We start from the raw sequence: 230,686 nt of genomic DNA, 5'->3' as shown, positions 1-230,686 counted from the left end.
TCGTTGAGACCTGAATGCCAAAGTTTTTGGGTTCGTAACGGTTGCAGATAAAGTAGAAGTGAACGGGTTGACAAAAAATCTGACCTTTCCATTCTCTGAAGCCAATTTAACACTGTTCAACACCAAGATACCACTAGGCAACGAATTGGGAAAACCGGGGATGTCAGCTTTCAACATAAACAAACCTTTCCGATCAAACTGCAAGCATGTTTTGAACGACAAGCCATCGTAAGAACCCAGATTACCTGGATCGTTGTACCAACTGCCACTCGATAACAGATACCAAGAGTAAATTTGGGTAATCAATAATAAGACAACAACTAAAAAGGTGATTTTCTTCCGTCTTGTATTAAGTATGTTGGTTAATTCCATGTTCAGGCATTTATTTAAATGATGCAATGATGATTTGATTTGGCAGCCTTATCTTTAGCTACTTTCAACATCACAGCATTGGCTGGGTTCTACACCCTCCTAATGATAAAATAAAATCAGTATTAATTAAACATACAGAACTTTCCATAGTCGATATCAGGTTTTGATGTTCCATATAATGCAAATCCAAGGACATGGACTTCACAGAAATATTCTTACACGCCAATCAAAGCTTTGTCACAGATAATTTGGCTGCCAATGTGAACGATCGTCTAATTGGATGGATGAACTCACCAGATTTAAATCAATCGGTTTCTCAGCCATTGGACGGTAGAACGAACCCATGTTTACCAGGTTGCGGTGTTGTGCAGTTTTGAGACTGCCAAAGTGGTCAACCACAAACTGTTCTCTGGCTGGCCTTTTTGGTGGGATCCTGTCCCTCAATTTCAATTTTTTTTATTTGACTCTTGAATTTTACATAATTGCTTATATAATTATTAATACTTCAGCCATGAACACTTTGATTACATGCCAAAGAAAATAGATTATTTTGATGAATTGGGGGAAGTGGCACTCGGCAGTCGCTTAAAACGATTGAGCGACAGAATGATGAGCGACGCTTTACGAGTCTACAAATACATGGATCAGGACATTCAACCCAAGTGGTTCACCTTCATGTCACTGATGCATGAACGAGAATCTGTTTCTGTCGTTGAAGCTTCTGAATTGCTGGGGCTGAGCCAGCCCTGTATCAGCCAATTCAGTAAAGAACTGATAAAAAATGACCTGGCCAGAAGTCGTCCAGATGAAAAGGATCTGAGAAAAAAAATGCTGTCCTTAACAGCAAAAGGCAGAAGTGAATTCAAAAGCATGGAGCCTATCCGCAGTGCTGTGAAAGAAGCCGCCATGTCTTTGTGTGAAGACAGTGGATTTGATTTTTACCAGGCCATCATCCAGTTTGAAAAGGCCTTATCAGAGAAATCTCTCTATCAAAGAACCATGGAGAAATATCATGCAAACAAATAACCTCGATATTCAAATCATACCGTTCCACCCCGAACTTGCTGAGTATTTTTACAACATCAATGCCGAGTGGGTCAATGACATGTTTGTGATGGAAGAAATTGATGAAATGATTCTTTCTCAGCCACAAAAACACATCATCGACCAAGGAGGTCAAATCTGGTTTGCCAGCCATCAGGACTTGGGTGTGATAGGAACCTGCGCGGTGAAGAACGCAGGAAATGGCTGGTATGAACTCACCAAGATGGGTGTGCTCGAAAAATCCCGTGGACTGAAAGCAGGACAAGCCCTGATCAAGCACGTGATCAATGAATGCAACAGGATGGATTGTGACACGCTGTTTTTACTCACCAATAAAAAATGCGAAGCCGCCATTCACCTCTATGAAAAGAACGGCTTTGTGCATGATCAAGGCATTAAGGACAAGTTCAGCCAACTTTATGAACGAAGTGATGTATTTATGAAATATGTGGGCGGACCACTGATCGATCCTTGATAACCTGCCTCCCATTCTGGACCGGTTAACCCAAGATCCGGACGCCATAAAGTTCTTTTGCTGTACTAAAAGAGCAACGAGTTAATTGGCAATATACCTTCTACTTTTGGAGCCACTACAAAAGTTACAATATCTCTTCGTGCACTTGGGAGATGACTGCGGCTTGAAACCCCACCATTTCGCCGACTGAAGTGGGCGCTCCATCAGAACGCGGGGTTGAATCACTCCAGGGACTTCAGAATGAGTTTATTAAACCTCCTCTCTTGGCCGCTACTGTATCCTGCACACGCGGCATACCTTCATTTTTAAGGTTCATTCATTAAGGCGAGTGGGGATTGAGGGGGGTGTGAAACACCGAAGCCACTGTCATGCCGACCGAACGCAGTGAGTGGAGGGATCTCGAGAGAGTTTTGAAATCCCTCGGCTTCGCTCGGGATGGCGTTAGTTTGAGCTAAAGCCCACTGTGACATCGACTGAAGCACCGACTTCAGTCGGTGGCATGGCCAGGCGGAGAGCCGCAGCCATCATCAATTCACCCAATGAGTGTTTACACATTCAGCCTGATCCTCTTGCATTATTGACCATCCAACGCCGACTGAAGTCGGCGCTCCAATAAAAAGCGGGGTTGAATCTTTCCCGTCATCTCACAATGTTTCTATTAATCCACCCCTCTCGCCTACAGGGAGGTAGGTGTGCCGAGCGAGCTTGGAGCGGTTTCGGCCGAGAGGGAATTGAGGGGTGTGTTTGAGATGGTTCAAACTGTCATCAACAAAAAGTCCAATTAATTTAATTCAACAATCACCTTCACCTCGACAAGCTCGGCGAGCTTAAATGCAAGGTGGCTGAGCTTGTCGAAGCCTTTTCGAGACAGCCTGAGAATCTTGATATTTGAACCAGGCCAAGTCCCAGGCTTGGCGGTTCTGACGATACTGCTGGACTCACCACACACAAAAAGCCGCAGGCGCGGCTGTTTTGTGTGGCGCGCCCAGCAGGAGTTGAACCTGCGACCTACCGCTTAGGAGGCGGTTGCTCTATCCACTGAGCTACGGGCGCGTGTTGAGTTTCAGCATGGAGCCCATTCTATTCTGCGGCGGTTTTTTCTGCAAACACAATGGCGATGCGGTCGGCTGCAGGGTTGGTGGTGAGACGGGTAATCTGGTGTAAATTCGGGTCATTGAATTCATGCACGATATACCAACGTCGTTGGTCGGTGCTGACGAACAAGGTGTTGTCACGACCGGCCCAGAAGCGGCCTTGGCTGTCCAGGGTGAAATCCTCCACGCCCATGGGCAAGGGCATCACATCGGTGGCGGTGGTGTCTTTGGCAGTGCGCCGATGAATGCGGTGTGGCGTGGTGTTCATATCCACATAATGAATCGTCTGGGCAGTGGCATCGGTGATGAAGGCACGGCCGACGTTGTCAGCCAGTTTGTTCGCCACCATATCGGGGCCCTGCCGATACAAATCGCCGCCATTGTGCTCGTTCAGCACAAAACTCCACAAGTGCCCACCTTGGGTCCAATTGAAATAACCCACTTGTTTCAAATCACTGTGGCGTTTGGACTGTTTACCGGGTTCGGCCTGGTTGTTGAGCAGCACCACGTATTGGTCTCCGGCTGCATCCACTTGCACCACGCTCAAGCCGGGGCCATGCAACAGGGGTGTGGGCGAATACTCACTTTCGGCCGTGACCAAATAAGGCTGGTTTTTTCCGCTGTTCAAGTCGTGTTGCCAGATGTCCATTTGGAAACCCGTGTCGGTCATCACCGCGTGGGTGTAAAAAATGAACTGTCCATCGGCTGAGAATTTGGGCTGGGAATCGTAGCCCGGTTGTTGGGTGATGTTTTGGCCGCCCTCTAGTTTGAGCAAGCCATCCGGCAAGGATTTGATGTCATACAACAAAATCTCATTACCTGGCAAGGCCGGCACCGCTGGGGTGGCCGGTTTATCCTCCGCCCCCAAGACATGGGTCCAAAGCCCCAACAAGACCAGCCAGAGTATTTTCATGATTTCACTCCCAGCCAAAAGGCCGCAAAACAAAACAAAGTGGTGGCCAATGTGTAGACCGCGGCTTTCAGCACCTGGCCATTTTGCATCATCACCACCGTTTCCATGGAAAACGTTGACCAGGTGGTCAAGGCCCCCAAAAAGCCCACGGTCACAAACAAACGAAAAGTCTCATTGACCGCGACTTGGGCCTGAATGTGCTGGTACGCCAGGCCCATGGCAAAACAGCCCACCACATTGACCGCCAAAGTGGCCCAAAACAAAGGTGCCTGGAACCAGTGTGTAACCAGTTGGTTCACCCCAAAGCGGATGCTGGCGCCCAAGGCACCACCCAATGCCACAGCCAACCAAGCGCCCATCAGGAACCGCCCCCTTGGGCTTGGGCCCGTTGTTGTCGAATGTGGTTGATTTTTTCTGCAATTTTGCGTTCCAAGCCCCGATCAACCGGCTGGTAATACGCGGGTTCACCCATCGTTTCTGGGAATCCAGTTTGGCTGTAGGCAATGCCACCTGCGGCATCGTGATCGTACTGATAGCCGGCGCCATAGCCCGATTCTTTCATCAAGCGGGTGGGCGCGTTGCGCAGGTGCATGGGCACCGGTAAGGTGCCGTATTGGCGCACATCGCTTTGGGCCTGCTTGAAGGCCATGTACACGGCATTGGATTTGGCACAACTGGCCAGGTAAGCCACCGCCTGGGCCAGGGCCAAGTCGCCTTCTGGCGTGCCCAATCGCTCGTAGGTTTGCCACGCATCCAAACACAATGAGATGGCCCGGGGATCGGCATTGCCAATGTCTTCACTGGCCATGCGCAAAATCCTGCGGGCCAAATAAAAGGGATCACAACCGCCATCGAGCATGCGGGCCAACCAATACAAGGCCGCATCCGGATGCGATGACCGCACGCATTTGTGCAGCGCCGAAATCTGGTCGTAAAATTCATCACCGGCCTTGTCAAAGCGCCGGGTTTGACCACTGGTGACCAACTCAATGTGGGCGTCGGTGACGGCCCCTTCGGTCACATAGTCTTGCAAGATTTCCAACAAACTGAGCAACTTGCGCCCATCGCCATCGGCCGCCCGCACCAAAGTCAGTTGTTGGGACTCGCTCATGCTCAATGGAATTGCGGCCGCGGCCAGGCTTTGTTGCAACAACTGCAGCAAGTCATCGTCAGACAAACTGTTCAGAATGTAGACCTTCAACCGCGACAACAAGGCGTTGTTCAAAGCAAATGAAGGATTTTCGGTGGTGGCCCCAATCAAAGTCACCAAGCCACTTTCCAGGTGGGGCAGGAAAGCATCTTGCTGGGATTTGTTGAAGCGGTGAATCTCATCCACGAACAACAACGTGCGTTGCGGCAAGGCCGCTTCTGCCTCAACGATGGCCGCCCGGATGTCTTTGACCCCGGACAACACCGCCGATAAATTGATCAAGCGGGCCTCCATGGCTTGACTGATGACGTGGGCCAAAGTGGTTTTACCGGTACCCGGTGGCCCCCAAAACACCATGGAATGGATGTGCTGCCGTTCCAACAAGCGCGCCAATGGCTTGCCTGGTCCCACCAGGTGTTGTTGTCCCACCACTTCAGACAAGGACTGGGGACGCAAACGGTCAGCCAAGGGCTGGTGTTGGATGCGGGGTTCAGTGTCGATCATTCATCCACGGCTTTGATCACATCCACCCCCTCAGGCGGCACAAACTGGAACAGGCCACCGGTCAAATCGGGGTTGCGTTTGATCTCGGTGAATTCAAACACCATGGTTTGATCAAAGTGGTTGTGAACTTTGATTTGCTTGACCACATCGTCGGCCAAAGCCAGCCACACGGTTTTCACATCTTCGCTGCGGTTTTTCGGGGTCAGGCTGATCCAATCATGTCCCGCCTCTTGGGTTTCATAGCGGATGTCGTAATGTTGCTGCGACTTTTCGTCGTTGATGATGACATAGATGGGGTTCAATTCATTGTCTTGTTGTTTGACCGTGACTTGTTCCAAATCTTCATCATAAACCCAGACGTTGTCACCGTCGGCCACAATCAATTGTTCGATGGGCTGCAGGTAGTGCCACCGAAATTGCGCCGGCGACTGCATCCAAACCATGCCGCTGTTGGGGTCAATTTGCTCCCCTTGGCTACCCAATTCGTATTGCACAAATTGGGCTGACAACCCCGTCAAATCAGCCCGCAGATCGGCCAACAACTGCTGTGGATCTGGCTGCTTCTGAGCCTCGGTGTTGGCCTCATTGGTTTGGGCCCAGGCCCAGGGGGCCGACAAAGACAACAACAGCAAAAACGTGGATATCTTCTTCATATTGTCATGATGGGTGGTTAAAAAGAACATTGTATACCTTGTGGCTGAATGGTGGCTAAATTAATTCATTCGACTGCAACTGGCGGCATCGGTTCGATCCAGTCATAAACAATTGACATTTTTTTACAAATATTTTATGGTGGTTTGAAAGGGTGAAGAATCAATTAAATGCAGTTTCAATTCGCATTCCTCACAACACAACAACAAAAACATAGGGCTCAATCATGATGTATCGTTTGGTCGTTTCGGCGTTCCTGGTGTGCACGGCACTGTTTTCTGTGGCCAATGCACAAAATCGTTTTTATCACGTTTATCTGGATACCGATGCCGACGCAGCCACCGGTTGTGTGGTGAATTTACCCGCTTTTGGTACCACCGTTGATGGCGTTGAAAACCGCTTGACCATCACCACCGATTCCAGTTTACCACCCGTCATCATCAGCACCCAGTTACACACCTGTAACGCTGGGGTATTGGATGGTGGTATGCCCATTCCAGGGGCCGCTTTGGGTTTGAACACCGGACTGGGCGGCGCCGATGTGTTTGAAGCTGGGGTCAACCAGAACAATTTGGACCTGACCGGCAGTCGCCGGGTGTTGTTTTATTTTCACACCGATTCTGACACCGCCGAAGACGTGGTGCTGACCAATGGCAGCGGCGGCCCGATCGCCCTGGGTTTTGCTTTGCCCATTCCCTCCTTGGGTTGGCTGGCACTGTTCGGCTTGGTGTTGTTGATGTGGTGGTTCACCCGACGCCATTGGTCCCGATCCATGGCCGTGGGGCTGGTGCTGGTCGGCGTGACCGGGGTGGCCTGGGCCGTGACCATCATGGTTGATGGCCTGACGGGGGATTGGAGCACAGTCAATCCAGCCAACACCGACCCGCAAAATGACACCACCGTGAACGGCAGTTTTGCTGACCTGACAGCGGTGTTTGTGACCAAAGACACCAATCAAATTTATGTGCGCATGGATGTGGTGGATTTGGAAAACAACGCCCCCACCATCACCACCCCTGCAGCAGTCAGTGTGCAAGAGAACCAAACCGCGGTGATTGATGTCAATGCCACCGACCCTGAAGGCGATGTGGAAGGGGCTGGTTTGACCTACAGCATCACCGGTGCGATTGATGATGCCTTGTTCACCATCGATGTGAACACCGGCGTGTTGAGCTTCATTTCTGCACCCGATTTTGAGAATCCCAGCGACGTGGACACTGACAACGTTTACAACGTCCAAGTCACCGTCACCGACTCTGGGGCCGCCACCGACGTGCAAGATTTGGCCGTCACCGTCACCAACGACGTGGTCGATGACACCGCGGTCGAGTTCCAGGCAGCCACCAGCAGCACCACGGACGAAGGCACCGCCTTGAATGTGGTGGTGGAACTGACCGCGACCGCACCCTTGACCGCTGCGGTGTCGGTGGATGTGGTGGATGCCGGCGGTGGGAGTGCCACCAGTGGCGCGGATTACACCGCCTTTGGCACACAGACTGTGACCTTCCCCTTGGGTGCGACCAATGGCGCCACCATGAATGTGGTGCTGAACCCTTTGAATGACACCAACGTCGAAAACAACGAAACGGTCAACCTGCAAATGCAGAACATCAGTGGGCCGGCTTTACTGGGTAACCAAGACACCCACACGGTGACCATCAACGAAGACGATGTGGCCACCGTGGAATTTGACTTGGCCGGCAGTGCCACCAGCAATGAGAGCACACCTTTGGATGTGGCGGTGCGCTTGAACATCCCCAGTGGCGGCCAATTGGATGTGGCCGTGAGTGCCGATGCCATTGATGCCGGCACTGGCACAGCAACCAGTGGGGTGGACTACACCGCCTTTGGCACCCAAACCGTGACCTTTGCGGTGGGCACCGGCAATGGCGCCATCCAAAACACCACCTTAACCCCATTGGATGACCCCAATTCAAAAGGCAATGAAACGGTGGATCTGTCCTTACAAAACCTGGTCGGCCCACCGGCGGCTGCATTGGGTGGGCAAACGGCTCACACCGTGTCCATCACCGACGATGAAGCGGCGGTTTCGTTCCAAACCACCAGCAGCGCCACCACCGATGAAGGCACCGCGCTGAATGTGGTGGTGGTGTTGAGCACCCCCATCGCCCTGACCGCTCCGGTGTCGGTTGATGTGGTGGATGCCGGTGGTGGTACCGCCACCAGTGGCAGCGATTACACCGCAGTGGGCACCCAAACCATCACGTTTCCACTGGGATCCACCAATGGCACCACACAAAATGCGGTGTTGACCCCGCTGAATGATCCCGATGTGGAAAACAATGAAACGGTCAACTTGGCCCTGCAAAACTTGGTGGGCACCGGTTCCATTGGCACCCAAAATGCCCACACCGTGACCATCACCGAAGATGACACCGCCACGGTGGCCTTCCAAGCCCCCAGCAGTGCCACGGCCAATGAAGCCACACCATTGACAGTCAATGTGTTGTTGTCCATCCCCAGCGGCGGCCAGTTGAATGTCGCTGTGTCCGTGGATGCGATCGATGCCGGTGGCGGAACGGCCACCAGCGGCGTGGATTACAACGCCTTTGGCACACAGGTGGCCAACTTCCCCATCGGTGCCACCAATGGCAGCACCCAAGCCACCACTTTGACACCGATTGATGACCCCACCTCTGAAGGCAATGAAACGGTTAACCTGGCCTTACAGAATTTGGTCGGCCCCACCTCGGCTGCTTTGGTCGCGCCCACCACCCATGTGGCGACCATCACCGATGACGAGGCATCGGTGGCTTTCCAAACCACCAGCAGTGCCACGGCCAATGAAGGCTCGGTCTTGAACCCGGCAGTGGTGTTGTCTACACCCATCCCCTTGACCGCGCCCTTGTCAGTGGATGTGGTCGATGCCGGCGGCGGTTCCGCCACCAGTGGCAGCGATTACACCGCCATAGGCACCCAAACCTTGACCTTCCCCATGGGCGCCACCAATGGCACCGTCCAAAATGCCTCTTTCATCCCCGTGGATGACGCCAATGTGGAAAACAACGAAACGGTGAACTTGCAATTGCAAAATTTGGTGGGCACGGGCTCCATCGGCACCCAAAGCACCCACACCATCACCATCACAGAAAATGATTCGGCCACGGCTGAATTCCAGCTGGCGGCCAGCGCCTCCGCCGATGAAAGCACGGCGCTGAACATCGCAGTCTTGTTGAACATCCCCAGCGGCGGCCAATTGGATGTACCGATCACCCTGGACGCCATCGATGCCGGCGGCGGTACGGCCACCTCAGGTGTGGATTACACCGCTTTTGGTACACAAGGGGTGACCTTCCCCATTGGTTCAGTCAACGGCAACACCCAAAACGTCACCTTGACCCCGCTTGATGACCCGGACACCGAAGGCGATGAAACGGTGAATTTACAAGTGCAGAATTTGGCCGGTCCGGTGTTGGCCAGCTTGGGCGGACAAACCACCCACACCGCCACCATCAGCGATGACGACAACACCGCACCCACCGCCAATGCCGACAATTATGAAACCATCGGCAACACCGGCTTACACGCCACCGCGGGTGCCGCCAGCACACCGATCCGTCACCCCAACAACGTGATCTTCAATGACACCGATCCAGAACTGGATCCATTGACAGTGATCGCGGCGGTGGGCGATGTGACCGCCCCATTCACCGGCACTTCCACCCTGGGTGGCGATGTGGTGATGCAAGCCAATGGTGATTTCACCTATTACCCACCAGCCGGTATGACCAGCATGGTGGACACCTTTGACTACACCATCAGTGATGGCAGCCTGACTTCGATGTCTACGGTGTCGATCACCATCACCAGCGACTTGGTTTATTATGTGGACAACACCGCTGCCCCAGGCGGCAGTGGACGGGATAACTCACGCTTCGACCAATTATCGGATGTGCCCACCGCCGCCAACACCACGGTTTATGTGTTGACTGGCGTGGGGAACACCACCGGTGATCTGACATTGGGCGCCAGCCAAATCTTGTTGGGTAATGGGGTGAATCTGGAATTCAATGTCAACAACACCTTACCGAATCCCGATGTGTTGTTCGCTGCGGGGCCACGCCCCACCCTCACCGGCACCACCACGTTAGGCACCAACAACACCGTGCGCGGACTGAACTACGGTGACACCGGGGCCAACACCGGCTTGTTGGGCAATGCTTTTGGCACCTTAACAGCCAACAATGTGTCCTTTACCGGCACCGGCAAAGCCATTGACTTGACCAACGGCACGGCTGCGGTGACGTTTGATGCGGTGGCCTCCACCAACAGTGCTTCTGAAGGCATTGATCTGGATGGCGTCACAGGTAACTTCACCGTCACGGGTTTGACCAACATCAACAACGCCACCGGCATTGGGGTCAACATCCAAAATTCCAACCTGACTTACACCTTTGGTGATGTCACGGTCAACAACCGCAATTCTTCGGGTGTGTTCATCAATGCCTTCACCGGCGGGGTGCAGACCGGCACCTTTGGTAACGTGACCATCAATAACCAAAACACGTCCGGCACCACCGCTTTTGGTATCGACAATGCGGTCACCGGGGGCAGCACCATCAACGTCACCAGTGTGGCCATCGACAACAATGGCGCCAACAGTTCAGCCATTGCCTTGTCCAACAACGACGGTGCCACCATCAACATCGCCGGTGGCAGTGTGCAAGGTGCGGCCGGTGCCGCGGTGAGCATTTCCAACAGCACCGGGTCTGCCACATATGCTGGCAGCATCAACAACACCGCCGGCCGCTCGGTCCAGGTGTTGTCCAATGGCGGAGGTGGCACCACCACCTTGTCTGGCAACATCACCGATTCGGGCACCGGTATTTTTGTCAACAACAACACCGGCGCCACCGTGACCTTCTCAGGCACTTTGGATTTGGACACCACCGTCAACACCGCATTCACTGCGACGGGCGGCGGTACGGTCAACGCCACCGGCAGTGGCAGCACCATTGACACCACCACAGCGGTTGCGATTGATGTACAAAACACCAACATTGGGGCTGGCAATTTGACATTCCAGCGCGTCAATGCCGGGACCGCTGCCGGCACCGCTGGGGTGGGCATTAACCTGATCAACACCGGCGCAGCCGGTGGCCTGGTGGTCACGGGTGTGGGATCGACCGCAGGCTCGGGGGGGTTGATTCGAACCAAAACCGGCGCCGATGTTTCGACCACTGCCGGCATCGGCATCCACTTGAACAACACCCAAAACGTGACTTTGCGCAACATGCAATTGAACGACTTTAGCAACTTCGCCATCCGGGGTTTTGATGTCACCAATTTCAGTTTGATTGATTCGGTGATCAATGGCATTAACGGCACTTCCATCGCACAAGATGAAGGCGCCATTCGCTTCACCAACCTGTTGGGTACTTCATTGTTCTCTGGCATCAATGTATCCGGTGGCATTGAAGATCAAATCAGAATCAATAACAACACCGGTTCTGCCACCATCACCTTCAATGACAGCCCCAGCGATCCTGCTGAGATCGGGTTTGATGCCGGCGGTGGTACAGGCAATGACGGCATCCTGGTCGAGTCTCAAAATGCCGCAGTGATCAATTTAACCATTGATGGGGTTACCTTCCTGGGTGCCCGGGGTGACATGATTCAGACCAACGTACTGGGCACCTCTGATTTCACCGCCTTGTTGCAAAACAACACCTTCAACAACACCCACCCCAACATCGCACCCGGCGGTGGTGGCATCACCTTATCTGGCGGCGGTGGCGGGGCCAACATCACCCAAGGTTATGATGTGTTGGCATCAAACTTCACTGGCGCCGATGGCAACGCCACGACGGTCAATTACGTGAATGGCGCTGGCACCGTCAGTGGTGCGGTCAGCAACAACACCATCGGTACCTCCGGTGTGGTTGGGTCTGGTTCAGTCAATGGCAACGGCATCTCAATCGGCGCCTCAGCCAATGTGCAACACAACACCACGTTGAACCTGAATGTGGTTCGGCGGGTGGGCGGATTTGCCGGCATCGAAACCATCGCCAACACCAATGTGAATTTCAATGCCACCATCACCAACAACACGGTCAATGAACTGGAGAATTTCACCTTCTCTGCTCTATACAACTTACTTGGAGGGGCCGGCACCGAAACCGGCACCGCTTGTCTGGATATCAGGAACAACACCCTGGATGCCAGCACCGCACCGTTTGGCGGCAATGCGGTATACAAAGACCAACCCAGTGCCGCAGCCAATTTCAACCTCCCTGGCTATGCCGGCTCACCCAATGGTGAATTCGCCATTGCCTGCCCGGTCGGTACGGCCAGTGCCAACACCAACACCCACCATGCAGGCAATGGCAACACCATGACCAACGGCCCTTTCACGACCATTGGTGGCGGGGTGGACGCAACATTGGTCTGTGGCAAAACCGGGGTGGGCACCAGTTGTCCGCAATGAACACAAAAATGATGTAATCGAGAGATTAACTTTGTTGTATAATAATGTAAACAACTACAAACTGAGGGGGATATCACATGTCTGAACCGTTCTTGGCCGAAATCAGGATGATGGGCTTTAATTTTGCACCCAGGGGATGGGCGTTCTGTGATGGGCAGATTTTACCCATCAACCAAAACCAATCTTTGTACTCCTTATTGGGCACCACCTACGGTGGCGATGGGCGCACTTCGTTTGCCCTGCCTGACTTGCGTGGCCGGGCGCCGATTCATGTCGGCAGCGATGGCGGCAGCACCTTTACTGAAGGGCAAAAAAGTGGTGAAGAAAATCACACCCTGGCAGCCAATGAAATGCCACAACACGGCCACACCGTCAACACCTCGGCCAATGATGGCAACGCCCCCATTCCGGTGGACAACACCTTGGGCGGCTTCAACAACGGCTACAACGGCGGCAGCAATCCAGTCAGCCTGTCTAATGAAGTGACCAATGCCGGCGGTGGACAAGCCCACAACAACATGCAGCCGACCCTGGCCGTGAATTTTTGCATCGCCTTACAAGGCCTGTTCCCACCCAGAAACTAGGAGATCATCATGTCAGAACCATTCGTAGGCGAAATCAGAATGTTCGCCGGCAATTTTGCCCCACAAGGTTGGGCCTTCTGTGATGGTCAGCTGTTGGCTGTGTCACAAAATGACGCCCTGTTTTCTTTGTTGGGAACCATTTACGGCGGCGACGGCCGCACCACCTTCGGCTTACCGGACATGCGTGGACGCATCCCCAACCATGCCGGCTCAGGTCCCGGCTTATCACCCCGTCCTTTGGGCGCCAAGCTGGGCTCTGAACGAGAGACCTTAACAGTGAATCAATTGCCGTCCCACAGCCATGCCATGTCGGCTTCCACCGATGCCGGCACGCAAAGCAGCAGCAACGGACAGTATTTGGCTTCATCGCCCAACGTCCGGGTGTTCCGACCCAGTGGCGCCAACAGCAACTTGCTCAGCACTTCGGTGACCAATACCGGTGGCAGCCAATCACACAACAACATGATGCCTTATCTGTGTGTGAATTTCATCATTGCCCTGGTGGGCATTTACCCAAGTCGAAACTGAGGAGGACACCATGTCAGAACCATTCATTGCAGAAATCAGAATCTTCGCGGGTAATTTTGCCCCCAGAAGTTGGGCCTTTTGTAACGGGCAACTGTTGCCCATTGCCCAGAACACCGCCTTGTTTTCACTGATCGGCACCACCTACGGGGGCGACGGGCGCACCACCACCGCCCTGCCCAACATGCAAGGGCGGGCACCGATGCACCCAGGGCGAGGACCTGGGCTCACCGATCGGCGCTTGGGACAAAAAGGCGGTGCTGAAACGGTGACTTTGTCTGAAGCCCAAATGCCCAATCACAACCACAATTTGGCTGCATCCACTTCGCCAGGCACCACATTCAGCCCAACAGACACTTCCGTGGTGTCACGCAGTGTCGGCGGCAACGCCTTTGACAGCAACGACAATTTGAACAGCGCGTTGAACGCCAACACCTTGCAAAACAACGGTGGCGGTCAAGCTCACAACAACATGCAACCCTATCTGGCGATCAATTACATCATCGCTTTACAGGGTCTTTATCCATCCAGGGGGTGATCATGAACAGAAGACATTTTGCCAAATCGGTGATGGGCGGACTGGGCTTGTCAGTACTGGCCGGTACAGCGGCTCAAGCCACCGCTGCAAACCATACCAAGCAAGCTTTTGAAGCCGGCCATGAAATGCGCTCGGCCGAAGGTTTGAACATGACCTTACACAGCCATGAGTTGCCCACCCGCGGGCGGGATCGACAACAGTTCATCTTGACCTTTGAGGTGCACAACAACACCCAGCCGTTGGCCGAGAAAATCTATCAGTTGACCGACCACCGGGGACAAAAACACCTGTTGTATATGACACCGGTGGACCAACAACGCTTGCAGGCGGTGTTCAACTGGCGCACCCATGCCTGAACCCATGCCAGAACAGGCACGGCCAGCTTGGGTGGCCTTTCAAGACCCACCCAAGCACTTGCCTGCGAACCTTTCATTCCAAGCCATGACTGCTGCAGACATGGCTTTTTTGTGTGAGTTGTACCGCACCACACGGTGGCAAGAAGTGCAACAAGCGCCCTGGACCGACGAGCAAAGAACGGCTTTTTTGGCCCAACAATTCAACGCCCAACACGAACATTATCTGACGCATTATCCCCATGCCCAAAAACTGTTGATCAAGCAAGCAGAAACGCCCATAGGACGGATCTATGTGGACCGGGATGAACAGTCAATTTGCCTGATTGATGTGGCCTTACTGCCACCCCACCAACAACAAGGCATCGGCACCGCGTTGCTGCGAGAATTGCTCACTGAAGCACAGCAGCAACACAAGAAGGTGGTGATTCATGTGGAAAATTTTAACCCCGCCTACCAATGGTATCTGCGGCATGGCTTTGAGCAGGTGGAAGACAAAGGCGTCTATCAATACATGGAGTGGCACCCCACGGTGGTTGTTCAGGAGAACACCGCCTCGTAATGCACCTGGTTGTCATCACCAAAGATGGGCACCAAAAACAAGTCAAAGTCACCCAGCTGTTTGTGGCGCACCGGATACACCCCTTGTTCATAGACCACCGGTTCGGGATGACTGAACACCACGGAGAATTGTTTCTCACCTAGGGCATTGGGGGTGCCATTGGACACGGTGATTTCCTGGATGCGACATGAGCCGTTGGCCATGGCATTGAACTGAATAACGAATTCGTCCTGTTGGTGTTGTTCAAACTGCTGTCTGCTGGGAATGTTCATGGCTCAATCTGTCATCTAGGGACATGTGATTATACAAGAAACCACAAGCCAATAGCAGACAGCTGCGGCGGTTTTTCAGAAAGGATTCAGGGTGTAGCCTTGTTGCTGCAACAAGGCATGGGCCGTCATGGCCGACAAAGACAGCTCAACCCCAGGCAATAAATCCTCGGCACCCACCCCATAATAAGCGGCGCTTTGGCCGCACACATAAAACTTCACCCCATGCTGCTGCAAAATTTCAATCAACGGGGCATTGGGGTTGGTGTTGGGTGTGGTCGCTTGGGCGACGTCTTTGACCGCTCCGCCGTGAATCACCACAGCCAATTGAATGCGTTCCACGGGTACGCCTGCAGCGGTGTGCATGTTGATGAAACGGGCCGTGCTGTCGATTTGGCGATTCACCGCCGCTTCGGCGCCTGGTTTGGCGACGTCAAAACTGATTTTGAAGTGGGCATCGGCTGGCAATGTCTGCGCCCCAGGCACGTCAGCAATCAGGCCATAACCGGGGATGGTCGGTCCGGGCTTGAACCGTTCCATTTGCGCGGTAACATTACCGCCGGTGAACAGGCCCAGGATGACAAATACTGTGTGGTGAAAGCGCATCATGATGCCGTGATTCATTCAACCGATGGCGGTGGCGGCGCCAACACCTCTCGGGCACCGTTGTGCGCCGGGGCTGAAACCACGCCATTTTCTTCCAGCTGCTCAACGATGGTGGCGGCGCGGTTGTAACCGACCCGCAAGCGACGTTGGACGTATGAAATCGAGGCTTTGCGGCTTTCGGTCACCACAAACACGGCTTTGTCATAGAGCTCATCCACGTCCGACTCGGCTTTTTCGGGCAAGCCGGTCTCATTCAACATCTGGCCATCATCGGTCAACTGCACATTGTCCAAAATGCCTTCCTGATAATCGGCATCATAATGGGTGGTCAGGTAATTGACCACCGAATGCACTTCATGGTCATCGACGAAGGCACCGTGCACCCGGTCTGGCTGGGCTTTGCCCGGCGGTAAATACAACATGTCACCGTGGCCCAACAACATTTCTGCCCCACCCTGATCCAAGATGGTGCGTGAATCGATGCGGGAAGACACTTGGAACGCCATGCGGGTCGGAATGTTGGCTTTGATCAAGCCAGTGATCACATCCACCGAAGGCCGTTGGGTGGCCAACACCAAATGCACCCCGGCAGCCCGGGCTTTTTGGGCCAAACGGGCAATCAACTCCTCCACTTTTTTGCCCACGATCATCATCATGTCGGCAAATTCATCAATGATCACCACGATGAACGGCAGTGGCTTCAAAGCTTCATGCACTGCGCCAATTGGGGCACTGGCTTCATCGAAAAATGGATCCATGATCGGTTCACCGGCATCCATGGCCTTTTGAATTTTCTTGTTGAAACCGGCCAAGTTGCGCACCCCCATGGCCGCCATCAATTTATAGCGGCGTTCCATTTCGGCCACACACCAACGCAAAGCATTGGCCGCCTCTTTCATGTCGGTGACCACCGGTGCCAACAAATGCGGTATGCCCTCGTAAATCGACAACTCCAACATCTTCGGATCAACCATGATCATGCGCACTTGTTCGGGGCTGGCTTTGTATAACAATGAAATGATCATCGAATTGACCGCCACCGATTTACCCGACCCAGTGGTACCGGCCACCAACAAGTGGGGCATTTTGGCGATGTCGGCAATCACCGGATTGCCGCCGATGCTTTTACCCATGGCCAAAGTCAATGGCGAGCGGGACTTGTCAAAACTGACCGAGCGTAAAATTTCGCTCAAATACACGATTTCACGGCTGGCATTGGGAATTTCGATGCCAATATAGGGCTTGCCTGGAATCACGTCCACAATCCGCACACTGGTGATCGACAGGCCACGCGCCAGGTCTTTGGCCAAACCCATGATTTTGCTGGCCTTGATACCGGCCGAAGGATTCACTTCAAAGCGGGTGATCACCGGTCCCGGATAGACCCCCACCACCTCGGCTTTGACTTTGTAGTCAGCCAACTTCAATTCGAGTTGGCGAGACAGCACCTCCAACTCTTCATTGGAATAACCGAATTCCTGACTGGATGGGGTGTCCAACAAAGACAAAGGCGGCAATTTACCGGCCGGCAAGGCATGGAACAGGTTCATCTGTTTTTCCTTGCTGGAACGCTTGCTCTCCACCACTTCGTGGTCGAACTGTTCGATCACAATGGGCTCACGTTTTTGCTGGTGTTCGGCGTCAATCTTGCGCACCACCTCGCGCTCGGTGCGGGCTTTTTTACCGGCGTGCCAATCCTTGAAGTGATCCCACTTCATGACCAGCCAATGCACAAACTTCACCGTCAACTGTCCCACTTTATCGGCCAGTCCAATCCACGACAAACCTGTGAACAAAGTGATGCCCGCCAAAAAGGTGGCCACCAATATCAAGGTGGCTCCCACTTCGCCAAAACCAGCATACACCGAACTGCCGACCACATCACCGACGATGCCACCGCCGGAAAATGGCATGGCCCCAGTGTCGGCGTGTAAATGCGACAAGCCACAACCGGTGAGCAAGGTGGCCACAAAACCAAGGAATTTGATGGCGGTGTCCAACCAGTTGTCTTCCTGGTCAGACGGGTCTTGGTACAAGCGCCAGGCAATGTACAACAAGCCCATGGGGATGAAATAGGCAAAATAGCCCATGAAATGCAGCAAAAAGTCAGCAATGTAAGCGCCGGTCAGGCCGCCCAAGTTGTTGATTTTATTGACGTCAGAGGTGGCAAATGAACCCGGGTCTTGTGGGTGGTACGTGGCCAGAGAGAGCAGGAAATAAATGGCCACTGGCACGATGATGAACACCATGGACTCCCTGACCCGGTTTTTGACTTGTTTTGAAACGCGATTCAAAATGATTTCAGATGACTGGGGTTGAAGCATTAAGGATAAGCCCAAATGCCTCAACAATCAATCCATCATTCACGGCATCCATTCAGCCAAGCAAAGCTGGGTGTACGATTTGACCGGCTTGCACATTGATCCCTTTGTGCAAAGAGTCTACCGAGGCCCAGTCGGGTTGTGCCAAGCGTTGCACATACGGCAAGATGGCCGCTGAAATGGCATGGGTGGACGTGCGAGGCACCGCACCGGGCATGTTGGTCACAGAAAAGTGCACCACCCCATGTTCGGTGAAAGTGGGCTCGGCCCAAGTGGTGGGACGGGTGGTGGCCACACAACCGCCCTGATCCACCGAAATGTCGGCAATCACCGAGCCCGGCTCCATGCCTTTGACCATCTCTTCGGTGATCACATGGGGGGCTTTGGCACCGGTGACCAACACCGCACCAATCACCAGATCGGCATTGGCAATCTCACTGGCCACCAACTCCTGATAAGGATACAAAGCCGTGACATTGGAGCCCATGGCCATCATTTGTGCCAAACGATCCTGGCGTTTGTCAAAGACCACCACATTGGCCCCGCTGGCTGCGGCCAAGGCGGCTGAATTACCGCCGGCGGCACCGCCGCCCAAAACCACCACTTTGCCACGTTCGGTCGACGGCAAGCCGCCCAGCAACAAACCTTTACCACCCATGGGGTGATGCAAGGTGTGGGTGCCCACCTGCGTGGCAATCTTGCCGGCGATGATGCTCATGGGCGCCAACAAGGGCAAAGACCCATCGGCATCTTCCACCGTCTCAAAGGCCACACCAGTCAAGCCAATGTCCAGCAGTGACTGGGTCAAAGCCGGCTCGGCCGCCAGGTGCAAATAACAAAACAACAAGTGATCTTCTCTCAAATACTGCAAATCACCGGCAATCGGTTCTTTGACTTTCACCACCATTTCTGCCGAACGGTACAGGCTTTCGGCATCCGGTTCAATGGTGGCACCGGCATTGACATAGTCGTCATCAGTAAAGCCACTCATCAAGCCAGCGCTGGATTGGATGTAAACTTCATTGCCAGACTGGACCAAATCGGCCACGGCTGCTGGAACCAGGGCCACACGACCTTCCAGCGTTTTGGTTTCTTTGGGTATACCAATTTTCATCTTTATGCGTCCCCACAATAGTGTAGAAATGGATCCATTTTGACGCCACAAAACAGACCGCGATGTGCTGTGTATGATCGGGCCCTCAGGCGCTGCAGCACAGGCCGCCATTTTATCGTAATCAAGACCCGCACAACAAACGATTTATCCCCCAATGCGGTGCTGAGAGACCCGCATGTTTGATTAAACCAATCATCATGACTTATTTATTCTAATTTACAATCCACACCGCTGCGTATAAGATGCCTACCTTTGAATTTCTGAGAAGTCATCAATGAAACAAGAACACCACAAATTGATCATTGTCGGCTCGGGACCGGCTGGTTATTCTGCTGCTGTCTATGCCGCCAGAGCCAACTTGAACCCCGTCATCATCACCGGCCTGGAACAAGGCGGACAGCTGATGACCACCACCGAAGTGGAAAACTGGCCGGGCGATCCGGGCGACTTACAAGGGCCTGAATTGATGGCCCGCATGCTGCAACATGCCGAGAAATTTGACACCCAAGTGGTGTTTGATTACATCAACTCGGTGGAACTGCAGCAACGACCCTTCACTTTGCATGGGGATCAGGCGACTTACACCTGTGATGCCTTGATCATCGCCACCGGTGCCAGCGCCATGTATTTGGGACTGGAGTCGGAAGAGGCCTACAAAGGCAAAGGCGTCTCTGCTTGTGCCACCTGTGATGGATTCTTCTACCGCGATCAGCCAGTGGCTGTGGTGGGTGGCGGCAACACCGCCGTTGAAGAAGCCTTGTACTTGTCAAACATCGCTTCAAAAGTCTACTTGGTGCACCGCCGCGATGCCTTGCGCTCGGAAAAAATCCTGCAAGACCGCCTGTTCGAAAAAGCCAAAAATGGCAACATCGAATTGGTTTGGGATCACGTGGTGGAAGAAGTGGTGGGGGATGCCGCCGGGGTCAACGGCCTGCGCGTGAAAAACGTCAAAACCGATGCCATCCAACAACTGGATGTCCAAGGGGTGTTCATCGCCATTGGACACAAACCCAACACCCAAATCTTTGAAGGACAATTGGACATGCAACATGGTTACATCACAGTTGAATCTGGGCAACAAGGCAATGCCACCCAAACTTCAATCGAAGGGGTGTTCGCTTCGGGTGATGTGATGGACCACATTTATCGCCAAGCCATCACTTCAGCGGGCTCTGGCTGTATGGCGGCCTTGGATGCCGAACGATTCCTGGACGCGCAAGACCCAGCTTAAAGTCACCACCTCGGTGAGGTGTCATGCCCACCTCACCCATGGTATATTGAAACCATGATTCTGCCTTGCATCGATGGTGATGTGCCTTTTCCGGATGTCAGTCGGGCCTTGATTGAGCCCGATGGCTTGTTGTGTTTTGGTGGCGACTTGAGCATTGACCGGTTGCAACAAGCCTACCGTCTGGGCATCTTCCCCTGGTACTCAGCGGGTGAACCGCTGTTGTGGTGGTCGCCCAGAGAGCGCATGGTGCTGAAGCCTGAGCTGTTACACATCAGCCGCAGTCTGCGCAAAGCCATCCAGCAGCAACAACCCCAATACCACCTGAATCGGGACTTCAATCGGGTCATTACCCAGTGTGCCCAGGTGCCCCGCAAAGACCAAGGAACCTGGATTCACCCGGAAATGATTGAGGCCTATTGTGCCTTGTTTGCAGCGGACCAGGCTTTTTGTTTGGAGGTGGAACTTGACGGCCAATTGGCAGGTGGCATTTATGGGGTCAAAACCGAGACCATTTGGTGCGGAGAATCGATGTTTTCCAGCCTCACCAATGGCTCAAAGATGGCCATGGTGGGCCTGTGTCAACTCCTGCTGGACAACGGACTGCCTTTACTCGACTGTCAACTGCACAACCCCCACCTCCAATCCATGGGGGCACATTTGATCAGCCGCGAAGCCTTTGCTCAATTTTTGCCTTGATCCTCACTGCTCAACAGCTTCACCGGAATGGGGACCGCACAGGTGTCGATGTGATCGTGTTGGAAGACAAACCACTCTCCTGTTCGATTCTGCCGCGAGGCCAGCAATTGTTTGAACGAGGCTGAGGCGGAGTCCAGCACCACCAGCGGCCACCGTTCAGCGCTTGGCATGTCAGCAGCCAGGCTGATGCGGATGATTTCATTCACCCCACTGAGGTCGTTGGGTCCCTGCAGGGAAGCGGAGCGTTGCAGCCCCTGGATATGCTCCATACCGGCAATGACCCGACCGAACACCGTGGTGTTGCGATCCAGATAGCGCTGCGCCGGACCATTGACCACATACAGGGCTGTGGCCCCTGAATGCAAATCATTGGAGCGACCCATGGCCAAGGCACCGTGACAATGCAACAACCAACTTTCCCCAGTGTTCAAATCCCGTCCCACGGCTTGGCTGTGTAGAAAGCCGGTTTCATCGGCATAACCATCAGCGCCATTGAAAGGCAAATAGGCACCCGGTAAGGCTTGTTTGCTGGTGAATTCTGCCGGCACGCCCCAAGCCCCAGCAGCCAATTCGGGCTGTTCTGCCTCATCGGCATACAGCGGCCCACCTTGGGCCACAAAGGCATCAATCACCCGATAGAACTGGCTGCCATCAAACACGCCCTGACGCACCAGATGGCGGGTGTTGGCCACATGCAACGGGGCCAACTCGGGTCGCATTTCCGCCACCACGGTGCCGCTCGCCAATTCAATGTACAGGGTGTTCTCGGGGTCCAACGCCCGCCATTCATCGGCCTGGGCGGCGGCCACCACGGCCCCAGGAGTCAAATTGTTGGTGGCGACAGATGGGGTCGATGCCGGCATTGGGGCGGCCGCTTCGGGTTTGTGTTGGTGACAAGCCACCAAGCACAGAAACAGCAACAAGGTGGTGGTTGTTTGGATGGACATGGTGTCGGATTCCGGTTTTGAAGACCCCCAATATAACCGAATTGTGGCGGCTTGGCATCCCTGAAAATCAATCAACAGGTCCGTTCAAGCGGGATCGGCCGCCAGCTGATAACGAAAGCGCTGAACTTTTTGGCCATCAATGGTCAGGTAACGGAACCAACCGGGTCGATAATGGGTGTACTTGCGGTGCCGCCGGTGCACCCGCTTCAACAACACATCGGTACCATCGGCCAACTCCGCAAACAACAGGTATCGATGACCAATGGCTTGTTGTAATTGTTGGGCTTCGGCGTGTAGGTGCGGTCCAAAATTGGCCTCAAAGCGCCGTTCCATGGCCTTGAACCGGTGGTCATGACCACACTGTAAGCCGACACACAAATGGGCCAGCTCATGGCGAATGGTGGCCTCCAGCAAGCCGCCACAATTCGAACCAATGAAGGCCTGATTGATGTGCACCCAACCAGCCAGATCAGCCATGCCGTATTTGGTCTTGTGACCGCTGGGTTTGATGCCCTGTGGCGGGTGCTGCCAGTCGGACAATGGCACCAACTGCTGCAATTCATCCAACAAAGTGGCGTGGGTTTGTTCGATGGTCTGCCAAGTGATCATGGATGCAGGTTTGGGGCCGGATTTGAGGTGATGGAAGAGCGACCATAAACCAAACATTGGACAAAATGGGCCGCTCGCTCGTGGCTTATTTTTAACATGTTTCTGTTTTGAGGCAAAGGCCTGGGCAAAAAAACGGCCTGAAAACCATCGGTTTCCAAGCCGTCACAACGGTCTGACCGTCCAGTCAAGCAGTCGGCAATGTGCCAATCAAGTCTTACAGTTTGCCTGACTCAGTCGACAAGTAAGAAGCGACACCTTCTGGTGTGGCTGACATGCCTTTGTCACCTTCTTGCCAACCGGCAGGGCACACTTCACCGTGCTTCTTGTGGAATAACAAGGCATCGATCATGCGCAACATTTCATCCACGTTGCGACCCAAAGGCAAATCATTCACCACTTGGTGACGCACCACATTGTCTTGGTCAATCAAGAAAGAGGCGCGAAATGCCACGGCGCCATCGGGGGTTTCCACGTCGTATTTCTTGCAGGCTTTGTGGGTCACATCAGCAAACATGGTGTACTTGACCGGTCCAATGCCGCCTTTTTCGATTGGGGTGTCACGCCAGGCATTGTGGGTGAATTGTGAGTCAATTGAAACCGCCACCACTTCCACACCGCGCTTGGTGAATTCGTCCATGCGGCGATCAAATGCAATCAGCTCAGAAGGACACACAAAAGTGAAATCCAAAGGATAAAAGAACACCACTTTGAGTTTGCCGGCAGTGGCTTCTTTTAAATTATAATCATCGACAATTTGTCCATTGCCCAAAACAGCGGCACCTTTCAAATTGGGTGCTTTTCTGCCTACCAATACGCCCATAATTTTCTCCATTTAGGTTCAAAAAAAAACGCATTGTAAAGCAAAAGACAGACCACTTCATTACTAAATTCAGAATGATGCGATTGATTAATTCAATCGCATCATTCTGGCCTGAGTTGACGGGTTTGATTTAAGCGGATTCATTGGCTTGAGCACTGACCGGCTCAGCATTTTGGGCTGGTTTTGTGGACCCGGTGAATCGATCCATCCAGGTTCTGAAGCGGCCTTTGGCCCAGTGACCCAGGTCATCCAACCAACAATACAAACACGGCAACAACACCAATGAGATGATGGTGGAAAAGGTCAAGCCGCCAATGATGGCGCGGGCCATGGGGAAGTAACTGGGGCCATTGCCGCCACCCACCGCTGACACGCTGATACTCAAAGGCAACAAACCCACCACCGTGGTCGACACCGTCATCAACACCGGTCTGATGCGATCCAAACCACCTTGTACAACCGCATCAAAACGGTTCATGCCTTCTCGCCGGAGGTTGTTGATGTGGTCAATCAACACAATGCCGTTGTTGACCACCACGCCAATCAATATCATGGCGCCGATGCCGGCCATGATGTTGAAGGTGGTGCCAGTGATGCCAAAAAAGAAAAAGATGCCCAAGATCGAAAACAAGATGGTGTTGTATACACACATGGGAAACAGCAATGACTCAAACATCGCCGCCATGACCATGAAGATCACCACCAAAGCAATCAAGAACGGTGCCAACAAATCCATCAGCTGGATATTGGCCCCCTGGCCTTCCAGGTTAAAGGTCCACGAATAGCCGGTGGGGAATTGATAATTGGCCAAGGCCAGGGTGATCGCTTCCCGCACGTCTTTGACGTTGGTTTCATCTTCCACATCCAGGTCAATTTGGATTGAGTTCTGCCGCCCCAAGCGGAACAATCGGCGTGGCGAACTGGTGGATTTGATCTCTGCCACATTTTCCAACGGCACCGTGACCCCGTCGGAATTTTTGATGGGCAATTCCCGCAATTGATCAATTTCGAATTCACCCTTTTGATAAAAACGCATCTTGACCGGTATTTCGCCGGTTTCAGAGACATACTCCTTCAGGTTCATCCCGCGCATGGCAATCGACACCGACTGGGCCACGGTGGTGGGGTTCAAGCCCAAATTCAAGGCCCGTTCACGGTTGACATTGACTTGCAGCTCTTCGCGGTTGTTGCGTTGTTCCACTTGCACATTGGTCACCTTCTCCACATTGCGCAAGATGAACATCACGTCTTCCAGCATTTCTTGTCGCATGTATTCTGACGACTCACCCTGCAAATACAGCTTGATGCCTTGTGAACCCATGTTACTGCGCCATTGGAACGATGGTGCACCGACGGTGATGTCAGGCATGTCGGCCATGATTTCTTGTTTCACTTGGGCCACGGTTTTGGTGGCCAGATCTTCATCAATCAAGGTGATCATCGATGAGGCAAAGCCATTTTCGTTGTAATAGGTATAAACCGAATCAATTTCGAATTTTTCCTGGTTGGCATACAGGTAATCTTCGATGCGGTCCACATCCTTTTTCAAACGATCCAGGGTGTAGGTGCCGTTGATGTGATACGGCATCCAAAAATTGCGGCTGACCGATTGCCCGGTGCCGTCATCTTGTTTCATCACCAAAAAGAACGACAGACTGAAAACAATCAAAAACATGGCCGAGAAAAATGTCTTCCAGCGATGTCCCAGGAAATAGGTCAGAATGGCCCGGTAGTTGCGGATCAAGAATATACTGAACAAAAAGAACAGCGACACATAAGCAAAGATCACGAAATTTTCTGCCGGCATACCCAGCCGTTGTGACAACACATACACCGCGCCGTACACCAGCACCAGCATCAAGAACTTGTAACGCTTCTTGATCCGCCCCCAGCGTTCCAATATCCGGTTTTCCAAGCCACCTGACTTGATCCGCTGTTTTTTCACAAACAGCCCAATGGCCATGGGCACCACGGAAATGGACAACATCAGGGAAATGACCAATGAAGCGATAATGGCCACCGCCACGTGGGTCAAAAAGATGGCCAATAAGTTGCCATCGCCCACAATCACCGGCAAAAACACACAAATGGTGGTCAAGGTTCCGGCAATCACTGGTTTGATCACCAATTTCACACCTTTGATCAAGGCCGCTCTGGGGTTGCCCGGCGCCAGCATCCGCTGGGTGTAGATGGACTCCGTGATCACCACCGAATTGTCCACCAGCATGCCCACCGCCAGCATCAACCCCATCAACGACAAATTGTTCAGTGAAATGCCGGTGAAGTACAACACCCCCAAAGTGATGATGATTGAAATCGGGATGGACATGGAAATGATTAGCGTCATCGGTAAATTGCGCAAGAACACAAACAACACCACCAGCGACAACAAGGAGCCGGTGATGCCAGCGGTCACCACGTCGCGCAGGGAGTTGGTCACCCCTTCGGCTTGGTTGTTCAAGAACACAAATTTGATGCCACTCATTTGATCGGTTTGGCTGATTTCATTGATGGTGGCCAACACCTGCTCTCCCACATCCACCAAGTTGGCGGTGGATTCTTTGAAAATTTCCAGCCCAACCGAATACTTGCGATTGAGGTGTCTGGCATACTCACGTTCACCATTGATCAATTCTATGGTGGCGATGTCCTGCAAACGGATGTTGTTGTCATTCAACACCAGGTTTTTGTAGGCATTGATGTCTTGAGTTTGGGACTGGGGGTTGATCCGAATGACCTGGTTATTGGTGAAGAAATTACCGGACCTGATGTTGAAATTCAATTCATTCAACTTGCTTTGCAGTTCGTTGAAGCCAATGCCATAACGCTTCATCCGCTCATTGTCCAGCTTGATGCTGAGCTCCAGTGGCTCAATGCCTTGCAGCTCGACCCGGGCCACTCCAGGCACCCTTTGCACCGGTTTCACCAGGTATTGGTTGAGCACGTCATAGGCCCCCTCCAAATCCCGATCGCCAATCAGCCTGATTTGCATCATGGCTTCGTTGCCCGGTTCTTCTTTGCGGATGAAAATTTGCCGGACATCAGACGGCAGGTCACTGCGCACCAAATCAATTTGTTCGTTGGCCAGCATGATTTTTTCATCGATGTCGACGTCCAGCTCAAACAACATGAAGATGTTGCTCGAATTGGTGTCTGAATTGGAGTTCATTTGCACCACGTTTCCGATGGTGGCCAAAGATTCTTCCAAGGGCCGGGTGATGCTGCGCTCAACCTCTTGCGGGGTACCGGCTTCATACGGCACCGACACCATCAAAAAGGGCAAATCAATTTCCGGCCAACTCTCCAGCGGCAGCAACCGGGCCGAAATCAAGCCAAAGGTCACCAACGACAAGAACATCATGCTGATGGTGACTGGTCTGGCCATGGAAAAAGTGGCCAGCCGGGCAATCCCGGTGGCTTCTTCAGAATGATTAACGGCATCATTGGCTGGGTTGCTTGGTTTCATGAGAATCTCTGGTGAACAGTGAAAACATCACTGGAATGACGATCAAAGTCAAGAATGTGGACACCAACAGACCACCGATCACGGTGATGGCCATGGGGGCCCTGATTTCCGCGCCGGCACTGGAGTCACCCAAAGTGATGACCATGGGCAACAAGCCCAGTACGGTGGTCATGGTGGTCATGATGATGGGCCGCAATCGAGAGCGCCCGGCTTCGATGATGGCCTGGGTTTTGTGCATACCTTTGTCGATCGATTGTTTGATGATGTCAATCAACACAATGGCGTTGTTGACCACAATCCCGGCCAACATGATTAAGCCGATGAACACCACCACCGAAATGGCCGTGCCGGTTAAATACAAAGCAAAGATGGCGCCGACAAACGCCAATGGCACAGAAAACAGGATGACAAATGGGTGCACAAATGATTCGAATTGTGAGGCCAAAATCATGTACACCAAAAACACCGCCAGGGCCAAGGCAAAAACCATGGACTGGTTGGAGGCTTGCAAGTCTTCATTTTGTCCGGTGACCCGGGTGGCCACCAAGGGGTGGATGTTGGCTTGCTGAATCATGTCATTCACCGCTTCCACTGCATCATTCAAGGCCAAATCACGGATGTCAGCAGAAACCACCACAGTGCGGTCTTGGTTGCGCCGCAATATGTGTCCAGGACCTTCGGCTATTTTCACGGTGGCCACATCAGACAACATGATGGGCGCGGTGTTGTTGGGGTTGATGATGAGGTTGCGGATGTCTTCAATCGAATCCCTTTGGTTGGCCACAGTGCGAACCCGCAAATCCATCTTCTGATCTTGCCAGTGCACAGTGGTTTCGACTTTTCCGAGTACTTTGTTGACCACATTGTTGGCCACATCGACCACATTCATGCCCAAGGCCGAAATCTTCTCTTGATCAAAGAACAGCTGCACTTCTGGATTGCCCACTTCAACCCCATCATCCACATTGATGAAATGGTCATCAGCCAACAACAGTTTAGACAATCGCACGGCATTGTCTTTGAGCAAGCCGAGGTCATTGCCAATCAATTCAATTTCAATCGGTTTGGCCAAATCAAAAAATTGTCCGGTTTTCAGTTCGCTTTGTAAACCAGGCACTTGATTGATCAAATCCAGTACTTGCTTTTGCACCTGTACTTTGTCGGCTCCGGCTTTCAGGTTGATCGATATTTGTCCGGAATTTTCCCCACCCGACAAGGTGGATGTGTCCAACAAGTTACCCTCACCACTGTAACCGAACACCATCTCCACCGAGTCAATGGCTTCGACTTGTTGGCTGATGCGGCGGAAGAAACGATCTGTTGATTCCAGCGTTTCACCTTCCGGCAATTTATAATTGATGCGTACTTGGTTGGCATCCATGTCAGGAATCAATTCAATCCCAATGCGAGGCACCAACATCGCACTCAATGACAAAAACAGCAATGCCAGGAACATCACCACCAAACGATTGTTCAAGGCCCAAGGTAACATGCGGGCATACAAAGCCGCCAAGGCATTGAACATGGCGTTGACCATGGCCGCGGGTATCACCAGCAACCACTTCAAACCATTGAGCAGCAACACAAATGGAATGGAAATCAAAAACACCAAGCCATCCAATATGCCATTGGCGGTTTTGATGCGGCCCGACCGCAATTTGGCACCAATCCGGGTCCTGGGTTGATATTCGACTTCACCGGTGTCATGGACCAGCCCGGTGCGGCGGTGTTTTAAACTGGACAGCATCGGAATTAAGATCAAGGCAAACACCAGTGACACCAACAAAGTGAAGGTCACGGTCAACGCCTGATCCTTGAACAGTTGCCCGGCAATGCCTTGCACAAAAACCAACGGTAAAAACACCGCAATGGTGGTGAAGGTACTGGCCACAATGGCACCACCCACTTCATTGGTGCCGGCCCTGACCGCGGTCACGGGATCTTGCTTTGACTTCATTTTTGAAGCAATGTTTTCCAACACCACAATGCCATTGTCCACCAGCAAGCCCACGGCCAATGCCACACCCCCCAATGACATGATGTTGAAGCTCACGCCCGCGCGATACATGAAAAAGAAGCCGGCAATCACCGAGACGGGAATCAGCAAGCCAATGATGATGGTGGCAACAAAATCACGCAAAAACAAGTAGATGATCAAAATGGCCAACAAACCACCAATCCAGGCGGCGTTGATGACGTTGTCGATGGCATCTTCAATGAACGCCGATTGGTCATCGATGACTTCAATGGTGGTGCCAGGGGGCAAACGGTCTTTGAGATCGGCGATTTTTTCTTTGACGGCTTTGGCCACCGCCACGGTGTTGCTGTCACCTTCTTTGTAAATGGCTATCTCAATGGCTTCCTGTCCATTCAGTCGATTGATGGATTTGCGGTCTTTGTGGCCCAAAAATACCGTGGCCACATCCTGCACTTTGATCGTGCGGTTGTTGACATTGGCAATGATCAGGTTTTGAATCGATTGAATGTCTTGAAACTGATTGACGGTGCGTACCAAAAACAATTTGCTGCCTTGTTTGATGGCGCCACCAGATAAATTGATGTTTTCCTGTCGCAACCGATTGGAAATGTCGTTGATGGTCAATCCCAACTGCGCCAGTTTGAACTGATCGGGTAAGATCTCTATTTCTTTTTCGTAACCGCCGCTGACTTTGATCGCGGCCACCCCAGCGATGGGGTCTAATTTCTTCTTCAGATCATGGTCGGCGTAGGTGCGTAATTTTTTCAGGTCTTCGGGATTGTCAGATTGCCCTGCCCGGCTGAACGACAATTGCATGATGGGATCGGTGGATGGGTTGAAACGCAGTAAAATCGGTGATTCCACATCCAGTGGCAGCTGTACGGCATCCATCCGATCTCGCACATCATAAGCTGCCTGCTTCATGTCCGCATCCCAATGAAACTGTAATTTCACATCTGATCGACCGGTGGTCGAAGTGGAATAGATTTTATTCAGACCTTTGACCACCCCCACACTTTCTTCCAACGGTTTGGTGATCAGTAACTCCATCTCCTCAGGACCGGTGTTTTCATATTCCGTGCGGATGGTTAAGGTCGGGTATTCCAGTGAAGGCAGCAGTGTGACCGGCATCTTAAACAATGCGATCAAGCCAAAAATGAACACCCCAAAAGCCAACATCGCCACGGTGACCCGGCGATTGGTGGCAAACCGTGATATGCCTTCAATCATAAGCTGGCGTCGTAATTAACCACATTGACTTTGACATCGGGGGTCAGGTTATTTTTACCTGTGGTAACCACCGTTTGTCCGGCCTCCAAACCACTGACAATTTCGAATGAGTCAGGCATTTCATAACCCAGTGTCACGGCTTGTTTTTTCAGTTCATTGTCTTCCAGCAAGGTATAGACAAAGGACAGTTCATCTTCGCGGATGATGGCATCTTTATCCACCAACACCACTTCATCCCGTTGATCAAAAATGATGTTGGCTTTGGCAAACAATCCCGGTCTGAGATTTTGGGCGCTGTTGTCAACCGCCACAGTGACTTGAAAGGTACCGGAAGAAGAGTCAATCACCGGACTGACCCGTATGATCTTCCCGGTCACCATTTGATTGGCCAAGGCATCGAAATCAAAAGTCACATCCAGTCCAGCACGCATGATACTCCAATGGTGTTCAGGCACATCAATTTTAGCTTGCAGTGAATTGAAATCAACCACTTCGAACACCGACGTGGCGTTTTGAATCAAGTTGCCAATTTTAACGTGTCGTTTCACCACTGTGCCGGCAAAAGGGGCTTTGACTTGGGTGTGGGATAAATTCATTTTGGCTTGATCCAATGCAGCTTTCAATGAACGGGTCTCAAATTTTAAGTTATCGATTTGCTCCCGGTTGGTCAGGCCTTTTTCAATCAGCTGTTCAGCCCGGTTGAAATTGTTCAGGCTTTTGTCATAGTTGGCTTTGGCTGACTTCACTGCCAGTTCCTGATCATCAGACTCCAACACCAACAACACTTGGTCTTGCTCAACCAATTCACCTTCTTCGACCAAGATGTCTAAGATGATGCCCGATGTTTTGGTGGTGACTTCGGCTGCTTTATCGGCTTCGAGGATGGCCGTTGACCTGAATGTGGCCACTGAATTTCCCAAATAACTTTGGGCGGTTTCCACATTGATGACCACTTTATCTTTGTCGTCATCTTGCGGGTCCTTGTTGGCTTGATCATTGGCATCAGATGCTGGTCTGCCTCCACAAGCAGACAACAGCAGCATCGCACTGATTACAAAGTAAAATCTCATAACGCTCATTGGTGAAAGTTCAGAAATTTTAATTGTACGGATAAATTTGTGAACTTCATGTGCATTTAGTCATTGCAAAAAAAAGGCCTGTCATTCGACAGGCCTTTTGATGGGTTGTTGTTCCTTTATGGACCACAGCCTGGTGGTACATTCGGTGATACACCGATGACACACAAGTCTTGTCCATTGAACTGTACCGTGGCAGTGGGTTCACCAGATCCTGTGGTGAATTCACAAGTTCCTGAGAAGGATTCATTGATGCCATCCAAACCAGCCAATACATTGGCGGTGGCCATGCCGTTCTCATCGGTGGAACCCGGTTGTACTTGAACCACCAATTGTCCACCGTTTGACATACATGAACCAAACAATGGGACATTGGCAATGCCTTGTCCGTTGCCATTGAACAGGAACAAGCTGATGATCTTCACCCCACTTGAATTGTGGAAAGCAGGTGCTGCAGACAGGTAAATGGCACCAGGACTGGCCACCTGAATACAAACTGTCGCGTCATCAACCAAACAAGAGATGGAACCCACATTGAAGATGAAGCCCGTGTTTTCATCGGCATCAATGACGCCGGTAACTGTGGCTTGACCTGTGGCACAGCCATCAGGTCCTGTGCGATTTTCCATCACACCTGAGCCTGTGACGCCATCAATTTCACCGGTACCATTTCCGCCCACAAAGGCCCAAGACACATCGGCACCTTGGATCGGATGTCTTGCTGCATCCAGCACGCAAACAGTGACTGGTGTGGTTTCATTGGCCGGAATGATGGTTGGAGACACCGTGATGATTGGGGTCAATTCGGTTCCTGGAATGGATCCTGCACCTGGGTACAACATCAACTCCACATCAGTCACTGAACGGGTCACACCGTTGACCGTAGCACCTTGGCCTTTGGCATATATACTGGTGATTTTGCCCAGCTTGGACACTGGGTAGTTCAACTCAGTTGAAGCCACACCATTTTCGTCGATGATGGCCACGGCATTGATGTTGCCATCGACCGCACGACCAATGATGTAAGGGAAGATGTCCAAATCATTGATGATGGTTCCGGACAAATCATTGCGATTGAATGTTTCAGAGATTCGCAAAGAGGTGTCAGACAAGATGTTCTCAACCGTCACGGCACTTTCCAAATCTTCATTGCGCAAGATTTCTTCACCAAAGACCATCAAGGTATCGCCAGGCTGGACTTCAGCCGTGCCATTGATGAAATCACCACTCAATGAAGTGAACAAGTCACCGCCTTCTTCAGGATCGCCATCATTGCTTGAATTCACAAAGGTACCAGGACCGTCTTGTGGGAATCCAATGACTGGGCTGTCAATCAGACCGAATTGTACGGTTTGTGGCAAGGCAGGATTACCGCCTTTGTCGGTACCAATGGCACTCACTGTGATGCTGTAACTGCCGTCCAGATTTCCGATTCCACCGGTACCTGCCACACCGCCATCAACGCGATTGATGAACAAATTATTGATGTTTGGTGTGGTGATGTCTAAACCGAATAGCACGCCATCACTGATCACAAAATTATCTTGTGCGGTTAATGGATCTTGCAGTCCATTGTCAACATTGTTATCAGCGCGGTCAGTGGTCACAGTCATGATCACGGTGTTGGGTTCATTGCCACTGAGTAACTGAAATGAGCCCACGCCGTTGGCGGTATCGATGCTGATGCTGGTGCCTTCTACTGACAAGCCTTGGGCATTCACACCGGACAATTTCTCACCGCTGTTGGCCTGATCTGTGGTGATGTCAATCATCACATTGTTAAAGCCATTGGGATTGGGTACCGGCACATTCGGAGCCGCATCAACAAAAACTTGGATGACTTGGCTTTGTGGACCGCCAGAACCATTGATGTAGTTGGCGCCTGAGCCGGCCACTTGAATGATGGTCGGTAAATCCACCGGGCCATTGTCGACCACAATATCGAATTGTGCACTGATATTTTGTTGCGTGAATTGGTCGAATGCACTGGCCGTAATGGTCGCCACACCTGGGCTGTCAGCCCATATGAAGATGGTTGCACGACCGGCCACCACATCCACCGGTCCTTGACCCAGTAGGATGAATATTTCATTTTCCTCGGTCAATGGATCCCCATCGTCAACCGTTTCTGGATCATCCAATGTTGAGAATGCCGCCACACTCACTGGATTGATGGCAACCCCAAAAGTGGGCGTGTCATCATCAGTGGCTGGATTGACAAAATTACCCAAAGGATCTCTGAATGAGATGGTGGCTTCAGTCATATATACCGTACCAAAAGCTTCCCTTGGCGTCAGCCCAAACACATTGGCTGGCAAAGTGGAGGCCACTGGCTCAATTGCCAAACGGTCAAATGGTTCGGGACCAGGCAAAATCGTGTAAGTGAAATTGGCAGACGAGGTTCGATTGGTTTGTGGATCGACAGCCGAAGCGGTCAGTGTCACGGTTCCTGCTGCTGCACCATGGATGAAAAACGTACCATTGCCACCACTGGACTCGTTTCCAATGGAACCAAAGAAAGTCGTGAATTCATTGATGTCAGTGGTATCTGGATCATCCAATGTAGAAATTGGTGCCACTTGTACATTTGAAGTGGACAACTGAATGTTGGTGGCGTCTGGAATGGCCGTGCCATTATCAAAAGTGACGTTTACATTCAATTGAGTCAAAAAGGGAGAGTCAATCAGAATGGGATAGTCATTGGTGTTGGCTGGAATATTGGCTTTCACCGCATTGAAAGTGATCCTCAAATTGGAAGGTGCTGGCCCTGGAGAACCACCACCACTGTCACTGCTACCGCCACAGGCCGACAACAAAACAGCCGCGAATGTACATACAATCAAATTTTTTGCGTATTTAAACATAGTTAACCTTCAGTTATATTTTATAAACTTTCTTTAATTATGGTTGGAGTCACAAAGATCAGTAACTCCGCCTTGTCATCTTGGATTGCTTTGTTGCGGAATAAACCGCCAATTCCCGGAATATCACCCAGTACAGGCACTTTTGATTTGGTGGTTCTTCTGATTTGCTCATAAATACCACCCAGCACCACAGTTTGACCATTGTTCACCAACACCCTGGTTTCAACAGAGCGTGTGTCAATCGAAGGCACGCTGCCGCCCAAAGATGTGGAAATTTCTTCACCAATGGAATCCTGTGCCACCAATAAGGTCAGATCAATTCGTTCATCAGGTGTGATCAGCGGAACCACATTCAATGACAACACCGCATCTTTAAATGAAATCGAAGTGGCGCCACTGGAAGTGGATTGTTCATAAGGAATTTGGACACCTTGCTTAATCACTGCTTGGGTTTGATTCGCGGTGATCACCCGTGGTGATGAAATGACTTCACCGCGGTCTTCAGATTCCAGGGCAGACAATTCCAGATCCAATAAGAAGTCTGCGGCCAAAATACTCGCAGCCCATCGGCCTGCTGTTGATGAAGCCGCCGGCAAATTCACATTCAATCGCTCGCCCAGTGGTGCTCCAGGAATGTTTTCTGCAGGCTCTGAATCCGGCGTCAATGTGGGCAAACCGGAACCGCTGAATGAGCCATAGCGATTCAACAGAGCCGCATTATTCAATCGATCAACCGCTGCAGAACTGCCGCCTGTGCTGATGATGTTGCCATACTTGTCTTCATGTGAGCCGGTCACCCCGAAACGCACACCCAACTCATCACCAAAACGTTCGGTAGCCACCACGATGCGTGATTCAATTTGTACCTGTTGCACGGAACGATCCAATGTGGTTACCAACTCCTGAATCACAATTAATCGATCTGGCACATCGGTCACCAATAAGGTATTGGTTCGTTCATCAAAGGTCACCGATCCACGAGAAGACAGCAAGGTGTTGCCACCGGCATCACCGCCATCACCACCAGTGCCTCTGATCAAACTCGCCAATTCTTCGGCTTTGGCATAGTTGACTTGGATGAAAATGTTGTCCAACGGCTCCAACTCTTCTTTTTTACTGAGTGATTCCAGTTTTTCTTGTTCGCGGGCCGCGATGTCAGCCGCCGGTGCCACCCAAATCACATCGCCTCTGCGGCGTTGATCCAGTTGTTTACTTTGTAAGACGATATCCAAGGCTTGATCCCAAGGCACATTATTTAAACGCAGGGTCACATTGCCTTCAACGTTATCAGCCACCACGATGTTCAATTGAGAGGCATCAGCTATCAATTGAATCACAGAGCGCACAGGAATGTCTTGGAAGTTGAAAGAAACCAGGTTACCTGAATAGACCGGTTCGTCATCAATCAATTTTGAACTGGCGATGGCATCCAAGTCCAATTCTTTGATTTCCAGGTTGTATTCATTACCGGCTTGATATATCACTTTGTCATAAGAGCCAGATATTTCTACTTCAATTTTGACATCAGTTCCTCTTTGCCTGGCATCGACAAAAGTCACAGGGGTGGCAAAATCGATCACATCCAATTTTCTGTCCATGTCAGCTGACAATTGACTGTTGGCCACTTCAATGGTGATTTTACCCAATGTCTCGGTGTAATTAATCACCGCATTCGGGTTAGACAGACTCAGTTGGACAATGCCTTGACCTTCTGTACCGCGTCGAAAATCCACCATTTCAATAGCCGTGTTTTCTGCGCTGCGGCTGGTGCTTTGATTGCGATTTGAACTCAAAGCCACACTGACCACATTGTCATTGGTCATGATTTCATGCTGCATGGCGTTCATCAAATCCATAACCACACGGGTTTTGTCGTTGCTGGAAACGACCCGCAATCCTTTCAACCCACCGGTACCAATGGCCATGTTGCGCTTGTTACTGGCATTATTGGTACCACTGAAATCGAGCGCCAATCGCGGCGGTAAGTTGGTCGAAAACACCTCTGGTTGAACGGCAGAGTCACTGAATGTGAAGTCCACCACGACCACTCCGTTTTCGCCGGTTCGAACATCAATGTTTTCAATGGCTGATTGCGCCATGGCTTGGTTGATCACAAACAAACAAAACACACTGAATGTCACCAGTTTCTTACTGACTGTATTTAAAGTTAAATCATTAATATTCATAAATTCACTCACATTCACTCTTCTTTCAAAGCCATTGCAGCACCGCGTTCACGCCACGCTCCTAAGCCATCGTTTATCCATTCTTGCAACTGGATTTCGTTTTCGTAAATGGCCGTCACCAGACCATGGTTGTGTCCTAAATAATGACCCTGAGCCACCCGGTGAATGGTGCCTTCCGGATCCACCACCAAAGCCCAATAATCTTCATCTTGTTGGTAAGTCCCAACCATCAACAAACTGTCCAATGGGTAAGACTCCAAAAACTCTTTGCGTCGGGTCAAATCCGGTCCACGGCCATCTTCGTTCACTGCCAAAGCAGCTTGTTCAACCTCATCCACCACTTCAAGATCATTAGAAAAAGGATCTCTGGCAGCAGAAGCGTTGTATTCAAACACTTCATGCGGTTTCAATTGAGGCAATGGATCAATGGGTTTAACTGGTTTGGTTTTTTGATGGGCAATGAAATCATTGAGGTCATTGAAGTTGTTGTTACAACCCAACAAAAACAGAAACATCAACAGTACATACTTTCTCATCGTTGGGCTCCTGTACCAGCAGTTTCAGTGGTCATTTCTTCGTCGTCCAAATAGCGGTAGGTTTTGGCCGTGCCTTCAAGCAACAACCGGCCTCCCAACACCGAATCACCCAATGGTTTCAAAGAGATGTCATGCATGGTCAAAATCACCACCCGAGGCAATGAAGCGACGCCACTGACAAAATTTCCAAATTCATGGTAATTGCCTTTCATTCTGAGCGTGATCGGTTTTTCAGCGTAGAAATCTTTGATCGATTCAGCACCGGGTTCAAACAACTCGTTTTCAATGCCACTGGCCAATGCGGTCTGCGACACATCCACAATCAAATCCGACATTTCATTCTTACTGGGCAATTGTCTGAGCATGGACTGCAAAATGATTTCCATTTCTTTCAATTGCTCTTTATAGGCATCCAATTGTGCGGCTTTTTGGTATTTGAAAGAATAGGTGTTTTTCAACTCAGTTTCTTTTTTCTGTAAGCCTTCCAGGTTCACCTTCATGTCTTTGATGAACATGAAATAACCACCCACCAATATCAATATCGCCAAAAACACCACAGAGGCCAATTTGATTGAATTGGGCCAACCCCCTGGATTGCTGGTATCAAGACTGTTTAATTCATCAATAAAACTCATGAGACTTCCTCGACGCTATCATCTTGTTTTCGGTTTGGATTCACCAACTTCACACTGAGTTTGAATTTTTGTTCGTGCGTGGTTAACGTATCGTCGGCTTTGATGTAATCCAGTTCCACCTTGGTAAACCAGGCCGATTCATCCAATCGGCGCATGTAATCAGACACACGGGAGTGAGATTGTGAGTACCCTTCCATCGAAATCACCGTTCCCTGCTGGGTGATTTTTTCTAAAAACACCCCATTGGGAATGGTTTTGACCAACTCATCAAACAAATGCACCATCATGGTGCGGTTGGCCTGCAATTCTTCAATCACCTGCTGCCGTGCGATCAAGCCGGCTTTCTTCGCTTCCAGCTTATCAATCTCTTTGATCTGTTCATCCAATTTGGCAATTTCTGTGTTCATGAACGTGTTTCGCTGGTTTTGAAATTTAATGCTTTGATCAAAATAGTAGTAAGCCAAACCAAATAGTGCCAAAGCCACCACAGCCGATAAGCCCAGCATCAGGTAGTACTCTTTGGTCAGTTGTTGGCGTCTCTCTTCACGCCAGGGCAATAAATTAATTTTAGCCATAATTAATCAAAATTCCTCAGTGCTAGTCCCACCACCGACATCATAGAAGGGGCATCTGCCTCAAGCGCTTCATGACTGACTTTAGATGAAAGTTTAAAATTGCTGACTGGATTGATGACTTCAGTCGGAACACCCACTTGATCTTCGACCAACACGTCAATTTCCGGGATAGAGGCACAACCCCCACCCAGTAAAATGCGGTCCACATTGCCAAACTCAGTGGCAGAGAAGAAAAACTGCAAAGCCCGGCTGACCTGTTGCACCAAGGTGTCTTTGAAAGACTGCAGCACCTCTGACTCGTAACTTTCAGGCAAACCACCTTGGCGCTTGGCCAAGCCAGCTTCTTCGTATGACAGACCATAACGTTGCATGATTTCTTCGGTCAATTGCTTGCCACCAAATGATTGCTCACGGCTGTAGATCCCAGTGCGCTTGTGCATGGCATGCATGGTCATGGTGTTGGCACCAATGTCAAACAAGGCCACCACTTCTTCGTCATTGATTTCGTATTGCTCTCGGACCAGGTTGAAACACCGCTCAATGGCAAACGCTTCAACATCCACCACTTTCAGGTCCAAACCGGCGCCTTCGAAGGCTTCAATGAACACATCCACGTTTTCTGAGCGGGAACTGGCAATCAATACATTGCTGACTTCCTCATTGCCTTCAACCGGCCCCAACACACAAAAATCCAAACTCACTTCGTCGATTGGATAAGGAATGTATTGGGTGGCATCCAGTTCCAACTGAGCTTCCAATTCTTCATCGGTCAACTCAGATGGCATTTGTATGATTTTGGTGATAACAGCAGATCCTGAAACTGCGGTGGCGGCGCCTTTCACTTTGATGCCAGCCTTATTCACTGCCTTGCTGATGGCTGCAGACACCAAGTCAACCTCGGCAATGTTGTTATCAACCACTGCATTCACTGAAAGAGGCTCGACTGCATACCTTTCGACCTTTAAGTTATCCAAACTACCAGACAGCTGTAATATCTTGACCGCTGATGAACTGACATCAACCCCGATTAACTGAACTTTACTTCTACCTAACAATTGCAAAACGATCTCTCTCTTTAATAATTGCTGTATATGGAACTTCTTATCTTGTGATCATTACACACATTCAATGGTGCCAAATCTGTGCCACTAATCACAATTTACATCAATACTTTACTTTTTTTAAGAAGACAATGCAAGAATAACCTTTAAAGTACTGAATAATCAAGATATATTTAAAAAAAATACAAGAAGAGCAAACCAAAGAACATGGGCACACAGCGGAACCATGAAACTCGGGAATCGGCCACATAGGTGAAATGCACGAACCGAGCCACATGCAGAATCCATTGCAAATCTTTCTCGCCGACTGCCATGGCGTCAGCATGATTCAGCCGATGGCATTGACCCGTTGAACTGAACTGAGGTGTTGGTGGGCCTGGTAGGACTCGAACCTACGACCAATGGATTATGAGTCCACTGCTCTAACCAACTGAGCTACAGGCCCGAATGGAGGAAGCGAATTATAACTGATGGCCTGCAGTACTGCACGTGTTAATTGTGGTGGCAAAACCCACCATTTAACCAGCTGCCACCGCCATGTGCTGATACATGTGGTACAAATCATGGGCTTTTTCATCGAGTTGCTCCAACGTGCCGTTGTTCACCAACACATCTGAGGCCAACTGCAAGCGATCTTCCCGCGACAGTTGCGTACCCATGATGGCTTGAGCCATGGAACGATCAATGCCATCACGTTGCATGATCCGCTGAATTTGAATCTTTGGATCCACATCCACCACCAACACCCGATCGAATTCAATTTGATCAATACCTGGATGAAACAAGGGGATCACCCACATTTCCAACTGCTTATTACTTTGACTTGACTGCGCCAGACCTGCGGCCCAGATCAAAGGGTGCAAGATCTGATTGACCGCTAAACGCGCCGCTTCATCTTGAAAAATAAGCTGTTTGAGTGCTGCCCGATCCAAGGCACCATTGTCGGTTAATATCCCCGGACCAAAATGTTCGATCAACCGCAACAAACCCGGTGTTCCTGGCTGCACCACTTGCCGGGCCAGCACATCGGTATCAATGACGGCGCCCCCCCATTGCAAGAACCGGTCTGACACGCGGGTTTTACCAGAGGCAATGCCGCCGGTCAAGCAAATCAAAAGCTTGTTCATCAAAACCCGGGAAACAACAGTTGCATGACCTCGGTTCCGTATAAATAACTGACCATGATGCCAACCGACAAATAAGGTCCAAAAGGAATTTTTTGCCCGCCTTTTTTCAAGGCCATCTGAATCAATGCCACCACCAAACCGCTGACCGATGCAATCAACAACACCGCGATCAGCATCTCAGCTCCCAACCAGGCACCACCGGCAGCCAACAATTTGAAATCACCGTAGCCCATGCCTTCTTTTCCCGTGAATAACAGGAACAATTGAAACACCGTCCACAATGACAAGTAGCCCACCAAAGCACCGATGATGGCATCAGCAGGGGTGATGGAAAAACTGAACAAACTGAACAACAGGCCCAACCACAACAGGGTTAAGCTCAATTGGTCTGGGATCAAATAAGTGTCCAGATCGATGAAGGTGATGGCCAGCAGCCACCACAACAACAGCAAGGCCGCCATTACCGGCCAACCAAAACCCATTTGATGTGCCAGCCAAGCCGCCCCAACACCGCTGATCAGTTCAATCAGGGGATAGCGCACTGATATCTTTTGGGCGCAAAAATGACAACGACCACGCAACAACAAATAACTGATGACTGGAATGTTGTGCCAAGCAGACAATTGATTTTTGCATTGGGGGCAATGTGAGCGGGACCATGCCACGCTGGGTGGTGCGGCTTCATCGAATTCGATCTCGGTGAATTCGGCATATTCCTTTTTCCACAGGTGCTCCAACACCGGTGGTAAGCGCAAAATAACGACATTGAGGAAACTGCCAACCAACAAACCGATGACCAATGCCAAAGAGACAAAAAGCGCCGGGCTTTCCGCCAACAGACTGACCATGTTGTGCACGTTAAAAAACGGAAGCCATTTTAAAGATGGGCAAGTACATGGCCACGACCATCACACCCACCAAACCACCAACCAGAACCATGATGATGGGTTCCAACAAACTGCTCAAAGCATCTACTGCATTGGACACTTCCTGCTCATAATAGTCGGCCACTTTGGCCAACATGGCATCCAAGTTACCGGATTCTTCACCAATGGCAGCCATCTGAATCACCATGTGGGGGAATAACTGCGTCTGACTCATGGCCAGTTGCAACTGATGTCCGGTGGATACATCGTCTTTGATTTGCAGCACTGCATCACGGAACACCACATTACCCACAGCGCCTGAAACGGTGTCCAGGCCTTCAACCAACGGCACACCCGCGGCAAATGTGGTTGACAGAGTTCTGGCAAATCGGGCCACCGCGGCATCAAACAGAATGCCACCCACGATCGGTATCTTTAAGGAAAACCGATCCAGCGCATGGGCAAACTTCAGCGATCGCTTCTTCAATTGCGTGAATCCCACCACGATGCCCACCAGCACCGCGACGACCATGAACCAATATTCTTGCATCGCATTCGATGCATTGACCACCATCAAAGTCAAACCTGGCAAATCTGCACCAAAACTGGTGAACATGTTTTGAAATTCTGGCACCACCTTGACCAGCAGCAAGATGGTCACACCGATGGCCACAAACAACACCGCTGCGGGGTAAAACATGGCTTTCTTGATTTTGCCTTTGATCTCTTCCGTGCGCTCTTTGTAGGTGGCAATGGTGTCCAACAATTCATCCAACACACCGGCCTTTTCACCGGCTGCCACCAAGTTACAATACAGCTCATCGAAATAGAGCGGATGTCGCCCCAACGATTCAGCCAAGGATGAACCCGACTGAATTTCGGTTTTGACGTCATTCAACAATTTGGCCATGCGGGGATTGGTTTGCCCCCCCTCAATGATCTCAAAAGCTTGCACCATGGGCACACCCGATTCCATCATGGTGGCCAATTGACGACTGAACAAGGCAATGTCTTGGGCTTTGATGGCTTTACCGCCGGCAAACAAAGACTTGCGCTTTTTATAAATTTTCTTAACCTGAATGCCTTGGCGCCTAAGTTCGTTTTTTGCCAAGGTGGTAGATTTGGCCTGCTGAACACCTTTCAGCTTTTTGCCAATCTTGTCGACACCCACCCATTCAAAGGACTGCAATTCGTCTATTTTTTGTGCTTTTGCCATAATGTTTAATCCACCGTCACGCGATTGGCCTCAACCAAACCGGTGATGCCGTTTTTAACTTTAAGTAATGCTGACTTTCTGAGGTTTGCAATCCCATCTTTGTCAGCAGCCTCGGCAATATCCAAGGAATTGCCACCTGATAATATGATCTTCTTGATGTTGTCGGTGATGGGCATCACCTCATAAATACCCACCCGACCTTTGTAGCCTTCATTGCATTTGGTACAACCCACCGGATCGAAAATCGTGGCATCAGCCAAATCTTCTTCGGTGAACCCCGCCTGTAACAAGGCTTCTTGGGTCAGCTCTGTCGGCTTCTTGCAATCACACAAGCGCCGCGCCAACCGCTGGGCAATGATGATCGACACCGCGGACACGATGTTGAACGGCGCCACCCCCATGTTGACCAAGCGACTGACCGTTTCTGGGGCATTGTTGGTGTGCAAGGTAGACAGCACCATGTGACCGGTTTGGGCTGCTTTGATGGCAATTTCCGCGGTTTCCAAATCCCGGATCTCACCGACCATGATGACGTCAGGGTCTTGTCGCAAGAAGGAGCGCAATGCCGCCGAAAAAGTCATGCCCTGCTTGGCATTTTGCTGCACTTGATTGATGCCATCCACCCGAATCTCAACCGGATCCTCGGCGGTGGAAATGTTGCGACCTTCGGTATTCAAAATATTCAATGCGGTATATAAGGACACAGTTTTACCACTACCGGTTGGTCCCGTCACCAGCACCATACCATAAGGTTTAACAATGGCATCCATGAACAATTGCTTCTGCTCGTCCTCATAACCCAGTTTGTCAATCCCCATTTTGGCGGCTGAGGCATCCAAAATACGCATCACGATTTTTTCCCCAAACAAGGTGGGACAGGTACTCAAACGAAAATCGATGGCATTGTTTCTGGACAAATTCAATTTCACCCGGCCATCTTGCGGCACCCGTTTTTCGGCGATGTCCAACTTCGCCATCACCTTCAGGCGCGAGGCAATTTTTTGGGTCATGTTTTTGGGTGGTTTGATCATGGTTTTCAACATGCCATCGATGCGGTAGCGCACCCGGTAGGTTTTTTCATAAGGTTCAAAGTGGATGTCTGAAGCCCCCCGTTTGATGGCGTCCAGCAGCACCTTATTGACCAACTTAACGGCCGGCGAATCAGCCAGATCATCGACTTGGTCAGACTGGGTGTCGTTGTAATCCTCATCATCGTATTCGAGGTTTTCAAGCCCTTCATCCCCCAGGTCATCCATCACCGATGAGGACTCTTTCAAGGCCTCTTCGATGGCGCCGGTTAAGGTGTCTTGTCTGACCAGGATGGGTTCAACCGATAAGTTGGTGTGAAACCTGACTTCTTCCAAAGCCCTGACATTGGTGGGGTCTGAAATGCCGATGAAGACTTTTTTCCCGCGGACAAACAACGGCAGCACCTGATGCTTTTCGACCAAACTGTCGGACACCAAACCCATCGGAATGGCGGCCAGATCAATGGCGCCAACATCCATCATGGGCACACCATATTCATTGGATGCCGCCGCACACAATTCACTGGCATCCACCAGGTTGTTGTCTGTCAGGTAGGTGAACAGCGGGATTTTTTGCTTGCGCGCGGTGTCATTGGCTTCAGCCGCTGCTTCCATTTCAATTTGGCCATTTTGCACCAGTCGACGCAATGCCCCACTGACCATGGTTTTAGTACTAGCTACACTCATAAAACGAATTCAAACTTAAAATACAGACCCAATACAACTATACTTTACCTGAAAATATCAATGGATGACAACTATTTAGCGACATCATTTTAAGGATTTTGCCAAACCCACAGCGACCAAAGACCTCTGGCCTGGCATTCCGGTCTTCACCAGCCGCTCGGTCGCGCTTGATTTCAGTCGAATAAAACCGCTGAAAATACCGGCGTCCGCTGCCATCAATGGCCACTTCCTTCCATTATAGCCAGCCTGTAACTGTTAATTGAGACCACTTTCACATTTCATTCAACAGCCCACTTGACCATTGTTGTGCTGCTGATTCAATGGCCGCTGACCAGCCCAATGATTGACTGCACATCGTGCTGGATGGTTCGGACTGTGATGACCAATAAACCCCACAAGAATCTGATAAAATCACACAAAAGACCCACTCGATCAGCTAAAATACGGCGCGAATTTTTCTTAATCTCAAACATCAGGAACAGATCTTATGAATTTCCATGAATATCAGGCCAAAGAGTTGTTTGCCAAATACAACATTCCCATTCCCAATGGTGAGGTGGCCAGAACACCAGAAGAGGCTGTGGCAGCAGCCAAGTCGTTGGGCGGCGACATGTGGGTGGTCAAAGCCCAAGTTCATGCCGGCGGCCGCGGCAAAGCCGGGGGCGTTAAATTGGCCAACTCCATTGACGAAGTCAAGCAGTATGCCAAAGACATGCTGGGCATGAAAATTCAAACCTACCAAACCGGCGGTCTGGCCTTACCGGTTAACGAAGTGCTGATCACCGAAGCGGCCAACATCGAGCAAGAAATCTACCTGAGTTTATTGGTCGATCGCGCCAACAAGTGTTTGTCTTTTGTGGCCTCAGCTGAAGGCGGTGTGGAAATTGAAGAAGTGGCCAAAACCAACCCCGAAAAAATCCACACCATTCAAGTGGACAACACCGAAGGCTTGTTCCCATACGCTTGCCGCAAAGCCGGCTTTGCCATGGGCCTGAACAGCAAACAAGTGCGACAACTGACCCACATCATGATGCAAATGCACCAAATGTTTCATGATTTGGATTTGTCGCTGATTGAAGTCAATCCCTTGATCATCGATGACCAGCAAGACGTGGTGGCCTTGGATGCCAAGATCAATTCTGATGACAACGCCGATTTCAGACACAAAGACCTGGCGAGCATGCGTGACATCACCCAGGAAGATCCAGCCGAAGCCAAAGCCCATCAGCACGATTTGAACTACATCAAACTGGACGGCAACATTGCCTGCATGGTTAATGGCGCGGGTTTGGCCATGGCCACCATGGATGTGATCAAACTGAAAGGCGGTGAACCGGCCAACTTCTTGGACGTGGGCGGTGGCGCCACCGCTGAGCGCGTGGCCATTGCTTTCAAGATCATTTTGTCCGATCCCAATGTGAAATCCATCCTGGTGAACATTTTTGGAGGCATCGTGCGCTGTGACCTGATTGCCAACGGCATCATCTCAGCCATCAAAGAAGTCGGTGTTGAGGTGCCCATCGTGGTGCGCCTGGAAGGCACCAACGTCACTGAGGGCAAAAGAATATTGGACGAAAGTGGACTGGCTGTGATCTCAGCTGATAATTTAGATGACGCTGCCAACAAAGCAGTGGCTGCAGTAGGAGCATGACATGAGTGTATTAGTTAACAAAGACACGCGTTTATTGGTGCAAGGATTCACCGGTTCACAAGGCACCTTTCACAGTGAACAAGCCATCGATTACGGCACCAACTTGGTGGGTGGAGTGACCCCAGGCAAAGGCGGCACCCAACATTTAGATCGCCCGGTGTTTGATACCGTGGCCGATGGTGTGAATGAAACCGGCGCCAATGCCTCGGTCATATTTGTGCCACCACCATTCGCCGCCGACGCCATTTTGGAAGCCGTTGATGCGGGCATCAAAACCATTGTCACCATCACCGAAGGCATTCCCGTGTTGGACATGATGAAAGTGCGCACGGTGTTGGATGCCAACCCTGATGTGGTCATGATTGGACCCAACTGCCCAGGCATCATCACCCCCGGCGAGTGCAAAATCGGCATCATGCCAGCAGCCATTCACCAACCCGGTCGCATTGGCATTGTCTCGCGTTCGGGCACCTTGACCTATGAAGCGGTGCATCAAACCACTTCGGTCGGCTTGGGCCAGTCCACCTGTATCGGTATCGGTGGTGACCCCATCCAAGGCACCAGCTTCATCGACTGCTTGAAATTGTTCCAGGGCGATGACCAAACCGACGGCATCATCATGGTGGGTGAGATTGGTGGTTCAGCTGAGGAAGAAGCGGCCGAGTACATCAAGGCCCACGTCACCAAACCAGTGGTTTCCTACATCGCCGGGGTGACGGCACCTCCTGGGAAACGCATGGGCCATGCCGGGGCCATTGTGGCCGGCGGTAAAGGCACCGCCCAAGCCAAATATGAGGCTTTGGAAGCGGCCGGCGTTAAAACCGTTAAATCACCCACCTTCTTGGGTGAAACCATCAAAGATTTGCTGTAATCAGCCAATCGCAGAGCACCAGGCCAGCAGCCCGTCTGCTGGCCTTTTTTGTGCCTGCATCACAATGATTTTGTGAAAGAAAGAATGTGCTATACTGATGGTTCAATCATCTGGAGACAAGCCATGGTCAACATCCGCATCCCGTTCATTGTGTTATCACTGTTCATGGCCACAGCCGTTGTGGCGGAACAAAAAGTGACCCAAGGTCATTTCGAACTGCATTACAACACGTTTCCATCCACCTTTCTGGCCAAAGAAATCGCCAACACTTACCAGATCACCCGCTCCAAAAATCGCGGCATTGTGAGCATCTCGGTGTTGGATAAATCCAGCAATCCACCGCTGGCCTTGGAAGCCAAGATCACCATTTCTGCAAAAAATCTGCTGAACCAGACCAAAGAAATCAAACTGCACAAAATCACCGAAGAGAACCAAGCCGTTTACTACCTCGGGTCGTTCGCCTTGAACAACCAGGAAGATGTGAATTTCAGCATCACCGCTCAACCCAATGGCAGTGATGAAAAACTCAGCGTGCAATTCTCCCGGGAGTTTTACACCGATTGAAACGATGAAACCCTTTATTCGGTGGCCCTTTTTATTGACCGCATTGATTGGGAGTGGCATGACTCGAGCTGACAACACCATCACCATTTACTCTGGCCAACATCAAGGCCATCTGGACCAGAATCAATTACAAAATGTGCGCCACATACCAGGCTATGCAGTGGTCAAACAATACCGCGAAGTGGCCTTCAAAAAGGGCACGTTCCAGCTGGCATACGATGATGTGGCAGCCCACATTGATCCCACCACGGTCAGTTTTTCCACCCCCAACAACCCCAATGTAGCGGCTGTATTGGAGCAAAATTTTCAATTCGACCTGGTCAGCACCGAGCAGTTGCTGAACCGTTATTTGGAGCAAACCATCACCGTGATCCACGGCCCCGACAGCCAGCACCAAACCACTGGGGTGTTGCTCAGCACCGCAGGTGGCATGACCCTACAATTGGACAACGATCAAGTGATCAGTATCCAACAATGGCAGCACATTGAGTTTCCGGAATTGCCGGGTGGTCTGCTGACCAAACCCACCTTAGTTTGGTTGTTGGAATCCCTATCCAGCCGCACCGAAACCATTGCCATGAGTTACCAAACCCGGGGCATGACCTGGTGGGCTGATTACAACGTCATCTTGCATGAAGGGCCCGATCAATCATGCACCCTGGACCTGTCTTCCTGGGTCTCCATTGTCAACAAATCAGGCGCCAGCTTCCATGACACCCGCCTCAAGCTGATCGCCGGCGATGTCAACCGGGCACCGACCAATCAACCGGTCAGGCAAGTGGCCCGAGAAGCTTTGGTACAAGCCGCCGGAACCGCTGACTTCAGCGAACAAGCCTTGTTTGAATACCATTTGTACAAGCTGCCCAGGACCATCGACTTGCCCAACAACTCCACCAAACAAATCCAATTGTTGAACCACACCAATGGGGTGCATTGTGAGCGGACTTTGGTGTTCAATGGCAGTGGCCAACACCACATCAATTACCACCGCCCCATCACCGATTCCGGATACTTGAGGCGTACCGACGCCAAAGTGGCGGCTTGGCTGAGCTTCAAGAACGCCGCCAACAACCATTTGGGCATGCCACTGCCAGCCGGTCGGGTTCGGGTCAACATGCTCGATCCTGATGACGGCAGTGTGGAATTTATCGGTGAAGACCGCATAGACCACACCCCGAAAAACGACACCATTGAGTTGAAATTGGGTCATGCTTTTGATGTCCAGGGATCACGCCAGCAACTGCATTTCGAACGGGGCAAAAACAGCCTCACTGAGCAGTTGGCCGTGACCATCAACAACCAAAAGGATCGACCGCAAAAAGTGACCATCATTGAACCTTTGTACCGTTGGTCCAATTGGCAGATCACCCAACACAATGAACAGTATGAAAAAATCGATGCCAGCACCATTCAATTCACCATTGAAGTGCCGGCAGATAGTGAGAAAACCGTCGAATACACCGTACTGTACCAATGGCCAGACCAGCAACCTTGAGCGGGATGTGAACACATTCACAGATTAATCGGCCGTTCAGTGATAAAGTCAGAGTATTCACGTTTGGCCATGCCCCATGAATTCTAAAGAAGACAAAAACGTCGTCAACATCAAACAAAAACTGCCAGAAGGCGTTAACCAAGGCGTCATCCTGCCACAAATTCATAAACTGTTCATTGCTGGTTTGAAACCCACCATCCGGGAATACTATGACAAACTGGATGACTCGCTGTTTGATTTGGCCGAAAAAGCCCAAAACAACGAAAAACAAACCCACTTTTTCGAAGCCATGCGCGAAGTGCGCAAGAAAAAGGACCTGATGGTGCGCAAGTTTTCTGAAAACGTCCAACTGACGTTCAAAATGTTCAAACAGGGTCAATTCGATTATTTCAAAGCAGAACCAACCACCGACAGTGACACGGCAGATGGCCTGTCCTTGGTCGATGAGCATGAGTTGGATCAGAAATTGGCCGCCACCCAATTGATCGATAAAGCCAACACCTACCTTCACCAACACCTGTTTGCCTTGGAAAAGCGCTTCACTTTGTTGGCCGGTGGCAGTGAAATCAAAACCGACCAAATTCCCGTCTCACCGGCGGTCATCGTCGGCTCATTTGCGGCCACTTTTGAGCATTTGCACATCGATGAAACCATTCACCTGATCATGCTCAAATTGTTTGAGCGCAGCTTGATCAAAAACTTGGTACAGCCCTACACCCAAATCAACCAAAAACTGATCGATGCGGGCATCTTACCCAATTTGAAGTTTCGCATCAGTCAGCGCGGTGGTGCCAGACCCGGTCCTTACACAGCGCCTCCAGGTACGGCTCCTGAAGGCGAGGAAATGGCCGAACAAATGGTGCCGGTGGATCCAGTTATTGCCGGCGGCCACATGGTCACTGACGACCAATATCAAGCCATCGCAGCGGCCATGCACCAACGCCATGCCGGCGCGCCAGTCCTGCCCAACATGCCACTGTTTGACGCCTCCATAGTGTCCAACGCCTTGAATGTGCTGCAAGTTGAAGAGCTCAACAACCTCAATGCCCGACAAGCTTCTTTGAGTCCCACAGAGATCAAAAATGCCTTGCTTGCCAGATTGCGTGACTTGGACGGTGATGGTGAACAAAAACAAGTCAATCAACAAGATGAAGACACCATCGATTTGGTTGGCATGCTGTTTCAATTTTTGGTCGATGACCGCAACTTACCCGATAAAATTCAAGCCCTGCTGGCCAAACTGCAAATCCCCTACCTGCACTTGGCACTGAAAGATCGCAAACTGTTTTCCAACCGCGAAAACAATGCCCGAAAACTGCTGGACATCATCGCCAAAGCCTCCATCGGCTGGAATGAAGCCGACGACAAACGGGGCAAATTCATCAACAAAATTGAAAGCATCGTGCAACATGTGTTGGAAACCGAGCATGATGCCATCGACTTCCCTGCCCTGATTGAAGACTTCCAGGAGTTCGAAGGCAAGAACACCAAACGCATGCAGGTGATCGAAAAACGGACCTCAGAAAAAGCCCTGGGGCAAGAACGGATCATCAAGGCCAAAGAAAAAACCGCGGAAATCCTCGAAGGCAAGATGAAAAAGCATTCTTTGCCCAAGTTGGTCACCGAGTTGTTGCTCACTCCCTGGGCCAATGTGTTGATCCTGGCGCATTTGCGCCATCAGGGTGAACCTGAATTGATTGAGAACTACGTGAAATTTGTCGACAAGTTGATTTTCGTGGCCGTGAAAAACAAGAAACGCATGGCCACCAACGCCCAAATCAGTCACGTCTGCGATCAGCTCAGCAAAGGCCTGAGGCTGGTGGCCTTCGATGAATTCAGTATCAAAGAGAAAAGCCAAGAACTGTATGATTTGTTGCTAGACATCAATGGCATAGAAGACAAGAAAGAGGTGGACCATGAATACGTTTTGCCACAAGAAGCCTTTGCGGTTTCAGCAGAACCCGAAGCAGAGGAACAACCCGAAATCGTGCACTTCATTGCCGATAAGAAGTTCAACAACCTAAACCAGGAAATCACCCACGTCGACGATGTCTATTACCTACAAGCCAAAGACTTGAAAACCGGCGAATGGATCGAATTCATTGAGGACGACGAAGCCGTGGAGAACATCCGGGCCAAACTGTCATGGATCAGCCCAATCAGCCACAAACTGCTGTTTGTCAACGCCCGCGGGGTCAAAGTCACCGACAAAAGTTTGGATGAATTGGCCCATGACTTGCGTGAAAAACTAGCGGTGGTGTTGCAACAAATTCCACTGTTTGACCGCGCCATGTCGGCCATTGCCAAAAAGGTGGTTAAGGAAAGTGAAAGCGACGCGGCCACAGCGGCCAAGCCCAACGGAGCAGACTCCTCAGGCGATGAGTGAACCCGCCTTTTGAGGTCACCTCAAAGGCTGGCTTCGTAGGTGTTTTGCATCAAGGTGGCCACGGTCATCGGCCCCACCCCTCCAGGCACCGGGGTGATCCAACTGGCCTTCTCACTGGCTTTGATGAAATCCACATCGCCACAAATCCCCCCAGCTGCTTTGCGGTTGATGCCAATGTCAATCACGATGGCGCCTGGCTTGATCCATTCAGCATCGACTATGTTGGGATTGCCCACCGCCACACACAACACATCGGCTTGTGCCACATGGGCGGCCAAGTCTTGGGTGAAACGGTGACACACGGTAACGGTGGCACCGGCAAACAACATTTCCAACATCAATGGCCGACCAACGATGTTGGAAGCACCCACCACCACACAGTGCATGCCTTTTGGATCGATGTCATGGTGGTGTAACAAGGTCATGATGCCGCGTGGTGTACAAGGCCGCAAGCCCGGCTGGCGCAAGGCCAAGTGACCCACATTGCTGGCATGAAAACCATCCACGTCTTTGCTGGGGTCGATGCGGTTGGTGACTTCGGTTTCATTGATGTGTTCGGGCAACGGCAGCTGCACCAAAATGCCATGAATGCTGGGGTCTGCATTCAAATCATCAATCAAGGCCAGCAAGGCTTTGGATGAAGTTTGTCGGGGCAACTGATGTGAAACTGAGCGGATACCGGTGCGCTCGCAGGCTTTGATTTTGTTGTTGACGTATACGTGTGACGCCTCATCATTGCCCACCAGCACCACCGCCAGACCCGGCGCTTGATGGCCTTCACTGACCCGTTTGCTGATGGCTTCTGCCACCTGCGACTGCAACCAGTTAGAGACCTTTTTACCGTCCAAAATTTGAAGTTTGTTGGCTGTTTCACCCATGTACACATCCTGCCGATTGATTGGCGGGGTATTTTAACACTTTAAACTGGTGATGCAGCACATCATAAATCAACATTCGTTGGGCCAATGAAGGTTGCATGTGGGTCAGGTGTTTGATCGCTTCGGTCACCTGAATCATGGCAGCCAGACCGGGCACGGGACCCAGCACGCCCATGGCGTCACAATTGGCCACAGCATCGGCTTCGATGTCAGGGAACAAACAGCGATAACAAGGCCGTTGTGGATCGGCGCTGAACAAAGACACTTGGATTTCAAACCCCGTCACAGCGGCATAAATCCATGGTTTTTGCAATCGCAAACAGCTGTCGTTGATGGCATGGCGGGTGGCGATGTTGTCACTGCCATCCAGCACCAAATCAACTGGCGCGATCCATTGGTCGGCGTTGTCGTGATGCAAACGCTCGACCACCGGGGTGATTTGTGTGGTCGAGTTCAGTTGTTGTAAGCGCTTTTGTGCCACCGCCACTTTGGCTTGTCCGGCGTCGGCTTCGGTGAACAGAATTTGGCGGTGTAAATTGTGCAGCGCCACCTGGTCATCATCCAACAAGGTTAAGCGCCCCACCCCACAGCCGACCAAATACAGCAAAGCCGGACAGCCCAGCCCACCGGCCCCCACCACCAACACATGGGCTTGTTGCAAGCGTTGCTGTTCTGCCAGACCAAAACCTGACAGGCGCAGTTGGCGGTCATAACGCGCAACATCCTGGGTCAGGACGGCATCGGAGACCGGCAGCTCCGTGGGCAAGGCTTGGGCCAGCCAAGCCTGGTAACCACCGGCGACGTCAATGAATTGTCGGCTTGACAACTGACTGACCAGCCGTTTCGACTGGTTACCGCGGTGGCAAATGATGAAAATTTGCGGGTGCTGAGCGCGCAGCTCGTCAGCCTGCTGCAGGACTTGCTCCGGGCTCATGCATTGGGCCCCTGTCGGTACCCCTTGGGCCCAATCCAATGGCCCTCGGATGTCAATCAACATACGATCCGGCTGTTGTACCGCCTGATGAACCGATGCCGGATCCAAGGACTCAAGCATCAGACCATCCGCCAGGCCGCAAATGGCTGGATCAACACCGAACTGCCTTCTGACAAGTCCTGGTCCGATTCATTCAAGACCAAAAAACAATTGGCTTGAGCCAATGATTCAATGCGACTGGATTGTTGATCTCCGCAAACACTGACCTGCAACAAACCATCATGACCCATGTCAAAATGGGCCCGCATGAATTCACGCCGCAGGTGTGACTTTTTCACCTCATGAGTGAGCACAGCACGCCATTGCGCCACCGCCATGTTTTGTTGATTCAGCAACCGGATCGCGGGCCAAATATATTGGCACAAGGTGGTGTAACAGGACACTGGATTGCCGGGCAAGCCGAAAAACAAGCCCCCACCCAGACGCCCAAATAACAAGGGAAATCCCGGCTTCACCCGCACTTTATGAAACAGCACGGTGCCCAGCTCAGCCAGCATCTCGGGAATCAAGTCTTTGTCACCCATCGACACGCCCCCCACCGAAATGATCAAGTCGCAGGCAGCATCGGCCATTTCTGACAGGCGTTGTCGCACGGCCTCTTCGGTGTCGCCCAAGGGAGACAGAACCGCCACTTGACAACCCATGGTCTGCAGCAGGTTTTGCAACATGGGGGCATTGGCGTCATAAATTTCACCGGGACCACAATCGGCACCTGGCTGGACCAGCTCATCGCCCGTGACCATCAAAGCGACTTTGGGTGCTGCGTAGACAGCCACCTCAGCCAAACCCAGGGAAGACAGCACACCCACCATACCGGCTTGGATGGGGGTGTTGGCTTTGAGCACCCGTTGACCGGCCTTCAAATCGGAGCCGCGCGGTCGGATGTGGCTGCCTCGGCTGGGTAATTGATCAAAACGAATGCCCTCTTCTGTCAGTTCAACCTGTTCTTTGAGGATGATGGCATCGGCGTCCTCGGGCAACACCCCGCCGGTCATGATGGGTATGGCTTGTTCACCACACAACACCGGAGCGGTTTGTCGTTGGGCATGCACCGCTGCACCCAAAGACAGCCGCCATGTTCCAGACTGTTCACTGTTGGCCACCACTCGGTCACCACGACGGAACAGCGCGGTGTTGATGGCGTAACCGTCCATGCGACTGCAAGCCATGGTGGGCACATCAATCGGCGCCAGCACATCGGCGGCCGCCACCCGTCCCATGGCATTCACCACGGGTATGTGCTCAACATCCAGGCGTTTTTCCGCCAGGGCTTGCTGAATCATTTTCAGCGCTTGACTGTGATTGATGGATTGGGCAAAAGGCATGTTGGAGGTTCGTTTGGACTGAAGCTATGGGTCAGCCGAATATTTTAGCTGTTGTGTTTCGGTTTGGGTAAATTATGCGCCTTTTTCCGCCGTGAAGGGTAGGCGTTGTCTTTGTTTTTCTTGTCTTTGTATGGGTTTTTACCATCCCTGAACTGCATCACGATCGGCACCCCTTTGAGGTCAAAGGCTTTGCGGAAGGTGTTTTCCAAATACCGCTTGTATGAGTCTGGTAAATGACTGGTGCGCTTGCCATGGATCACAATGCGCATCGGGTGGTTACCGCCTGAATGGGCAAACTTCAATTGTGAACTCAGGCCTTGCACCAACGGTGGCTGGTGCGCCTTGAAGGCTTCAGACAGCACATTGGTCAATTGATTGGCCGTCAGCTCTTGATCGGCTTGGTCCATCAACAGATCAATGCGCTCCATCAACACCCGCAAACCCGAACCATGCAAAGCGGAGATGAACAGCAACGGGACCCATTCAAAAGCCTGCATTTTCAAATGAATTTTTTCTTTCACATAATCACGGTGTTCCTGGCTCAAATGGTCCCATTTGTTGATCACCAAGATCACCGGCTTGGCATGGTGCACGGCCAAACCCAACAAATGCAGGTCTTGATCGGTGATGCCTTCAGTGGCATCCATCATCACCACACAGATTTGCGCCAATTTGATCGACTCAATGGTTTTCAGAATGCTGAATTTTTCAATACCCTCACCCACCTTGGCACGGCGCCGGACCCCGGCCGTATCAATCAAGGTGTAAGGCATGTCGTCCCAAATCAAGGGCAAGGCAATGCTGTCGCGGGTGGTGCCAGGCATGTCATAGGCCAACACCCGATCTTGTCTGAGCAAGCGATTGACCAGTGTCGACTTCCCCACATTGGGTCGACCGATGATGGCAATTTTGGGGCCATGGTCTTGGATCACATCGGCGGTGAATTGGGCCTGGTGGGTTTTGCAGTGCTCATTGATGAAGGCCAACAATTCCTGCAGCCCTTTGCGGTGTGCAGAAGAAACGGCCAAGACATCGGCCACACCCAGTTGGTAGAATTCGGCCAAAGCCACTTCGTTGATTTGTCCTTCGGCTTTGTTGGCCAACAACAACACCGGTTTTTCAGTGCTTCTGATGCGCTCCAGGATGCGTTCATCGTCGCCAACCAGTCCGTCCCGGGCACTGACCACAAACATCACCAAATGGGCCTCATCAATGGCCTGCATGATTTGTTGGTCCATCAATTCAGTCAATTCACCTTCATCGCCCAGCATGCCGCCGGTGTCAATCAAGGTGGCTTGATAATCGGCCAACTCCAACTGCCCGTACTGCCGATCCCGGGTCAAGCCCGGCCAATCAGCCACCAGGGCATCCCGGGTTTGGGTCAAGGCATTGAATAAAGTCGATTTACCGACATTGGGGCGGCCGACGATGGCAACAACGGGTGTCATGTGGCCTGCTCGCGATTACTTGCTGAACTGCAATGCAGTCAAGGTGCCGTCGTGGTTGTGGGTGTAAATCATGTCACCCACCACCACTGGGGCGTGGTACAAAGATTCATCCCCCACCCGGGTGCGGTTGATGAGGCTGCCATTGGTGCCATCAATCACATGCAAGTAGCCTTCCAGGTCACCAACCAACAAGTCACCCAGGTAATAACTGGGTTTGGTGATGTTGCGGTTCAACAGCTGATCTTGGCTCCAACCACGGGAACCATCGGTGCGGTTCAGTTGGTGCAACACCGACTGGTTGTCGGATAAATACAAAGAGCGTCGGGAAACCGTCACTCCTGTCACCGAACCGATGTTCTGGCTCCATAAAGCACGGCCTGATTCAGTGGCCACCGACATGGTTTTGTCAGCGGCACTGGAAATATACAAGTCAGTGGCCACCACCGCGATGTCACCATCGATGTCAGCGATGCGGTCGATCTCGGTTTTGCCTTGGCTGTTGATCACGTTTTGTTGCCACAGCACCGAACCATCCAAAATATTCAAGGCCGCCACTTTGCCATTGTCAAAACCAATGTAAATGCGCCCACCTTTGGCCACTGGCGTGCTGTTCCCGCGCAAGGTCAGGTTGGGGATGTTGGTGTCAAAGCTCCATTCGCGTTGACCAGAGTTGATGGCAAACCCATAAATGCGGCCATCTTGGGTGCGCACCACCACTTTATTGCGGTCAATCACCGGCGGACTCAGGACTTCGGAAGTCACACTGGCTTGCCACAACAAGGTGCCTGAATCAATGTCCAAAGCCATCACTTGGCCTTCGGGACCACCCAGTACCATCACCGTGTCGCTGACCCCAGGTCCGGCACTGATTTCAGAATCCAGCTCTTGTTGCCAGTTGATGGCACCGGTCTGGGCATTGAGGCTATACACGGTGCCCGATTGGGTCGCCACATACAAATTGCCATTGCGCTCGGCGGGGATCAACTTGTAGCCAAATGCATTTTCAGCACCGTCCAACTGACGTTGCCAAACCTGCTTGATCACACCTTGCTCAGTGAGTTTTTCCAACTCGTTGGGCTTGACTTCATCTTTTTTGTTGCCACAAGCAACCAGGAACAACAGCGTAAGGTAGGTGGGGAGACGTTTCATGGGTACCTCTGGGTTATTTAGTTAAGCAAAAAAGCAAGCGGGCTTTCAATCAATCTTCAATTGGCTGTTTTGATGTCAGCCAATTTCATTTCGATGATTTGACGGCCAGAATAACCTTCGCCTTCATTCAGTGCCAATTGGTAAGCATCCAAGGCTTTGTCAACTTCACCTTGGGCCACATAGATGTCACCGATGACTTCTTCCACGATGGTTTGATAGGCTTTGGACTGCACCAGACCCAACTCAGCCAGTGCCGCTGGGTAATCACCCTCTGCCACCAACAATCGGGCCAGGCGCAAGCGCACCATTTCTGCCAGTGGTTGGTCGGGTTTGGCAGCCAACAAGGCTTGATACTGTTGTTTGGCAGCGGCCAAATCACCGGCTTCGACCAATTGACTGGCGGCTTGCATGCGGGCTTGCATGGTGTAGATGTTGTCACCAAAATTGGTTTGATATTCAGCGATCAGGCCATCCAGGTCGGTCAATTCACTGACTGCCATGGCGGCTTGTAATTGGGTGAACTCTGTGGCGGCTTCTTGGCTTTGCATGGTGCGGCTGTCTTGCCATTTGCCATATCCCCACAAACCCCCGATACCCAATGCGATACCGGCAAAAATAGTGAACCAGTTTTTACTCAGCCACTCCTTGACCATTTGTTCTTGTTCAAAATCATCATATTCTTCAAAAGCCATAACTATCTTCCAATGGTTGTTCAATACTAACAAAGCGAGCTATTTTACATGATGGTTTGTAAAATTTCATCAATGCCTTGTGACGATGTCTTGCACAGTCATCTGACCCCCAATTTGGGCCATAAGTTCGGCCCAATCAGCCCTCAATAAGAGGACTTTTCTGCGGCTTCAGGCTTGGGCTAATGTGGCCCACATGAACCCCGACAAATGCGCAAAAAAAAACCGCCGAATGGGCGGTTTTTTGGTGGAATTTGGCTCCCCGGGACGGGCTTGAACCGCCGACCTAGTGATTAACAGTCACCCGCTCTACCAACTGAGCTACCGGGGAAAATTGGTCTGTCTTGTTGCACAAGAGAAGCGCATTTTACCGTTTAGGACTGAACTGTCAAGCAATAAATCAGCCCTCTGTGGAATTTTTTGTTATTTTGGGATTTTCTTACTGATGGCACTGAGGAATCCGCGCAAGATGTCCATCTCATGTTTCTCGATGCCCATGCGGTTGAACATCATGTACAGCTTTTCAGCCAATGATTTTTGGTTGTTATCGTGCATGTGACCGACCGCTTGCATCACCTCAAACAGGTGTTGGTAAAAGCCTTGCATGCGGGCGGCATCGACGCATTCTGGTTCCCCGGTTGGCGCCGGGTCTACTGCGACGGACGTCAATTGCAAGCATTGTTTGCGCAGTTCATAAGCGGCCACTTGGGCAGCGGCGGCCAAATTCAATGAGGCATAGGCTGGATTGGCGGGAAATTTAACCAGGTAATGGCAGTTCAACATTTCTTCATTGGTCATGCCATAGCGTTCTTTGCCAAACAACAAGGCCACCTGCCCATGGACTGCTGTGGCCAACATTTTTTCGGCCGCTTCAACCAAGTCAATCACCGGAATGTTCATGCCGCGATTGCGCGCACTGGTCCCCAACACCAAGGTGCATGGGGCGATGGCGTCGGTCAATTTTTGATGCACACCGGCCTGATACAAAACGTCGTCAGCCCCAGAGGCGCGGGCGGTGGCTTCGGCACTGGGATACTGATCGGGATTGACCAAATGCAGATCGTGCAAGCCCATCACTTTCATGGCCCTGGCGGTGGCCCCAATGTTGCCGGCGTGGGAGGTGTTGATCAAGACAAATCGAATGCGGTCTAATCTGTTCACAGTGGTGTCATTCATGGTTCACATTTGGTATCATACGCGGTTCGCCATTCTACACCAATGCAACACAACCCAGGAATTTTTCAAGCCCATGTCACCTGAACTCAACATCGCCAAAAAGGCCGCCTTGAAAGCCGCCAACTCCATTGAACAATTGATGTTCAAAAACGAATTGTTGTCGGTCAACAAAAAGCTCAACAATGGCTTTGTTGAGCAAGCCGTGAAAGTCAGTTTGAATGACATTTTCTACACCCTGAAACGGGCTTACCCTGAAGATGAAATTCAAACCGATGAACAAACCCTGACCGAACACCAAAATCCCAATCGGGTGTGGTTGATCAACCCTTTGATTGGTACCACCAACTTCCTCCATGGCATCCCCCATTGTGCCATCAGCATCACTTTGCTGGAACAAAACAAAACCAAGGATGCTTTGGTCTACAACCCCATCACCGATGAAGAATATGTGGCGACCAAGGGCAAAGGCGCTTTTTTGAATCAACGGCGGCTGCGCATCAGCAACCAAAATGAACCACAAGAATCATTTGTGGGCACCAACCAAGCAACTGACATAGGCCACCAGGCCGCCCAATCGGCAGCCCTGCGTTTGCTCAGCAAACAAGTGGCGGATGTCCGCATCATGGGCTGTCCAGCACTGGATTTGGCCATGGTTGCCGGTGGCCAACTCAATGCCTATTGGCAATCGGGCCTGTCCGCTTCCGAATTGTTGCCGGGCGTCTTGCTGGTAGAAGAAGCCGGCGGCCAATGTATGGATTATGCCGCTGGTCGAGACTTTCTGGGGCAACAACAAGTGGTGGCCGGTAACTTAAAAGTGGCCGCTTGGTTGTCGACCCAACTGAAATCGATTTACCCAGCCTAAACCCTGAAGCAATCATCAATCCACAAAAAAAGCGTTGCTGTGACCAACAACGCTTCTCTTTGTGGATGGGAAAGTCGTTAAACAGCGGGTTCAGGTCGGCGTGACAGCCACCTGAACACCCATCACAAATTCAATGTCAAGCCATCCAAATCAACATCAAAGTTGGAAGTCAGGCTTTTCAAGTTGGCGATATCAATGTCACCATCCATTTGGATGAAGACAAACTCATCACCCGATTCAAACACCATGATGGACAAATCACTCAAAGTCATGCCATCGACTCGGGCCATGATGGAGACGCGTTCATCACCTTCAACCACTTTGACAATTTCTTCCACCCCATTGCGGGCCAGCGCACTGACGGTGGCGCTCATCCAGTCGCTGATGTCAGCGGTGTTGACGGCATCGGTCAGTTCATACACTTTGATGGACAAGTCATTCAAACCCGCCAGCACCGCTTGGGCTTCTTCATCATCGGCGGTGAAGGCTTTGGCCATGCCCAACATGCCAGGACCCAAAGTGATTTTCACATTGGCTTCAACCCCCAGGATGTTTTCCAACTCATCAAAATCGGTGGCCCAAGTACTCATTGAACACAGACCCAAGATCAAAACCATCAAAAACTTTTTCATACATTTACCTCGTTGTTAAACTAAAATTTCAGATCCGCCATGGATTTATGTGCTTATAACGAGGCGGCTTTGGCTTTGTTACAAAAAAGTTAGCTTCTATGGGTGGCCCAACACAAACAGCCACAAAAAAGCCCGCACTGGGCGGGCTTTTGGGTTCGAATCGTGGGTTCGAATCAGGGGATGTGGTCCAAACTGGCCCCTTCTTTTTCCACCGGGATCAGGTCTTCACGACTGATACCCAGGGCCAAAGTCGTGGTACTGGCCACAAAGATCGAAGAATAGGTACCAACGATCACACCCACAATCAAGGCAAAAGCGAAGCCATGGATCAGCGCCCCACCAAAGAAGAACAGGGCCAACAACACCAACATGGTGGTCAAGGAGGTGATCACCGTCCGTGACAAGGTCTGGCCGATGGATTTGTTGATCACTTCCTCAGTGGTGGCTTTGCGCCCTTTGCGGAAATTTTCCCGGATGCGGTCAAACACCACGATGGTGTCATTCAAGGAATAACCAATCACCGCGAGCAAGGCCGCCAACACCGTCAAGTCAAATTCAACTTGCCAAATCGAAAACACCCCGGCGGTGATGATCACGTCATGCACCAAGGCCGCGATCGCGCCCAGGGAAAAGCGCCATTCAAAGCGGATGGTGACATAGATCAAAATACCCAAAATGGCATACAGCAGCGCCAATGAGCCTTGTTCTACCAATTCGTCACCGACTTGTGAACCGACATAATCGACTTTGACCAATGCCGCTGAGGCATCCAGCAAGCGCAGTTCTTCCACCACTTCATTGCTGAGCTTGGCCTCATCCACCCCGTCTTCGGCTTCGGTTTCAGACTGCGGCGGCAAGGTGATTTCTATGTCGGTGCTGGTGCCAAAGTTCTTCACCACTATGCCTTGGTATCCGGCCGTTTCCAGCTGGTCCCTGACGGCAGACACTTCGGCCGATTGATCGAAATTCACCACCACCACGGTGCCTCCGGTGAAGTCCAAACCGAAATTCAAGCCACGGGTGAACAAAGAGCCCAAAGCCACCACGATCAAGGTCAGCGACAAAAACAACGCGCCTTTGCGGTGGGCCATGAAGTCGTATTTGATGTTTGCTAATAAATTCATGATGACAGCTCCTTAAATCGAAATCGATTGCAACTTCTTCTGACGGCCATAGATCAGATTGACGATGGCCCGCGACAGCACAATGGCCGTGAACATGGAAGTCACGATACCGACACTCAAGGTCACAGCAAACCCTTTGATCGGACCGGTCCCAAAAGCAAACAACACCACCGCCGCAATAAACGTGGTGACGTTGGCATCGGCAATGGTGGAAAAGGCCTTGTCATAGCCCGACTTGATGCTGCCCTGAATGGTGTTGCCATCGCGCATTTCTTCCTTGATCCGTTCAAAAATCAAAACATTCGCATCCACCGCCATACCGACGGTCAGCACGATCCCGGCAATGCCCGGCAAAGTCAAGGTGGCACCGAACAGCGACAAACAAGCCACCATCAACACCACATTGACGGTCAAGGCGATGTTGGCGATGACGCCGAACATGCGGTAGTAAACCAACATGAACACCAGCACCAGGGCCAAACCAATTTGCACCGACTTCACGCCTTTGTCGATGTTGTCCTGACCCAATGAAGGTCCAATGGTGCGTTCTTCGACAATTTGTACCGGTGCGGCCAAGGCGCCGGCCCGCAGCAACAAAGCCAGCTCATTGGCTTCTTTTTGGGTGAAACCACCAGTGGTCTGAAAGCGGTTGGAAAACACGCCGTTGATGCGGGCGTTACTGATCACTTCTTCACTGTCCCGGTACTGCATCACCCCGTCGTCGTTTTTACCAATGGGGATCCGTTCTTTGAACACCACACCCATGAAGTTACCGGTGTTGTTCTTGGTGAATTCCAACATGCGGGCGGCGCCGATGCTGTTCAGCTGCACATTCACCGCATGTTGACCGGTTTGTTGGTCAATGGTGGCCTGGGCGCCAGTCAGTTGGTTACCGGTGGCAATCACCCGGTTGTTCAAATAGATGGGTTGGCCGTTGGATTCAAAATACAAGGTGGTGCCCGGCGGTGTGCGGCCGGTTTGGTAGGTGCGTTGTGCTTCGGCACCATAGCTGTGAGTGGCCCGGTATTCCAAGGTGGCGGTGGCATCCAAAATCGCTTTGGCTTTGGTGGTGTCTTGCACCCCAGGCAACTGCACCACGATGCGGTCCACACCTTGGCGTTGGATGATGGGCTCGGCCACGCCGATTTCATTGACCCGGGTGCGCAAGGTGGTGAGGTTTTGGTTCAGGGCATTTTCTTTGATGGCCAACAACGACTGTTCGTTCAACAAGCCCACCCATTCATATTCTCCGCCACCGGAATTGGTGGACCAATTCAGCTCGGTGTAATCATCTTCGATTTGCTCACTGGCTTGTTCCAGTCCCGCCTGATCCCTGAAGCCAACCACCAAACGGTTGTCTTGCCACAAGATTTTGGTTTTGGGGATTTTCAGTTTGATCAAGGCCGCGGTGATGTCGTTGCGCAGTTGTTTCTTTTTATTCTCTTCGGCTTTGGTCATGTCGACTTCCAGCAAGAAATGCACCCCGCCGCGCAAGTCCAAACCCAGGTTCATGGCCCGGCCGCCCAAGTTTTCTAACCATTCGGGCACGTTGGGCTTGAGGTTCATGGCCGCATCATGACCGGCCAAATCACGGTCCAGCAACTCTTGGGCCAACAACTGGGCATCCAGGTCGGAAAATTTAACCACGGCGGAGTCGCCATCAGCGATCACCGCATCGTGCTCGATGTTGGCCTCATTCAACAACCGCTCTACGCGGCTCATGGTCGCTGGGGTGACTGGGTTGTCATCTTCGGCAGTGATTTGCACCACCGGTGATTGGCCATAGATGTTGGGTAAGGCGTACAGACCGCCCAACACCATCACCACCAAGACCAAGATGTATTTCCATGCTGGGTATCGATTCATTGTGTTTCCTTTGTTGTTGACTGACAAGCCACCCCTGAACTCACTTCAGGGACTTGATGGTGCCTTTGGGCAGCACTTTGGCCACGGCACTGCGTTGCACGTGGATTTCGGTGCCAGGGGCAATTTCGATTTTGATGAATGATTCATCAACCGCCACAATGGCACCCAAAGTACCGCCATTGGTGATCACTTCATCACCCACACCCAGGGCGCCAACCATTTCATTGTGGGCTTTCATGCGCTTTTGTTGCGGGCGGATCAGCATGAAGTACATGATCACAAAAAAGATCCCAATAAAAATAAACCCACTGAGTGGGTTGCTGGCTTGGCCGCCGGATTGAGCCATGGCATCAGATATCAAAAAATTCATCTCAAATCCCGTATCTAGTTAAATAAAAGCGCGCTATTATAGCACCACAGTGCGAACGATATAGGAGCCAGATGACAAAAAATCAAGGGCAGAATTCAACTCAAGCCAGCGACCGGCGCGAACTGTCAGGTGGCTGTCATTGCCAAGCCGTACAATTTCGTTTGACGGTGGCCGCAGACACCGTGATCCTCAACTGCAATTGCTCGGTGTGTCGCATGACCGGCTTTCAACACCTGGTGGTACCGCACCCCCAATTCACCTTGTTACAAGGTCAGGATGCGCTGAGCAGCTACCGCTTCAACACCGGCCAAGCCAATCATTTATTTTGTCGCCATTGTGGGGTAAAATCGTTTTACCAACCCAGGTCACATGCCGATTGTTGGAGCGTCAATACCCATTGTCTGGATGACTTCAATCCTGACCAATGGACACAGGCCGATTTTGACGGCCAGAATTGGGAACAAGCCCACCGCCAACTGGAAGAATGAACCGATGCCAACCATCTCCACCGACAGACTGCACATCAAACCAACCCACAAAAACTGCTGGTCAATTTACGACCAATTCGATCGTCAATTGATTGGCAAACTGTTCTTTCGTGATCAGTGGTTCAACATTCTGCTCAAACCCCAGTCGCTGCGACTGGGGGTGGCCACCGAAGCCAGCTATGGCTTGATGAAAGCCATCAACAGCGACACCTACAAAGCCAAAACCGAAGTCCCTCACGCCAAGGAGTTTTTGCACAAAATGGGCTTCACCCAACAAGACGGTCATTTTGCGGTGACGGCTGAGAATTTAACCTGCCCGGATTTGTACCATGATTGGTTGCATAAATTGCACATCCAGGAAGCCACCATCATACCACCCAAACAGGCCACCGCCGCGCAATTAGTTGACACCGACAAAGACTGCTTCAATCGCCCCTGTAAACTGCATCCCCAAGCCCATCAGGCCTGGCAGCGCATGAAACAGGCCGCGCAAGCTGCCGGCATTGATTTGCAATTGGTTTCGGCCTTTCGCTCCATGGGCTATCAAGCCAGTTTGATCGCCAAAAAACTGGACGCCGGGCAAAAGCTGGAAGACATCCTGGCCACCAATGCCGCACCCGGGCACAGCGAGCACCACACTGGTTGTGTGATTGACCTGACCACCCCCGGTGCCGAGCCATTAGAGGAATCGTTTGAAAACACCGAAGCCTTTGCCTGGCTCAGTGCCCATGCCAACGAACATGGTTTTCACATGACTTATCCCAAGGACAACCCCTGGGGCATCATTTACGAACCCTGGCATTGGCGCTATCAGCCACCCAATTAACCCCAACATCAGGAGCACCACATTGAAGGAACACAAGCCATTCAGTCAATCCATCAAAACCTGGTTGAAACGCGCCGCATGGACATTCATCGGGCTGGAATTGCTGGTCCTCATCAGCCTGCTGGCCACCGATGATCAGCAACAACTAAGTGAGATGAAAACCGCCATCAACCAATCCCTGAACTCACCGCATCTGACGACCCACATTGAACGGTATGAAAGCTTTCGGGTGGGACCCCATACCCGCACGCGATTGGTGTTTTTTGCACAAAACAATCGACAAATCAGCGCCGAGTTCCATCAATGGTTTGGTTTCGCTCCGCAGCTGAGTTGCGTATCTACCGTTCCTGACCAACCCTGTCAGTAATGGGTCTGAACAAACTCATCCAAGATGTCAATGAATTGACTGGCGATGTCATCGCCTTTGAGGGTGTGGGTTTTCTGACCACGAATGAACACCGGCGCCGATGGTGCTTCACCGGTACCCGGCAAGGAAATGCCGATGTCGGCGTGTTTGGACTCCCCGGGACCGTTGACGATGCAACCCATCACCGCCACATTCATGTCCTTTACACCTGGGTGTGACAAACGCCAGGCCGGCATTTTGGCATCCATGTGGGCGGTGACCTGTTGGGCCAACACCTGAAAAAACTCGCTGGTGGTGCGGCCGCAGCCGGGGCATGCCGTGACTTCGGGTTTGAAGGACTGCAATTCCAGGCTTTGCAGGATTTGTTGGGCGACCTTGACCTCTTCGGTGCGTGCCTGATTGGGTTCTGGGGTCAGCGACACGCGGATGGTGTCGCCGATGCCTTGTTGCAACAACACCGCCAAGGCCGCGGTGCTGGCCACGATGCCTTTGTTGCCCATGCCGGCCTCGGTCAAGCCCAAATGCAGGGCATAATCACAAGATCGGTGTAATTCTTGGTAGATGCGGATCAAAGACTGTACACTGCTGACTTTACAGCTGACGATGATTTGGTCGGCACCCAGGCCAAACGACTCGGCCTGTTGGGCACTGGTCAGCACCGACTGAATCAAGGCTTTTTCAATCAAGGCGCCACTGGACAAGGGTTCGGGGCTTTTGGCGTTCTCATCCATCATCTTGGCCATCAATTTTTGGTCCAGCGAACCCCAGTTGCCACCAATGCGCACCGGCTTGTGCAAGTCTTTGGCCACCTGAATGATGGATTCAAACTGTTGGTCACGTTTTTTGCCAAAGCCCACGTTACCGGGATTGATGCGGTATTTGGCCAGCTTTTCGGCGCACTGGGGATAATCTTGCAACAGCCGGTGGCCGTTGTAGTGAAAATCGCCAATCACCGGCACATGACAACGGGCGGCGTGCAAACGGTCGATGATTTCTGGCACCGCGGCGGCCGAGGCTTCGTTGTTAACGGTGATGCGCACCAATTCAGATCCGGCTTGGTGCAGATCATAGATTTGTTGGGCGGTGGTTTTGGCATCGGCGGTGTCGGTGTTGGTCATGGATTGCACCACCACCCGACCACCACCCACCTGCACGTCGCCTACCCGCACGGAATTGCGTTGTTGACTCATGTTGATGTGGTTGGTTGCTCTGCGGTTGCTGATATGTGCACCCACAGGTTGGAAAAATGGGCCGGCCCCAGGCACTTTCTGGGCACCGTAAGATGCACGGCTTGGCGCCGGTGCTCACACTGCAATCGCAAGCACAGCAGCCCAGGCAAGGCCCACCATGCAGCCACCTCAAAGCCACCCAAAGGACCCGCAGACGGCCCTGTCTGGGCCTCGCGATACGACCGATGGCCCCGGGCAGTCCAATGAAACTGCAGCGTTTTTTGTTGTTGAATGGTTCGGTGATTGTGCCACAGGGCGGCCATGAGCAATGTCCCCACCACCACCAACAACCACCAACGCCCGGTCCACCAGGCCATGGCCGTCGTGGCCACCAGGGTCAGCAGCAAGGCCGCCTGCACCCACCACAAAGCATGGATCCAGTGGTTATTTTTGATGGTAACCGGCTGCACAAATGCGCTCCACCAAAGGGATGAAATGTTGTTCGGGACCTTGTGGTTCGGCTTTGCCACTGAGCCAATACCACAACAACATGTCTTCTGTGGCCAACAGTTCATCGAATTTGGCTTTGTCGGATTCGCTCAAATGGGCCATCTCGGCATCAATGAACCGATTCAAAATAAAATCCAATTCTTTCATGCCACGCCGACAGCGCCAACGAAAATACCCTTCATTCAATTCCGAGCTGGCGAGGGCGTTCATCAACCACCCGCCATCACAAGGCGTGCCGTTGGGCGATCATTTTCTTGATTTCACCAATGGCTTTGCCAGGATTCAACCCTTTGGGACAGGTGTTGGCACAATTCATGATGGTGTGACAACGGTACACTTTGAACGGGTCTTCCAAGTCTTCCAAACGCTCGCCGGTGTATTCATCCCGTGAATCGACCAACCAGCGGTAAGACTGCAACAACACCGCGGGGCCCAAATAACGGTCGCCATTCCACCAATAGCTGGGACACGAAGTTTGGCAACAGGCACACAAGATGCATTCGTATAAGCCATCCAGTTTTTCCCGGTCTTCAATCGATTGCAGCCGCTCTTTGTCTGGCAGCGGCACCGAATCGGTCTGCATCCACGGTTTGATGGACGCGTATTGGGCATAGAAATGGGTCAAATCCGGCACCAGGTCTTTGATCACCTCCATGTGTGGCAGCGGATACACCGAAATTTGTTTGCCTTTGAATTGTTTGATTGAGGTGGTACACGCCAAAGTGTTGGTGCCATTGATGTTCATCGCACAAGAACCACAAATGCCCTCCCGGCATGAGCGCCGGAACGTCAGGGTGGCATCCATCTCGTCTTTGATTTTGATCAGGGCGTCCAACACCATCGGACCGCATTGGTCCAAATCGACTTCATAGGTGTCAGTCCGCGGGTTTTCGCCGTCATCCGGAGACCAGCGGTAGACTTTGAAGGTGGTGGTGTTGCCACCGCCAGAGGCCGCAAAATGTTGGCCTTTCTTGATTCTTGAATTTTTGGGTAGTCTGAATTCAGCCATAATATTTCAACCGGTCACGGCGTCAGTAAACGCGTTGTTTGGGAGGAATCACTTCACACTCATCGGTCAGTGTGTACATGTGCACGGGGCGGTACTCAAAAGTGACTTCGCCTTGATCATTGATGTATGCCAGGGTGTGCTTCATCCATTCATCGTCGTTGCGATCAGGGAAATCCTCCCGGGCATGGGCACCGCGGGACTCTTTGCGATTTTCCGCCGAAAACATCGTCACTTTGGCCTGCAGCATCAGGTTTTGCAGTTCCAGGGTTTCCACCAAATCGGTGTTCCAGACCATGGATTCATCAGACACATGAACGTCACCAATCTTGGCCGCACAAGCACTGATTTTGTCACAGCCTTCTTGCAACACCTCACCGGTGCGGAACACCGCGGCGTTGTTTTGCATGATTTTTTGCATCTCCAAGCGCAATTCGGCGGTTTTGATCGCCCCTTTGGCATGGCGGGTGGCATCCAGATTGGCCAGCGATTGGTCCATCACGCCCGCCGGTAACTCGCTGTGTTTGGTGTCTGGCTTGATCAATTCAGCACAGCGGTCAGCCACCGCCCGACCAAACACAATCAAGTCCAACAAGGAATTTGAGCCCAAGCGGTTGGCCCCATGCACAGAGACACAAGCCGCTTCACCGATGGCAAACAAACCAGGCACCACCTTGTCTGGATCATCACCGACTTTATTGACCACTTCGCCGTGGTAATTGGTCGGAATGCCACCCATGTTGTAATGCACGGTGGGCAACACCGGAATCGGCTCTTTGGCCACATCCACCCCGGCAAAAATTTCGGCCGATTCGGCAATGCCAGGCAAGCGCTTGTTGATCACGTCTGCGCCCAGGTGTTCCAGGTGCAGGTGGATGTGATCGGCTTCTTCACCGACCCCGCGTCCTTCGCGGATTTCGATGGTCATGGAGCGTGACACCACGTCACGCGATGCCAAATCTTTGGCATTCGGCGCATACCGTTCCATGAAGCGTTCGCCTTTGGCGTTGGTCAGGAATCCACCTTCTCCGCGCACCCCTTCGGTGATCAAGCAGCCCGCACCATAGATGCCGGTGGGGTGAAATTGCACGAACTCCATGTCTTGTAAAGGCAAACCGGCCCGCAACACCATGGCGTTACCGTCACCGGTGCAGGTGTGGGCCGAAGTACAAGAAAAGTAAGCCCGGCCGTAACCACCGGTGGCCAAGATCACGGCATGACCGCGGAACAGGTGTAAGGTGCCATCGGCCAAATTCCAGGCCAACACCCCTTTGCATTCACCGTCCACCATGACCAGATCAATGGCAAAGTATTCAATGAAAAAGGACGCGTCGTGTTTCAGCGACTGTTGATACAAGGTGTGCAAAATGGCGTGACCGGTGCGGTCGGCAGCGGCACAGGTTCGTTGCGCAGTGCCTTCGCCGAAATTGGTGGTCATGCCACCAAAAGGCCGTTGGTAAATTTTGCCGTCTTCGGTGCGCGAAAATGGCACCCCAAAGTGTTCCAATTCAATGACCGAGGGCACGGCCTCACGACACATGTATTCGATGGCGTCCTGATCGCCCAACCAATCCGAGCCTTTGATGGTGTCATACATGTGCCAGCGCCAGTTGTCCTCGCCCATGTTGCCCAGAGAAGCCGACATGCCGCCTTGAGCGGCCACGGTGTGTGACCGGGTGGGAAACACTTTGGTGACACAGGCCGTTTTCAGGCCTTTGGTGGCCAAGCCCATGGTGGCCCGCAAACCGGCACCACCTGCACCCACCACAATGGCGTCAAATTTATGTTCTGTAATTGTGTATTTTTGGCTCATGGGTTCATCCAAATAAAAGGGTAAAAATTGCAAAAACACCGGCCATGATCATCACGATCATGAGGATTTTGGTCAAGTATTGTAAGGTCAGGTTGAGGGCGTGGTGGTGCACATAGTCTTCCAACACCACTTGAATTCCCAAAGCCCCGTGATAACTGCCAGTCACCACAAACAGCAGGGTGATACCGGCCTGGATGGGGTGGCTCAGCCAGGCTTGTACGTTGGCGGCAGAAATGACCTCCAAACTGGCCAGACCGAACAACAAATACAGGCCGGTAGGAATCAACAACACCGCACTCATGCGTTGCATCCACCAATGACCAAAACCGTGTTTGGCCGACCCCAGTCCTTTGGCTTTTGCCATATCAGATTGAAAACTCATGATGAACTCCTATCGGCTCAAAAAGAAAATGACGGCTGTGATGACTAAGGCACTGATCACCACCAGATAACCCGAACGGTAGACGGCAGGAATGGAATACCCTTTACCGGCGTCCCAGAACAGGTGTCGGATGCCGTTACACAAGTGGTAGGCAAAGGCAAACACCCAAGCAAACAACACCACGGTGCCGAGTGTGGATTGAAAAAACTGGATGGTGCCGTTGGCTGCCGCTGGTGCCGTGGCCAGTTGATAAAGCCAGTAGGTGAACACCACCATACCCAAGGACAAAAACAAGCCGGTCATGCGATGGGTGATGGACAGCATGGAAGTTAGCTGCGGTTTGTACACCTGCAAATGCGGTGACAAAGGTCTGTTGGATTTACTCATGAATTACCTGTTGGTTAGGTCAAAAATCGATGCATCGACCGTTTTTTTCCCAATCACCATAACGGGTGGGATCCAACCCATCCGTGCGACCACCGTACTCTTTTGGAGCCGGTTGCTGCTGGGTTTTTGGTGGCTGGTCTTTGGTTGTTTTTGACTGATTGTTGTTATCGGTTTTCATCGTGGCTGAATGTTATGCCAAATATCGTAGAATCTATGTCAATTCTATGCCCCTGTCCTGTGAAAGCATGCGCCAATTTGACCCTTGAAATCAAACCCCGAAGCATCCACAATGAGTGCAGCGGATTATAGCACTTTCACCCCATGAATAAAACCACCGATCCATCCCCAACAGAGCCAACCAACGGTCAGGTCTGCACATTCAAAATGACCGGAGCGGACGGTTTGTCCTTTTTAAACAATCAGACCTTGACTGATTTGTCCAAACACCCCGGACAAATGGTCTACACTGCCATTTGTAACCCCAAAGGCCGCCTGCTGTTCAGCCTGTTCTTGCAAACGTCTGACGACGGCGTCATGGTGGCTGTGGATCGCAGTTTATGTGACAATTTTTTGCAGTATGTGACCATGCGCCGGTTTCGCCTGAACTATGCGCTGGAAAAATCCAAGCAAATCCTGGTGTTCGACCCCAGCAGTGAGCAACCCACGGTGTCAGCCCACATGCACTTTGCCGAACCCACGGCGCCTCCAGCTGATGCCGATCAATTTTGGTCGTTCATGTTCCGGTTGGGCTTGCCCTGGATCACAGCGACGACCAGCGAGGCCTTTATTCCACAACACCTCAATTTGGAACACATGGGCATCATCGATTATGACAAGGGTTGCTACCCAGGGCAGGAAATCGTTGCCAGGCTTCACTTTCTGGGCAAAATCAAAAAACAAATGCGTTTGATCAACCACCCCAGCCCGACCCCCATGACGGTGGAAGAGCTGCAAAAGCGGGCCGATATGGCCGGCCTGGAAGACTTTTGTTCACCGATCATCAAACAGGCAAAGGGTTGGATGTGTCAAGCCGTTTTCAATACATAATCAAAGATATTTCAACACCTTACTGAACTTTCGCAATGCAATTTATGTCCTATCATTTGTAGGTCATTGTTATTGTTTTCTGCACGGCAACCATGCTACCATCATAGAGAACAACGACATGTGTATTAAGGTGGGACGATTATGTTAATAAATAAAATGCTGGTGTGGTTGCTGCTGATCATGTTCAGCGGTGGCAGTGCGGCCCAAACCGTGACCCTGGCGGTGGAAGCGGTGTACCCCAAAGATCAAGCCGAATTTGTGTATGAGCCATTGAAAAACTGGCTGGAAAAGAGAACCGGTTTGACGGTCAACATCGAAATTGCTGACAACTATTATTTCTATTGGCGATCTGCCAAAAACAGCGAACCAGATTTCACCTTGGATGCGGCCCATGTGGCCGCCTGGCGCATGCAGGAAAAGAACTACGTACCCCTGGCCCGGGTTCAGGAAGACGTGTCGTTTCATTTGATTTCTAATTTTGAACCGGCCGAAGGTCAAAGCATCGGCGAGTTCTTGGTGGGCGAACGGGTGGTCACTTTGCCCAACCCCAACATGGGCTCGATCTTGTTTGACCAATGGTTCACCGATTTGTTTTTACAACCCCAGAAAATTGTCACCGCCCTGTCATGGGAAGACGTGATTCAACAGGTCTTTGACCAATCAGCCAATGCCGCCATCATTCCCAGCTCATTGTTTGACCTGTACCCCAATTTTTTGTCCTTAAGAGAAAGCGATAAAATGCCTGGTGTGACTTTCCTGGCATCACCCTTGATCAGCCCGCAAATTCAACAATCGTTTCAAGACGCCATCCTCAGCATCGGTGAAGATGAGGAGTCATTTGACATCTTGGCCGAGTTGAACTCAGATGGCATCACTGAGGTGGATCCCAAGGATTATGAGAATTTGGGTGAAGTTTTGACCCGATTGTTGTACTGAGTCACATTTTTTTAGCCAAAAACCTGTTAGGGTATTTTCAGAACGAGTAACACTTGTACTGAGGTCTGACATGGGTACAATTTACCAAATGAGTGAAAACAGCATCCAGGAACGCCGGCGGTTCACCCGCATTCCAATGAACAAAACCGTCACACTTTTTTCGGGGATGGAAGCCCTTTCGTCGCAAATTTTAGACATTTCTTTGAAAGGCGTGTTGTTGCAATGCCCTGATGATCGCACCCTCAAACCCGGCGACATCTACCGGCTGAGCATTCCGGTGGAAAACTCACCAGCCATCATCATGAACATTCAGGTGGTGCACACCAATGGTGAGCGCTTTGGCGCGGAATGGACCCAGATAGACATGGACAGCTTCGCCGTGTTGAAACGGACCATTGAGTTGAACATCAAAGAGAAAGACAACCTGCGCCAAGACATCAAAACCCTGTCAGAGTGATCAACAGCAGCTACTTTTCGGCCACCACATAGCACACCCAACCCGCATCCGCTGTGCCTTCGGTGGTTTTGCTGTAGACCCCATCACCCTCTCCGTTTGCTTCATCGGTGCCTTCCCAATAGACATCGGCGGTGCTGAATCCGGCGGTCAACAGCATCTCGGTGATTTCTGGCAATGTCCACAAACGCCAATAATAGGCAAAGGCCCGATCCATTTTGACCCCCTCATCGGTGACGAAGTGGATATAACATTGCATTTCTGCAGTGATCGGATTGAACTTGGCTTGTTCCCAAATGTAAGTGAAGCCATCGCATTCCCGCTCTTCACTCAGCTCTTTGGCCGCTTCGTAACCACCAAAGGCATCCAAAAAGAACACCCCATCGTCATTCAGCGAAGCCCTGACCGATTCAAAGTATCGAATCATCAAGTCCCGCTGCATGAAAATGAAGTAACTGAAATTCATCGCCAGCACCACATCGACCGCCGCCACTTCAGCGGCCATCACATCGCCTTCGATCAACTCAATTCGTTGCCGTTGTTGCTCATGCAACTCGCTCAAGTTGTTGTCCATGCCCCATTGCAACACCTCCGGGTCCAAATCAACGCCCCAGGCTTGGTTGTCGACATGCCGACCAATCCATTCACAGGCGGTTTGTGCGGTGCCACAAAAGTCCTCCCGCAAAGTGCGGGCAGGCCGCCCTTTGAGGTCTTGGAAAGTGGCTTCCACAAAATCGATTTCTGCCTCCACACACTGGACGGCATTTTGATACAAGAAATGACGATCCAAAGGACTTACCTCAAACCGGCATTCAGTTGTTCCAGCACCGCTGAACCTGGGCACAGGTCGGCCTCTGTCAAAGCGTTCAAAGGACGCTGGGTGGTGTTGATGCTGGCATGGGTATCACCCTGGTTTTCGTTGTGATAAATCAAGCCAGTGAGGATGTTACCGGCCTCTTTGACCGACTCAATGCGATTCATCGCCGCTTTGCGGCTGGACAAATCATAATCATTGGCGTTCTTTTGCAACACCAACTCACTGCCATCGTGCAACTGAACTTGGCGTGAACTGCCGGCGGGATAATCAATGGTGATCTCAGATTTCTCCGGGATAAAATCGATGGTGCCGGTGGCCTCCAAATGGTCGCGCACCCATTCATAACCTTTGGTGGATGCGGGGGTGTTGTTGAACGTGACACACGGGGAGATCACATCAATGAACGCAAACCCTGGGTGTTTGATGGCTGCTTTGATCAACGGCACCAGTTGTTGCTTGTCACCAGAAAAACTCCGCGCCACCATACCCGCGCCCAATTGCAGCGCCAACTGGCACAAATCAATGGAATCAAACACGCTGGGCACGCCTTTTTTCCCGGCCGAACCTTTGTCTGCAGTGGCCGAGTCCTGGCCTTTGGTCAGGCCATAACAACCGTTGTTCATCACCAGATAGACCATGTTCAGATTGCGCCGCACCACATGGGCAAATTGGCCCATGCCGATGGAAGCGGTGTCACCATCCCCTGAAACCCCAATGTACAACAAATCGCGGTTGGCCATGTTGGCCCCGGTGGTGACCGATGGCATGCGACCATGCACCGAGTTGAAACCATGGGCCTTGCCCAAAAAGTAAGTCGGGGTTTTGGAAGAACAGCCAATGCCTGAAATTTTGGCGATTTTGTGCGGTTCCAAGTTCAACTCAAAACAAGACTTGATGATGGCGGCACTGATGGAGTCATGACCACAGCCAGCACACAAAGTGGACAAAGCCCCTTCGTAGTTCTTGATCGAGTAACCGATTTCATTGGTGTGGTTTTCCGGGTGTCTGAAATTGGGTCTGATGAAAGTCATCTCAGGCCTCCTGTGGTTTGGGGTGGATGGACAGTGATTCCAAATGTTGCTCAATCTCTGCAACCAAAAAGCTGGCCGTGATGGGCATGCCATCGATGTTGAGCACCGGCACCATGACCTGCGGATCCAGGTCCAATTCGTTGACCAACAGGGTTTTCATTTGGGCGTCGCGGTTTTGCTCAATCACAAACACGGTGTCATGGGCGGCCATGAATTCAGCCACTTCTTGGCCAAAAGGAAAGCCCTTGATGCGCATGGAATCCAAGCGGTGTTGGGTCCGCAACTGGTCCAAAGCTTCTTGGGCAGCGTATTGGCTGGTGCCAAAATAGACCACCCCGATGCGACTGTTTTGACCAGAGACTTCGGCCGCCGGAACCAGACGTTTGGCGGTGTCCCATTTGACCAACAAACGCTGCATGCCGCGGGCATAGACGGTGCCGTCCTCGGTATAAGCCGCATATTCATCGTGCGAAGATCCTCGCGTGAAATACGCCCCTTTTTCCGGGTGGGTGCCCGGAATGGTGCGGTATGGGATGCCATCGCCATCCACATCCAGGTAGCGGCCCCAACGCTCAGGCAAGTCATCGAGTTGTTGTTGATTCAGGACTTTACCGCGGTCATAACGCCGCGCATCATCCCATTCGATCGGGTCACACTGGTGCACGTTCATGCCCAAATCCAAATCACTCATCAGGATCACCGGGGTTTGCAAGCGATCGGCCAAATCAAATCCCGCCACCGTCAACTCAAAGCATTCTTTGGGATTGGCTGGAAACAGCAACACATGCTTGGTGTCGCCATGCGAGGCATAGGCGGCAGCCAATAAATCAGACTGTTGCGTGCGGGTCGGCATGCCAGTACTCGGTCCGGTGCGCTGGATGTCCATCAACATCACCGGAATTTCAGAAAAGTAGGCCAAGCCCAAAAACTCGCTCATCAAAGACACCCCAGGCCCAGAGGTGGCGGTGAAGGCCCGCGCCCCATTCCAGCTGGCACCAATGACGATGCCAATGGCCGCCAGTTCATCTTCGGCTTGTAAGATGGCAAATTTGTTGGTCCCAGTGGCCGCATCGACCCGATAGGCCTGGCAGTATTTTTCAAATGCTTCGACCACCGAAGTGGATGGCGTGATGGGATACCAACCGGCCACCGTGGCACCGGCATACACCGCACCCAAACCGGCCGCGGCATTGCCTTCCATCAAAATCTGATCACCATTGAGGTCTCGGCGATGGATGTTCAGGCCGCAACAATCCGCGTGGTGTTGTGCGGCATAGTCATAGCCCAAACGAAGGGCTTGGATGTTGGGTTCAATCAGCTTGGCCTTTTTCGCAAACTGCGACTTGATGGAATCTTCAAACACGGTGAAGTCCATTTCAAACAAATAGGCCAAGGCCCCCACATAAATGATGTTTTTGAAGATTTGCCGCAACCGCGGTTCGGTGTAATTGGCATTACAGATATCAGTCAGCGGAATGCCGATCAAGGTGATGTCTTGGCGCTGAAACGTGTCCGGTAAACGTTTGGATGAATCGTAGAAAAAGTAGCCGCCTGGCAACAGTTCCTGATAATCCCGAACCATGGTTTGACCATTGACCGCCACCACAAAATCATAGCCACCGCGGCGGCCCAGGTAACCTTGCTCGTTGACCCGGACTTCGAACCAAGTGGGTAAGCCCTGAATGTTGGAGGGGAAAATGTTTTTCGACGACACCGGCACGCCCAGTCGGAACACCGCTTTGGAAAACAGGTTGTTGGCCGATGCCGAACCAGAACCGTTGACATTGGCAAAACGAATCACCAGATCGTTGGTGGCCGCCAGGGGCTGGGTCTGACTCATGATTTGACTCCTGCGGTGGCTTCATGCAATAAAAATTTCTGCATGTCCCAGGCTCCGGTGGGGCAGCGCTCGGCACACAGCCCGCAATGCAAACACACATTTTCATCTTTCACCATCACCCGCTTGGTTTTCAACTCGCCCGACACATACAGGTCTTGGTCGGTGTTGGTGGCTTTGACCTTGAGATTTTCTCGCAAATTGGCTTCCTCATCGTTGTCGATGAAATTGATGCAATCCACCGGACAAATGTCCTCACAGGCGTCGCATTCGATGCAGCGGTCGGTTTCAAACACCGTTTGTACGTCACAATTCAAACAACGCATCGCTTCATCGTAACCCTGCAAAGCATCAAAACCCTTCTCCACCTCCAGTTTGCGGTTGCCAATGGCCTGTTGTTTGTCAATCAAAGGCACGATCTGGCGTTCATCGTCTGAAATGTGGGCGTCATACAACCAATCATGGAAGCCCATTTTTTGACTGACCAGATTGACCTCAGGCGCTGGTCGTTGTGCGGTGGATTCACCGCGGCAATACAAATCGATGGAGATCGCGGCCTGGTGACCGTGGGCCACCGCCGTGATCACATTTTCTGGCCCCCAAGCGGCATCGCCACCAACAAACACATTCGGTAATGAAGTTTGGAAAGTGGTTTTGTCCACTTCTGGCATGTCCCAGTCATTGAACTCAATGCCAATGTCCCGTTCAATCCAAGGAAAAGAATTCAGCTGCCCAATGGCCATCAACACATCATCACAGGCCATGGTCACCTCTTCGCCGGTGGGCACCAATGAACGTTTGCCATTGTCATCAAACACCGGCTCCACTTTTTCAAACACCATGCCCGTCAAGCGACCATTTTCTGTCAAAAAGGCTTTGGGGTTGTGATTTTCATACATGGGGATGTCTTCATGTTCGGCATCCTCGATTTCCCAGGGCGAGGCTTTCATATCTGATTTGGGGCTGCGGACCACCACCCGCACGTCCTCACCACCCAAGCGGATGGCGGTGCGGCAACAATCCATGGCGGTGTTACCACCACCCAAAACCAACACTTTTTTGCCCACTTTGTGGGTGTGTTCGAAAGCCACACTGGCCAACCAATCGATGCCGATGTGGATGTTGGCATCGCCGTCTTGGCGGCCGGGCAAATTCGGTAAGTCACGCCCCCTGGGCGCCCCGGTGCCGACAAACACCGCGTCATAGTTTTTCGCCAACATGTCTCGCATGCTGGTCACATGTTGTTTGAAATGGGTCACCACCCCCATGTCCAGGATGTAGTTCACCTCTTCGTCCAACACCGACTCGGGTAAGCGGAATGAGGGGATCTGGCTGCGCATGAAGCCGCCACCCTTGTGCTGATCATCATACAAATCGATTTCGTAACCCAACGGCATCAAATCCCGGGCCACGGTCAACGAGGCCGGGCCGGCACCAATCAGGGCGATCTTTTTGCCGTTTTTCTCGGTGGGAATGGCTGGCAAGCGGTCGCTGATGTCGGTTTTGTTGTCCGCCGCCACCCGCTTCAAGCGGCAAATGGCAACCGGTTCTTCTTCCACCCGACCCCGGCGACAGGCCGGTTCACAGGGGCGGTCACAGGTCCGCCCCAACACCCCCGGGAACACATTGGATTGCCAATTGATCATGTAGGCGTCGTTGTAACGCCCGGCGGCGATCAGGCGGATGTATTCCGGTACCGGCGTGTGGGCCGGACAGGCATACTGACAATCGACCACTTTGTGGAAATATTCTGGATCTTTGGTGTCCGTTGGTTTCATTGATCATACCCCTGTCATGAGATTCTCGACGTTGTCCTCGCCGGTTTATTTAACGGCTGTCCACGCATCCTTTCGATAGCCTTTTTCCAATAAATAGATCAGCCATTTGTTAAAAAAACAGTTTTGGCTGTAGCGCAAACTGGCTTGGTTACCTGGATCCACTTGACCGCCCAACTGCCGATATTGTTTTTCAAACTCGTTGGAATAAACCAGTTCAGCCAACTGGGCATCGTGGTAGATGCGAATCACCAGGGCGTCTGACACCGCGTCATCAAACAGCATGCTCATGGCCAATTCAGTGGTGTACTTGAAACGGTTTCTGATGGTGATTTGCAAGGTGGCTTGGGTCGCTGAAGTCGAATGGAATACCGTGGCTTGCGCGGCATCATCTGGCAACAGGGCCAACAACAACCGGTGGTTGTATTCATGCAATTGCATGAGGGAGATGTTATGCCGTCGGACATATTTGCGGTGGGTCAAGTAATGTTCGGTCAATATCATCTAATACAGTCTTTTGTTTAAATCCAAGGCTATCATTATCTTACCTGAAATTTCTTCAATTGAGGTAAGCGTTGTGTTCAAAAAAGGAATTTGGTGGCGGTGATAAATGAGCTCAGCATCGCTGACTTCACCTTGACATTTACGCAATTCCGCATAGCGTGAATTGGGCCGCCGCTCACCGCGTATCTGTGACAGTCTGAATGGATCTATGGTCAAGCCAAACAACTTGCTTTGGTGGGCCATCACTTCGGCGGGCAGTTGCATCCGCTCCAAATCATCGTCGGTGATCGGGTAGTTGGCTGCTTTCAAGCCATAGTGCAAAGCCAGGTACAGGCAAGTTGGGGTTTTGCCAGATCGCGACACCCCCAATAAGATCAAATCGGCCTTCTTTAAATTCAAATTGACCCCATCATCATGCGACAGGGCAAAATTGGTCGCTTCGATGCGGTCATTGTAGGAAGTGCTGTCTGCCATGCCATGGGTGCGCCCCACCCCAGGATCGCTTTTGATGTCGAGATTGCGCTCGATGCGTCTGAGTAAGCGGTTGAATGGGTCCAGCTTCAAGCCACCGGCCGAGTGGATGATTTTGCGTAACTCGATGTCCACCACGGTGTTGATCACCAGGGGTTGGTAGTCCGAGGGAGTGGCTTTGATGATGTCGGCCGCTTGTTGGGCCGAGGCGGCGTCGTTGATAAAAGCCAGGCGTTTTTCAACAAAGTCAATGCCTGTGAACTGGGTGATTAGGCTGCGGCCGACCGTTTCGGCGGTGATGGCGGTGCCGTCTGATACATAAAAGATGGCACACTTTTTGTTTTCAGTCATGCAATCGTTCCTGATCCATACTTTTCATTGATTTTTGCCAATAAAACCCGGTTGACTGTTTATGACCACCGGTCTTAGGGATAGAATATACCACTTTTGCTGAACCCTGGGAAATTCATGTCTGATTACATCTTAAAACTTGACCAACTGACCATGCAAGACCTCGACCAAGTGGGTGGTAAAAATGCCTCGTTGGGCGAAATGATCACCCACCTGAAAGCCCTGGGCGTCAAAGTACCCGGTGGTTTTGCCACCACCGCCGATGCGTTCAAGGAGTTTTTGCAAACCTCAGGCCTGCAACAACGGATCAGTGAACAACTGAAAGATTTGGACACCGACGACATCGATGCCCTGCAAACAGCCGGCAGTCAAATCAGACAGTGGGTGTTGGAAACACCCTTCCAAGCCCCCCTGGAACAAGCCATCCGCCAAGCGTATGACACCATGAAAGCCGAATTGGGCACCGATTTTTCGGTGGCAGTGCGCTCGTCAGCCACCGCTGAAGACCTGCCCGACGCGTCCTTTGCCGGACAGCAAGAAACCTTTTTGAACGTCCATGGTGCCGATGAAATCCTGCGCAAAACCCATGAGGTGTTTGCTTCCCTGTACAACGACCGGGCCATTTCATATCGGGTGCACCACGGTTTTGCCCACGATGACGTGTATTTATCGGCCGGTGTCCAACAAATGGTGCGCTCCGACATCGCCGCCAGTGGTGTGATGTTCACCATGGACACCGAATCAGGCTTCAATGATGTGGTCTTCATCACCTCATCTTACGGCCTGGGCGAAATGGTGGTGCAAGGCGCGGTCAACCCCGATGAGTTTTACGTCTACAAACCCGCGGTCAAGGCCCAAAAGCCGGCCGTGTTGCGCCGCAATTTGGGCTCCAAAGCGATTGAAATGACCTACGGCGAAGCCGGGGTACAGACCCAGAATGTTGAGGCCGCACGCAGCCAACGGTTTTCCATCACCGATGCCGAAGTGGAACAACTGGCCGCCCAAGCCCTGATCATCGAACAACATTACGGCCGTCCGATGGACATCGAGTGGGCCAAAGACGGCGTCACCGGTGAACTGTACATCGTGCAAGCCCGCCCTGAAACGGTCAAGTCACGCGAACAAAAAGGCCAACAAATTGAACGCTATGCCCTGAATGAATCGGGTGTCTTGTTGGTCGAAGGCCGCAGCATCGGCCAAAAAGTCGGCCAAGGCACCGCCAAAGTGATCAAAAGCATCGCCCAAATGGATCAAATCCAAGCCGGCGATGTGTTGGTCACCGACATGACCGACCCCGATTGGGAACCGATCATGAAAAAAGCCGCGGCAATTGTCACCAACCGCGGTGGACGCACCTGCCACGCGGCGATCATTGCCCGCGAATTGGGCATTCCGGCCATCGTCGGTTGTGGCGATGCCACCAACCAGATCGCCCATGACAGCGCGGTCACCGTCTCCTGTTGTGAAGGCGACACCGGCTATGTGTACGCTGGATTGCTGGATTTTTCGGTGCACACCACCGACTTGCAAAACATGCCCGAAGCGCCCTTGAAAATCATGATGAACGTGGGCAACCCAGACCGGGCCTTCGATTTCCAGAACCTGCCCAATTTTGGCATTGGCCTGGCCCGCTTGGAATTCATCATCAACCGCATGATTGGTATTCATCCCAAAGTGTTGCTCAACTACGATGCACAACCCGCCGAAGTCAAACAGATCACCGATCCGATGGTGGCTGCCTATGATTCCCCCCGTGATTACTTTGTCAAACGCTTGGCCGAAGGCATCTCCACCCTGGCCGCGGCGTTCAACCCCAACCCGGTGATTGTGCGCCTGTCTGATTTCAAATCCAACGAATACGCCAACCTGATCGGCGGCAAGCAATACGAACCCAACGAAGAAAACCCCATGCTCGGCTTCCGCGGTGCGTCACGCTACCTGGATGACTCCTTCGTCGATTGTTTTGAAATGGAGTGTGAAGCCCTGAAGTTCATCCGCGATGAGATGGGCTTGACCAATGTGTGGGCCATGGTGCCCTTTGTGCGCACCCTGGCCGAAGGTCAAGGGGTCATTGACCTGATGGCCAAGAACGGCCTGAAACAAGGCGACAACGGCCTGAAAATCATCATGATGTGTGAGCTGCCCTCCAACGCCTTGATGGCCGATGAATTCTTGGACATTTTCGACGGCTTCTCCATCGGCTCCAACGACATGACCCAACTGACCCTGGGCTTGGACCGCGACTCGGGCATCATTGCCGACTTGTTCGACGAACGTGACCCGGCCGTCAAAAAAATGCTGGCCATGGCCATCAGTGCCTGTAAACAACGCGGTAAATACATCGGCATCTGCGGTCAAGGCCCCTCCGATCACCCCGATTTGGCCCAATGGTTGTTGGATCAAGGCATCGAAAGCGTGTCCCTGAACCCCGACACCGTGGTCGAAACCTGGTTAAAACTGGCCCAACCTTAAGCCGACCAAGACCGCACTTGTTGGATGAAGGCGGTCAGTTTGGCGCGATCCAGTTGGTCATCGGTGCGCACCCCGCTGCACAGATCCAAGCCGTGGGGTTGGACTTGTTTGATCGCGTTTTGCACGTTGTCAGGATTCAAACCACCAGCCAGAAACACCGGCACCGGGCTGTGCTGCACGATTTGTTGGCTGACCGACCAATCATGGGTGCGGCCGGTGCCGCCGAGCTCCTTGACCTGTAAATCCGGGTTGCCGCTGTCCAGCAACAAGGCATCCACGTCATGGACCACCGCCAAGGCCTGAGCCAGGGTCTCCGGCCCGGTCACATGCAACACCTGGACCAAACGCACCCCGGGCAAGGCTTTGCGGATGATGGCGTGAGCGCCCGCGGGCAATTCATCGACCAATTGAATGGCGGTGCTGCCCACAGTTTGGTGGTGCGCAATGACCCCCGCTGCCGTGGTCTGGCTGGTCAACAGGAATGTCTCGATGTGCGGAGGTACCGCAGCGGTGATGCGGGCCGCCAAGTCATCGGTGATGATGCCCGGGCCACTGGGCATGTGGCCGACCAAACCCAACACATCGGCGCCCAATTCGATGGCCAATTCGGCTTCGGCCAGGGAAGAAATGCAGCAGACCTTGAGGTGTGGATTCAAGCGGAAAAAACCTCATCCAGCACATGAAAAGAACCAAACACCACCACCCGGTCATGTGCTGCCGACAATTGGCGGGCCATGTGCAAGGCCGCCGGTCCTGAATCAAACACCGAAATCAAGCTTTGCGAATCGGCCAGCATCACTTTCAGGGCAGGCAACGGGGTGGCCCGGGGACCGCTCAATTGGAACACCAACCAATGGTCGACCAAGTCAGCGAATTGGGGCAGCCACTGTTCGGCCATTTTGTCATCCAACACCGAAAACACCGCTCGGGTTTGGCCATCACCAGGCTGTTCGCGCAGCCAACTGGCCAGCGCCTCAGCCGATTGTTGGTTGTGGGCCACATCGGCCACCACCGTGGGTTGGTGTTGCATGGTTTGCAGCCGGCCAGGCAGGCTCACTTGTTGCAAGGCTTGTCGCACTTGCGATGGATCAAATTCCAGGCCCAAAGCCAACAAGGCGGTGAGGGCGGCGGAGAAATTATGGATTTGCCAGCGACCAGGCAGCTGGGGATGCGGCAATCCTTCAAACATCACTGCCGGCTGGCGATAATCGAAAGAGTCGGCATGGATTTCGACTTGGTATTCTTGATTCACCCGCCACAGCGGCACCGCCAGTTCAGTGGCCACTTGCTCAACGGAGGCTGGCAAGTCGGCAGCAGCCAGGACCGCGGGACGACCCGAGCGCATCACCCCGGCCTTTTCCCGGCCAATTTGGGCCAGGTCATCACCCAACCACGCCATGTGGTCCCAATCCACCGTGGTGATGATGCAGGCATCGGCATCCAGGGCATTGGTGGCATCCAGGCGACCACCCAAGCCCACTTCCAACAGCATGAACTCAACCCCATGCTGTAAAAAGATCATCACGGCGGCCAAAAAATTGTATTCAAAATAAGACAGTTGGATGTCGCCGCTGGCGGCATCAATGGCATCGAAGGCGGCCAGGATTTCAGCGTCGCTGGCCAGTTGGCCATTGATGTTGATGCGTTCATTGAAGCGGTGGATGTGTGGTGAGGTGAAAGCCCCCCAAGTGCGCTGTTGGGCTGACAGCAGGCTGCTCAATGCGGCCACTGTGGAGCCTTTGCCATTGGTACCGGCCACGGTGATGACAGTGGGCAGGGCTGGCCATGCCAGGTTTTGTATCACCTGCTTGAGGCGGGACAAGCCCAGATCGATTTTGGCTTGATTCAGCGCTTCCAGCCGTTGCTGTAAGGCGCTCTGAGGCTGGCTGTTGGCGTCAGGCGGTGTCGTCTTGCGGGTGGTCATCGGCCACAATCACTTCATCCGGCTCCACCACGGGTGGGGTTGCGGGTTTGAGCAAATCCAACAACTGATGGATTTTTTCACTCAGTTGATGCCGCGTGACAATCAAATCAATGGCCCCGTGCTCCAGCAAAAACTCACTGCGCTGAAAGCCTTCAGGCAAAGTTTCCCGCACCGTTTGTTCGATCACCCGCGGACCGGCAAAACAAATCAAGGCATTCGGTTCGGCGATGTTGATGTCGCCCAACATGGCCAAAGAGGCCGAAACGCCACCGGTGGTGGGGTTGGTCAACACCGAAATGTAGGGCAAACCAGCCAGTTTCATGCGATTCAAAGCCGCAGCGGTTTTTGACATTTGCAGCAAGGAAAACAATGATTCCTGCATGCGGGCACCGCCAGAAGCGGCAAAATTGATCAAGGGCAGCTGATGTTCCAACGCATGGTGCACCGCGCGAACAAATTTCTCACCGACCACAGAACCCATGGATCCGGCCATGAATTTGAAATCAAAAGCGGTGACCACCACATCGCGGCCCAGCAGTTGGCCTTGCATTGCCACCAAGGCATCCTGTTCGCCGGTGGCTTTTTGGGTCGCTGCCAAGCGGTCTTTGTAGCGTTTGCTGTCTTTGAACTTCAGGGGGTCTTCAGGGCGCACCGAGGCGCCGATTTCGACCATGGGGGCATCGTCCAAGAAAAATTCGATGCGCTCACGACCCGACAAGGATTCGTGGTGACCGCACTTGGGGCAGACTTTGCCTTGTTTCACGGTTTCAGGCTGGTACAGCACCGCTTCACATTGCTTGCACTTACCCCACAAGCCTTCTGGAATGTTTTTCTTTTTATTGCCACCTTCGGTGCGTATCCGTGATGACATCAATTTTTGAAACCAGCTCATGCGAACCCTCAGTTGTTAGACAGAATTGATCATTGGCGTTTTATGCTTGTTTCTGAGTCAATGAGAAAAAGCATTAAAAATGAACTGATTTAGGCAGGAAAAGCAGTCCAATACGCGGTTATTGGCACATGTTCCAACGGTTCATTTTTAAACTCTTTATCTTGATTCACGAATCAAGCAAAGAACGCCTTCATTATAACGAATTCAAGGCCGTTCTGATAGGGCCCAAAAACTCAGCAATCGCCGTTTCTGCGGCGGCCATGGACTCACAGCCATGTAACAACGACACCAAAGCACTGCCAATGACCACGGCATCGGCCTCTTGCGCCACGGCCATGGCTGAGGCCGCGTCCTTGACACCAAACCCAACAGCCACTGGCAGTTGGGTGTGTTGGCGGATTCTTATCACATCGGCATTAACCGCCTGGGCATCCAGATCGGCCGCCCCAGTGACCCCTTTAAGGGCCACATAATAGACAAAGCCAGAGGCATGCTGACAGATCATGGCTTGTCGTTGCTCGGTGGTGGTGGGTGCAATCAAGAAAATTTGATCCAAAGATTCTTGTCGCAAGCGTTGTAACAAGTCGTCTGATTCTTCTGGCGGGCTGTCAACCAACAACAGGGCATCCACCCCTGCGTCTTTGGCGGCGTCCACAAAAGCCTGGTGGCCCATGCATTCAACCGGGTTCAGGTAACCCATCAACACCACCGGCGTGGTGGGGTCCTGGCGCCTGAATGATTTGACCATATGGATCGTTTCGGCAATGCCCACCCCTTGTTGGATGGCGTGTTCAGAGGCCTGTTGGATGACTGGGCCATCGGCCATGGGGTCAGAAAACGGCATACCCAGCTCAATCACATCGGCACCATGTTTGACCAGTTGGTGCATGATCGCCACCGTGTCGTCTGGTCTGGGATGACCGGCGGTGATGAACGGGATCAAGGCTTTGCGCCCGGCCAGATCAGCCAAGCGTTGTTGTAATCGACTCATACTTCAACCCCTTCCAGCGCGGCGATCGTGTGCACGTCTTTGTCGCCTCGGCCCGACAAATTGACGATGATGTTTTGTTCAGGGGCGAGGTCAGCAGCCAGTTTTTGGGCAAAAGCCACGGCATGGGCACTTTCCAAAGCCGGCAAGATGCCTTCAATGCGGGTCAGTGCATGGAATGCAGCCAAGGCTTCGTCGTCATTGATCATCACATACTGGGCCCGACCGGATTCATTCAAAAAGGCATGCTCAGGGCCGACTCCGGGGTAATCCAATCCGGCCGAAATCGAATGGGTTTCGATGATTTGTCCTTGGCGGTCTGACATCACATAAGTGCGGTTGCCATGCAACACACCGACTTTACCGGCATTGATGGAGGCGGCGTGTTCACCGGTTTCCAACCCATGACCACCGGCTTCCACCCCATAGATGGCAACTGCAGTGTCATCCAGGAATGGGTGAAACAAGCCCATGGCATTGGAGCCACCGCCAACACAGGCCACCAGGGCATCAGGCAGGCCGCCGACCTTTTCAGCAAATTGTTTTTTGGCCTCCTTGCCAATCACCGAATTGAAATCGCGGACCATTTGTGGATACGGATCTGGACCGGCCACCGTGCCAATGATGTAAAACGTGTCATCCACGTTGGTGACCCAATCTCGCATGGCCTCATTCAACGCATCTTTCAAGGTTTTCGACCCTGAATCCACACTGCGCACCTCGGCGCCCATCAGCTTCATGCGATAGACGTTGATGGCTTGGCGGGCGATGTCCACTTCGCCCATATAAACCACGCACTCCAAGCCCAAGCGGGCACAGACGGTGGCAGTGGCCACGCCGTGTTGACCGGCGCCAGTTTCGGCAATGATGCGTTTTTTGCCCATGGCTTTGGCCAACAGGATTTGGCCCACGGTGTTGTTGATTTTATGTGCCCCGGTGTGATTCAAGTCTTCCCGTTTCAACCAAATTCTGGCACCACCGGCCGCTGCGCTGAGGCGCTCTGCCAAGTACAAGGGCGAGGGTCGGCCTACGTAATCGGCCAAATCGTGGTTGAATTGGGCCAAGAATGCGTCATCGGTTTTCAGCAGGGCATAGGCTTCTTGCAGTTCAGTCAAGCAGTGCATCAGGGTTTCACTGGCAAAAATGCCACCGAACTGCCCGAAATGTCCGCGACTGTCTGGATAATCTGAATATTTCATGTTGGTGTTGTGGGTGTTAATGGTTTTTGTGGTTTTGGTCAAAGGCCCTGACAGCTTGCATCAAAGCCTGCATTTTTTCTGCTGATTTTACGCCAGGAGCCGACTCAATGCCACTGCTGGTGTCAATATAGTTGGCCCCGGTTTCATGCAAGGCTTGCTGCACATTTTCAGGCTTGATGCCACCGGCCAAGATCAATGTGTGGCTGGTCTGTTGCGGCATGCGAGACCACATAAACGCCTGTCCCGACCCACCCATCTGAGTGCCACCAAAAGCATCCAGCAAAAAGGCGTTGGCGCTGGGGTATTGGGCCATGTAGGACAGCGGGTCGGCGAGGCTCAGCATTGGCACCGCTTTCCAATAAGGCCGATCAAAATGTTCGCAAAATTCCGGTGTTTCCTGGCCATGAAACTGCAACACATCGGGCTGGGTTTGTTCGGTGATGGCCAGCACCGCCTCGGTCGTGTGATCGGCGAACAAAGCCACGGCTTGGATGCCAGCTTGTTGTACTTGCTGGATCAAGGGGGCGGCTTGTGCGGCCGTGATGTATCGGGGGCTGGCTTCGACGAACACAAAACCCACAGCAGCCACTCCACAGTCGATGGCAGCGGCCACCTCATCGGCGGTTTTCAATCCGCAGTATTTAACGCGTGTTGGTTTCATTCAATTCATTGCTTCGTGGCATCATTGGGTATCTGGTATTGATCAGGATACGTCACCCCAGTGAAGGTCAAGCCCTGCGGCGGTGCGGTCATGCCCGCTTGTTTGCGGTCCAAACTGCGCAACACCTCTGTCACCCAACAGACTGGCTTGTTGCCGTGGCCCACTTTCAGCAAGGTGCCCACGATGTTTCTGATCATGTGATGCAAAAACGCATTGGCGGAGAAGTGACAAATGATTTCTTCTCCGTCACGCACCACATCGGCCTGCAACAAGGTGCGTTTGGCATGCGGCGCCTGACATTGACTGGACCTGAAGGCATTGAAATCATGGGTGCCCAACAGCGTCTGCGCGGCCTCATGCATGGCATCATGATCCAAAGGCCGTAAAATCCACGTCAAATACTGGCGATTGATTGCCGGCCTGACCGAACGGTTCAAGATGCGGTATTCATAACTGCGGCTGAGCGCCGAAAATCGGGCATGAAAATCATCCGCCACCACCTGCACCCATAGGACCACGATGCCTTCATGTAAGGCCGTGTTGATGCCCAAAGTCCATTGGCGCGGTGTGCGCTCGGCATCGGTGTCAAAATGAATCACTTGCTGTCGGGCACTGACCCCCGTGTCGGTGCGGCCGGCGCAGAAAATCTTCACCGGGTGATTGGCCACTTGACTGATGGCCTGCTCGAGACAAGACTGGATGGTGGGTTCTTGCTTTTGCATCTGGAACCCAAAAAATGGGTTGCCATCGTATTCAATGCCACAAGCTATGCGCATAAAAAAGCCGAATTAAAAAATCCGGCTTATTATAGAGGATGCGGGGTGCTTGTTACATATCATCCAGCAGTTTCTTGGCGGCTTCGACTTGATCATCGGTGCCTTCATTGATGATCTCATCCAGCAGGTTCTTGGCGCCTTCGGCATCGCCCATGTCAATATAGGCTTTGGCCAGATCCAACTTGGTGTCGATGGCATCGCCTTCTTCCAACAAATCTTCCAGGCCCAGGTCTATTTCTTCGTCCATCGTGTCCTCTTCGGTGTCATCAATTGCAAAAGTATCGCCGTCGTCATCCGAGATGTCCAACATGTCATTGAACTCGTCATCGGCGGCGTCCAGGTCAGCTGCCAGCTCCTCAACCGCTTCCTCGGCATCATCAGCAGCGGTTTCAACGGCCTCTGACAAGTCGTCATCGGCTTGTTCCAATTCATCCAGTTCATCATCCAGGTCGAAGTCGAAATCTTCATCAAAACTGAAGTCATCTTCATCATCAGCCATCACCGCTTCTTCGGTATCGTCGGCATCAGGGGTTTCGGCGTCATCGTCCTCGGCGTCATCGTCGGACTCATCGGCATCCAAGTCCATGTCGAAATCTTCGAACAAATCATCTTCGGTATCCAAATCCAATCCATCGTCATCGGCGGCTTCGGTGTCGTCATCAGCAGTTGCCTCATCATCGTCACCTTCGTCATCAAAATTCACCCCTGCCATGGTTTCACTGTGGTCAGCAGTGACTGAGGTGTTGGAATTGTAATCATCGTCGTCGTCATTGAGGAAACCATCCAAGTCAAAACCATCATCATCGCTGTCTTCTTGGGCCACTTCACCGGCATTGGCAAAGGGGTCGTCCTCGTCTTCGGTGTCATCGAGGTCTTCGGTGTCATCCTCATCAAACTGAATGCTCTTATCCAATTCTGCCAACACATCATCACCGTCTTCGTCGGCTGCTTCCATTTCGGCATCATCCTCCATCAGCGGTTGATTCATTTTGGTCTCAACCGCATCTTCAGCGAAGTCTTCATCGGCGGCTTCGGCTTCTTTGTTGCGGTTCTTGATGTCATCCAGGAAGCTGGTGTCATCATCGCCGTCGTCACTGCGGCGCAAAACTTTGGGCAGGATCAACAACACGATCAAGCCACCCAGACCAATCAACACCCAACGCAGGTTGTCCATCACCCAGTTGATGGCGGTATCCACCATCGACTCGGAACCGCCACTGTCACCACCAAACTTGGGTGGGCTGGCTGGTTCGGTGGTGGCCGGCTCAGTGGTGTCGGCATCAGCAACATCATCGCTGGTGGTATCGGTGTTGTCAGCATCGCCCAGACCAGCATCACCCAGGCCGTCATCAGTGCTGACTTCATCAACACTCAGGCTGAAGGGGTCATCATTGGCTGCCATGGCATCGGCCTCATCGGTGGTGTCATCCACAGTGCTCCAAATGTCGTCTTCAGTGCCATCATCTGTGGTGGCATCATCGCTGGTCAATGGATCGGCATCGGTGTCGCTGCCCAGTTGATTTTCCAGGTTGGCCAAGCTGTCATCTTGGATATCAAAAGCTTCTTGCTGTTGTTCGACGATGTCTTCCAGCTCAGAAATGCGTTCTTTCAACTCGGTGTTTTCAGAGTCTTTGTTATACAGGTCTTCTTGAATGGCTTGCATATCGGCATCGCTGCCTTCATCGGCATTCGACTGACCGGCATCTGATCCGTCGCTGTCACCACCGGACAATTGCACCCCATAATCCAACGAGGAAGTGGGTTCTTCATACACATCAACCGGATCGTCCTCGGTTTGGAAAGCCGAGTAATCTTGTTGGGCAGGGGCCCATGACTGGTGATGTGACTCAACTTGTGCCAAAGCTTCGGAATAGCCGATGCTGGCCGCTTCATCAGCGGTCGGCATGCGCAAGCGACTGCCTTTGACCAATTGGTTGATGTTGTTGTCCAGGAAGGCGCTGGGGTTGCTGTTATAAATCGCCATCATCATTTGGTGGGTCGACAAATCACCCACCTTATTGTTATTGGCAATGCGCCACAAGGTGTCGCCGGCAGCCACGGTGATTTCCCCTGGCACGTAATCCGACACCGGCTCTGAGGCGCTGATGTCATCATCTTGGGCCAGCACATCTTCATTGGTGTACGTGGTGGTCTCATCACTGCGGGGTTGTAAGGCTGGGCTGCTGTCGCTGCTGGTGTCTGCCTGGGTATCGGCTGTGGTCTCAACGGGCTCTTCAATCACATCATCTTGAATCGGCTCAACCACCACATTGTTCACTTGCACATTGGCGCTGCTTTCATAAACCGGCGGATCCAACAAAATGGTGAATTCACGCAAAATGCGTCCGTTGCTCCAATTCACATCCAACAGCAAACTGACGATGGGTTCGGTGACAGGTCCGTTGGAAGTCACCCGAATCAAGTACGGATTGTCTTCATCCAACGCCACATTGATGTTGGAAGGGACGAATGACCGGTCCAAACCGACTTTTTGATAGTCTTCACTGCTGGCCAGCTTCACCTCCAAATTCTGCAAATCTTCTTCGGCATGGGTGATCAGCTCGATGCTGGACTGTAATGGCTCATTCAGTGCTGAATACACTTGAATCTTGCCCATTCCCAATGAAAAAGAGGTTTGTGAGACGATGGTTAAGCCAATGACCAAAACCAATAAAATCAATTTTTGCTTCATAATTTACCCAATGCTTTTATGTTCGATTTAACAGCGATTTTAAACTTCCGATATTGATGGTAACTAATTCTACAATAAAAAGCCAAGAATTTATCTAAAAAAAGTGAGCTAACTTACTCTTTATCCAGTATTTTTATCAGTTTTTCTGCAATTTGCACACTGTTCAATGCCGCGCCTTTACGGATGTTATCGGACACAATCCACAGATTCAGGCCCTTTTCATATGAGATGTCTTCCCGGATTCTGCCCACATACACCGGGTCATTACCGGCGCTGTGAACGGCCGGCGATGGATACAGCAATTGACTGGGGTCATCCATCAACTCAACCCCATCAGCGGCTTGCAGCAATGACTTGGCTTCGGCCGCGGTGATTTTCTCCCGGGTTTCCAGATGCACCGCTTCGGCATGACCATAAAACACCGGCACCCGCACACAGGTCGGGTTAACCAGGATGCTGCGATCATCCAGGATTTTTTGGGTTTCCCACACCATTTTCATTTCTTCGCGGGTGTAATCATTGCTTTGAAATTGATCGATGTGCGGGATCACATTGAAGGCTATTTGCTGCGAAAATGCCTGTGTTTTCAATGGCTTGAAATTCAACAAGGAGCGGGTTTGCTCGGACAATTCATCAATGCCCTTGTTGCCTGCCCCTGAAACGGACTGGTAGGTGGCGACGTTGATGCGTTCTATGCCCACTTGACGGTGTATGGGAGCCAGTGCCACCAACATTTGAATGGTGGAGCAATTGGGGTTGGCGATGATGCCGGTGTGGCGGTACTGTTCGATGGCTTGCGGATTCACTTCCGGCACCACCAAGGGCACGTCTTCTTCATTTCTGAAATAAGAGGTGTTGTCAATCACCACACAACCGGCATCGGCCGCTTGAGGGGCATATTGGGCTGAGATGTCTCCGCCGGCTGAAAACAAAGCGATGTCGGCCTGGGCAAAGTCAAACTCGGTCAAATCGCCAATGCGCACCGTCTTTTTATTGAAGTCGATGGTGTCACCGGCACTGCGGTGGCTGGCCAAAGGAAAAATTTGGTCAATGGGAAACGCCCTTTGTTCGAGGATTTCCAACATGGTTTTGCCGACTGCTCCAGTGGCGCCGACCACGGCTACGTTGTATTGTTTACTCATTTTTTGAAGGTTGCTTTACTTATGCTGAATGTAGTTGTGCCTGGTGACGCATCAGGTGATCCATGATCACCAGGGCCATCATGGCTTCGACAATGGGAGTGGCCCGAATCCCCACACAAGGATCGTGCCGGCCTTTGGTCACCACTTCGATGGCGTTGCCATCCAAATCGATGCTTTTGCCAGGAATGCGCAAAGATGAGGTGGGCTTGAATGCCACACTCAGGGTGATGTCTTGCCCGGTGGACACGCCAGCCAGGATGCCGCCAGCGTGGTTGCTGGCAAACTCACCATCAATGATTTCATCGCGGTGGACCGAGCCATTTTGCGCCACCGCGTCAAATCCGGCTCCGATTTCAACGCCTTTGGTGGCGTTGATGCTCATCATGGCCAAGGCCAGTTCGGCATCCAGTTTGCCATACACAGGCTCACCCAATCCCGCCGGCACATTGACCGCTTTGGCGTTGATGCGGGCTCCGACCGAATCACCTGATTTGCGCAAGGCATCCATGTAAGCATTCAGTTCAGGCACCCGGTCAATTTCACCGGTGAAAAAGGGGCTGTCATCGACCCGAGTCAAATCACCGGCAGCCAATTCGATGTCACCCAATTGGGCCAACCAAGCCACCACCTCGATGTTGTGATTCAACCGCAGCCACTTGCGGGCCAAAGCCCCGGCAGCCACCCGCATGGTGGTTTCACGGGCCGAAGAACGCCCGCCACCTCGGTAATCGCGCACCCCGTATTTTTTCCAATAAGAGAAATCGGCATGACCTGGGCGAATTTGTCGTGCAATTTCGGTGTAATCTTTGCTTCTGGCGTCGGTGTTTTCAATGATCAAGGCAATCGGGTGGCCGGTGGTCACCCCCTCAAACACACCGGATACGATCTGCACGTCATCCTGTTCTTTGCGTTGTGAGGTGTGGCGAGATCGACCGGTGGCCCGCCGCACCAGCTCGGCTTTGATTTCATCGGCACTGATTGACAGCCCCGGAGGAAACCCATCCAACACACAACCGATGGTGCTGCCATGAGATTCACCAAACGAGGTGAAGCGCAAATTTTTACCGAAGGTGTTGTGAGACATGGGCTTGCAAAAATTGATTGAACTCAGATCGGTACTTTAACAAATCATCTCGACTAAAAACACATATTCCTTGCCCTCCCAGCGAGAATTCGATCCATTCCAATGGCACGGTGGGCAAACACCGCTCCAAGACCCCGTCGTTGTAGCCCACTTCCAAGAACAGATACCCACCTGCGGTCAGGTAATCAGCCGCCTGCGCCAAGATTTGAATCGGCAAGGCCATGCCTTGGGCGGCACTGACCAAGGCCATGGCCGGTTCATGGCTGAACTCGGCGGGTAAGGCCCGGTATTCCTGTTCATCCACATACGGCGGATTGGCCACAATCAAATCAAACTGGCCGCTGACATGACTGAACAAATCCGACTCCAGGCACTGCACCCGGTCGCTCAATCCCAATGCCTTGGTGTTGTGCCGTGCCAAATCCAAGGCATCAGGGCTGAGGTCAACCAGCGTCAGCTGCATCGTTGGAAAATAATGGGCCATGGCCAAGCCGATGCAACCGGATCCCGTACACATGTCCAAGGCGTGATTAACGGCCGCCACATCCACCCAGGGTGCAAAGCCCTGGTCGATCAACTCGGCAAACGGTGAACGGGGAATCAACACCCGTTGATCCACCACAAATGACAAACCGGCAAACACCGAAAACCCCACCAAGTAGGCCATGGGGATGCGCTGCTCCACCCGCTGAGTCAAGAGCGCATCGACCCGTTGAATCTGTGCCGCTGTCATGCGCTGGTCATGGGCCCGGTTCAATCCGGCAAAGTCAAGCTGCAACACATGCATCAACAACAACACCACTTCGTCCTCGGCCTCGGCCACCCCATGGCCATAAAACACTTCAGCTGGCTGCAAACGGTCAATCGACTGTTTGAATATGTCCGCAACGGTTGGCAACACTGGTTTCGCCCCAGATAAAAAAAGTATACAATGCCTGTTTTTATGATTCAGGTCAACGGTTAATCTCTGGATATGTTGAAACGGCATGACACCCCCCTTCTGATGTTGGTTTTGGTATTGGCTTTGGGCTTGACAGCCTGTGGCGAACAAGCTTCACAACCCGATTTCAAAGCACTAAAAATGTTTCCCCAAGGCAAATCTTTTTCTGGCTTCACCTTAACCAGTCACCACGGCAAAGCCTGGGACGCCGAGGCCTTCAAAGGCACTTATTCGGTGGTGTTTTTTGGCTTTGCCAATTGCCCGGACATTTGCCCCACCACTTTGCTGGACATGCAAAAAATCGACCACCAACTGAAACAACAAAATTTGCCCAGTCCACGCTTCATTTTCATCTCCGTCGATCCCAACCGGGACACCCCGGAAAACCTCAAAGAATACATTAACTTTTTCAATCCTGAGTTCTATGCTTTGACCGGTGATGCGGCCAACATCTTGTCCATCGCCACGCAGTTGGGGGTGGCCTACAATGTGGCCGAGCATGAACCCGGTGATTTGGTGTATGACGTGGACCACGCCTCAGCCTTGTATGTGCTGAACCCAGCCGGTGAGCGCATCGGGTTGTTCACGGCCCCACACGACGTTCAATTGATCACTCAGGACCTGATGGCCCTGATGGAGTCTTCATGAAAGCCATAGCCCTGTTTTTCCAATACATTTTGCCGCATCGTTTGTTGTCCAAATTGATGCACCGGTTGATGCGCATCAAAGCCAAGCCCATCAAGCACATGACTTTGAATTGGATGATCAAAAAATTCAACATCAATTTGGATGAAGCCGCCTCCAAAAACTACGATGATTACGAACATTTCAATGCTTTTTTCACACGGGCCTTGAAACCCGATGCACGCCCCATTCATGACCGGGCCGACAGTTTGGTGTCCCCCGTGGATGGGGTGATTTCACAATTGGGTGACATTGAACATGAGAGCATCCTACAAGCCAAAGGCCATGATTATTCGGTGGGTGAACTGTTGGCCACCACCATGACCGATGATTTTCAAGACGGCAAATTCATCACCATTTATCTGTCGCCCAAGGATTATCACCGCTTGCATGCCCCGTTGGACTGTGAGATCAAGTCGATGCGGCATGTGCCCGGTCGCCTGTTCAGCGTGGCGGATTGGACCACCCAAAAGATTCCACGTTTGTTTGCCCGCAATGAACGTCTGGTTAACCATTTGAACACCCGGGTGGGTCGGGTGGCTTATGTTTATGTTGGGGCGATTTTGGTTTCCAGCATAGAAACCGTGTGCAATGGGGTCATCACCCCACCCTATGCCAGGCAAGTCAACGATGTCTTGGTTCGAGGACAAGCCCAGTACAAGAAAGGTGAAGAAATGGGGCGCTTTAACATGGGCTCGACGGTGATTTTACTGTTTCCCAAAGACGCCGTGATCTTCAACGATGACCTGCAGGCCGGATCGGCCTTGAAACTGGGTCAAAAAATTGGCACATTGATGTGAATTATTGCCAATGAAAGTGGTCCATATGAGCATGAAAACAAGACGCCCATTAATTGCACTGATGATTTGGCTTGGCTTGCTTGCCAGCCCCTTAATCCATGCCCAACAACCCGGCCAAGCCCTGTTGCCTGAAGCCAATCGGGACTTTGAATTTGATTACACCACTTTGCCACCCATGGCATTTGAATCATTTGAGGCGGCCGCCGAATGGGCAGATGTGGTGGCCATTGCCCAATTGCTCAACGTCGATTATGAGCAGACCCGGGAATTGAATGCCAAAGGCCAGGCCTTTCTGACCGTAAGGGTGCCTTACAAAGGGGTGCAAAAAGACGAATTTTTGATCGTCAGCAGCAAGGGCTTTGAAGACCATGTTTGCTACTACCCCAATCGCGAAGGCGAAGGCCAACGGTTTTTGGTGTTCCTCAAACGATCCAAAAATGAAGGTGAATATTTGGGTTTCAAGCCCATGTGCCAGCTGCAGGTGTTGTTGACCGACACCGGCCAATATGCCCTGCGCTATCCTTTCGACAGCAACACCCCGGTGCCGGAAGGCTTGGTTCAAACCATGCAATTTGGCGACCCCCATGCCCGCATTGATGCCACCGAATGGACCAGCATCCGCCGCGATGAACACCAGCAAAAGTTTGCCAGTGAATTGTCAGAGGACAGTGATTTGTTCCAAAAATATTTTTACCTGACCTACACCCAGGGCGTGATGATGTATGAGATCAGAAAGCTCATGAACATCCAGGCGCAACCCCGCATCCACTCCAAGCAAATGTGATGGCAATAGACCCCGATGCCACTTAACAACATCTGCTAACTGTTTGTGGCTGTTGCGTTTTTCTGGACATTCCATAGCATTTACTTTATATTGATTGTACGTCAACCCTGAAACAGGTTGCTGTGTGTGTTCTCAGCAATCTTATTTTATTAGGGGAAAATCAATGAATAAGTTCTATTCAGTTTTACTGGCATTACTCTTCTTACCTGCCTGGTGTGTGGCAGATGATCACGACAATGAAAAACCCGAGCAGATGATCGCTGACTCTTGGGTGGCCGTGCCCAAAGCCGGGCATGAAAATGAGTTTGAAGAGGCCTTAAAAGCGCACCTCGCGCTGCGCACCGAACGCGGAGATCCCAGAACATGGCATGTCTATGTACCAGTGACTGGCAAAGACTTGAATCGTTACGTGATCCGCTCTTGTTGCTTCGCTTGGGCAGATCAAGACAGTTACGGTGAATGGAGCCGCGAAAACATGGGCAAACACTTCAATGAAACGGTGCACCCACATGTGGCAACTTATCACCACAACTTTTCTGAACTGGATCAAAAAAACAGCCACTGGGGAGAAGACACCAAAGCCAATTATGTCGGGGTGACCATGTTTCACATCAAACCCGGCAAAGGCGGCCAAATGTCAGAAGCCATTGGTGAAATGAGCACCTTGGCCAAAGACCATGAGTGGCCCAGAAATTGGTCATGGTTTTATCCAGTTGGTGGGGCCCATGCCGTGGGGCTGGCCACGCCGTTTGAAAATTATGCCGACATGGCTCCAATGGATGAAAATTTTTATCAATTCGCCAAAAAACACCTGAAATCAGAGAAGAAAACCGAAAAATTGTTCGATAAGTTCTCTGGCGCGCACAGTGGTGGTGATTACACCATTTGGCGCCATCGCGCAGATTTCCATCCCAAAAAAGAGGATGCCAAAGAAGACTGAATCCAGTCGATCGCAAACAGAAAAAAAGAGGGGTTAGGCCCTCTTTTTTTTGCCTGGCCAGCGGCCATTTGGCCAAATTTTTAAGGCCTGTTCACAGTTTATTAAGCATCGCCTGCTTATCATGAAAGCCCCTACAAAATGAAATGAGCAACCATGAAAAAAACCATCTTTGCTGTGGCCTTGGCCCTGAGCATGTCAGCTTGCACCACATCTGACCCTTACACCGGCGAACAAAAAGTGCGCAAAAGCGTCAAATACGGTGCCGCTGGTGCCATTGTGTGTGGTTTGATTGGCGCCACCAAAAATTCCAAAAGTGCCCGCAATGCCGCCGCAGGCTGTGCCGCCATTGGCGCTGGCATCGGTGCATACATGGACCATCAGGAAGCCGAGCTCCGCCGCGAATTGGAGGGCACCGGGGTGCAAGTGGCCCGACAGGGTGACCAAATCCAGCTGATCATGCCCAGCAACATCACTTTCAACACCGCTCAGCACGACATCAAAAGCAGTTTTTACCCGCCACTGAATTCGGTGGCCAAGGTATTGTACAAATACAAAGACACCACCTTGGATGTCATCGGTCACACCGATTCGGTCGGCAGCGATGCGTATAACCGCGATTTGTCATACCGACGGGCTTACAGCGTGGCAGATTACTTGCAAGCACAAGGCATACCCGGGGGCCGCTTGTCACCCATTGGTTTGGGCGAGTCGCAACCGATTGCGGATAACAACACCGATTATGGCCGCGGCCAAAATCGCCGGGTTGAACTGTTCATCACGGCGCGCGAAAGCTGACCCAAGCCCGGTCTGTGGCGAGCCTGGTTCCCGGGATCACCACAGATCTTTTGCGCACCCCAAACAAGTGGCCGTTTGGTGAAGCGCGGCTGAAGGTTCAACACCCATGAATGAATTGTCTGACGTGCATGCCAACCGCTGACAATTAAGCACACCACCGTCATTGGTGGTGGCTGGTGGGTCTGCAAAGGGATGTGCATGGCACTGGCACCGCATTTCTTGACATTGATCAGAGCATTCGGGGGCGTTTTGTGCTATTTTGTCACTACTTTTTTGACTGGCTGATTCGATGAAACACATAACCACCCTCCTCCTGACCCTGTTTGTCAGCAGCTTACATGCCCACCCATTCACTGAATGCATCAATGGCATGGCCGATTTTTACCCCTGTGAAGAAACCGATTTGTTGCATCGGATTCATTTGGAAGACCTCGGTGATGGCACCGGTTCAGGCAACGACATTTGGGGTTGGACGGATCCGCTGGATGGCAAAGAATACGCCTTGCTGGGCATGTCCAATGGCACGGCGTTCGTCGACATTTCAGCACCCACCACACCGGTGTACTTGGGGTATTTGCCCACCGCCACCAGCAACAGCTTTTGGCGCGACATCAAAACCCATGACAACCACGCCTACATCGTTTCTGAAGCCAGTGGCCATGGCATGCAGGTGTTTGACTTGACTCAGCTGCGCAATGTGCCCAGTCCTCCAGTGACCTTTGCAGTCACCACCCATTACACCGAATTTGGCGATGCCCACAACATCGTGATCAATGAGGCCAGTGCTTATGCCTATGTGGTGGGCGCCGATTGCAGCGGCGGCCTGCACATGATCGACATTTCCACACCCGCGGCGCCGGTGTTTGCCGGCTGTTTCAGTGATGATGGCTACACCCACGATGCCCAATGTGTCATTTATGACGGGCCAGATACCGATCACCAAGGCAAAGAAATCTGTTTCAACTCCAATGAAGACACCATGACCTTGGTGGATGTGACCAACAAAGCCGCTCCGGTGCAAATATCCAGAACCCCATACAGCGATTCGCGGTACACCCACCAAGGCTGGTTGACCGAAGACCACCAATATTTTTTGATGAACGACGAATTGGACGAACAAAACCTCGGTCACAACACCAAAACCTACATTTGGAACATGCAAGACCTCGATAACCCCACCATCATTGGCACTTACCTGGGCCCTGAAGCTTCAACCGATCACAATTTATACATCAAGGGTGGCTATGCCTACCTGTCCAATTACACCAGCGGTCTGAGTGTGTTGGACATCAGCGACATCGGCAATGGCAATTTGTTCGAAGTGGCCAATTTTGACACCTACCCCAGCAACAACAGCAATGGTTTCAGTGGGGCCTGGAGTAATTACCCATTTTTTGACAGTGGCAGTGTGATCCTGGGAGACATCCAAGGCGGTTTGTTCGTGCTGGAACCGAAGTTGTGTCCAGTGGTGGCCCCGGCCAGCAACGTGCAAGCCCGCGCACTGGGCGACAACAGCATTGAGTTGACGTGGAATGACAGCCTGGCCGCTGGGGAAAGTTACACCATATACCGCTCTGAAGGGGGCTGTGCGGCGAATAATTTCATCCAAATCGCCAATCAGATTACCACCGAGTTGTATGTCGACAACACCGCTTCTGGGCAAGTGAATGTGGGCTACCAAGTGTCCAAAGTCAGTGCCGATGGTTTGTGTGAATTCACCCGCAGCACCTGCAGCGAAACCCAAACCACCGGGGTCTGTACCGCAGCCCCTGAATTCAGTGGCGTGGCTGCCATCAACAATGGATTTGATAAAGCCTGCAGTTTGAATGTGCAATGGAATGCCGCCTCGTCATATTGCCAATCGAACACCAGCTACAATGTCTACAGATCCACCGAGGAAGGGTTTGAACCGGGTCCAGCCAATTTGGTGGCCAGTGGCATCAGCCAGCTGAATTGGACCGACTTCTCGGTGATCCATGAGGAGACCTATCATTATGTGGTGCGGGCTGAAGACAGCAGCAATCAAGCGGAAGAGCAAAACAATTTACAGCTGTTTGGTTCGCCCTTGGGCCCTCTGGCCGATGGCACTTGGACCGCTGGCGCCGAAGTCGGTGATGGTGGCATTGCCCAAACCGGGCGGCACTTGGGCTGGGAAATGGTGACCGATGAAGTGTTTGAAGGCAGCCGCAGTTACTGGTCACAAAACAGCAGCAACACGTGCAACCGATTGACGTCACAACCGTTCACCCTGACCCCAGGTCAGGCTTCAGAATTGAGTTTTCAAACCTTGTACAACATCGAAGAACGTTGGGATGGTGGCCTGGTAGAAATCAGTGTCAACGGCGGACCTTGGACCAAGCCGGCCGTGTCACCGGCTTACCCCGACACCTTCCGGGCTTCATCAGATGAATGTGGCTTCGATGAAAACACACCTGCATTTTCTGGGGTGCAAAACAGCTGGCAACAACACACCGTGGATTTGTCTACCAACCAAGGGCAACAAGTCGAAGTGCGCTTCAGTTATTCAACCGATGGTTCGGTGAATGATGGCGGCTGGTATTTGGATAACCTGGCCCTCAGCCACGTGCAAGTACCAGGCATGTGTCAAACCATCGACGATTTGATTTTTGCCACCGATTTTGAATGATTGGATCAATGCAATGACCAAAAAAAGGCCGGCCCGAAGGGGCTGGCCTTTTTTTGACTGGTAAAATCAGTGCCTTATTGGAACACTTCGTCGATGTTCAGCACTTCAACGTGATCAGCATCCAGCTGCAACGGGTAGTCTTGGATCACTTCGTCTTCGGCCAACAAGTCAGCCGGTTTCTCGGCATTGTAGGTCATTGCTGAAGTGGTGTCATTGACCAGGCGCGATTGCATGTCCGCCCCGTCATTGGTGATGAACACAAAATGGATGTCATCGGTTTGTAAATGGCGTTTGATCACATGGTTGACTTGTGCCAAAGTCAACGCATTCAAGCCATCCTGCACCAAACTGATGAAATCATCGGTGCCATAGAAGTCTGAATCCATTTGATAACCCAACACCCGGTCCTGCCCTTTCAGCAGCAATCCGGCGTATTTACTCAAGAAGGCTTTGGTGGCGGTGAACTGGGCTTCGGTCAAGCCATTTTCGATCAACTTTTCCATCTCATACATGGCGGTGCGTGTGGCAAAATGGGCGTCATTGTTGTCGCGCAAGGGCCGCAACCACACTTGGAAGATTTGCTCTGAGCGACCCAAATTGGCCTCAGGTTGGGTGCGGTACATGCCACGAGGAAAATATTCAATGTAGGCATAATCACCGTAGTTCATGCCCCGCGCTTCGCGGATGCGTTGATACAGGAATGAGTTGGAATTGCGGTGCTCACCCAAATAAGAACGCACCAACCACAAGGCCACCCAATCTGGGTGTGAGCGGTTGACCTCAATCGGGAAACCAAATGACACGGCGGTTGGCATGGTTTGCTTTTCCACAATGGTCACATGGCGACCACTCAACTCAGGTGCCGGGCCAATGGCCACCGGTTCAGCACCCTTGGCATTCAATTCTTGGGTCACCCGATCCAACAAATGTTGTTTCAGTTCAGCAGACAAATTGCCGGTGATGCCGATGTTCAAATTGGCTTGGGTCAATTGCGCCTGATAAAACTGTTTGACGTCGTCCAAAGTCAGGCTTTCCAGATCACTGACATGACCATAATTCAATGACTCATAGGGATGATTCGGATACAGTTTTTGGTACAGCACCTCTTTACCCAGCTCTTCATCATTGTTTTGTTTGAGGTCGGTTTGCACGGCATTGATCAATTGGGTTTTCAAGCGTTTGAAATCATCCTCACGGAAACCAGGCTGCAACAAGCTGTCCAGCACCAAGTCCAACCAGGGTTCGGCTTTTTCGCGGTGAACCCGGCCACTGAGCGAAATCATTTCTTTGTCAATTTGCGACGAAAAATAAGCCGCCATTGGTAACATGGCTTGTTGGATTTCTTTGATGGATTTGCTGGCAGAGCCCCCATCGGTGATCATTGAAGCGGTCAAAGCCGCCAAGCCTTTCTTGCCGGCCGGATCTTGGGCGGCGCCGGTGTTGAACAAAAAGTTCACGTCCACCACGTCACTGGTGTTGGTCATGTCGGTGACTTGGAATGCAGCCTCTTTGGGCTCATTGGCAGTTGCCACCATTTGTGCCAATTGAAAATCATTGTCGATGCCCTCAATTACCTCAGCCTGTGCCAGGGTGACCATGATGCGACCATCATCCACCAGGTATTTGTTGGCGGCCCATTTGACGTCGGCTGGGGTCACGGCATCCAATTGGGCATACTGGCGATTGATGTGCTCAGGATCGCGATCGTATTGCACCACTGCAGCCAGCATGTCGGCAATGGCTTCAGAATTGTCCAAACTGTTGGCAAAACCATAACGGGCCGCTGATTTGATGTCATTTAGTTTCTGCGCATCGGCCGTGCTGGTGCGGGCTTCGACGATGGTGTCCAACAAGGCTTGTTTGACCGCCGGATAATGGGCTGAATCGGTGAGGCGGGCCAACAAATAAATCAAACCAGGGTCCTTGCTGTCAGGCGAGTAAAAATACAAGGCATCCACCAATTGGCGGCTGACCACCAGATCCTGATAAACGTCTGAATTTTGACCGAAAAACACACTGCCCAACATGTCAATGGCCGACTTATCGATCATGGCTGGGTCGGCCGAGGCCCCTCTGAAGACCAAGCCGAACATGGGCAAAGTTTGCGATTCCCACTCGATGTGGTGGTACTGGCTGCCTTGGGCCGGTGGTTCAATGGGGATGTCCACGCTGTAGTTACCGCGTTCCCAGTCGCCGAAGTATTTTTGCACCAATTGGTGGGTGGCCTCCACGTCCACATCACCGACCACAATCACCGCGGCTTTTTCTGGGCGGTACCAACGGTCGAAAAAGGTGTATGAATAGTCCAATTGATTCGGCATGTCTTCGATGTCTTCGAAAAAGCCCATGGTGGTGTGGCGGTAAGTGTGTTCGGTGAACGCGTTTTTGCGCACGGTTTCAAATAATTTGCTGAATGGGTTGGCACTGTTCTTCAGGTATTCACCTTTGACGGCCAAGGCTTCGGTCCTGAATTGGGCCTCAGAGTACTTCAGGTTTTTGAACCGATCGGCTTCCAACATCAGCATGCGCTCCAGGTCTTCATTGATGAAGGTCACATGGTAATTGGTGTAGTCATCGGTGGTGTAGGCATTTTGATCGGCCCCCACCTCTTTCAACATGGCACCGTATTCTTCTTGAGAAAAATTCTCCGTGCCGCGAAACATCATGTGCTCAAAAAAGTGGGCAAAACCAGATTTCCCCGGCTCCACTTCATTGCGTGAACCGGTTTGCACCGGGATTTGCAGCGACACCACGCCGGGGTAGTCGGTTTTCACCACAATGACTTTCAAGCCATTGTCCAGTTCACGCATGTCGTAAGCTTGGGTGAAAACCCGATTGTCCGCAGCCGCATTTTGGCCATCTGAATTGTCATCCAATTGTTTGAGTTGTTTGCTGGGCGCACAAGCGACCAACAGCAACAGGCTGAGAACCGAAAATAAGGTGTTTTTCATGATAAGTGACTCCTGAGGATTGGCAAATTTGCCTCATTTAATGGGATTATTTGGGCAATAGTCAACCACTGTTTCGCAAAATCATCGAAACGGTGGCTGCTCCAGTATTCATGTGAACGCACCAAACCGCAGAAAGTTACAGCGCTTGATTTTTCAATCACAGTGATCGGTTATAATGCTCACATCCATTCAAACTGACATCGAATTCTTTATGAGCGAGATCAAACTCAACAAAGTGGTGGTCTATGGCTTGGGCGCCATGGGGCGACCCATGGCCCGCAATTTACATGAACAAGGCTTGTTGATCGGGGTTAAAAACCGCACCGAAGGCAAAGCCATGGCCATGAATGATGAATTGAATCTGGCTGAATTTGAAGACGATGAAGATTTGTTCTCGCAAGCCGATTGCGTGCTCACCTGCGTGGCTGCCGATGATGACCTGAAGGCGGTGGTGCATGATTTCATTGATCACCTCAAACCGGGCTCGGTGGTGATTGACTGTTCAACTGTCAGCCCCAACACCGCCCGCACCTTGGCCGATGACCTCGCTTCGCGGGGCATCAGTTTTATTGATGCACCGGTCTCTGGCGGCGTGGAAGGGGCCAAAAAAGGCACCTTATCGATCATGGTCGGGGCCGATCGGGAACAATACAAACGGGCCACCGAGGTGTTCGCAGCGATCGGCTCACAAATCACCCACATGGGACGCGTGGGACAAGGTCAAGCCACCAAAGCGGTCAACCAGGTGATGGTGGCTGGCGTGGCGCAAGCGGTGTGTTCGGCACTGGCCATGGCCGAACAATGCAATTTGGACATGAAAAAAACCATTGAGGTGTTGAGCGCGGGCGCGGCCGGTAACTGGTTCCTTGACAACCGCGGCACCACCATGGTCAACGATGAATTCAACGTCGGCTTCAAATTGAGTTTGTTGCACAAAGACTTGAAGATTTGTCAGGCCACGGTCAAGGAACTGGGGGCCCAAATGCCCTTGATTGATGACAGTTTGACCGAGTATGCCCAATTGATGGACATGGATCATGGCAACGAAGACATTTCCGCCCTGATCAGATTGAAACGACAGTTGTTTGAAGACGCATGAAGGAACCCACCATGAATGACAAAACCACCCATTTTGGCTTCAAGCAAGTCGCCACCCAAGACAAAGAAGGGCTGGTGGGCCAGGTGTTCACCTCGGTGGCCAACAAGTATGACTTGATGAACGACTTGATGTCAGGCGGTGTGCACCGCTTGTGGAAACGGCATTTTGTTGGCACCAGTGGCATCCATGAAGGGGATCAGGTGCTGGATCTGGCCGGTGGTACCGGCGACATCGCCGCTTTGTTGATGCCTTTGATCGGACCCAATGGTCATGTGATCATCGGTGACATCAACCAAGCCATGTTGGACGTGGGACAAGACCGCATGATCGATGCCGGCTTTTTTGGTCGCTTCACTTGCCAACAAATGAATGCCGAACAACTGCCGCTGGCAGACAACAGCATCGATGCCATCACCATGGCGTTTGGCTTACGCAACGTCACCAACAAACAACAGGCCCTGAATGAAATGCACCGGGTGCTGAAACCAGGCGGTAAAGCCTTGGTGCTGGAGTTTTCCAAAGTCAACAACACCGTGCTCAAACAACTGTATCAATTCTATTCATTCAAGGTATTGCCTGAAATTGGCCGCTTGGTGGCCAATGACCGGGACTCTTATCAATACCTGGTGGAGTCCATTGAACAACACCCAGACCAAGACACCTTACAAGGCATGTTTGAGGCCGCCGGTTTGGAGATGTGCAGCCATGAAAACCTCAGTGGTGGCATCGTGGCCATCCACAAAGGGTACAAGTTGTGACGGCCGCTGCCAATCCATTGGCCCGCATGCTGAATGCCGCCCTGCAAAAGCTGATTCGGTATGATCAGGCGGCTGCCAAAAAACTCCAAGCCCATGCCGGTAAACAAGTCAAGGTACAGCTTGAACTGATCAACCTGGCGGTGGTGATTGCCATCCAGGAAGACACCCTAACCGTGCATACCGACACCGACACCGAAGTCAACACCACCATCAGTGGCAAGCCTTCGGCGCTGTTCGCCATGGGCACCAACCAGCACATCGCTGGTCTGGATACCGTGACCATCAACGGTGATGCCGCAGCGGGGCAATTTGTCGCCGACTTTCTGAAACAACTGCGCCCCGACTGGGAAGAAGTTTGGTGTGATTTGTTGGGTGATGGTCCGGGCTATCAGGTGTCCCAGTTTTTGCACAGCGCTTTCAATATGGGCTCCCAATGGTTGCAATCGATCAAACAAAGCAGTCAAGAATACTTGCTGGAAGAAAATCGGGAGCTGATCTCACCCCATGAAATGGAAGCTTTTTTGGATCAAGTGGACGATTTACGCGCCGATGTGGTGCGCTTGGAACGCAAACTGGCGGCCTTGAAGTCCTGATTTGGAACCCCCCACATGAAACTGTTTCGATTACTCAAAATCACCCACACCCTGGCGGCCTATCGACTGACCAACCTGATCGGCGGCCGTGGCATCAACTTCTTCAGTTTGATCAACATCCTGTCCCCATTTGGCAAAAAAGGACTCCGGCACATGAGCGACGGCCAGCGGGTGCGAGGGGCTTTGGAATCGCTGGGACCCATTTTCATCAAACTCGGACAGACCTTGTCCACCCGCCCCGATCTGATACCCGCAGAAATTGCCCAAGCCTTGGAAAAATTACAGGATGATGTCGAACCGATCAGCTGGGAACAAGCCAAAGGGGTGGTCAAAGACCAATTGACCGAGGACTTGTTACAACAATTTGCCTCGGTGGAAGAACAAGCCCTGGCATCGGCCTCCATCGCCCAAGTACATGCCGCCACCCTGCAAAACGGCGATGCCGTGGTGATCAAAGTGTTGCGCCCTGGGATCGGTAAGAAAATTGAAAAAGACGTGCGCTTGATGCATGCATTGGCGTCATTGGCCAAAAAACACCTGAACCCCGGGGTCCAGGTGGACCCCACCGAAATCGTCCAGGAATTCGAAAAAACCATCTACGATGAACTGGATTTACAACGCGAGGCTGCCAATGCCTCGGTGTTGAAGAAAAATTTCGCCGGATCCAAGGATTTGTACATCCCCACAATCTATTGGGACCTGACCAAAGAAAAGGTCATGGTGCAGGAACGCATTCATGGCATTTCCATCAAAGACTTCGATGGCCTCAAAGCCGCCGGCATCAATTTGGAAAAACTGGCTGAAAAAGGCATCAAGATCTTTTACACCCAAGTGTTCCGTGACAACTTTTTTCATGCCGACATGCACCCCGGCAACATCTTCATCAGCCGTGATAACCCGGAAGACCCCAAAATTCTGTTGTTGGATTTCGGCATCTGCGGCTCATTACCCAAAGGCCACCGGGTCGATTTGGCCAATAACTTCATGGCCTTTTTCAAACAAGACTACCGCCGGGTGGCCGAATTGCACATTGAATCCGGTTGGGTACCAGCCGACACCAACTTAGAAGACCTGGAGGCCGCCACCCGCACCATTTGTGAGCCTTATATGGCCAAGCCCATCGAAGAAATTTCCTTTGGTGAGGTCATGTTAAAAACCTTTCAAATGGCCAAACGCTTCAAACTGATCGTCCAGCCAGAATTGATCTTGCTGCAAAAGACCCTGCTCAACATCGAGGGCTTGGGGCGTCAGTTGTACCCCCAACTGGACATTTGGCAATTGTCCGAGCCGATTTTGCGGGACATCATGCGCGACCATTATGGGCCACAACAGTCCATGGAAAAAGTCAAAGAAAACCTGCCCAAGTGGATTGAGCAGGCGGCTGAAGCGCCGATGTTGTTACACCAACTACTCAGCCAACAAGTCAAACCCTTGCCGCGGCACTTAAAGCTGGAACAACAAGCGGCCGAACAAGCCAAACTACGGGCCGCACAACAGGATCGCCTGGCCCTGCTGGCCGTTGGTGGGGTGATATCGACCACCCTGCTCTATGCTTTGGATGACGCCGCCCGATGGTTCAACTTTGCCCCCAACTCAGCGCTGTTGACCGGTGCCTTGACCGCGGTGTTGTGGTGGAAGTCCTGGCGCAGATGACCTGAATCAACAACGGCCACTGTGTTCATTAAAACCGTTGGTTTTTTGATCAAGATCAATGCATCATGTCCCCAGCAGTGCTATGCTGGATGTATTGAGATCAATTGGGAGCCGTCCATGACACTGTACCAAAACACCGTTGTTGCCATCGATCCTTGTGTCGATTCAGATGACCTCATCACCAAAGCCCTGGCCATCACCCAAGACGCCAGCCAGATCACTTTGTTGCATGTGATGGAAATCATGTGTGCCTTACCCACCGCGCCCTATGCCCCGGTGGTGATTGACACCAGCCAAATTGAATCTCAAGTCAAAACATCGGCCACCAATCACCTCAAGGGCTTGATCGAGAAGCATGGACTGGCGGCCGACGCCTTGCGCATCATTTCGGGCAGTACCGCCACCGAAATCAAAAAATTCGCCGAAGAACACGACGCCGATGCCATTGTCATTGGCTCACACGGGCGGCATGGTTTGGGTTTGTTGTTGGGTTCCACTTCCAGCGGGGTGATCCACGGCTGTGGCTGTGACGTCCTGGTGGTGCGCTTGGCTTGATTCTCAGCATGGGCACATCTGCAGACAACAAGGGCACCCTCTGGCCGTGCCTGAGGATGCCCTGTGTCTGGGATCAATGTTTCATCTGACGATCAATTCAAAGCCATTGTCATAAATCAAGTCAGTCAATTGGAAATCGAATCCATACTGTTGACCTTCGGTTCCCTCCAGCAGAACCAGCGTATAAGTCCCTTCAGGTAACGGCCCTGTGGTCAAAGTGGTGGTGCCAATATCAGTGGCACCAAAACTCGCTGAACTGACCACTGCACCACCAACGCCAACACCTTCATAGTAGTTGAAGCCACTGGTGTCATTACCTCCGGCGGCCACATAAGCCCGCAGAATCACATCTGCGGTGAATCCGGTCGGCACGGTAAATGACAACGCGTCCACGAACAAACCACCAGCACCACCAATGGTCCCTGAAATCTGATTGTCAGTCAGTGGCAACACACCCAAGTCAGTTGGGGTGGTGTCATCATCGGAAAAATCCCCGTCAAAGGCTTCGTTGTAATAGGCTTCATTACACAACACGTAATCAATTTCGTAAGATTGGTTGGGGGTTCCTTCACGGATGTCCAGTGTGTAAGTTCCGGCTGATACCGGCGTGGTGCCATCCAACACATTCTGTCCGATGTTTGCCGGACCACTGGTCGTGCTGCCCAAGAACGTGGTTAAGGCATCTGGCCCTTCCCACAAATTGAAGCCCGAAGTGGTGTTGCCGCCATCAGCGACGTAATCCACCAACAAAACACTCTCCAAGCAAAATCCATAAAACACATCGAATGTCATGTCATCAAAAAACTCACCTGGATTGGCGCCACCCACATTGCCGATCACGGTGTCCTGAGTGCTGTCCAATGCAAAAAATATCGGAGTGGGAGCGGCTTGATCATTGGACAAGTCACCGTCAATTCCTTCATCCCAAATGACTTCAGCACCCACGGGACTGCTTGCCATGAGAGCCATGGCCATTGATAAACACACTTTTTTCATATTTCCACCTTTTTCTCTGGTTATTGGTCATATCATCATAACAGAGTCCTGTGGGTCAGCTGCAAAAATTCGATCTTGTTTTGTGCTCGTTGGACTTTGGTATTGATGGCATCTCTCAATTTGGTACAATCATAAAAAATCAAAAAATTGCCATTGAAAACCTTCAAAGTCCTCAGCTACAACATCCACCGCGCCATCGGTATCGACCGCAAATTTGCCCCTGAGCGGATCATCAAAATCATCCAAACACTGGACGCCGATGTGGTGCTGTTACAGGAAGTGGATGAGGGGGTGCCCCGCTCCAACGAGCTCAATTTGGCCCAGGTATTGGCCGACAATTGTGGCTATGAGCACCATGCCTTGGGACACAATGTCACTTTAAAACAAGGCCGCTACGGCAATGCCACTTTGAGCCGCTTTCCCATCATCAAGCAAAGCAACATCGACCTGAGCATCGAAGACAAAAAGAAACGCGGTTGCCAGCACACGACCATTCAGATCAGTGAATCAAAAACCGATTTTCAATTTTTAGAGGTGTTCAATCTGCATCTGGGTCTGTCGGCCAAAGAACGCCAAAAACAAGCCGGCAAATTGTTCAAATCACCTGAGTTCACCGCCTTGGACATCAACCAACCGTGCATCATTGGTGGTGATTTCAATGATTGGCGCTCGATGCTGCGGGCCTTGCTCATCATCGGCAAAGACTTTTTGTGTGCCACCGACCGCACCTCCTTACGGGGCAACGAAGTGGCGATGAAAACCTTCCCGTCGTTCGCGCCTCGTGGCGGACTCGATCGGATTTACTACCGCGGCAAACTGCATTGCACCCATGTCAGCAGCACCAAAATGCGCCTGGCCCGGGTGGCCAGTGATCACTTGCCGGTGGTGGCCACCTTTGTGATCAACCGCGACGATTGATCCACGATGGCTGTGCGTTCAGTCGAAGCCGTCAATGAAAATCAAATCAGCCTGCAATTCAAAAGCCCCCAAATCGGCCGTCATGTGGCGTGGTTTCAAGCGCTGATCGGTGGCGGTGGACTGGGCTGGGGTGGCTTGGTCGATGGCCGGAGAATTGTCAGCCAGGGCCATGGTCGGGGTGTAACCACCCAAGTAAGCCGGGGCGCTGAGTACGGGGTCTTGCCACAAGGTGTTGCTGGTGGCTTGGACCTCGCTTTGGCCATTGGGTCGCTGTTGCGGGAATTGCAGGTTGTCGAACCCGGCCACTGGGTTGAGGATGTTCCAGGGATTGAACACATTACCACCGGTGTTGTTGGCCAGTATGCTGTTGTACAAAGTGGTTAAGTTGCTGCCACCGACGGCGATGCCACCGGCAAAACACACATCACAAGGGGCGTGGTTGTTGACGATGGTCACATGCCGCAGGGTGACATCGGCCGAACCGTCGATCGACATGCCACCACCCAAGGTGTTGGTGGCGACGTTGCCATAGACCGTGCTGTTGCGCATTTCGCCGTTGGCCCCAGGACCAAAGAAAATACCGCCTGATCCGCGTGATTCATTGGCAATGAAACTGGTGCGATCCAAGATGAACGGCCCACCCTGGATGTAAGCCCCTCCGCCCAAGCCAAAATCCAAAGCATTGGTGTTGTTTTCAAACAGCACATCGGTGAAGGCCGACAGGCTCTGCTGATCATACATCACCGAGAAAAAGCCCACCCCAAAAGCCTGGGCGGTGTTGTTGATGATTTGGCTGCGGCAGACATTGATGGTGCGCTCGGCCCCATCCACCCCAATGGCCCCGGCATTACCGCCATTGCCCGGATTGCCACTGTTGCCGGTGGCGTGGTTGCCATCAAACACCGAGTCGGTGATGCGAATGACATCGGTACCCAAAGCATAGAAGGCTCCGCCGTTGCTGCCTGAGTTGTTGCTGAAGGTGCTGTTGTGAATCAACACCTGGTCCATGCCGGTGGCGTATATCGCCCCTCCACCGCCGTCTTGTTCCACTTGAATGGCGTGGTTGTTGGCAAAGTCCACATTGATCGCTTCCAGACTGAGGGCTTGCCACGGGCCTTCATTGAAGCGATAGATCGCGGCACCACTGCCACTGGGGATGGAACCATTGATCAGGCGCATGTTTTGTACCGTGAAGGTGTAAGTCAGGTTCTGGGTGTTGCGCAACAAAAACAAGCGCCGCTGATTCATGCCACTGAGGGTCACCACCCCGCCACCATCAATCACCGCGCCTTTGGTCACCAATAAGGTATTGGTTAAATTGATCACCACCGGTGCTTGGCCGACATTGAATCGGATTGGGCCACCTTGGTTCAACGCCGCTTGGATCATGGTGGTGTTGACCGAACCGGGATTGCCATTGCCCAACACCATGGCGCCGGCCAGCGACCGTTCTGGGGTGATGGCACAATCCACTTGGGCCCATAGCGGCACCATCCACAGCAACAAACTCAAGGCAAATGTCTTCTTCATAACCACAGCTTAACCCGAAAAAAGCCAGTGAACAATTCATCACCCAGCTTATTCCGTGAAGTCATGACAAACTGTGACCAATCCACCATTCCTGGCCATGGCTGCGGCTTGTCTCACCGGCCATATCGACCATTGCTGGGTTCACAGCAAGTCAAATGGGGCAATGATGTACTTTTTGTGAAAGGCTTATCATTTTGCTGTCTGAAATCATGCTAGTTTGATTGAGTCATTACAGTTGTGTGTGCCTGTTCCAGGTCGGTGTGTGACATTGATTGAGAGAGGTGAAACATGAAAAAGCACATGACAATCGGCCTCCTTGGCTTGCTGTGGTCACACAGCGATGCCGCCGAGGTCACCCTGCAAAACGACTCCTTGGTGGACTTCAGTCAAGGGGCCATCCAATCGGGCTTTGTGGCCAATGAGCTGGGCGCCGCCTGGCTGGAGTCGCCCTGTGATGGCGACTTGGTGGCGGTGCAAATCTTTTGGCGTTCATTGAATGGCGGCTCCGCCAGCACGATTGAACAAGGCATTGGTATTTTCGAGGCCGGCACCTTTCCCGAACCAGGCATGGAATTAGAAACCATTGTGGGTCCGGTGTTGAATGATGGGGTGTTCAATGAATACCGTTTTTTGGATGAGAACAGCGTTATTCCCCTGATTGTGCCAGTCACCCAAGGAGAAACTTATGTGATCGCTTTTCAGTTTGAAAACACCCCAATACCAACTGGCCCCAGTCTGGTCACCGATGCCGATGGCTGTCAAACCGGCAAAAACTCAATCTTCGCCATTCCACCCAATTTGTGGTTCGACAGCTGTCTGCTGGGGGTGTCGGGAGATTTCGTCATTCGCGCAGTGGTCGACTGCCCGGTGGTGGCCAATGAAGTTGATTTGGCCGTCAGTCAAATGGCCGATCCAGCCACCTATGTCCCGGGTGATGATTTGACCTTGTCCATCACCATCAGCAATGCCGGCCCGGCAGCGGCCAACGCCACCAGTGTGATTGACTTTTTCCCCAGTGAGTTGAACGGTGTGCAGTGGATGTGTACGCCCAACAACGGTGCCGCTTGCGGCATGCCCACTGGCAATGGCAACTTGACTGAGTCCGTCAACTTACCGGCCAACAGCCAAGTGGTGTTTGAGGCGGTGGGTACCATGGATGTGGCGGCCACTGGCACGCTGTCCAACACCGCACAGGTGATTGTGCCGGTTGGCACCACCGACACCGACCCAGCCAACAACGCATTCACGCTGGAAGTTTTGATGTCCGGTGACGACTTGATTTTTGCCGATGATTTTGAATGACCTTCCGGTCAAGACCCAACCATCGGCTGTGATGGGGCTTTAATCACCTGCTGGTTTGGGCTCCGGCATGGCCCGCATCAACAGATTCAGGGTGCGGGGATCGGGTGATCCGCCCAAGACACGCAATTCAGCGATTTTGGCCCAAGCGGCGGCGTACTTGCCCCGAAAATACAATGACTGCCACCACTTTTGCTGCACATATTGCGCTGCCAAGCCGGTGGCCTGGGCTTGGGCCAGCCACTGATCCACTTGTCGCCAAATTTCGCCTCGATTTGGGCGTGGCTGGTAGGGTGGATCAGCGGCCAAACACAAGGCCGTTACGTACGCCAAATCCGCCCAATAGATGGTTAATTGGGTGCTTCGTTGTTGCCAGTCCAAAGGTTCAGATCGCTACAGCATGTCCTGGGCTGGGCACGCCCCTGCTGTCATTAACAGCACACTGCCAAAACCGTAATACACTTCCGGGTTGCTGTCGTCCAACAACCAAGCCTGGTTGAAGCGGCGCATGGCGTCATCCAAGTTGTCTTCAGCATAATAAGCGAAGCCTTGATCGACATAAGCCAAGCTGCCAGTTCGCGGATCACCATACTCAGCCAAGACTTGGGCGGTGAATTGGGCATCGCCTGCCGCCAGCCTGGGATCAGCCGACCGGTCCATGCCGCCATACATGGGGACTTGATCAATGCGCACACCGGGGTCACTGGCACAAGCACACAGTAGCCAGGTCAAGCCGATCAGCAAAAGGTTTTTACAGCACATATAAGTCTCCTTGGACGGATTTGGCGGCGGGTTCACGCGGCATATGGGTTGTCGATGTTGAGCGATTGCAGGATCGTCACTTCCAGGCTTTCCATGGTTGCGGCATCGCAGTCATCCACGTGGTCAAAACCCAATAAATGCAACACGCCGTGGATGGTCATGTGGGCCCAGTGGTCCGCAACCGATTTGCCTTGTTCAGCGGCTTCCTGGGCCACGACAGACGCGCAAATCGCCAGGTCGCCCAGGTGATCGGATGCCACAAATTTAGGCACCTCACTGGGAAATGACAACACATTGGTGGGGCGATTTTTATTTCGATAAGTGTGATTGAGCGACTGGCTTTCGGCTTCATCAACGATTTTGATGCACACCTCGCCCTCGGCGGTTTGGTGCTTTTCCAAAGCCGCCAACCAGTATTGAAACTGGTTGGCTTCGGGTGCAGCTAAGGTCTGTTCGTTGATCAAATCAACGCGGATCATTCGGATTTATGGTGGCTCTTTTCATTGTCGTAAGCATCAACAATCTTTTGCACCAGTGAATGGCGCACCACGTCTTTGGACTTGAACCAACTGAAACTGATGCCCTTGATGTTGGGCAAAATGCCCATGGCGTGCTTCAAACCGGACTTTTCACCCGGCCGCAAATCAATTTGCGTGATGTCCCCGGTAACCACCACCGTGGTGTTGAAGCCCGTGCGCGTCAGGAACATCTTCATCTGCTCGACGGTGGTGTTCTGGGCTTCATCCAGGATCACAAATGCGTCATTCAATGTCCGCCCCCGCATGAAGGCCAATGGCGCCACTTCGATCTGGTTTTTTTCCAGCATTTTTTCGACTTTGTTGTGGCCCAGCATGTCATACAAGGCGTCATACAATGGCCTGAGATATGGATCGACCTTGTCACTCAGGTCACCGGGCAAAAAGCCCAGGCGCTCACCGGCTTCGACCGCGGGACGCACCAACACCAAGCGGCGCACGCGATCGGTCAAGAAAGCTTCCACCGCGCAGGCCACGGCCAGGTAAGTCTTGCCGGTACCGGCCGGCCCAATGCCAAAGTTGATGTCATGGGTGACGATGTTGTGCAGGTATTCTTTTTGGTTGTCCGACCGCCCAGTGATGACCCCGGCTTTGGTTTGGATCGCCACTTCCTGGGGTTCGTAATCGGGTTTACTGGCATTGCCGGCCAGGATCACATGCACAATTTCCGGGTTCAAGGCTTCTTTGCGGGCCTCTTTGACCAACAAATGCAGCATCTTGACTGCTTGATCGACCTGTTCGGCGTTACCTTTGATTTGGAAGTTTTGTCCACGGGCGTGGATGTCGGTTCCGGTGTGCTCCGCCAATAACTTGAGGTGCACATCCTGCTGTCCATACAAATTAACCAAACTTCCGTTGTTCACGTCCGCGAATTCCATGTTGCGGACGGTTGGTTTGATATTTTTCACATTATTCATTAATCAATACACGACCTCTCAAAGAGTTTCTTAATGCTTCGGTGATGACCACATCGACCATCTGCCCAATCAACCGCTGCGATCCAGCAAAATTGACCACCCGGTTGTTCTCAGTTTTACCAGAAAGTTCTTCGTCTGACCACTTGGATGTGCCTTCAACCAGAATTTTCTGGGTGGTACCCACCATATTTTGACTGATTTTGGCCGCCATGTCATTGATGGTGGCTTGTAAATGCTGTAATCGAGCCTTTTTCTCATCCAAACTGACCAAATCAGGCATCGATGACGCCGGTGTACCCGGTCTGGCTGAGTAAATGAAACTGAAACACTGGTCAAAGCCAATGTCATGAATTAACTTCATGGTGTCGTCAAAATCTTTTTGGGTTTCACCAGGAAAGCCAACAATGAAATCGGATGACAGGCTGATGTCGGGTCGCACTTCCCGCAACTTGCGGATTTTTTGTTTGTATTCCAATGCCGTGTGCCCGCGTTTCATCATCGACAAAATGCGGTCGGATCCAGATTGCACCGGCAAGTGCAGGTAATTGGCCAGTTGTGGTACGTCCCGATAGGCTTCGATCAAACCATCGGTGAATTCCACCGGGTGTGAGGTGGTGAAGCGGATGCGCTCGATGCCCTCAATGGCCGCCACATAGTGAATCAACAAGGCCAGGTCCACCACATCCCCTTCGTGTGACAAACCGCGGTAGGCGTTGACGTTTTGACCCAACAAGTTGACCTCTTTGACCCCTTGCTCGGCCAACTGCATGATTTCAGCCAACACACCATCCAGTGGCCGTGACACCTCTTCGCCGCGGGTGTAAGGCACCACACAGAACGAACAATACTTACTGCAACCTTCCATGATCGAGACAAAAGCCGCGGGACCTTCTTTGCGGGGTTTGGGCAAGTGATCGAATTTCTCGATTTCGGGGAATGAAATGTCCACCTGTGGTTGTTGCTGTTGATGGCGGGCTTCCAACAACTCAGGCAAACGGTGGATGGTTTGCGGACCAAACACCAAATCCACATAAGGCGCCCGTTTGATGATGGCATCCCCTTCTTGAGAAGCCACACAGCCACCCACTCCAATGATCACATTGGGGTTGTTTTCTTTGATCTTGCGCCAACGGCCCAATTGTGAAAACACCTTTTCTTGGGCTTTTTCACGGATTGAGCAGGTGTTGATCAGGATCACATCGGCATCGGTTTCGACGTCGGTCACTTCCAGGCCGTGCGATTTGAGCAACACGTCTTGCATTTTGTCAGAATCGTATTCATTCATCTGACAGCCGTGGGTTTTGATAAATACTTTGCCACTCATGGTTGTTCTTGGTTCATTCTGTCGACCAATTGTACAATGATTTGGGCAGTCAAGCCCCAAATCACGTTGCCTTTGTAGTCGAATACATAATAATGTCTGACCCCAAACGGGGTTTTGACGCGGTTTTTGACCCGGTTGTTCGGATCCTGAAAAAAAGCAAAGGGCACGCCAAACACTTTGGCCACCTCATTGTCATCAATCACCAGGTTGTCCACGTCCTGGATTTCACCCACAAAGGGTGTCACGTGGAAGCCACTGATGGACGGCAGACCGTCCAGAAAGCCCCACAGTTGGATGCGCTCTCGTGGCACCCCGATTTCCTCAAAGGTTTCGCGGTAGGCGGTGTGCTTGATGTTTTTGTCCTGCACCTCATAGCCGCCGCCGGGGAAACTGACCTGCCCAGAATGGTGCTTCAGTTGTTCGTTGCGCTGGGTCAACAACACCCACGGCGCCCCTTGTTTCCAATAAAACGGAAACAACACCGCCGCCGCCCGCACCATGTCACCACCCGAGCCTTGCCACAGTTGTTCATCAATCAGATCCTGATTGAGGTGGGGTTTGACTTGTTGGCTGAAATATTCCATGGTTTAAAGCAAAAAAAGGCAAGTTTGATCAACTTGCCTCTTCACTCCAATCAAACATTGATTGGCGATGTGTCTTGGATTTTACAGGATTTCCAGCAAATGCACATCAAACACCAACACTTCGTTGGGGCCAATGGGGCCTTGTCCTTGCACGCCATAAGCCATTTCGGGTGGCAGGAACACTTGCCATTTGTCACCGGCTTTCATCATCGGAATGATTTCACGCCAGCCAGGCATGCCAATTTTGGTCATGTCCATTTCCAGGGGTTGGCCGTTTTTGTAGGTGCTGTCAAATTCTTGGTAGTTGTCAAACACCTCGGTACCAATCAATTTACCGCTGTAATGCACTTTGACTTTGTCATCCAGGCTGGCATTGCGGCCGGCACCGGTTTCAATCACGCGGTATTGGATGCCAGAAGCCAACTCTTTGATGCCGTTTTTGCCGCGGTTTTGCGCCAAAAATTCATCACTGCGCTTTTGGTTGTCAGTGGCCATTTCCATGAAACCTTCGCGTTGGAACAGCTGCAGTTTTTGTTGGTATTTTCCATACTCTGCGGTCATCACTTCACGATCTACCGAAGGTTCTTTTTTGGTGGCGGCATCACGCAAGCCTTTAACAGCTTGTTCAATGTCCAGCTCAAAATCACTGCCTTCACGACCGGCGGCTTGCAAGCCCATGCGGTAGCCAATGGCATAAGAAGCGGCGGCTTTGTCAAACTGAATGTCTGAACTTTTGGGAACCGCTTGTTCGTTTTGGGCCATGGCAGACAAAGACAGGGCCAAAAACAAAATGGTCATTCGTTTTCTCATGGTTAACCTCTTATAAAATCAGCCGCGTATTGTACGCCAGCCATTCGAGTTAAACAAGACACGCCAGCCACTAATAAGTTCAATTTAGGCGCGTTAGTCACCGCATTGTCACACGATTTAACGTTATTCTAATGATTTGGTGCGCTGGGCTTTTGTTGCTATAATTTCGGGCTCTTAAAATCACACAAACCTCATGGCCAACGTCTTATCCCAATTGGAAAACCGCATCCTCACCATCACCATCAACCGCCCCGATAAACTCAATGCCCTGAATCAGGCCACCTTGCGTGAATTGGACGGCATCGTCATGGACGCCACCGACAACGATGAAGTGGCGGTGATCATCATCACCGGCGCCGGCGACAAAGCCTTCGTGGCTGGTGCCGATATTTCAGAACTGGCCACCACCGATGCCATGACCGGCATGCAATTTGCCCGCTACGGTCAAAGCGTGTTCAACCACATCGAAAACTGTGGTAAACCGGTGATCGCCGCAGTCAACGGTTTTGCCTTGGGCGGAGGTTGCGAGCTGGCCATGGCCTGTCATTTGCGCATCGCCTCGGACAACGCCAAATTCGGCCAACCGGAAATCAAGTTGGGTGTGATCCCCGGCTTCGGCGGCACCCAACGCCTGACTCGCTTGGTCGGCAAAGGCAAATCAATGGAAATGAACCTGCTCGGTGACATGGTCTCGGCCGACAAAGCCGAACAAATTGGCCTGGCCAACTGGGTGGTCCCTCAAGGCGAATTGTTGCCCACCGTGACCAAAGTGGCCGAACAACTGGCCAACTCAGCACCGATCGCCCTGAGCATGACCATCGATGCCATCAACAAAGGCCTCGAATGCGCCCTGCCCGACGCCCTGGACTACGAAGTCAAGGCCTTCGGCATCTGCTGCGCCTCTGAAGACAAAAACGAAGGCACCGCCGCCTTCCTGGAAAAACGCGCCGCGAAATTCGCCGGCAAATAAGCACAATCAACAAGGCATCAAAAAAGGCGCCGCTGGCGCCTTTTTTATAAGCCTAAAGTCTAATGGTTTTTGTGCGGCCGCAGGTTGGATAATGGGGTTTTGTTTTGTGGCTGAAGATTGTGGGAAATGATTACCCAACACAATACCAAAAATCGATCGAACAACCCGAAATATTTTGGGCCGAAGCGGCCAGTCAGATTGATTGGTTTGAACCCTATGAGCGGGTGCTGGACGACCGCCAGCCACCATTTTATCGGTGGTTCACCGGTGGGGTGATGAACACCTGTCACAATGCGGTGGATCGCCACGTGGCGGCCGGCCGCGGTGACCAAGTCGCGATCATCTATGACAGTCCCGTCACGCAGCAGCAAAACACCCTGACTTATCAACAACTGTTGCATCATGTGTCCCGCTTGGCCGGGGCCATGGACCAATTGGGTGTGGAAGCGGGTGATCGGGTGATCATCTATTTGCCCATGATACCGGAGGCCATCATTGCCATGTTGGCCTGTGCCCGCATCGGTGCGGTGCATTCGGTGGTGTTTGGTGGGTTCGCGGCCAAAGAATTGGCCGCCCGCATCGATGATGCCCAACCCAAACTCATCCTCGCGGCCTCCTGTGGCATCGAAGTGAATAAGGTGATTGCTTACAAACCGTTGTTGGATGAAGCCTTGCGGCAGTCTCAGCACCAGCCCGAACGGTGTTTGATTTTGCAACGGCCTGAATGTCAGGCCAACCTGGATGCGCCCCGTGATGTGGATTGGGCCAGCATCATGCGCCACGCACCGCAGGTGGCCTGTGTGCCGGTCCAAGCCACCGATCCCTTATATATTTTGTATACCTCAGGCACCACCGGCCAACCCAAAGGGGTGGTGCGAGACAACGGGGGGCATGCGGTGGCCATGCAATGGAGCATGCAACACATCTATGACATCCAGCCTGGTGAGGTGTTTTGGGCGGCCTCCGATGTCGGCTGGGTGGTCGGTCATTCGTACATCTGTTATGCGCCATTGATCAATGGTTCGACCACCGTGGTGTATGAAGGCAAACCGGTGGGCACACCCGATGCCGGGGCTTTTTGGCGGGTCATCGCCGAGCACCGGGTCAAAGCCTTGTTCACCGCACCCACGGCTTTTCGGGCGATCCGCAAAGAGGATCCCGATGGCCACTTGATACAGCAGCATAACCTCAGCCATTTCAAGGCTTTGTTTTTGGCCGGTGAACGCTGTGATCCCGACACCTTGAGCTGGGCCCAGGAACAGTTAAAAGTTCCGGTCATCGACCACTGGTGGCAAACCGAGACCGGTTGGGCCATTGCCGCCAACTGCCTGGGCATTGAAGCCTTGCCCGTGAAACCCGGTTCACCGACCAAAGCCGTGCCTGGCTATGCGGTGAAAGTGGTGGACGCCCTGGGTCATGAAGTGCCACACAACACCATGGGCCACATCGTCATTGAATTACCACTGCCACCGGGTACCTTACCCACCTTGTGGCAAGACGATGACCGTTTCAAAGCCTCATATTTATCGACCTTTCCAGGCCACTACCTGACCGGTGATGCTGGCTACCAAGATGAGGATGGCTACCTGTTCATCATGAGCCGCATCGACGACGTGATTAACGTTGCCGGTCATCGCATGTCAACCGGGGCGATGGAGGAAGTGTTGGCAGCTCACCCAGCGGTGGCGGAATGTGCGGTGATGGGGGTGAACTGTCCGCTGAAGGGCGAAGTGCCTTTGGGCTTGGTGGTCACCAAAGACGGCGTGCAGACCTCGCCGGCACAGCTCAGTGGCGAATTGATTCAACGGGTGCGGGAAAAAATCGGCCCAGTGGCGGCCTTCAAAAACGTCGCCCTGGTGCAACGATTGCCCAAAACGCGTTCCGGAAAAATCTTGCGCGGCACCATCCGTGCCATGGCCAACGGCGAGGATTTCACCGCACCAGCCACCATTGATGACCCCACCATTTTGGATGAAATTTCAGCGGTCCTGTCGGTCTTGGGCTACCCGGCTGACTGAGATTGAATACTTGCCATTCAGTGCCACAATTTCATGACCTTTTGCCAATAGGCTTTGATCAATGAATCGCCTGTATCATCACTGTATGCTTGTTTGATGTGGGCCTGTTTGGCGGCTTTTTCCTCATACTGCTTGATGGCGGCTTGCAACATGGGCAACAACCGGGTGGCGGTCAATGGTTTCACCAAGTACCGGAAAATTTGCCCACTGTTCAACAGTTTGATGGCGCTGTTACCGTCGGCTGCTGAAGTGGCCACGATGATCACCACACTGGGGTATTTCTCATGAATCAAGGTCACTGTGTTGACCGTGTCTGCATCGACCCGATCATCATCGACAAACAACACTCCCACGTTTGAATGGCGCTCCAACACGTTGAACACGGCGCCGATGTCATCAGCCATGACCGTTTTCTTGGCCAATGACTTGGCCACTTTGTGGTAAATACCGTCATTTGAATTCACCCGATTCATGATCGCCAAGAGGCATTCATTGGTCGGTTCCGGGCGGTCACTGTCAAGGAATTGATGGTGGGTATTTTCATGGATGATGCCATCATCAATCACGGCTTTTAACTCACCAATGTTCCATGGCTTGGTGATGTACTTGAAAACTTCGGCCTCATTGATGGAGTTTTGAATGGCTTGCAAATCTGAATAACCCGTCATTAAAATCCGGGTCACCTGTGGCCGGTGCTGTTTGCTCCAAGCCAGCAACTCATGTCCCAACAAACCTGGCATGCGCTCATCCGAAATGATCACCGACAAATTGGCATTGGCCTTGATGATTTTTTGGGCGTCACGACCATTACTGGCCGTGGTGATGTCATAGTCTCTTTTCAAGGCGGCCCGCAATGAACGCAAAATCCGAGGTTCATCGTCTACCAACAACACTTGTGGCCTGGGTTGGGTGACAACTGTATCGGCAAGTGTTGGCATCTGGCTGCTTATTTAATCACACTCAATGAAGCCTGAGACTGTTTGAGGGGTAACTTCACAGTCACTTGGGTGCCTTGATTCAACAAGCTGTTGACTTCGATATCACCCCCATGGCTTTTGATGATTTTATAAGATATCGACATGCCCAAGCCGGTGCCCTCTCCCACTTCCTTGGTGGTGAAAAATGGATCAAAGATCTGTTTGATGGTTGATTCACTCATACCGGAACCGTTGTCACTGAATTCGATTTCAACACCTTGGTCAGTGGCTCGAGTGATGATTTCAATGACCCCATCATCTGCAGTGGCTTGTGCGGAATTGGTGATGATGTTCATGAACACTTGGTTCAACTGTGCCGGCATGCACTCGATCAAGGGAATGTTTTGGCCATAGGTTTTGATGACTTGGCGCTGGCCGATGAGGCTGCTGCAAATTTTCAATGTGGCATCCAAGCCTTGATGCAGGTCGGTGTCCAACACGCTGGTGCGATCCAAGCGACTGAAATCTTTCAACGAACTGACCAAATCTGAAATCTCTGACAGGCCATACGATGAGTCTTGCAGCAAGTCTTCGATTTCTGACAAGGTCTCTCTTTGTCGCATGCTGCGATACACATGCACCATGCGCTTGACGATGTTGCCGATTTTTTTGGTGTTGGGCTTGGATTGCGAAATCTCTTGAGAAATCATGTCTACTGATTGCAAAATGCCATCCAGCTCACCCATGTTGAGTCTGATGGTGTCCACATTACTGGAAATGTAGCCCAGCGGGGTGTTGATTTCATGGGCCACACCAGCCACCATTTGACCCAAAGACGCCATTTTTTCGGATTGCACCAATTTCGATTCTGATTCCTTCAAGTCATCAAACGCTTTTTGCACCTCTGCCGTTTGTACCGCCACCTCATGATCCAGGTGCAGGTAAAGGGACCTCAATTTCCAAGCAATGAATCCCAGTCCCACCAATAAGAATGCAATGTAGGCCATGACCCATTGATCCAAACGAGCCGCTTGACTGGACTGCTGCATGATCCATTGATTCCACGCTTGACTCAACCCCTGAATTTTGCTGCTCGACGTGGTCAACAAGGCTTTGCTTAAGTATTGATCGGTCAGTGCTTTTTCATCCAACACTGTTTTCACATGACGGGTGAACTCCAAATGGGCAATTTGGGCAAATTCAGGCAGAGCAGTTTCGATTTCTGCCAGTTTGGGCAAGGCAATTTTCAATTTCTCTTCACTGAGTGATGAACCCAACAAGGCATATTCCAACAATTCTCTGACGACTTGCGCATACAACCCTTCGGCCTCGATTAATTTGGCTTCACGGGCAATTTGCATCAAGTTTTGTCCCGCTGCTGGTGCATATCGCACAGAATTCCTGAGCACTGAATTGTGGGATTTGAAGCTTTCAATCAAGTCATTTTGAATCATGATTTCTTTATTCAGCAATTCAAAATTGCGCAGCAACATGGGGTCTTTGAGTTGTTCAGGGTTGAAATACCGTTGCTCCAACGACACCAAAGACTGCTCCAACAGTGCCGTTGTTCGGGTTAAGTTATCGTAGTTGTTGTCAATGTGATGGCGGCTGCGCAATGCCAACTCACCCACACTGGCATTCAAGCCATCAATGGACAACAGTTTCTGCGACACATCGTTGTTCATTTGTTCGGTGTCTGGCAGCGTCGATTGGTAATACACAATGCCGGCGGCACCGCCGATGGCCAGACTCAAATAGATCAATAGCAGGATAGATGGTTTCATCACAGCACTCCTTCAGGAATTTCACCCACCAAAGATTCTAAAAAGGCAATGATTGAACTGCGATCGTCTTTAGGCACCGTCCTGCCCAATTGGAATTCAATCATGATGTCGACAGCTTCTTCGATGGTTTTGACTGACCCATCGTGAAAATATGGCGCTGTTTTGACTGCCAGCCGGAGACTTGGCACTTTAAACACACGCTTGTCCCACTCATTTTTGGTGACTTCATAGCGACCCAAATCTTCATTCAAACTACCCGACTGGAGATTGATGTCTTTGAGTACACCCATTTTTTGGAACATGTTGCCACCCACATTTTTCCCTTGGTGGCATGACACACAGCCATAGGCTTTGAACAGTTCATAACCTTTTTTTTGTTTGGCAGTGATTGCCGATTCATCACCATTAAGGAATTGATCAAAGGGTGAATTGGGGGTGATCAATTGTTTTTCATATTCAGCGATGGCATCCACGATCAGGTCTTCATTGATGCCCTGCCCATATATTTGTTGAAAGGCCTCCACATATTGACTGTCATCAGCCAACTTTCTGACCACTTCGGTCCAAGTTGCCATGCCCATTTCAACCGGATTGGTCACTGGGCCCCTGGCTTGTTCCACCAGGTCATGCGCCCGCCCATCCCAAAATTGTTTGAAGTTGAACACGGCATTGAACACAGTTGGTGAGTTGCGGGTCCCTTGTAAGCCATTGACCCCCGATGAAAATTGCTGGCCATCGGCCCCAAATGCACCATTCAAATCATGGCATGTGGCACAAGAAATGCTGTTGTCTGTGGACAAACGTTTATCAAAAAACAATGTTTTACCCAGCTTGGCCTTGGCTTCATCAACAGCCATGTGTTGTGGAATCGGGGTGATGAAAGTCGGTTCAGTGGCTTTCGCACAGCCCAATGAAACAAACAACAAGCCAGCCAATACTTGACGATCAGTAAACCCAGCATTTAATAAAAACATCAACGAATACCATTATGTGGATATTATTTCAGTATATTTGTACTTATTTACATAGTCAATATGTTTTGTATTTCACATTTTAACCTGGATTTTACATGGCAGAGCAGCCTGGAAGTGCGTACTGTGTGGTTTATCAGAACTGGACCACAAGGCCACCATTGTCATTAATAAGGTGTTTGGGATGACTGGGATTTTAATACGGGTTTAGTCAGCGTTTGTTGCGGTAATGTTGTAACACCTGCTGGGCCAAGCTGACGGTAACTGGATTGCGGTTCAGCACAGCAAACAACAGCAAAGCTTCAATGGTGTGTGCTGCATCGACGTCCTTGGATCGGCCCAAAAAAGCTTCACCGGTGCCATCGGTGCGCACCCGGCTGTTGCCGCGGCTGTCGATTTCACCGCTGGGTAAAATGCGTTGTATTTGCCAGGTCAATGCCCGGTCACAGACAGCGACCAAATTTGGCTCGGGGTAACCCATCAGCACCAAGCGAAGGCACAAAGCGGAAGCCACGCCGTTGTAACTGGAGTCAAAACCGCCGCCTTCGATGAAATAGCCATCAACATGAACCTGTTGGGTGGCCTGTTGGATGAAACGATGGGCCGCTGCGGCAGCGGGCTCAGAATCCAACAATTGACTCAGCGAATAAAAGGCCAAACCATTGAACAACAGGCGATTGGGGGCATTGCGATCAGCAGCCATCAAACGGCCTTCTTGCTTCAGTAAAAATACCAAGGTGGGTTGCAGTTGTTGGGTGAGCATCACCACCCGGGTGCGCAATGGCGCACAGGCTTGACAGCTTTGCCACCAAGCACTGTGGTGCAAAGCGTGCAGTCCCACGCCCAAAGAGTAAGTGAAAAAGGCCACACCACTGGCCCGATCTGCCGGGCTGGCTTGGCCCAGTCCAGCCAGTTTTGCCGGCCGGGTTAATTGGAAATCCCCATCAGGCAGTTGGTGCCGGAGGGCGTATTCGGCCGCTTTAACAAATTTCAAAATGGCCTTGGGGTCCTGACTGGCCAAGCCGTGATCCACCAGGTGGTGCATGCCCATTTGAAAGCGCACGTGAAAATAGCCTGCTCGGTTGCGGCCCATGGCCCCATTGGCTTTCGGCACCATCCTTTGCGCCAGGACTTGGGTCAATAACGTGTGGGCTTGGGCCATGCGGTCACCGTGCGAGGTGGGGGTGGCTTGGGTCACGAAGGCCCACAACACGGCCCCACAGCAAATCAACCGCAGGCGGCTGGTACCACCGGCCATGAGTCGCACGGTTTAAGGATGGTGATCGGTGGATGAATTTTTGGCGTCCTGGCGGTCGTCATGGTCCAGCAGTTTGATCCAAAACCACAACTCCACCGCCGCCGCCAGCACCACCACGACCACGGCACCGGTGGTGAAACCAATGAAGTACAAGGCCAATGCGATGGCTGCCAATGTCAATAATGTCGCGCCACGTGTGTTCATTCCAGTCTCCGATACAGTGTCATCATTATAACCAAAGTCGGGCCTGATCTCATCGACCACAAGTCACTGTTTTCAGCCTGAAAAAATTATCCAATTTGAGCACAATATCGACACCGTTTTTGGTTACAATGATGGGTTTGATTCACCCTTGACCAACATGAAATCCATCTCCCTGCGAGGGGTCAGAACCCACAACCTGAAAAACATCGACATCGACTTGCCACGCGATGAATTCATTGTCATCACGGGCCTGTCAGGCTCCGGCAAATCGTCCCTGGCCTTTGACACCATTTATGCCGAAGGCCAGCGTCGCTACGTCGAATCCTTGTCGGCCTATGCCCGGCAGTTCCTGTCGATGATGGACAAACCCGACCTGGACCACATCGAAGGCTTGTCACCAGCCATTTCGATTGAACAAAAATCAACCTCGCACAACCCCCGTTCAACGGTGGGCACCATCACCGAAATCTACGACTACTTGCGCTTGCTCTATGCCCGCATCGGCACCCCCAAATGTCCAGACCACGACATTTCATTGGAAGCCCAAGAGGTCTCAGAAATGGTCGACAAGGTGTTGGCCCTGGAAGCTGGGCGCAAATTAATGTTGTTGGCACCGGTGGTACGCAACCGCAAAGGGGAACACCTGCTGTTGTTGGAACAGCTGCGCGGTAGCGGCTTTGTGCGGGTGCGGATTGATGGCAAGGTGTACAACATCGACGACCTGCCGAAGTTGAACCCCAAACAAAAACACGACATCGAAGCGGTGGTTGACCGCTTCAAGGTGAAAGACAACATGGCCCAGCGACTGGCCGAATCCTTTGAAACCGCACTGGCCCTGTCCGAAGGCTTGGCCATGGTGGTGTCGTTTGATGATACACAGGATCAAGCTGCCATCAACCTCATGTTCAGCTCCTTGTTTTCCTGTCCGGTGTGTAATTACTCATTGAGTGAGTTGGAACCGCGCTTGTTTTCGTTCAACTCCCCCAATGGGGCTTGCAGCGAATGTGATGGCCTGGGCGTCAGTCAATATTTTGACCCAGAGCGAATCATCGTCAACAAAAAACTGTCCATGGCCGACGGTGCCGTGCGTGGTTGGGACAAACGCAACGGCTGGTACTTTCAACTGCTGCAAGCGGTGGCCAAAACTTATGGCTTCGACGTCAACACCCCGCTGCAAGATTTGAGCCAAGAAGTGCAAGACGTGTTGTTTTACGGCAGTGGTGAGAAAAACATCCGTTTCACCTATTACAGTGACAAAGGCCAATACGAGCGCAACCACCCCTTTGAAGGCATCGCCAACAACATGAAACGGCGTTACCAAGAAACCGAATCGTCGATGGTGCGCGAGGAACTCAACAAATACATCAGCAAGAAGCCGTGCCCCGTCTGCGAAGGCCAGCGCTTGAACCGCAGTGCCCGCCACGTGTTCATCAATGACGTGCCCTTACCCCACATCAACGCCATGTCGATTGCCGGTGCCTTGCGTCATTTCGAGGAATTGCAGCTCAGTGGGCAAAAAGCCGAAATTGCCGACAAAATCATCAAAGAAATCAAAGAACGCTTGAGTTTTTTGGTCAATGTCGGCTTGAACTACCTCACGGTGGACCGCAAGGCCGACTCTTTATCCGGTGGCGAAGCCCAGCGCATTCGCCTGGCCTCGCAAATTGGTGCCGGCTTGGTCGGGGTGATGTATGTGCTGGATGAACCTTCCATCGGCCTGCACCAACGCGACAACGAAAAGCTGCTGAAAACCCTGGTCAATTTAAAAAACCTGGGCAACACCGTGATCGTGGTGGAACACGATGAAGATGCCGTGCGTCTGGCCGATCATGTGGTCGACATCGGCCCCGGTGCTGGCGTGCACGGCGGTCACATCGTGGCCCAAGGCACACCCGCAGAAATCTGCGCCAGTGCCGATTCCATCACCGGCAAATACCTGACCGGTGAACTGAAAATTGAAATCCCGGAACAACGCCATCCATTTGATCCGGACAAAACCTTCAAGCTCAAAGGCGCCTCAGGCAACAATTTGAAGAATGTGGATGTGGAAATTCCGGTGGGTTTGTTCACTTGCATCACTGGGGTCTCGGGATCAGGCAAATCGACCTTGATCAATGAAACGGTTTACAAAGTGCTGGCCAACCACCTGAACCGCGCCACCCACCATGCCCAACCGCACCAGGGCTTTGAAAACATCGACTTGTTTGACAAAGTGGTGGACATCGATCAAAAACCGATTGGTCGCACCCCGCGTTCCAACCCCGCCACCTACACCCAGTTGTTCGGACCCATCCGCGATTTGTTCGCCAACACCCCGGAATCCCGGGCCCGTGGTTACAAGCCTGGCCGCTTCAGTTTCAATGTCAAAGGCGGCCGCTGTGAAGCTTGCCAGGGTGATGGGGTGATCAAGGTAGAAATGCACTTTCTGCCGGATGTGTATGTGACCTGCGACACCTGCAAAGGCAAACGCTACAACCGCGAAACACTGGACATTCAATACAAAGGCCAAAACATCTACGAAGTGCTGAACATGACGGTGGAAGATGCCTTGCCTTTCTTTGCCGCCATTCCCAGCATCGCCACCAAGTTACAAACCTTGCTGGACGTGGGATTGAGCTACATCACCCTGGGCCAAAACGCCACCACCTTGTCCGGTGGTGAAGCCCAGCGGGTGAAACTGGCCAAAGAACTGTCCAAGCGTGACACCGGTAAAACCGTATACATCCTCGATGAACCGACCACTGGTTTGCATTTTGCAGACATCAAACAGTTGCTCAAAGTGCTGCACCACTTACGCGACAACGGCAACACCATCATGGTCATTGAACACAACCTTGATGTGATCAAGACCGCTGACTGGATCATTGATTTGGGGCCCGAAGGTGGGCATGGCGGCGGTGAAATCATTGCCACCGGCACCCCAGAACAAATAGCCCAAACCAAACACAGCCACACCGGGCAGTTCTTAAAACCCATGCTAAAATCAAAATGATTTGAACCCAGACAATTGCCATGCAGCCTTTGACGGAAGAATTCATAGAACAATGCCCGGTTGAGCACGGCTTTCGCATCCGCGGCTTGGCCATGACCCGCATTGAGGTGTTCGTCGACGCCGCTTTTGCCTTTGCGGTGACCATGTTGGTGATTTCCATCGATCAAATTCCGCGCAGCATTCCCGAATTGTTGGGCATTTCCAAACACATCCCGGCCTTCTTGTTGAGTGTCGCCCAATTGGTGCTCATTTGGCACAGTCACTCGGTGTGGAGCCGGCGCTTTGGGCTGGAGGACACCCGCACCGTGGTGTTGTCGGTCAGCCTGCTGGCCATCGTCTTGATTTATGTCTATCCCTTGAAAATGATGTTTGAAGGCCTGTTTGCCTGGCTCACCCTGGGCTACCTGCCGAGCCAGTTCAAATTATCCAGCTATGAAGAGTTGAAGCAGTTGTTTTACTACTTCTCCATCGGCTTTGCCTGCATCTCGCTGATTTTTATGGCCTTGTACCAGCATGCCAAGAAAATGGCCACTCAACTGCGCTTGTCACCGCAGGAAATTTACCAGTCAGAAACCGCCATAGTGGTCAATCAAGCGATGGCCGCCGTGTGTTTGGCCAACATGGTGTTGGTGTACTTCACCCAGGGCCATTGGGTGCCATTCACTGGTTTTGTCTACATGCTGATCTGGCCGCTGGTGGCCAGGATTGAACGGCGACGACACCGGCAATGGGTGGCCTCACAAGCGACCACAGGGTGACCGCCAGAACACAGGCGGCCAATACAGGACTTTTGTTACATGCATAATTTTTGTAAAACTGACATAATCATTGAACACTGAAAAGCATTGAAATCATGAAAAAAATCTTATTAACGGCGATGTTAAGCGCCGCAGTGGGCTCGGTTGCAGCCAAACCAGAACCGATCATATATGGCACCGTCACCGATAAAAAAGGACAAACCCACACCGGCAGCATTCGCTGGGGTGATCAAGAGACCTTCCTCAGTGACATTTTCAACGGCGTCAAGATCGGTACCGTTGGCTTTGAACACTTGACCGATGACGAACAAGAGGCCTTGTTAGACCACCAACCCGGTCCCCAAGCCACCATTGGTGATTTACAAATCACCTTCAAATCATTCTTTGGAAAAGAGATCGATCCCCCTTATTTTAATGTGCCTTTTGGAGCGATCAAACAATTGGCCATTGACGCCGAGCAACCCTTATTCACCGCCACCTTACACGACGGCACCACCATTGTCAGTGACGGCGAAAGCTCCAACGACCTGCGCTCTGACATCTATGTCAAAGACGCCCAGGGCAACACCCAAGAATTTGACATGGATGAATTGACCTTGGTGACTTTTGCCAAAGCACCGGCCAATGCCCTGACCTTCGGCGACGGCATTTATGGCACCGTGACCTCATCCATTGGCACGTTTCAGGGTCGGGTGATGTGGGACAAAGACGAACGCCTCACCGACGAAGAGTTGGATGGCAACGACGAAGCCAACAAAGATTATGAAATCAAATTTGCCGACATCAAAAGCATTGAAAAGAATGGCAATTATTCATTGGTCGAATTGACCGATGGCAACACCTTGAACCTGACCGGCACCAACGACGTCAACACCAGCAACCGTGGCATTTGGGTGGATCACCCGGATCTGGGACGGGTGGAAATTGAATGGTCCCAATTCAATAAGCTGGTGATCGAAGACGTCGATGTGGCCTGGTTGGATTTTGATGACTATGCCCAGATGCAACAACCCTTGCGTGGCACCGTGACCTTGCAAGACGGGTCATCGGTGCAAGCCGATGCCATCACCTACGACATGAGCTTGGTCAGCCAAGCTGATTTGTTGTATGCCGATGTCAATGAAGCGAACCGCCAGATTCCCCTGCGCACCATCAAACAAATCACCGTCAAACACGAGCAAGCGGTCGAGTTGACCCTGCATGATGGCAGCACTTTGTTGGCCTACGGCAACAACAGTGTGACCCGTGACAACAATGGGTTGCTGCTGAAATCAGGCGAGAATTATCGCTGGGTGCCGTGGGCTGAGGTGAAAACCATTCAGTTTTGATTGGTGGCCGGGGACGGCGCTGAATCCGCTCAGGTGTGGGCCAGCTTGTACCCCACACCGCGGATGGTTTGAATCCACTTTTCTTTGTGGTGTTTTTTCAGGGCTTTGCGCAGGCGCAGGATGTGCACATCGACCGTGCGGTCTTCGACAAAAGTGTTGCGGCCCCAAATGTGATTCAAAATGTGTTCCCTGGCCAACAGCTTGTTGGGATTTTGTAAAAACAGTTTGAGCAGTTTGAATTCGGTCAAGCTCAGATTGATCGGGTTGCCATCGATGCTCACTTCATGGGCATCGGCATCCATCACGATGCCTTTGTATTCAATGCGGTGATTGGTTTCAAAACCACTGGAGCGGCGCAAGTGGGCGCGGATGCGGGCCATCAGTTCCAACATCGAGGCGGGTTTGGTCAGGTAGTCATCGGCACCGCGTTCCAACCCTTTGACCTTGTCACTTTCCTCAGCGCGGGCCGTCAACATGATGATGGGCACTTCTTTGATCACGTCATCCCGTCGGATCATGTCGATTAAATCAATGCCACTCATGTCAGGCAAACCCCAATCAATCACGATCAAGTCGGGATGCACCTGGTTCAATTGTTCCAACGCTTCATTGCCAGAAGATGCCTTGTAAGTCTCAAATCCTTCGCGACGCAATGAGAATGCCATCATTTCTCGGATGGCCATGTCGTCTTCAACAATCAAAATGTTGTTCTGCATTTCATTTGGGTTTTCATCGAAAGTTGACATCTTAGTTAACGATTATGACAGCTTGGTGACATTATTGTCATAATATCGTTACACAGATGTCAACCCACCCCTATGTTTATTCGCAGCTGTAGACCCGCTTAAGTGTGTCGTATAAGGTCTGTTTGAACGATTGTTGCTTGATGATTTTGGCATCCAATTCATGGATCAGGTTTTCAATGATGACCTTCCTGCTTTGCTCTTCGGGCAAACAAAATTTGGCAAAATAAGTCGGCGGTATGGGTTTGCGGGTGTTGCCCACCCGGGTTTTGTAGGCCCGTTCGAAAAAACTGGAGAATTGTTTTTCTTCTTTGGTCAGGTTTTCAATGATGGCACTGTCGGTCAACACCGCCCCGTCGATGAAGCCATTGATGTACTCATAACACACGCTGTCCTCAGGAATGACGTTGCTCTCGATGAAACCTTCACAGGATGCGACCAAGGCTTCCTCTGCACTGGCAGCCTGTGCTTGGTTGGTGAACCAACCCACGATGAGAACAGCAAATAAGGTTTTTTTCATGGACATTTTCCAACGGTTAAAATCATTATTTTAGTCAAACCAACGTCAAATATATGTCAATGCCTGGCCAGCCAAAATGGCCACATTCTGGGGATGACGTAAGCCCGGTATGTGGCTACAATGGAGGACCATTCATGATGATTTGAAGCCTGGCATGGGTCTTGATTTCGACACCCTTTTCCCCACCCTGAACCACGTGACCAACCGTGGCCTGTTGCGACAGCAACCGGCTGATTTTGATGTCACTGAAGTCATTGAAATTGATTTCACAGGCAGTGGCGAACATTGGTGGTTTTATGTGGAAAAAATCAACAGCAACACCGCTTGGGCCGCCACGCAATTGGCCAGCGCTTGTCGGGTGCCGGCCCGACAAGTGGGTTATGCCGGCCTCAAAGATCGCCATGCCGTCACCCGTCAGTGGTTCAGTGTGCAACTGCCCAAGGTCACCGACTTGGCGACCATCACAGCCCAACTGCCTCCGGAAATCCGCATCCTGGAAAGTCAACAACACCAAAGCAAGCTGAAACGGGGTCAACTGCAACACAACCGCTTTGCACTCCGCATCCGGCAAGTCGAAGGCGACCGGGAACAGCTGACCGAGAACCTCGGCGCAATCAGCCAGCAAGGTGTGCCGAATTATTTTGGGCCACAACGCTTTGGCCACCAAATGACGAACATCCAACGGGTCCAAGATTGGTTCAGAGGCCGCATCCGCGTGCGCAACAAAAACCAACGCAGCCTGTTGTTGTCCACAGCCCGCAGTCATTTGTTCAACTTGACCGTGGCCCATCGCATCAAGCAAGGTCTCTGGGATCAGGTAATTCCCGGTGATTTGTTGCAATTGGATGGCAGCCAATCCTGGTTTCATGAACAGGCGGCCACAGCGGCCGAATTGCGCCAACGATTGGCTGCCTTCGACCTGCACATCACCGCCCCCTTGTGGGGTGAAGGCCCCTTACCCAGCACCTTGGATTGTGCTTCATTGGAACAAGGCATTGCCGAACAATGGCCCATTTATGCCAAAGGCTTTGCCCAGCACCGGCTGCAACACGACCGCCGCAGCATGCGCCTGCGACCCCAAGCATTGGCCCATGAATGGCAAGGTAACGACTTGCTGATCAGCATGCAGTTACCCGCAGGCTGCTATGCCACCTCGGTGCTCCGGGAGTTATTACATGTCACAGATCAACAGACCAAGGATTGAATCTTTTTGCCAGCAATGACGGTTTCTTTGAACCCGGTCATGCATTTGCCACAGAAATGTTGCTACGCTGCTGTTTTGTTAGCGAGAGGAGTACACCATGAAATTTATCAAGCACATGATCCCTTGGCTGTTGATGATGTGGCTGCTGCCGGCACAGGCCGACAAGAACGACAGCATGAAAGCCATCAACCAAGCCCAGGTATTGATTGAATCAGCGGTGCGCAGCGGCGCCCAACAACACGCCCCCATGTTGTTGCAATCGGCACGAGACCGCTTGGCCCAAGCCCGTGTGAAGCAAGACGATCGAGATTGGGTTGAGGCTGAAATTGCTGCCAAGATGTCACAACGAGACGCCGAAGTGGCCGATGCCAAATCACTGCACGCCAAAGCTTTGAAAGCTTATGAGGACTTGCAAACCACCGTCAATGTGCTGCGCGCAGAACTGGAACGCAAGAGGAGTCAACAATGAACCACACACACATGAAACAGCTTCTGATATTGATCCTGGTGAGCCTGGTGGCAGGCTGTGCCTCCACCCCCGATCCCGACCCGCGGGTCATGCAACTGGACAATCGCTTGAGTGACCTGATGTCCAACAATGACTTGGCCAGTCGTGGCGGTGAAGAACTGGCCCGCGCGCAAAGGGCATTGAACACCGTCAAAACCCAAGGCCCAGACATGGACGATGAGGATTTGGATTATTCAATCTACGCCACCGGCCGCTTGCTTGATTTGGCCCGCTATGCGGCCGAAACCCGTTGGTATGAAGACCGCCGCGAACAATTGGTGGACCAGCAAAGTCAGCTGATTTTACAGGCCAGGACTTTGGAAGCCGAACAAGCAGAACAACGGGCCGCTGCCGCCAAAGCCATTGCCGAGGCCGCTGAATTACAACGGCAAATGGCCTTACAAGAAGCCGAGGCGGCCAAGCTGGTGCGGGATGAAGCCTTACAAGCCGCGGCCTTCGCTGAAGAGCAGCGGGAATTGGCCATGTTGGCCAAAACCGAAGCCGAACGCTTACAACTGGCAGCAGAAGCCGCCGCTGATTCGGCCATGAGTGAAGCCGAAAAAGCGAAAATCGTGGCCGCTGCCGAGGCCGCCAAGGCCGAGGCCGCCATCGCCGAAGCCAACGCGGCCAAAGCCGCCATGCAGCAGCTGGAAGCGGAGTTGTCGGATTTGAAAGCCAAACAAACTGAACGTGGATTGGTCATCACCTTGGGTGATGTGTTGTTTGAGTTCAATCAATCAGACCTCAAGGCTGGTGCCACCCGCAATCTAGAGCCCCTGGTCAAGGCCTTGCATGAAGACTTGGCCCAAGCGGTGGTGATTGAAGGGCACACCGACAACATCGGCAGCGAGGATTACAATGTGAGGTTGTCCGAACAACGGGCTGCGTCGGTGAAAACATACCTGACCGATGCCGGCATTGATGGCGACCGCATCACCACCCAAGGATTGGGGTTCACTTACCCGGTGGCCAGCAACGACACCAGCGAAGGTCGTCAGCAGAATCGGCGGGTGGAAATCATCCTGCCACAAGACGAGTAATTGATCTGCGGCCAAGCCATGCCAGGGTGGCATGGCTTGGCTGCAGGTTGCGTTATCAGCCTTTGCCTTTGGTGCGGGTGCGGTGCGGTTTGGCGTTTTTATCGATGAATTGAATGATCAATTTGGCCACGTCTTTACCGGTCGACTTTTCAATGCCTTCCAAGCCTGGTGAGGAATTCACTTCCATCACCACGGGGCCCCGATTGGAGCGCAAAATATCCACCCCAGCCACATTCAGGCCCATGATTTGTGCGGCTTTCACGGCCGTGCGCCTTTCTTCAGGGGACAGTTTCACCAAGGTGGCCGAGCCGCCGCGGTGTAAATTGGAGCGAAACTCACCTTCAGCCCCTTGCCGTTTCATCGCCGCCACCACTTTGCCACCCACCACGAAACAACGGATGTCGGCACCGCCGGCTTCTTTGATGAATTCTTGTACCATGATGTTGGCATTCAAGCCCAAGAACGCTTCAATCACCGATTCAGCGGCTTTCTTGGTTTCCGCCAGCACCACCCCAATGCCTTGGGTGCCCTCCAGCAGTTTAATCACCAAGGGTGCCCCACCGACCATTTTAATCAAATCCTGAATGTCATCCGGCGAGTTGGCAAAGCCGGTCACTGGCATACCGATGCCTTTGCGGGACAACAACTGCAAGGAACGCAATTTGTCTCTGGAGCGGGTCACCGCGACGCTTTCATTGACCGGATAAACCCCCATCATTTCCAGCTGCCGCAGCACCGCGGTGCCATAAAAGGTGACCGAGGCACCGATGCGCGGAATCACCGCATCAAAGCCTGACAAATCATCCCCGCGGTAATGCAAGGTGGGGTTGCTGGAAGAAATGTTCATGTAACAACGCAGGTGATCCAACACCTGCACTTCATGACCCAATTCGGTGGCCGCTTCGACCAACCTTCGGGTGGAATAAAGTTTTGGGTTTCTGGACAAGATGGCTATTTTCATGGGAATTTTTTTCCTTTGCTTTTGGTGGTGAGGTGAGAACGGTCAGGCCGCACAATCATGCCAGCCATGGCTTGACGCCCCAGCAACATGCGAAAGCGCATTTCCTGGCGACACACCAAGGTGATTTCAATCAAGCGTTCCTGGCCGCCAATGACCAGACGTGATTCCACCACGATGCGATCGGTGGTTTGGCCATTGGAACTGGTGACGGTGCGTTGGTCTTTGATCGGCAGCTCACATTCGATGGTGGTGTCGTCGTCATCCTGATGGGGTGCTAACGTGAACCGCACCCAAAGTTGGTTGTTTTTTTTGAATGGTTTGTTCTGCAAGGTGTGGATCGCGCTGGTGCGGGCACCGGTGTCGATCTTGATGTGAATCCGATCAACCCCCAAATCAGGCAGCGCGCCGTATTCTTTCCAGCCCACTTCAATGGTTTTTTTGTCGCTCATGGACTCAATCCAAATTGGTGAAGTGACAAATTTTTTCCCAGGCTTTCTGCGGCAGGTCTGCTGGCAATTGATGACCGCCATTGAACACATCCAGCCAGAAATTACCGTTTTCTGACCACCCTGCGTTCAAGAAAGTGGTGCGATCGCTTTGCATGTTGGGCAAAAACGGGTCGGTATTGCCAACCGACAAAAACACCGGAATGGTGCGGGTTGCATTACCTGGTGTGTAGCCATTGAGGTTGGCAAAAGCATCCAAATAGCCGGCACTGATGGCGTAGGCAGCAAAATACTCAGACACATTCAAGGCGATGGCATGCATCACATGACCACCGGCTGAAAAACCCCACACATAACGGCGGGTCGATTCGATGTTATAACGGGTTTCGAGGTCAATGAAGATGTCTATCAAACGGCCTGAATCTTCAACTGGCAACCAACCACCATTCAATCCGGTCGAGGCCTGTGCGGCAACTATGAAACCATGGGTCTCGGCGGTGGCAGCCCAGTAATTGCGCATCTGTTGTGCGGCGGCATTGGCATTTCCGGGTCCTGCGGCACCATGCCACAACACCATCAAAGGCATGGGCTCCAACGGGTCATAACTGGTCGGCACATAATAATGATAGGTGTTGTCACCATTGATGGTGAATTGAAACACCCCGGGAAAGGCCCCGCCACCCCCGGTGGAAGACACCGAGGTGTTTTCATTGCTGTCCTTGAACACCATGTCCGGACAGCGATTGACACTGGGCACGGTGGCTTGGGCCAGCAACACCCACAACAACAAAACCAACAAACTAATCTTTTTCAATTTCAACTCGATCCACATTTCTAAATCCTTGGGGTAACACTAAACCACGTTTGGCCCGATGTCCAATGTAATTGGTCAAATCTTTCCACTTGAAGCGGATGTACCGCGCCCCGGCATGAACCAGGAAAGAATCCTCTGGAGTGATGGCCAAAGTGGCGGCCAACTTCTCCTCACCGGACTTCAGGCGTTTGGCCGGGATGTTGATCAATTTGTTGCCTTTGCCCTTGGCCAATTCGGGTAATTCCTCCAAAGGGAACACCAACATGTAACCTGCGGTGGTGATGCACACCACATGGGCCTCAGGCAACTTCTCAATCCAGGCCGGCTTCATGGCAGAAAAGCCTTTGGGCACCGACAACACGTGCTTGCCAGCTTTCATTTTGCTGTAGAGGTTTTCCATCACCCCGTGGTAACCGTAGCCGGCATCCGAACACATCAACAAGCGTGCATTGGGCAGCTGACAGGTGACAGAGATCGGCAACATGTTGTGTTTGAAATTGAATTTGGTGGCCAGTGGCTCGCCTTGTCCCCGAGCCGAGGGCAAGGTGTGGGTCGGCAAGGAAAAGGCCCGACCATCTGGTGACAAGAACACCGAAGTCAGGTTGCTGCGTCCATGTGCATGGTCTTGGTACTCATCACCGGCCTTGTAATTCAAGCCAACGGTATCGATGTCATGGCCCTTGGCCGCTCGGACCCATCCGGCTTTGGACAGGATGATGGTGCTGGGTTCACTGGGCACCAGCTTGGTTTCATCAAACACCTGTGCCGCTTCGCGCTTGGCCAACTGGGTCTTGCGCTCGTCGCCGAATTGTTCCAAGTCTTCTTTCAGCTCATTGCGGATCAAGGTTTTCATGCGGGCCCGGGACAACAAAATGCCCTCAATTTCTTCCTTCTCGGCTTGCAACTCGATCTGCTCGGTGCGGATCTTCATCTCTTCCAGGCGTGCCAAATTGCGCAAGCGGGTGTCCAAAATGGCATCGGCCTGGATTTCTGATAACTTAAAGGCCTTGATCAACTCGGCTTTGGGGTCATCCTCTTCACGGATGATGCGAATCACTTCATCCAGATCCAAATAAGCAATCAACAAACCGGCCAAGATGTGCAAACGGGCATCCACTTTATCCAACCGGTATTGCAGGCGGCGGCGGACCGTTTCGGTGCGAAAACGCAACCATTCCTGCAAGATCATTTTCAGGTTCTTCACCTGCGGTCGTCGATCCAGGCCAATCACGTTCAAATTGGCCTTGTAGGTCTTTTCCAAATCAGAGGTCGAAAACAAGTGCAGCATCAAGGCCTCAAAATCCACCCGATTGGAGCGCCCAGTGATCACCAGGCGCACCGGATTTTCATGATCCGATTCATCCCTGAGGTCACTGACCATGGGCAGTTTCTTGGCCCGCATCTGGCTGGCGATTTGTTCCAGCACTTTGCTGCCTGAAGCCTGATGCGGCAAAGCCGTGATGATCACATCGTTGCCATCGCGTTCATACACCGCCCGCATGCGGATCGAACCATGACCGGTTTCATACATCTTCAAGATGTCGGCTTTGGGGGTGATGATTTCCGCCTGGGTGGGGTAATCCGGCCCCTGAATGAATTCACACAGCTCAGCCACTTCCGCTTTGGGGTGGTCCAACAAGTGCAAGGTGGCTGTGGCCACTTCTTTCAGGTTGTGCGGCGGCACATCGGTGGCCATACCCACAGCGATGCCTGATGCCCCATTGAGCAACACATTGGGCAAGCGCGCAGGCAACCACAAGGGCTCTTCCAAGGTGCCATCAAAATTCGGCCCCCAATCCACCGTGCCTTGGGGCAATTCACGCAACAAGGTTTTGGCATACGGGGTCAGGCGCGATTCGGTATACCGCATGGCGGCAAAGGATTTGGGGTCATCGGCCGAACCAAAATTACCCTGGCCATCGACCAACGGGTAGCGGTAAGAAAACGACTGCGCCATCAACACCATGGCCTCATAACAAGCCGAATCACCATGGGGGTGGAATTTACCGATCACATCACCGATGGTGCGCGCTGATTTCTTGTGTTTGGACTGGGCTGACAAGCCCAATTCACTCATCGCATAAATGATCCGGCGTTGCACCGGTTTCAGGCCATCACCGACAAACGGCAAAGCCCGATCCAGCACCACGTACATCGAATAATCCAGGTAAGATCGCTCGGCATACTCACCCATCGAAATGGTTTCAAAATCCATTGATTGCGTCATACAAACAGCGCCAATTCAAAAGCCAGAGATTTTACCATTCAGCCACCACTTTTTCACATGAATTCATGATTCTAACCAATTCAGTGCACAGAGGAACAATGATTTTGATTGGGAGCCAAATTGACCCCATGGTTGACCACTGATATGGCTGCAAATTTTTTCCAACCTGCTGCATTCATTGAACATTAATTGATTATACGAAACACATCGTCTAAAATCATTGATTCGACCATCATCGGAGTTGTCCATGAAAAAATGTCTGCCTACAGGTGTTTTGTTGTGTTTGCTTGCTTGGTCATTTATGACCCACGCGGTGGTTTATGACCACCATGAAATTGGCGCATTGACATCAGATCCCGAACTACACGCCTTGAGCCGCGATTACACCCAACAATACTTTACTGCCAAAGACCCTGATGCAGTTGTCATGGCGCTGCAACAGGCCGACTTGGCACCCATCCAAAAAGAGTACATTTTTCATGAGTTGTTGCTGGCTTTGGCTGCTCAGCCACCGCAACCCCAATTTCAAAGCCTGGTAGACCTGATGAAGGGATACGAGGTACAAGCCACCCGCCAGGGTCATGAAGGGCCTTTGTTGGTGCCGGTGTTTCACCTGAATAGCCAAGCAGCTGGGATTGAGAATGTGTGGACCATGTACCGCACCGAAAAGCGCCTGAATCAGCTGTTGCATCAAGACTTGGGTTTGGCATTGGACGCCATCGCTGAAATCAATGCCCAAGCCAACCCACAACGCCAGCCGCAATGGCTCGGGATTAAAAGAAGCATTGCCTCGGCCGATGCGAAAACCATCCAGGCATTGACCGAACGACTCAAAACCACTGCCACAAACATGACTGCTCATGACCGCTTGATCAGTCACTTGGGCTTGATCACCGGTGACTTGAGTTTATTGAAAATTGCCATCGGTTCTGAGGATCAACCAGTCAGGGATTGGACGTTGCGTCAGATCCCCTCATATTTGAATGAAGCCGATAGCAAATCGATGCTGCTGTATGCCGTCGAGTTGGCAGATGACGATCCATTCAGCACCAGTTTATTGGCTCCATATCAGCATGATGCCCAAGTGCAAAAAACCTTGTTGAAGCAACTGTTGAAGCCCAATACCACCGCTGCAGCGGCTTTTGCCATGACCCGCACATCAGACATCCAATTGATCAACGCGTTGAAATCTCATTACAACCTGGTCTCAAATCGTGAATCAAAGAATCACATCTTACTCGCTTTAAAAATGAATCATTCCCAAGCCGCCAGAATCGCTTTGCAAGAATTGATCACCGAGCATGATACCGATGATCAGGTGAAATCCTGGCTGCAGTCATTCAAAGGAGGTCGACCATGAAAACACCTATTGGAAAATGGTGTCTGCTGCTGGCACTGGGGTTGGGTGTGGCAGAAGCCCAAACCATCATCCGCAGTTGGACCGAAGAAAACAGTGTGCTGGGATTGGGTTATCCGGTACCCATTCCGGTCGACACCCCCGAACCTTTTGATGGCTTTCGCAGCTACAACGGCCTGTTCACCAAACACCAGTCCATGGCCATGAACAATGCCTATGTCACCGGCCATGTGGTGGGGCAGACGCATTACAACCGCGACATCTGGGCCTATGTCCTCAGTGATGCCGACAACACCACCCAATATGGCGTCAAAGAAGGGGCCATGATGATCAATGGAGGCATTCATGCCCGGGAATGGCAGTCTCCAGAAACCCTGACCCAAATCATCACCGATTTCCATGACCGCAGTGATGACCGTTCTTTTTATCAGTACCTGCTGGAAAACACCACCATCATCACCATCCCGGTTAACAACGTCGATGGCTTTTTACAAACCCAGCGATACCCCACCGACAATTGGTTGGGAGATGACATCACCAGCCCTCAATTTTGGCCCAGAGATGGCCGCATGCGACGCAAAAACATGCGTGACACCGATGAAGACTTGAGCACCCGAGAAGACCACCTTAATGGGGTCGACTTGAACCGCAACAACAACCCATACTGGGCTACCAGCAACAGCTCCTCTGGAGATGTTCGCGAATTGCGTTATCATGGGCCTTTTGTGGATTCTGAACCAGAAACCCAAGCCAGATTGGCGGCGGCTGATTTGGTGGATGACGATCAAATGCGGGTTTACACGGATGTGCACTCCTATTCGCAAGTATTTTTCTCTGAATTGACTTTCAACCAAAACAGAAACACGTTACAAACTCGGCTGTTGAATGATTTCACCAGACACCATCAAAATTTACCGGGAGCCAAACGATACCTCGATCTGCCTAGTCAGGCAGGATTTGGAATTGGTTCAACCGACGAGTACTTTGCCGTGACGTATGAAATCCCTTCTTGGACTTTGGAGATTGAACCCAGCAGTGCACCGGCCCAAGGTCAGCCTGATACCCACCCAGAATTGCCCGGGTTTGGGGCCGATTATGGCGGCTTTGCCATCAATGGCCATGATGGATTCATATTGCCTGAATCTGAAATCAAAAGGGTTCGAGAAAACCTGGCTGAGTCACATATGGTCATATGGTATGGCCAAGCCGGTCCGCCTTCCATCACCCAGCTGCGGGTGGTTGATCCGGCGACCAATGCCATTGTGTATGATGCCGAATGGGACATGGGTGAAGACGGCCAGCGGACCTTGCATCAGGTGTCATACCAAGACATCTTGTCCGGCAAAGACTACAGTTTATTGATCCGTTTTGACAAGCCCATGCGCTGGCGCAACGAGGCCGGTGAAATTGCCGCCCTGCCCGGCCAATCGACCGCTTTGGATCCCATCGTGCGGGCTGAGCTGGATGGCGTGGATGTGGACTTAAACCTGAGCAACCACCGTTGGGTCAATGAAAAATCCAGTGCCTGGGAAAGCTATGGGTTTTATCAAGACGACACCGCAGTGGTTGATTTCAACATTGACCCGGCGGTCAATGCCGCCGACACCGTCGAGCTGAATTGGCGCTTGTTCACCACCGACATGGTTGGACAAAGCCTCGATGCCGATCCCCAAACCGCGGTCACCTGGGCCGGTGGTCAATGGGTCAACTACGAGGACAGTAATGGGGTTGATTCGATCAATGGTGGGTTTGACACCACCATCAGTTTCACCGTCAGCAACCAAGCCTTTGGACCCGCTGTGGCCTACCCTTCATCGGCTTTGTATTTTGATCCGGGCCGTGGGGGCGAAGGCTTCAACATCGAAGTGCTGGATGGCAATCAGGTGCTGATGCAATGGTACACCTTTGATGACGCTGGACAGGCCCAGTGGTTCTTGTCGGCCAACCAAATAGCGGCCACCAATGCCTATTTCTTCCCGGAAGTGCTGCAAGCCTCAGGCGGGGTGTTTGGACCGGACTTTGACCCTGAAGCCGTTGAATTGTTGCCGGCTGGATCGGTGGAAATGATATTCTTGCCACCAGAACCATTTGTCACGGCCAATGATGGGACTTTGCTTAGTTTCCGCGGCCACATGAAGTACACCTATCCCGATGGCCGCAAATTCCGCACGTCGATCCAACAAATCGCGGCCGCCGACGGCATCGTTTCCCTGAGTGAGATTGATGACATCGAATTGCCACCACCAGCCCTCACTGGTGGCAGCCTGATTGGTTCGTGGTTTGACCCCACCCGTGGTGGCGAAGGCTTCCACCTGCAACAAACCATCAATGGCAACGCGGTGATCTTGTGGTACAGCTACGGTTTGGATGGCGGCCAGGATTGGTTCATTGGCAGCGGTGGCACCGTCACCGAGACGAACGGCAACGTCAACATCGTGTTCGACGAGGTGTACCAAGCCCGGGGTGGTGTGTTTGGGGCCGATTTCAACCCCAACGACGTGCAGTTGTTCTTGTGGGGCAGCATTGAATTGAACTTACAATGCACCAGCGGCACTTTTGCCTTTAACGCTTTGGATGCCGACTATGGCTCAGGCACTTACAATGTGGTGCCCATCACCCGGCCCGCAGCCAACACCCTGGTTTGTGAGCAATGATTGAACGGGCCTGAGCGCCATCAGGCCCATAATTATTGAGCACCGATCACCACAGCATCGGGCAGCTTTCTTTGTTCAACGGCAGGCCAAGCTCGACAAGGTGATCAGTGACTATTCAACAAGACCGACCAGCTGGCTGAGCCTGTCGCAGCCCCTAAGACTTGATGTACTTGCGGACTTACTGACACTTCGACAAACTCAGTGAACTTGTCAAAAAGATCGATCAGATGTTTGAACCTATCGAAGCCCAACACAACTTTAGATGAATGTTTGTCTGACCACACTTCGATTAGGCTTTGAGTTATTGCTTATGAACTGATGTTCTTAACCGGATTATGGGGTGTCTGCAGAATTGGCTTGGGCCTCAATGGCCGCCAGCAGTTCGCTGGGCAGTGTCAGGTCAGCTGCCTGGACCAATTCCTCCACATGCGCGACCGAAGTGGTGCCGATCAAAGCCGACTTCACCGCCGGGAGTTGCAACACATAGGCCAAGGCCCATTGGGTGGCGGTGCCGGTGGGTTGATCATTCAAAAACGCAAAACGGCGGGCCCGCTGTAACAGCGCGCGGTTGTTCTTCCATGCCCGCAACCAATACCACACAGACTTCATGCCACGAAACCGTTTGAAGCGCCGGTCGTAGAGTCCGCCGGCGATGGCGCCGGCCACCACCACATCCAGGTTTTGTGCCGTCAATTGGGCGATGGTTTGGGCCCGGTGTTGGGACAAGATGTTGTGATCCAGCATGATGCAGTGGAATTGGCCGCTGTCAGCAGCCAGCTGAATGATGTGGTCATCGAAGGCATTGACCCCCACCAAACCGACTTTACCCGCTGCTTGCAGTTCCGCCAGCACTTGATAGGTGTCGTCATTGAAATCTTCAGGGTTGGGCCCATGCAAAAACAACAACGGCAGCTGTTCCAGGCGCAACTGGCGCAATGATTGTTCGCACGATTGGCGAATCCACTGGGGTGAAAAATCTTTGTCCAACCGACCCAAATGACCCACCCGGGTGCCGACTTTGCTGCTGATGACCGGCGACAGGCTGCCTGCGTATTGCTGCAAGGCCAAACCCAAGCGCACTTCGGCATGACCACCCGAATAGCTGTGGCCGGTGTCGAAATAGTTGATCCCCAGTTCCAGGGCCCGGTGCACCACCTGAATGGCTTTTTTTTCAGAAAAGTACTTTTGGCCCCAGTAACTGGCACAACCCAAGCCAATGGCCGACAGTTGCAGCTGACCATGGATCAGCGTCCGGTATTTCACGTTAACCAATCTTGTGGTTGCAAAAACTCATACAAGCGGGCTTCCTGGGTGCCGCTTTCAGGCTGGTAGTTGTATCGGAATGACACCTCCGGTGGCATGGACATCAAAATGGATTCGGTGCGCCCACCGGATTGTAAACCAAACAAAGTGCCCCGGTCGTAGACCAAATTGAACTCCACGTAACGGCCCCGGCGGTATTTTTGGAATTGTTTGTGTTCATCATCAAACACACTGTGCATGTGTCGTTTGACAATCGGCACATAGGCTTCACAATAGGCATTGCCCACCGCTTGTAAAAATTCAAAACAGCGTTCAAAACCCCATTCATTCAAGTCATCAAAGAACAAACCACCCACCCCACGGGTCTCACCGCGGTGTTTCAAGTAAAAATACTCGTCACACCATTGTTTGTATTTGGGGTAAACATCCTCACCGAATGGCAGACAAGCGTCATGGGCCACTTGGTGCCAATGCCGCACATCTTCTTCAAACGGATAAAACGGCGTCAAATCAAAGCCACCCCCGAACCACCAATGGGCTGGCTCATCACCGATCGGTTTGGTGCGAAACACCCGCACGTTGGCATGCGAAGTCGGGATGAATGGATTGTCAGGATGCACCACCAACGACACCCCGGATGCCTCAAAGCCTTGCCCGGCCATCTCAGGCCGCTTGGCCGTCGCCGCGGCTGGCAACTGTGCGCCGATGACGTGAGAGAAATTCACCCCAGCCTGCTCGAACACCTCACCATTGAGCACCCGCGTGCGCCCACCACCACCGCCGACATGCTGCCAGGCATCTTCACCAAAGGCGTGGCGGCTATCTAGCTGTTCAAACTGCTGACAAATGTCATCTTGCAAGCCTTGCAGGTAAGCAATCACTGCCTTGAATTGTGCATCGTTCATAGGAGAACACCGAGTGGATTGAATGACCGATTATATCAAGTCGCAGTCAAGCTCACGTTTTTTTATTGACAGTCATTTGGTATTTCTTGGGTGTCATGCCGTACTTCTTCTTGAAGCAGGCGGCAAAGTAAGACACGGAGCTGAAGCCACAATCATCGCCCACGACACCGACTTGTAAGCCTTCGGCCAACTTGGCAGCAGCCATTTCCAGTCGATAATCGCGCAACAGATTCATCGGGCTGTCGTCCACCAAGGCTTTGACTTTGCGCTGCAGCTGCCGTTCACTGACGGCCATAGCGCTGGCCAATTGCGGCCGCATGAACATGATGTCAGGGTAATTTTCAGCAATGACTGACTTCAAATTTTTGACAAACTTGAGGTCCTGCTTGGGCAAATCCAAGTTTTCGGTGGTGCCTGAAACGCCCAAACTGGCCTGGGTCTTTTGTTGCAAAATTTTCCGCACATTCAAAACGGCCCCCAATGTGGCATGCAATTCACTGGCATCAAACGGTTTGGTCAAGTAGACATCAATGTTTTCCCGCCAGCCCTTGATGCGACTTTCTTTGGTATTCAATGCCGTCAATAAGATGATGGGAATGTGAGATGTTTTGGCGTCGTGCCGCAATATGCGGGTGACTTGAAAGCCATCCATCCCTGGCATCATCACATCACAAATGATGATGTCCGGCATTTCTTTGAGTGCTGTGGCAATGCCGCTTTGTCCACGGTCGGCATAAAAACAGTGGTATTTATCTCGCAGCACATCATCGATGTGGGTGCGCATGTCGGCGTTGTCCTCAATCACCAGAAGTTTAATGGCCGCGCTGCGCTTTTTGGCGGTGGTGGGTAATTGGTCCTCAACCATTTCATGCGCCGTTTTTTGTACCATTTGATCAACCACCGTTGACTCCATGGACACCAGTTCTTGCCATTGGGCTTGCGGCATGCGAATGGTGAATGCACTGCCCTGGCCCAACTCACTGATCAAGCTGACTTGCCCACCGTTGGCTTGGGTGATTTCTTTGACCACCGCCAGACCAATGCCTGTCCCTTGGATGTTGCGGTGGCTGTCCAAGCGGGTGAAACGGTCGAATATTGCGCTCTGGTCTTGCTCGGCTATGCCTGAACCGGTGTCTTTGACGGTGATGATCACTTGCCCATCTTGGTCCATACTGCTGAGGGTCACCTCGCCTCCCACGCCGGTGTATTTGATGGCGTTGGACAACAGGTTACCCACCACCATTTCCAAATATTCGGCGGTGGCGTGGATCTGGGACTTGGATTGGTTGTCCAAATGCAAGCGGATGTTTTTGTCTCTGGCCAAGATGGCATAAGCCTCAAACAACATGTTCAACACCGGCTCCACCGTCTGGTTTTCCCGCACCACGGCTTGTTCTTGTTCCACTTCAGACAATTTCAAAATCTGCCCCACCATCACCAGCAAACGATTGGCATTGCGTTTGATCATGTTCAACTTCGATTTGTGTGGATACAGCTCACCCTCTTTGAGCAATTCATCGGTGGGCCCCTTGATCAAAGCCAGTGGCGTCTTGAATTCGTGGGTGACATTGGCAAACAATTCATTCTTGTGATCCAACAACGACTCCACCATCTGCTTCTGGGTTTTCAGTTCCTGGGTGCGCTGATTGACCTCCACTTCAAGTTGCTGGGCCCGCCTGTTGGCCGCCGCAGTGCGGTAACGAATAAAGGCAAACAAGGCCACCACAAAAGTCAGTACATACAAGGCATAAGCCAGTGGTGAAAACCAGGGGGCAGGTTTGACTGTGATGGCCAATGACTTGGGTTGTTCAGTCCACACCCCGTCTTTATTGGCAGCCTTCACTTCAAAAGTGTATTCTCCTGGATTCAAGTTGGTGTAAGTGGCCGTTCTGTTCTTGGCATCAACCATGTTCCAAGTGTCATTAAAACCCAACAACCTGAAAGCATATCGGTTGTCCTCAGGGCTGGCATAGTCCAAAGCCGCAAACTCAAATCCAATGGTCAAATCTTGGTGATTCAGCTGCATTTTTTTTAATTGATTGACGTCCTGATTGAGCTGAAATCCACCCAACAGCTGCTCTCCCATCGTCAATGATTTGTTGAGTTGATTGACTTTTGTGATCACAATTTTTGGCGCTGTCAAATTGGTCTTGATGGCCTCTGGTTTAAAGGCAACCAATCCTTGTTTACCACCAAAGTAAACGGTGCCTGATGCACCTAGATGACTTGCTTTCTTGATGAATCCGCCATTGATTGACCCATCTTCAGGACCAAAGTGCAGCACTTCTGAATGGTTTGAATTCAACCGATAAATCCCCATGTCGCTGGACAACCACAGCGCATCATCAACCCAAATCATTTCATAAATCAGCGGCTGATTGTTTACAGTTTCAAACAAACCAGACAAATCCTCTATCTGCCCTTGGTGGTCTACATGAACCAGCACAACTTCTTCAGAAGCCAACAAGAAGCCACCCTGATTATCACTGGCCAATCCGGTGATGTGATTAACCTGCAAACCGTTTTCAAGTTGAACGGGAAATGGAACCAGTTCATTAGCTCTTAACTTAAACAAGCCCTCTTTGGCTCCAAAATAATGCTGACCCAATGTTGTTGTGATGTGTTTATCGATCAGAATTGTGGAGTCACCAGTGCCTGCCACAGGAATTTTTTGCGATATTTGCATTGATCCATCCATCAAATACAATCCGTCAGAGGCACCCAGGTAGTAATCACTGGCCCCAGCCCCAGAGATGAAATAGTTGCTGGCCAAAAAATTTGAATCACCCAATGGTTGGAATTTATGGCTTAATAAGTCAAAGCTCAACAAACCCTCGGAGGTGTTTAACCAAAACAAATCGGGCTGAACTGGGAATATTGAATAAATCAGCTTGGCTTGTGGTGTATTATCGACCAAACCTCTGGTGACAAAAGATTCACAACGCTGCGTAGATGGCTGATGCATGACCAATCCTTGCTCCGTCGCCAACCACAACATTCCACCAGGCTGTTCATAGACATCAAAAACAGTGGTTCCAGAACTGCATGACAATCCAGCGTGTTGGTTGTACATTGGATTGAAAGCCAAATTTTTTGTATCAATGAAATGAAAGCCGTTATTAAATGTACCTAACCAAAGCATGTCATTTTCACCCCCATACAAGGACATGACACTGTTGTCACTGATCTGACCAGCCGCTAAATTTCCTTTTTTGAACTGCTTTTTATTTTGGCTTCTGAAGTCATACATGTGCAATCCATTCACTGGCGTTGCAATCCACAATTGCTGATTGATGCTGACCAAGTCCGAAATTTCCATGCCTGTGAATACATCAAAAGCTGGCACAAAGCAATCGCAAACCGTGTCCAATCGATACAAACCATCAGACCTTCCCAGCCACAGTTGTCCCATTTCACCCAGAGCCAATGTCAGTTTTCTGCGGTTCATTGTTTCGGCTTTGATCAATACTTCTTGAGCAGCTAAATTGTCCACGTCCAAACGAAACACCCGGTCAGTCCCAGCCAGCCACACATGTCCAGTATTGGCATCAAACAAGGCAGAATAGGTTCTGCGTTTGATTGGGTTGGTTATGGATTTGCTTACCACTGTTTCCTGCATGAGAAAAATCTCATTGGGATAGATCAGCCAAATTTGTTTGCCCACAACAATGACATCATTTAAATGGTCAGTCGGTCCGGGAACCTGCCATTCCACTGTGCTGATCCTGTTTCCATCCGTCAGAAAGACCCCAGATTCTGCCGTGCCAATCACGATCATTGAACTGTCCGACTGCAGTTGCATGCTGATGACTTTATTCAAGTGATCAAACCCTTTACCAGTGAGTTTTTTCAATTCATAACCATCATAGATACTCACCCCTTTTAAGGTGGCTACCCAGATCCGTCCATCTCCCCCTTGAATAATGGAACGGACATATGGGTGATCCAGACCTGAATCAGTTGATACATGGTGAAAGTTTTGGGCTTTAACAAAAAAGCTTCCAAAGATGAAAACCAACAAGAATAAAACCTTATGACACACGGCTGAATAAAAAATGTACACCAGCACAGTATAAACCCATTCTACAAATTTGGGTGTGCGGTCATTGAATTGGCATCAGGCAATCAGTTCTTGAAAGAACCTGGAACAAGGGTCTTACTATAAAATGTATAAAGAAAACTAAATGGCGAAAAATTGGATTTCATGCACCAATTCAATGGGCTTCTTCACCAAAATACAAAAAACCTGCTCTGGCAATGAATGCCAGAGCAGGTGTGGAGACTGATGGTGTCAGTCGTTTATCACATGATTATTCATTCAGCCTTCTGGCACTGCTTTGACACAATCCATGGGTGAGTCGTGGGTGTTGATCCCATTGCCATGCGGAAATTCCATCTCTCGGTTATTGGCAACCAGGACATCAGCGCAGACGGCATCTGATGCCATAGGACCAATTAACTTAGCAAAATCGATGTGAAAGCTGCTGAAATTTTCTTCATCATGCGTGTAGCAAACAAAATTAGTGCGGTCTCGTGAATTTTTTTCTTCGTTACCTTTCACTTCAACACTGAACAAAATCACTGACAGAGTGGCCGTTAATAAAATTGACTTAAATTTCATATTGAATTTTCCTTTCATAAATTATTTATCTTTAATTTGGCAAGATTTCTGCCTGTGGAAATGCCTTGTATTTCACCGAACAAACTTCTTCGGTTTGCTCAAATGTCACAGCAATTCATGTTATTGACTGAACACCAAAGTCGAGATTAAATCAATACAATGGGTCTGTACTGATACAATCCAAAGGGTTGTCATGTTCTTTCATCGATTCTGTCACATGATCCAAACATCCTTCTTGTGAATAGGCCACTCCAATAAATTGTCCATGAAAGGTACAAACCAATTGACCTTGACTGGGAGGTCCGCCAGGTTCCGAATTTGACTGTTCACTGTAAGTGATCGTTACCACAATCATTGCAATTGTGAGGACGACAAGTCCCAAACATTTTTTAAACATACACACGCTCTCTAATTTAGTTAGTAATTACATTATTTTTGTTGTGGTGGCCAGGCGGGAGTCAGTGCCTGGCTCATCCACACGCTGCCATTATGCCGCAACGGACGCACTATACAAGCTGATTGGCTCAATAGTTGTGATTTGTGGCCCAAAAATGGTGCTTGGTCTGGCTTGCCATTCCGTTGACAAGCCAGATCTGGTGAAAAATCAATCAGCGGCTTCCACCCAGGCCTTGTAATGGCCACCTTGCTGCAAGATGCTGGTCTTGAATAAATACGCTTTGACTTCATTGCTGCTGTTGTGCACCACGATGCGCTTGTCGTGGGACCCGTCGGCAACTGTTTGTAAGTGGGTCAGGTCACTGTCCTCAATGATCCAGCGACCATTGCCCAAGTCTTCATAGTCACCATCCAAACGATAGCCTTCCAATTTCAGCACCGAAATGCGGTCGGTATATGGCATGCCGCCAATGTTGAATTCTGCCGTCACCCCAGGGCCAATGGCAAAGATGCTCCAGTCCACATCTTGTGTGCCATGAATGGTGTGCCAATACATTTCTCCGGCGAAAGTGGCCACCGCATCACCTGGTGCATTGTCTGTGTAGCCTCTGAGCGGCACATTATCATACTCATCGATGTCCAAAGCGCCCACATGCGAACTGGACAGGCCATAAGCACTGTCGGCGCCAACCTTACCAGCGGAGGTGGCTTTGACCACAAACACTTCTGACAGGGACACGTCATTAATGACATGCACGGCATTGTCCCCATCCTGCATGGATGATGCCACCAGGGTCAATCCGGCTTCATCAATGGAGTAACGACCATTACCCAATTCTGAAAACCCGCCATCAACGCGGTAGGCTTCCAAACGCGCGCCGACATTGGGCATGCCGGTGTTTTGTGAAATGGTCAGAATGCTCACAGGATCATTGAAGCCGAGGGCAAAAATGATCCAATCCTCATCCCCTGCATCATGAAAATTGTGCGCTTGGTGGTCACCGGCATAGGTCACCACCGCATCTCCAGGGTTGTCGTCGGTGTAGCCCCTGATTGAAACATCATCATATTCATCCGGCTCTGATACAGGCTCTGAACCGGTCAGGTTGGTCACATTGAGCAATCGATTGGGTGTATCCGTACCAGCTGCCATCACTTTCCCCAATGACGCACCGGATAATATCGCATCGGTGACTTGAGCAACTGTTGCATTGGGATTATCCTGTAAATACAAGGCCACAGCTCCAGCCACATGTGGTGCCGACATGGAAGTACCAGTTTTATAGCTGGCGCCGCCGTTTTTATCGGCTGATAGGATGTCTTCGCCGGGCGCAAATAAATCCACCACAGGACCATAATTTGAGCCAGAGTTGGCTGAATCTACCCAGCGCCAATCGTTTTGATTGGTGGCAGCAACCGTGATGGCATCCGGTACATTGGCAGGCGATTGCGAGTATTCATAAAAATTGCTGTTCCCAGCGGAGACCACCACAGGTATATCCAGATCAATCAAAGCTTCCACCGCTTCCATCAGAGGTTGGTTGTAAGCGGCACCAATGCTGATATTTGCCACAGCTGGTCTTTGGTAGTTCTCGGTTAGCCATTCAATGCCAGCAATCAAGTCTGAGACTTTGCCGGTATTGGAACACCCCAAAACCCTGATGGGCAAAATGTTGACGTTTTTGGCCACACCCCATGATTGGCTGCCTATGGTACCCGCCACATGGGTACCATGGCCGTTACAATCACTAAAACAAATCGTCGGTGGGTCAATACCAGGACGCGGAGGTGGGCCAACCACATCACAACCTCCCAGTCCACCACCAGACCCAGTTACAAAGTCTATATTTTCGCTGACACGGCCGTTGAAGTCAGCATGGTTTACTGTCCCTGTATCAAACACATAGGCATTGACACCAGACCCATCCAAATCGTAGTGGTAACGCTGGTCCAATGGCAATGATTCCTGATCAACACGGTCCAATCCCCAAGTGGGGTTGAATTGGGTGTTGTTCAGGGTGGTCTCCTTGTCGGCATAGATGTACGCCACCCGTTGATCTCTGGTCATCGATTCGACCGCTGAGCGACTGTGTGATTTCAGCAAGAATCCTTTGACACTGTGGTGATACACCGCCATCATTTCACCACCATACTCACTGGCCATGTTCTTGGCCGTCTCGATCATGAATTCTTTATAAGTGGGACCTCTTTTGTCTTCTGGGTTGTATTCAGACAATTGGGCTTGGCTGAATTTAATGAGGTACAGATCGGGCACCACATCGGCATCATTGATGCCCATGATGCCATTGCCTTCGTTACCACCGGGGCGACTGCCACCAATCGAACTTTGGGCCATGACTGGCAACTGCACAGCCAGAGAGGCCATCAGCGCAAGTTTTGTATACAGATGTTTCATTGTGTTCTCCTGTTGATTGAAAATGTTTGGTTGATGGGCACGTGGTTGTGTTGGCGAACCGCCACAAACCGGTACTCAACCTGCTTTCAATTGTCAGGAATTGCCGCGTTTGGCGTTATCCAATGCCGGCCAAAAAACAGCACTATTGATCGGATTTACCCAAGAATTGGGCCAAGAAAAGCGACTTACGGGCCGCCATCACCCCGGTAACCCGCAATGGCGTTCAAGCGGTTCTTGCTGCGCACAAAAACCCCGTTGCCGCGACCAATTTCCCGGTCAGCGGCGTTGTACACCACGGCTTCGGCAATGATTTGGCTGCGGTTCTGGTTGACCACGCGGCCCACAGCGCGCAAGGTGCCTTCACTGACTGGACGGGTCAGGTAGGTGGTGAAGGTGGTGGTGAGCATAAAAAATTCGGGCTCCAATGAGTTGGCGGCAAAATAAGCCGCGTCATCCAACATCTTGAAATACACCGAACCATGCACGGCATTGGCTGCATGGTGGTAATCGGGTTTCAGCTCAATGGTGATGGTGGCCTGCCCTTCCTGGACCTGGATTTGGGGTTGAAACAAGGCATTGAATGGGGCTGACAAGTACATCCGTTCCAACTGTTTGCAATGGCTTGGGGAATTGGTTTTGTTCATGGTCTGATTGTTGACTTAGATTGGAGGTTTAATTGTTGGTTTTTGGGGAGGCGCTATTTAATCACCGCAGCTGACTGATTATAATGTCCCCTGATCAAGAAAACGAATCCCATGAAATTTTTAGTCAGTAATGACGACGGCGTGAATGCCAAAGGCATCAAAATTTTGGCCGAAATGCTCAAAGAATTGGGCGAGGTGGTGGTGTTTGCCCCCAACCGCGACCGTTCGGGTGCCAGCAATTCATTGACCCTGGACCGACCCATCCGCGTGGAAAAAGTGTCCGATGAGGTGTTCAGTGTGTATGGCACGCCCACCGACTGTGTGCACCTGGCCTTAACTGGGGTGCTGGACCAGGAACCTGACATGGTCATTTCCGGCATCAACAACGCTGCCAATTTGGGTGATGATGTGTTGTATTCCGGGACCGTGGCGGCGGCCATTGAAGGCCGTTACTTGGGTTTGCCGGCCATTGCGGTGTCGATTGTGTTGGATTCAGTCAAGGAAAACCGCCGACCCCGAGATTTTCACACCGTGACCCATTTTCTGAAAAAGATCATCCAACACGTGATCATGCACCCCTTGCCCAAAGACACCATTTTGAATGTCAATGTGCCCAATCTACCGATCGAGGAAATCAAAGGCCTGAAGATCACCCGCCTGGGTTACCGACACAAAGCCGAAAACGCCATCCCCATTCGCGATCCCCGCGGCTTTAAAATGTATTGGATTGGACCGGCCGGGCCCGAGGCCGATGCCGGCGACGGCACCGATTTTCATGCCGTGAAAAACGGCTATGTGTCGATATCTCCAATGCAAACCGACATGACCAAGCATGATTTCATTGATGACTTGGCCACCTGGGCCAAAACGATATGAATTCAGCGGGTATTGGCATGACTTCCAACCGCACGCGGCAACGCATGATTGACCGCCTGCGCCAACGCGGCATTGCCGATGAGCGGGTGTTGCAAGCCATGGCCGAAATTCCCCGCCACCTGTTCATTGATGAAGCCCTGGCCCACCGGGCTTACGAAGATGATGCGCTGCCGATCAAATACGGTCAGACCATCTCACAGCCTTATGTGGTGGCCCGCATGACCGAAGAAGTGATCCGCGATTCGCTGCCTGGCAAGGTGTTGGAATTGGGCACCGGATCGGGCTACCAAGCCGCGGTTTTGGGCCAGCTGGCCGGGCAGGTGTTCAGTGTCGAGCGGATCGACAAATTGACCCGCAGCGCCCGGCGCCTGTTCATCAGGCTGGGATACCAAAACATCCGCTGCAAAACCGCTGACGGCCATGATGGCTGGCCCAGCGAAGCCCCGTTTGACACCATCATTATCACGGCGGCACCGGAAACCGTGCCATTTGATTTACTGGACCAATTGGTGATCGGCGGTAAAATGATCTTGCCAGTGGGCGATGGGCGGAAACAAAAATTGCTTGCGTTGGTCAAACAAGAACATGGGTACCAGGAAACATTCCTGGGTGATGTGATTTTTGTGCCGTTGTTGGAGGGTGTGGTTCGGTAAATGCGCATTGGGTTGGTCATGTTGTTGCTGTTCGGCTTGTGGTCATGTGCTCCCAGGCGCCCTGCGGTGGTGGACGAAGTGAAAAGCAAACCGCACCGCAGCCAAACCAAATCAAGTGCCCGACACGTGCCAAAACAAACACCCAAAACCCACAAAGTGGTCCAAGGCGATTCGTTGTATTCGATCGGCTTTCGTTACCAAAAAGATTACAAGACCCTGGCCGCGATCAACAACATCAAACCACCCTACCGCATTTATCCCGACCAAGTCATTCGTCTGACCGGACCGGATCCCCAAAAAAAGGTGTTCAAGCCCAGTCAGCAAAAATCTTCCAACACCGTCCAAACCAAACCACTGGTCACCAACCAACCGATCAGTGCCAAGCCCAGCACCACCAAGCCAGCTGGGCAAGCGGCCAAGACCGCGGCCACCAAACCGGCAACCACACAGGGCAATACTCAGGGCAATACACAGGGCAATGCCCAGACCAATAAACCGCCCAGCAGCCAAACCACCACCCAACCCCCGGCCCGCAAGCCGGTGGTGGTGAACACCCCCACCAACAGCAATCTGAAATGGCTGTGGCCCACCCAGGGCAAAATCCGCACCACGTTTTTGGCCAGCAACCCGGCGCGCAAAGGCATTTCAATTGGTGGGCAAGAAGGGCAACCGGTGAAAGCAGCTGAAGCCGGGGTGGTGGTGTACAGCGGCAATGGCTTGTTGGGCTACGGTGAATTGGTGATCATCAAGCACAATGAGCAATACCTCAGTGCCTACGGCCACAACAAATCACTGAAAGTGAAAGAAGGTGAATCTGTGACCCGCGGTCAAATCATCGCCGAGCTGGGTTCAACCGGCACCAATGTCAATAATTTGCATTTCGAAATCCGCAAAAATGGGCAACCGGTCAATCCTTTGAATTACGTCAAACCCTGAAAAGTTTAAGCATCGCGACAGACCGTCATTGACGGTTAATCTGGTCAAGTCGACGAATATTGTATGGACATACTAAAGTATTCGTATTAAACTCAATGAACAACGTTTTCATTGAGGTGCAGTCTGATGAATCTTCATGGCTACAAACAAATGAGGTCACAGGTCCGAATTTTGTTTCACACTTTGTTTTTGGGCACCTTGGTCAACTTGATCATTACAGTGCCATTGATGGCAGGAATTAAACCCGCAGGTCATCCCAATTTTCTCAGTCCTCACAGCAAACCCTTGGTACTGGATCACAAAAACCTTTTGTTCGTGGTCAACACACCCAATGACACGGTTGATGTGATCGATACCATCAGCGCCCAATGGTTGCTTCAAATTCCAGTTGGGATAGATCCGGTGTCAATTGCCCTCAAGCCCGATGGCACACAAATCTGGGTTTCTAACCACATTTCAGATTCTGTCAGCATCATTGACAATCAACCCAACAGCCCCACATACTTGCAAGTCATTGCCACCATCCAAGACATTGCTCCAGAATCTCTGGTCACCCGTTTTGATGAACCGGTTGGAGTGGTCTTTGCCAACAACCACAAAGCTTATGTGGCCCTTTCATCTGAAAATCAAATCGCAGTCATTGACACCAACAATTTGGAGATCATCAAGAAATTAAGTATCAGGGCGCAAGATCCCCGGGCCATGGCAGTCAAAAATGACCGCTTGTATGTCATTCCTTTTGAGTCCAATAATCAAACCCAGATATCAGGATGCGTGGGAGAGATACCGGCAGTCAGTTTATGCACCTTTGATGCCACTGAACATGTGGTCAACAACAACAATGTGCTTTCACAAAACATTGTGGTGGATGTGGTTAAGCATCCAGACATCCCTGATCGTGACCTGTTCATTTATGACACCGCCACTGATCAGTTAATAGAGACAGTCTCCCACCTGGGCACCTTATTGTATGGTATCGCAGTCAATTCAAAAGGGGATATTTATATCACCCAAACCGATGCCCGCAACGATAAAAATGGAGCCAGTGGGACTTTTGGTGATGGCTTGCTTCAAATGGAAAATCGGGCGTTTTTAAATCGCATTACAAAAGTGGCGTGTGGTGGTGAATCATGCCAATCACCACAACACATCGAGTTGGAGCCCTTGCCGCCGACCAACCCACCACTGGGTGAAGCTGTCGCCACTCCATTTGCCATTCAAATCAGCCAAGATGACAGCACTTTGGTGATCACCGCTGCCGGATCTAATCAATTGATCTTGCTCAATGCTGAAAGCCAACAAATTATCAGTCGAGTTCAAGTTGGCGGCGTGCCAAGAGGCCTTGCATTGGCTCACGATTCCAATGGTCGATTAACTACTGCCTGGGTGTTGAATGCCGTCGATAATTCAGTTTCCAAAGTGGTGGTGGACAATTTAATGTCACCCACAGTTCAGCGCACCATTTCTCTGCCCGACCCAACCCATCCTGTCGTAAAAATGGGGCGGTTGGCTTTCAACAATGCCAAAGCGTCAACCAGCCAAACTTTTTCTTGTGAAAGCTGCCACCCAGATGGTGGTACTGACCAACTGTTGTGGGTGTTGAATACACCCATTTGCGACTTGCCAGGTTGCGACCAAATACCCCCACGCAGCACCATGCCAATCAGGGGATTACAAGACACTGCCCCATACCATTGGGATGGCATCCCAGGAGATCCTTATGGCGGCATCAATACTGCCAGCATCAACGCACCTCAACCAGCCAATTGTCAACTCCAGGACCCAGTGAGCTGCACCCGGAACTTGGTTGATGGTGGATTGGCATCTACCATGTGTATGGTCGGAAACTGTCCCATCAACGAATCCGGACAAGCTGGCGCTTTGTCTGAGTCAGAGCGCCATGCCATGGCCAATTTTTTACTCAGCATCCCTTACCCACCAGCGCAACGAAGGTCCATGACCAATGAATTGAGTGATCGGGCCAAAGCGGGGTTTAATTTATTTCACATTTTGGGGGACGAACAGGGTGGTCCGAACCCCAATGTATGTGGCAACTGTCATCGGATGCCATTTTGGGTCAGTACCAACACGCCTGGATCAGGAATGGATGCGCCCACTTTCAGAGGAGCCTATGATCGCTGGTTGATATTGCCTCAAGGCCGTCTGAACATCATCGACTTTACTTTTTATGAATTGCTGGCCAGACAAGGTGTTCCCGAGGAACGTATGTGGCAATTGTCGTGGGCATCCAGACCACGATTCAATCCGGTGTGGAACATGATCACTGAGGGCAGTACTGGTTTTTCTGGTGCATTTGGCCGTCAAATACCTTTGAACCCAAGCTCGATTAATGAGCCTCAATATGAAGCCATGTTTGTGGCTTTGGAGGCGGCTGCCCATGATGGAGGTGTCTTACTCCAAGGAAACGTCACGACAACAACAGAATCACCACCCAAGAACATCGAAATCGAATTCTTTGCACAACAATATTGGCTGTCCAATATGATTAACCCCATTGACAGATCGCAATTAATATCAATGGTTGAATCGGGACAATTGGTTGGCACGTTAACAGCCAGGGTGGGAGCGCATGTGGATGTCACTCATCCGCAACCGGCATTGTGGACATCAGGCAGTTTGCAGCAACAAACTGGTGCGCAACAATTTCCAGTGTCTTCTGAAGGTTCCAAACAAATCATATTGAGTGGCAGACATGTCGCACCGACAGCTCATATCCTGATAGATGGTCAACGGGTTACAGGAACCGTGGACTGTCTCAATGGAGGACAAATGCCTGACTGCCATGAAGAAACTCTGGTCATCACATTAACTCATTTACCCGATCTGGTTGGACAGCATTTTCTGCAAGTTCAGAACCCCGATGGCTTGTTCAGTAATGACTTCATTTTTTACACCGAGGAGGCCGGTTTAGGCATGCCCACCTTGGACATTAGCGGCCCTTGGTTCAACAATCAACAGGGTGGTCACGGGTGGTATTTGGAATTACTAGATTCCTTGGATCCAAACCAAAACCAACGCTTACTCGCTTATTGGTACACCTATCAGAATGGGCAGCCCATTTGGCTGTTGGGTGTGGGTAAAATGATTAATGGCCGGGCTCAGATAGCCATGAGAATGGCATCAGGAACCAGCTTTCCACCCAATCACAATCCGGCAGAAATTGAATTTGAAAAATGGGGAACACTGGAATTTGAATTTGCCAGTGCCGAATCAGGAAAGGCCCTGTGGTTTTCTGATCAACCTGGGTTTGAAGCAGGTCACATGTCCATTGAAAAACTCGCAGTCATCAGCTCAGATGTCGCAGGCTGCCTCAGTGGCAGCTACTTGGATCCCAATCAATCAGGCCATGGGCTGAGCATACAAGTGGTCAATGTCAATGGCCAAAACTCTGTATTAGCCACTTGGTTCGCTTTCCTTGATGGCCAGCCAGTCTGGATGACCGGATCAGGGCATCTGAACGAAACTAATTCACAGGTGAATTTGTCACGATTCACCGGAACCAATTTTCCCCCAAATTTCCGCCCCAGCGACATCAACCAACAATCATGGGGAGACATTCAGTTGATTTTTAGTGGCTCTGATCAAGTAAATGTGACTTGGGCCAGTCAATTAGCTGGGTATGGCTCGGGCGTTATGAACATGCAAAAACTCACCAGATTGGCTGGACACGATTGCATCACGCCTTCTCTTTGATGCCATTCTAATTCGCCTTACAAGGCCAGTTGGTAGGCTTCATACAAACGATATCCCACCAAGGCACAGAGCAACAAGCCCAACACCGGTAGGTAGACCACCGGTTTTTTGTATTGGGTCAACAAGAACCAGCCCAGGAACAATAGGTTGATCCCAGCGGCCACGTATTTGAACACCACGGCCACCGGCACCAGTTCAGGAAACACCGCTGGATAAGCCACCAGTAAGGCGCCGAACACCCCGACCAGCGCGATGCGCTTGTCATGAAACACGGCTTGCAGCAGCAAAATGGCCCAACTGATCACCCCAACCGACACGACCACGGCGATCACCCAGCCAAACTCAACCAAAAATTCGGCTTGGGTCATTGGCTGGACTTGATCGCGGGTACGGTGTTGTTGATCGCGATCAACACATCTTCACCGAATTTCTTGCACCGCTCTGGCGACCAACCGTACTGTTCATCCGGCAAATCATGGTTGTCTTTGAACGGTTGTTCAACGGTGTAAGACAGGCAATTGAAGGTTTGTCCCACGTAGTTGGTGGCGATGCGCAAATCGGCTTTGCCTGGCTCATCGTCGTCGTATTTGTACACATCCTGAAAATCCGGACTGGCCGCTGCCCAGGCCGCTTTGAAGGTGTCTTCCAGGTGTTTGAGGCGTTCGTTGTAATTGGGGTTGCCCTCACAACCGGCGACAAAGTTGTACGGAATGGCTTCATCACCATGGATGTCCAAAAACAGATCCACCCCACGCGCATGCATTTGTTCCCGCACCAAGTACACTTCCGGGCTGGCTGTCATCGTCGGTTCCATCCATTCGCGATTCAAATTGGCTCCAGAGGCATTGGTGCGCAGGTTGCCGCGATAGGAACCGTCCGGGTTCATGTTGGGCACCACATGGAAGCGACATTGTTGCAACAATTGTCTGGATGTTGGGTTGTCTTGGTCCAACAAGGATTCCAAAAAACCTTCTACAAACCATTCGGCCATGGTTTCGCCGGGGTGTTGGCGGGCAATCATCCAAACATTCAGTTTTTCGGTCAAATCCACTTCCTCGTCTTCGATCACCAGCATGTCAAAATCGCGGCCATCCAGGGTTTCACCCAAATTGACCAGGGTGCTCAAGGCCGACTGTTGGGCAAAGGCCAACAAGTTCAAATGGCGATCAAAGGGGTATGGGGCAAAATAGGCCAAATAGATGTCGTCGGTGTCGGTGTTGAACTCAACCGTCAGTTGTTTGCCATCGAATTCGGTGGGGATGCGGAACCATTCTTGGCGGTCAGTGGAGGCACACACGTCATAATCTTGCCAACCTTCGACATAGGAAGTGTCTGCGGCATTGAGGAATTTCACCACACAGTCTTGGTTTTTCACACCTTGCAAGCGGAAATAAAACCACTGTCTGAATTCGGAATGTGAATCGTTTTTAATCTTGACCTGAATGTCGGAAAAATCGTCGGTTTTGACCGCCTCAATGCGGCCGCCATCGAAATGACTGCTGATTCTCATGGGGATGCCTGATTGATAAAAAAGCACATCTTGTCACAGATGCCGGTGGCATTCAATCGAAACCAGTCTCATTCTCGCACATGCATGAACACCCCCAACACCACCTGGGCCATTTTGTCATAATCCAAGGTGTCGAAAGTGTCGGCTGCAGTGTGGTAATTGCGGTTGCGGTAAAACGCTGTGTCGGTGACCATGATGGCAGGGATGTCCAATGCCCAGTAATTCAAATGGTCGGAAAAATCGACGCCCGGAAGCTGACTGGGGGCGTTGACTGAAAACGCCGGTAGGGTGGTGTAACGGTTGAAGGTGTTTTTCAATTTTTGGCCCTGGGTAGACCACAGTTGATCGATCACTGCGATGAAGTTGCCTTGATCTGGATACAGCCAATCCATCAAAATGGTGGGGTAATGTTGCGAACCGGGCTGCTTTGAAAAGTAGCCAATCATTTCCAGCGAAATCATCAGCTGCACGGGCTGTTGCAGGCTCTGGGCATGCACGTAACTGCCCATGTGCTCGGTGCGAAAATGCGGCGGTTCTTCCAAGGTGTAAAACACCAGTTCAATGGCGCCACTGGGTGGGTGTTGTTGCAACAACCGGGCCAACTCCAACAAGCCGGCCACCCCACTGGCGTTGTCATCCGCACCGGGCATTTCATCATAGGCATCATAATGGGCACCAATAATGATGAGTTCAGGGCTGACTGGGCCCAAGCGCACAACGATGTTGTGGTGACTTTGTCCGTAGACATCAAAAGCCTGCTGTTGCGGGTCCAAACCCATGGCCATCAATTCGGCTTCGATGTAAGCGCTGGCAGCCGCCAATCCCTCTGGCTGGTTGTGGCTGCGGTTGGTTTGTTCACTGAGAAACCGCACATGCCGTTGTAAATCTTCCGGCTTGACCGCCCAGGCCTGTGGCAAAGTTTCTGCCGTCACCCAGGAGGGACGTTTGACCACGTACATGATCAGCAACAACAAGGTCAGCAACAACAAGCCAGAACGAATGAATTTTTTCTTCATGATCAAGTCAGGATTCCATGGATTCACCCATTATGACAGCCCGTTGGGTAAAATTCTCAATTCATTTGCAATGAGAATGAAGTCAGGGGGTCTTTATGAATTCACAGAGAGCGAGTAACACCATGAAAACAATCACCACCTTCGCGTTGGCAGTGGGCTTGGCCCTGGCTGCCATTGCCAACCAGACCTTGGCCAAAGATTATTTTGACCAAGCCGACCAAGTCACCCCATTGCTACCGGGCATGGCCATTCCGGCCTTCACGGCCCAAACCCCTGCAGGGGAAACCGTGGTTTTTGCGCCGGAGCAGATTGAAAAACCATTTGTTTTGACTTTTTATCGTGGCGGCTGGTGTCCCTATTGCCGCGCTCACTTGGGTGAAATGCGTTTGGCCGAAGCCGAATTGGTTAAACTGGGCTTCGATGTGTACTTCATGAGCCCCGATCAACCCAGTTTTTTGGCCGAATCGATCCAATTGGCCCAACAACAAGCCGCTGATGAAGAAAAATTCGACTACCAGTTGTTGTCTGATGCCGACATGTCTGTGGCCCGCGCTTTTCGCATCGCCTTTAAAGTAGAAGACGAATTGGTCGAAAAATACAAACAATGGAACATCGACTTAGAAAAAGCCTCAGGTCATGACCACCACTTGTTGCCGGCACCGGCCGTGTTTTTGGTCGGAACCGATGGGGTGATTCAGTTTCAATACGTCAATCCAGACTACAAAATCAGGCTGGCACCGGCCATTTTATTGGCTGCGGCAAAAGATTATTTGAAAAGACAACCCAATTGACCCTATAATGGCCCGCATGAACGGTGGCGCCTTCCCCCTTTATGCCACCGTTCACCCGCGGGACCGTGTTCTTTGAATGCGGTCCCGTTTTTATTTTCCCACCCCAGATCTGGCACAATGAACCGGCAGATGGTTTGTGTTCAAGCCAGTGAAACCTTATAATGCCGCTTTCCCCAAGAAGCGCAGCGCATGCAACTTTCAGAACTGACTGCCATCACTTCGGTTGATGGTCGCTACCACAGCAAAACCAAACAATTTGGCCACATTTTCAGTGAGTATGGCCTGATCCGCCATCGCCTGCTGGTTGAACTGAAATGGCTGATTCACTTGAGCCAAACCGAAGGCATTGATGAAGTCAAAACCATGGGCCCCAAGGACATTGATTGGGTGATGGCCATTTTTGACAACTTCACCCCCGCCGAAGCGCAAAAAGTCAAAGACATCGAAGCCACCACCAACCACGATGTCAAAGCGGTTGAGTATTACATCAAAAACCAACTGGAAGCACACCCTGAGTTGAGTCAAATCAAAGAGTTCGTGCATTTTGCTTGCACCTCAGAAGACATCAACAACCTGAGTTATGCGCTGATGCTGAAAACCGCCCGGGACACAGTGTTCATCCCCACCATCCAAGGCCTCATCAAACAATTATCGGACATGGCCATGGCTTATGCCGACATGCCGATGATGGCCAAAACCCATGGCCAACCGGCCTCACCCACCACCATGGGTAAAGAATTGGCCAACGTGGTGTTTCGCCTGAAGTACCAGCTGGATCAACTGGCCCACATCACCTTGTTTGGCAAACTGAACGGAGCGGTGGGCAATTTCAATGCCCATTACAGCGCTTACCCGGAACTGGATTGGCCCCAAATTTCAGCCGACTTCATCAGTGATTTGGGTTTGGAGTTTCACCCGTTCACCACACAAATTGAACCGCATGATTTTGTCGCTGAACTGTGCCACAACATGATCCGTCTGAACACCATCCAATTGGATCTGGCACGGGATGTCTGGGGCTACATTTCCAACGGTTATTTCACCCAAAAAACCGTGGCCGGCGAGATCGGATCATCCACCATGCCACACAAAGTCAACCCGATTGATTTCGAAAACGCCGAGGGCAACCTGGGCTTGTCCAACGCCACCTTGCACCACTTGGCAGAAAAATTGCCGGTCTCGCGCTGGCAACGGGATCTGACCGATTCAACCGTACTGCGGGCCTTGGGCACGGCTTTTGGCCATGCGGCCATTGCCTGGGCGGCTTTGGCCAAAGGCCTGAACAAACTGGCCATCAATGAAGCCATGTTGTTACATGACCTGGACCACAACTGGGAACTGTTGGCCGAACCCATTCAAACCGTGATGCGGCGGTATGGGGTGGCCAACCCTTATGAAAAACTCAAAGAGCTGACCCGGGGACAGCGGGTCGATCAAGCGCAAATGCAAGCCTTCATCCAAGGTCTGGACATTCCCGATGAAGCCAAACAACGTCTGTTGCAAATGACCCCAGCCAATTACCTCGGCAATGCCCCAGAACAAGCCAAACGTCTTTGATGGTCAAGCGATCACTGCCAGTGACTTCTTGTTGAAGCACTGGCAGCAAGCGCCCTATTTATTCACCAACACTGGGATAGACTTGTCCTGCTTGCCCAGCCAAGCGGACTTGTTTGAGCTGGCCGCTGAGCCCGATGTGCAATCAAGGATTGTTTACACCGAAGACGGGCGACACTACCAAGCCATCTATGATGACCCCGAAGCCTGGGACGAAGTGGCCGATTGCCAACCCACCTTATTGGTTTCTGACATAGAAAAATGGCACCCACCTGCTGGTCACATCCTGCAGTGGTTTCCCTTCATAAAGAATTGGCGCTTTGATGACCTGATGATGTCCTATGCCCCCACCGGGGCTTCGGTCGGGGCCCACACCGATCATTACGATGTGTTTTTGCTGCAAGTCCAAGGCACCCGCCAATGGGCTTACGACCACCAACCCTTGCGCGATCTCAAGCTGGTGGCTGACAGTGAGCTGGCCGTGATTGATGGTTACCAACCCCAAGTCAGCCATGAACTGCAGCCAGGTGATGTGTTGTACTTACCCCCAGAAATTCCCCACCACGGCATCGCCACTTCTGACGATTGCCTGACCTGTTCCATCGGCCTTAGGGCACCGTCGGCTGCCGAAGTGCTGCAGGCAGCGGTGGAACAGCACAGCGCACAGCTGCCTGCAAGCCAGCGTTTTCGGGATGCGGTGACCCAGCTGGCCAACGACGCCGACATTGGCGCCCACGAAATCCAATACCTCAGAAAGCAATTACAGCAATTGGCCGCGGCCGATGACCAGGCCTTGGCCAGCTGGTTCGGGCAGCTGGTCACCGGCTATCGTTTGTTGGACGAGGCACCCTGGGCCGCACAACCACCCCATACCAACCAAACGGCTTGGCAAAAGAGCCCTTTCAGTGTGTTTGCTTACCATCAGAGCAGCCAGCACCCAGCCCAATTGTTTGTCAATGGTGAGGTGTTTCATTGCCGCCTGGAACTGGCCCAAGCCATTTGCAACCAAACACAGTTCAGCCTGGAGTCCTTACAGCATTTGGACCCAGACCGGGTGGCCACCCAACGCTTGCTCAAACAGCTGATCGACAGCCAAGCTTTGATACCTGCCGCATAACCAGACCCGTCGGACATTCACTTTTTTTCGGCCACAAAGATTGAAAATGGCGTTGCATTCTTCTATCCTTATCAGCACAAAACAACTCAAGGACCATGCAGCCAGACGCCAACCAACCTGCACACCATGACATGCTGCCCCAGGTGATGGACACCATCAAAAAAATCGCCCGCAGTTACCGCATGGGAAATCACACGATGCAAACCACCGAAATCGTGCACGAGGGGTATTTGCGCCTGGTCAAAGAAGATGCCGATAAATGGCATGACAAGAATCGCTACATGCAGGCCTTTGCCATCAGCATGCGCCGCTTTTTGGTGGACCGGTACCGCAAAAAAATCAGCCTCAAGCGCGGTGGCACCCCCGATGACCTGTCTTATGAAGAGATGGCACTTGAATTTCCCGCACCCGAAGGGTTTGTTGACTGGTTGGATTTGGACCACAAACTGAATCGCCTGCATGACATCGATCCGTTGGCTGCCGAAGTGGTGCAGCTGAAATTTTTCACCGGCTTGAGCATCCAAGAAATGACCCAGGTGTTGCATCACAATGCCACCATGCTCAACCGCAAATGGACCTTTGCCAAAGCCTGGCTGAAGAGCGCCTTGTCGGAGACCACATGACCTTGGACCTGATGCAACAGGCCCAACAGGTCTTTGAGCAGTTGCTGACCCTTGAAGATCATGAAATGACGGCTTGGTTGCAGCAAGAATGCGGTGCTGACGAAGCCTTGTTGCAAACCGTTTTGACCTTGCTCAACAGCCACCAGCAACTGGCTGATGAACGCACGGTGACCATCGAACACCACATCTTGCGTTTGTTACACACCCAAGCTGACGGCCGCAACATCGTGGCCCCTGCGGAGCTGACCTTCAACCATGACCGGTATCGCATCATTGAGAAAATCGGTGATGGGGGCATGGGTTCGGTGTATTTGTGCGAACGAACCCATGAGGGATTCACCGAACAAGTGGCCATCAAAGTGCTGCACGGCTTGGACATCCATGCCGCCGAACACAAACGCTTTATCCAAGAAAAACACATCCTGGCACAACTGAACCACCCCAACATCACCCATTTCATTGACACCGACTATTTGGCCGACGGCACCCCCTTTGTGGTGATGGCTTACACCCCTGGGATGGACATCACCAAACATTGTCAAGGACACAAAACCAAAGACAAATTGGACCTGTTTTTGCAGTTGTGCGAAGCCGTGAAACACGCCCACCAAAACCTGATCATTCACCGCGACATCAAACCCAGCAACGTGTTGGTCACCGATTCAGGCGAGGTCAAGCTGATTGATTTTGGCATCGCCAAAATCCTCTCCAAGCACAATCAATTCAAAACCCAGACCCAACTGGCGGTGATGACCCCGGCCTATGCCAGTCCTGAACAACTGCAGAAAAAACCACTGAATACCACCACCGACATCTACTCAATGGGGGTGTTGTTGTATGAACTGTTGGCGGGATCTCGCCCCCATGACTTGCAACGGCTGTCGATGGGACAATTCGAAGCCAAAGTCACCAAAGGCGACTTGCAGTTGCCCTCCCTGCGGGCGCAACAAGCCGGAATCGCACTGGATCGTGACTTGGATGCCATCATCCTCAAAGCGATGCAAGTCAAACCATCAGAGCGCTATCAATCGGTACAGGAGTTCATAGACGACATCGATCGATATTTACAAAACAAACCGGTGCTGGCCCGCAAACCCAACTGGTTGTACCGCAGCCAAAAGTTTTGTCAACGCAACTGGTTACCCCTCTCAGTGGTTGGGGTGTTTGTGTTGGTCTCTGCCTGGTTTGCCCAGCAAATCCATCAAGCCAACCAACAATCCCGCTTGGAACAGCAAAAAGCCCAGGTGCTCAGTGACAGCTTCATCATGGCGTTCAAAAACGCCGACCCCACCCAAACATTGGGTGAAGCCATCAAAGCCACCGACATTTTGGATCAAGCCACGCAATTGATCACCCAACAGTATGCCGATCAACCGGCCTTGTTGAATGACTTGTCCTTGGCCATGGCCGAAGTGCATCACCATTTGGGCGCCTTTGCCCAAGCCCAAAATATGGTCGATTTGGCCATCAACAACAGCTCCGCGGACAACCGCAGCGATTGGCAATTTTTGCAGGCTAAAATCCTGTTTTCCACCAACGATTTGGATGCCTTATTGGCCTTGCTGCCCAAGATTGACACCACATCAGCTGAACAACAATTGCGCAAGGACATGCTGCAATTAAACGCTTGGTCACGCAAAGGACTCAGTGATGATGCGACCGAACTGGCTCTGCGCTTGATGCAACAGGCGCAACCCACAGACCCCCACTTCACTGAATTGTGTTTGATCCACTACGACCTGTACTTCCATGACAAGCCCAAAGCCTTGCAATTCAGTGAATTGGATCAATGTCTGGTGGAATTGGATCAAAGCGATGAAAACCTGTTGAAAAACAGCCAGGTCTACATGCAATTCGCGGCGCTGCACCGCAGCCACAATGAATTTGAACAATCGACCGAATACTTCAAAAAAGCCCTGGCCATCAACCAACGCGTGTATGGGGACCGGCACATTTCCCTGGTCGGCCCACTGAAAGGCATTGGCTGGAACACCATGCAGTATAACGATTATGCCGCCTCCATTGAGTACCAAAACCAAGCACTGGCCATCAGTGAGAAGTACTTTGGTGTGGGTCACCCGAACACCAGCAACGCCATCTACAACTTGGGCCATGTGTATTCCAATATGGAAGATTATGATCAGGCCTTTGCTTTGTACAACCGCGCGATTCAAATCATGGTCGACAACGGCTTGGGCGAAGAACGCAAAGTGGCCTTTTATTACAAAGCCATTGGCCATTTACAAAACGACTTGGGTTATTACGAAGCGGCCGAACGCAACATCAAAAACAGCATCCATGTGTTTGGTCTGCTGCAGGGATTGTATGTGTATCGGGTGGCCGAAATGCAGGTGCTGCTGGCCCACATTCACCACAACCAGGGCCGTGATGACGAGGCTTTGGCCTTGTTGCAAACAGCCATGCCCAACATGTACACCATGCATGAGGACGGCGAGTACTACCAAGAACTGGGTGAACGTTTGTTGGCAGAACTGTCAACCCAAAGCGGCTCATGAGCCACCATAAACCCCATCTACCGCAAAAAACCTGCCCGGTGTGTGGTTTGCCATTCAATTGGCGCAAAAAGTGGCGGCACTGTTGGGATGAGGTGATTTACTGTTCGGCACACTGCCGCCGCAACAAACAAACCAAACCAACCAGCTGACAGCACTCAGACACCTGCCACCAACGACCACGAAACCGGCAGCTATTCACTGGACTTTCACTGGGCATGTAGAAAAATCGGTGGCTGTCAATACATGGAAACGATCCATGACCAAGCGGCATCACAGGCCGCCCCGAGTGAATGCACCATGATTTCATTGCCCATCAATCCTTGCCCATGAAACTTGACCCATGAGACTTTACCGATGAAAGTGGCCCACCTGATTTTTCCACACCAATTGTTCAAAGACCACCCTTTGATTGCAACCGATGCCGATTGTTGGTTGATCGAGCTCAGCCTGTTTTTCACCCAATACCCATTTCACCAACAAAAAATCGCATTTCACCGGGCCAGCATGCAGGCCTTTGCCGCAGCCAACTTAAACCGGGTTAACCACTTCACCTACATCGAGGCCCATAACCCATGTTCACAGATCAATGAATTGATCAGCGAACTGGCCGCTGCTGGATACCAAGGCATCAAAACCATCGACAGCACCGATGACTGGGTAGAGCGTCAATTGAGTGCAGCCTGCAACACCCATGGCATCGAGCGCCAGGTCTTGCCCAGCCCCTTGTTCATCAACAACCAAGAGGACTTGGCAGATTTTTTTCGCACCGAGAAAGACCACTTTTTTCACCACCAGTTTTACCAGCAACAACGGCGCCGGCTGAATCTGTTGATGGACCGAGGCAAGCCGCTGGGTGGGCAATGGAGTTTTGATCAAGAGAACCGCAAAAAATACCCGAAGGAGCAACAACCACCGGCGATCAAGTGGCCTGAACCGACGGCCCACCACCAAGAGGCCACAGCCTACGTCAAGCAACACTTCCAAGATCATTTGGGCAACCTGACCGCCCAACATGGTTTTACCGCCATTTATCCAATCACCCCTGAATCCGCTGCACAATGGTTGGATGATTTTCTGCGGCAACGGTTTGCCGAGTTTGGACCCTATGAGGACGCGATGGTCAAAGAACAGTTGCTGTTACACCACAGTGTTTTAACCCCCATGCTGAATGTGGGCTTGTTGTCGCCCACAACCGTGATCAATCGCTGCCTGTCTTATGCCCAAGAGCACGACATCCCACTCAATTCACTGGAGGGCTTTGTGCGACAAGTCATTGGTTGGCGGGAGTTCATTCGCGGCTTGTATGAAACCGTGGGGCGACGGCAACGGACGCGCAATTTTTGGGGCTTCAAGCGCCCCATTCCCGCGACTTTTTATACCGGAAACACCGGCATTGAGCCGGTGGATGTGACCATCAAAAAAGTGTTGGACACCGGTTATTGTCACCACATCGAGCGCTTGATGATTCTGGGCAACTTCATGCTGTTGTGCGAATTCGATCCGGATACCGTATACCAATGGTTTATGGAACTGTTCATTGATGCCTATGATTGGGTCATGGTGCCCAATGTCTATGGCATGAGTCAATTCGCCGACGGCGGCTTAATGGCCACCAAACCCTACATCAGCTCCAGTAACTATGTGTTGAAAATGAGCGACTTTGCCGGGGGCAAACAAGCCGCCTCATGGCGCCGTACTTGGGATGGTTTGTTCTGGCGGTTCATGCACCGGCAGCGGGATTTTTTTGCAGCCAACCCCCGCCTTGGCATGTTGTTGAAAACTTGGGATCGCATGAATCCCAGCACCCAACAAAATCACCTCAATGCAGCGAGTGAATACCTGGATGGCTTGGATGCCAAAACCGGTGAAGCTTGAGGCTCTTCACAACTTCGGGGTAAACCCGCTACAATAAAACGCCATTCATCAGCCCGTATTCCATGACTTCAATCCAAACCGTGTTACAACTCAATGGCCTCAATTGTTTGTTGTTTGGTGCCATGTTCGTGTTTTTGCCCGATACCGTGATCTTGTTTTTGAGCCCCACCGCGCCGGCACCGAAAATCGTTATTCTGGCTTTGGGGGTGGTGTTGAACTTGTATGGCATGGTGTTGTTGTGGTTGAGTCAACAAGCCGAGCCCAAACGCAGCTGGATCAAACTGATTGCCATCGGTGACTTCTTGTGGGTGCTGTTCACCGCCGCCCTGATACTCAGTCAACAATGGATCACAGCGTTGGACGGCATCACCGCCGCGGGCTTGGTGGCCATCATCGTCGGCTGGTTTGGTTGGCTGCAATGGCAGTATGCCAGACAACCATAGCCATTCCCACCGGTAACCACGCCATCACGCCATCAGAATGCGAATTGACTGCCTGCCTTCGAATCGTCTTTGTCCGGCTTGATCGCATTCCTACGCACCGTCATGATGTGGCACGACCAACATCCAATACACCGTCATTGTCCGGCTTGGCTGACAGGGATGTCAGTCATAGAATCGAGACTGGATCAGAGATCGAGACCGGACAATCCAGGTTCGATGGACTGTGGTAGTGTAGAGGGTTTACCTCACTGAGGTCTTCACCACCTGGATCTAGCGATCATGTCGCAGGATGACGGGTTAATTTAATTGTTCAAAATCTATTTCGAATTCTTTATCACTAAGCTTGGCTTTGAATAGTTTTACATTTAAGTCAAGTCTGACAACTTTTTCAATATCACTGATTTCAGTTCTTAAACCAAAATAAATTGATTTCAAAGAATCTGCTGGATAGCTAATTGGCTGTCCACCTTCTTCAACAAACAGCCTCCATTCCTCTTCATATTCCCATGCATCAAATTTGGTTATAAAGTGATTAACTACTTCATGAATTGATAACTCTGAATTGAAAAACCTTAGTAAATCTTTTTTAGGAATTAGTTTTGTGTAATTAACTTTATTGAAGACCCTAAATAATTCACTTTCAGTAGACAATTCAATACAAGCCCCACTATGGTTATTAGCATAGTGTGACCACATCAAAATATTATTACTTCTTTCACTGAAACAAGTAATTCCTGAGTTATCTGCAAAACTATTGTGATAGTTTTCTAAAGTTGATTTAGCCTCAGTTTCAAGTGATTCCTTGACTAAACCTGAACAGAACTCTTTTAATTCAGGAAACCTCTCTTTCTGTTCCTCTATATCTTGGATTGAAACTTCTTCAAAAATAGTTGGTATTAAACAATCATATGGATCATTTAGATTTCTTGGAAAGTTAAAGTACAGTTGATTCTTTGATATATTTTCTAGGAAATACTCATCAATACAAGAATACTTAAATATTGTTTTTGGACGATTAGTCATTGTCAATCCGGTTGCCAGAACACCTCATTGCCGCCATTGAGCACGCGGGCCAACACGAACAAATAATCCGACAACCGGTTCAGGTATTGCATCACTTCGGCTTCGATGGTGTGCTTGACATGGGCTTGCCAGGCCTTGCGTTCGGCCCGGCGACAAATGCTGCGGGACAGGTGCGCGGCACTGCCGGCTTGGTTGCCAGCCGGTAAAATGAACTGTTTCAATGGGGTCAATTGCGCTTGCCAGGCATCGATCCAGTGTTCCAGTTCAGTGATGTCTCCCGCTTCGAGGTTGTTGTCTTTGTATTGCGCCACTTGGGCCCCCAAATCAAACAGTTTGTGCTGCACTTTGGACAGTTGTTGATCAACGGTTGAATCGGCGCACAAGGCCCGGATCATTCCCAGCTGGGCATTGAGTTCATCGACATCGCCCAACACATCAAACAATAAGTCGGCCTTGGTCAATCGCTGGCCATTGACCAAGCCACTTTCGCCCTGGTCTCCGCTGCGGGTGTAAATTCTTGTCATAATCCTGAAACTTTGGTTGAAGTGAGTGAGTTCTTTAGAGTATAGTTCGACCAGTTTTTTTGCAAACTTTATTCACCAAAATGAAGCAAACGGTACTCAATGCCGCCCACCGCCAAGCGGGGGCCAAAATGGTCGACTTTGGGGGCTGGGAAATGCCCATCAACTATGGCTCGCAAATCGAAGAACACCATGCCGTGAGAACCGCGGTGGGCATGTTTGATGTCTCCCACATGACGGTGATTGATGTCGCCGGCAAAGAAGCCACCGATTTCCTCTACAAGTTGTTGGCCAATGACATCACCAAATTATTCACCAACCAAGCCTTGTACAGCACCATGCTGAATCACCAAGGTGGGGTGATCGACGACCTGATCACCTACAAAATCTCTGACACCGCCTACCGCGTGGTGGTCAATGCCGCCACCCGCGAAAAAGACCTGGCCTGGTTTTCACAAGAAATCGAAGGCTTTGATGCCACCATGCAAGAACAGGCCGACACCGCCATGATTGCGGTGCAAGGGCCCCAAGCCATGGCCACCATCCAACCCCTGCTCGACTTGGATTTGAGCGACACCAAACGGTTTTATGCGGCGCACAATGAGCAGCTGTTCGTGGGACGCACTGGATACACCGGTGAGGACGGGGTGGAGATCATTCTGCCGGCCGCACGAGCCGAGGACCTGTGGAACCAATTATTGGCAGGCGGCGTACAACCCTGCGGCTTGGGTGCCCGAGATACCTTACGCCTGGAAGCCGGCATGCACCTGTATGGTCAGGACATGGACGAGAACATCACGCCACTGGAATGTGGTTTGGCCTGGACCATCCGCAAAGACAACCTGGAGTTCAATGGCGCCATGGCCCTGGAAGAGAAAAAAGCCAGCGGCGTCAACAAAAAACTGGTGGGCTTGGTGCTGAATGGCCGCGGCATACTGCGCCATGACCAACCTGTGTCTGATGGCCAAGGCCACAGCGGCATCATCACCAGTGGTGGTTACTCACCCACCACCGAACAAGCCATTGCCATGGCTGTGGTCGACAAAGACATCGAGCTGGATGCCATAGAAGTACAAATCAGAAACAAAAGCTTGCCTTGTCGAGCCGTGAAATTACCATTTGTCAGAAATGGCAAATCATTGATTGAGGATTGAATTATGAGTTACGTACCAGATAATTTGAAATACACCGCTTCGCACGAGTGGCTGGAAGATTTGGGCAATGGGGTCTACCGCGTGGGCATCACCGAATTTGCCCAAGCGCAACTGGGTGACATTGTGTTTGTGGAATTGCCAGAAGTGGACGAGTCCTATGCCCAAGAAGATGAGTGCGGTGTGGTGGAATCGGTGAAAACCGCTTCAGACATCTACTGCCCGTTGGTGGGCACCGTGACCGCGGTCAATGATGCGCTGGAAGACACCCCGGAACTGATCAATGATTCACCGTATGATGACGGGTGGATTTTTGAACTCGAATTGGGTGAAGATGCGGACATCGGTTCTTTGTTGAGTGCCGAAGACTACCGCAACTCCATCGCCGACGAAGACTGATTGAACGATTGACCTGCCATGCCATTCATACCCCACACCGAAGAAGAAATCAAAGACATGTTGGACACCATTGGGGTGGACAGCATCAACCAGCTGTTTGACGAAATCCCACCTGAATTGGTGCACAACAAGTTGGACCAGATTCCACCGCGCATGAGCGAGATGGAAGTGACTCGCCACATCAACAAACTGGCCAAACAAGACGGCACACCGACCTGCTTTGCCGGCGCCGGCGCCTATGAACACCACATCCCGGCCGCGGTCTGGCAAGTGACCACACGGGGCGAGTTTTACACGGCCTACACCCCCTATCAGCCGGAAGTGGCGCAAGGCACCTTGCAAGTCATCTATGAATACCAAAGCATGATGGCACACCTGACTGGCATGGACGTGTCCAACGCTTCATTGTATGACGGCTCTTCGGGCTTGGCCGAAGCCATTTTGATGGCGGTCAGGGCCAACCGCAAAAGCAAAGGCAAGAACATCCTGATCCCGAAAAACATCAACCCGGTGTACACCCAGGTGGTGAACAACATCGTCAAGAATCAGGAAATCAACATCATCGAAGTGGATTATGATGCCGAAACCGGTTTGGTCGACCACCAGCACCTGCACAGTTTTGCCGATCAGGACATCACCGCAGTGGTGGTGCCACAACCCAATTATTTTGGCTTGTATGAAGACGTGCACAGCCTGACTGACTGGGCCCACCAACAAGGGGCCTTGGTGATTGGCTTGGTCAATCCGATGTCATTGGCTTTGTTGTCGGCACCAGGCAATTGGGGTGAACAAGGCGCCGACATCTGCTGTGGTGAAGGCCAGTCCATGGGTGTGCCCTTGTCTTCTGGCGGACCTTACTATGGCTTTTTAACCTGTAAAGAACCGTTTGTGCGCAACATGCCTGGTCGCATCGTTGGCATGACCACCGATTTGGATGGCAAGGAAGGCTTTGTGTTGACTTACCAAGCCCGTGAACAGCACATCAGACGCGCCAAAGCCACCTCCAACATTTGCACCAACCAAGGCTTGATGGTCACCGCTTCGACCATTTACATGTCCTTGCTCGGTTCCACCGGCTTGCGCAATGTGGCGGCCAACTGCATCCACAACACCGACTTATTGAAGCTGAAACTGCAAGGGGTTGACGGTCTGGAGCTGGTATTTGACGGTGCGGGCTTCCATGAATTTGTGGTGCGTTTGACCGATGCCAATGCCGCTGATGTGATCGCCCAAATGGCGGCCAAAGATTACGTCGCTGGGGTCGACATCTCAGCGCAGTACCCTGAACTGGGTCAGGTTTTGCTGTTGTGTGTGACCGAAACCAAAACGGCAGGCGACCTGGATGATTTTGTGGCAGCCCTGCAAGATTGCCTCTGATTCCAAGGGTTCAATTAAATTTGACAAAGCCGACCCGTGGTCGGCTTTTTTGTGGGAGGAATGATGCTAAAATGTTCAGATGATCAAAAATCTGTTGGACAAAATATTTTTTGCCGTAGGGGTGATGCTGTTTCTGCAACTGCCTCACTTCATCGACCAATACACCCAGCGCATGGGTGGTTACCATGACTCCCAGGCACAACAAATCAAAGAGTACCAAGCCATTGCCGATCAACATTTTGCCGGTGACTTGAGTGCCTACATCCAGCGCCTGCAACAAAACAGCGACCCAGCGGTGGCCGAATCAGCCAGCCAAATGGAACAACGCATCGCCCAAACCGCCGCCATCAAACATGAATTGGCGGTGTTTGAAGAAGAACCCCTGTGGTACCAAGTGCCCTATTTCCTCACCCACATGCGCATGGACCTGGCCCGTGGCACCGCACAGAACTTTGCCCCCGGGGTGCCCATCAACCTGTGGGCCTGGGGTTATGGTTTGGTCGGTGGGGTGTTGTTTTCTCTGTTGTTCAATGGCGTGGTCAAAGCCCCTGGAGCGGTGCTCAGGCGCCGCCGAAAAGCCCAACCATCACCAGTTCGGCGCCAAACACCCAAATTGAAGCATTGATTGTGATGCTTGCCAGGCAGGCCATTCATTCGGTCATTGACGCATGAGCTCTCTGGGGATCTTCAATCCACAAAAAAAGCCGGTGTAAAAAACCGGCTTTTATGAACCCATATGCAGCTCAAGATCAGATGTAATCACCCCATTCTTTGACCCGATCGGCTTGGGTTTCCAACAGCGCATCAACGTCACCTGAGATTTCAATGGTTTCGATGCTGTCACCACCGACAATTGAGTTGACCACGTCTTGGTCTGCCGGCGACACCACTTTGCCAAACACCGAATGTTTACCGTCCAACCAGGGGGTGGCGACGTGGGTGACAAAGAACTGAGAACCATTGGTGCCTGGGCCGGCATTGGCCATCGACAGCACGCCAGGCTGGTCGTGTTTCAGCGAGGCATCAAATTCATCTTCAAACCGGTATCCGGGACCACCGGTGCCGGTGCCAATGGGGCAGCCACCTTGGATCATGAAATCCGGAATCACCCGATGAAAGGTCAAGTTGTCATAAAAGCCATTTTTGGCCAGGTTGACAAAGTTGGCCACGGTGACCGGGGTTTTGTCGTCGGTTAATTGCAGGTTGATGTCACCTTTGTTGGTTTTGATGGTCGCTGTGATGGCCATGATCTACTCTCTTGTGATTGAAAGCTTTCAATATAAGCACCAATGGCTTCATTTCAAGGCATCTTTTCACGTGAAAAACACCAGCGCAAGGCTTATAATCATTGGCCAAGCGTTGGGTGAACCCCACCCTCCCATAATAAATGACCAAGAGGATCCCTATGACCAAACACTTGTTTTTGTTCGCTGCGCTGTTGTGCCTGGCGGGCTGTCAGCCACCGGCCAGCATCAAATCAGACCCACCAAGCAACGCCGAGGACCCATTCCTCTGGCTGGAAGACGTCGAGGGTGAAGCCGCCATTGACTGGGTCAAAGAACGCAACCAACGTTCCTTGGCAGTGATTGAGTCCCATCCCAAATTTGCCCCCTTATACGAAAACAACAAAGCCATCTACAATTCTCAAGACCGCATCCCTTACGTCACCCAGATGAACGGTTATTTGTATAATTTTTGGCGTGACGAGACCCACGTGCGTGGCATTTACCGGCGCACCACCATGGCTTCCTATAAACAAGCCGAGCCTGAATGGGAAACGGTGCTGGATGTCGATGCCTTGGCTGAAGCCGATGGCGAAAACTGGGTTTACAAAGGCATGTCTTGCCGCTATCCGGCTTATGACCGCTGTTTGGTGAATTTGTCCCGCGGTGGGGCCGATGCCACTGTGGTCAAAGAATTCGATTTGAACCAGCAAGCTTTTGTCGAGGATGGCTTCTATCTGCCAGAATCAAAAAGCGCCCTGGCCTGGGTTGACATGGACACCTTGATGGTGGGCACCGATTTTGGCCCGGACAGCTTGACCGATTCAGGGTATCCCAAAATCACCAAACTGTGGCAGCGGGGCACCAACTTGGCGGCTGCCAAAACGGTGTTTACCGGCGAACAAGCCGACGTGGGCGTGTACCCTGCCGTGCTTCATGATGGCGACGAATCTTACCGCTTCATCATCCAAGCCGACACCTTCTACACCCGCAATTGGTTCGTGTTGAATGCACAAGACCAACCCCAATTATTGGCCTTGCCCAAAGACATTGGCTTTTCAGGGCTGATCAATGGCCAAGCCATTTTTGAGTTGAAATCAGATTGGCAGCCCAAAGATCACCCATTCACCCAAGGCAGCTTGTTGGCCATCGATTTTTCAGATTTCCTGGCCGGAGACCAGAACTTCACTTTGCTGATGGAACCGGATGACAAAACCTCCATCAGTGCCGTGACCACCACCCAAAGCAAGGTGCTGATCAACACCTTACAAGACGTCAGCTCGGTGATCTACCAGAAAAGTTATCAGGCCGGACAATGGCAGAGCCAACGTTTGGACCTGCCCCAGTTTGGCTCCATGTCTGTCTCTGGGTCGAGTGATCAGAATGATGAGGTGTTCATCAACTACAGCAATTTCCTGACCCCATCTACTTTGTATCATTACAACGCCCAGACCGGTGACTCGGAAGCCATCAAATCGTTGCCAGCCTGGTTTGATGCCGCAGACCTCACAGTGGAGCAGTATTTCATGACCGCCGATGACGGCGTGCAAGTCCCTTATTATGTGGTCAAGCGCAAAGATTTGGTGCTCGATGGCAACAACCCCACCCTGTTGTATGGCTATGGTGGCTTTGAAGTGTCCATGCGCCCCAACTACTCTGCCACCGTGGGCACCAACTGGTTACAAGATGGCGGCGTCTATGTGGTGGCCAACATCCGTGGTGGCGGTGAGTATGGCCCAGATTGGCACCAGGCGGCCTTGAAGGAAAACCGCCACGTGGCCTTCAATGATTTCATTGGCGTGGCTGAGGATTTGATTGCCAGAAACATCACCTCTCCGGCCCATTTGGGTATATATGGCGGCTCCAATGGCGGCTTGTTGGTTGGTGCGGTGTTCACCATGCGCCCCGATTTGTTCAACGCCGTGATTTGTGCAGTCCCCCTGCTGGACATGAAACGTTACAACCAATTATTGGCTGGCGCCAGTTGGATGGGCGAATACGGCAACCCCGACATCCCAGAGGAATGGGCCTACATCAAAACCTATTCACCCTACCACAACCTGCAAGCAGACCAGCAATACCCCAAAGTGTTCTTCACCACCTCCACCCGGGACGATCGGGTGCATCCCGGGCATGCCCGCAAGATGGCCGCCAGGATGGAAGCCATGGGCCACGCGTATTATTATTATGAAAACATCGAAGGGGGCCATGGCGGCGCATCCAACAACAACCAGTCGGCCTATCTGCGGGCCTTGATGTACAGTTATTTGTGGCTGCAGTTGGGCGGTGACCAATGAGCCACTTAAACACAACCAATCAGAGGGTCACCATGAAATCCATCTTTGCGCTGTTAACCACCCTGATCGCCACCTCTGTCTGGGCCGACTGGCAACAAGACATCAACGACGTGGAAAGTGACTTGTTGGAGTGGCGCCGCTACATCCACCAAAACCCAGAATTGTCCAACCGTGAATTCAAAACGGCGGCCTATGTCGAACAACACCTCAGAGACTTGGGCCTGGAAGTCAAAACCGGCATCGCATTCACCGGTGTGGTGGGCATCTTGCGCGGCGATTTGCCCGGCCCCGTGCTGGCTTTGCGGGCTGACATGGACGCCTTACCGGTGACCGAACAGGTCGACTTGTCGTTCGCTTCCAAAGTCACTGCCGAGTATCGCGGCGAAACGGTGGGGGTGATGCACGCTTGTGGTCACGACACCCATGTGGCGATGTTGATGGCCGCCGCATCGGTGTTCGCCAAAAACAAAGCCGAACTCAAAGGCACCTTGATGTTCATTTTTCAACCGGCCGAAGAAGGGGCCCCAGGAGATGAGGAAGGCGGCGCCGAGTTGATGCTGGCAGAGGGCTTGTTTGACGACTTGAAACCCGAAGCCGTGTTTGGCATCCACGTCACCTCCAATGCCAACACCGGCGTGGCCTTATACCGCACCGGACCTTACATGGCTGCGGTGGATGACTTTGAACTGAAAATCATTGGCCAACAAGCCCATGGCTCACGTCCCTGGAGCGGCATTGACCCGATCGTCACCGCGGCACAAATCATCAATTCTGTGCAAACCATCGTGTCCCGACGCACCGACGTGACCAAAGCCCCTGCGGTGGTTTCTTTTGGTGCCATCAAAGGCGGTATCCGCAACAACATCATTCCTGATGATGTGACCATGGTGGGCACCATCCGCAATTTCGACATGGGCATTCGGGACAACATCCACCAACAACTCGAGAACATCATCACCCATGTGGCCGCCGCCAACGAAGCCGAGGTGGAATTCAAAATCAATGAAGGCTACCCGGTCACGGTCAACGACCCCACTTTGGGCGAACGCATGCTGCCATCATTGCACAAAGTATTTGGTGCCAACCAAGTGGTGGATCCCGGCTTGATCACCGGGGCTGAGGATTTTTCCTTTTTGGCCAATGAAGTGCCGGGCTTGTACTTCTTTATGGGCGTGACACCGAAAGGACAGGATGCCTTGAGCGCACCGACCAACCATTCACCGCTTTTCTTTGTCGATGAAACCGCCCTGCTCTATGGGGTCAAAGCCTTTGTTCAGTTGGTACAAGACTACTGACGGTTCTCGGTGGCTGCTCATCAGCACCTGCCTGGTGCTGCTGGGTGGCTGCCAAATCCGCGAAAAACCCGATCTGGCTGAGCTGTACCAGCAACACGGCACCGATCACAGCCACACGCCCTTGGTCCTGATTCATGGCACCATGGGCAGCAAATTGCGTTTCAAAGACACCGGCGAAGAAGTGTGGCCGGGCAAAATCAATCAATTGATCTTTTCCAACTACCACCATTTGGCCAACGCCATCAACCCCGAGGGCACCGCGGTCTTGGCACCTGACATCGAATCCTACGACATCTTTGATGCCTTTTCCAGCATTGGCATTTACGACGAAATCATCGAGACCTTAACCAGCTATGGCGGCTACCAGTTGGGAGATGTGAATGACCCACAGCTGGGACACCGAAGTTTGTATGTGTTCCATTATGATTGGCGTCAGGACAACGTCGCCAGTGCCGCCCAATTGGCGGCATTCATCGAGCAAATTTTGACCAAGCACAGTGATGTCGAGGCCGTCGATGTGGTGGCCCATTCCATGGGCGGCTTGATCTTGCGATACTACCAACGGTTTGGTTCACGCGATGTGCTCGCCACCTTGGCCGCCGATCAGCGCCAAGACAAACAGAGCAATTTTCAACACCTGTCACAGGCCCACAAGGTCCGCCATGCGATTTTTCTGGGGACTCCGCAACTGGGCTCAGTCAAATCAATCAAACGCCTACAACGGGGCTTTGATTTCAACCTGCGCAACATCCCGGTCGAGGTGCAAGTGACGATGCCCACCGTGTATCAATTGTTGCCGCACCCGTGGCACCCATGGGCCGTTGATGATGCCGGCGAAACCCTTGATTTGGACCATTTTGATCCCTTGTTTTGGCAACAAAATCAGTGGTCAATTTATGACCCAGAAGTGCAACAGCGTATCATCAGAAATGCCGAAGATGAGGGCGCTGGACAGGACCAGGTGTCCCGACTGCAGCATTTTTTCGTTCACCAGTTACAAAGGGCCAAATTGTTTTGGTTGTCCTTGTCGCCTGCCCATGAAATTGAACACGAAGGTTTCATCATCATGGGCGGCGATTGCAAAGACACTTTGAATCACTTGGTCGTCAGCCAAGATGAGCAGGGCATCAACTTGCTTGATTCGGTCAAGCTGGCGGATCCACATGAGGTCCGCAAACGACAGCATTCCTGGCTGTTCAGACCGGGTGACGGTCAAGTCAGCAAAGCGTCTTTGCTGGGACAAGTGCATGATCCGGTGACCCACCAAACCCGCAAAACCATCCACATCAAGTACCCAGTGTTTGTTTGTGAAGATCACCTGCGCTTGACCCAAAACCTGACCTTCCAGGACAACCTGCTGCATGTGTTGTTGTATGAGTGAGCCCTCGTGCCGCCCTGAGCGCAGAATTTTGGGCTTATTGAGACAAAAATGGCGCGGCAGTCTTGCCAAGTGATGAACCAAAGTTTAAGTTAGGTAGGGCATTCATTTTTTGGGGTATGACATGAAAATCTGTGGTTTGGTCCTGTTGTTTTGGTGCTCAACGTCGCTGGCGTTTGACGAAGTGAAGGTGACCCCCTCGGATCCACAAGGTTGGCAAGCGGTCAATGTGCGTGATGATGCGATGGTCGAACACAGTCAGAATCAGCCGCTGTTTGGCGATGGTTCCTTGTTGTTTGCCACCGACACCATGACCCCCGGACAGGACAAAGCCGATTATCAATACCTGTGGCAAGAATCGACCAGCGTGATTGATTTCCCTGACCGCATCCTTGGCAACATCACACACTTGAATTATGCCTGGTACCGGGATTCAGCCAGCACCACCGCTCCCCACCTGACCCCGGTGTTTCGTTTGAATTTTTATGACGATGCCGGCACCGTCGGCAACCTTGCTGATGACGTGCTGGGCATTTTGGTATGGGAAGGGGTTTACAATGGCTACAACCCACCGCTGAGTGACAGTTGGGAAATCGTCAACATGATGGAAGACAATTTCTGGGTCTTCGTCTCACAAAGCGCACAAGGCTCCGGGGTGATCCAAAACTTCAATGCCACACTGGCTGATTGGATCAACGGCACCCCACAAGGCCAGCCCGGCGATCCGCAGATTACCTTAACCGCCAACACCTACATCATCGGGGTCAACGTTGGCGTGGGATCCGGCTGGAACAACAGCTTTTTGGGCTATGTGGATGCGGTGCGGGTCGGTTTTGGCAGTGGCGATGACACTTTATACAATTTTGAAGTGTGTCAGGAACTGTCGGTCAACAACGACCCCGATTTGTTGTTTCAGGGTAATTTTGAATGTTTTCAGTGATGCAACACCAAAAAGCCTCAAGTCAATTGCGGTAATTGTTGCGCCACGAACAGCGCATTCAATTGCTGCCAGATGTCGCCAGACATGACGCGGCTGGGAAACAGCAGGTGATGCGGGTCTGGATCATCCGCCACATTGAATTCCAACAACATGAATTGGGGGGTGGTTAGGTGATAGGCCACAAAGCGTTCCCTGGACATGAATTTTTGGCTGCTTGCGGTGGCGATGTCCACACCTTGCTCAGTGAATTCAAAAAAGTAAGTGGGTCGCAACCGGCCCCGCCAGGCACGCACCCCCAGAACCAACAGCACGAAGGGCTGGATCAGCCTCATCACCACAAAAGCCACACACTGACCGCGGCGTTTGATGTCCGCTGTCACCCGTTTGAATTTATACCGGGCGGCAGCCAGGTAGTCGCGCACCGCATACTGAATGGTCAATTGCATGGTTCTGGAGGCCTGAAAGGCGTTTACACTTGGGTGCCACCGACCGTCAGGCGATCGATTTTCAAACTGGGTTGACCAATGCCCACGGGAATGCTTTGCCCGTCTTTGCCACAGACCCCCAAGCCTTGATCAAAGGCCAGGTCATTGCCCACCATGCTGACGCGTTGCATGGCGGCCGGGCCATCACCGATCAAGGTGGCCCCTTTCACCGGATGGGTGACCTTCCCGCCTTCAATCAGGTAGGCTTCGGATGCCGAAAACACAAACTTGCCGTTGGTGATGTCAACTTGACCACCACTGAAATTCACCGCATAAATGCCTTTATCAACTGATTCGATGATTTCCTGTGGATCATACTCACCGCCCAGCATGTAGGTATTGGTCATGCGCGGCATGGGTAAGTGGGCAAAGGATTCGCGGCGGCCATTGCCGGTGGTCGGGACCCCCATCAGACGCGCATTCAATTTGTCTTGCATGTAGCCTTTGAGGATGCCATTTTCAATCAACACATTTTCCTGTGAAGGCGTGCCTTCATCGTCGATGTTCAAAGACCCACGGCGGTGTGGCATCACCCCGCTGTCGATGATGGTACAAGCTTTTGAGGTCACTTGCTGACCCACTTTACCGGAAAAAGCCGAGGTGCCTTTGCGGTTGAAATCGCCTTCCAGACCATGGCCCACGGCTTCATGCAACAACACCCCGGGCCAACCACCGGCCAACACCACCGGCATTTCGCCGGCCGGGGCCGGTTTGGCTTGTAAGTTGATCAATGCCCCATGGATGGCTTGCTGCACATAGGCATCGGCATAACCGGGTTGAAACACGTCGGTCAACAAAATGCGCCCACCACCGCCAGCAAAGCCCATTTCCATGCGGCCTTTGTCATCGGCACAAATCACTTGGATGCTGAGCTTCACCATCGGCCGGATGTCAGCGGCCAAGATGCCGTCACTGGCCGCCACCATGATTTCTTCTTGTGAGGAAACCAATGAACAGATCACTTTTTGGACCCGGTGATCCTGTTGCCGGGCTTGGGCATCCATTTGGTTCAACAGGTCGATGATGGCTTGGTTGTCGACCCCAGAAAGCACATCCACTGGGGTGTACAATTCAGCGGCTTTTTCACTGCGCAGGTTGACCCCAGCGTGGGTGTTTTGGCTGCGGGCGATGCTTCTGGCGGTGTTCACCGCGGCACCGATGCCCTGCAGGTTCAATTGGTCGGTGTAGGCAAACCCGGTCTTTTCGCCTTGGTTGATGCGCACGCCCACCCCGCGATCGATGCTGTGATTGCCCGATTTGACTTGTTGGTTCTCCAACACCCACGATTCCAATCGCGAGGATTGAAAATACAGATCTGCAAAGTCCCCCCCGGTGCTCAAGGCGTCGGCTAACAGGGTTTCCAAATGACTGACTGCCAGTCCGCCTGGCTCAAGAAAGGTTTGGCTGGTTTTTTGAATTGACATGGTTTTTGATGTTGATGAGGTAGGTAAGAAACATGGATGCAATGACGTATGCCACGAAATAAAACACCCCGATTTGTAAGGTGGCATCGGTGGCACCACCGGATTTGGTGGTGAAATAAGTGACCAGAATGGCAATCACAAAGACATCCAACATGGACCACTTGCCAATGGTTTTCAGGACCCGGATGCTTTTCTGTGAGAAATGCAAATTCTGGCTGAACAACACCACCAGCATCATCAGGGATTTGAAGATGGGGGTGAGGATGGTGAAGACAAAGATCACCACCGCGATCGCCACTTGGCCGGATTCATAGAGTTTTAACAGGGCCGAAACGATGCTTTTGGATTCAAACTGGAACACCGTTTGGCCCAACACCGGTATGTCTTGGTAGGCAACCACCGCCAGGATCGGGGCAAACCACCCCGTGACCAGCGCCATCACTGTCACCGCCAGCAAAGCCAACAACGACATTTTGGACTGCCAAAACCCATGCAACAGAAACATCAAGACCAAAGTGGCGATGAACAATTTGGTGTATTTATTGGCCAGGCGGTCGTGTTGTTCGGCCTGGCCTTTGAGCTCATTGAGCTCTGCCAGCTCTTCTGAATGGCCATCGTACAAGCCAATGGTCAGCCATTCGAAGACCTTCTTGCTTTTTGATTTGAAGTTGTCGGTCATGGACAAACGCTCGGACAAAGTTTGGATGCGGTGCTCATACGCCACCGACTGACCCCAAGATTCATAGGCCAGATAGGCACAAAAAGTGGTCGTGATCAGCAGGTAAATGACTTGTGCCCAGGTGTTTTTATTCATCCGATATCAACTCGATCAGTGGTTCATCCCAGGTGCCAGTGACCCGGTAAATGATTTCATTGCTGTTGTTAAGCTGTTTGTCCAACAGTCCCTGTACCAAAAATCCGGCCGCGGCACCCACTGGACCGCCGGCAATGGCGCCAATGGTGGGAAAGGTCTTGCCTATTTGAGGCCTGACGGTGATGGTTTGCGCATAGCTTTGATCGGCAAAACCGACATCACCTTCGATGTGGATTTTAGCAGAAGATGCTTTGATTAAGAAATCTTCGGTGGTGGCCACCCCATCGGTGATGGTGAAATGGCCTTCCATGCTGTTGAACAACAAGCCATCGGCCAGCACGTCGCGAAAATCCAACAACAACCGCCGCGGTAAATTGGTCAGGTTGAATAAGCCCAAGACCCGGCCAAAGCCTGGATTTTGATCCAACACCTGCCCTTGGCCGATTTTGATGTCCAAATCACCAGAGATGTTGGCGATGTTGAATTGACTGGGCACGCCCAACCACTCGGCATTCAGTTCGACCAGGGTTTGGGCATTGGTGATCGGCGCATCGAAGCCAACGGTTTTCAAAAAATCAGCGATGCGTTCAGAAAACATCACCACACTGAAGGCCGATTGTCCGCCGGGGCTGTCGGCTTTGTTCCACACCCCGGCCACATTGATTTCAGCCAATGCCGATTTGATGCTCAATTGGTCAATTTTGATGCCATCGGCCACGTTGCGCATTTCCAGTCGCAAATCGCCCAAGGGAATACCGGCATAGCTGAAATCACCGGCCCACAAATGCAAATCGGGCATCGATGAATCCTGCCCTTCACTCACCTGCTGCAGCAGGTCCTCGTCAGGCTCGATCCAATCCAAACGCTCAAATTCAGCCACGATGCCTTTTTGCTGGACGTTATCATCGATCAGCAATTGTCCCTCAACCGCAGGACCGGCCACTTGGATTCGCAAACGGTTGGCCTCACGCCGCACCACCACATCCAAGTCGGTGAAGGTGCGCGACATGAACAACAATTGTTTCACATGCAAACGCCATTCGTCGGTGGGCAAGGTGCGTTCCTGCACAGTGAGGCTGGGCGTGGCGGCCAGCACTTCCAACCATTGGTCCAAGTCCAGGCGATTGATGGTGCCACCGAATGGCGCCATGGGAGGGTGCTCAGCCGACTCAGCGATGGCCTCTGGTGGTGTGATGCCATCGCTGAATTGCAACTGGGTCAACTGGTGTTGACCATCGCGGTACTGCAAGTTGGTGATGATTTCATGGTTGTAATTGATCGCAATGTCCGAACTTTTACACGGCATCAAGCACGTCACCTGCAGGGTTTTGTTCGTTGCGACATCCTTTTGCAGCGGCGCTGGCCAATCGATGGCCATGCCAGCCAAACCGGATTCAGCGGTCATTTGTAACTGCTCTGCCACGCGAGCAATGTGGATGTTCCAAGCCGCTGTGCCCGAAATTGGCAAAGCCTGCCCCACCACCGATTGCAGGTAGGCCGCACTCAAATCGCCCTGCAAATTGACATCAATGGCCACGCCTTGACCCGGTTCGGTGACCACGGTTCCATTCAGTTTCACCGGTGCTTCGCTGAGTGTGGCCGGCAAATCCTGCATGCTGAGTTCATGGCCTTTGATGCTCACGGGACCATTGATGTTGGCCAATGAAAAATGCTCGGTATCAAACTGCCCCTGACTGAAGGTGACTTGCCCCTTGGGTAAGAAGGGGGCTTGTTGTTCCGCTTTGGTTGACACGGCGAAGGCCAACTCAATGGCCTGTTCACCGCCGACTTGGATCATGTCGTTCAAATCCATGTTTTTGACCAAGGGTGAACGGCGGATGTAATCGAGGATTTCGTTGCCGACACTGGCTGCCTGCAGCTGCACATTGATGAGACCGGTATCGAATGAGGCCAGCGTCAGTTCGGCCTGCCCCACGTGGATGCCCTGGGTGTGGGCATGTTGGAGGTCAACGGTGAACGAGTCTTGGTTGAACCAGGCCACCGCATCAATGTCTTCGACCACTGGCCAGGCCGGATGAAACCGGTTGTCTATACCGCGGGTGTAAGCCCTGGAAACGAACTGGGCAAAACCCTGTTTGAAGGCTTTGGGCACCATTTCACCCTGCACGAACACATAGCCCCGGTCCACCGCACCGGCCAACATGCTGTCATCCAGCCACGCCATGGTTTTGGGATTCCAGACACGATAGGGCCAATATTTTTTCAAGGCCGGCACCACCACATCGGTGACCTGACTGGTCAAGCGCAGGTGCGGGTTGTCACCTTGGGTGAATTCACCCCACACCGACAAAGTGAAATCTTCACACGCACACCACAGGTTGTTGACGGTCAACCGCGGCTGTGGGGCCGACCAATCCACCACCATCTGGGCCGTTAATTCTTGCCAATTCAAGGTGCCGCGATAAATGGGTGGAATCGACAATTGGCCAGCCGCCGAGTCCAGCAACACCTGAGCCTGGTCAGCAGACAACTGCACCTCACCGCGCAACCCAGCCAATTGAAAGGCTGCATGATTCAGCCCCACCCCGGAAAATCCCAGGTAACCGTGGGCCAATTGATCCCGGGCTTCGTCATATGTGGCTTCCACCAAAGTCAATTCACCGACATAGTCATTGATCAGTGACGCTTGTAAGGGCTCGGCCAAACCGGCGGCATGCGCCAAACCAATCACCCAAGCCAATGGCACTTGAGCACTTTTGACCTGGGTCTGGTCGCCATGTCGTTGTAGATGAATGTCAAAGGCTGGATGGGACACCCCTGCGGTGGTGATCTGCTCAATGCGAATCAAGCCATTCCAGTGTTTGGCCGTGCCTTGGTGTTTGATGGTGGCGACAAAAGCAAAGTCTCGTGCGGCGTCGGTGAAACGCAAGGAACCGGTGAGTGAGCGGATGGCACCCGCTTCGGCTTGCAGCCACAACTCACCATCCAACTCACCTTGTAAGGCGCCCACATGATCGGCCATCTGGGTCACCAAATCGGTCAAACTGGCAAAGTCAAATTGATTAAACCGAAGATACCATTGTGCATCGCGGGTCAAAGACTGGTTGCGCAAGCCCCGACTCAACACCTCAATGCCTTGGTTGCCCTCTCCTGGGCGGATCAACAGTTGCAGCGCCCGTTCGGTCTGGTCTTGTTCCAACAACAAATCGGCTTGTAAACCGGCCAACAAAACTTCACCGGCTTCGTTGGCCAAATTCAACGACATTTCTTCCACCCGCAACGAGCCGGTTTGTAAGATCCGGTCCAGGGTTTCGGTGAAACGGGCCTCGTCTTGATCGTCGTTGATGGTGATGCTGGCACCCTGCGCCGATCGAATCATGTCCAACTCTGCCCGGTTGATGCTCAAGTCGATGCCGGTGCGGCCACCGGGAATCAGCATCTGATAAACATTCAAAGTCAAATCAGCCGATTCCAATTGCACACTTTGTTTGCCAGTGAGTTTCAGCTCGGTCAAGGCAAAATGTGGACCATAACCCCGCCACGAACCCTGGATTTCCTCGATGTCCACCGCCAGGCCCCATTGGTCTTCCAGGAAGTCTTCCAGGCGTTGTTGATAAAGGGACTCAAATGGCAGCAACAAACTGAGGATGCCCACCGCCACCCCGGCCAACACAATGACCAAAGCCAGCAGGCCACGGAGTTTGACCCACAGCTTGAACAGCCAATGATGTTTGCGGGTTTTGGTCATGCCGGCAACCTGATGTGGTGTCCTGTGCTAGAGCAAGACCACGTCATGTTGATGACGTTCATAGCTCTCTTCGGCCTGGAAACTGATCCGTTTGCCCAGGGTTTCTTCCATTTCAGCCAGCGTCTCTGAATGCTCATCAATGATGTATTGGACCAGACGGGCCGAGCCAATGACCATGACTTTGCTGGCTTTGAATTGTTTGACCGAGCGGGTGATCTCACGAAACAGCTTGAAACTGATGGTCTGGATGGTCTCAATCGAACCCATGCCATGACATTTGTCACAAGGTTCACACAGCATGTCCTGCAAGTTTTCGGTGGTCCGCTTGCGGGTCATCTCCACCAAACCCAAACCAGTGAAACCCAACACATTGGTGCGGGCACTGTCCCCTTCCAACTGCTCTTCCAGGGTTTGCAGCACCTGTAATTTGTGGGACTTTTCCACCATGTCAATGAAGTCGATGATGACGATGCCGCCGATGTTGCGCAAGCGCAGTTGTCGGGCGATGGCCTGGGCCGCTTCCAAATTGGTTTTGAAGGCGGTGTCTTCCAATGATTTGTAACCCACAAACTGACCGGTGTTGACATCGATGGTGGTCATCGCTTCATTTTGATCAAAGACCAAATTGCCACCGGATTTCAAATCCACTTTGCGGCTGATGGAGCGGTCAATTTCGTCATCGATGTGGAATTGGTCAAACAGGGGCCTCGACACCGTGTGTTCCACCAGCTCGCCACCCCATTCCGGGGCAAAATCCTGCAAAAACTCTGACAGGTTGGCAAAAATTTCATGTGAATCGGTGGTGATGCGGGTGAGGTTTTCATTGACCTGGTCGCGCACCACCTTCTTGGCCAAAGAAAATTCACTGTAAATCAGGCTGGGTGACTTGGCAGCTTTGATGCGCACATCCAAACGCGCCCACAATCGATGTAAAAATCGCCAGTCATGGAACAAAGCGGTGTGACCGGCCAATTCGGCATTGGTGCGGGCAATCAAACCAAAAGCCTCATTGCCATGGTTGATTTTTTGCAATAATTCCGTCAAGCGCTCGCGCTCTTGATCATCGGTGATGCGGGCCGAAATTGCGGTCAAATTGGGGTTGTTGGGCATCATCACCAAATAGCGGCTGGGGATGCTCAATTGGGTGGTGATGCGGGCCCCCTTGCTGCCGATTTGGTCTTTGTAGACTTGCACCACGATTTTTTGCCCTTCGTGCAGTATCTGCGCAATGGACCCATAATTGGCTTCGTAGCCATCCGGGCGGTTATCGGCTTGTTGTTCTTCGATGTCTGAGACATGAATGAAGGCCGCTTTGTTTTCGCCGATGTTGACAAAAGCCGCTTGTAAACCCGGTAACACCTTTTCCACCGTGCCTTGGTAGATGTTGCCCACAATGGAGTGTTGTTGTGAGCGTTCCAAGCAAATTTCTGACAACAAACCATCCTCAACCAGGGCCACCCGGGTTTCGAAGTTGTTGCTGTTGATCAATATTTCTTTTGCCATCGCATTTATCTCACAACCGATTCAGACCACGCATTCAAGGGTGCGTTCACCCCCAATTGGGCCAACAATGAGGAGGTTTCATACAACGGCAAGCCCATAATCGAACTGTAGCTGCCACTGATGTGCTTGATCCACATCGCCGCCAAACCCTGGATGCCATAGGCACCGGCTTTGTCCATCGGTTCACCCGAGGCAATATAAGCTTTGATGTCGGCTTCTTCGATGGTGGCCATGGTGACCTGATTTTCACTCAAAACGGACACATTTTGGCCGGCATAAGTCACCGCCACCGCAGAGTATACCTGATGGGTCTGACCGGAAAGTTTAAACAGTGTTAACAAGGCGTCTTCACGGGTCTTGGGTTTACCCAAAATTTCACCGTCAAACACCACGGTGGTGTCGGCGGTTATGATGGGCCATGGGGTTTGAATTTGGGTCTGTGCGGCCTGTGATTTTTCTGTGGCCATGCGCAGACAATACGCCGCGGGGTCTTCGCCGTCATGAGCTGCTTCATCGATGTCCACCGGCAGGATGTCCAACTGCCAACCCAACTGTTGTAACAGCTCGGCCCGGCGGGGTGAGGCCGAAGCCAATGTCAGGCGGAACTCATTCACGGTGGTAAGGGTGGTTGCTCAGTAAACTGTGGGCCCGATACAACTGCTCGGCCACAATCACTTTCACCAGCTGGTGGGGAAAGGTTAACCGCGACAAAGACCAGCGCTGCTGGGCCTGTTGCAAGATGGACGAATCCAAGCCATCGGCACCGCCGATGATGATGCTCACATCTTGACCTGACATCTGCCATTGATCCAATTGTTGTGCCACCGCTTGGGTGGTCACCGCTTTGCCGCCTTCATCCAGCGCCACTTGGATCTGATCGGGACTCAAGTGTTTGTTCAGCAGGGCCGCTTCCTGGGCCTTAATTTGTGCCACGCTCATGCCCTTTTGCCGAGACACTGCGGCCAGTTCCAAGGGTTGGATCTTCAGGTGATTGGGCAATCGGTTGTTGTAGGTGTGGAACGCCTCTTGTACCCAAGCCGGCATCTTGTGCCCCAGGGACAGCAGCGTGATTTTCATTCTTCAGCAGTCGCTTTGATGTCCCACAGCCCTTCCAGATGGTAAAATTCCCGCGCTTCGGCACTCATCACATGCAACACCGCATCACCACAATCCACGATCATCCATTCATTGGAATCCAAGCCTTCGGTGCTGAGGACTTGATGTCCGGCCTCTTGCACGGCTTTTTCAGCCTCATCGGCCAAATGGCGCATATGCCGACTGGAAGTGCCGTTACAAATGACCATGTGATCGGTAACTGCAGTCAGGTGACTGACATCAAGGGAGACCACATTTTGGGCTTTGGCATCGTTGACTGCTTGAAAAAGGACTTCGGAAACGGGTTTGGACTGGTTTTGATTTTCTACGTTTTCTTGCACAAACTGAATTTGAGTGGAATCGGGGTATTTTAGCATGTAAACATTCGAAACGAGTAAGTCTTTGATGGCAAAGTGACGGCCCGCATAGCGATTTATTTGTGATGAAATTGTCAGTGACCGGTCAGTTGAATTCAGAATCACCGGTCGGTCACCCGCCCGGTGGGGTATAATGATGTCTGAGCAGGTGATCCAAACCCCACAGTTGTTGATCAATCATTCACACTTGCCATGGAACAATACGCCGCATGAAAAAACCACACAACCACCCCACGCAGAACTTGACCATTCCGCTCGAAATCAGCAAAACACCGATGTTGTTACATGGTGATGTCGATCACAAGCGGGCCGAAATCAAGCACCACTTCAACAGCACTTGGGACACCTATGAAAAGCTGTTTGAATGCCTGAAAAATGACCAGGCTTATTATGAACAACCCGAACCGCTGCGCCATCCGCTGATCTTTTATTTGGCGCACACGGCGGTGTTTTATGTCAATAAACTGCGGGTTTCCAAGTTGATCGAACACAACATCGACGAACAAATCGAGTCGATGATGGCCATCGGCGTCGATGAAATGTCCTGGGATGATGTCAATTCGGCCAATTATGACTGGCCGCCGGTGGCTGACGTTTATCGCTACCGCGATCAGGTCAAAGCCATGGTGTTGGACTTGATAAACAGCCTGCCGTTGAACTTGCCGATCAACTGGCAGGACCCGTTTTGGATCATCCTTATGGGCATTGAGCATGAACGCATCCATTTGGAAACCTCTTCGGTGTTGATCCGCCAATTGGACCTGGAGTTTGTGGCACCCAGTGACCACTGGCCTGCCCACGAGACGGATCATGCGGTGGTCGACAACCGCTTGCTTCCCGTACCAGGTGGCACGGTGGAACAAGGCCGCAGCCGGCCCTCAGACACCTACGGCTGGGACAATGAATATGGCCAGTTGCGCACCGATGTGGCGTCGTTCAAAGCCGCGCAGTATCTGGTGTCCAATGCGCAATATTTGGCCTTTGTTGAAGACGGTGGTTACAAAGACCAACAATGGTGGACCGAGGAAGGCTGGCAATGGCGCTGTTTCCGCCAAGCCGAGCACCCCACCTTTTGGCGTCAACAAGACGGCACTTGGCTGTACCGCAACATGACCAATGAAGTCAGCATGCCTTGGAGTTGGCCGGTTGATGTCAATTACTTGGAAGCCAAAGCCTATTGCAATTGGTTGGCCGCGCGCACCGGCAAACCCATCCGCCTGCCCACCGAGGCTGAGTGGTATCGGTTGTATGACCACACCATGGCCGACCAGGCCCATTATCCGCATTGGACGGCGGCGCCTGGCAACATCGACATGGCCCATGCCGCTTCGGCCATGCCGGTGGACCGGTTTTTGTTTGGCGCCGAACAGTTTGGCGATGTCATCGGCAACGTCTGGCAATGGACCGAAACCGCCATCGATGGTTTTGAAGGCTTTGCGGTGCACCCCGCCTACGACGACTTTTCCGTGCCCACCTTTGATGGGCAACACAACTTAATCAAAGGCGGCAGCTGGATCAGCACCGGTAATGAGGCTCACCTGGCTTCCCGCTATGCTTTTCGCCGCCACTTTTTTCAACACGCAGGATTCAGATACATTGAATCGGAGACCCAAGTGAATCAAACCTTCAACACCTATGAAACGGACGAGCTGATCGCCCAATACCTGGAGTTCCACTACGGGGCCGAGTATTTCGGGGTGCCCAATTTTCCCAAAGCCTGTATTGACGCCTTGTTACCCCACGTTGATTTGTCCCACCATGCGCGGGCCTTGGACCTGGGTTGTGCCGTGGGGCGCAGTTCCTTTGAATTGGCACGCCATTATGACCATGTCGATGGGGTGGATTTTTCCACCCGCTTCATCCGCAATGCCATCAACTTGGTGGCGCACGGTGAAGTCAAATACATGATCCCCACCGAAGGCGAGTTGACTGCCATCAAATCGTTCAGTTTGGACGATTTGGCCTTGGGCGAGCGGGTCAACCGAATTGAATTCTCGCAAGGCGATGCTTGCAACCTGAAAGACAAGTACAGCGACTACGATTTGATCTTTGCCGGCAATCTGATTGATCGCCTGTACCAGCCCAAACAGTTTTTGTTGAGCATCCAAGAGCGCATCAAACCCGGCGGTTATCTGGTGCTGACTTCGCCCTACACCTGGCTGGAGGAATTCACCGAGAAGCAGAACTGGCTCGGTGGCATCAAAGTCAATGGCGAGAATGTCACCACCTTGGATGCCCTCAAAGAGGTGTTGGGCACCCAGTTTGACCTGGTGGCGCTGCCACAAGACGTGCCGTTTGTGATTCGGGAAACCGCCCGCAAGCACCAGCACACCATCGCCCAACTGACCATTTGGCATAAACGCCCCTGAATGGACTTCAAGCCATTCAAAATGGCCCAATACAGTGCCCGGCTGTCTGCCCGGCTGGGCCTCCCCTTGCAAAACCTGCACAGCAGCAACCCCCAGCCATGGACTTGGGACGAGTTGTCGACCCTGACCAACACCGACCTGGCGGCATGGTTGACGCAAGCCCCCTTGCATTATGAAGCGGTGCAGGGCCACCCTCAGCTGCGGGCAATGTTGTGCCAGCACCTGTATCCATCATTGAGCGCCAACGATGTGGTGTTGACCGCTGGGGCCCAGGAAGGCATTTTCCTGGTGATGCAGGCCTTGCTCAAGCCGGGTGACGAAGTGATCACCTTCTCTCCTGGTTTTGAACCTTTGGCCCAAGTGGCTGCCGATGCCGGTGCCCAAGTCAAAATATTGCCATTGGTGGCTGACCAGGGCTGGCACATTGACTGGCCGGCCCTGGAACAGGCCCTGTCTGATGCCCCCCGACTGTTGGTCATCAATTTCCCCCACAACCCCACCGGCGCGCAGCTCAGTGAGGGCGATCTGCGACGCTTGGTCAATTTGTGTGAACAACGCGGTTGTTGGTTGTTGGCCGATGAGGTGTTCCGGGGCTTGGAACACGCTGGCACGGCTCGCCTGAGCAACGCCGCTGAATTGTATGACCGCGCCATCTCCATGGGTGTGGTGTCCAAAGCCCTGGCCTTGCCCGGTGTCCGCCTGGGTTGGCTGGCAGCACAAAGCCAGTCGCTCAGAGACCAGCTGCTGGTGGTGAAATCACATGTGTCGATTTGTCAAAGCAGTCTGGATGCGCACCTGTGCCAAGCCATCGTGCCACATATGGCAACCCTGTGGCGGCGCAAGGTGGCGATCATTGAACAGAACAAAGCACTGCTCAATCAGCGGTTGCAAGAGCACCCCAAGTTCCATTGGCAAGCCCCGCAGGCAGCTGCCACCGCTTTCATTCAGTATCGGGGAGATGACCTCGAAAGGCTGTTGCAAAAGTGGGCCGCAGATTGGGGCTGGTTGGTGTTGCCGAATGCGGTGTTCTTGACCGACGAAGCCGGCTTCAGATTGACTTTGGGCGCCCCAGACATGGGGCCAATCTATCAACAGATGTTCACGCCTTGACGGCCATCACGTCCTGCATGATCTCATCGTAGGCCACCACTTCATTGCGGCCTTTGTTTTTGGCCTCAAACAAGGCCAGATCGGCATGGGTCAACAACATCGATACGCGGTAACCTGACAAGGCCGTGGTGGTCACCCCAAAACTGGCGGTGATGTCAAAAATGGCCCCTGAGTCGCTGCTGTCCATGGCTTCGATGGCCGCTCGCATTTTCTCCATCAAACGCATCATTTGCAGCTGACTGATGCTGGGTGAAACCAAACAAAACTCCTCACCACCCAAACGGGCCACCAGGATGTCCTCATCGGCCACTTCTTCACAGGTCAACACCACTTGCTTCAACACCCAGTCACCCACCAGATGACCGTACTGGTCATTGACGTTTTTGAAATGATCCAAATCCATGATCGCCAAATTAACCGGAGAATTGGTTTCGGCCGCCTCTTCCAGCATGACCCGCACTTTCTCCTCGAAGGCTTTGCGGGTGAACACCTGGGTCAAATGGTCGATTTCGGCCACTTCTTTGAAATAATCATGGCGCTTTTTGATTTTGAAGGCCCATACGCCCAACAACAGCAACAAACTGGCAATCAACAGCATCATCAGCTGCTGCCGTTTGGCGGTTTCAGCAGCCAATTGATTTTCCAGTCGCAACAGTTCATTGTTTTGATTCAACTGCTCAATTTCCAGTTCCTGTGCCAGGTTTTCGTGCAAGACACGGTAATAAGCCACTTGGGTGGCCAATTTTCGTTGGTAAATCTCATTTTCAACGACACTTTTTTCTTTCAAGTACCTGTAAGCTTGTTGGTATTGTCCCCGTTCCAGGTGAATTGATACCAGCACTTCCATGGCCATCAACAATTGTTCGGTTTCTCCGATCACGTTGTTTTCTTCAATGGCTTTCTTGGCGCTGACATTGGCCATGTCGCTTTGTCCTGCCATGAAATACAAACGCGACAACAATGCTTGGTAATAAACATGAATGTTCTTGAACCCAGTATCTGCCACTTGGGACTCCAAGCTTAACAAGTGATCCAGGGCTGCAGCGATTTCTGTATCGGCTGTGCTGCTTTTATCAATGGTGTATCGATACCAATCAAGCTGTAAAAACAGCGCCGCAATGATGTTTTGGCTGTTTTGACAATTGGCGGTGGCTTGTTCGATTTCATTTTCATGCTGCCGCGCTTGCCCTTGGCGCATCAACACCCGGTATTTGTTGAATTGTCCCAGACACACGTCCTCCCGAGAATAGTTGGCATTGATCAATAAATCGGCATATTTGATGCTCAAACTGTCCTGATGCATCAAGCGATATGATATGGAAGCCACATTGAGCACTTGTGAGACCAAATACGCATCATCCACCGATTCGGTTAATTCAATGGCATCATTGAGGTTTTGAATGGCGTCTTTGAAGTCCCCAGTGATCATCTGAATGTTGGCCAGAAATTTTTTTATACGCAGCTGGTTGGCTGGACTTGGGCAGCGTTCATTGAGGGCATTTACATTTTTGATGGTAGACTCATAATTACCCTCATAACCCTCTGCGTAAAACCGCAAAAAATCATAGTAGCAACGTTCTTCCACGCTGAACTGTGATTGCATTGGACTTAATTCATCCAATTGCTGTTTGAACAAATCTGGCTTGGTTTTTCTGATTTTTTCAACGCCATTCAACGCATCCATGAATGAACGATCAGTCTCGGTGGCATGAACAATCACCACCACGCCCAACAATACGGTCAACCAACTGGCTCGTAAAAAAATCATGAATAATGCAATCGCAATTTCAGTATCATAAAAAAAAAAGACCACCGGGCACAGTCTGTACCCAATGGTATTAGTCATTGGATTGAGCAATCAATCGTCGTCGTCATCACCTGGATCATGGATACAAATCAGCTCTGATGATTTGGTGAACATGGCATCAACTTCAGCTTGGTCCATCATGCGATCTGACAACATGTCATCTAAACTGTTGTATTGTTTGATGGATGAATTGGCACCCAGTGATTCTAATTGTTTGATCATTTGCTTCATAAGTTATTCCTCTTTTTAGATTGATTGACTTTAGGTTTGTGCCTGAACGCATTCAAGCAAAGACATCGTATCATGAAAATTTGGGTCACACCACAGTGATATCTTGCGGCAGATTTCATTGTTCTTTTACGTCCAATTTCATTTTGAATCCGGTCTTGAAATTTTCCAGACTTTGATTTCTGTGCCTTTCTTTGGATCATGAAATGAGTCATCCAAATCAAATCCAAGTTTTTGATTCGCTCGGTTTGCTGCGATGTTTGTCACTTCACAGTGGGCATAAATGTGTCTTAGATCCATGCGCTCAAATGCGGTGGCAATTAAGCTTTGCTTGGCCTGATGAGCCACCTTTTGCCGTTGCCATTGCGGCAGAATCATGACCCCAATCTCGGCAGAACCATTGGGCTTCTCTGGCAACGTCAGCCCCACCAAACCCAAGACTTCATGACAGGAATTCTCAATCATGTAAGTCAATTTTGTTGGTTGTGGACTGGTCAATTCAGACAGTGTGAAGTTAAACAGCCGCTTAGCTGATTGTTTGGTCAAAGGCTTTTTGATGTGTTGCATCAAAGACTCATTGCTGTAGATGTGCCAATATGCCGTAAAGTGATGGGGTGCCAACAACACCAGTTGATGGTCAGCACATGGAATGAAATGCGGGATGAGCAATGGGGAATCGTTGTGTCTACTTGCGATGAATGTTGTTGAATTTAACCACTTGGTTGCGCCCTTGTTTTTTCGCTTCAAACAAGGCCACATCGGCATGGGTCAGCAACATCGGTAAAGAGTAACCTGAAGTCACTGAAGAGGTGTAGCCAAAACTGGCAGTGACCGACAGCTCCACCCCTGATTCACTGCAGTCCAAGGTTTCAATGGCCCGGCGCATGGTCTCCAATTTCGCTGCCATGGCCTCACAATCGACCATCGGTATCACCACACAAAACTCTTCGCCACCCAAGCGGGCGATGATCATGTTCTCTTCGACCAATTCTTTGATCGCGTACACCACATTCTTCAGCACCCAATCACCAATCAAATGGCCGTGGGTGTCATTGACATTTTTAAAATGATCCAAGTCGACAATGGCCAAATTCATCGGCTTTTCCTGTTCCTGACATTTCACCAGGAGTTCCGAGACTTGTTCTTCAAAGGCTTTGCGGGTCAGCACCTTGGTCAAATGATCAATCTCTGACACACCTTTGAAATAATCGTGTTTTTTCTTGATTCGCACCAACCACATGGCCATGAATCCCACCAAAGTCAAAATCAACAAAATCACCAGGCGTTGGTTATTGGCTTCTTGTTTGGCCAATTGTTTTTCCAGTTCCAACACTTCTTTTTGTCGGTTCAACTGCTCGATCTCAAACACCTTGGCCAAATTGGAGTGCTTGACCGTCATAAAAGCCATTTGTTTGGCCTGAGACTGGTCATACATTTTCAACTCAGCCTCATTTTTTTGATTCAAATAATCATAGGAACTGACATAGTCCCCTTTCGACTTGGCCACATTTTCCAACACTTCCAAGGCCATGATCAGTTGTTCTGTGATGCCTAGATTTTGATTGAGTTGAATGGATTTCAGGGCCCTTTGTTCGGCCGATTCAGTCTCACCATTCAGCCAATGGTATTTGGCTTTAACTGCCGCAAAAATACCCAGAATGTTTTGGTATGGACTGCTTGAAATTTCATCATTCAAGGCTTCCAATGTCTGCCTGATTTCATCCATGGTGGCGGGATCAATTTGTTCTTGAGTTAATTTCCATTTGATGTTGTCTAACACGATGAACTGACTGTAGAGGAGGTTACCGCTGGCACGACATTGTTCAGACATGCTGCTGATTTTGGAGAAATCTATGGGTGGATTGTCTTTATCTAAATGATGAACATTGCTGCTGTAGTGCAAATGACACAAGTTCTTCTCAGAAGGCTCTAAGTTGTATAGTAACTGACTGTACTTAACACCCAACTCTCTCTGATCCAGCAAGTTATAGACAATGGCAGCAACAGAATAAGCCAACAATTTAGATGTCACATCTGATGTCTGTTCTGCATTTTGGATGACCAAATCAATGTTATTGGACGCTTTGATGTAATCACCACCAATCACAGCAATGTTGGCAATGAGCGCATTGACCCGAATCCTCACCCGCAAATCTTCACAATTCGGAATCAGATTTTCCATCAGTTCAATGGCTTCGAGAGATTCTCCTTTGAATGCTTTTTGATAAGATTTGAGAAAAGTGTAATGACACTGTTGATACGATGACATCTTAATTTGATCAAAACCCAGAGCTTCCAGACCTTCACTAAAAGCTTTTGGGTCATTCAATCGCAAAGACTCAAGACGCAACAGCTCATCTGTGATGTATTGCGGTTCCCCCAGTGGCTGTAATTTATTTTCCTGGGCGATAATTAACAATGGAAACACACACAAAAAGAGCATGATCAATGGACATGCTCTGTGAATTTTGAAAACTGGTTTGAACATCAAGAAAACGGCTTAAGTATCACTCCTCATCGTCGTCATCTGGGAATAACACACATGTCAAGTCATTGGATTGTGCTTTTAACTTGGTGAATGCCTGATCTGATACATTGAATTGGTCATACATTTGTTCAACAGAATCAAATTGATGGATGGATTGTGTTTGGCCCATTTTTTCCAGCATTTTTACATTGAATTTCATTGGTAATCCTCTTTTTAGATTGAAGTATTGAAATTGGTCCCACACAGGACAAAAAAATCATATCACGAATGTTCAAGATGCAACAACCTATTTATTTTTTCATGATCTTTCTGTTTCTTGACTGCCGGTGGGATCACCAAGGTACTTTTCAACGACACTTCGGCATGGGCCAATTTTTGCAGCGACAGCGGTTTGATTAATGGCTGTTCAATCGGCAACACCGCGCATTCATAAATGATGACTTCATGGTCAGCCGGGTAATGTTCCAGCAACATGTCGACCAACAGTTGTTTGGCATCAGCGGTGGTCTCAAAGACTTTCAATGTGCGGTCGCCAGCCAAGGCAATTTGCCACAACACCAAATAGGCCGAGGGGTCATAAACCGTCTGATTGAACATGAAATTATTGGCTTCAAAATGGGCCATGCCATAGGTGCCTGGGTCGATTCCCAAATCAGCATACAAACAATCCTCAGCTGAGATGCCTGGTTCCATGTGGGCCTTGAAACCTTCCTCGCGCGCCATTTGTATGGTTTGGTGTGGGGTCAAAGCGAACACCCCTGGATGGCCATAAAAAGCGCCACAGACTTTTTTCCCAGCCCGCACCTCAGTCATGATCGCTTCGTTCATTTCCTGATAAGTTTGTTTGCGCGATTTACCCTCGGCATAAAGCGGTTGTAAGCTGATCACGTGGTCATTCATGGTTTTGACCCATTCTTCGACCAGTTGATTCGAAGCAGCCACAAACACCACGTCGGCTTGTTCAATAAAGTTTCTGGATAATGGGGTGATGTGGGAGCCCAGGGTCATGCCCAGGCCAACGTTGACCAAACTGCCTTTCATGCGGATGAATTCTCCTGTGATGTTTGATGATTTTCTGTCAATGGGAAATCCCACCGCACCAATTTTTGGTTGACTGGGTGGGTTGAGGTGTTTTTAACTGACACGAATCCCATGTGCCGGTAGCTGGTGGAAGCCGGACCGTTGTCCGTATCGATGTACACGGTGCAGATCCGAGCTGGGAATGTGTTCGTGATTTGTTGCATGGCAGTCATTTGCGCCCATTTACACACCCCTTGGTTTTGAAACGCAGGCAGCACGATCATGCCAGCCACCACCGCTTGTTCTGATGGCTGCCACAACATACTGACCATGCCAACCAATTCAGCACTTGCGGTGGTCTCAATGACCTGATATCTGGCTTTGCCGTTGGCCACATCCCGCAACATCCGCTCAACCAAACCTTCAGCGACCGGTGATTCAAGCACCGGGCCGATGTGTTTCATGATGTTCGGATCCTGGTACCACTGACTGATGGCAGGGCCGTCATCAGGTCGCAAAGACCGGAGTCGAAATGATTGGGACATGGGTGTGGTTTTGGCTTCCTTCATTGGGGCCTTATGTTACTATAAAGCCCAAACCACACACCACCCATGAATCAGTCTTATTTAATCATCATTTCCAGTGTCGTGGCGGTGCTGGCCCTGCTTGCTTTGCTGCGTTGGCGCAAACAGCGGCGGCGCCGCATGCTGTTCAATTTGGCCACACCGGAGCACTGGGTGGCCTACATCGAACGCAATGTGGCGATCTACCACCATTTACCGGATGACCTTAAACGTGACTTACTGGGCCATGTGAACGTGTTTTTGGCCGAAAAATATTTCACCGGCCATGGCGATCTGGAAGTGACCGATGAAATGCGGGTCACCATTGCCGCCCAAGCCTGTGTGTTGTTGCTGGGCCGACCCAGTAATTACTACACCCACCTGCGCACCATCCGCATTTACCCCGCTGGTTTTAAAAACCCCAACCATGACAAACCCGGCCACCATTTGGGCGAGTCCTGGGTGCGGGGTCCGGTGGTGTTGTCCTGGGCCGATGCCGAGCACGGCGGCCGCAATGCGCAAGACGGCCACAACGTGGTGATTCATGAGTTTGCCCACCAACTGGACCAAGCCGATGGCGCCGGTGATGGTCGCCCCATCATTGAAGGCAATCAGTTGCACACCTGGGGTCAATTGATGAGCCAGGAATTCAAAAGCCTGATCGCCAAGGCCAAGATGCGTCGCCGCTCGTTTTTCGATCATTATGGCGCCACCAATCCGGCGGAATTTTTTGCCGTGACCACCGAACATTTCTTTGAACAACCCCACACTTTCAAGCGCAAACACCCCAATTTATATGCTTTGTTGCAAAATTATTACCGTTTGGATCCGAGCAGTTGGACTCCGGCCAAAAAACAACGATGAATTGAATGTTTTTTGGCTTTTTTGTCACAATTTGTTCACAGCCCGTCAGCACAATACGCACCCGAAGACACTTTTTGACTGAACCAAAGTAACTTTTTCCAGTCTGAAGCGTTATACCTATTATTAAACAATGAAACTAAGGCGGGAATGGCCATGCAAAGCAACAACACATTATTGACATTTATAAAGGTGAGTTTATTGTTCACCATCTTATTCGGCGGTTTGCTGGCCCAAAGCTATGCCACCACCTTGTTTTCCAACACCATCATGAAGATGAACATCGAGGTCAGTGCCACCGATGCAGAGGCTCACACCACCAAACAAACGGCCTCCATGACCATGCACAACGATGAACTCGCCAGCCTGGCGTTTGGTGACCTGCAACTGGACATCAAAACCACCTTCTTCAGTTGGGACGAAAAAGCCAAAGAACATGAGCAGATCTTTGCCGAGATTTTGGTGCAAAAACTCAACGAATCGGGTGAGCTGCAAGTGATCAAAAAACCATCGGTGTTGGTGTTACGCAATGAGTGGGCGGAGTTGAAATTCAATTCTGAAGACGGACAAGAAGGCATTCAGTTGAAGATGCAATTTGAAGATTTTCAGCCTGAACAAGACGACAATGCCTATTGGCAAGAACCCGAATGGTTAAACTGGAGCGAAAAAGCCGAAGAAAACACCGAAGTGTGTTGATCGCTGAATAACCATTCATTCCCGACAGGAAACCAAAGGCCACCATCTGGTGGCCTTTTTTATGTCTGGTTGGTAGTTGCCTGGATTCAGTCCACCACTTTACCGCGATTCAACACCCCATTGGGATCAAACACCCGTTTGACCTGTTGCATCAATTCGATTTCTGCGGCTGACTTGGAATAGCCCAAGAACGGTTTTTTGATCAAGCCCACGCCGTGTTCGGCTGAAATACTGCCGTCATACTCTGCGATCAGGCCGTACACATGTTGGTTGACCTGCTCGCATTGGGCTTTGAATTCAGCGGTGTCCATGGCAACTGGTTTGAGGATGTTCAAATGCAGGTTGCCATCGCCGATGTGACCGAACCAAATGGTTTCAAAATCCGGGTATTCAGCGGCCAAAATGGCTTCCAAGCGTTGCATGAAGTCAGGGACCTTGGAAATTTTCACCGCGATGTCATTCTTATAAGGGGTGTAATGGGCGATTGATTCCGAGATACCTTCACGGTATTGCCACAATTGTTGGGCCTGGTCCAAACTTTGCGCAATGACGCCGTCATCCACCCAGCCCGACTCCATGCCGGCCTCGAACACCGCCATGGCGCCGTCTTCGTCCTCATCGAACTCCAACAGCACATAAAATGGGTGCATGGCATCAAATGGGTTGTCAAAGCCCCGGTGACTCATGACGTGGTTCAAGGACCGGTCAGAGAAAAATTCAAAAGAAGACAGATGTAAGGACTGGCGGGCCAAGGCAAACACCGACATCACCGCTTCCAACGAAGACAAAGCCAACAGCATCACCGCTTGGTTCGGTGGCGGGCTGACCAGTTTGATTTCGGCGGCCACCACCACCCCCAGAATGCCTTCAGAGCCGATGAACAAGTGCCGAAAATCCAGGCCACTGGCGTTTTTCACCAAACCTTTGTTCAAATGCAAGACTTCACCACTGCCTGTGACCACGGTTAAGCCCATCACATAATCACGGGTCAAGCCATACCGCAACACCCGAATGCCACCAGCGTTGGTGGCGATGTTGCCCGCGATGTGGCTGGATCCCGAAGAGGCAAAATCCACCGGATAAAACAAACCCTGTTCTTCGGCAAACTGTTGCAGCTGTTCGGTGATCACCCCAGCACCCACCCTCACCGTCTGGTCAATTGGATTGAAGTCGCTGATGGTGTTGAAGCGCACCATGGAAATGATCCATTCGCCTTGGGTGGCCACCGCGCCGGCGCTGTAACCGGTGCGTCCGCCCGAAGGGATCACCACTTGTTGGTGGGCGTTGGCCACTTGGATGATGCGTTGCACCTCCTCGATGTCATTGGGGAAGAACACCACCGTCGCCTTGGGCTCATGAAAGCGGGTCCAATCTTGGCCAAACTGGGTCAAATCATGGGCTTGGGTGGACCAAGCCAATCCAGCCAGTTCTGATTCCAGCAAAGAAGACAGTTCATCGGCTTGCATATCTGTTAAAATCCTGTTTTTTTGAACCTAAACGGTCGTTTGAAAAACGCACAGAATATGGCCAAACTATCCCTAAGTAAAGAAAAAATCAAAGTTGTTTTGTTGGAAGGTGTGCATCCCGATGCCGAAAAGCTGTTTCGCGCCGATGGCTATGACAACATCCACACATACCGCAGCACCCCCCATGACGATGAATTGCGTGAAATCCTGTCCGACACCCACATCCTGGGCATCCGCTCCCGCACCCAACTGAAAGGCCAAAACCTCGAGGCCTGCGACAAATTGATGGCCGTGGGCACCTTTTGCATCGGCACCAACCAAGTGGACCTGGAGACCTGTAAAAACCAAGGGATACCGGTGTTCAATGCCCCCTTCTCCAACACCCGCAGCGTGGCTGAATTGGTGATGGCTGAAATCATCCTGTTGTTGCGTGGCATCCCGGAGAAAAATGCCAAAGCGCATCGCGGTGAATGGCAAAAATCGGCGGTGAATTCCAATGAAACCCGGGGCAAAACCTTGGGCATCGTGGGCTTTGGTCACATCGGTTCCCAATTGTGCATCCTGGCTGAAGCCATGGGCATGAACGTCAAGTACTGCGACATCGAGAACAAATTACCGCTGGGCAACAGCGAAGCGGTGGGCTCATTGGCAGAACTGTTGCCTCAGGTCGATGTGTTGTCGGTGCATGTGCCCGACACCGAGCTGACCCGCCAAATGATCGGTGCCAAAGAATTGGCCTTGTTACCTGAGGGGTCGTTTCTGGTCAATGCCGCCCGTGGTCACATCGTGGTGATTGAGGATCTGGTCAATGCCTTGCGCTCAGGCCACCTGCACGGCGCCGCCATTGACGTGTTTCCTGAAGAACCGGCCAGCAACCAACACCCTTTTACCTCACCCTTGACTGAGTTTGACAACGTGATCCTGACCCCGCACATCGGCGGCAGCACCCAAGAGGCTCAGGTCAACATCGCCAACGAAGTGGCCGACAAACTGATCAAATATTCCAACAATGGTTCCACGTCTTCAGCGGTCAACTTCCCCGAAGTGTCGCTGCCGGCCTTGCACCCAGATTTGACCCGGGTGATGCACATCCATGCCAACAAACCCGGCATGCTGGAACAAATCAACCACGCTTTTTCCAGCCAAAAAATCAACATCGCGGCGATGTACCTACAAACCTCAGGCGATGTGGGTTATGTGATCATGGATGTCAACTGTGAATCTTCTGATCCCATTGTCAATCGCCTGAAAGACATCGAAGGCACCATCCGCGTGCGCGTGTTGCACTGAAACCTCTGGAGCAAACCATGAAAACACACTGGCTATTAATTCCCCTGATGCTGATAATCAGCCTCCCCAGTGAGGCCAACCGCAGCAGCAAGAAATTACACCGCATCCTGCTGGACATTGAGCAAGCCAAAGCCGAATTGAGTCCACAAATGGCTTTTTATCTGGGTGATGAGTCCAAAGCCGGCCAACTGGATGACGTGTCGGCGGCGGCCATGGCCCAAGAAAACGCCACCCTGGAACCCTTGCTGCAACGGTTGCAAGCCTTGAACCCGGCCAAGCTTGATTTCCAAGACCGGATTTCGTTGCAGATGCAACAAGCCTTTTTGCAGGAAACCATTGCTGACAACCGCTTCAAAGAATATGAAATGCCCATCACGTCAGAAGGTTCCTTTCACGTGCAGTTGGCCACCATGCACCGATACGCGGCGTTCAACACCGCCAAAGACTATGAAAATTACCTGTTGCGGATGCAACAAGTCCCGCGGGTGATGCAACAGCACATGGACAACATGCGAGCGGGGCTCAAACGCGGCTTCACCCAGCCCCAGGTGATCATCCAACACTACCCGGAATTCATCCAAACCTACATCAAAGATCAGGCCACAGAATCGACCTTTTATCAACCGTTCCTACAGCGTCCCATGCACCTGGATGAAGCCACCTTTGCCCAGTTTCAGCAGCAAGCCCAGCAAATCATCACCGAAGCCATCAACCCCAGTTACAAGGCCTTCAAACAATTCATGGTTGACAGCTACATCCCAGGCGCCCGCACCACCATCGGTGCCCACAGCTTGCCTGATGGTCAGGCGTACTACCAGCAACAAATCAAGGAATACACCACTTTGGACTTGAGCGCCGAGGAAATCCACCAAATCGGTCGCCAAGAGGTCAAACGCATCCGCGCTGAAATGGAACAAATCATTGCTGATCTCGGCTTTGAGGGCAGCTTTGCCGAGTTTTTGCATTTCTTGCGCACCGACCCGCAATTCTATGCCACGACCCCAGAGCAACTGCTGAAAGAAGCCCGCGACATCTCCAAACGCATGGACGGTGAACTGCCAAAACTGTTCACCCGCTTACCCAGACAACCCTATGCGGTCAACCCAGTGCCGACCGATATTGCGCCGAATTACACCACTGGTCGCTATGTGCCAGCACCATTGGACTCAACCCGCCCGGGACAGTACTGGGTCAACACCTATGCCTTGGAAAAACGGCCCTTATACAACCTGGAAGCCCTGACGTTCCACGAAGCGGTGCCCGGGCACCATTTGCAAGGTGCCTTGACCAAAGAGTTGGCCGACTTGCCCAAATTCCGCCAGAACAGCTACATCTCGGCCTTCGGTGAAGGCTGGGCGCTGTACTGCGAGAAATTGGCCAAAGAAGTGGGCTTCTATGAGGATCTCTACTCGGATTTTGGCCGCTTGACCTATGAAATGTGGCGCGCCATGCGCTTGGTGGTGGACACCGGCATGCACGCCATGGGCATGAGCCGAGATGAAGCCATCCGGCTGATGGAAGAAAACACCGCCTTGTCCAAGCACAATGTGCGCACCGAAATCGATCGCTACATTGGCTGGCCGGCACAAGCCCTGTCTTATAAGTTGGGAGAAATCAAAATCTGGCAATTGCGTCACCAGGCCGAACAAGCCCTGGGAGCAAATTTCGATTTGCGCACCTTCCATGACACCCTGTTGGGCAGTGGTTCGGTGCCTTTAGACGTGCTGGAGCAGGTCGTTGAATTGTACATTGAACAGCAACAAGCCAAGCTGCAAGAATGAGGATTCTTCGAGAAAACCAACCCAGTGAGTTCCTGACTCACTGGGTTTACAGGTTATTCGAACGAGTCTGAGAAAATCAAATCGGGGGTGCTGGTCAAAGTACCCAAACCAATCACCACCTCTTCATTTTGGCCTTTGGGCTCAACAAAGGTTTCGGGCATCTCCAGCAATTGAATGGTCCCGCCACTGATTTCATCAGTGAATGGATCCAAACTGGCGCCGTCCACTTCCACCTCAGCACCCAATTCGATGCTGGCAAAGAACACCGCGGCACTGATGGGTAAGCCGCCTTGGTCCAAGAACGATGCCGTGGTGGTGTCAATGCTCACCCCAAACACGGCAATCGAAGGTTGATTGATTTCAGTGACCAAACCGGTGACATTGACGTCATCGTAATCCACACCGCCCTGCTGTTGCAATCTGCTGATGTACAACTCGCCTTGGCCATAATCATAGCCACGGAAACGGATGCGGGTGGTTTCGGTCAAGCCATTGCTGATGATGCCATCGGGATCGGTCACCTGTGGAGTCACCGTCAAGGTGACGCCGGCCACATTGAATTGGTTGCCAACGAAGTCACTGGGCTCGACCGGCAAGGTCAAGTTGATGCGCGGTTCCAAGAACCTGATTTTGTCGGCGTCAATACCGCCGTTACCCATAATCGGATCCCCTTCCACTTCCACTTTGATCAAGGATTGGATGTCACTGGGTCGACCGCGGATGTATCGGGTGGCGCCACTGACTTCAATGGTCTGGCCGGCCAACACAAAGTCGCCGCCGGTTAACAGCCCATCAATGAAGCCTTCTAGGATGACAATATCACTGGACACATCAGCAGTCACCTGTTCTTCCACACACTCGACACTTTGGGTGCTGGTCAAGGTGTCGCCCAGCACAAAGCCCGGTTGCACATCGGCATGCACTTCAACCCGATCACCATTCTGCAACGGGGCGCCACAGCCACTGACCATGCCAGCATTGAAGAACACGGCTTGACCATTGATGTTAAACTGATTACCGAACAGGCCTTCGACGTAGCCAGTCAATTTCCACTCGGTCAAAGCATCCACCCGTTCAATGCGGGTCATCAACATGAATGAATTCTGATCGACAAAGCCACTGACTTTGACTTCATCACCCAGTTGCAAATCGTTGAGTTGAATGCCATCAGCCAGGAATGTCTGACTGGAGGTCAGTGAGTCCACCGCAAACACCTGTAATGGATCCAACGACACCACTGGTCCTTTGAACACATTGATCAATTCCACCTCATCCAAGGTGCCTTCAATCGCATTGGGATCCGCATCCACAGCTCGGTACCTGATTTTGAAACCGGTACCACCTTGGGCCCGGGTGGCAGGCACCACTTCGCCATCTTCCAAATAGCTGGTGCTCTCGGTCGGCTCGAAGATGCGCAGGCTGTTGATTGTGAAGCCGGTCCCGCCTTGGGCCCGCACCGCTTCACTGTCATCTTGCTGTGACATGACCGCATGGGTCAATCCCAGTCCCAGGACCCCTGTCAGGATCCCCATCAACTTATTCATTTTCTTCTTCATGGTCTGCTTTGTAAAAATAAATGCCCACCCCAATGTATGGTAACAATTCTGGTTCCTCCTCCAGATCGGAATGTTGGATTAAATGTTCAATGTACTCGTCCACATCATTGGCCAGTTCTTGGCTGCGTTTGCGGGAATAGGATTCAGCCAGTTTGGCCAAAGACGCCGGCAGTTTGTCATGCAGCACAATGCGCTGAAACCTGGGACCCGATCGCTCTGGATCGATGTTGTGATCGATGGTTTCTAATAAATATTGAGTTGATAAGCCCAAAAAGTCAATGTTTTGCAAATCATCTGGATCATTTTCGGTCAAATAATAGGGTTTGATCAATTCCACCCGGTCATTGTCCACGGCGACTGACTTGGCACGCAACAATTCGTCCAGGATTGAGCGGTAAGTGGCTCCGCCAGAATATTTCTCCACCAAGGTTTTGAAATCGGGCTCATCGTCCGATTCAAGCGGGATGATTTTGGATTCACCTTTGTGATTGAGAAAATCACGGTCTTCAACCCAGCCGGTCAACACCCGTCCGGCCCGGTGCCATTTGCGGTGGCTGTCGCTGTCTTGAAACAAATCCAGTTTCATTTGCATGTCCACTTGGGTGCGCGACAAGCCGGTGATCACGGCGATGCGTGACTTGGTGGGTGGTTTGCCTTTCAAGCCAAAATGCTTGTTGGCCACATCCACATAGGTCCACTTCAACACATCACTGACCAGATGGTATGGCACATTGAATCGCAGCAACATCCGCACCAAGGGGCGGAAGATCTGGATCAACATTTGCCGGATGACTTCAATCAGTTTTTGACTCATAATTGAAACTTTTTTTGTGTTAATATGTACTTCAATGGCCAAATATGCCATAAAACTTACAAATAATACTCCAAAACGATTGACATTGTAATGTTTTTTTAGGTAACCAAAAAAAAACCCTGCCGAAGCAGGGTTTCTTTTTTTGCGAAATCAATCCCCCTTAAAGATTGATTTCATTGGAGCACGCTGATGTTGATCCGGCCTCACAAACCCTGAAGGTATAAGAGGAGTTCTTATCAACATTGTATGAAACGGATCCATCATTGGCAGTCGTGTTATTGAAACTGCCGTTGATGTACACATCAACGTTGCTGGTGGTACCGCCGGTCCAACTCAAGTCGGCCACGCGTCCACCCCTGCTGCGACTACCTGACAAGGCCAAGTCATCGCCACCTGGAGGTTCAGTACTTCCCCCATCACAACCATTGGCGGCGAGGTAATCGCTGGCATCTTTGGCTTTCACTATGCCATATCCGAAATAAACGTCCTTGCCACTGGCGCCCGCATCTTCTGCGCTCGCTTTCAAAGCATCCCTGATTTCCTGTCCAGTACAATCCGGGTGATTGGACCACACCAGCGCGGCCACACCAGCCACCGCTGGGGTCGCCATCGACGTCCCACTCATGTACCCATAATCACCGGCACCAATTGAAATCGATGCATTGGCGGCACCCAACAAGAAGGTGCGGTCTTCCTGGGCGGCTCCCACCGCAGGAATGGAGGTGTTGTTGGGTGAGCCCAACGTGCCGTACAACATGCCCGGCTCGTTGTTGATGATGATGGCCCCGGCACCGCCTGAATTTTCACAATTGGCCACTTTGTCATGGAACGAGATGTTGCCCCGATCAATCACACAAATTTTGCCATTGGCGCCAGCATCGGTGGCTTCGGCGGTACCCATGTAATAAGTCGCGGCACTGGCTGAACCCACATTTTCCATGGCCGATGCTGGAACACCCACACCATCAGCCGTGGCCGAAGCCACAGTGGCCAAACCGGCAGGGTAGGTAGACAAGGTGTCCACACCACCGGCGGTGACTTCCACACAGACGGTTTCATCGTTGCGCCTGTTGCGGCCTTTGCCCACTTCACAGCTGGGGAATTGAGAGAAATCAGCGATGTTGTTGTCGGCGTCATTGGCCCCAATCATCATCACCGAAGAGTAACCAGCGGGGTAGGAACGGACTGAGTTGCCGTCGTTACCGGCCGCCGCCAACACCAAACCACCATTGGCAATGAAGGTGTCGAATGCATTTTCTTCGGTTGAATTGGCGCCACCACCACCCAAACTCATGGTGATGATGTTGGCCCCGGCTTGGGTACATTTCTCAGTCGCATGGGCCAAGTCAGAGGAATATCCCCAGCCTGATTCATTGAATACTTTGATGATGTGCATCGGCACACCTGGGGCCATGCCCACCACCCCGACGTTGTTGTCTTCAGCGCCAACAGTACCGGCCACATGGGTGCCATGTGGGCCACCGTGGTCGTACCAGTTACCGGTGCCTGGATCGTTGTCACCGGTGATCACAGACCAATCAAAATCATTGTTACTGGCATCCAAGCCCGAGTCGATCACACAAACTTTTTGACCCGATTGCAAGGTCAGTTGATTGGCCTGCGATTGGTACACCGCATAAGGTGTCAGTTGTTGCAAGGTGGGGTCGCCGGCATCGTCGTTGTACAAAGCAAAGGCATGGCGGATGGCGTCCACTTCCATGTTTCTGAAACCATTCTTGCCACGCATGGCACTCTTGCCATTTTCATCCAAGTCAACGGCGAACCAGCCATTGCCTTCAACCAATACCTGGTGACCATTTTTCAATCCTTGGCCGTTGCTGTTGTAAGACACGATCATGCGTTCCGCATGAGCACAGGTTCCCAGTGCGAGCATGGTTGCCACACAGGTCTTCTTCATATTCAATTTCATTAATTGTCCTCTCTCTATTTGTTTTGAATTTCTGCCGAGAACCCATTTGTTGTTGTTCTTGATTCTGCTGAGAAATGTTGGATGCCATTGAAGGCTGGCGATGATTTAAGCAATATATATTGTAAATTTCAAGTACAAATCTGTAATTTTGCAATTTTTTTTGCATTTTATTTTGTTGGACATTCAAGCTGGCCATATGGACGTCTGTATGCTGATGGGTTTCAATGTTTCTGACCACAGCAATTCGGCTCAGCTCGATTATGCTCAGGAATTTCAGCCAGCGCCTTTTAATCTGGATTGGCCTCTTCTACAATAGCGTTTTCCACACAATTTGACCCATGCCCGCAATCAAAGACCGTTTCAGGGGATTCTTACCGGTGGTGGTTGATGTTGAAACCGGTGGTTTCAATAATCAGACCGATGCCTTGTTGGAAATCGCCGCCGTGATCATCGACATGCAAGCCGATGGCACCTTGGTGCCCGGCGAAACGGTGAACGCCTATGTCACGCCATTCGAAGGGTCCAACATCGATCCCAAAGCCTTGGAAGTGACGGGCATTGACTTGAACCACCCTTTGCGGGTGTCGATGGAAGAAAATGCCGCTTTAGGAAAAATTTTCACTCCGATCAGAAAACAAATCAAAGCCACCGGCTGCTCCCGGGCCATCTTGGTTGGCCACAACGCCCATTTTGATTTGGGCTTTGTGCACGCCGCGGCCGAACGTGCCGGCATCAAGCGCAATCCCTTCCACCCGTTCAGCTGCTTCGACACCGCCACCTTATCGGCCCTGGCCTACGGTCAAACCGTGCTGGCCCGCGCCATCAAGGCCGCCGACATCACCTGGGAATCGGACCAAGCCCACTCTGCCTTGTACGACACCGAAAAAACCGCCGAATTGTTCTGCACCATTTTCAATCAGGCCCTGGACTCGGGGATGTACACCCCGAAGGTTTGACCCAGATGGGCACAATGGAAAGTCCTTGTTTGGGTACGGTAGATTCCTGCCCCTGTCTTCACAGGGGGGAACCTTGCGCAGGAATGACGCGTGAGTTGAGAATTGCTCTGATAGTCACTTAAAAAATATAAACGCGTCATCCTCAGGCATGGTCGATTACGCATCCTGCCCACACGACACACCCACATCCATATAGGCGACCCACATCACCGTCATCCTCGGACTTGGCTCTCTATAACATCATCCTCGGTCTTGGTCGTTGCCGCATCCCGCTCACACGACACTCCCACATCCATGTAGGCGAACCACAACACCGTAATACTCGAGCATAACCCACCCCATCGTCATCCTCGGGCTTGACCCGGGGATCCATTGTGGAATCATTATGCCACTTGTGGAACCATCTAAAATACTTGTGCCACCAAAACGTATAAACAACAGACTGTTTCAATTCACTTGAAAATCGATAAGACTTGATAATGACGCTGTGCGTGTTTGCTGCGCAAACTGGATCCCCGGGTCAAGCCCGAGGATGACGGTAGTGGGATTAATCTGGCAACCAAGCCCGAGGATGACGAAGGCGGGCGTATTCTGGTTAACTACCCCAACTCAAACCCAAAGTCATGGTATGGATCCCCGGGTCAAGCCCGAGGATGACGAAGGCGGGCGTATTCTGGTTAACTGCCCCAACTCAAACCCAAAGTCATGGTATGGATCCCCGGGTCAAGCCCGAGGATGGCGGTAGTGGGATTAATCTGGCAACCAAGCCCGAGGATGGAGGTTGTGGGCGTATTCTGGTTACCTGCCCCAACTCAAACTCAAAGTCATGGTATGGATCCCCGGGTCAAGCCCGAGGATGACGAAAGCGGGCGTATTCTGGTTAACTACCCCAACTCAAACCCAAAGTCATGGTATGGATCCCCGGGTCAAGCCCGAGGATGGCGGAGATGGGCGTGATCTGGCTTCCTACCCCAACTCATACTCAAAGTCATAATAATGCTGGCCGTCTTCGATGCGGATGTCCATTTGGCCGGTCAATCCGGTTAACTCGTCGGTGCCGCTGTCGGGCACCACGGTCAGGGTGAGGTGTGAGTCACCACGGTTCATCACGCCGTAATGTTGCAGCACAAAACTGCCGGATCGACCCATCAGGGTGCCCGTGACCTGTTCGATGGCCACATAGCCGGCCGAGCCAGGGGTGGTTGAGACCGCACTGAGCATTTCACCGGATGAGCTGCCTGACAAGTCCCCTTGGTAACTTTTGTCCAAAGCCATGCGGGCCAATTGTTGCCCATGTTGGCCGGCAAAAGAGAGGTCCTGGGGTTGCATGTTGACGTTGAATTGGCCACTGATTTTCATGTTGGTTTCCTCAAATTTGGATGATTTGTACGCGGTCGTTGGATGCCTGCATCTGTTGTTCAGCAGCCGCTTGATACAGCCGCTCAATGGCATCGCGTTTCATTTTTAGGGTCGGGGTCAACAAACCGTTGTCCGGCCCCCAGGGGTGATCGGAGATGAACACATGGCTGATGCGTTCATGGGCTTCCAAGGTGGGGTTGATTTTGGCCAAAGATTCGCGGCATGAGGTATGCAATGCCGCATCCTCGATTGCAAATTCGGTTTCATGCACACAGACCACCAAAAACGGTTGGGCGCAACCTTGGCCCATCAGGATCAATTGTTCAATGCCCAAAGTCGATTGCCAGATGTGTTCAATTGGCGAGGGCGCGATGTATTTGCCTTTGCTGGTTTTGAAGATGTCTTTGACCCGGCCGGTGATGGACAAAAAACCATCACCATCAATCACCCCCAAGTCACCGGTGTGCACCCAGCCATCGGCATCAATGGTCGCCGCGGTCAGTTCGGGCTGTTTGTAGTAACCATCCATCACCGCCGGGTTGCGCAACAACACTTCACCGGATACGGTCAGCCGGCATTCACAGCCGTCAATCACCTGCCCCACACTGCCGGTGCAATCTTGCGACTGTTTGACCATGTGGGACAAACCACAGGTTTCCGACATGCCATAGGCCTCATTCAACTTTAGGCCCAAAGCACCAAACCAACGCAGCACGTCGGTGTTCACCGCAGCCGCGGCACACAGGGCGTAACGCACGTTTTGAAACCCCAGCTTTTTCAACAAGGCCCGCTTCAAGGCACCGCCCAACAGCGGCACTTTCAACAAGGCACCCAACACTTTGGGGCCGCCCAATTTGCTTTCAATCGCCACTTTGATCTTGGTCCAAATCCTCGGCACCCCAAAAAAGATGGTCGGTTCCGCGCGTTTGACGTCTTCGGTGAAGCTGTCCAGGGAGCGGATGAATGACACGTGAGACCCATTGAACAAAGAACCAAATTCCACCGCCATGCGCTCGGCAATGTGGGCCAATGGCAGGTAAGACACAAACCGGTCCTGCTGGTCGATCACGATGATGCTTTTGATCAGCATCATGGCGGCATTCACCGCCCGGTAAGCAATCATCACCCCTTTGGGGTCGCCGGTGGTGCCCGACGTGTAAACGATGGTGACCAAATCATCCGGCCGGTGTTGGGCCACCTGCTGGATTGGCCGGTTTTCAGCCACCAGTTGATCCCAAAACGGCATGTCTGGATAGGCTTGATATAGGGCCAGACAATCCAGCTCTGGAGGCAACAAATATGGCGCCGACTCGGGCTCGAACATCTTGCCCAAGAACACCGCTTTGGCCTCTGAATGCTGCAGCACTTTGTGGATCGTGCCTTTGGATGCCGTTGGATAAATGGGGATGGAAATGTGGCCTGCCATCTGGATCGCCAGGTCGGCCATGATCCAATGCGCACAGTTCAATGAAATGATGGCGATGTGGCTGCCCGGCGGGTACTGACTCAAGTGATTGGCCACGGCAGCCACTTCACTGAGCACCCGTGCCCAACTGTAGCGATGCACGACCTCACCTATGGGTTGGGTTAAATACACCGCATCGGGTTTTTCCTGGGCCCAATGCTGCAATCTTTGAATGGGGGTGAGGCACGAATCGGCAGTCATGAGCCAATGATACCACAAGCCAACATCAGCCCGATCTCAAGTCCCATCACCCAGATTTACTGCCTCCGGTGCATTGATTTGTTGTTGCAACCATTGGCTCACCAAGGCAATAACCTGCGGGGAAAATCCGGTGGGTAAAAAACCGTATTCCATGGGACTGCCGGTGTTGGCTGCTTGCATCAGGTGGTTCAATTCTGGCAACCATTCAATCTGCGCCTGGGGCATGTGTTGTTGCAACAGTTGTCGATTGGCTGTCGCGTCAATGGCCTGATCCTTGCCACCAAAAATGGCCAGCGTGGGAACGGCAGCCGTCTGTTGGATGGCGTCCTGCAGGTCATAATGTACTTGCGATTGATACCAAGGTGAAAGCACAAAATCGGTGCGCTGATCCACCCCAGTCGGAACAAAGGCATAGGGCGGTAAGATCGCCTGACCATAAGGCCCCGACAACAGGTCATGTATGCGTTGCCGGTCTGGTGGCTGGGCCGAAACCAAACCCAGGAATTCGATGGCGGCCTTGGCCACAGCAGATTTTTGTTCCTCAGTGAATGGCGCCGACTGCAACAAGCGCTGCATTTGTGATTGCATTTCAATGGCACCCGTGCGCACCGGTGGCGACAGCATCACTCGAAATGGCACAGATGCGCAATGCTGAGCAGCCACTACCGACAAGCCACTGCCCTCACTCATGCCCAACAAGCCAATGCGTGACAAGGGCAATTGGGTGACTGCGGCCAACTTGGCCCGGGCGGCACAGGCATCTTGGGCCCGGTCGGCCAAGGTGGATTGCAAAAACGCTCCGGTTGATGCCTCGGTGCCCCGGTCATCAAAGCGCAAACTGGCCACCCCTTGCTCTGCCAGGCCGACCGCCAGTTCAGCAAAATAGCGATGGGGGCCTAAGGTCAAATCACGGTCTGTGGGACCGGCCACAGACAACAACACCAAGCCCAAATGCGGCGTGCCTTCGGGCAATTCAACGCTGCCAGCCAATACCACTTGGTCACTGTGGGTGGAGAAAGCCACGGTCACTTCAGTGGTCAGGGCCTGCGCAGCCATCAACAGGCCGCCAAACAGGTTTAAAAATCTCATCACAAACTCCTAATGCAAGTCGGTTAAAACAAATACCCGGTCGATGGGCTCTCCCAAAGCTTGGGCGATTTTGCAGGCCAGGGTGATTGAAGGGTCATGTTTTTGTTTCTCTATGGCCATGATCGCGTGTCGACTGACCTGACACAGTTGGGCCAATTCAGCCTGCGACATATTGATGCCTGCCCGCAGCACTTTGATGTGGTTTTTCATGTGTGTTTGATCCATGCGATCAGGTAGCCCACATGCCAAGCCAACAATGGCACGGTCCATAAGGGCCATTGTTTGATGACTGGATCGGCCGCCAAGCTCGGCGAGGCCAAGGCAATCAGTGCCAGGAAAGTGGCCCAAAAAGCGAACACATAAGCCTGGTTACTCACCTTTTGCATCACTTCATCCTGGGCTTTTTGCTGGCGGATGATCAAAAAGACCATCAGGGCTATGGGCAGCAATGACCCCAACATGGACGGCCACCCGAAGTAATCGCACAGCCAATAAACCAAAAGCAAACCGGCATAAGCCAACAAAAACAAGGCGATGGAATGGTGTTTTTTCATGAGTCATGTGAGCAGAAAACAGACCAATTGTAGAGAATACCCAACATTATGTAAAGTATTCTCTACATATTACAAAATATTTTCCGTTTCAGGACCGTTTTGATTCAAGCAAGGCTTGGCCAGCAGCATGGCCTGAGGCCCAGGCCCATTGGAAGTTAAAGCCACCCAAATGTCCGGTGACATCCACCACTTCACCGATGAAATAAACATTGGGCTGGGTTTGGCAAGCCATGGTCTTGGAGGACAAAGCCGTGGTGTCGACCCCACCCAAGGTCACTTCGGCGGTGCGGTAGCCTTCGGTGCCGGATGGCTTCAGCAGCCAACCGCCCAACCAGTTGGCCACTAGCTGCAGCTGCTGCTGATTCAAGGCTTGCAAAGACCGCACAGCCCAGTCCGGGAACTGCCAGGTCAACAATGCCTCGGCCACCTTTTTCGGCCAATGGTGGCTCAACCACTGCACCAAAGTCTGGTTGGGTGCATGGCTTTTGCTGGCAGTCAACTCAGCCAACACCTCGATGCCCGGCAACAGATCAATGCACAGGGCATGGCCTTGTTGCCAATAACTGGAAATTTGTAACATCGCCGGCCCACTCAAGCCACGGTGGGTGAACAACATTTGGTGCTGGAAGGTGGGCGCCGTTGATTGATCGGGTACCGACACCGACACCGCGATGGCGCTGCCAGACAGGGCGGCAAAAAGCGCTTTGTGTTGATCGGTGAAAATGAACGGCACCAAGGCCGCCCGCTTAGGCAGGATTGACAAGCCCAGCCGTTCGGCCAGTTGGTAGCCGAAATCTGAACCGCCCATTTTGGGTATCGACAAACCACCGGTGGCCACTACCAAATGGTCAGCGTGGAAGGTGCCTTGGTCGGTGGTCACCTTGATTTGAGCGCCCACCACCAGGTCAACAACAGCCACATTCAAGCGCAGTTCAACCCCGCCAGCGGCGCATTCATCCAACAGCATGTTGACAATGTCTTTCGAAGAGCGGTCGCAGAACAATTGTCCCAATTCTTTTTCGTGGTAAGGAATGTCATGCCGCGCCACCAGTTCAATGAAATGCCACGGGGTGTACCGGCTCAAAGCCGATTTGCAAAAATGCGGGTTGGCTGAAATGAAGTTCTCAGGTGCGGTGTGCAGGTTGGTGAAATTACAACGACCACCGCCAGACATGAGGATCTTTTTGCCTGGTTTGTTGGACTTTTCCAACAACAACACCCGCAAGCCTTGTTGACCCGCCGTCAGGGCACACATCATGCCCGCGGCCCCGGCACCGAGGATGATGACGTCAAATGCAGGTTCGGTGTTCATTTATGGTTGGCCCCAAATCAGAACAAATGCCATTCCCACACCGGGCCGTCATCAGGGTGGTCCACCACATCAAAAAAACGGAAACCCAATTTCTGCAACAAATGATTGGAGGCGTTGGTTTCGGGCAAGGTTTGCGCCACCACAGTCAGGGTTTCGTCGGTCTTGATGGCCAAGTCGATCAAGGCCTGGGCCGTGGCTGTGGCACAACCCTGGCCCTCAAATTCTGGTAAAGTGTAATAAGCAATTTCCACCCGCCCATGCGCTGGCGGAGACTTGAAGGCGCCACCACCAACGATGTGTTCACCCAACACACTGACATAGCCCAGCCAAGGCGGCTGAAAGCCTTCGCTATGGTAAAAGTCAGCCATTTGTTGATTCAGCTGTCGCACGGCTGCTGGCAAGGCAGCTGGTGAGTGCGTTGTCTCGCCCAGCAGCTCACCGGTGATGCCCACCGCCAACAATTGTACTTCAACCATCCACTTCGCTCAGTTGGGCTTCAGGTGCGGCTTGTTGAAAGGCCGGTAATTCCAGGCAACGCCGGTTGATTTCGAGCAAGCTGGGGTAGTCATCCAACGGCACCTTGAAGCGGTTGGCGTTGTAAATTTGGCCCACCAAACAGATGTCAGAAATGCATGGATACATCTCATTCATGAAGGAAGTTTTGCGCTCGGCCAACTGTTGCTCCAGCGCCTTGAAGCCCTCATGAATCCAATGCGCATACCACACATCCACCTGGCTTTGATTCCAAGATTTTTTCAAGGTTTGTAACACCCTCAAATTGTTCAATGGGTGGATGTCCGACACAATGACTTGGGCCATGGCCCGGCATCGGGCCTGGGCCAGAGGGCCATTGGGCAAGATGGCAATGTCTGGATAAGTCGCTTCCAGGTATTCCATGATGGCCATCGATTGGGTGATCACCTCATCGGCTTCGGTGACCAAGGCCGGTACCAAGCCTTGCGGGTTCAAGGAGCGATAAGCTGCTTGGTGTTGTTCGCCACCGTCTTTCACCAAATGCACGGGGATGGCTTGGTAGGCCAAGCCTTTGAGGTTCAAAGCAATGCGCACGCGATAGGCCGCGGTGCTGCGCCAATAGGTATACAGTTTAATCATGATTTTGTTCGGTTGCTGTGGTTGGTTCGCGGTGATAAGTGCCAAACAGCCAATCACCGATGGGATAAGTGATGTTGAAATTGTAGCGGGACATCAATTCAGGTCGGTGGTGCTGTTGGTGCAAGGCCATGACTTTTTTGATCCCAGGAATTTTCATCACCCAGGAATCGGTTCGGCAATGGAAGGCAAAATGGAACAGTTCGTAATTCAAAAAATAAGCCACTGCCACCAACACGAACAACCAGGCCACGTTGTCACTGAACAGCCATTGCAAGGCAAACCACACGGGGGCGCCGAACACGCCAAAGAAAAACACCACCAGCAGCAAAGGAAACAAGGTCACTTTGTAATCCTGGTGGTGCTCAAACGGCATGTGCTGGTCGGTGAAAAAACGGTGGTGTTGTTTGCTGTGTCTGACGTAGATGGAACGCAGACCACGGCGTGGCACATGCATCACATAGCGGTGACCCAAATACTCGGCAATATTGGCATACACAAAAGCCAATGGCACCGTCATCCATTCGGCCCAAGTGACCGCCTCCAATTGCAGGACAGACCAAACAATCAAGCCCACTGACAAAGCCACGGTCAAGGCCAAGTGGGCATAACCCACATACCATCTTGGGATGTGGGCGGCCCTGAACTCTGCCCGAAATGTGGCGTTGTCTTTCATCGGTCTTTCATCGGTCGTGGTGACCATCCTCAAAATATAAGGAGGCTCTGCTGACCGCCTCGGGGTACACCTGATTCATGCTGGCGGCTTCATACAAGCGGCCATTGAGCATCACGTGACTGACTTGGTCGGTGGCATAAATGTCGGCCATGGGGTCACTGTCCAGGATCACCAAATCGGCCAATTTACCGGCTTTGATGCTGCCCAACTCATGGTCCATGCCAATGTATCTCGCGGGGTCGATGGTGCTGGCTTTGAGCACGTTCCAGGGCGACATGCCGCCTTGGGCAAACATCCACATTTCCCAATGTGAGCCCAAGCCTTCGCGCTGGCCATGGGCCCCCAACAACACATCCACACCTTCGCTTTGCAGCTCGGTGGCAACCCGGGCGTTGTTGAAATGGTTGTAGTCTTCACGCGGGGCCTTGGTGCGCCTGATGGAAACCGGTTCCAGCACATGTTTCGGCACAAAGCGACTCAACAATGGGTGCTTCCACACTTCGGTGGTGTCATACCAGTAACGCTCTCCCCAAATGCCACCGTAGCCCACGGTCAAGGTCGGCACATAAGCGGTTTCGGTGGCGGCCCACAGTTGTTTGACGTCGTCATACACCGCTGCCACTGGAATCGAGTGTTCAATGCCGGTGTGGCCATCAATGATCATGGTCATGTTGTGCATGAACAGCGAACCGCCCTCAGGTACCACCATCAGCCCAGTTTGACGCGCTGCTTCCAACACCTGCTGCCGTTGGTTGCGTCGTGGCTGGTTGTAACTCTTGACCGAGAACGCGCCCACTGCCTTCATCCGCTCCAAATGGCCGACCGCGTCATCCAGTGAGTCCACCTTGGCGGTGAAATAATGGGTGGCGCCATACAAAATGGTACCGGTGGAATAAATTCTGGGTGCAGTGATGCGACCGGCTTGTTGCATTTCAGCGGCCGAGAACACCGCCGTGGTGTCGGCCGATGGGTTGTGGGTGGTGGTCACGCCCAAGGCCAAATTGGCCAGCGCATTCCAAGAAGTTTGGGGGATGATTTGACCGTTGCCATAGGGCCCGTGCCAATGCACGTCCACCAAGCCAGGAATGATGGTTTTGCCTTTGAGGTCAATCACTTCGGCATTGGCCGGCGGTTGAATGCTGCTGGCATCACCCACGGCGGTGATGCGGTTGTTGTTGATGATCACCACACCCTCATCAATCACCCAGTTGGCCCCATCCTGTTGTTCCATGGTGACGATTTTGGCCCCGACCAAAGCCACGGTGCCCTGCGGGATGTCGGTGGTGACGGTCAGGGTGATTGGGGTGGCTTGGGCTGGTGGTGCGCTGGGCGATTCCTCGCTGTCTGCTTGGACTTTGATTTCCTGACCGAGAAAGTCAAACTGTGCGGCCAGTTTTTGTTGGTACAACACCGGACCCATGGCCCAACTGAGGGCATTGGAGTCAGCGTTCCAGGCCAAGTAAGCACCGGCATGTTCGGAAAACTTCTGCAGCGGTAAATTACTGGCGCCGGCACCGGTGCTGATGTGTTGGCCGTTGCGCACAAACGGGGTCACATAAACCTGATAGTTTTGCACAAACGCCAACCAACGCTCGTCCGGCGACACCCGAAAATCGGTGATCCAAGGGCCTTGGTAATGGTTTTGTGCATCATGGCCTGACAAATCGACCGACTGCAGCTGGGTGGTCACCACCTCACCGGACACCGACGGGGCTTGAAAAAATACGCGCTTGCTGTCTTGGGTGAAAAACGGGTTGCTGCCACTGTCGGACAGTTTGGTAACGGCATCAGTGCTTAAATTCACCGCAAACACACCGGTGTCATGAGAATACAAAGGCGAGGTCAAATAACCGCCAGCCTCGGCTTCATAGACCACGGTTTGTCCGTCGGCTGACATCGCCGCATTGATGTAATGCCCCGGTTGCTGGGAGACCACTTTGGAGCGGCCTTTCAGATTGGCCACCCGCACGCTGCCCAGTTGTTGGTCATGCCAGGTGGTGTACACAATTTGCTGGCCATCGGGACTGAAACGGGGAAACAGTTCGAAATGCTCGTTCTGCCGGGTCAAACGTTTGGGCTGACCTTGCATCTGATCGTTCTTTAATTGCACGGTGTAAATGTACCCCAAGGCCTGAAACACGGCCATGTCACCGTCTGGTGATGGCTGCAACCAACGCAACATTTTGGCTGAAAACTGGGACGGCGAGACCTCGTTCTTGACGGTCACAGCCGCGCGGATTTCACGTTGGTCATTGATTTGGAATGGGATGTTGGTAACGGTTTCTGTGGCCACATCAATGTGGTGCAATTGCCCTTTGGCGTAAAACACGATGCCTTTGCCATCTGGTGTCCATGACATGGTGGGATAGACCCCGTGAATGGCCCAAGTTTCTTGCATGTCGCGTTCCAAACCGGTGAATATCGGTTTGACCGCCCCACTCTTGCGGTCTTGGATGAACAAGGCACTGTCGTTTCTGATGCGGCGCACAAAGGCCAGTGACTGACCATCCGGTGACGGCGTGGGTCGCACCGCACCACCGGGGCCAGACACCCACGGTTTGATTTTGCCGGTGGTCAATTCGATGGCGAATATTTCATAAATCTGGTTATTGGCATCCTTGGAGTACTCGAAATACTGACCGGGGGTGGAGTCTCTAGAGAACAACACGTGTTGGCCATCGGGGGTGTAGACCGGTTCGCCCAAGTCTTTTTGTTCATTCGGTCGTTTGTTCAGTTGCACCCCTTGACCGCCAGAATGGTGGTACATCCAAATTTCACCTGAACCCAATGAACGCATGCCGGTGAAGTGTTTCCTGGCCACAATGTAGTGGCCATCAGGAGACCAACTGGGGGAGTTCAGCAAGCGGAACTTTTCTTGGGTGACTTGTTGTTGATCACTGCCATCCACCGCCATGATCCAAATGTTGTCGCCACCGCCTTGGTCGCTGGTGAACACCAAGCGGCTGCCGTCTGGAGAGAATTGCGGTTGCATGTCCCAAGCCATGGAATTGGTGATGTTGGTGGCCTGGCCACCAGCAAACGGCATGGTGTAAATGTCACCCAACAGATCAAACACCAACAAGCGACCATCGGGACTGACATCCACATTCATCCAGGTGCCGGTGGTGGTGTTGATGTCGACCATCACGGCTTCGCCCGGGGGCTTGTTCACATCCCACTCGGTGGGTTTTTCAGTTGCTTCATTGGCCGCTTCGGCGCTGGCCCAAAGTGGCATCAAAACAGCGGTCATCAACAGCAGGTAAGTTGTTTTCATGGGTGTCCCCTGGCAGATAAAGTGGATAATTATACGTTCAATCCAAGCCCTTTTCGCTTACAATCTGGCTTTTTCTGTTGCGCCATTGATCATGACCATTGGATTGGGTGAATTCCTGTCATTGCTCTGTGCCTTGCTGTGGGCCTTTGCGGTGATTTGCTACCGCAAAGCCGGTGACTCGATCAATGTCAGCGCCATGAACCTGTTCAAGATCACCTTGACCTTGGTGTTGATGGTGCCCACCTTGTATTTCACCGATGGTTTGGTGCCACCCAGCTTGACTTTGCATCAATGGTTGCTGTTGTTGGTCAGTGGTTTTTTTGGCATCATGCTGGCCGACCTGTTTTACCTGCGGGCCTTGCAATTGATCGGCGCCGGTTTGACCGGCCTGACCGGCAGTTTGTACAGCCCATTTGTGGTGTTCCTGTCGTTGTTTTTCCTCGGCGAACGACTCAATGCCTGGCAACTCATGGGCATGGCACTGGTCATCATCGGGGTGTTGGTGATCAGCTACCGGAAAAAAGCCCTGGCCCACGAACACCCACCGATAAAAGGCTTTGTGTTTGCCGCTTTGGGGGTGTTTTTCACCGCTTTGGGCATCGTCATCATCAAACCAGTGACCACCGAAATCCCATTCTTCTGGATCATCACCATCCGCACCGTGGGTGGCATCATGACCATGTTGTTGTTCAATGCGCTGCTGCAAAAAAGCCTCAACCCCTGGGCTGTGATGCGCAGCACCGGCCGCTATTGGCTGTTGGCCGGCGCATTGCTGGGGCAATACCTGTCCACCATGGTGTGGGTGGCCGGCTACAAATACACCTCCGCTTCGGTGGCCTCCATTTTGAATGAAACGGCCTCGGTGTTCATCTTGATCTTGGGTTGGTTGATCCTCAAAGAAGAGCTCAATCGCCGCAAAGTCGTCGGTGCCCTGATCAGCATTTCAGGGGTGTTGTTGGTGCTGCAGTACAGTCATTGACGTGTTCACCATCACTGCCACGGCGCCACAATTGTTCACAGATCAGATTCCCCTTCAGCACCCACTTCCATTAACATGCAGGATGTTCCACGATGTGATTGAACCCCATGACCGCAACCAACACTTTGACCACCATGAAATTGACCGACACAGCCAAACAGCCTCAACTGTCTCCCATGGTTTACTTCCGGGGGGTGAATCGCATCCACATCAACCGCTTCAAAGCATACACCCAAATCCTGACCAACAATTTAAATGCTGAATGGCGCATCACCGATGACCCGAAAGTGGCCAATGTGGTGATCGAACAACGTAACCAAGCCGGGGATGATAAAGCGATGCAACTGGCGGTCTTGGCGGACACGGCCAACCACCAACCCCAGGTGGTGTGGAGCACCGAGTTGTCATTCAAAGAATCGCAGTTGGTGCGGCAGTTGAATCAGGCCAGCAAAAAATTGCGTCAGGGCTTCGATGGCAGCCGCGAAACCGTGGTGACAGCGCGCGAATTTGAGGTGTGTGATTTGACCTCATCGAACCAGGCGTGGGTGGCTCGCTTGCAAGCCTTGACCACCACCATTGAATTCCAAGCCGTGACGGACCTCGATGCGTGGTACAACGACTTGTTTCACCAACAGGTGTTGCTGTTGGTGGATCCACAGCATCCACGAAGCAGCCAACTGTGCATGTCCTTGATGAACGCCAAGCAACAAGGCGATGTGATCATCGAGCAATTGACCGTGGTGATCACCGACGAAGGTCAAGCCGGTGAGTCTTTGTTCGACCGCGTGTATGACTTGGCCGATGATGCCACCCAAGTTTCGACCCTCGACCCCGCCAATGTCCAACAGTGGCAAGACTTTGTCCAGTTTTTGTGAAGTAACCCCGGCCCAAAATCGACACCCAATTCACTGTCTGGGCCTTATCATGCCATGATTGAATCACCCACCATGGCACCATGAATGCAAACAAACCCATCCTTTTTCTGACCGGCCAAAATGGCATGCTGGGTCAATATTTGACCGAGTTTCTCAGCGACCAGTATCAAGTTGTTGGCTTGCAGCGCGATGGACAATCACCCAGCCGACCACGCTGGAATTACGCCGACCAACTCAAACAACTGGGCATCGACACGCCGCAGGCGGTGATTCACCTGGCTGGTGCTGGCATCGCCGACAAACGCTGGAGTGATCATTACAAGCAGGTGATCAGTGACAGCCGCACCGCTGGCACCCAATGGTTGGTGAATGAGATATTGCAACACGAAGCCCGCCCGCAGACCTTTTTGTGTGCCTCAGCCATTGGCTATTATGGCCACCGACCCAAGGAAACACTCATTGAACAATCAATCATGGGCAACAACTTTGTGGCCCAGGTGGCAGCCCATTGGGAACACGCCTGTCAACCCTTGCAGAACAGCGAAGTGCGGCTGGCCAATTTGCGCTTTGGCATGATCCTGTCGCCCACCGGTGGGGCCTTGAAAGACATGCTGTTGCCGTTCAAGCTGGGCTTGGGTGGCCGTTTGGGTGGTGGCCAACAAATGTACAGCTGGATCGCCATCGAAGACGCGGCCCGGGCAATCCAATTCATCTTGCAAGACGCTTCACTCAGTGGCCCCATCAACTTGACTGCACCGACCGCGGTGAGCAACCAAACATTCACCCAAACCCTGGCCCAAACCTTGCATCGACCGGCGTTCATGCACATGCCGGCCTTCCTGGTGCGCTTGATCTTTGGTGAGGTGGCCGATGAACTGTTATTGGCCGATGCCCAGGTGGTGCCCGAACGCTTGATCCAAGCAGGATTTGAGTTCACCCACCCGCAATTACCGGCGGCCATGGCGGCCATGTTGGCATGAACATCTTACTGATTGGCGCCGAACGCGGCATAGGCGCGACCATGGCGCAGCAACTGTCCGACGGCCCTGATGCACAGGTCATCAAAACCAGTCGCCAGTATGCTGCTTTACAAGCCGCAGAAAGTGGTCAATGGACGGTCCATTGTGACCTGCAAGACCCCACTTCCATGAGCCGCCTGGCTGAGCAGTTGACGGACCAGTTTGACCGCATTGACTGGTTGATCAATTGCGCTGGGGTGTTACACAACGACCAATACATGCCGGAAAAATCATTGAAACAAGTCAACCAGGCGCAAATGATTGATCAGTTTTTGACCAATGCCGTGGGGCATTTGTTGTTGTTGCAGGCCACCCAAGGGCTGCTGACCCAAGGCCATGCCGCGGTGGTGGCTTCCATTTCAGCCCGCATTGGCAGCATCGGGGACAACCATTTGGGTGGCTGGTATGCCTATCGCATGAGCAAAGCGGCCTTGAACATGGGCCTGCGCACCACCGCCATCGAATGGGCCCGTCAGGTGCCCCAAGTGAAATTTTTGCTGCTGCACCCGGGCACCACCGACACCGACCTGTCCAAACCGTTCCAACAACGCCTGCCTGCAGGACAACTGCAAAGCCCAGCAACCACGGCCCAATTGTTGTTGCAGCAAATTCGCAAACACCAGCACCACCCGCACAAGTACCCGCTGTATTTGGATCACCACGGCAACACCGTACCCTGGTAATCAGCGCCTGGACGCTGCTCTGGGTGGCCTGACAAAAACCAATCAATTGGCGTCAACAAGCCCAGGCATTATTGCGCTCATGGCATTGGCTTGTTTTGGCCCATGGAACTGTGGCAAGATGTGCGGCATGATGGGTAAACGACTCCTGACCACCGCATTGAGCTGCTTGTTGACCACAGCAGCCATGGCAGATGACTCCAAAGACCTGTTGATCCTGGCCTTACACCAAGACCAACAACACCGCAGCGAAATCCAACGCTTACAACGCCACAGTCCCGATGACCGCCTGGTCCAAAGCCTGCAGCAGGCCCAAGATGATTTGGATTTGAACAATCAAGCCTTGTTGGATGGCATCATTCAGCAATTGGGCCGTTGGCCGGGGATCCAAGACGTTGGCGAACACACCGCACCGATTGCCATGCTGTTGTTCAAACGCATGACAGCCGCCCAACAAAGCCAGTATTTGCCGTTGATCCGGCAGGCCGTGACCCAACAAAACATCCCAGCGCAGTGGTATGCCGATGCCCATGACCACCACCAGATGCAGTCCAATCAGCCCCAACATTTTGGCCACTTATTGACCCAATCGGCGACCGATGGCAGTCACCGGCTGTACCCCATCACCTCCTGGACCGCCGTACAGGCTGAACGTCAGGCCTTGGATTTACCCCCGCTGCAACAGGCCATGGGAGAACGCGATTGGTTGCTGCGGCAAAATTTCGTGCAACCCGACCAACCCGAGCTGATCGCCGCTGAGCCATTGATGGGCATGGCCCAGTTGGCCCTCAAGTGCATTGACCAAACCTACCCCAACCAAATCAAGCATGTGCTGAATGCCCCCGTTGACGCGCAAACGCCGGAGCAGATGTACCCGGTTTTTTTCGGTTGTTTTGACTGGCATTCTGCGGTGCACGGACACTGGCTGTTGGCCCGCGCCGCCAAAACCTTTCCCAATCACCCCCAAGCGGCCGTTTTCATTGAGCGGTTGGATGCCCATTTTCAAGCCGACAAGCTGCAGCAAGAACTGCACTACTTGCAACAGCCCGGTCGGCAGGGTTTTGAGCGCCCCTATGGTCTGGCCTGGTTGTTGCAACTGTACAGTGAATTACACGACTGGGATCACCCATTGGCCACTCAGTGGACCGCACGCATGGCCCCGATCCGCCAACACGTCATCCAATCGTTATCAAGTTGGATTCCCAAACTGGCCTATCCAATCCGCAGTGGGGAACACAGCCAAACGGCCTTTGCCTTTGGACTGGCACTGGATCATGCGCGGCAAACCCAGGATGCGGCATTCACCGCACTGTTGATCAGCCACAGCAAGCGCCTGTATCAAGCCGACCGCGATTGTCCCATTCACTATGAACCTTCAGGTCATGACTTTCTGTCGCCTTGTCTGGCAGCGGCCGACTTGATGCGTCGCCTGCTGCCGCCGGCTGAGTTTGGGCGCTGGCTCAATCACTACCTGCCGGCCAGTAAGCAGCGAACCCCTTGGCTGTCGGTGGCCGAAGTCACCGATCGGGTCGATGGCAAGTTGGCCCATTTGGATGGGCTCAACTTGGCCCGGGCCTGGATGTTGGAAGGCATCGCCGCTGGCTTACCTGCTGACGACCGCCGTCGCCAAGTCTTGGGCTTGATGGCCCAACAACACGCCCAATCCGGCTTGGCAGCGGTCACCGGAGAACACTATTCAGGGGGGCATTGGCTGGGATCTTTTGCGGTTTATCACTTGACCCAGCGCGGTATCGACTGAAGCCGCAGTCTGATTTGCTGAATGGGGCCTTTGGTGGTAACATCATTGTCAAGCAAACTTAAACTGAATGCCCTGTGAACTTGATACGGATGCGAATAATGTGGCTGTTGTTATGCTGGTGTCTCACCCCGC

201 protein-coding genes, 3 tRNA genes and 1 pseudogene (2 of these 205 running past the window's edge) are annotated in these 230,686 nt (G+C 51.9%); 79 read left to right on the top strand and 126 right to left on the bottom strand.

Annotated features, from left to right (window positions below; genetic code table 11):
* A protein-coding gene (locus K7G70_RS06920) for a hypothetical protein (protein ID WP_223787881.1) crosses the window boundary here: on the bottom strand, window positions 1–372 show its 5' portion. 51 nt of this gene lie to the left of the window's left edge; the window shows 372 of its 423 coding nt (coding positions 1–372); the start codon lies at window positions 370–372; its stop codon lies beyond the left edge, outside the window.
* A 528-nt stretch (window positions 373–900) separates the two neighbouring features.
* Here K7G70_RS06920 and K7G70_RS06915 point away from each other — a divergent pair.
* Window positions 901–1,398, top strand: a complete 498-nt coding sequence (locus K7G70_RS06915; RefSeq protein WP_223787880.1) for a MarR family winged helix-turn-helix transcriptional regulator — start codon at window positions 901–903, stop codon at window positions 1,396–1,398.
* Entirely contained in the window at window positions 1,385–1,891 is a 507-nt protein-coding gene (locus K7G70_RS06910; RefSeq protein WP_223787879.1) for a GNAT family N-acetyltransferase, read from the top strand. Before K7G70_RS06915 ends, K7G70_RS06910 begins: the two co-directional genes overlap by 14 nt.
* Window positions 1,892–2,868: 977 nt before the next feature.
* Here K7G70_RS06910 and K7G70_RS06905 read toward each other — a convergent pair.
* The 5 genes from K7G70_RS06905 to lolA form a co-directional block, all read right to left on the bottom strand.
* Window positions 2,869–2,944: transfer RNA gene (locus K7G70_RS06905), tRNA-Arg, on the bottom strand.
* Window positions 2,945–2,971: 27 nt separating this feature from the next.
* Window positions 2,972–3,898 (bottom strand): TolB family protein, encoded by a 927-nt coding sequence (locus K7G70_RS06900; protein ID WP_223787878.1) that lies wholly within the window; start codon window positions 3,896–3,898, stop codon window positions 2,972–2,974.
* The gene (gene crcB, locus K7G70_RS06895; protein WP_223787877.1) at window positions 3,895–4,257 is read right to left on the bottom strand and encodes a fluoride efflux transporter CrcB; all 363 of its coding nucleotides are present in this window, start codon (window positions 4,255–4,257) and stop codon (window positions 3,895–3,897) included. The genes K7G70_RS06900 and crcB overlap by 4 nt, the downstream gene beginning before the upstream one ends.
* Complete coding sequence (locus tag K7G70_RS06890; protein ID WP_223787876.1) at window positions 4,257–5,552, bottom strand: replication-associated recombination protein A; 1,296 nt, start codon at window positions 5,550–5,552, stop codon at window positions 4,257–4,259. The genes crcB and K7G70_RS06890 overlap by 1 nt, the downstream gene beginning before the upstream one ends.
* Entirely contained in the window at window positions 5,549–6,205 is a 657-nt protein-coding gene (gene lolA / locus K7G70_RS06885; RefSeq protein ID WP_223787875.1) for an outer membrane lipoprotein periplasmic chaperone LolA, read from the bottom strand. The genes K7G70_RS06890 and lolA overlap by 4 nt, the downstream gene beginning before the upstream one ends.
* A gap of 224 nt (window positions 6,206–6,429) precedes the next feature.
* On the opposite strand from lolA, the gene K7G70_RS06880 reads away from it, so the two are divergent.
* The 6 genes from K7G70_RS06880 to K7G70_RS06855 all read left to right on the top strand — a co-directional run bounded on the left by K7G70_RS06880 (window position 6,430) and on the right by K7G70_RS06855 (window position 15,213).
* On the top strand, window positions 6,430–12,651 hold the full coding sequence (locus K7G70_RS06880) for a beta strand repeat-containing protein (RefSeq protein WP_223787874.1): 6,222 nt from the start codon (window positions 6,430–6,432) through the stop codon (window positions 12,649–12,651).
* Between the two features lie 77 nt (window positions 12,652–12,728).
* Complete coding sequence (locus K7G70_RS06875) at window positions 12,729–13,235, top strand: phage tail protein (protein WP_223787873.1); 507 nt, start codon at window positions 12,729–12,731, stop codon at window positions 13,233–13,235.
* A gap of 9 nt (window positions 13,236–13,244) precedes the next feature.
* Window positions 13,245–13,763, top strand: coding sequence for a phage tail protein (locus K7G70_RS06870; protein WP_223787872.1), 519 nt, complete (start codon window positions 13,245–13,247; stop codon window positions 13,761–13,763).
* A 10-nt stretch (window positions 13,764–13,773) separates the two neighbouring features.
* Window positions 13,774–14,298, top strand: coding sequence for a phage tail protein (locus K7G70_RS06865; RefSeq protein WP_223787871.1), 525 nt, complete (start codon window positions 13,774–13,776; stop codon window positions 14,296–14,298).
* A gap of 2 nt (window positions 14,299–14,300) precedes the next feature.
* On the top strand, window positions 14,301–14,654 hold the full coding sequence (locus tag K7G70_RS06860) for a DUF6916 family protein (RefSeq protein WP_223787870.1): 354 nt from the start codon (window positions 14,301–14,303) through the stop codon (window positions 14,652–14,654).
* Window positions 14,647–15,213, top strand: coding sequence for a GNAT family N-acetyltransferase (locus K7G70_RS06855; RefSeq protein WP_223787869.1), 567 nt, complete (start codon window positions 14,647–14,649; stop codon window positions 15,211–15,213). The genes K7G70_RS06860 and K7G70_RS06855 overlap by 8 nt, the downstream gene beginning before the upstream one ends.
* On the opposite strand, the gene K7G70_RS06850 is transcribed toward K7G70_RS06855, so the two are convergent.
* The 4 genes from K7G70_RS06850 to ald all read right to left on the bottom strand — a co-directional run bounded on the left by K7G70_RS06850 (window position 15,192) and on the right by ald (window position 19,523).
* Window positions 15,192–15,485, bottom strand: coding sequence for a DUF6916 family protein (locus tag K7G70_RS06850; protein WP_223787868.1), 294 nt, complete (start codon window positions 15,483–15,485; stop codon window positions 15,192–15,194). The genes K7G70_RS06855 and K7G70_RS06850 overlap by 22 nt on opposite strands.
* Before the next feature lie 75 nt (window positions 15,486–15,560).
* Window positions 15,561–16,106 (bottom strand): DsrE family protein, encoded by a 546-nt coding sequence (locus K7G70_RS06845; protein WP_223787867.1) that lies wholly within the window; start codon window positions 16,104–16,106, stop codon window positions 15,561–15,563.
* Window positions 16,103–18,382 (bottom strand): DNA translocase FtsK, encoded by a 2,280-nt coding sequence (locus tag K7G70_RS06840; RefSeq protein WP_348525071.1) that lies wholly within the window; start codon window positions 18,380–18,382, stop codon window positions 16,103–16,105. The genes K7G70_RS06845 and K7G70_RS06840 overlap by 4 nt, the downstream gene beginning before the upstream one ends.
* 82 nt (window positions 18,383–18,464) lie before the next feature.
* Window positions 18,465–19,523 carry an alanine dehydrogenase gene (ald, locus tag K7G70_RS06835; RefSeq protein WP_223787865.1) on the bottom strand — a complete coding sequence of 353 codons (1,059 nt, stop codon included), beginning with the start codon at window positions 19,521–19,523 and terminating at the stop codon, window positions 18,465–18,467.
* A 274-nt stretch (window positions 19,524–19,797) separates the two neighbouring features.
* On the opposite strand from ald, the gene trxB reads away from it, so the two are divergent.
* Complete coding sequence (gene trxB, locus K7G70_RS06830) at window positions 19,798–20,754, top strand: thioredoxin-disulfide reductase (protein WP_223787864.1); 957 nt, start codon at window positions 19,798–19,800, stop codon at window positions 20,752–20,754.
* A gap of 54 nt (window positions 20,755–20,808) precedes the next feature.
* Window positions 20,809–21,450 carry a leucyl/phenylalanyl-tRNA--protein transferase gene (gene aat, locus K7G70_RS06825; RefSeq protein ID WP_223787863.1) on the top strand — a complete coding sequence of 214 codons (642 nt, stop codon included), beginning with the start codon at window positions 20,809–20,811 and terminating at the stop codon, window positions 21,448–21,450.
* Here the strand turns inward: aat and K7G70_RS06820 are convergent.
* From K7G70_RS06820 to pilB, 17 genes are all read right to left on the bottom strand, one after another.
* Window positions 21,435–22,397, bottom strand: a complete 963-nt coding sequence (locus tag K7G70_RS06820) for a peptidylprolyl isomerase (protein ID WP_223787862.1) — start codon at window positions 22,395–22,397, stop codon at window positions 21,435–21,437. The two genes, aat and K7G70_RS06820, sit on opposite strands and share 16 nt — an antisense overlap.
* Window positions 22,398–22,481: 84 nt before the next feature.
* Window positions 22,482–23,006, bottom strand: coding sequence for a hypothetical protein (locus K7G70_RS06815; RefSeq protein WP_223787861.1), 525 nt, complete (start codon window positions 23,004–23,006; stop codon window positions 22,482–22,484).
* Between the two features lie 214 nt (window positions 23,007–23,220).
* Window positions 23,221–23,826, bottom strand: coding sequence for a peroxiredoxin (locus tag K7G70_RS06810; RefSeq protein ID WP_223787860.1), 606 nt, complete (start codon window positions 23,824–23,826; stop codon window positions 23,221–23,223).
* A gap of 130 nt (window positions 23,827–23,956) precedes the next feature.
* The gene (locus tag K7G70_RS06805) at window positions 23,957–27,292 is read right to left on the bottom strand and encodes an efflux RND transporter permease subunit (RefSeq protein WP_223787859.1); all 3,336 of its coding nucleotides are present in this window, start codon (window positions 27,290–27,292) and stop codon (window positions 23,957–23,959) included.
* A complete protein-coding gene (locus K7G70_RS06800) occupies window positions 27,267–30,500 on the bottom strand; it encodes an efflux RND transporter permease subunit (protein WP_223787858.1) in 3,234 nt (1,077 codons plus the stop codon). The genes K7G70_RS06805 and K7G70_RS06800 overlap by 26 nt, the downstream gene beginning before the upstream one ends.
* Window positions 30,497–31,570, bottom strand: a complete 1,074-nt coding sequence (locus K7G70_RS06795; RefSeq protein WP_223787857.1) for an efflux RND transporter periplasmic adaptor subunit — start codon at window positions 31,568–31,570, stop codon at window positions 30,497–30,499. The genes K7G70_RS06800 and K7G70_RS06795 overlap by 4 nt, the downstream gene beginning before the upstream one ends.
* A gap of 125 nt (window positions 31,571–31,695) precedes the next feature.
* Window positions 31,696–34,305, bottom strand: a complete 2,610-nt coding sequence (locus tag K7G70_RS06790) for a hypothetical protein (protein WP_223787856.1) — start codon at window positions 34,303–34,305, stop codon at window positions 31,696–31,698.
* A 155-nt stretch (window positions 34,306–34,460) separates the two neighbouring features.
* The gene (locus K7G70_RS06785; RefSeq protein WP_223787855.1) at window positions 34,461–36,626 is read right to left on the bottom strand and encodes a type IV pilus secretin PilQ; all 2,166 of its coding nucleotides are present in this window, start codon (window positions 36,624–36,626) and stop codon (window positions 34,461–34,463) included.
* A 14-nt stretch (window positions 36,627–36,640) separates the two neighbouring features.
* The gene (locus K7G70_RS06780) at window positions 36,641–37,162 is read right to left on the bottom strand and encodes a pilus assembly protein PilP (RefSeq protein ID WP_223787854.1); all 522 of its coding nucleotides are present in this window, start codon (window positions 37,160–37,162) and stop codon (window positions 36,641–36,643) included.
* Window positions 37,159–37,797: a type IV pilus inner membrane component PilO gene (locus K7G70_RS06775; RefSeq protein ID WP_223787853.1), complete on the bottom strand. Its 639-nt coding sequence runs from the start codon at window positions 37,795–37,797 to the stop codon at window positions 37,159–37,161. The genes K7G70_RS06780 and K7G70_RS06775 overlap by 4 nt, the downstream gene beginning before the upstream one ends.
* On the bottom strand, window positions 37,794–38,372 hold the full coding sequence (locus tag K7G70_RS06770; protein WP_223787852.1) for a PilN domain-containing protein: 579 nt from the start codon (window positions 38,370–38,372) through the stop codon (window positions 37,794–37,796). Before K7G70_RS06770 ends, K7G70_RS06775 begins: the two co-directional genes overlap by 4 nt.
* A gap of 2 nt (window positions 38,373–38,374) precedes the next feature.
* Window positions 38,375–39,433, bottom strand: coding sequence for a pilus assembly protein PilM (locus K7G70_RS06765; RefSeq protein ID WP_223787851.1), 1,059 nt, complete (start codon window positions 39,431–39,433; stop codon window positions 38,375–38,377).
* 368 nt (window positions 39,434–39,801) lie between these two features.
* Window positions 39,802–39,878 (bottom strand) — tRNA-Ile (locus tag K7G70_RS06760).
* A 73-nt stretch (window positions 39,879–39,951) separates the two neighbouring features.
* Window positions 39,952–40,560 (bottom strand): dephospho-CoA kinase, encoded by a 609-nt coding sequence (coaE, locus tag K7G70_RS06755; RefSeq protein ID WP_223787850.1) that lies wholly within the window; start codon window positions 40,558–40,560, stop codon window positions 39,952–39,954.
* Entirely contained in the window at window positions 40,560–41,408 is an 849-nt protein-coding gene (locus tag K7G70_RS06750; RefSeq protein WP_223787849.1) for a prepilin peptidase, read from the bottom strand. Before K7G70_RS06750 ends, coaE begins: the two co-directional genes overlap by 1 nt.
* 10 nt (window positions 41,409–41,418) lie before the next feature.
* A complete protein-coding gene (locus K7G70_RS06745) occupies window positions 41,419–42,642 on the bottom strand; it encodes a type II secretion system F family protein (protein ID WP_223787848.1) in 1,224 nt (407 codons plus the stop codon).
* A 5-nt stretch (window positions 42,643–42,647) separates the two neighbouring features.
* Window positions 42,648–44,357, bottom strand: a complete 1,710-nt coding sequence (gene pilB / locus K7G70_RS06740) for a type IV-A pilus assembly ATPase PilB (RefSeq protein ID WP_223787847.1) — start codon at window positions 44,355–44,357, stop codon at window positions 42,648–42,650.
* A 487-nt stretch (window positions 44,358–44,844) separates the two neighbouring features.
* On the opposite strand from pilB, the gene sucC reads away from it, so the two are divergent.
* The 5 genes from sucC (at window position 44,845) to K7G70_RS06715 (ending at window position 51,324) form a co-directional block, all read left to right on the top strand.
* Window positions 44,845–46,008, top strand: a complete 1,164-nt coding sequence (sucC, locus tag K7G70_RS06735; protein WP_223787846.1) for an ADP-forming succinate--CoA ligase subunit beta — start codon at window positions 44,845–44,847, stop codon at window positions 46,006–46,008.
* Between the two features lies 1 nt (window position 46,009).
* Window positions 46,010–46,879 carry a succinate--CoA ligase subunit alpha gene (sucD, locus tag K7G70_RS06730; protein ID WP_223787845.1) on the top strand — a complete coding sequence of 290 codons (870 nt, stop codon included), beginning with the start codon at window positions 46,010–46,012 and terminating at the stop codon, window positions 46,877–46,879.
* A 123-nt stretch (window positions 46,880–47,002) separates the two neighbouring features.
* On the top strand, window positions 47,003–47,443 hold the full coding sequence (locus tag K7G70_RS06725; protein ID WP_223787844.1) for a DUF4426 domain-containing protein: 441 nt from the start codon (window positions 47,003–47,005) through the stop codon (window positions 47,441–47,443).
* A gap of 58 nt (window positions 47,444–47,501) precedes the next feature.
* Window positions 47,502–48,938: a DUF4139 domain-containing protein gene (locus K7G70_RS06720; RefSeq protein ID WP_223787843.1), complete on the top strand. Its 1,437-nt coding sequence runs from the start codon at window positions 47,502–47,504 to the stop codon at window positions 48,936–48,938.
* Between the two features lie 76 nt (window positions 48,939–49,014).
* On the top strand, window positions 49,015–51,324 hold the full coding sequence (locus K7G70_RS06715; RefSeq protein ID WP_223787842.1) for a DUF1631 domain-containing protein: 2,310 nt from the start codon (window positions 49,015–49,017) through the stop codon (window positions 51,322–51,324).
* A 20-nt stretch (window positions 51,325–51,344) separates the two neighbouring features.
* On the opposite strand, the gene folD is transcribed toward K7G70_RS06715, so the two are convergent.
* The 8 genes from folD to K7G70_RS06675 all read right to left on the bottom strand — a co-directional run bounded on the left by folD (window position 51,345) and on the right by K7G70_RS06675 (window position 58,983).
* Window positions 51,345–52,202: a bifunctional methylenetetrahydrofolate dehydrogenase/methenyltetrahydrofolate cyclohydrolase FolD gene (gene folD, locus K7G70_RS06710; protein WP_223787841.1), complete on the bottom strand. Its 858-nt coding sequence runs from the start codon at window positions 52,200–52,202 to the stop codon at window positions 51,345–51,347.
* Window positions 52,195–53,256, bottom strand: coding sequence for a ThiF family adenylyltransferase (locus tag K7G70_RS06705; protein WP_223787840.1), 1,062 nt, complete (start codon window positions 53,254–53,256; stop codon window positions 52,195–52,197). The genes folD and K7G70_RS06705 overlap by 8 nt, the downstream gene beginning before the upstream one ends.
* Window positions 53,256–54,521, bottom strand: a complete 1,266-nt coding sequence (locus K7G70_RS06700) for a molybdopterin molybdotransferase MoeA (RefSeq protein WP_223787839.1) — start codon at window positions 54,519–54,521, stop codon at window positions 53,256–53,258. Before K7G70_RS06700 ends, K7G70_RS06705 begins: the two co-directional genes overlap by 1 nt.
* A gap of 44 nt (window positions 54,522–54,565) precedes the next feature.
* Window positions 54,566–55,969 carry a ribosome biogenesis GTPase Der gene (der, locus tag K7G70_RS06695; protein ID WP_223787838.1) on the bottom strand — a complete coding sequence of 468 codons (1,404 nt, stop codon included), beginning with the start codon at window positions 55,967–55,969 and terminating at the stop codon, window positions 54,566–54,568.
* A 15-nt stretch (window positions 55,970–55,984) separates the two neighbouring features.
* A complete protein-coding gene (bamB, locus tag K7G70_RS06690; protein WP_223787837.1) occupies window positions 55,985–57,118 on the bottom strand; it encodes an outer membrane protein assembly factor BamB in 1,134 nt (377 codons plus the stop codon).
* 56 nt (window positions 57,119–57,174) lie between these two features.
* Window positions 57,175–57,810 carry a YfgM family protein gene (locus tag K7G70_RS06685; protein ID WP_223787836.1) on the bottom strand — a complete coding sequence of 212 codons (636 nt, stop codon included), beginning with the start codon at window positions 57,808–57,810 and terminating at the stop codon, window positions 57,175–57,177.
* Window positions 57,811–58,062: 252 nt separating this feature from the next.
* Window positions 58,063–58,138, bottom strand: a tRNA-Asn gene (locus tag K7G70_RS06680).
* A gap of 92 nt (window positions 58,139–58,230) precedes the next feature.
* A complete protein-coding gene (locus tag K7G70_RS06675; RefSeq protein WP_223787835.1) occupies window positions 58,231–58,983 on the bottom strand; it encodes an RNA methyltransferase in 753 nt (250 codons plus the stop codon).
* A 73-nt stretch (window positions 58,984–59,056) separates the two neighbouring features.
* On the opposite strand from K7G70_RS06675, the gene K7G70_RS06670 reads away from it, so the two are divergent.
* Window positions 59,057–59,845 carry an inositol monophosphatase family protein gene (locus tag K7G70_RS06670; protein WP_223787834.1) on the top strand — a complete coding sequence of 263 codons (789 nt, stop codon included), beginning with the start codon at window positions 59,057–59,059 and terminating at the stop codon, window positions 59,843–59,845.
* A 122-nt stretch (window positions 59,846–59,967) separates the two neighbouring features.
* Here K7G70_RS06670 and K7G70_RS06665 read toward each other — a convergent pair whose 3' ends face one another.
* The 4 genes from K7G70_RS06665 to yajC all read right to left on the bottom strand — a co-directional run bounded on the left by K7G70_RS06665 (window position 59,968) and on the right by yajC (window position 63,837).
* Window positions 59,968–60,435, bottom strand: a complete 468-nt coding sequence (locus K7G70_RS06665) for a DUF4252 domain-containing protein (protein ID WP_223787833.1) — start codon at window positions 60,433–60,435, stop codon at window positions 59,968–59,970.
* Window positions 60,436–60,650: 215 nt separating this feature from the next.
* Complete coding sequence (gene secF / locus K7G70_RS06660) at window positions 60,651–61,601, bottom strand: protein translocase subunit SecF (protein ID WP_223787832.1); 951 nt, start codon at window positions 61,599–61,601, stop codon at window positions 60,651–60,653.
* Window positions 61,602–61,613: 12 nt separating this feature from the next.
* Window positions 61,614–63,467, bottom strand: coding sequence for a protein translocase subunit SecD (gene secD / locus K7G70_RS06655; protein WP_223787831.1), 1,854 nt, complete (start codon window positions 63,465–63,467; stop codon window positions 61,614–61,616).
* Window positions 63,468–63,507: 40 nt separating this feature from the next.
* Window positions 63,508–63,837, bottom strand: a complete 330-nt coding sequence (gene yajC / locus K7G70_RS06650; RefSeq protein ID WP_223787830.1) for a preprotein translocase subunit YajC — start codon at window positions 63,835–63,837, stop codon at window positions 63,508–63,510.
* A gap of 71 nt (window positions 63,838–63,908) precedes the next feature.
* Between yajC and K7G70_RS06645 the strand changes: the two genes are divergently transcribed.
* From K7G70_RS06645 to K7G70_RS06635, 3 genes are read left to right on the top strand one after another with little or no spacing between them, the layout of a single operon-like run.
* Window positions 63,909–64,325 (top strand): GFA family protein, encoded by a 417-nt coding sequence (locus K7G70_RS06645; protein ID WP_223787829.1) that lies wholly within the window; start codon window positions 63,909–63,911, stop codon window positions 64,323–64,325.
* A gap of 4 nt (window positions 64,326–64,329) precedes the next feature.
* Window positions 64,330–65,151, top strand: a complete 822-nt coding sequence (locus K7G70_RS06640; protein ID WP_223787828.1) for a M15 family metallopeptidase — start codon at window positions 64,330–64,332, stop codon at window positions 65,149–65,151.
* A 22-nt stretch (window positions 65,152–65,173) separates the two neighbouring features.
* Window positions 65,174–65,518 (top strand): hypothetical protein, encoded by a 345-nt coding sequence (locus K7G70_RS06635; protein ID WP_223787827.1) that lies wholly within the window; start codon window positions 65,174–65,176, stop codon window positions 65,516–65,518.
* On the opposite strand, the gene ispG is transcribed toward K7G70_RS06635, so the two are convergent.
* From ispG to K7G70_RS18095, 8 genes are read right to left on the bottom strand one after another with little or no spacing between them, the layout of a single operon-like run.
* Window positions 65,512–66,708, bottom strand: a complete 1,197-nt coding sequence (ispG, locus tag K7G70_RS06630) for a flavodoxin-dependent (E)-4-hydroxy-3-methylbut-2-enyl-diphosphate synthase (protein WP_223787826.1) — start codon at window positions 66,706–66,708, stop codon at window positions 65,512–65,514. The genes K7G70_RS06635 and ispG overlap by 7 nt on opposite strands.
* On the bottom strand, window positions 66,705–67,157 hold the full coding sequence (locus tag K7G70_RS06625; RefSeq protein WP_223787825.1) for a DUF4191 domain-containing protein: 453 nt from the start codon (window positions 67,155–67,157) through the stop codon (window positions 66,705–66,707). Before K7G70_RS06625 ends, ispG begins: the two co-directional genes overlap by 4 nt.
* The gene (locus K7G70_RS06620; protein ID WP_223787824.1) at window positions 67,132–67,407 is read right to left on the bottom strand and encodes an FAD assembly factor SdhE; all 276 of its coding nucleotides are present in this window, start codon (window positions 67,405–67,407) and stop codon (window positions 67,132–67,134) included. The genes K7G70_RS06625 and K7G70_RS06620 overlap by 26 nt, the downstream gene beginning before the upstream one ends.
* A gap of 13 nt (window positions 67,408–67,420) precedes the next feature.
* On the bottom strand, window positions 67,421–68,206 hold the full coding sequence (locus K7G70_RS06615; RefSeq protein ID WP_223787823.1) for a succinate dehydrogenase iron-sulfur subunit: 786 nt from the start codon (window positions 68,204–68,206) through the stop codon (window positions 67,421–67,423).
* Window positions 68,207–68,228: 22 nt separating this feature from the next.
* Window positions 68,229–70,016, bottom strand: a complete 1,788-nt coding sequence (sdhA, locus tag K7G70_RS06610) for a succinate dehydrogenase flavoprotein subunit (protein ID WP_223787822.1) — start codon at window positions 70,014–70,016, stop codon at window positions 68,229–68,231.
* Window positions 70,017–70,020: 4 nt separating this feature from the next.
* On the bottom strand, window positions 70,021–70,398 hold the full coding sequence (gene sdhD, locus K7G70_RS06605) for a succinate dehydrogenase, hydrophobic membrane anchor protein (RefSeq protein WP_223787821.1): 378 nt from the start codon (window positions 70,396–70,398) through the stop codon (window positions 70,021–70,023).
* A 9-nt stretch (window positions 70,399–70,407) separates the two neighbouring features.
* Complete coding sequence (gene sdhC / locus K7G70_RS06600; RefSeq protein ID WP_223787820.1) at window positions 70,408–70,785, bottom strand: succinate dehydrogenase, cytochrome b556 subunit; 378 nt, start codon at window positions 70,783–70,785, stop codon at window positions 70,408–70,410.
* 19 nt (window positions 70,786–70,804) lie between these two features.
* Entirely contained in the window at window positions 70,805–70,963 is a 159-nt protein-coding gene (locus K7G70_RS18095; protein WP_223787819.1) for a DUF1674 domain-containing protein, read from the bottom strand.
* Window positions 70,964–71,106: 143 nt separating this feature from the next.
* Here K7G70_RS18095 and ygfZ point away from each other — a divergent pair, with 143 nt between their 5' ends.
* From ygfZ to K7G70_RS06580, 3 genes are all read left to right on the top strand, one after another.
* The gene (gene ygfZ / locus K7G70_RS06590) at window positions 71,107–71,832 is read left to right on the top strand and encodes a CAF17-like 4Fe-4S cluster assembly/insertion protein YgfZ (protein WP_223787818.1); all 726 of its coding nucleotides are present in this window, start codon (window positions 71,107–71,109) and stop codon (window positions 71,830–71,832) included.
* A gap of 141 nt (window positions 71,833–71,973) precedes the next feature.
* Window positions 71,974–72,768: a phosphate/phosphite/phosphonate ABC transporter substrate-binding protein gene (locus tag K7G70_RS06585; protein WP_223787817.1), complete on the top strand. Its 795-nt coding sequence runs from the start codon at window positions 71,974–71,976 to the stop codon at window positions 72,766–72,768.
* A gap of 70 nt (window positions 72,769–72,838) precedes the next feature.
* Window positions 72,839–73,225: a PilZ domain-containing protein gene (locus tag K7G70_RS06580; protein ID WP_223787816.1), complete on the top strand. Its 387-nt coding sequence runs from the start codon at window positions 72,839–72,841 to the stop codon at window positions 73,223–73,225.
* Window positions 73,226–73,235: 10 nt separating this feature from the next.
* On the opposite strand, the gene K7G70_RS06575 is transcribed toward K7G70_RS06580, so the two are convergent.
* The 6 genes from K7G70_RS06575 to ppsR form a co-directional block, all read right to left on the bottom strand.
* Window positions 73,236–74,012, bottom strand: coding sequence for a hypothetical protein (locus K7G70_RS06575; protein ID WP_223787815.1), 777 nt, complete (start codon window positions 74,010–74,012; stop codon window positions 73,236–73,238).
* Window positions 74,013–74,017: 5 nt separating this feature from the next.
* Entirely contained in the window at window positions 74,018–75,070 is a 1,053-nt protein-coding gene (locus K7G70_RS06570; RefSeq protein WP_223787814.1) for a 2-oxoacid:ferredoxin oxidoreductase subunit beta, read from the bottom strand.
* 1 nt (window position 75,071) lies between these two features.
* Complete coding sequence (locus K7G70_RS06565; protein WP_223787813.1) at window positions 75,072–76,910, bottom strand: 2-oxoacid:acceptor oxidoreductase subunit alpha; 1,839 nt, start codon at window positions 76,908–76,910, stop codon at window positions 75,072–75,074.
* Window positions 76,907–78,685: an FAD-dependent oxidoreductase gene (locus tag K7G70_RS06560; RefSeq protein WP_223787812.1), complete on the bottom strand. Its 1,779-nt coding sequence runs from the start codon at window positions 78,683–78,685 to the stop codon at window positions 76,907–76,909. Before K7G70_RS06560 ends, K7G70_RS06565 begins: the two co-directional genes overlap by 4 nt.
* A 45-nt stretch (window positions 78,686–78,730) precedes the next feature.
* Window positions 78,731–79,123, bottom strand: coding sequence for a DUF1249 domain-containing protein (locus K7G70_RS06555; RefSeq protein ID WP_223787811.1), 393 nt, complete (start codon window positions 79,121–79,123; stop codon window positions 78,731–78,733).
* Between the two features lie 63 nt (window positions 79,124–79,186).
* The gene (gene ppsR / locus K7G70_RS06550; RefSeq protein ID WP_223787810.1) at window positions 79,187–80,008 is read right to left on the bottom strand and encodes a posphoenolpyruvate synthetase regulatory kinase/phosphorylase PpsR; all 822 of its coding nucleotides are present in this window, start codon (window positions 80,006–80,008) and stop codon (window positions 79,187–79,189) included.
* A 117-nt stretch (window positions 80,009–80,125) separates the two neighbouring features.
* Here ppsR and ppsA point away from each other — a divergent pair, with 117 nt between their 5' ends.
* A complete protein-coding gene (gene ppsA, locus K7G70_RS06545; RefSeq protein ID WP_223787809.1) occupies window positions 80,126–82,480 on the top strand; it encodes a phosphoenolpyruvate synthase in 2,355 nt (784 codons plus the stop codon).
* On the opposite strand, the gene K7G70_RS06540 is transcribed toward ppsA, so the two are convergent.
* The 11 genes from K7G70_RS06540 to prmB form a co-directional block, all read right to left on the bottom strand.
* Window positions 82,477–83,136 carry a phosphoribosylanthranilate isomerase gene (locus K7G70_RS06540; protein WP_223787808.1) on the bottom strand — a complete coding sequence of 220 codons (660 nt, stop codon included), beginning with the start codon at window positions 83,134–83,136 and terminating at the stop codon, window positions 82,477–82,479. The genes ppsA and K7G70_RS06540 overlap by 4 nt on opposite strands.
* A complete protein-coding gene (locus K7G70_RS06535) occupies window positions 83,133–84,404 on the bottom strand; it encodes a bifunctional folylpolyglutamate synthase/dihydrofolate synthase (protein ID WP_223787807.1) in 1,272 nt (423 codons plus the stop codon). Before K7G70_RS06535 ends, K7G70_RS06540 begins: the two co-directional genes overlap by 4 nt.
* Window positions 84,376–85,296: an acetyl-CoA carboxylase, carboxyltransferase subunit beta gene (accD, locus tag K7G70_RS06530; protein WP_223787806.1), complete on the bottom strand. Its 921-nt coding sequence runs from the start codon at window positions 85,294–85,296 to the stop codon at window positions 84,376–84,378. The genes K7G70_RS06535 and accD overlap by 29 nt, the downstream gene beginning before the upstream one ends.
* 193 nt (window positions 85,297–85,489) lie before the next feature.
* On the bottom strand, window positions 85,490–86,287 hold the full coding sequence (gene trpA / locus K7G70_RS06525; protein WP_223787805.1) for a tryptophan synthase subunit alpha: 798 nt from the start codon (window positions 86,285–86,287) through the stop codon (window positions 85,490–85,492).
* Window positions 86,284–87,483: a tryptophan synthase subunit beta gene (trpB, locus tag K7G70_RS06520; protein ID WP_223787804.1), complete on the bottom strand. Its 1,200-nt coding sequence runs from the start codon at window positions 87,481–87,483 to the stop codon at window positions 86,284–86,286. Before trpB ends, trpA begins: the two co-directional genes overlap by 4 nt.
* A 16-nt stretch (window positions 87,484–87,499) precedes the next feature.
* A complete protein-coding gene (locus K7G70_RS06515; RefSeq protein ID WP_223787803.1) occupies window positions 87,500–88,144 on the bottom strand; it encodes a phosphoribosylanthranilate isomerase in 645 nt (214 codons plus the stop codon).
* Between the two features lie 5 nt (window positions 88,145–88,149).
* On the bottom strand, window positions 88,150–88,920 hold the full coding sequence (gene truA, locus K7G70_RS06510; protein ID WP_223787802.1) for a tRNA pseudouridine(38-40) synthase TruA: 771 nt from the start codon (window positions 88,918–88,920) through the stop codon (window positions 88,150–88,152).
* Between the two features lie 52 nt (window positions 88,921–88,972).
* Window positions 88,973–91,612, bottom strand: a complete 2,640-nt coding sequence (locus tag K7G70_RS06505) for a motility hub landmark protein FimV (RefSeq protein ID WP_223787801.1) — start codon at window positions 91,610–91,612, stop codon at window positions 88,973–88,975.
* Between the two features lie 113 nt (window positions 91,613–91,725).
* On the bottom strand, window positions 91,726–92,754 hold the full coding sequence (locus tag K7G70_RS06500; protein ID WP_223787800.1) for an aspartate-semialdehyde dehydrogenase: 1,029 nt from the start codon (window positions 92,752–92,754) through the stop codon (window positions 91,726–91,728).
* 19 nt (window positions 92,755–92,773) lie between these two features.
* Window positions 92,774–93,838 (bottom strand): chorismate synthase, encoded by a 1,065-nt coding sequence (gene aroC / locus K7G70_RS06495; RefSeq protein ID WP_223787799.1) that lies wholly within the window; start codon window positions 93,836–93,838, stop codon window positions 92,774–92,776.
* Window positions 93,816–94,739: a 50S ribosomal protein L3 N(5)-glutamine methyltransferase gene (gene prmB, locus K7G70_RS06490; RefSeq protein WP_223787798.1), complete on the bottom strand. Its 924-nt coding sequence runs from the start codon at window positions 94,737–94,739 to the stop codon at window positions 93,816–93,818. Before prmB ends, aroC begins: the two co-directional genes overlap by 23 nt.
* Window positions 94,740–94,841: 102 nt before the next feature.
* Here prmB and K7G70_RS06485 point away from each other — a divergent pair, with 102 nt between their 5' ends.
* From K7G70_RS06485 to K7G70_RS06460, 6 genes are all read left to right on the top strand, one after another.
* Window positions 94,842–95,426 carry an SCO family protein gene (locus K7G70_RS06485; protein ID WP_223787797.1) on the top strand — a complete coding sequence of 195 codons (585 nt, stop codon included), beginning with the start codon at window positions 94,842–94,844 and terminating at the stop codon, window positions 95,424–95,426.
* Window positions 95,423–96,262, top strand: a complete 840-nt coding sequence (gene asd / locus K7G70_RS06480) for an archaetidylserine decarboxylase (protein ID WP_223787796.1) — start codon at window positions 95,423–95,425, stop codon at window positions 96,260–96,262. The genes K7G70_RS06485 and asd overlap by 4 nt, the downstream gene beginning before the upstream one ends.
* Before the next feature lie 31 nt (window positions 96,263–96,293).
* Window positions 96,294–97,046, top strand: a complete 753-nt coding sequence (locus tag K7G70_RS06475) for a hypothetical protein (RefSeq protein WP_223787795.1) — start codon at window positions 96,294–96,296, stop codon at window positions 97,044–97,046.
* A 163-nt stretch (window positions 97,047–97,209) separates the two neighbouring features.
* On the top strand, window positions 97,210–97,986 hold the full coding sequence (locus K7G70_RS06470; RefSeq protein WP_223787794.1) for a hypothetical protein: 777 nt from the start codon (window positions 97,210–97,212) through the stop codon (window positions 97,984–97,986).
* Between the two features lie 153 nt (window positions 97,987–98,139).
* Complete coding sequence (locus K7G70_RS06465; protein ID WP_223787793.1) at window positions 98,140–98,781, top strand: YiaD family glycine zipper/OmpA-like lipoprotein; 642 nt, start codon at window positions 98,140–98,142, stop codon at window positions 98,779–98,781.
* A gap of 289 nt (window positions 98,782–99,070) precedes the next feature.
* Window positions 99,071–101,428 (top strand): choice-of-anchor B family protein, encoded by a 2,358-nt coding sequence (locus K7G70_RS06460; protein WP_223787792.1) that lies wholly within the window; start codon window positions 99,071–99,073, stop codon window positions 101,426–101,428.
* Between the two features lie 74 nt (window positions 101,429–101,502).
* Here the strand turns inward: K7G70_RS06460 and K7G70_RS06455 are convergent, their stop codons facing one another.
* Complete coding sequence (locus K7G70_RS06455; protein ID WP_223787791.1) at window positions 101,503–104,379, bottom strand: M16 family metallopeptidase; 2,877 nt, start codon at window positions 104,377–104,379, stop codon at window positions 101,503–101,505.
* 211 nt (window positions 104,380–104,590) lie between these two features.
* On the opposite strand from K7G70_RS06455, the gene K7G70_RS06450 reads away from it, so the two are divergent.
* From K7G70_RS06450 to K7G70_RS06430, 5 genes are all read left to right on the top strand, one after another.
* Window positions 104,591–105,478 (top strand): NAD(P)-dependent oxidoreductase, encoded by an 888-nt coding sequence (locus tag K7G70_RS06450; protein WP_255589901.1) that lies wholly within the window; start codon window positions 104,591–104,593, stop codon window positions 105,476–105,478.
* Window positions 105,475–106,236, top strand: a complete 762-nt coding sequence (gene ubiE, locus K7G70_RS06445; protein WP_488801374.1) for a bifunctional demethylmenaquinone methyltransferase/2-methoxy-6-polyprenyl-1,4-benzoquinol methylase UbiE — start codon at window positions 105,475–105,477, stop codon at window positions 106,234–106,236. The genes K7G70_RS06450 and ubiE overlap by 4 nt, the downstream gene beginning before the upstream one ends.
* Complete coding sequence (locus K7G70_RS06440) at window positions 106,233–106,829, top strand: ubiquinone biosynthesis accessory factor UbiJ (RefSeq protein WP_223787788.1); 597 nt, start codon at window positions 106,233–106,235, stop codon at window positions 106,827–106,829. Before ubiE ends, K7G70_RS06440 begins: the two co-directional genes overlap by 4 nt.
* Before the next feature lie 15 nt (window positions 106,830–106,844).
* Window positions 106,845–108,482 carry a 2-polyprenylphenol 6-hydroxylase gene (gene ubiB, locus K7G70_RS06435; RefSeq protein ID WP_223787787.1) on the top strand — a complete coding sequence of 546 codons (1,638 nt, stop codon included), beginning with the start codon at window positions 106,845–106,847 and terminating at the stop codon, window positions 108,480–108,482.
* Between the two features lie 117 nt (window positions 108,483–108,599).
* Window positions 108,600–109,037 (top strand): universal stress protein, encoded by a 438-nt coding sequence (locus K7G70_RS06430; protein WP_223787786.1) that lies wholly within the window; start codon window positions 108,600–108,602, stop codon window positions 109,035–109,037.
* An 81-nt stretch (window positions 109,038–109,118) separates the two neighbouring features.
* On the opposite strand, the gene K7G70_RS06425 is transcribed toward K7G70_RS06430, so the two are convergent.
* The gene (locus K7G70_RS06425) at window positions 109,119–109,997 is read right to left on the bottom strand and encodes a hypothetical protein (protein WP_223787785.1); all 879 of its coding nucleotides are present in this window, start codon (window positions 109,995–109,997) and stop codon (window positions 109,119–109,121) included.
* A 189-nt stretch (window positions 109,998–110,186) separates the two neighbouring features.
* Between K7G70_RS06425 and K7G70_RS06420 the strand changes: the two genes are divergently transcribed.
* On the top strand, window positions 110,187–110,951 hold the full coding sequence (locus K7G70_RS06420; protein WP_223787784.1) for an endonuclease/exonuclease/phosphatase family protein: 765 nt from the start codon (window positions 110,187–110,189) through the stop codon (window positions 110,949–110,951).
* 18 nt (window positions 110,952–110,969) lie between these two features.
* On the opposite strand, the gene K7G70_RS06415 is transcribed toward K7G70_RS06420, so the two are convergent.
* A complete protein-coding gene (locus tag K7G70_RS06415) occupies window positions 110,970–112,481 on the bottom strand; it encodes a choice-of-anchor Q domain-containing protein (RefSeq protein ID WP_223787783.1) in 1,512 nt (503 codons plus the stop codon).
* Window positions 112,482–112,781: 300 nt separating this feature from the next.
* Between K7G70_RS06415 and K7G70_RS06410 the strand changes: the two genes are divergently transcribed.
* Window positions 112,782–113,783 (top strand): DUF11 domain-containing protein, encoded by a 1,002-nt coding sequence (locus K7G70_RS06410; RefSeq protein ID WP_223787782.1) that lies wholly within the window; start codon window positions 112,782–112,784, stop codon window positions 113,781–113,783.
* Between the two features lie 39 nt (window positions 113,784–113,822).
* On the opposite strand, the gene K7G70_RS06405 is transcribed toward K7G70_RS06410, so the two are convergent.
* From K7G70_RS06405 to K7G70_RS06375, 7 genes are all read right to left on the bottom strand, one after another.
* Window positions 113,823–114,113: a hypothetical protein gene (locus K7G70_RS06405; RefSeq protein WP_223787781.1), complete on the bottom strand. Its 291-nt coding sequence runs from the start codon at window positions 114,111–114,113 to the stop codon at window positions 113,823–113,825.
* A gap of 60 nt (window positions 114,114–114,173) precedes the next feature.
* Window positions 114,174–114,542, bottom strand: coding sequence for a tetratricopeptide repeat protein (locus tag K7G70_RS06400; RefSeq protein ID WP_223787780.1), 369 nt, complete (start codon window positions 114,540–114,542; stop codon window positions 114,174–114,176).
* Between the two features lie 32 nt (window positions 114,543–114,574).
* Window positions 114,575–115,021, bottom strand: coding sequence for an rRNA maturation RNase YbeY (ybeY, locus tag K7G70_RS06395; RefSeq protein ID WP_223787779.1), 447 nt, complete (start codon window positions 115,019–115,021; stop codon window positions 114,575–114,577).
* Window positions 115,018–115,956: a PhoH family protein gene (locus K7G70_RS06390; protein WP_255589899.1), complete on the bottom strand. Its 939-nt coding sequence runs from the start codon at window positions 115,954–115,956 to the stop codon at window positions 115,018–115,020. Before K7G70_RS06390 ends, ybeY begins: the two co-directional genes overlap by 4 nt.
* Before the next feature lie 31 nt (window positions 115,957–115,987).
* A complete protein-coding gene (gene miaB / locus K7G70_RS06385; RefSeq protein ID WP_223787777.1) occupies window positions 115,988–117,319 on the bottom strand; it encodes a tRNA (N6-isopentenyl adenosine(37)-C2)-methylthiotransferase MiaB in 1,332 nt (443 codons plus the stop codon).
* Window positions 117,316–117,903 (bottom strand): NUDIX hydrolase, encoded by a 588-nt coding sequence (locus K7G70_RS06380; protein ID WP_223787776.1) that lies wholly within the window; start codon window positions 117,901–117,903, stop codon window positions 117,316–117,318. Before K7G70_RS06380 ends, miaB begins: the two co-directional genes overlap by 4 nt.
* A gap of 81 nt (window positions 117,904–117,984) precedes the next feature.
* The gene (locus K7G70_RS06375) at window positions 117,985–118,713 is read right to left on the bottom strand and encodes an FKBP-type peptidyl-prolyl cis-trans isomerase (RefSeq protein ID WP_223787775.1); all 729 of its coding nucleotides are present in this window, start codon (window positions 118,711–118,713) and stop codon (window positions 117,985–117,987) included.
* Window positions 118,714–118,906: 193 nt separating this feature from the next.
* Between K7G70_RS06375 and K7G70_RS06370 the strand changes: the two genes are divergently transcribed.
* Together K7G70_RS06370 and K7G70_RS06365 are read left to right on the top strand one after the other, a co-directional pair.
* Window positions 118,907–119,683 carry an enoyl-CoA hydratase/isomerase family protein gene (locus K7G70_RS06370; RefSeq protein WP_223787774.1) on the top strand — a complete coding sequence of 259 codons (777 nt, stop codon included), beginning with the start codon at window positions 118,907–118,909 and terminating at the stop codon, window positions 119,681–119,683.
* A gap of 119 nt (window positions 119,684–119,802) precedes the next feature.
* Window positions 119,803–121,701 (top strand): propionyl-CoA synthetase, encoded by a 1,899-nt coding sequence (locus tag K7G70_RS06365; RefSeq protein WP_223787773.1) that lies wholly within the window; start codon window positions 119,803–119,805, stop codon window positions 121,699–121,701.
* 17 nt (window positions 121,702–121,718) lie between these two features.
* Here the strand turns inward: K7G70_RS06365 and K7G70_RS06360 are convergent, their stop codons facing one another.
* The 5 genes from K7G70_RS06360 to K7G70_RS06340 form a co-directional block, all read right to left on the bottom strand.
* Entirely contained in the window at window positions 121,719–122,639 is a 921-nt protein-coding gene (locus K7G70_RS06360; RefSeq protein ID WP_223787772.1) for a response regulator, read from the bottom strand.
* 8 nt (window positions 122,640–122,647) lie between these two features.
* Complete coding sequence (locus K7G70_RS06355) at window positions 122,648–124,402, bottom strand: DAHL domain-containing protein (protein ID WP_223787771.1); 1,755 nt, start codon at window positions 124,400–124,402, stop codon at window positions 122,648–122,650.
* Window positions 124,402–125,376: a cytochrome-c peroxidase gene (locus K7G70_RS06350; RefSeq protein WP_223787770.1), complete on the bottom strand. Its 975-nt coding sequence runs from the start codon at window positions 125,374–125,376 to the stop codon at window positions 124,402–124,404. Before K7G70_RS06350 ends, K7G70_RS06355 begins: the two co-directional genes overlap by 1 nt.
* A gap of 208 nt (window positions 125,377–125,584) precedes the next feature.
* Entirely contained in the window at window positions 125,585–126,640 is a 1,056-nt protein-coding gene (locus K7G70_RS06345; RefSeq protein ID WP_223787769.1) for a hypothetical protein, read from the bottom strand.
* A 3-nt stretch (window positions 126,641–126,643) separates the two neighbouring features.
* Complete coding sequence (locus K7G70_RS06340; RefSeq protein ID WP_223787768.1) at window positions 126,644–126,835, bottom strand: hypothetical protein; 192 nt, start codon at window positions 126,833–126,835, stop codon at window positions 126,644–126,646.
* A 157-nt stretch (window positions 126,836–126,992) separates the two neighbouring features.
* Here K7G70_RS06340 and uvrA point away from each other — a divergent pair.
* The 3 genes and pseudogenes from uvrA to K7G70_RS06325 all read left to right on the top strand — a co-directional run.
* Window positions 126,993–129,821, top strand: a pseudogene (uvrA, locus tag K7G70_RS06335) (excinuclease ABC subunit UvrA); the annotation flags it as partial.
* A 26-nt stretch (window positions 129,822–129,847) separates the two neighbouring features.
* Window positions 129,848–130,585 (top strand): DUF1211 domain-containing protein, encoded by a 738-nt coding sequence (locus K7G70_RS06330; protein ID WP_223787766.1) that lies wholly within the window; start codon window positions 129,848–129,850, stop codon window positions 130,583–130,585.
* Window positions 130,586–130,680: 95 nt separating this feature from the next.
* Window positions 130,681–131,913 (top strand): hypothetical protein, encoded by a 1,233-nt coding sequence (locus K7G70_RS06325; protein WP_223787765.1) that lies wholly within the window; start codon window positions 130,681–130,683, stop codon window positions 131,911–131,913.
* A gap of 29 nt (window positions 131,914–131,942) precedes the next feature.
* Here the strand turns inward: K7G70_RS06325 and K7G70_RS06320 are convergent, their stop codons facing one another.
* Window positions 131,943–132,629, bottom strand: coding sequence for a response regulator (locus K7G70_RS06320; RefSeq protein ID WP_223787764.1), 687 nt, complete (start codon window positions 132,627–132,629; stop codon window positions 131,943–131,945).
* A gap of 106 nt (window positions 132,630–132,735) precedes the next feature.
* Window positions 132,736–133,176, bottom strand: coding sequence for a hypothetical protein (locus tag K7G70_RS06315; RefSeq protein ID WP_223787763.1), 441 nt, complete (start codon window positions 133,174–133,176; stop codon window positions 132,736–132,738).
* Between the two features lie 154 nt (window positions 133,177–133,330).
* On the opposite strand from K7G70_RS06315, the gene truD reads away from it, so the two are divergent.
* The 3 genes from truD to K7G70_RS06300 all read left to right on the top strand — a co-directional run bounded on the left by truD (window position 133,331) and on the right by K7G70_RS06300 (window position 135,928).
* Window positions 133,331–134,380, top strand: a complete 1,050-nt coding sequence (truD, locus tag K7G70_RS06310; protein WP_223787762.1) for a tRNA pseudouridine(13) synthase TruD — start codon at window positions 133,331–133,333, stop codon at window positions 134,378–134,380.
* Between the two features lie 97 nt (window positions 134,381–134,477).
* Window positions 134,478–134,849 carry a DUF4398 domain-containing protein gene (locus K7G70_RS06305; RefSeq protein ID WP_223787761.1) on the top strand — a complete coding sequence of 124 codons (372 nt, stop codon included), beginning with the start codon at window positions 134,478–134,480 and terminating at the stop codon, window positions 134,847–134,849.
* Window positions 134,846–135,928 (top strand): OmpA family protein, encoded by a 1,083-nt coding sequence (locus K7G70_RS06300; RefSeq protein ID WP_223787760.1) that lies wholly within the window; start codon window positions 134,846–134,848, stop codon window positions 135,926–135,928. The genes K7G70_RS06305 and K7G70_RS06300 overlap by 4 nt, the downstream gene beginning before the upstream one ends.
* Before the next feature lie 55 nt (window positions 135,929–135,983).
* On the opposite strand, the gene rimK is transcribed toward K7G70_RS06300, so the two are convergent.
* The 4 genes from rimK to parC are packed head-to-tail and all read right to left on the bottom strand — an operon-like array spanning window position 135,984 to window position 140,376.
* The gene (rimK, locus tag K7G70_RS06295) at window positions 135,984–136,889 is read right to left on the bottom strand and encodes a 30S ribosomal protein S6--L-glutamate ligase (protein ID WP_223787759.1); all 906 of its coding nucleotides are present in this window, start codon (window positions 136,887–136,889) and stop codon (window positions 135,984–135,986) included.
* Window positions 136,886–137,338, bottom strand: a complete 453-nt coding sequence (locus tag K7G70_RS06290) for an ATP-dependent zinc protease family protein (RefSeq protein WP_223787758.1) — start codon at window positions 137,336–137,338, stop codon at window positions 136,886–136,888. Before K7G70_RS06290 ends, rimK begins: the two co-directional genes overlap by 4 nt.
* 4 nt (window positions 137,339–137,342) lie before the next feature.
* A complete protein-coding gene (locus K7G70_RS06285) occupies window positions 137,343–138,149 on the bottom strand; it encodes an alpha/beta hydrolase family protein (protein ID WP_223787757.1) in 807 nt (268 codons plus the stop codon).
* A complete protein-coding gene (gene parC / locus K7G70_RS06280; RefSeq protein ID WP_223787756.1) occupies window positions 138,136–140,376 on the bottom strand; it encodes a DNA topoisomerase IV subunit A in 2,241 nt (746 codons plus the stop codon). The genes K7G70_RS06285 and parC overlap by 14 nt, the downstream gene beginning before the upstream one ends.
* Before the next feature lie 247 nt (window positions 140,377–140,623).
* Between parC and K7G70_RS06275 the strand changes: the two genes are divergently transcribed.
* Together K7G70_RS06275 and K7G70_RS06270 are read left to right on the top strand one after the other, a co-directional pair.
* Complete coding sequence (locus K7G70_RS06275) at window positions 140,624–141,736, top strand: hypothetical protein (RefSeq protein WP_223787755.1); 1,113 nt, start codon at window positions 140,624–140,626, stop codon at window positions 141,734–141,736.
* The gene (locus K7G70_RS06270; RefSeq protein WP_223787754.1) at window positions 141,733–144,387 is read left to right on the top strand and encodes a M14 family zinc carboxypeptidase; all 2,655 of its coding nucleotides are present in this window, start codon (window positions 141,733–141,735) and stop codon (window positions 144,385–144,387) included. Before K7G70_RS06275 ends, K7G70_RS06270 begins: the two co-directional genes overlap by 4 nt.
* 333 nt (window positions 144,388–144,720) lie before the next feature.
* On the opposite strand, the gene K7G70_RS06265 is transcribed toward K7G70_RS06270, so the two are convergent.
* From K7G70_RS06265 to K7G70_RS06240, 6 genes are all read right to left on the bottom strand, one after another.
* Window positions 144,721–145,650, bottom strand: a complete 930-nt coding sequence (locus tag K7G70_RS06265) for an aldo/keto reductase (protein WP_223787753.1) — start codon at window positions 145,648–145,650, stop codon at window positions 144,721–144,723.
* Window positions 145,647–146,555, bottom strand: a complete 909-nt coding sequence (gene hemF / locus K7G70_RS06260; RefSeq protein ID WP_223787752.1) for an oxygen-dependent coproporphyrinogen oxidase — start codon at window positions 146,553–146,555, stop codon at window positions 145,647–145,649. The genes K7G70_RS06265 and hemF overlap by 4 nt, the downstream gene beginning before the upstream one ends.
* A 52-nt stretch (window positions 146,556–146,607) precedes the next feature.
* Complete coding sequence (locus tag K7G70_RS06255; RefSeq protein ID WP_223787751.1) at window positions 146,608–149,073, bottom strand: hybrid sensor histidine kinase/response regulator transcription factor; 2,466 nt, start codon at window positions 149,071–149,073, stop codon at window positions 146,608–146,610.
* A 1,800-nt stretch (window positions 149,074–150,873) separates the two neighbouring features.
* On the bottom strand, window positions 150,874–151,176 hold the full coding sequence (locus K7G70_RS06250; RefSeq protein WP_223787750.1) for a hypothetical protein: 303 nt from the start codon (window positions 151,174–151,176) through the stop codon (window positions 150,874–150,876).
* Window positions 151,177–151,780: 604 nt separating this feature from the next.
* Complete coding sequence (locus tag K7G70_RS06245; RefSeq protein WP_223787749.1) at window positions 151,781–153,988, bottom strand: S8 family peptidase; 2,208 nt, start codon at window positions 153,986–153,988, stop codon at window positions 151,781–151,783.
* A gap of 185 nt (window positions 153,989–154,173) precedes the next feature.
* A complete protein-coding gene (locus tag K7G70_RS06240; protein ID WP_223787748.1) occupies window positions 154,174–154,632 on the bottom strand; it encodes a PaaI family thioesterase in 459 nt (152 codons plus the stop codon).
* A gap of 111 nt (window positions 154,633–154,743) precedes the next feature.
* Here K7G70_RS06240 and surE point away from each other — a divergent pair, with 111 nt between their 5' ends.
* The 4 genes from surE (at window position 154,744) to K7G70_RS06220 (ending at window position 160,811) form a co-directional block, all read left to right on the top strand.
* Window positions 154,744–155,508, top strand: a complete 765-nt coding sequence (gene surE, locus K7G70_RS06235) for a 5'/3'-nucleotidase SurE (RefSeq protein ID WP_223787747.1) — start codon at window positions 154,744–154,746, stop codon at window positions 155,506–155,508.
* Complete coding sequence (locus K7G70_RS06230; protein ID WP_223787746.1) at window positions 155,505–156,161, top strand: protein-L-isoaspartate(D-aspartate) O-methyltransferase; 657 nt, start codon at window positions 155,505–155,507, stop codon at window positions 156,159–156,161. Before surE ends, K7G70_RS06230 begins: the two co-directional genes overlap by 4 nt.
* A complete protein-coding gene (locus K7G70_RS06225) occupies window positions 156,162–157,097 on the top strand; it encodes a peptidoglycan DD-metalloendopeptidase family protein (protein WP_223787745.1) in 936 nt (311 codons plus the stop codon).
* Between the two features lie 654 nt (window positions 157,098–157,751).
* Window positions 157,752–160,811: a YncE family protein gene (locus K7G70_RS06220; protein ID WP_223787744.1), complete on the top strand. Its 3,060-nt coding sequence runs from the start codon at window positions 157,752–157,754 to the stop codon at window positions 160,809–160,811.
* A 17-nt stretch (window positions 160,812–160,828) separates the two neighbouring features.
* Here the strand turns inward: K7G70_RS06220 and K7G70_RS06215 are convergent, their stop codons facing one another.
* From K7G70_RS06215 to K7G70_RS06205, 3 genes are all read right to left on the bottom strand, one after another.
* Window positions 160,829–161,179, bottom strand: coding sequence for a hypothetical protein (locus K7G70_RS06215; RefSeq protein WP_223787743.1), 351 nt, complete (start codon window positions 161,177–161,179; stop codon window positions 160,829–160,831).
* Window positions 161,176–162,321 (bottom strand): M14 family metallopeptidase, encoded by a 1,146-nt coding sequence (locus K7G70_RS06210; RefSeq protein ID WP_223787742.1) that lies wholly within the window; start codon window positions 162,319–162,321, stop codon window positions 161,176–161,178. Before K7G70_RS06210 ends, K7G70_RS06215 begins: the two co-directional genes overlap by 4 nt.
* Window positions 162,322–162,389: 68 nt before the next feature.
* Window positions 162,390–163,337 (bottom strand): M28 family peptidase, encoded by a 948-nt coding sequence (locus K7G70_RS06205; RefSeq protein ID WP_223787741.1) that lies wholly within the window; start codon window positions 163,335–163,337, stop codon window positions 162,390–162,392.
* Between the two features lie 122 nt (window positions 163,338–163,459).
* On the opposite strand from K7G70_RS06205, the gene K7G70_RS06200 reads away from it, so the two are divergent.
* The 8 genes from K7G70_RS06200 (at window position 163,460) to K7G70_RS06165 (ending at window position 172,256) form a co-directional block, all read left to right on the top strand.
* Window positions 163,460–164,128 (top strand): peroxiredoxin-like family protein, encoded by a 669-nt coding sequence (locus tag K7G70_RS06200; RefSeq protein WP_223787740.1) that lies wholly within the window; start codon window positions 163,460–163,462, stop codon window positions 164,126–164,128.
* Between the two features lie 189 nt (window positions 164,129–164,317).
* Window positions 164,318–165,685, top strand: coding sequence for an adenylosuccinate lyase (purB, locus tag K7G70_RS06195; RefSeq protein WP_223787739.1), 1,368 nt, complete (start codon window positions 164,318–164,320; stop codon window positions 165,683–165,685).
* Entirely contained in the window at window positions 165,657–166,799 is a 1,143-nt protein-coding gene (locus K7G70_RS06190) for a cupin domain-containing protein (RefSeq protein WP_223787738.1), read from the top strand. Before purB ends, K7G70_RS06190 begins: the two co-directional genes overlap by 29 nt.
* A gap of 95 nt (window positions 166,800–166,894) precedes the next feature.
* A complete protein-coding gene (locus K7G70_RS06185; protein WP_223787737.1) occupies window positions 166,895–167,422 on the top strand; it encodes an ECF-type sigma factor in 528 nt (175 codons plus the stop codon).
* Window positions 167,419–169,938: a serine/threonine-protein kinase gene (locus K7G70_RS06180; protein WP_223787736.1), complete on the top strand. Its 2,520-nt coding sequence runs from the start codon at window positions 167,419–167,421 to the stop codon at window positions 169,936–169,938. Before K7G70_RS06185 ends, K7G70_RS06180 begins: the two co-directional genes overlap by 4 nt.
* Window positions 169,935–170,087 carry a DUF2256 domain-containing protein gene (locus K7G70_RS06175; RefSeq protein WP_223787735.1) on the top strand — a complete coding sequence of 51 codons (153 nt, stop codon included), beginning with the start codon at window positions 169,935–169,937 and terminating at the stop codon, window positions 170,085–170,087. Before K7G70_RS06180 ends, K7G70_RS06175 begins: the two co-directional genes overlap by 4 nt.
* A 205-nt stretch (window positions 170,088–170,292) precedes the next feature.
* Entirely contained in the window at window positions 170,293–171,813 is a 1,521-nt protein-coding gene (locus tag K7G70_RS06170) for a cryptochrome/photolyase family protein (protein ID WP_223787734.1), read from the top strand.
* Window positions 171,814–171,875: 62 nt separating this feature from the next.
* Window positions 171,876–172,256, top strand: coding sequence for a hypothetical protein (locus K7G70_RS06165; protein ID WP_223787733.1), 381 nt, complete (start codon window positions 171,876–171,878; stop codon window positions 172,254–172,256).
* 297 nt (window positions 172,257–172,553) lie between these two features.
* Here K7G70_RS06165 and K7G70_RS06160 read toward each other — a convergent pair whose 3' ends face one another.
* Complete coding sequence (locus tag K7G70_RS06160; RefSeq protein ID WP_223787732.1) at window positions 172,554–173,279, bottom strand: DUF2971 domain-containing protein; 726 nt, start codon at window positions 173,277–173,279, stop codon at window positions 172,554–172,556.
* Between the two features lie 2 nt (window positions 173,280–173,281).
* The gene (locus K7G70_RS06155) at window positions 173,282–173,803 is read right to left on the bottom strand and encodes a cob(I)yrinic acid a,c-diamide adenosyltransferase (RefSeq protein ID WP_223787731.1); all 522 of its coding nucleotides are present in this window, start codon (window positions 173,801–173,803) and stop codon (window positions 173,282–173,284) included.
* 80 nt (window positions 173,804–173,883) lie between these two features.
* On the opposite strand from K7G70_RS06155, the gene gcvT reads away from it, so the two are divergent.
* From gcvT to K7G70_RS06135, 4 genes are all read left to right on the top strand, one after another.
* Window positions 173,884–174,954 (top strand): glycine cleavage system aminomethyltransferase GcvT, encoded by a 1,071-nt coding sequence (gene gcvT, locus K7G70_RS06150; RefSeq protein WP_223787730.1) that lies wholly within the window; start codon window positions 173,884–173,886, stop codon window positions 174,952–174,954.
* A 3-nt stretch (window positions 174,955–174,957) separates the two neighbouring features.
* Window positions 174,958–175,350, top strand: a complete 393-nt coding sequence (gene gcvH, locus K7G70_RS06145; protein ID WP_223787729.1) for a glycine cleavage system protein GcvH — start codon at window positions 174,958–174,960, stop codon at window positions 175,348–175,350.
* 18 nt (window positions 175,351–175,368) lie between these two features.
* Window positions 175,369–176,727 (top strand): aminomethyl-transferring glycine dehydrogenase subunit GcvPA, encoded by a 1,359-nt coding sequence (gcvPA, locus tag K7G70_RS06140; protein WP_223787728.1) that lies wholly within the window; start codon window positions 175,369–175,371, stop codon window positions 176,725–176,727.
* Between the two features lie 79 nt (window positions 176,728–176,806).
* The gene (locus K7G70_RS06135; RefSeq protein WP_223787727.1) at window positions 176,807–177,352 is read left to right on the top strand and encodes a DUF2937 family protein; all 546 of its coding nucleotides are present in this window, start codon (window positions 176,807–176,809) and stop codon (window positions 177,350–177,352) included.
* Window positions 177,353–177,476: 124 nt separating this feature from the next.
* Here the strand turns inward: K7G70_RS06135 and K7G70_RS06130 are convergent, their stop codons facing one another.
* Complete coding sequence (locus tag K7G70_RS06130; RefSeq protein ID WP_255589897.1) at window positions 177,477–177,974, bottom strand: peptidylprolyl isomerase; 498 nt, start codon at window positions 177,972–177,974, stop codon at window positions 177,477–177,479.
* Between the two features lie 158 nt (window positions 177,975–178,132).
* Here K7G70_RS06130 and K7G70_RS06125 point away from each other — a divergent pair, with 158 nt between their 5' ends.
* The 4 genes from K7G70_RS06125 (at window position 178,133) to K7G70_RS06110 (ending at window position 183,860) form a co-directional block, all read left to right on the top strand.
* On the top strand, window positions 178,133–180,247 hold the full coding sequence (locus tag K7G70_RS06125) for a prolyl oligopeptidase family serine peptidase (RefSeq protein WP_223787726.1): 2,115 nt from the start codon (window positions 178,133–178,135) through the stop codon (window positions 180,245–180,247).
* A gap of 32 nt (window positions 180,248–180,279) precedes the next feature.
* Window positions 180,280–181,542 (top strand): amidohydrolase, encoded by a 1,263-nt coding sequence (locus tag K7G70_RS06120; protein ID WP_223787725.1) that lies wholly within the window; start codon window positions 180,280–180,282, stop codon window positions 181,540–181,542.
* A complete protein-coding gene (locus K7G70_RS06115; protein ID WP_223787724.1) occupies window positions 181,517–182,923 on the top strand; it encodes an alpha/beta fold hydrolase in 1,407 nt (468 codons plus the stop codon). Before K7G70_RS06120 ends, K7G70_RS06115 begins: the two co-directional genes overlap by 26 nt.
* Before the next feature lie 121 nt (window positions 182,924–183,044).
* A complete protein-coding gene (locus K7G70_RS06110) occupies window positions 183,045–183,860 on the top strand; it encodes a hypothetical protein (RefSeq protein ID WP_223787723.1) in 816 nt (271 codons plus the stop codon).
* A gap of 17 nt (window positions 183,861–183,877) precedes the next feature.
* Here the strand turns inward: K7G70_RS06110 and K7G70_RS06105 are convergent, their stop codons facing one another.
* Genes K7G70_RS06105 through rsfS form a run of 8 tightly spaced genes read right to left on the bottom strand, consistent with a single transcriptional unit; the run spans window position 183,878 to window position 193,231 of the window.
* Entirely contained in the window at window positions 183,878–184,306 is a 429-nt protein-coding gene (locus K7G70_RS06105; protein WP_223787722.1) for a hypothetical protein, read from the bottom strand.
* Window positions 184,307–184,329: 23 nt separating this feature from the next.
* Entirely contained in the window at window positions 184,330–185,769 is a 1,440-nt protein-coding gene (gene tldD, locus K7G70_RS06100; protein ID WP_223787721.1) for a metalloprotease TldD, read from the bottom strand.
* Entirely contained in the window at window positions 185,735–186,583 is an 849-nt protein-coding gene (locus K7G70_RS06095) for a paraquat-inducible protein A (protein ID WP_223787720.1), read from the bottom strand. Before K7G70_RS06095 ends, tldD begins: the two co-directional genes overlap by 35 nt.
* Window positions 186,576–190,292 carry a YhdP family phospholipid transporter gene (locus K7G70_RS06090; RefSeq protein WP_223787719.1) on the bottom strand — a complete coding sequence of 1,239 codons (3,717 nt, stop codon included), beginning with the start codon at window positions 190,290–190,292 and terminating at the stop codon, window positions 186,576–186,578. Before K7G70_RS06090 ends, K7G70_RS06095 begins: the two co-directional genes overlap by 8 nt.
* 27 nt (window positions 190,293–190,319) lie before the next feature.
* Window positions 190,320–191,795: an Rne/Rng family ribonuclease gene (locus K7G70_RS06085; protein WP_223787718.1), complete on the bottom strand. Its 1,476-nt coding sequence runs from the start codon at window positions 191,793–191,795 to the stop codon at window positions 190,320–190,322.
* A 5-nt stretch (window positions 191,796–191,800) separates the two neighbouring features.
* Window positions 191,801–192,409, bottom strand: coding sequence for a Maf family protein (locus K7G70_RS06080; protein WP_223787717.1), 609 nt, complete (start codon window positions 192,407–192,409; stop codon window positions 191,801–191,803).
* Entirely contained in the window at window positions 192,402–192,872 is a 471-nt protein-coding gene (gene rlmH / locus K7G70_RS06075; protein ID WP_223787716.1) for a 23S rRNA (pseudouridine(1915)-N(3))-methyltransferase RlmH, read from the bottom strand. Before rlmH ends, K7G70_RS06080 begins: the two co-directional genes overlap by 8 nt.
* Window positions 192,869–193,231 (bottom strand): ribosome silencing factor, encoded by a 363-nt coding sequence (gene rsfS / locus K7G70_RS06070; protein ID WP_223787715.1) that lies wholly within the window; start codon window positions 193,229–193,231, stop codon window positions 192,869–192,871. Before rsfS ends, rlmH begins: the two co-directional genes overlap by 4 nt.
* Before the next feature lie 245 nt (window positions 193,232–193,476).
* Between rsfS and ovoA the strand changes: the two genes are divergently transcribed.
* Both ovoA and K7G70_RS06060 read left to right on the top strand, forming a co-directional pair.
* Window positions 193,477–195,636 carry a 5-histidylcysteine sulfoxide synthase gene (gene ovoA, locus K7G70_RS06065; protein ID WP_223787714.1) on the top strand — a complete coding sequence of 720 codons (2,160 nt, stop codon included), beginning with the start codon at window positions 193,477–193,479 and terminating at the stop codon, window positions 195,634–195,636.
* Entirely contained in the window at window positions 195,637–196,746 is a 1,110-nt protein-coding gene (locus K7G70_RS06060) for a pyridoxal phosphate-dependent aminotransferase (protein WP_223787713.1), read from the top strand.
* Here K7G70_RS06060 and K7G70_RS06055 read toward each other — a convergent pair.
* The 7 genes from K7G70_RS06055 to K7G70_RS06025 all read right to left on the bottom strand — a co-directional run bounded on the left by K7G70_RS06055 (window position 196,736) and on the right by K7G70_RS06025 (window position 202,858).
* The gene (locus K7G70_RS06055) at window positions 196,736–198,514 is read right to left on the bottom strand and encodes a tetratricopeptide repeat-containing diguanylate cyclase (protein ID WP_223787712.1); all 1,779 of its coding nucleotides are present in this window, start codon (window positions 198,512–198,514) and stop codon (window positions 196,736–196,738) included. The genes K7G70_RS06060 and K7G70_RS06055 overlap by 11 nt on opposite strands.
* 90 nt (window positions 198,515–198,604) lie before the next feature.
* Window positions 198,605–198,784, bottom strand: a complete 180-nt coding sequence (locus K7G70_RS06050) for a hypothetical protein (RefSeq protein WP_223787711.1) — start codon at window positions 198,782–198,784, stop codon at window positions 198,605–198,607.
* A 138-nt stretch (window positions 198,785–198,922) separates the two neighbouring features.
* The gene (locus K7G70_RS06045; RefSeq protein WP_223787710.1) at window positions 198,923–199,540 is read right to left on the bottom strand and encodes a GNAT family N-acetyltransferase; all 618 of its coding nucleotides are present in this window, start codon (window positions 199,538–199,540) and stop codon (window positions 198,923–198,925) included.
* Window positions 199,467–200,963, bottom strand: coding sequence for a GGDEF domain-containing protein (locus tag K7G70_RS06040; protein ID WP_223787709.1), 1,497 nt, complete (start codon window positions 200,961–200,963; stop codon window positions 199,467–199,469). Before K7G70_RS06040 ends, K7G70_RS06045 begins: the two co-directional genes overlap by 74 nt.
* A gap of 325 nt (window positions 200,964–201,288) precedes the next feature.
* Window positions 201,289–201,468 (bottom strand): hypothetical protein, encoded by a 180-nt coding sequence (locus K7G70_RS06035; RefSeq protein ID WP_223787708.1) that lies wholly within the window; start codon window positions 201,466–201,468, stop codon window positions 201,289–201,291.
* A 62-nt stretch (window positions 201,469–201,530) separates the two neighbouring features.
* Window positions 201,531–202,310: an SAM-dependent methyltransferase gene (locus K7G70_RS06030; RefSeq protein WP_223787707.1), complete on the bottom strand. Its 780-nt coding sequence runs from the start codon at window positions 202,308–202,310 to the stop codon at window positions 201,531–201,533.
* Window positions 202,307–202,858 carry a GNAT family N-acetyltransferase gene (locus K7G70_RS06025; RefSeq protein WP_223787706.1) on the bottom strand — a complete coding sequence of 184 codons (552 nt, stop codon included), beginning with the start codon at window positions 202,856–202,858 and terminating at the stop codon, window positions 202,307–202,309. The genes K7G70_RS06030 and K7G70_RS06025 overlap by 4 nt, the downstream gene beginning before the upstream one ends.
* A 42-nt stretch (window positions 202,859–202,900) precedes the next feature.
* Between K7G70_RS06025 and K7G70_RS06020 the strand changes: the two genes are divergently transcribed.
* On the top strand, window positions 202,901–203,716 hold the full coding sequence (locus tag K7G70_RS06020; RefSeq protein ID WP_223787705.1) for a M90 family metallopeptidase: 816 nt from the start codon (window positions 202,901–202,903) through the stop codon (window positions 203,714–203,716).
* A gap of 198 nt (window positions 203,717–203,914) precedes the next feature.
* On the top strand, window positions 203,915–204,409 hold the full coding sequence (locus tag K7G70_RS06015) for a hypothetical protein (RefSeq protein WP_223787704.1): 495 nt from the start codon (window positions 203,915–203,917) through the stop codon (window positions 204,407–204,409).
* Window positions 204,410–204,495: 86 nt separating this feature from the next.
* Here K7G70_RS06015 and K7G70_RS06010 read toward each other — a convergent pair whose 3' ends face one another.
* Complete coding sequence (locus K7G70_RS06010; RefSeq protein WP_223787703.1) at window positions 204,496–205,875, bottom strand: FAD-binding oxidoreductase; 1,380 nt, start codon at window positions 205,873–205,875, stop codon at window positions 204,496–204,498.
* 57 nt (window positions 205,876–205,932) lie between these two features.
* Here K7G70_RS06010 and serA point away from each other — a divergent pair, with 57 nt between their 5' ends.
* Both serA and K7G70_RS06000 read left to right on the top strand, forming a co-directional pair.
* The gene (gene serA, locus K7G70_RS06005; RefSeq protein ID WP_223787935.1) at window positions 205,933–207,165 is read left to right on the top strand and encodes a phosphoglycerate dehydrogenase; all 1,233 of its coding nucleotides are present in this window, start codon (window positions 205,933–205,935) and stop codon (window positions 207,163–207,165) included.
* Between the two features lie 17 nt (window positions 207,166–207,182).
* Window positions 207,183–208,946, top strand: a complete 1,764-nt coding sequence (locus K7G70_RS06000; RefSeq protein WP_223787702.1) for a DUF885 domain-containing protein — start codon at window positions 207,183–207,185, stop codon at window positions 208,944–208,946.
* A 53-nt stretch (window positions 208,947–208,999) separates the two neighbouring features.
* Here K7G70_RS06000 and K7G70_RS05995 read toward each other — a convergent pair whose 3' ends face one another.
* The 3 genes from K7G70_RS05995 to K7G70_RS05985 all read right to left on the bottom strand — a co-directional run bounded on the left by K7G70_RS05995 (window position 209,000) and on the right by K7G70_RS05985 (window position 213,210).
* On the bottom strand, window positions 209,000–210,502 hold the full coding sequence (locus K7G70_RS05995; RefSeq protein WP_223787701.1) for a DUF5666 domain-containing protein: 1,503 nt from the start codon (window positions 210,500–210,502) through the stop codon (window positions 209,000–209,002).
* Window positions 210,483–211,316 carry a DUF6502 family protein gene (locus tag K7G70_RS05990; protein WP_223787700.1) on the bottom strand — a complete coding sequence of 278 codons (834 nt, stop codon included), beginning with the start codon at window positions 211,314–211,316 and terminating at the stop codon, window positions 210,483–210,485. Before K7G70_RS05990 ends, K7G70_RS05995 begins: the two co-directional genes overlap by 20 nt.
* 160 nt (window positions 211,317–211,476) lie before the next feature.
* Complete coding sequence (locus K7G70_RS05985) at window positions 211,477–213,210, bottom strand: S8 family serine peptidase (RefSeq protein WP_223787699.1); 1,734 nt, start codon at window positions 213,208–213,210, stop codon at window positions 211,477–211,479.
* Window positions 213,211–213,593: 383 nt separating this feature from the next.
* Between K7G70_RS05985 and rnt the strand changes: the two genes are divergently transcribed.
* Window positions 213,594–214,202: a ribonuclease T gene (rnt, locus tag K7G70_RS05980; protein WP_488801375.1), complete on the top strand. Its 609-nt coding sequence runs from the start codon at window positions 213,594–213,596 to the stop codon at window positions 214,200–214,202.
* 966 nt (window positions 214,203–215,168) lie between these two features.
* Here rnt and K7G70_RS05975 read toward each other — a convergent pair.
* From K7G70_RS05975 to K7G70_RS05930, 10 genes are all read right to left on the bottom strand, one after another.
* Window positions 215,169–215,561, bottom strand: a complete 393-nt coding sequence (locus K7G70_RS05975; protein WP_223787697.1) for a DUF3224 domain-containing protein — start codon at window positions 215,559–215,561, stop codon at window positions 215,169–215,171.
* 10 nt (window positions 215,562–215,571) lie between these two features.
* Window positions 215,572–217,227: an AMP-binding protein gene (locus K7G70_RS05970; RefSeq protein WP_223787696.1), complete on the bottom strand. Its 1,656-nt coding sequence runs from the start codon at window positions 217,225–217,227 to the stop codon at window positions 215,572–215,574.
* A gap of 36 nt (window positions 217,228–217,263) precedes the next feature.
* Window positions 217,264–218,316, bottom strand: a complete 1,053-nt coding sequence (locus K7G70_RS05965) for an alpha/beta hydrolase (RefSeq protein ID WP_223787695.1) — start codon at window positions 218,314–218,316, stop codon at window positions 217,264–217,266.
* Window positions 218,317–218,325: 9 nt separating this feature from the next.
* Entirely contained in the window at window positions 218,326–218,526 is a 201-nt protein-coding gene (locus tag K7G70_RS05960) for a helix-turn-helix transcriptional regulator (RefSeq protein WP_223787694.1), read from the bottom strand.
* Complete coding sequence (locus tag K7G70_RS05955) at window positions 218,523–218,870, bottom strand: hypothetical protein (protein WP_223787693.1); 348 nt, start codon at window positions 218,868–218,870, stop codon at window positions 218,523–218,525. Before K7G70_RS05955 ends, K7G70_RS05960 begins: the two co-directional genes overlap by 4 nt.
* An 88-nt stretch (window positions 218,871–218,958) precedes the next feature.
* Window positions 218,959–220,182, bottom strand: a complete 1,224-nt coding sequence (locus K7G70_RS05950) for a BaiN/RdsA family NAD(P)/FAD-dependent oxidoreductase (RefSeq protein ID WP_223787692.1) — start codon at window positions 220,180–220,182, stop codon at window positions 218,959–218,961.
* 17 nt (window positions 220,183–220,199) lie between these two features.
* Window positions 220,200–220,658, bottom strand: a complete 459-nt coding sequence (locus K7G70_RS05945; RefSeq protein ID WP_223787691.1) for a GNAT family N-acetyltransferase — start codon at window positions 220,656–220,658, stop codon at window positions 220,200–220,202.
* Window positions 220,651–221,295 (bottom strand): maleylacetoacetate isomerase, encoded by a 645-nt coding sequence (gene maiA / locus K7G70_RS05940; protein WP_223787690.1) that lies wholly within the window; start codon window positions 221,293–221,295, stop codon window positions 220,651–220,653. Before maiA ends, K7G70_RS05945 begins: the two co-directional genes overlap by 8 nt.
* Window positions 221,288–221,968, bottom strand: a complete 681-nt coding sequence (locus K7G70_RS05935) for a sterol desaturase family protein (RefSeq protein ID WP_223787689.1) — start codon at window positions 221,966–221,968, stop codon at window positions 221,288–221,290. The genes maiA and K7G70_RS05935 overlap by 8 nt, the downstream gene beginning before the upstream one ends.
* A 7-nt stretch (window positions 221,969–221,975) precedes the next feature.
* Entirely contained in the window at window positions 221,976–225,242 is a 3,267-nt protein-coding gene (locus K7G70_RS05930) for an amidohydrolase family protein (protein ID WP_223787688.1), read from the bottom strand.
* Window positions 225,243–225,333: 91 nt separating this feature from the next.
* Between K7G70_RS05930 and K7G70_RS05925 the strand changes: the two genes are divergently transcribed.
* The 6 genes from K7G70_RS05925 to K7G70_RS05900 all read left to right on the top strand — a co-directional run.
* Window positions 225,334–226,221 (top strand): DMT family transporter, encoded by an 888-nt coding sequence (locus K7G70_RS05925; protein WP_223787687.1) that lies wholly within the window; start codon window positions 225,334–225,336, stop codon window positions 226,219–226,221.
* Between the two features lie 107 nt (window positions 226,222–226,328).
* On the top strand, window positions 226,329–227,096 hold the full coding sequence (locus K7G70_RS05920) for a hypothetical protein (protein WP_223787686.1): 768 nt from the start codon (window positions 226,329–226,331) through the stop codon (window positions 227,094–227,096).
* An 80-nt stretch (window positions 227,097–227,176) separates the two neighbouring features.
* Complete coding sequence (locus tag K7G70_RS05915; protein WP_223787685.1) at window positions 227,177–228,076, top strand: TIGR01777 family oxidoreductase; 900 nt, start codon at window positions 227,177–227,179, stop codon at window positions 228,074–228,076.
* A complete protein-coding gene (locus K7G70_RS05910; protein ID WP_223787684.1) occupies window positions 228,073–228,798 on the top strand; it encodes an SDR family NAD(P)-dependent oxidoreductase in 726 nt (241 codons plus the stop codon). Before K7G70_RS05915 ends, K7G70_RS05910 begins: the two co-directional genes overlap by 4 nt.
* A 130-nt stretch (window positions 228,799–228,928) precedes the next feature.
* A complete protein-coding gene (locus K7G70_RS05905; protein WP_223787683.1) occupies window positions 228,929–230,554 on the top strand; it encodes a DUF2891 domain-containing protein in 1,626 nt (541 codons plus the stop codon).
* A gap of 98 nt (window positions 230,555–230,652) precedes the next feature.
* Window positions 230,653–230,686, top strand: the 5' end (the start) of a protein-coding gene (locus tag K7G70_RS05900; protein ID WP_223787682.1) for a ligand-binding sensor domain-containing diguanylate cyclase. 2,867 nt of this gene lie beyond the right edge of the window; 34 of the gene's 2,901 nt are visible here — the first part of the coding sequence; it begins with the start codon at window positions 230,653–230,655; the stop codon falls past the right edge of the window.

It is taken from the genome of Marinicella meishanensis, assembly GCF_019931145.1.
Lineage (GTDB): Bacteria > Pseudomonadota > Gammaproteobacteria > Xanthomonadales > Marinicellaceae > Marinicella > Marinicella meishanensis.
The sequence above is the reverse complement of the archived record's forward strand: the minus strand, read 5'-3'. Positions and strand labels throughout refer to the sequence as shown.

What these genes read in the sequence shown, in the direction of transcription:
- K7G70_RS06355 (WP_223787771.1), bottom strand. Translation starts at nt 124,402, where the DNA reads ATGAAACCATCTATCCTGCTATTGATCTATTTGAGTCTGGCCATCGGC.
- K7G70_RS06620 (WP_223787824.1), bottom strand. Translation starts at nt 67,407, where the DNA reads ATGAACGCCCTCGCCAGCTCGGAATTGAATGAAGGGTATTTTCGTTGG.
- K7G70_RS06785 (WP_223787855.1), bottom strand. Translation starts at nt 36,626, where the DNA reads ATGAATATTAATGATTTAACTTTAAATACAGTCAGTAAGAAACTGGTG.
- K7G70_RS06535 (WP_223787807.1), bottom strand. Translation starts at nt 84,404, where the DNA reads ATGACCACCCGCAAGACGACACCGCCTGACGCCAACAGCCAGCCTCAG.
- K7G70_RS06780 (WP_223787854.1), bottom strand. Translation starts at nt 37,162, where the DNA reads ATGAGAAAGTATGTACTGTTGATGTTTCTGTTTTTGTTGGGTTGTAAC.
- K7G70_RS06045 (WP_223787710.1), bottom strand. Translation starts at nt 199,540, where the DNA reads ATGTGGCCTTGTTTGAAGCGAAAAAACAAGGGCGCAACCAAGTGGTTA.
- K7G70_RS06050 (WP_223787711.1), bottom strand. Translation starts at nt 198,784, where the DNA reads ATGAAGCAAATGATCAAACAATTAGAATCACTGGGTGCCAATTCATCC.
- K7G70_RS06020 (WP_223787705.1), top strand. Translation starts at nt 202,901, where the DNA reads ATGAATCAGTCTTATTTAATCATCATTTCCAGTGTCGTGGCGGTGCTG.
- K7G70_RS06770 (WP_223787852.1), bottom strand. Translation starts at nt 38,372, where the DNA reads ATGGCTAAAATTAATTTATTGCCCTGGCGTGAAGAGAGACGCCAACAA.
- K7G70_RS06040 (WP_223787709.1), bottom strand. Translation starts at nt 200,963, where the DNA reads ATGGAAAATCTGATTCCGAATTGTGAAGATTTGCGGGTGAGGATTCGG.
- ubiB (WP_223787787.1), top strand. Translation starts at nt 106,845, where the DNA reads ATGAAACTGTTTCGATTACTCAAAATCACCCACACCCTGGCGGCCTAT.
- rlmH (WP_223787716.1), bottom strand. Translation starts at nt 192,872, where the DNA reads ATGAAAATCACGCTGCTGTCCCTGGGGCACAAGATGCCGGCTTGGGTA.
- K7G70_RS06305 (WP_223787761.1), top strand. Translation starts at nt 134,478, where the DNA reads ATGAAATTTATCAAGCACATGATCCCTTGGCTGTTGATGATGTGGCTG.
- trpA (WP_223787805.1), bottom strand. Translation starts at nt 86,287, where the DNA reads ATGAGTCGATTACAACAACGCTTGGCTGATCTGGCCGGGCGCAAAGCC.
- K7G70_RS06910 (WP_223787879.1), top strand. Translation starts at nt 1,385, where the DNA reads ATGCAAACAAATAACCTCGATATTCAAATCATACCGTTCCACCCCGAA.
- K7G70_RS06290 (WP_223787758.1), bottom strand. Translation starts at nt 137,338, where the DNA reads ATGAGCGACAAAAAAACCATTGAAGTGGGCTGGAAAGAATACGGCGCG.
- ppsA (WP_223787809.1), top strand. Translation starts at nt 80,126, where the DNA reads ATGTCTGATTACATCTTAAAACTTGACCAACTGACCATGCAAGACCTC.
- K7G70_RS06850 (WP_223787868.1), bottom strand. Translation starts at nt 15,485, where the DNA reads ATGAACATTCCCAGCAGACAGCAGTTTGAACAACACCAACAGGACGAA.
- K7G70_RS06715 (WP_223787842.1), top strand. Translation starts at nt 49,015, where the DNA reads ATGAATTCTAAAGAAGACAAAAACGTCGTCAACATCAAACAAAAACTG.
- K7G70_RS06720 (WP_223787843.1), top strand. Translation starts at nt 47,502, where the DNA reads ATGACTCGAGCTGACAACACCATCACCATTTACTCTGGCCAACATCAA.
- ispG (WP_223787826.1), bottom strand. Translation starts at nt 66,708, where the DNA reads ATGAGTCAACAACGCAATTCCGTGCGGGTAGGCGACGTGCAGGTGGGT.
- K7G70_RS06425 (WP_223787785.1), bottom strand. Translation starts at nt 109,997, where the DNA reads ATGGCAAGCAGTCCCGTGGGTGCTGAAGTCATTTGGGATGAAGGAATT.
- K7G70_RS06855 (WP_223787869.1), top strand. Translation starts at nt 14,647, where the DNA reads ATGCCTGAACCCATGCCAGAACAGGCACGGCCAGCTTGGGTGGCCTTT.
- K7G70_RS05930 (WP_223787688.1), bottom strand. Translation starts at nt 225,242, where the DNA reads ATGAAAACAACTTACCTGCTGTTGATGACCGCTGTTTTGATGCCACTT.
- K7G70_RS06455 (WP_223787791.1), bottom strand. Translation starts at nt 104,379, where the DNA reads ATGAAAAACACCTTATTTTCGGTTCTCAGCCTGTTGCTGTTGGTCGCT.
- K7G70_RS06845 (WP_223787867.1), bottom strand. Translation starts at nt 16,106, where the DNA reads ATGAATCACGGCATCATGATGCGCTTTCACCACACAGTATTTGTCATC.
- K7G70_RS06155 (WP_223787731.1), bottom strand. Translation starts at nt 173,803, where the DNA reads ATGACAAGAATTTACACCCGCAGCGGAGACCAGGGCGAAAGTGGCTTG.
- accD (WP_223787806.1), bottom strand. Translation starts at nt 85,296, where the DNA reads ATGAGCTGGTTTCAAAAATTGATGTCATCACGGATACGCACCGAAGGT.
- K7G70_RS06570 (WP_223787814.1), bottom strand. Translation starts at nt 75,070, where the DNA reads ATGACTTTCATCAGACCCAATTTCAGACACCCGGAAAACCACACCAAT.
- rimK (WP_223787759.1), bottom strand. Translation starts at nt 136,889, where the DNA reads ATGAAAATAGCCATCTTGTCCAGAAACCCAAAACTTTATTCCACCCGA.
- K7G70_RS06165 (WP_223787733.1), top strand. Translation starts at nt 171,876, where the DNA reads ATGACTTCAATCCAAACCGTGTTACAACTCAATGGCCTCAATTGTTTG.
- K7G70_RS06775 (WP_223787853.1), bottom strand. Translation starts at nt 37,797, where the DNA reads ATGAGTTTTATTGATGAATTAAACAGTCTTGATACCAGCAATCCAGGG.
- crcB (WP_223787877.1), bottom strand. Translation starts at nt 4,257, where the DNA reads ATGGGCGCTTGGTTGGCTGTGGCATTGGGTGGTGCCTTGGGCGCCAGC.
- pilB (WP_223787847.1), bottom strand. Translation starts at nt 44,357, where the DNA reads ATGAGTGTAGCTAGTACTAAAACCATGGTCAGTGGGGCATTGCGTCGA.
- K7G70_RS06560 (WP_223787812.1), bottom strand. Translation starts at nt 78,685, where the DNA reads ATGAAACCAACGGACACCAAAGATCCAGAATATTTCCACAAAGTGGTC.
- K7G70_RS06640 (WP_223787828.1), top strand. Translation starts at nt 64,330, where the DNA reads ATGCCAACCATCTCCACCGACAGACTGCACATCAAACCAACCCACAAA.
- K7G70_RS06085 (WP_223787718.1), bottom strand. Translation starts at nt 191,795, where the DNA reads ATGGCAAAAGAAATATTGATCAACAGCAACAACTTCGAAACCCGGGTG.
- ovoA (WP_223787714.1), top strand. Translation starts at nt 193,477, where the DNA reads ATGAAAAAACCACACAACCACCCCACGCAGAACTTGACCATTCCGCTC.
- aat (WP_223787863.1), top strand. Translation starts at nt 20,809, where the DNA reads ATGATTCTGCCTTGCATCGATGGTGATGTGCCTTTTCCGGATGTCAGT.
- der (WP_223787838.1), bottom strand. Translation starts at nt 55,969, where the DNA reads ATGACACCCGTTGTTGCCATCGTCGGCCGCCCCAATGTCGGTAAATCG.
- lolA (WP_223787875.1), bottom strand. Translation starts at nt 6,205, where the DNA reads ATGAAGAAGATATCCACGTTTTTGCTGTTGTTGTCTTTGTCGGCCCCC.
- K7G70_RS06580 (WP_223787816.1), top strand. Translation starts at nt 72,839, where the DNA reads ATGGGTACAATTTACCAAATGAGTGAAAACAGCATCCAGGAACGCCGG.
- K7G70_RS06795 (WP_223787857.1), bottom strand. Translation starts at nt 31,570, where the DNA reads ATGAGATTTTACTTTGTAATCAGTGCGATGCTGCTGTTGTCTGCTTGT.
- hemF (WP_223787752.1), bottom strand. Translation starts at nt 146,555, where the DNA reads ATGAACGATGCACAATTCAAGGCAGTGATTGCTTACCTGCAAGGCTTG.
- K7G70_RS06375 (WP_223787775.1), bottom strand. Translation starts at nt 118,713, where the DNA reads ATGAGAAAACGAATGACCATTTTGTTTTTGGCCCTGTCTTTGTCTGCC.
- K7G70_RS06685 (WP_223787836.1), bottom strand. Translation starts at nt 57,810, where the DNA reads ATGGCTTTTGAAGAATATGATGATTTTGAACAAGAACAAATGGTCAAG.
- ppsR (WP_223787810.1), bottom strand. Translation starts at nt 80,008, where the DNA reads ATGACTGAAAACAAAAAGTGTGCCATCTTTTATGTATCAGACGGCACC.
- purB (WP_223787739.1), top strand. Translation starts at nt 164,318, where the DNA reads ATGCAACTTTCAGAACTGACTGCCATCACTTCGGTTGATGGTCGCTAC.
- K7G70_RS06275 (WP_223787755.1), top strand. Translation starts at nt 140,624, where the DNA reads ATGAAAAAATGTCTGCCTACAGGTGTTTTGTTGTGTTTGCTTGCTTGG.
- K7G70_RS05910 (WP_223787684.1), top strand. Translation starts at nt 228,073, where the DNA reads ATGAACATCTTACTGATTGGCGCCGAACGCGGCATAGGCGCGACCATG.
- folD (WP_223787841.1), bottom strand. Translation starts at nt 52,202, where the DNA reads ATGGGTGAAACAGCCAACAAACTTCAAATTTTGGACGGTAAAAAGGTC.
- K7G70_RS06315 (WP_223787763.1), bottom strand. Translation starts at nt 133,176, where the DNA reads ATGAAAAAAACCTTATTTGCTGTTCTCATCGTGGGTTGGTTCACCAAC.
- K7G70_RS06645 (WP_223787829.1), top strand. Translation starts at nt 63,909, where the DNA reads ATGACAAAAAATCAAGGGCAGAATTCAACTCAAGCCAGCGACCGGCGC.
- K7G70_RS06725 (WP_223787844.1), top strand. Translation starts at nt 47,003, where the DNA reads ATGGTCAACATCCGCATCCCGTTCATTGTGTTATCACTGTTCATGGCC.
- K7G70_RS06210 (WP_223787742.1), bottom strand. Translation starts at nt 162,321, where the DNA reads ATGAGAATCAGCAGTCATTTCGATGGCGGCCGCATTGAGGCGGTCAAA.
- K7G70_RS05955 (WP_223787693.1), bottom strand. Translation starts at nt 218,870, where the DNA reads ATGAAAAAACACCATTCCATCGCCTTGTTTTTGTTGGCTTATGCCGGT.
- K7G70_RS06230 (WP_223787746.1), top strand. Translation starts at nt 155,505, where the DNA reads ATGAATTCAGCGGGTATTGGCATGACTTCCAACCGCACGCGGCAACGC.
- K7G70_RS06190 (WP_223787738.1), top strand. Translation starts at nt 165,657, where the DNA reads ATGCCCCAGAACAAGCCAAACGTCTTTGATGGTCAAGCGATCACTGCC.
- sdhC (WP_223787820.1), bottom strand. Translation starts at nt 70,785, where the DNA reads ATGAGTAAATCCAACAGACCTTTGTCACCGCATTTGCAGGTGTACAAA.
- K7G70_RS06160 (WP_223787732.1), bottom strand. Translation starts at nt 173,279, where the DNA reads ATGACTAATCGTCCAAAAACAATATTTAAGTATTCTTGTATTGATGAG.
- K7G70_RS06110 (WP_223787723.1), top strand. Translation starts at nt 183,045, where the DNA reads ATGAAAATCTGTGGTTTGGTCCTGTTGTTTTGGTGCTCAACGTCGCTG.
- sucC (WP_223787846.1), top strand. Translation starts at nt 44,845, where the DNA reads ATGAATTTCCATGAATATCAGGCCAAAGAGTTGTTTGCCAAATACAAC.
- K7G70_RS06900 (WP_223787878.1), bottom strand. Translation starts at nt 3,898, where the DNA reads ATGAAAATACTCTGGCTGGTCTTGTTGGGGCTTTGGACCCATGTCTTG.
- K7G70_RS05965 (WP_223787695.1), bottom strand. Translation starts at nt 218,316, where the DNA reads ATGAGATTTTTAAACCTGTTTGGCGGCCTGTTGATGGCTGCGCAGGCC.
- K7G70_RS05990 (WP_223787700.1), bottom strand. Translation starts at nt 211,316, where the DNA reads ATGAGTCAAAAACTGATTGAAGTCATCCGGCAAATGTTGATCCAGATC.
- K7G70_RS06700 (WP_223787839.1), bottom strand. Translation starts at nt 54,521, where the DNA reads ATGCCTTTTGCCCAATCCATCAATCACAGTCAAGCGCTGAAAATGATT.
- K7G70_RS06750 (WP_223787849.1), bottom strand. Translation starts at nt 41,408, where the DNA reads ATGGTCAGTCTGTTGGCGGAAAGCCCGGCGCTTTTTGTCTCTTTGGCA.
- K7G70_RS06450 (WP_255589901.1), top strand. Translation starts at nt 104,591, where the DNA reads ATGAGCGAGATCAAACTCAACAAAGTGGTGGTCTATGGCTTGGGCGCC.
- K7G70_RS06135 (WP_223787727.1), top strand. Translation starts at nt 176,807, where the DNA reads ATGATCAAAAATCTGTTGGACAAAATATTTTTTGCCGTAGGGGTGATG.
- K7G70_RS06485 (WP_223787797.1), top strand. Translation starts at nt 94,842, where the DNA reads ATGTTGGTTTTGGTATTGGCTTTGGGCTTGACAGCCTGTGGCGAACAA.
- maiA (WP_223787690.1), bottom strand. Translation starts at nt 221,295, where the DNA reads ATGATTAAACTGTATACCTATTGGCGCAGCACCGCGGCCTATCGCGTG.
- K7G70_RS06090 (WP_223787719.1), bottom strand. Translation starts at nt 190,292, where the DNA reads ATGACCAAAACCCGCAAACATCATTGGCTGTTCAAGCTGTGGGTCAAA.
- K7G70_RS06035 (WP_223787708.1), bottom strand. Translation starts at nt 201,468, where the DNA reads ATGAAATTCAATGTAAAAATGCTGGAAAAAATGGGCCAAACACAATCC.
- truD (WP_223787762.1), top strand. Translation starts at nt 133,331, where the DNA reads ATGGGTCTTGATTTCGACACCCTTTTCCCCACCCTGAACCACGTGACC.
- K7G70_RS06360 (WP_223787772.1), bottom strand. Translation starts at nt 122,639, where the DNA reads ATGCCAACACTTGCCGATACAGTTGTCACCCAACCCAGGCCACAAGTG.
- K7G70_RS06325 (WP_223787765.1), top strand. Translation starts at nt 130,681, where the DNA reads ATGAAAAAAATCTTATTAACGGCGATGTTAAGCGCCGCAGTGGGCTCG.
- sdhD (WP_223787821.1), bottom strand. Translation starts at nt 70,398, where the DNA reads ATGAGTTTTCAATCTGATATGGCAAAAGCCAAAGGACTGGGGTCGGCC.
- K7G70_RS06245 (WP_223787749.1), bottom strand. Translation starts at nt 153,988, where the DNA reads ATGAAACATCTGTATACAAAACTTGCGCTGATGGCCTCTCTGGCTGTG.
- K7G70_RS05915 (WP_223787685.1), top strand. Translation starts at nt 227,177, where the DNA reads ATGAATGCAAACAAACCCATCCTTTTTCTGACCGGCCAAAATGGCATG.
- K7G70_RS06675 (WP_223787835.1), bottom strand. Translation starts at nt 58,983, where the DNA reads ATGAATGACACCACTGTGAACAGATTAGACCGCATTCGATTTGTCTTG.
- secF (WP_223787832.1), bottom strand. Translation starts at nt 61,601, where the DNA reads ATGAATTTATTAGCAAACATCAAATACGACTTCATGGCCCACCGCAAA.
- secD (WP_223787831.1), bottom strand. Translation starts at nt 63,467, where the DNA reads ATGAATCGATACCCAGCATGGAAATACATCTTGGTCTTGGTGGTGATG.
- gcvH (WP_223787729.1), top strand. Translation starts at nt 174,958, where the DNA reads ATGAGTTACGTACCAGATAATTTGAAATACACCGCTTCGCACGAGTGG.
- K7G70_RS05935 (WP_223787689.1), bottom strand. Translation starts at nt 221,968, where the DNA reads ATGAAAGACAACGCCACATTTCGGGCAGAGTTCAGGGCCGCCCACATC.
- asd (WP_223787796.1), top strand. Translation starts at nt 95,423, where the DNA reads ATGAAAGCCATAGCCCTGTTTTTCCAATACATTTTGCCGCATCGTTTG.
- K7G70_RS06350 (WP_223787770.1), bottom strand. Translation starts at nt 125,376, where the DNA reads ATGTTTTTATTAAATGCTGGGTTTACTGATCGTCAAGTATTGGCTGGC.
- K7G70_RS06615 (WP_223787823.1), bottom strand. Translation starts at nt 68,206, where the DNA reads ATGGCTGAATTCAGACTACCCAAAAATTCAAGAATCAAGAAAGGCCAA.
- K7G70_RS06880 (WP_223787874.1), top strand. Translation starts at nt 6,430, where the DNA reads ATGATGTATCGTTTGGTCGTTTCGGCGTTCCTGGTGTGCACGGCACTG.
- serA (WP_223787935.1), top strand. Translation starts at nt 205,933, where the DNA reads ATGGCCAAACTATCCCTAAGTAAAGAAAAAATCAAAGTTGTTTTGTTG.
- K7G70_RS06180 (WP_223787736.1), top strand. Translation starts at nt 167,419, where the DNA reads ATGACCTTGGACCTGATGCAACAGGCCCAACAGGTCTTTGAGCAGTTG.
- sdhA (WP_223787822.1), bottom strand. Translation starts at nt 70,016, where the DNA reads ATGAGCCAAAAATACACAATTACAGAACATAAATTTGACGCCATTGTG.
- K7G70_RS06320 (WP_223787764.1), bottom strand. Translation starts at nt 132,629, where the DNA reads ATGCAGAACAACATTTTGATTGTTGAAGACGACATGGCCATCCGAGAA.
- K7G70_RS06475 (WP_223787795.1), top strand. Translation starts at nt 96,294, where the DNA reads ATGAAAACAAGACGCCCATTAATTGCACTGATGATTTGGCTTGGCTTG.
- K7G70_RS06370 (WP_223787774.1), top strand. Translation starts at nt 118,907, where the DNA reads ATGGCCAACGTCTTATCCCAATTGGAAAACCGCATCCTCACCATCACC.
- K7G70_RS06390 (WP_255589899.1), bottom strand. Translation starts at nt 115,956, where the DNA reads ATGGAATTCGCGGACGTGAACAACGGAAGTTTGGTTAATTTGTATGGA.
- K7G70_RS05945 (WP_223787691.1), bottom strand. Translation starts at nt 220,658, where the DNA reads ATGGTTGAAGTACAATTGTTGGCGGTGGGCATCACCGGTGAGCTGCTG.
- K7G70_RS05905 (WP_223787683.1), top strand. Translation starts at nt 228,929, where the DNA reads ATGGGTAAACGACTCCTGACCACCGCATTGAGCTGCTTGTTGACCACA.
- K7G70_RS06815 (WP_223787861.1), bottom strand. Translation starts at nt 23,006, where the DNA reads ATGATCACTTGGCAGACCATCGAACAAACCCACGCCACTTTGTTGGAT.
- K7G70_RS06705 (WP_223787840.1), bottom strand. Translation starts at nt 53,256, where the DNA reads ATGCTTGAGTCCTTGGATCCGGCATCGGTTCATCAGGCGGTACAACAG.
- ybeY (WP_223787779.1), bottom strand. Translation starts at nt 115,021, where the DNA reads ATGATCCGCGTTGATTTGATCAACGAACAGACCTTAGCTGCACCCGAA.
- K7G70_RS06170 (WP_223787734.1), top strand. Translation starts at nt 170,293, where the DNA reads ATGAAAGTGGCCCACCTGATTTTTCCACACCAATTGTTCAAAGACCAC.
- K7G70_RS06515 (WP_223787803.1), bottom strand. Translation starts at nt 88,144, where the DNA reads ATGAAACCAACACGCGTTAAATACTGCGGATTGAAAACCGCCGATGAG.
- surE (WP_223787747.1), top strand. Translation starts at nt 154,744, where the DNA reads ATGAAATTTTTAGTCAGTAATGACGACGGCGTGAATGCCAAAGGCATC.
- K7G70_RS06565 (WP_223787813.1), bottom strand. Translation starts at nt 76,910, where the DNA reads ATGAGTCAGACCCAGCCCCTGGCGGCCACCAACGATCTGGTGATTCGT.
- K7G70_RS06400 (WP_223787780.1), bottom strand. Translation starts at nt 114,542, where the DNA reads ATGTGCTGTAAAAACCTTTTGCTGATCGGCTTGACCTGGCTACTGTGT.
- K7G70_RS06025 (WP_223787706.1), bottom strand. Translation starts at nt 202,858, where the DNA reads ATGAAGGAAGCCAAAACCACACCCATGTCCCAATCATTTCGACTCCGG.
- truA (WP_223787802.1), bottom strand. Translation starts at nt 88,920, where the DNA reads ATGCGCATAGCTTGTGGCATTGAATACGATGGCAACCCATTTTTTGGG.
- K7G70_RS05960 (WP_223787694.1), bottom strand. Translation starts at nt 218,526, where the DNA reads ATGAAAAACCACATCAAAGTGCTGCGGGCAGGCATCAATATGTCGCAG.
- K7G70_RS06250 (WP_223787750.1), bottom strand. Translation starts at nt 151,176, where the DNA reads ATGAAATTTAAGTCAATTTTATTAACGGCCACTCTGTCAGTGATTTTG.
- K7G70_RS06225 (WP_223787745.1), top strand. Translation starts at nt 156,162, where the DNA reads ATGCGCATTGGGTTGGTCATGTTGTTGCTGTTCGGCTTGTGGTCATGT.
- K7G70_RS05975 (WP_223787697.1), bottom strand. Translation starts at nt 215,561, where the DNA reads ATGAAAATCAGTGGCCAATTCAACGTCAACATGCAACCCCAGGACCTC.
- K7G70_RS06215 (WP_223787743.1), bottom strand. Translation starts at nt 161,179, where the DNA reads ATGACCCAAGCCGAATTTTTGGTTGAGTTTGGCTGGGTGATCGCCGTG.
- K7G70_RS06010 (WP_223787703.1), bottom strand. Translation starts at nt 205,875, where the DNA reads ATGCAAGCCGATGAACTGTCTTCTTTGCTGGAATCAGAACTGGCTGGA.
- K7G70_RS05925 (WP_223787687.1), top strand. Translation starts at nt 225,334, where the DNA reads ATGACCATTGGATTGGGTGAATTCCTGTCATTGCTCTGTGCCTTGCTG.
- K7G70_RS06800 (WP_223787858.1), bottom strand. Translation starts at nt 30,500, where the DNA reads ATGATTGAAGGCATATCACGGTTTGCCACCAATCGCCGGGTCACCGTG.
- K7G70_RS06200 (WP_223787740.1), top strand. Translation starts at nt 163,460, where the DNA reads ATGAAAACAATCACCACCTTCGCGTTGGCAGTGGGCTTGGCCCTGGCT.
- K7G70_RS06205 (WP_223787741.1), bottom strand. Translation starts at nt 163,337, where the DNA reads ATGAAGAAAAAATTCATTCGTTCTGGCTTGTTGTTGCTGACCTTGTTG.
- K7G70_RS06330 (WP_223787766.1), top strand. Translation starts at nt 129,848, where the DNA reads ATGCAGCCTTTGACGGAAGAATTCATAGAACAATGCCCGGTTGAGCAC.
- K7G70_RS06865 (WP_223787871.1), top strand. Translation starts at nt 13,774, where the DNA reads ATGTCAGAACCATTCATTGCAGAAATCAGAATCTTCGCGGGTAATTTT.
- K7G70_RS05920 (WP_223787686.1), top strand. Translation starts at nt 226,329, where the DNA reads ATGACCGCAACCAACACTTTGACCACCATGAAATTGACCGACACAGCC.
- bamB (WP_223787837.1), bottom strand. Translation starts at nt 57,118, where the DNA reads ATGAAACGTCTCCCCACCTACCTTACGCTGTTGTTCCTGGTTGCTTGT.
- ald (WP_223787865.1), bottom strand. Translation starts at nt 19,523, where the DNA reads ATGAAAATTGGTATACCCAAAGAAACCAAAACGCTGGAAGGTCGTGTG.
- K7G70_RS06460 (WP_223787792.1), top strand. Translation starts at nt 99,071, where the DNA reads ATGAAACACATAACCACCCTCCTCCTGACCCTGTTTGTCAGCAGCTTA.
- K7G70_RS06820 (WP_223787862.1), bottom strand. Translation starts at nt 22,397, where the DNA reads ATGTCCATCCAAACAACCACCACCTTGTTGCTGTTTCTGTGCTTGGTG.
- sucD (WP_223787845.1), top strand. Translation starts at nt 46,010, where the DNA reads ATGAGTGTATTAGTTAACAAAGACACGCGTTTATTGGTGCAAGGATTC.
- K7G70_RS06000 (WP_223787702.1), top strand. Translation starts at nt 207,183, where the DNA reads ATGAAAACACACTGGCTATTAATTCCCCTGATGCTGATAATCAGCCTC.
- parC (WP_223787756.1), bottom strand. Translation starts at nt 140,376, where the DNA reads ATGACGCAATCAATGGATTTTGAAACCATTTCGATGGGTGAGTATGCC.
- K7G70_RS06585 (WP_223787817.1), top strand. Translation starts at nt 71,974, where the DNA reads ATGTTAATAAATAAAATGCTGGTGTGGTTGCTGCTGATCATGTTCAGC.
- K7G70_RS06670 (WP_223787834.1), top strand. Translation starts at nt 59,057, where the DNA reads ATGTCACCTGAACTCAACATCGCCAAAAAGGCCGCCTTGAAAGCCGCC.
- K7G70_RS06415 (WP_223787783.1), bottom strand. Translation starts at nt 112,481, where the DNA reads ATGAAGAAGACATTTGCCTTGAGTTTGTTGCTGTGGATGGTGCCGCTA.
- K7G70_RS06810 (WP_223787860.1), bottom strand. Translation starts at nt 23,826, where the DNA reads ATGGGCGTATTGGTAGGCAGAAAAGCACCCAATTTGAAAGGTGCCGCT.
- K7G70_RS05995 (WP_223787701.1), bottom strand. Translation starts at nt 210,502, where the DNA reads ATGAAGAAGAAAATGAATAAGTTGATGGGGATCCTGACAGGGGTCCTG.
- K7G70_RS06340 (WP_223787768.1), bottom strand. Translation starts at nt 126,835, where the DNA reads ATGAACACACGTGGCGCGACATTATTGACATTGGCAGCCATCGCATTG.
- K7G70_RS06240 (WP_223787748.1), bottom strand. Translation starts at nt 154,632, where the DNA reads ATGAACAAAACCAATTCCCCAAGCCATTGCAAACAGTTGGAACGGATG.
- K7G70_RS06030 (WP_223787707.1), bottom strand. Translation starts at nt 202,310, where the DNA reads ATGAAAGGCAGTTTGGTCAACGTTGGCCTGGGCATGACCCTGGGCTCC.
- yajC (WP_223787830.1), bottom strand. Translation starts at nt 63,837, where the DNA reads ATGAATTTTTTGATATCTGATGCCATGGCTCAATCCGGCGGCCAAGCC.
- K7G70_RS06380 (WP_223787776.1), bottom strand. Translation starts at nt 117,903, where the DNA reads ATGGAATATTTCAGCCAACAAGTCAAACCCCACCTCAATCAGGATCTG.
- tldD (WP_223787721.1), bottom strand. Translation starts at nt 185,769, where the DNA reads ATGTCAATTCAAAAAACCAGCCAAACCTTTCTTGAGCCAGGCGGACTG.
- K7G70_RS06175 (WP_223787735.1), top strand. Translation starts at nt 169,935, where the DNA reads ATGAGCCACCATAAACCCCATCTACCGCAAAAAACCTGCCCGGTGTGT.
- K7G70_RS06915 (WP_223787880.1), top strand. Translation starts at nt 901, where the DNA reads ATGCCAAAGAAAATAGATTATTTTGATGAATTGGGGGAAGTGGCACTC.
- K7G70_RS06120 (WP_223787725.1), top strand. Translation starts at nt 180,280, where the DNA reads ATGAAATCCATCTTTGCGCTGTTAACCACCCTGATCGCCACCTCTGTC.
- K7G70_RS06470 (WP_223787794.1), top strand. Translation starts at nt 97,210, where the DNA reads ATGAATAAGTTCTATTCAGTTTTACTGGCATTACTCTTCTTACCTGCC.
- K7G70_RS06130 (WP_255589897.1), bottom strand. Translation starts at nt 177,974, where the DNA reads ATGGCCATCACAGCGACCATCAAAACCAACAAAGGTGACATCAACCTG.
- K7G70_RS06505 (WP_223787801.1), bottom strand. Translation starts at nt 91,612, where the DNA reads ATGAAGCAAAAATTGATTTTATTGGTTTTGGTCATTGGCTTAACCATC.
- trxB (WP_223787864.1), top strand. Translation starts at nt 19,798, where the DNA reads ATGAAACAAGAACACCACAAATTGATCATTGTCGGCTCGGGACCGGCT.
- K7G70_RS06095 (WP_223787720.1), bottom strand. Translation starts at nt 186,583, where the DNA reads ATGAATAAAAACACCTGGGCACAAGTCATTTACCTGCTGATCACGACC.
- K7G70_RS06860 (WP_223787870.1), top strand. Translation starts at nt 14,301, where the DNA reads ATGAACAGAAGACATTTTGCCAAATCGGTGATGGGCGGACTGGGCTTG.
- ygfZ (WP_223787818.1), top strand. Translation starts at nt 71,107, where the DNA reads ATGAATAAAACCACCGATCCATCCCCAACAGAGCCAACCAACGGTCAG.
- K7G70_RS06555 (WP_223787811.1), bottom strand. Translation starts at nt 79,123, where the DNA reads ATGCAATTGCATGAATACAACCACCGGTTGTTGTTGGCCCTGTTGCCA.
- K7G70_RS06410 (WP_223787782.1), top strand. Translation starts at nt 112,782, where the DNA reads ATGACAATCGGCCTCCTTGGCTTGCTGTGGTCACACAGCGATGCCGCC.
- K7G70_RS06745 (WP_223787848.1), bottom strand. Translation starts at nt 42,642, where the DNA reads ATGGCAAAAGCACAAAAAATAGACGAATTGCAGTCCTTTGAATGGGTG.
- K7G70_RS06125 (WP_223787726.1), top strand. Translation starts at nt 178,133, where the DNA reads ATGACCAAACACTTGTTTTTGTTCGCTGCGCTGTTGTGCCTGGCGGGC.
- K7G70_RS18095 (WP_223787819.1), bottom strand. Translation starts at nt 70,963, where the DNA reads ATGAAAACCGATAACAACAATCAGTCAAAAACAACCAAAGACCAGCCA.
- K7G70_RS05970 (WP_223787696.1), bottom strand. Translation starts at nt 217,227, where the DNA reads ATGACTGCCGATTCGTGCCTCACCCCCATTCAAAGATTGCAGCATTGG.
- K7G70_RS06055 (WP_223787712.1), bottom strand. Translation starts at nt 198,514, where the DNA reads ATGATTTTTTTACGAGCCAGTTGGTTGACCGTATTGTTGGGCGTGGTG.
- gcvPA (WP_223787728.1), top strand. Translation starts at nt 175,369, where the DNA reads ATGCCATTCATACCCCACACCGAAGAAGAAATCAAAGACATGTTGGAC.
- gcvT (WP_223787730.1), top strand. Translation starts at nt 173,884, where the DNA reads ATGAAGCAAACGGTACTCAATGCCGCCCACCGCCAAGCGGGGGCCAAA.
- K7G70_RS06875 (WP_223787873.1), top strand. Translation starts at nt 12,729, where the DNA reads ATGTCTGAACCGTTCTTGGCCGAAATCAGGATGATGGGCTTTAATTTT.
- K7G70_RS06665 (WP_223787833.1), bottom strand. Translation starts at nt 60,435, where the DNA reads ATGAGTACTTGGGCCACCGATTTTGATGAGTTGGAAAACATCCTGGGG.
- K7G70_RS05985 (WP_223787699.1), bottom strand. Translation starts at nt 213,210, where the DNA reads ATGCTCGCACTGGGAACCTGTGCTCATGCGGAACGCATGATCGTGTCT.
- K7G70_RS06105 (WP_223787722.1), bottom strand. Translation starts at nt 184,306, where the DNA reads ATGCAATTGACCATTCAGTATGCGGTGCGCGACTACCTGGCTGCCGCC.
- K7G70_RS06185 (WP_223787737.1), top strand. Translation starts at nt 166,895, where the DNA reads ATGCAGCCAGACGCCAACCAACCTGCACACCATGACATGCTGCCCCAG.
- K7G70_RS06300 (WP_223787760.1), top strand. Translation starts at nt 134,846, where the DNA reads ATGAACCACACACACATGAAACAGCTTCTGATATTGATCCTGGTGAGC.
- K7G70_RS06465 (WP_223787793.1), top strand. Translation starts at nt 98,140, where the DNA reads ATGAAAAAAACCATCTTTGCTGTGGCCTTGGCCCTGAGCATGTCAGCT.
- coaE (WP_223787850.1), bottom strand. Translation starts at nt 40,560, where the DNA reads ATGAACAAGCTTTTGATTTGCTTGACCGGCGGCATTGCCTCTGGTAAA.
- K7G70_RS05950 (WP_223787692.1), bottom strand. Translation starts at nt 220,182, where the DNA reads ATGAACACCGAACCTGCATTTGACGTCATCATCCTCGGTGCCGGGGCC.
- K7G70_RS06870 (WP_223787872.1), top strand. Translation starts at nt 13,245, where the DNA reads ATGTCAGAACCATTCGTAGGCGAAATCAGAATGTTCGCCGGCAATTTT.
- miaB (WP_223787777.1), bottom strand. Translation starts at nt 117,319, where the DNA reads ATGAGTGGCAAAGTATTTATCAAAACCCACGGCTGTCAGATGAATGAA.
- K7G70_RS06430 (WP_223787786.1), top strand. Translation starts at nt 108,600, where the DNA reads ATGACACTGTACCAAAACACCGTTGTTGCCATCGATCCTTGTGTCGAT.
- ubiE (WP_488801374.1), top strand. Translation starts at nt 105,475, where the DNA reads ATGAAGGAACCCACCATGAATGACAAAACCACCCATTTTGGCTTCAAG.
- K7G70_RS06805 (WP_223787859.1), bottom strand. Translation starts at nt 27,292, where the DNA reads ATGAAACCAAGCAACCCAGCCAATGATGCCGTTAATCATTCTGAAGAA.
- aroC (WP_223787799.1), bottom strand. Translation starts at nt 93,838, where the DNA reads ATGTCTCACAACACCTTCGGTAAAAATTTGCGCTTCACCTCGTTTGGT.
- K7G70_RS06890 (WP_223787876.1), bottom strand. Translation starts at nt 5,552, where the DNA reads ATGATCGACACTGAACCCCGCATCCAACACCAGCCCTTGGCTGACCGT.
- K7G70_RS06060 (WP_223787713.1), top strand. Translation starts at nt 195,637, where the DNA reads ATGGACTTCAAGCCATTCAAAATGGCCCAATACAGTGCCCGGCTGTCT.
- K7G70_RS06270 (WP_223787754.1), top strand. Translation starts at nt 141,733, where the DNA reads ATGAAAACACCTATTGGAAAATGGTGTCTGCTGCTGGCACTGGGGTTG.
- trpB (WP_223787804.1), bottom strand. Translation starts at nt 87,483, where the DNA reads ATGAAATATTCAGATTATCCAGACAGTCGCGGACATTTCGGGCAGTTC.
- K7G70_RS06500 (WP_223787800.1), bottom strand. Translation starts at nt 92,754, where the DNA reads ATGAGTAAACAATACAACGTAGCCGTGGTCGGCGCCACTGGAGCAGTC.